The 230686-nt window shown below is 58.8% G+C and carries 209 protein-coding genes, 1 tRNA gene, 10 pseudogenes and 2 riboswitches (2 of these 222 cut by a window edge); of the genes and pseudogenes, 101 read left to right on the plus strand and 119 right to left on the minus strand.

All coding sequences use genetic code 11. The features are described from left to right. Positions 1–325: the 5' portion of a hypothetical protein gene (locus tag ACM561_RS16390; RefSeq protein WP_425906434.1), read on the minus strand. 53 nt of this gene lie to the left of the window's left edge; only the first 325 of its 378 coding nucleotides appear in the window; it begins with the start codon at positions 323–325; the stop codon falls past the left edge of the window. A 13-nt stretch (positions 326–338) separates the two neighbouring features. Between ACM561_RS16390 and ACM561_RS16395 the strand changes: the two genes are divergently transcribed. Continuing rightward, on the plus strand, positions 339–557 hold the full coding sequence (locus ACM561_RS16395) for a hypothetical protein (RefSeq protein ID WP_425906436.1): 219 nt from the start codon (positions 339–341) through the stop codon (positions 555–557). 100 nt (positions 558–657) lie between these two features. Here ACM561_RS16395 and ACM561_RS16400 read toward each other — a convergent pair whose 3' ends face one another. The 3 genes from ACM561_RS16400 to ACM561_RS16410 form a co-directional block, all read right to left on the minus strand. Further along, positions 658–969 carry a hypothetical protein gene (locus tag ACM561_RS16400; protein WP_425906438.1) on the minus strand — a complete coding sequence of 104 codons (312 nt, stop codon included), beginning with the start codon at positions 967–969 and terminating at the stop codon, positions 658–660. 139 nt (positions 970–1108) lie between these two features. Next, positions 1109–1438, minus strand: coding sequence for a hypothetical protein (locus ACM561_RS16405; protein ID WP_425906439.1), 330 nt, complete (start codon positions 1436–1438; stop codon positions 1109–1111). 214 nt (positions 1439–1652) lie between these two features. Next, positions 1653–1985 carry a hypothetical protein gene (locus ACM561_RS16410; protein WP_425906441.1) on the minus strand — a complete coding sequence of 111 codons (333 nt, stop codon included), beginning with the start codon at positions 1983–1985 and terminating at the stop codon, positions 1653–1655. A gap of 127 nt (positions 1986–2112) precedes the next feature. Here ACM561_RS16410 and ACM561_RS16415 point away from each other — a divergent pair, with 127 nt between their 5' ends. Both ACM561_RS16415 and leuD read left to right on the plus strand, forming a co-directional pair. Continuing rightward, positions 2113–2514, plus strand: a complete 402-nt coding sequence (locus tag ACM561_RS16415; protein WP_425906443.1) for a metallopeptidase family protein — start codon at positions 2113–2115, stop codon at positions 2512–2514. A gap of 191 nt (positions 2515–2705) precedes the next feature. Then, positions 2706–3311, plus strand: a complete 606-nt coding sequence (gene leuD / locus ACM561_RS16420; protein WP_425906445.1) for a 3-isopropylmalate dehydratase small subunit — start codon at positions 2706–2708, stop codon at positions 3309–3311. Between the two features lie 177 nt (positions 3312–3488). Here leuD and ACM561_RS16425 read toward each other — a convergent pair whose 3' ends face one another. Beyond that, positions 3489–4523: an aspartate-semialdehyde dehydrogenase gene (locus ACM561_RS16425; protein WP_425906447.1), complete on the minus strand. Its 1035-nt coding sequence runs from the start codon at positions 4521–4523 to the stop codon at positions 3489–3491. Between the two features lie 501 nt (positions 4524–5024). Between ACM561_RS16425 and ACM561_RS16430 the strand changes: the two genes are divergently transcribed. Further along, a complete protein-coding gene (locus ACM561_RS16430) occupies positions 5025–5405 on the plus strand; it encodes a hypothetical protein (RefSeq protein ID WP_425906448.1) in 381 nt (126 codons plus the stop codon). A 97-nt stretch (positions 5406–5502) separates the two neighbouring features. Here ACM561_RS16430 and leuB read toward each other — a convergent pair whose 3' ends face one another. From leuB to ACM561_RS16450, 4 genes are all read right to left on the minus strand, one after another. Then, positions 5503–6615 (minus strand): 3-isopropylmalate dehydrogenase, encoded by a 1113-nt coding sequence (gene leuB / locus ACM561_RS16435; protein ID WP_425906449.1) that lies wholly within the window; start codon positions 6613–6615, stop codon positions 5503–5505. A 287-nt stretch (positions 6616–6902) separates the two neighbouring features. Then, the gene (locus ACM561_RS16440) at positions 6903–7412 is read right to left on the minus strand and encodes a superoxide dismutase family protein (RefSeq protein ID WP_425906450.1); all 510 of its coding nucleotides are present in this window, start codon (positions 7410–7412) and stop codon (positions 6903–6905) included. A gap of 90 nt (positions 7413–7502) precedes the next feature. Next, on the minus strand, positions 7503–8288 hold the full coding sequence (locus tag ACM561_RS16445; RefSeq protein ID WP_425906452.1) for a molybdopterin-dependent oxidoreductase: 786 nt from the start codon (positions 8286–8288) through the stop codon (positions 7503–7505). A 14-nt stretch (positions 8289–8302) separates the two neighbouring features. Further along, entirely contained in the window at positions 8303–8932 is a 630-nt protein-coding gene (locus tag ACM561_RS16450; RefSeq protein WP_425906453.1) for a cytochrome b/b6 domain-containing protein, read from the minus strand. A 240-nt stretch (positions 8933–9172) separates the two neighbouring features. On the opposite strand from ACM561_RS16450, the gene ACM561_RS16455 reads away from it, so the two are divergent. The 7 genes from ACM561_RS16455 (at position 9173) to ACM561_RS16485 (ending at position 17166) form a co-directional block, all read left to right on the plus strand. Beyond that, positions 9173–10690, plus strand: a complete 1518-nt coding sequence (locus tag ACM561_RS16455; RefSeq protein WP_425906455.1) for a malonate--CoA ligase — start codon at positions 9173–9175, stop codon at positions 10688–10690. Positions 10691–10892: 202 nt separating this feature from the next. Next, positions 10893–11294 (plus strand): succinate dehydrogenase, cytochrome b556 subunit, encoded by a 402-nt coding sequence (gene sdhC / locus ACM561_RS16460; protein ID WP_079448063.1) that lies wholly within the window; start codon positions 10893–10895, stop codon positions 11292–11294. A gap of 29 nt (positions 11295–11323) precedes the next feature. After that, positions 11324–11698 (plus strand): succinate dehydrogenase, hydrophobic membrane anchor protein, encoded by a 375-nt coding sequence (gene sdhD / locus ACM561_RS16465; RefSeq protein ID WP_173816044.1) that lies wholly within the window; start codon positions 11324–11326, stop codon positions 11696–11698. Between the two features lie 3 nt (positions 11699–11701). Next, positions 11702–13525, plus strand: a complete 1824-nt coding sequence (gene sdhA / locus ACM561_RS16470; protein WP_425906457.1) for a succinate dehydrogenase flavoprotein subunit — start codon at positions 11702–11704, stop codon at positions 13523–13525. A gap of 107 nt (positions 13526–13632) precedes the next feature. Further along, positions 13633–14415 carry a succinate dehydrogenase iron-sulfur subunit gene (locus ACM561_RS16475; protein WP_425906459.1) on the plus strand — a complete coding sequence of 261 codons (783 nt, stop codon included), beginning with the start codon at positions 13633–13635 and terminating at the stop codon, positions 14413–14415. A 788-nt stretch (positions 14416–15203) separates the two neighbouring features. Further along, the gene (locus ACM561_RS16480) at positions 15204–15821 is read left to right on the plus strand and encodes a hypothetical protein (RefSeq protein WP_425906461.1); all 618 of its coding nucleotides are present in this window, start codon (positions 15204–15206) and stop codon (positions 15819–15821) included. Between the two features lie 277 nt (positions 15822–16098). Beyond that, positions 16099–17166 (plus strand): OmpA family protein, encoded by a 1068-nt coding sequence (locus tag ACM561_RS16485; RefSeq protein WP_425906462.1) that lies wholly within the window; start codon positions 16099–16101, stop codon positions 17164–17166. A gap of 73 nt (positions 17167–17239) precedes the next feature. Here the strand turns inward: ACM561_RS16485 and ACM561_RS16490 are convergent, their stop codons facing one another. The 7 genes and pseudogenes from ACM561_RS16490 to ACM561_RS16520 form a co-directional block, all read right to left on the minus strand. Then, positions 17240–18469, minus strand: coding sequence for an argininosuccinate synthase (locus tag ACM561_RS16490; RefSeq protein WP_425906464.1), 1230 nt, complete (start codon positions 18467–18469; stop codon positions 17240–17242). Positions 18470–18541: 72 nt separating this feature from the next. Next, positions 18542–19330, minus strand: coding sequence for a phosphatase PAP2 family protein (locus ACM561_RS16495; RefSeq protein WP_425906465.1), 789 nt, complete (start codon positions 19328–19330; stop codon positions 18542–18544). Positions 19331–19377: 47 nt separating this feature from the next. Beyond that, entirely contained in the window at positions 19378–19854 is a 477-nt protein-coding gene (locus tag ACM561_RS16500; RefSeq protein ID WP_425906467.1) for a hypothetical protein, read from the minus strand. A gap of 68 nt (positions 19855–19922) precedes the next feature. Further along, complete coding sequence (rlmN, locus tag ACM561_RS16505; protein ID WP_425909794.1) at positions 19923–21194, minus strand: 23S rRNA (adenine(2503)-C(2))-methyltransferase RlmN; 1272 nt, start codon at positions 21192–21194, stop codon at positions 19923–19925. Between the two features lie 63 nt (positions 21195–21257). Next, positions 21258–21806, minus strand: a complete 549-nt coding sequence (locus tag ACM561_RS16510) for an invasion associated locus B family protein (RefSeq protein ID WP_425906468.1) — start codon at positions 21804–21806, stop codon at positions 21258–21260. A gap of 259 nt (positions 21807–22065) precedes the next feature. Further along, positions 22066–22443, minus strand: a complete 378-nt coding sequence (locus ACM561_RS16515; protein WP_079448138.1) for a YkvA family protein — start codon at positions 22441–22443, stop codon at positions 22066–22068. Between the two features lie 95 nt (positions 22444–22538). Continuing rightward, positions 22539–22853, minus strand: a pseudogene (locus tag ACM561_RS16520) (4a-hydroxytetrahydrobiopterin dehydratase); the annotation flags it as partial. 400 nt (positions 22854–23253) lie between these two features. On the opposite strand from ACM561_RS16520, the gene fdxA reads away from it, so the two are divergent. Both fdxA and ACM561_RS16530 read left to right on the plus strand, forming a co-directional pair. Further along, positions 23254–23592, plus strand: coding sequence for a ferredoxin FdxA (gene fdxA / locus ACM561_RS16525; protein WP_079448139.1), 339 nt, complete (start codon positions 23254–23256; stop codon positions 23590–23592). A 6-nt stretch (positions 23593–23598) separates the two neighbouring features. Next, the gene (locus tag ACM561_RS16530; RefSeq protein ID WP_425906470.1) at positions 23599–23979 is read left to right on the plus strand and encodes a DUF488 domain-containing protein; all 381 of its coding nucleotides are present in this window, start codon (positions 23599–23601) and stop codon (positions 23977–23979) included. 130 nt (positions 23980–24109) lie between these two features. Here ACM561_RS16530 and htpG read toward each other — a convergent pair whose 3' ends face one another. Further along, a complete protein-coding gene (gene htpG, locus ACM561_RS16535) occupies positions 24110–26023 on the minus strand; it encodes a molecular chaperone HtpG (protein ID WP_425906472.1) in 1914 nt (637 codons plus the stop codon). 456 nt (positions 26024–26479) lie between these two features. Between htpG and ACM561_RS16540 the strand changes: the two genes are divergently transcribed. The 4 genes from ACM561_RS16540 (at position 26480) to ACM561_RS16555 (ending at position 29661) form a co-directional block, all read left to right on the plus strand. Continuing rightward, positions 26480–27142: a PepSY-associated TM helix domain-containing protein gene (locus tag ACM561_RS16540; protein WP_425906474.1), complete on the plus strand. Its 663-nt coding sequence runs from the start codon at positions 26480–26482 to the stop codon at positions 27140–27142. Positions 27143–27152: 10 nt separating this feature from the next. Beyond that, complete coding sequence (locus ACM561_RS16545) at positions 27153–27665, plus strand: DUF2271 domain-containing protein (protein ID WP_425906476.1); 513 nt, start codon at positions 27153–27155, stop codon at positions 27663–27665. 161 nt (positions 27666–27826) lie between these two features. After that, positions 27827–28636 carry a DUF4198 domain-containing protein gene (locus ACM561_RS16550; protein ID WP_425906478.1) on the plus strand — a complete coding sequence of 270 codons (810 nt, stop codon included), beginning with the start codon at positions 27827–27829 and terminating at the stop codon, positions 28634–28636. 8 nt (positions 28637–28644) lie between these two features. Next, positions 28645–29661, plus strand: a complete 1017-nt coding sequence (locus tag ACM561_RS16555) for an FAD:protein FMN transferase (protein WP_425906480.1) — start codon at positions 28645–28647, stop codon at positions 29659–29661. A 139-nt stretch (positions 29662–29800) separates the two neighbouring features. On the opposite strand, the gene dusA is transcribed toward ACM561_RS16555, so the two are convergent. Both dusA and ACM561_RS16565 read right to left on the minus strand, forming a co-directional pair. Next, positions 29801–30892 (minus strand): tRNA dihydrouridine(20/20a) synthase DusA, encoded by a 1092-nt coding sequence (gene dusA, locus ACM561_RS16560; RefSeq protein WP_425906482.1) that lies wholly within the window; start codon positions 30890–30892, stop codon positions 29801–29803. 545 nt (positions 30893–31437) lie between these two features. Further along, positions 31438–31752 carry a hypothetical protein gene (locus ACM561_RS16565; RefSeq protein ID WP_425906484.1) on the minus strand — a complete coding sequence of 105 codons (315 nt, stop codon included), beginning with the start codon at positions 31750–31752 and terminating at the stop codon, positions 31438–31440. 241 nt (positions 31753–31993) lie between these two features. On the opposite strand from ACM561_RS16565, the gene ACM561_RS16570 reads away from it, so the two are divergent. From ACM561_RS16570 to ACM561_RS16580, 3 genes are all read left to right on the plus strand, one after another. Beyond that, entirely contained in the window at positions 31994–32392 is a 399-nt protein-coding gene (locus ACM561_RS16570; protein WP_425906486.1) for a hypothetical protein, read from the plus strand. Positions 32393–32395: 3 nt separating this feature from the next. Next, positions 32396–33061: a hypothetical protein gene (locus tag ACM561_RS16575; RefSeq protein ID WP_425906488.1), complete on the plus strand. Its 666-nt coding sequence runs from the start codon at positions 32396–32398 to the stop codon at positions 33059–33061. Positions 33062–33392: 331 nt separating this feature from the next. Beyond that, the gene (locus ACM561_RS16580) at positions 33393–33632 is read left to right on the plus strand and encodes a hypothetical protein (RefSeq protein WP_079448080.1); all 240 of its coding nucleotides are present in this window, start codon (positions 33393–33395) and stop codon (positions 33630–33632) included. 431 nt (positions 33633–34063) lie between these two features. Here the strand turns inward: ACM561_RS16580 and ACM561_RS16585 are convergent, their stop codons facing one another. Then, positions 34064–34333, minus strand: coding sequence for a hypothetical protein (locus tag ACM561_RS16585; protein WP_079448081.1), 270 nt, complete (start codon positions 34331–34333; stop codon positions 34064–34066). A 381-nt stretch (positions 34334–34714) separates the two neighbouring features. On the opposite strand from ACM561_RS16585, the gene ACM561_RS16590 reads away from it, so the two are divergent. Then, positions 34715–35083, plus strand: a complete 369-nt coding sequence (locus tag ACM561_RS16590; protein ID WP_425906490.1) for a hypothetical protein — start codon at positions 34715–34717, stop codon at positions 35081–35083. Between the two features lie 419 nt (positions 35084–35502). Here ACM561_RS16590 and metE read toward each other — a convergent pair whose 3' ends face one another. Further along, positions 35503–37839 carry a 5-methyltetrahydropteroyltriglutamate--homocysteine S-methyltransferase gene (metE, locus tag ACM561_RS16595; RefSeq protein WP_425906492.1) on the minus strand — a complete coding sequence of 779 codons (2337 nt, stop codon included), beginning with the start codon at positions 37837–37839 and terminating at the stop codon, positions 35503–35505. Positions 37840–37944: 105 nt separating this feature from the next. Then, positions 37945–38151: riboswitch (cobalamin riboswitch) on the minus strand. A gap of 36 nt (positions 38152–38187) precedes the next feature. Further along, positions 38188–38856 carry an epoxyqueuosine reductase QueH gene (locus ACM561_RS16600; RefSeq protein ID WP_425906493.1) on the minus strand — a complete coding sequence of 223 codons (669 nt, stop codon included), beginning with the start codon at positions 38854–38856 and terminating at the stop codon, positions 38188–38190. Positions 38857–39043: 187 nt separating this feature from the next. Beyond that, positions 39044–39244, plus strand: a riboswitch (cobalamin riboswitch). 117 nt (positions 39245–39361) lie between these two features. On the opposite strand from ACM561_RS16600, the gene ACM561_RS16605 reads away from it, so the two are divergent. Next, entirely contained in the window at positions 39362–42271 is a 2910-nt protein-coding gene (locus ACM561_RS16605; RefSeq protein WP_425906495.1) for a ribonucleoside-diphosphate reductase subunit alpha, read from the plus strand. A 57-nt stretch (positions 42272–42328) separates the two neighbouring features. Then, positions 42329–43504 carry a ribonucleotide-diphosphate reductase subunit beta gene (locus ACM561_RS16610; protein ID WP_425906497.1) on the plus strand — a complete coding sequence of 392 codons (1176 nt, stop codon included), beginning with the start codon at positions 42329–42331 and terminating at the stop codon, positions 43502–43504. Between the two features lie 47 nt (positions 43505–43551). Here the strand turns inward: ACM561_RS16610 and ACM561_RS16615 are convergent, their stop codons facing one another. The 3 genes from ACM561_RS16615 to ACM561_RS16625 all read right to left on the minus strand — a co-directional run bounded on the left by ACM561_RS16615 (position 43552) and on the right by ACM561_RS16625 (position 45864). Next, positions 43552–44757 carry an MFS transporter gene (locus ACM561_RS16615; RefSeq protein WP_425906499.1) on the minus strand — a complete coding sequence of 402 codons (1206 nt, stop codon included), beginning with the start codon at positions 44755–44757 and terminating at the stop codon, positions 43552–43554. Between the two features lie 240 nt (positions 44758–44997). After that, positions 44998–45444: a VOC family protein gene (locus ACM561_RS16620; RefSeq protein ID WP_425906501.1), complete on the minus strand. Its 447-nt coding sequence runs from the start codon at positions 45442–45444 to the stop codon at positions 44998–45000. 33 nt (positions 45445–45477) lie between these two features. Then, the gene (locus tag ACM561_RS16625; protein ID WP_425909795.1) at positions 45478–45864 is read right to left on the minus strand and encodes a VOC family protein; all 387 of its coding nucleotides are present in this window, start codon (positions 45862–45864) and stop codon (positions 45478–45480) included. A 111-nt stretch (positions 45865–45975) separates the two neighbouring features. Between ACM561_RS16625 and ACM561_RS16630 the strand changes: the two genes are divergently transcribed. Next, entirely contained in the window at positions 45976–46446 is a 471-nt protein-coding gene (locus tag ACM561_RS16630; protein ID WP_425906503.1) for a MarR family winged helix-turn-helix transcriptional regulator, read from the plus strand. A 201-nt stretch (positions 46447–46647) separates the two neighbouring features. Then, positions 46648–47256, plus strand: coding sequence for a hypothetical protein (locus ACM561_RS16635; RefSeq protein ID WP_425906504.1), 609 nt, complete (start codon positions 46648–46650; stop codon positions 47254–47256). A gap of 109 nt (positions 47257–47365) precedes the next feature. Here the strand turns inward: ACM561_RS16635 and ACM561_RS16640 are convergent, their stop codons facing one another. Next, positions 47366–48406: an MBL fold metallo-hydrolase gene (locus tag ACM561_RS16640; protein ID WP_425906506.1), complete on the minus strand. Its 1041-nt coding sequence runs from the start codon at positions 48404–48406 to the stop codon at positions 47366–47368. Between the two features lie 266 nt (positions 48407–48672). After that, the gene (locus ACM561_RS16645) at positions 48673–49125 is read right to left on the minus strand and encodes a hypothetical protein (protein WP_425906508.1); all 453 of its coding nucleotides are present in this window, start codon (positions 49123–49125) and stop codon (positions 48673–48675) included. Positions 49126–49670: 545 nt separating this feature from the next. Between ACM561_RS16645 and ACM561_RS16650 the strand changes: the two genes are divergently transcribed. Further along, on the plus strand, positions 49671–50342 hold the full coding sequence (locus ACM561_RS16650) for a DUF938 domain-containing protein (protein ID WP_425906510.1): 672 nt from the start codon (positions 49671–49673) through the stop codon (positions 50340–50342). Between the two features lie 30 nt (positions 50343–50372). Here ACM561_RS16650 and ACM561_RS16655 read toward each other — a convergent pair whose 3' ends face one another. From ACM561_RS16655 to ACM561_RS16675, 5 genes are all read right to left on the minus strand, one after another. Beyond that, positions 50373–51410, minus strand: coding sequence for an amino acid ABC transporter substrate-binding protein (locus ACM561_RS16655; protein ID WP_425906512.1), 1038 nt, complete (start codon positions 51408–51410; stop codon positions 50373–50375). 54 nt (positions 51411–51464) lie between these two features. Next, positions 51465–52067 carry a L,D-transpeptidase gene (locus ACM561_RS16660; protein WP_079448094.1) on the minus strand — a complete coding sequence of 201 codons (603 nt, stop codon included), beginning with the start codon at positions 52065–52067 and terminating at the stop codon, positions 51465–51467. A gap of 315 nt (positions 52068–52382) precedes the next feature. Continuing rightward, a complete protein-coding gene (locus ACM561_RS16665) occupies positions 52383–53963 on the minus strand; it encodes an efflux transporter outer membrane subunit (RefSeq protein ID WP_425906514.1) in 1581 nt (526 codons plus the stop codon). A 13-nt stretch (positions 53964–53976) separates the two neighbouring features. Then, positions 53977–57129 carry an efflux RND transporter permease subunit gene (locus ACM561_RS16670; protein WP_425906515.1) on the minus strand — a complete coding sequence of 1051 codons (3153 nt, stop codon included), beginning with the start codon at positions 57127–57129 and terminating at the stop codon, positions 53977–53979. Positions 57130–57147: 18 nt separating this feature from the next. After that, positions 57148–58404 (minus strand): efflux RND transporter periplasmic adaptor subunit, encoded by a 1257-nt coding sequence (locus ACM561_RS16675; RefSeq protein ID WP_425906517.1) that lies wholly within the window; start codon positions 58402–58404, stop codon positions 57148–57150. A gap of 300 nt (positions 58405–58704) precedes the next feature. Between ACM561_RS16675 and ACM561_RS16680 the strand changes: the two genes are divergently transcribed. Both ACM561_RS16680 and ACM561_RS16685 read left to right on the plus strand, forming a co-directional pair. Further along, on the plus strand, positions 58705–59379 hold the full coding sequence (locus ACM561_RS16680) for a response regulator transcription factor (RefSeq protein ID WP_425906518.1): 675 nt from the start codon (positions 58705–58707) through the stop codon (positions 59377–59379). Beyond that, positions 59380–60750 carry a sensor histidine kinase gene (locus ACM561_RS16685; RefSeq protein WP_425906520.1) on the plus strand — a complete coding sequence of 457 codons (1371 nt, stop codon included), beginning with the start codon at positions 59380–59382 and terminating at the stop codon, positions 60748–60750. Here ACM561_RS16685 and ACM561_RS16690 read toward each other — a convergent pair. From ACM561_RS16690 to ACM561_RS16720, 7 genes are all read right to left on the minus strand, one after another. Beyond that, on the minus strand, positions 60713–61165 hold the full coding sequence (locus ACM561_RS16690; RefSeq protein WP_425906522.1) for a hypothetical protein: 453 nt from the start codon (positions 61163–61165) through the stop codon (positions 60713–60715). The genes ACM561_RS16685 and ACM561_RS16690 overlap by 38 nt on opposite strands. A gap of 704 nt (positions 61166–61869) precedes the next feature. Further along, complete coding sequence (locus ACM561_RS16695) at positions 61870–63492, minus strand: ABC-F family ATP-binding cassette domain-containing protein (RefSeq protein WP_425906524.1); 1623 nt, start codon at positions 63490–63492, stop codon at positions 61870–61872. A gap of 86 nt (positions 63493–63578) precedes the next feature. Beyond that, positions 63579–63767 carry a hypothetical protein gene (locus ACM561_RS16700; RefSeq protein WP_087881210.1) on the minus strand — a complete coding sequence of 63 codons (189 nt, stop codon included), beginning with the start codon at positions 63765–63767 and terminating at the stop codon, positions 63579–63581. Next, a complete protein-coding gene (locus tag ACM561_RS16705; protein ID WP_425906526.1) occupies positions 63764–64918 on the minus strand; it encodes a PepSY-associated TM helix domain-containing protein in 1155 nt (384 codons plus the stop codon). Before ACM561_RS16705 ends, ACM561_RS16700 begins: the two co-directional genes overlap by 4 nt. 505 nt (positions 64919–65423) lie before the next feature. Next, positions 65424–66332 (minus strand): DUF2950 domain-containing protein, encoded by a 909-nt coding sequence (locus ACM561_RS16710; protein ID WP_425906528.1) that lies wholly within the window; start codon positions 66330–66332, stop codon positions 65424–65426. A gap of 14 nt (positions 66333–66346) precedes the next feature. Next, entirely contained in the window at positions 66347–67969 is a 1623-nt protein-coding gene (locus tag ACM561_RS16715) for a DUF3300 domain-containing protein (RefSeq protein ID WP_425906530.1), read from the minus strand. Between the two features lie 123 nt (positions 67970–68092). Further along, a complete protein-coding gene (locus ACM561_RS16720) occupies positions 68093–70258 on the minus strand; it encodes a sensor histidine kinase (RefSeq protein WP_425906531.1) in 2166 nt (721 codons plus the stop codon). A 307-nt stretch (positions 70259–70565) separates the two neighbouring features. On the opposite strand from ACM561_RS16720, the gene ACM561_RS16725 reads away from it, so the two are divergent. Both ACM561_RS16725 and ppk2 read left to right on the plus strand, forming a co-directional pair. Next, positions 70566–71021 (plus strand): hypothetical protein, encoded by a 456-nt coding sequence (locus tag ACM561_RS16725; RefSeq protein ID WP_425906533.1) that lies wholly within the window; start codon positions 70566–70568, stop codon positions 71019–71021. Between the two features lie 42 nt (positions 71022–71063). Beyond that, on the plus strand, positions 71064–71864 hold the full coding sequence (gene ppk2 / locus ACM561_RS16730; protein WP_425906535.1) for a polyphosphate kinase 2: 801 nt from the start codon (positions 71064–71066) through the stop codon (positions 71862–71864). Between the two features lie 14 nt (positions 71865–71878). Here the strand turns inward: ppk2 and ACM561_RS16735 are convergent, their stop codons facing one another. The 4 genes from ACM561_RS16735 to ACM561_RS16750 all read right to left on the minus strand — a co-directional run bounded on the left by ACM561_RS16735 (position 71879) and on the right by ACM561_RS16750 (position 75855). Continuing rightward, positions 71879–72340, minus strand: coding sequence for a hypothetical protein (locus ACM561_RS16735; RefSeq protein ID WP_425906537.1), 462 nt, complete (start codon positions 72338–72340; stop codon positions 71879–71881). A 310-nt stretch (positions 72341–72650) separates the two neighbouring features. Further along, positions 72651–74378: a SulP family inorganic anion transporter gene (locus ACM561_RS16740; RefSeq protein WP_425906538.1), complete on the minus strand. Its 1728-nt coding sequence runs from the start codon at positions 74376–74378 to the stop codon at positions 72651–72653. 357 nt (positions 74379–74735) lie between these two features. Then, complete coding sequence (locus ACM561_RS16745; protein WP_425906539.1) at positions 74736–75134, minus strand: response regulator; 399 nt, start codon at positions 75132–75134, stop codon at positions 74736–74738. A gap of 88 nt (positions 75135–75222) precedes the next feature. Then, a complete protein-coding gene (locus ACM561_RS16750; RefSeq protein ID WP_425906541.1) occupies positions 75223–75855 on the minus strand; it encodes a response regulator transcription factor in 633 nt (210 codons plus the stop codon). 256 nt (positions 75856–76111) lie between these two features. On the opposite strand from ACM561_RS16750, the gene ACM561_RS16755 reads away from it, so the two are divergent. Next, complete coding sequence (locus tag ACM561_RS16755) at positions 76112–76795, plus strand: helix-turn-helix domain-containing protein (RefSeq protein ID WP_425906542.1); 684 nt, start codon at positions 76112–76114, stop codon at positions 76793–76795. An 11-nt stretch (positions 76796–76806) separates the two neighbouring features. On the opposite strand, the gene ACM561_RS16760 is transcribed toward ACM561_RS16755, so the two are convergent. The 3 genes from ACM561_RS16760 to ACM561_RS16770 all read right to left on the minus strand — a co-directional run bounded on the left by ACM561_RS16760 (position 76807) and on the right by ACM561_RS16770 (position 79439). Next, entirely contained in the window at positions 76807–77970 is a 1164-nt protein-coding gene (locus ACM561_RS16760) for an acetate/propionate family kinase (RefSeq protein WP_425909798.1), read from the minus strand. An 87-nt stretch (positions 77971–78057) separates the two neighbouring features. Beyond that, complete coding sequence (locus ACM561_RS16765) at positions 78058–78279, minus strand: DUF3141 domain-containing protein (protein ID WP_425909800.1); 222 nt, start codon at positions 78277–78279, stop codon at positions 78058–78060. Between the two features lie 77 nt (positions 78280–78356). Beyond that, positions 78357–79439, minus strand: coding sequence for an AI-2E family transporter (locus ACM561_RS16770; RefSeq protein WP_425906544.1), 1083 nt, complete (start codon positions 79437–79439; stop codon positions 78357–78359). A gap of 672 nt (positions 79440–80111) precedes the next feature. On the opposite strand from ACM561_RS16770, the gene ACM561_RS16775 reads away from it, so the two are divergent. Together ACM561_RS16775 and ACM561_RS16780 are read left to right on the plus strand one after the other, a co-directional pair. Further along, positions 80112–81224, plus strand: coding sequence for an efflux RND transporter periplasmic adaptor subunit (locus ACM561_RS16775; protein ID WP_425906545.1), 1113 nt, complete (start codon positions 80112–80114; stop codon positions 81222–81224). A 2-nt stretch (positions 81225–81226) separates the two neighbouring features. Continuing rightward, positions 81227–84379, plus strand: a complete 3153-nt coding sequence (locus ACM561_RS16780; protein ID WP_425906547.1) for an efflux RND transporter permease subunit — start codon at positions 81227–81229, stop codon at positions 84377–84379. 167 nt (positions 84380–84546) lie between these two features. Here ACM561_RS16780 and ACM561_RS16785 read toward each other — a convergent pair whose 3' ends face one another. Genes ACM561_RS16785 through exbB form a run of 3 tightly spaced genes read right to left on the minus strand, consistent with a single transcriptional unit; the run spans position 84547 to position 86774 of the window. Beyond that, the gene (locus tag ACM561_RS16785) at positions 84547–85341 is read right to left on the minus strand and encodes a TonB family protein (RefSeq protein ID WP_425906548.1); all 795 of its coding nucleotides are present in this window, start codon (positions 85339–85341) and stop codon (positions 84547–84549) included. A 2-nt stretch (positions 85342–85343) separates the two neighbouring features. Continuing rightward, entirely contained in the window at positions 85344–85814 is a 471-nt protein-coding gene (gene exbD, locus ACM561_RS16790; RefSeq protein WP_425906550.1) for a TonB system transport protein ExbD, read from the minus strand. 3 nt (positions 85815–85817) lie between these two features. Continuing rightward, complete coding sequence (gene exbB, locus ACM561_RS16795; protein WP_425906551.1) at positions 85818–86774, minus strand: tonB-system energizer ExbB; 957 nt, start codon at positions 86772–86774, stop codon at positions 85818–85820. Positions 86775–87407: 633 nt separating this feature from the next. Here exbB and ACM561_RS16800 point away from each other — a divergent pair. Next, positions 87408–87581 (plus strand): hypothetical protein, encoded by a 174-nt coding sequence (locus ACM561_RS16800; protein ID WP_425906552.1) that lies wholly within the window; start codon positions 87408–87410, stop codon positions 87579–87581. A 276-nt stretch (positions 87582–87857) separates the two neighbouring features. Here the strand turns inward: ACM561_RS16800 and ACM561_RS16805 are convergent, their stop codons facing one another. Both ACM561_RS16805 and ACM561_RS16810 read right to left on the minus strand, forming a co-directional pair. Continuing rightward, positions 87858–88238, minus strand: coding sequence for a hypothetical protein (locus ACM561_RS16805; RefSeq protein ID WP_425906554.1), 381 nt, complete (start codon positions 88236–88238; stop codon positions 87858–87860). Between the two features lie 54 nt (positions 88239–88292). Then, a complete protein-coding gene (locus tag ACM561_RS16810; RefSeq protein WP_425906556.1) occupies positions 88293–90344 on the minus strand; it encodes a TonB-dependent receptor in 2052 nt (683 codons plus the stop codon). Between the two features lie 467 nt (positions 90345–90811). On the opposite strand from ACM561_RS16810, the gene ACM561_RS16815 reads away from it, so the two are divergent. The 4 genes from ACM561_RS16815 (at position 90812) to ACM561_RS16830 (ending at position 96261) form a co-directional block, all read left to right on the plus strand. Continuing rightward, positions 90812–91477: a response regulator transcription factor gene (locus ACM561_RS16815; RefSeq protein ID WP_425906558.1), complete on the plus strand. Its 666-nt coding sequence runs from the start codon at positions 90812–90814 to the stop codon at positions 91475–91477. Continuing rightward, positions 91474–92766, plus strand: coding sequence for an ATP-binding protein (locus ACM561_RS16820; RefSeq protein ID WP_425906560.1), 1293 nt, complete (start codon positions 91474–91476; stop codon positions 92764–92766). The genes ACM561_RS16815 and ACM561_RS16820 overlap by 4 nt, the downstream gene beginning before the upstream one ends. 93 nt (positions 92767–92859) lie before the next feature. Beyond that, entirely contained in the window at positions 92860–93900 is a 1041-nt protein-coding gene (locus tag ACM561_RS16825; protein ID WP_425906562.1) for a sulfite exporter TauE/SafE family protein, read from the plus strand. Positions 93901–95325: 1425 nt separating this feature from the next. Beyond that, positions 95326–96261, plus strand: coding sequence for a DUF2189 domain-containing protein (locus tag ACM561_RS16830; RefSeq protein WP_425906563.1), 936 nt, complete (start codon positions 95326–95328; stop codon positions 96259–96261). Positions 96262–96395: 134 nt separating this feature from the next. On the opposite strand, the gene ACM561_RS16835 is transcribed toward ACM561_RS16830, so the two are convergent. Both ACM561_RS16835 and ACM561_RS16840 read right to left on the minus strand, forming a co-directional pair. After that, a complete protein-coding gene (locus tag ACM561_RS16835; protein WP_139372846.1) occupies positions 96396–96632 on the minus strand; it encodes a hypothetical protein in 237 nt (78 codons plus the stop codon). Positions 96633–96680: 48 nt separating this feature from the next. Further along, positions 96681–96917: a hypothetical protein gene (locus ACM561_RS16840; protein WP_425906565.1), complete on the minus strand. Its 237-nt coding sequence runs from the start codon at positions 96915–96917 to the stop codon at positions 96681–96683. A 389-nt stretch (positions 96918–97306) separates the two neighbouring features. On the opposite strand from ACM561_RS16840, the gene ACM561_RS16845 reads away from it, so the two are divergent. From ACM561_RS16845 to ACM561_RS16875, 7 genes are all read left to right on the plus strand, one after another. After that, positions 97307–97651 (plus strand): hypothetical protein, encoded by a 345-nt coding sequence (locus tag ACM561_RS16845; protein ID WP_425906567.1) that lies wholly within the window; start codon positions 97307–97309, stop codon positions 97649–97651. A gap of 52 nt (positions 97652–97703) precedes the next feature. Further along, complete coding sequence (locus tag ACM561_RS16850; protein WP_425906568.1) at positions 97704–99395, plus strand: efflux RND transporter periplasmic adaptor subunit; 1692 nt, start codon at positions 97704–97706, stop codon at positions 99393–99395. 8 nt (positions 99396–99403) lie between these two features. Next, positions 99404–102523, plus strand: a complete 3120-nt coding sequence (locus tag ACM561_RS16855; RefSeq protein WP_425906570.1) for an efflux RND transporter permease subunit — start codon at positions 99404–99406, stop codon at positions 102521–102523. A 30-nt stretch (positions 102524–102553) separates the two neighbouring features. Beyond that, positions 102554–102928 (plus strand): hypothetical protein, encoded by a 375-nt coding sequence (locus tag ACM561_RS16860; RefSeq protein ID WP_425906572.1) that lies wholly within the window; start codon positions 102554–102556, stop codon positions 102926–102928. 391 nt (positions 102929–103319) lie between these two features. Further along, positions 103320–104693, plus strand: coding sequence for a dicarboxylate/amino acid:cation symporter (locus ACM561_RS16865; protein WP_425906574.1), 1374 nt, complete (start codon positions 103320–103322; stop codon positions 104691–104693). Between the two features lie 371 nt (positions 104694–105064). Then, a complete protein-coding gene (locus ACM561_RS16870; RefSeq protein WP_425906576.1) occupies positions 105065–105835 on the plus strand; it encodes a lytic transglycosylase domain-containing protein in 771 nt (256 codons plus the stop codon). A gap of 312 nt (positions 105836–106147) precedes the next feature. Beyond that, the gene (locus tag ACM561_RS16875; RefSeq protein ID WP_425906578.1) at positions 106148–106864 is read left to right on the plus strand and encodes a hypothetical protein; all 717 of its coding nucleotides are present in this window, start codon (positions 106148–106150) and stop codon (positions 106862–106864) included. A gap of 303 nt (positions 106865–107167) precedes the next feature. Here ACM561_RS16875 and ACM561_RS16880 read toward each other — a convergent pair whose 3' ends face one another. Then, positions 107168–107464 carry a hypothetical protein gene (locus tag ACM561_RS16880; protein ID WP_425906579.1) on the minus strand — a complete coding sequence of 99 codons (297 nt, stop codon included), beginning with the start codon at positions 107462–107464 and terminating at the stop codon, positions 107168–107170. Beyond that, complete coding sequence (locus ACM561_RS16885; protein ID WP_425906581.1) at positions 107430–107984, minus strand: TetR/AcrR family transcriptional regulator; 555 nt, start codon at positions 107982–107984, stop codon at positions 107430–107432. Before ACM561_RS16885 ends, ACM561_RS16880 begins: the two co-directional genes overlap by 35 nt. Before the next feature lie 2 nt (positions 107985–107986). Between ACM561_RS16885 and ACM561_RS16890 the strand changes: the two genes are divergently transcribed. From ACM561_RS16890 to ACM561_RS16915, 6 genes are all read left to right on the plus strand, one after another. Then, the gene (locus ACM561_RS16890; protein ID WP_425906582.1) at positions 107987–108334 is read left to right on the plus strand and encodes a hypothetical protein; all 348 of its coding nucleotides are present in this window, start codon (positions 107987–107989) and stop codon (positions 108332–108334) included. 9 nt (positions 108335–108343) lie between these two features. After that, positions 108344–109000, plus strand: coding sequence for a hypothetical protein (locus ACM561_RS16895; protein WP_425906584.1), 657 nt, complete (start codon positions 108344–108346; stop codon positions 108998–109000). 15 nt (positions 109001–109015) lie between these two features. Then, complete coding sequence (locus tag ACM561_RS16900; protein ID WP_309774768.1) at positions 109016–109282, plus strand: YiaA/YiaB family inner membrane protein; 267 nt, start codon at positions 109016–109018, stop codon at positions 109280–109282. Positions 109283–109355: 73 nt separating this feature from the next. Then, complete coding sequence (locus ACM561_RS16905) at positions 109356–112763, plus strand: acyl-[ACP]--phospholipid O-acyltransferase (RefSeq protein WP_425906586.1); 3408 nt, start codon at positions 109356–109358, stop codon at positions 112761–112763. Further along, entirely contained in the window at positions 112760–113443 is a 684-nt protein-coding gene (locus tag ACM561_RS16910; RefSeq protein ID WP_425906587.1) for an esterase/lipase family protein, read from the plus strand. Before ACM561_RS16905 ends, ACM561_RS16910 begins: the two co-directional genes overlap by 4 nt. Positions 113444–114134: 691 nt before the next feature. Further along, positions 114135–114944 carry a transporter gene (locus ACM561_RS16915; RefSeq protein WP_425906589.1) on the plus strand — a complete coding sequence of 270 codons (810 nt, stop codon included), beginning with the start codon at positions 114135–114137 and terminating at the stop codon, positions 114942–114944. Positions 114945–115017: 73 nt separating this feature from the next. Here the strand turns inward: ACM561_RS16915 and ACM561_RS16920 are convergent, their stop codons facing one another. From ACM561_RS16920 to ACM561_RS16950, 7 genes are all read right to left on the minus strand, one after another. Beyond that, positions 115018–115461, minus strand: a complete 444-nt coding sequence (locus ACM561_RS16920; protein ID WP_425906591.1) for a PTS sugar transporter subunit IIA — start codon at positions 115459–115461, stop codon at positions 115018–115020. Between the two features lie 46 nt (positions 115462–115507). Continuing rightward, positions 115508–116197 (minus strand): response regulator, encoded by a 690-nt coding sequence (locus tag ACM561_RS16925; protein ID WP_425906592.1) that lies wholly within the window; start codon positions 116195–116197, stop codon positions 115508–115510. Next, a complete protein-coding gene (locus ACM561_RS16930; RefSeq protein WP_425906593.1) occupies positions 116194–118917 on the minus strand; it encodes an ATP-binding protein in 2724 nt (907 codons plus the stop codon). Before ACM561_RS16930 ends, ACM561_RS16925 begins: the two co-directional genes overlap by 4 nt. Positions 118918–118954: 37 nt before the next feature. Continuing rightward, positions 118955–119560: a K(+)-transporting ATPase subunit C gene (locus ACM561_RS16935; RefSeq protein ID WP_425906595.1), complete on the minus strand. Its 606-nt coding sequence runs from the start codon at positions 119558–119560 to the stop codon at positions 118955–118957. Positions 119561–119571: 11 nt separating this feature from the next. After that, on the minus strand, positions 119572–121647 hold the full coding sequence (gene kdpB / locus ACM561_RS16940; protein WP_425909802.1) for a potassium-transporting ATPase subunit KdpB: 2076 nt from the start codon (positions 121645–121647) through the stop codon (positions 119572–119574). A gap of 240 nt (positions 121648–121887) precedes the next feature. Continuing rightward, a complete protein-coding gene (kdpA, locus tag ACM561_RS16945) occupies positions 121888–123591 on the minus strand; it encodes a potassium-transporting ATPase subunit KdpA (protein ID WP_425906597.1) in 1704 nt (567 codons plus the stop codon). 10 nt (positions 123592–123601) lie between these two features. Beyond that, on the minus strand, positions 123602–123691 hold the full coding sequence (locus ACM561_RS16950; RefSeq protein WP_425906598.1) for a K(+)-transporting ATPase subunit F: 90 nt from the start codon (positions 123689–123691) through the stop codon (positions 123602–123604). 677 nt (positions 123692–124368) lie between these two features. Between ACM561_RS16950 and ACM561_RS16955 the strand changes: the two genes are divergently transcribed. Continuing rightward, positions 124369–124572: a hypothetical protein gene (locus tag ACM561_RS16955; protein ID WP_425906599.1), complete on the plus strand. Its 204-nt coding sequence runs from the start codon at positions 124369–124371 to the stop codon at positions 124570–124572. 291 nt (positions 124573–124863) lie between these two features. Beyond that, a complete protein-coding gene (locus ACM561_RS16960) occupies positions 124864–125151 on the plus strand; it encodes a hypothetical protein (protein WP_425906601.1) in 288 nt (95 codons plus the stop codon). Between the two features lie 447 nt (positions 125152–125598). Here ACM561_RS16960 and ACM561_RS16965 read toward each other — a convergent pair whose 3' ends face one another. Beyond that, positions 125599–126324, minus strand: a complete 726-nt coding sequence (locus ACM561_RS16965) for a cytidylyltransferase domain-containing protein (protein WP_425906602.1) — start codon at positions 126322–126324, stop codon at positions 125599–125601. A gap of 158 nt (positions 126325–126482) precedes the next feature. Then, the gene (locus ACM561_RS16970; RefSeq protein ID WP_425906604.1) at positions 126483–127103 is read right to left on the minus strand and encodes a pseudaminic acid biosynthesis-associated methylase; all 621 of its coding nucleotides are present in this window, start codon (positions 127101–127103) and stop codon (positions 126483–126485) included. A gap of 174 nt (positions 127104–127277) precedes the next feature. Here ACM561_RS16970 and ACM561_RS16975 point away from each other — a divergent pair, with 174 nt between their 5' ends. From ACM561_RS16975 to pseI, 4 genes are all read left to right on the plus strand, one after another. Next, a complete protein-coding gene (locus ACM561_RS16975) occupies positions 127278–128099 on the plus strand; it encodes a class I SAM-dependent methyltransferase (protein WP_425906605.1) in 822 nt (273 codons plus the stop codon). Next, the gene (locus tag ACM561_RS16980; RefSeq protein WP_425906607.1) at positions 128099–128761 is read left to right on the plus strand and encodes an HAD family hydrolase; all 663 of its coding nucleotides are present in this window, start codon (positions 128099–128101) and stop codon (positions 128759–128761) included. Before ACM561_RS16975 ends, ACM561_RS16980 begins: the two co-directional genes overlap by 1 nt. Continuing rightward, complete coding sequence (locus ACM561_RS16985) at positions 128755–129477, plus strand: NUDIX domain-containing protein (RefSeq protein ID WP_425906609.1); 723 nt, start codon at positions 128755–128757, stop codon at positions 129475–129477. Before ACM561_RS16980 ends, ACM561_RS16985 begins: the two co-directional genes overlap by 7 nt. Before the next feature lie 157 nt (positions 129478–129634). After that, positions 129635–130687, plus strand: coding sequence for a pseudaminic acid synthase (pseI, locus tag ACM561_RS16990; protein ID WP_425909804.1), 1053 nt, complete (start codon positions 129635–129637; stop codon positions 130685–130687). 19 nt (positions 130688–130706) lie between these two features. Here pseI and ACM561_RS16995 read toward each other — a convergent pair whose 3' ends face one another. From ACM561_RS16995 to ACM561_RS17025, 7 genes and pseudogenes are all read right to left on the minus strand, one after another. Beyond that, the gene (locus tag ACM561_RS16995; RefSeq protein WP_425906611.1) at positions 130707–132389 is read right to left on the minus strand and encodes a hypothetical protein; all 1683 of its coding nucleotides are present in this window, start codon (positions 132387–132389) and stop codon (positions 130707–130709) included. 132 nt (positions 132390–132521) lie between these two features. Beyond that, entirely contained in the window at positions 132522–133679 is a 1158-nt protein-coding gene (pseC, locus tag ACM561_RS17000) for a UDP-4-amino-4,6-dideoxy-N-acetyl-beta-L-altrosamine transaminase (protein WP_425906613.1), read from the minus strand. Continuing rightward, positions 133676–134677 (minus strand): UDP-N-acetylglucosamine 4,6-dehydratase (inverting), encoded by a 1002-nt coding sequence (pseB, locus tag ACM561_RS17005; RefSeq protein WP_425906615.1) that lies wholly within the window; start codon positions 134675–134677, stop codon positions 133676–133678. The genes pseC and pseB overlap by 4 nt, the downstream gene beginning before the upstream one ends. 793 nt (positions 134678–135470) lie before the next feature. Continuing rightward, positions 135471–135618, minus strand: a pseudogene (locus tag ACM561_RS17010) (ATP-binding protein); the annotation flags it as partial. A 66-nt stretch (positions 135619–135684) separates the two neighbouring features. After that, entirely contained in the window at positions 135685–137925 is a 2241-nt protein-coding gene (locus ACM561_RS17015) for a TOMM precursor leader peptide-binding protein (protein ID WP_425906617.1), read from the minus strand. Positions 137926–137956: 31 nt separating this feature from the next. Then, positions 137957–139306 carry a radical SAM protein gene (locus ACM561_RS17020; protein ID WP_425906618.1) on the minus strand — a complete coding sequence of 450 codons (1350 nt, stop codon included), beginning with the start codon at positions 139304–139306 and terminating at the stop codon, positions 137957–137959. Positions 139307–139414: 108 nt separating this feature from the next. Then, complete coding sequence (locus ACM561_RS17025; protein ID WP_425906620.1) at positions 139415–139744, minus strand: hypothetical protein; 330 nt, start codon at positions 139742–139744, stop codon at positions 139415–139417. Positions 139745–140536: 792 nt separating this feature from the next. Between ACM561_RS17025 and ACM561_RS17030 the strand changes: the two genes are divergently transcribed. From ACM561_RS17030 to ACM561_RS17040, 3 genes are all read left to right on the plus strand, one after another. Then, the gene (locus tag ACM561_RS17030; RefSeq protein ID WP_425906621.1) at positions 140537–140782 is read left to right on the plus strand and encodes a hypothetical protein; all 246 of its coding nucleotides are present in this window, start codon (positions 140537–140539) and stop codon (positions 140780–140782) included. A gap of 482 nt (positions 140783–141264) precedes the next feature. Continuing rightward, positions 141265–141753, plus strand: a complete 489-nt coding sequence (locus ACM561_RS17035) for a peptidoglycan-binding domain-containing protein (RefSeq protein WP_425906622.1) — start codon at positions 141265–141267, stop codon at positions 141751–141753. 464 nt (positions 141754–142217) lie between these two features. Continuing rightward, positions 142218–142508 carry a hypothetical protein gene (locus ACM561_RS17040; RefSeq protein ID WP_425906624.1) on the plus strand — a complete coding sequence of 97 codons (291 nt, stop codon included), beginning with the start codon at positions 142218–142220 and terminating at the stop codon, positions 142506–142508. A gap of 84 nt (positions 142509–142592) precedes the next feature. Here the strand turns inward: ACM561_RS17040 and ACM561_RS17045 are convergent, their stop codons facing one another. The 9 genes from ACM561_RS17045 to ACM561_RS17085 form a co-directional block, all read right to left on the minus strand. Beyond that, positions 142593–143039 (minus strand): universal stress protein, encoded by a 447-nt coding sequence (locus ACM561_RS17045; protein ID WP_425906626.1) that lies wholly within the window; start codon positions 143037–143039, stop codon positions 142593–142595. A gap of 178 nt (positions 143040–143217) precedes the next feature. Then, positions 143218–143415, minus strand: a complete 198-nt coding sequence (locus tag ACM561_RS17050) for a twin transmembrane helix small protein (RefSeq protein ID WP_425906628.1) — start codon at positions 143413–143415, stop codon at positions 143218–143220. A gap of 357 nt (positions 143416–143772) precedes the next feature. Continuing rightward, on the minus strand, positions 143773–144258 hold the full coding sequence (locus ACM561_RS17055) for a cupin domain-containing protein (protein ID WP_425906630.1): 486 nt from the start codon (positions 144256–144258) through the stop codon (positions 143773–143775). A gap of 82 nt (positions 144259–144340) precedes the next feature. Further along, positions 144341–144754: a hypothetical protein gene (locus ACM561_RS17060; RefSeq protein WP_425906632.1), complete on the minus strand. Its 414-nt coding sequence runs from the start codon at positions 144752–144754 to the stop codon at positions 144341–144343. 14 nt (positions 144755–144768) lie between these two features. Continuing rightward, positions 144769–144990, minus strand: coding sequence for a hypothetical protein (locus ACM561_RS17065; protein ID WP_079445982.1), 222 nt, complete (start codon positions 144988–144990; stop codon positions 144769–144771). A gap of 66 nt (positions 144991–145056) precedes the next feature. Next, on the minus strand, positions 145057–145287 hold the full coding sequence (locus tag ACM561_RS17070) for a hypothetical protein (protein WP_425906633.1): 231 nt from the start codon (positions 145285–145287) through the stop codon (positions 145057–145059). Beyond that, positions 145284–146114, minus strand: coding sequence for a type 1 glutamine amidotransferase (locus ACM561_RS17075; protein WP_425906635.1), 831 nt, complete (start codon positions 146112–146114; stop codon positions 145284–145286). The genes ACM561_RS17070 and ACM561_RS17075 overlap by 4 nt, the downstream gene beginning before the upstream one ends. 3 nt (positions 146115–146117) lie before the next feature. Further along, positions 146118–147290: an iron-containing alcohol dehydrogenase gene (locus tag ACM561_RS17080; RefSeq protein ID WP_425906637.1), complete on the minus strand. Its 1173-nt coding sequence runs from the start codon at positions 147288–147290 to the stop codon at positions 146118–146120. Positions 147291–147374: 84 nt separating this feature from the next. Next, positions 147375–148742 (minus strand): glutamine synthetase family protein, encoded by a 1368-nt coding sequence (locus tag ACM561_RS17085; RefSeq protein WP_425906639.1) that lies wholly within the window; start codon positions 148740–148742, stop codon positions 147375–147377. Between the two features lie 497 nt (positions 148743–149239). On the opposite strand from ACM561_RS17085, the gene ACM561_RS17090 reads away from it, so the two are divergent. Both ACM561_RS17090 and ACM561_RS17095 read left to right on the plus strand, forming a co-directional pair. Then, positions 149240–149905: a DUF2270 domain-containing protein gene (locus ACM561_RS17090; protein ID WP_425906641.1), complete on the plus strand. Its 666-nt coding sequence runs from the start codon at positions 149240–149242 to the stop codon at positions 149903–149905. Between the two features lie 347 nt (positions 149906–150252). Next, entirely contained in the window at positions 150253–150522 is a 270-nt protein-coding gene (locus tag ACM561_RS17095) for a hypothetical protein (RefSeq protein ID WP_425906643.1), read from the plus strand. A 161-nt stretch (positions 150523–150683) separates the two neighbouring features. On the opposite strand, the gene ACM561_RS17100 is transcribed toward ACM561_RS17095, so the two are convergent. The 5 genes from ACM561_RS17100 to hutI form a co-directional block, all read right to left on the minus strand. Beyond that, positions 150684–150905: a hypothetical protein gene (locus tag ACM561_RS17100; RefSeq protein WP_425909806.1), complete on the minus strand. Its 222-nt coding sequence runs from the start codon at positions 150903–150905 to the stop codon at positions 150684–150686. 19 nt (positions 150906–150924) lie between these two features. Further along, positions 150925–152208, minus strand: a complete 1284-nt coding sequence (locus ACM561_RS17105; RefSeq protein ID WP_425906644.1) for a cystathionine gamma-synthase family protein — start codon at positions 152206–152208, stop codon at positions 150925–150927. Positions 152209–152302: 94 nt separating this feature from the next. After that, the gene (hutU, locus tag ACM561_RS17110) at positions 152303–153973 is read right to left on the minus strand and encodes a urocanate hydratase (protein WP_425906646.1); all 1671 of its coding nucleotides are present in this window, start codon (positions 153971–153973) and stop codon (positions 152303–152305) included. Positions 153974–153984: 11 nt separating this feature from the next. Beyond that, complete coding sequence (hutH, locus tag ACM561_RS17115; RefSeq protein WP_425906648.1) at positions 153985–155547, minus strand: histidine ammonia-lyase; 1563 nt, start codon at positions 155545–155547, stop codon at positions 153985–153987. Further along, positions 155544–156758 carry an imidazolonepropionase gene (gene hutI / locus ACM561_RS17120; RefSeq protein ID WP_425906650.1) on the minus strand — a complete coding sequence of 405 codons (1215 nt, stop codon included), beginning with the start codon at positions 156756–156758 and terminating at the stop codon, positions 155544–155546. Before hutI ends, hutH begins: the two co-directional genes overlap by 4 nt. A gap of 84 nt (positions 156759–156842) precedes the next feature. On the opposite strand from hutI, the gene ACM561_RS17125 reads away from it, so the two are divergent. Continuing rightward, entirely contained in the window at positions 156843–158201 is a 1359-nt protein-coding gene (locus tag ACM561_RS17125; RefSeq protein WP_425906652.1) for a formimidoylglutamate deiminase, read from the plus strand. A gap of 356 nt (positions 158202–158557) precedes the next feature. Here ACM561_RS17125 and ACM561_RS17130 read toward each other — a convergent pair whose 3' ends face one another. Beyond that, a complete protein-coding gene (locus ACM561_RS17130; RefSeq protein WP_425906653.1) occupies positions 158558–158755 on the minus strand; it encodes a hypothetical protein in 198 nt (65 codons plus the stop codon). Between the two features lie 359 nt (positions 158756–159114). On the opposite strand from ACM561_RS17130, the gene ACM561_RS17135 reads away from it, so the two are divergent. After that, a complete protein-coding gene (locus ACM561_RS17135; protein WP_425909808.1) occupies positions 159115–159705 on the plus strand; it encodes an NADPH-dependent FMN reductase in 591 nt (196 codons plus the stop codon). 145 nt (positions 159706–159850) lie between these two features. Continuing rightward, positions 159851–160147 carry a cytosolic protein gene (locus ACM561_RS17140; RefSeq protein WP_425906655.1) on the plus strand — a complete coding sequence of 99 codons (297 nt, stop codon included), beginning with the start codon at positions 159851–159853 and terminating at the stop codon, positions 160145–160147. A 505-nt stretch (positions 160148–160652) separates the two neighbouring features. On the opposite strand, the gene ACM561_RS17145 is transcribed toward ACM561_RS17140, so the two are convergent. Next, on the minus strand, positions 160653–160826 hold the full coding sequence (locus ACM561_RS17145; RefSeq protein ID WP_425906657.1) for a hypothetical protein: 174 nt from the start codon (positions 160824–160826) through the stop codon (positions 160653–160655). A 301-nt stretch (positions 160827–161127) separates the two neighbouring features. On the opposite strand from ACM561_RS17145, the gene ACM561_RS17150 reads away from it, so the two are divergent. Beyond that, positions 161128–161391, plus strand: coding sequence for a hypothetical protein (locus tag ACM561_RS17150; protein WP_425906659.1), 264 nt, complete (start codon positions 161128–161130; stop codon positions 161389–161391). Between the two features lie 134 nt (positions 161392–161525). Here the strand turns inward: ACM561_RS17150 and ACM561_RS17155 are convergent, their stop codons facing one another. The 4 genes from ACM561_RS17155 to ACM561_RS17170 all read right to left on the minus strand — a co-directional run bounded on the left by ACM561_RS17155 (position 161526) and on the right by ACM561_RS17170 (position 165287). Then, positions 161526–162629, minus strand: a complete 1104-nt coding sequence (locus tag ACM561_RS17155; protein ID WP_425906661.1) for a dihydrolipoamide acetyltransferase family protein — start codon at positions 162627–162629, stop codon at positions 161526–161528. Between the two features lie 20 nt (positions 162630–162649). Then, the gene (locus tag ACM561_RS17160; protein ID WP_425906662.1) at positions 162650–163630 is read right to left on the minus strand and encodes an alpha-ketoacid dehydrogenase subunit beta; all 981 of its coding nucleotides are present in this window, start codon (positions 163628–163630) and stop codon (positions 162650–162652) included. Continuing rightward, positions 163623–164780, minus strand: coding sequence for a pyruvate dehydrogenase (acetyl-transferring) E1 component subunit alpha (pdhA, locus tag ACM561_RS17165; protein WP_425906664.1), 1158 nt, complete (start codon positions 164778–164780; stop codon positions 163623–163625). The genes ACM561_RS17160 and pdhA overlap by 8 nt, the downstream gene beginning before the upstream one ends. A gap of 153 nt (positions 164781–164933) precedes the next feature. Beyond that, positions 164934–165287, minus strand: a complete 354-nt coding sequence (locus ACM561_RS17170; protein ID WP_425906666.1) for a hypothetical protein — start codon at positions 165285–165287, stop codon at positions 164934–164936. 456 nt (positions 165288–165743) lie between these two features. Here ACM561_RS17170 and ACM561_RS17175 point away from each other — a divergent pair, with 456 nt between their 5' ends. From ACM561_RS17175 to ACM561_RS17225, 11 genes are all read left to right on the plus strand, one after another. Beyond that, entirely contained in the window at positions 165744–166766 is a 1023-nt protein-coding gene (locus ACM561_RS17175) for a polysaccharide deacetylase family protein (protein WP_425906667.1), read from the plus strand. A 41-nt stretch (positions 166767–166807) separates the two neighbouring features. After that, on the plus strand, positions 166808–167164 hold the full coding sequence (locus ACM561_RS17180; protein ID WP_425909810.1) for a recombinase family protein: 357 nt from the start codon (positions 166808–166810) through the stop codon (positions 167162–167164). 16 nt (positions 167165–167180) lie between these two features. Further along, positions 167181–167822, plus strand: a complete 642-nt coding sequence (locus ACM561_RS17185; protein WP_425909812.1) for a recombinase family protein — start codon at positions 167181–167183, stop codon at positions 167820–167822. An 834-nt stretch (positions 167823–168656) separates the two neighbouring features. After that, positions 168657–169178 (plus strand): IS66 family insertion sequence element accessory protein TnpA, encoded by a 522-nt coding sequence (tnpA, locus tag ACM561_RS17190; RefSeq protein ID WP_425905410.1) that lies wholly within the window; start codon positions 168657–168659, stop codon positions 169176–169178. Continuing rightward, positions 169175–169534, plus strand: a complete 360-nt coding sequence (tnpB, locus tag ACM561_RS17195; protein WP_009798194.1) for an IS66 family insertion sequence element accessory protein TnpB — start codon at positions 169175–169177, stop codon at positions 169532–169534. The genes tnpA and tnpB overlap by 4 nt, the downstream gene beginning before the upstream one ends. Before the next feature lie 71 nt (positions 169535–169605). Beyond that, positions 169606–171147: an IS66 family transposase gene (gene tnpC / locus ACM561_RS17200; protein ID WP_425905412.1), complete on the plus strand. Its 1542-nt coding sequence runs from the start codon at positions 169606–169608 to the stop codon at positions 171145–171147. 424 nt (positions 171148–171571) lie between these two features. Then, entirely contained in the window at positions 171572–171982 is a 411-nt protein-coding gene (locus ACM561_RS17205; RefSeq protein ID WP_425906669.1) for a DUF2237 family protein, read from the plus strand. A 236-nt stretch (positions 171983–172218) separates the two neighbouring features. Further along, entirely contained in the window at positions 172219–172698 is a 480-nt protein-coding gene (locus tag ACM561_RS17210) for a hypothetical protein (protein WP_425906671.1), read from the plus strand. Positions 172699–172720: 22 nt separating this feature from the next. Then, on the plus strand, positions 172721–173014 hold the full coding sequence (locus tag ACM561_RS17215) for a hypothetical protein (protein WP_425906673.1): 294 nt from the start codon (positions 172721–172723) through the stop codon (positions 173012–173014). Continuing rightward, positions 173014–173148, plus strand: a complete 135-nt coding sequence (locus ACM561_RS17220) for a hypothetical protein (RefSeq protein WP_425906675.1) — start codon at positions 173014–173016, stop codon at positions 173146–173148. Before ACM561_RS17215 ends, ACM561_RS17220 begins: the two co-directional genes overlap by 1 nt. Positions 173149–173359: 211 nt before the next feature. Next, the gene (locus ACM561_RS17225) at positions 173360–174343 is read left to right on the plus strand and encodes a zinc-dependent alcohol dehydrogenase family protein (RefSeq protein WP_425906677.1); all 984 of its coding nucleotides are present in this window, start codon (positions 173360–173362) and stop codon (positions 174341–174343) included. Positions 174344–174693: 350 nt separating this feature from the next. On the opposite strand, the gene ACM561_RS17230 is transcribed toward ACM561_RS17225, so the two are convergent. Further along, the gene (locus tag ACM561_RS17230; protein ID WP_425906679.1) at positions 174694–175092 is read right to left on the minus strand and encodes a cupin domain-containing protein; all 399 of its coding nucleotides are present in this window, start codon (positions 175090–175092) and stop codon (positions 174694–174696) included. Positions 175093–175800: 708 nt separating this feature from the next. On the opposite strand from ACM561_RS17230, the gene glgA reads away from it, so the two are divergent. Then, positions 175801–177210 carry a glycogen synthase GlgA gene (glgA, locus tag ACM561_RS17235; RefSeq protein WP_425906681.1) on the plus strand — a complete coding sequence of 470 codons (1410 nt, stop codon included), beginning with the start codon at positions 175801–175803 and terminating at the stop codon, positions 177208–177210. Positions 177211–177338: 128 nt separating this feature from the next. On the opposite strand, the gene ACM561_RS17240 is transcribed toward glgA, so the two are convergent. From ACM561_RS17240 to ACM561_RS17250, 3 genes and pseudogenes are all read right to left on the minus strand, one after another. Then, positions 177339–178235 carry an integrase core domain-containing protein gene (locus ACM561_RS17240; RefSeq protein ID WP_425906683.1) on the minus strand — a complete coding sequence of 299 codons (897 nt, stop codon included), beginning with the start codon at positions 178233–178235 and terminating at the stop codon, positions 177339–177341. A gap of 67 nt (positions 178236–178302) precedes the next feature. After that, positions 178303–178887, minus strand: coding sequence for a hypothetical protein (locus ACM561_RS17245; protein WP_425906685.1), 585 nt, complete (start codon positions 178885–178887; stop codon positions 178303–178305). Positions 178888–179236: 349 nt separating this feature from the next. Beyond that, a pseudogene (locus ACM561_RS17250) lies at positions 179237–179359 on the minus strand (IS6 family transposase); the annotation flags it as partial. A gap of 194 nt (positions 179360–179553) precedes the next feature. Here ACM561_RS17250 and ACM561_RS17255 point away from each other — a divergent pair. The 11 genes and pseudogenes from ACM561_RS17255 (at position 179554) to ACM561_RS17305 (ending at position 197432) form a co-directional block, all read left to right on the plus strand. Continuing rightward, a complete protein-coding gene (locus ACM561_RS17255) occupies positions 179554–184794 on the plus strand; it encodes a DUF7379 domain-containing protein (RefSeq protein WP_425906687.1) in 5241 nt (1746 codons plus the stop codon). A 622-nt stretch (positions 184795–185416) separates the two neighbouring features. After that, entirely contained in the window at positions 185417–186922 is a 1506-nt protein-coding gene (locus tag ACM561_RS17260; protein ID WP_425906688.1) for a TIR domain-containing protein, read from the plus strand. Continuing rightward, positions 186919–190098, plus strand: a complete 3180-nt coding sequence (locus ACM561_RS17265; RefSeq protein ID WP_425906690.1) for a tetratricopeptide repeat protein — start codon at positions 186919–186921, stop codon at positions 190096–190098. Before ACM561_RS17260 ends, ACM561_RS17265 begins: the two co-directional genes overlap by 4 nt. Positions 190099–191059: 961 nt before the next feature. Further along, entirely contained in the window at positions 191060–191299 is a 240-nt protein-coding gene (locus ACM561_RS17270; RefSeq protein ID WP_425906691.1) for a hypothetical protein, read from the plus strand. Positions 191300–191870: 571 nt separating this feature from the next. Further along, complete coding sequence (locus tag ACM561_RS17275; RefSeq protein ID WP_425906693.1) at positions 191871–192296, plus strand: hypothetical protein; 426 nt, start codon at positions 191871–191873, stop codon at positions 192294–192296. 156 nt (positions 192297–192452) lie between these two features. After that, positions 192453–193148: pseudogene (locus ACM561_RS17280) on the plus strand (IS6 family transposase). Positions 193149–193456: 308 nt separating this feature from the next. Beyond that, entirely contained in the window at positions 193457–194239 is a 783-nt protein-coding gene (locus ACM561_RS17285; RefSeq protein WP_425906695.1) for a DUF5681 domain-containing protein, read from the plus strand. A gap of 704 nt (positions 194240–194943) precedes the next feature. Next, the gene (locus ACM561_RS17290) at positions 194944–196272 is read left to right on the plus strand and encodes a site-specific DNA-methyltransferase (RefSeq protein WP_425906697.1); all 1329 of its coding nucleotides are present in this window, start codon (positions 194944–194946) and stop codon (positions 196270–196272) included. Positions 196273–196530: 258 nt separating this feature from the next. After that, positions 196531–196776: pseudogene (locus ACM561_RS17295) on the plus strand (IS3 family transposase); the annotation flags it as partial. Between the two features lie 46 nt (positions 196777–196822). Beyond that, complete coding sequence (locus ACM561_RS17300; protein WP_079448494.1) at positions 196823–197065, plus strand: hypothetical protein; 243 nt, start codon at positions 196823–196825, stop codon at positions 197063–197065. A gap of 163 nt (positions 197066–197228) precedes the next feature. Then, entirely contained in the window at positions 197229–197432 is a 204-nt protein-coding gene (locus ACM561_RS17305; protein ID WP_425906699.1) for a hypothetical protein, read from the plus strand. 148 nt (positions 197433–197580) lie between these two features. Here ACM561_RS17305 and ACM561_RS17310 read toward each other — a convergent pair whose 3' ends face one another. Beyond that, positions 197581–198555, minus strand: coding sequence for a restriction endonuclease (locus tag ACM561_RS17310; protein ID WP_425906701.1), 975 nt, complete (start codon positions 198553–198555; stop codon positions 197581–197583). A gap of 177 nt (positions 198556–198732) precedes the next feature. Continuing rightward, a complete protein-coding gene (locus ACM561_RS17315) occupies positions 198733–198972 on the minus strand; it encodes a hypothetical protein (RefSeq protein WP_425906703.1) in 240 nt (79 codons plus the stop codon). 151 nt (positions 198973–199123) lie between these two features. Here ACM561_RS17315 and ACM561_RS17320 point away from each other — a divergent pair, with 151 nt between their 5' ends. Continuing rightward, a complete protein-coding gene (locus ACM561_RS17320) occupies positions 199124–199351 on the plus strand; it encodes a hypothetical protein (protein WP_425906705.1) in 228 nt (75 codons plus the stop codon). A 38-nt stretch (positions 199352–199389) separates the two neighbouring features. On the opposite strand, the gene ACM561_RS17325 is transcribed toward ACM561_RS17320, so the two are convergent. The 3 genes and pseudogenes from ACM561_RS17325 to ACM561_RS17335 all read right to left on the minus strand — a co-directional run bounded on the left by ACM561_RS17325 (position 199390) and on the right by ACM561_RS17335 (position 201071). Beyond that, positions 199390–199539, minus strand: coding sequence for an FAD-linked oxidase C-terminal domain-containing protein (locus ACM561_RS17325; RefSeq protein ID WP_425906707.1), 150 nt, complete (start codon positions 199537–199539; stop codon positions 199390–199392). Positions 199540–199662: 123 nt separating this feature from the next. Beyond that, positions 199663–200050 (minus strand): annotated as a pseudogene (locus tag ACM561_RS17330) (universal stress protein). Between the two features lie 826 nt (positions 200051–200876). After that, a complete protein-coding gene (locus ACM561_RS17335) occupies positions 200877–201071 on the minus strand; it encodes a hypothetical protein (RefSeq protein ID WP_425906709.1) in 195 nt (64 codons plus the stop codon). Positions 201072–201427: 356 nt separating this feature from the next. Between ACM561_RS17335 and ACM561_RS17340 the strand changes: the two genes are divergently transcribed. After that, positions 201428–202504: a flavodoxin family protein gene (locus ACM561_RS17340; protein ID WP_425906710.1), complete on the plus strand. Its 1077-nt coding sequence runs from the start codon at positions 201428–201430 to the stop codon at positions 202502–202504. Positions 202505–202810: 306 nt separating this feature from the next. Here the strand turns inward: ACM561_RS17340 and ACM561_RS17345 are convergent, their stop codons facing one another. The 4 genes from ACM561_RS17345 to ACM561_RS17360 all read right to left on the minus strand — a co-directional run bounded on the left by ACM561_RS17345 (position 202811) and on the right by ACM561_RS17360 (position 205182). Next, on the minus strand, positions 202811–203095 hold the full coding sequence (locus ACM561_RS17345) for a hypothetical protein (protein WP_425906712.1): 285 nt from the start codon (positions 203093–203095) through the stop codon (positions 202811–202813). A gap of 45 nt (positions 203096–203140) precedes the next feature. Next, on the minus strand, positions 203141–203293 hold the full coding sequence (locus ACM561_RS17350; protein WP_425906714.1) for a hypothetical protein: 153 nt from the start codon (positions 203291–203293) through the stop codon (positions 203141–203143). 87 nt (positions 203294–203380) lie between these two features. After that, on the minus strand, positions 203381–203827 hold the full coding sequence (locus tag ACM561_RS17355; protein WP_425906716.1) for a PRC-barrel domain-containing protein: 447 nt from the start codon (positions 203825–203827) through the stop codon (positions 203381–203383). Between the two features lie 1181 nt (positions 203828–205008). Beyond that, a complete protein-coding gene (locus tag ACM561_RS17360; protein WP_425906718.1) occupies positions 205009–205182 on the minus strand; it encodes a hypothetical protein in 174 nt (57 codons plus the stop codon). A 281-nt stretch (positions 205183–205463) separates the two neighbouring features. Between ACM561_RS17360 and ACM561_RS17365 the strand changes: the two genes are divergently transcribed. After that, entirely contained in the window at positions 205464–206435 is a 972-nt protein-coding gene (locus ACM561_RS17365) for a metallophosphoesterase (protein WP_425906720.1), read from the plus strand. A 32-nt stretch (positions 206436–206467) separates the two neighbouring features. Here ACM561_RS17365 and ACM561_RS17370 read toward each other — a convergent pair whose 3' ends face one another. From ACM561_RS17370 to ACM561_RS17380, 3 genes are all read right to left on the minus strand, one after another. Continuing rightward, a complete protein-coding gene (locus ACM561_RS17370) occupies positions 206468–206752 on the minus strand; it encodes a hypothetical protein (RefSeq protein ID WP_425906722.1) in 285 nt (94 codons plus the stop codon). A 17-nt stretch (positions 206753–206769) separates the two neighbouring features. Then, positions 206770–207126: a hypothetical protein gene (locus tag ACM561_RS17375; RefSeq protein ID WP_425906723.1), complete on the minus strand. Its 357-nt coding sequence runs from the start codon at positions 207124–207126 to the stop codon at positions 206770–206772. 669 nt (positions 207127–207795) lie between these two features. Next, positions 207796–208071 carry a hypothetical protein gene (locus ACM561_RS17380; protein ID WP_425906725.1) on the minus strand — a complete coding sequence of 92 codons (276 nt, stop codon included), beginning with the start codon at positions 208069–208071 and terminating at the stop codon, positions 207796–207798. 724 nt (positions 208072–208795) lie between these two features. Between ACM561_RS17380 and ACM561_RS17385 the strand changes: the two genes are divergently transcribed. Continuing rightward, positions 208796–210298, plus strand: a complete 1503-nt coding sequence (locus ACM561_RS17385; RefSeq protein ID WP_425906727.1) for a TonB-dependent receptor — start codon at positions 208796–208798, stop codon at positions 210296–210298. 30 nt (positions 210299–210328) lie between these two features. Here the strand turns inward: ACM561_RS17385 and ACM561_RS17390 are convergent. Next, a protein-coding gene (locus tag ACM561_RS17390; protein WP_425905397.1) for an IS3 family transposase occupies positions 210329–211680 on the minus strand; the annotation gives its coding sequence in 2 pieces (ribosomal slippage) (positions 210329–211344 and positions 211344–211680; 1353 coding nt in all). Here ACM561_RS17390 and ACM561_RS17395 point away from each other — a divergent pair. After that, entirely contained in the window at positions 211603–212409 is an 807-nt protein-coding gene (locus tag ACM561_RS17395; RefSeq protein WP_425906729.1) for a TonB-dependent receptor domain-containing protein, read from the plus strand. The genes ACM561_RS17390 and ACM561_RS17395 overlap by 78 nt on opposite strands. A 287-nt stretch (positions 212410–212696) precedes the next feature. Here the strand turns inward: ACM561_RS17395 and ACM561_RS17400 are convergent. From ACM561_RS17400 to ACM561_RS17410, 3 genes and pseudogenes are all read right to left on the minus strand, one after another. Next, positions 212697–213323, minus strand: a pseudogene (locus ACM561_RS17400) (PepSY-associated TM helix domain-containing protein); the annotation flags it as partial. 260 nt (positions 213324–213583) lie between these two features. Further along, the gene (locus tag ACM561_RS17405; RefSeq protein WP_425906731.1) at positions 213584–213991 is read right to left on the minus strand and encodes a TonB-dependent receptor domain-containing protein; all 408 of its coding nucleotides are present in this window, start codon (positions 213989–213991) and stop codon (positions 213584–213586) included. Between the two features lie 257 nt (positions 213992–214248). Next, positions 214249–214540, minus strand: a pseudogene (locus ACM561_RS17410) (IS3 family transposase); the annotation flags it as partial. Positions 214541–214935: 395 nt separating this feature from the next. Between ACM561_RS17410 and ACM561_RS17415 the strand changes: the two are divergent. Both ACM561_RS17415 and ACM561_RS17420 read left to right on the plus strand, forming a co-directional pair. Further along, positions 214936–216954 carry an autotransporter assembly complex protein TamA gene (locus ACM561_RS17415; RefSeq protein ID WP_425906733.1) on the plus strand — a complete coding sequence of 673 codons (2019 nt, stop codon included), beginning with the start codon at positions 214936–214938 and terminating at the stop codon, positions 216952–216954. Beyond that, the gene (locus tag ACM561_RS17420; RefSeq protein WP_425906735.1) at positions 216954–221408 is read left to right on the plus strand and encodes a translocation/assembly module TamB domain-containing protein; all 4455 of its coding nucleotides are present in this window, start codon (positions 216954–216956) and stop codon (positions 221406–221408) included. Before ACM561_RS17415 ends, ACM561_RS17420 begins: the two co-directional genes overlap by 1 nt. 11 nt (positions 221409–221419) lie before the next feature. Here the strand turns inward: ACM561_RS17420 and ACM561_RS17425 are convergent. The 4 genes and pseudogenes from ACM561_RS17425 to ACM561_RS17440 form a co-directional block, all read right to left on the minus strand. Next, positions 221420–221525 (minus strand): annotated as a pseudogene (locus ACM561_RS17425) (ParB-like protein); the annotation flags it as partial. A 120-nt stretch (positions 221526–221645) separates the two neighbouring features. Beyond that, positions 221646–221810, minus strand: a complete 165-nt coding sequence (locus ACM561_RS17430) for a hypothetical protein (RefSeq protein ID WP_425906737.1) — start codon at positions 221808–221810, stop codon at positions 221646–221648. Positions 221811–221814: 4 nt separating this feature from the next. Further along, positions 221815–222093 (minus strand): hypothetical protein, encoded by a 279-nt coding sequence (locus ACM561_RS17435; RefSeq protein ID WP_425906739.1) that lies wholly within the window; start codon positions 222091–222093, stop codon positions 221815–221817. 432 nt (positions 222094–222525) lie between these two features. After that, positions 222526–222750 carry a hypothetical protein gene (locus ACM561_RS17440; RefSeq protein WP_425906741.1) on the minus strand — a complete coding sequence of 75 codons (225 nt, stop codon included), beginning with the start codon at positions 222748–222750 and terminating at the stop codon, positions 222526–222528. Between the two features lie 970 nt (positions 222751–223720). Between ACM561_RS17440 and ACM561_RS17445 the strand changes: the two genes are divergently transcribed. From ACM561_RS17445 to ACM561_RS17460, 4 genes and pseudogenes are all read left to right on the plus strand, one after another. Beyond that, a tRNA-Lys gene (locus ACM561_RS17445) sits at positions 223721–223793 on the plus strand. A gap of 478 nt (positions 223794–224271) precedes the next feature. Continuing rightward, a pseudogene (locus ACM561_RS17450) lies at positions 224272–224478 on the plus strand (integrase core domain-containing protein); the annotation flags it as partial. Positions 224479–224966: 488 nt separating this feature from the next. Next, a complete protein-coding gene (locus tag ACM561_RS17455; RefSeq protein ID WP_425906743.1) occupies positions 224967–225956 on the plus strand; it encodes a M23 family metallopeptidase in 990 nt (329 codons plus the stop codon). Positions 225957–226199: 243 nt separating this feature from the next. Further along, positions 226200–226655 (plus strand): thermonuclease family protein, encoded by a 456-nt coding sequence (locus tag ACM561_RS17460; protein ID WP_425909814.1) that lies wholly within the window; start codon positions 226200–226202, stop codon positions 226653–226655. A 594-nt stretch (positions 226656–227249) separates the two neighbouring features. Here ACM561_RS17460 and ACM561_RS17465 read toward each other — a convergent pair. The 4 genes from ACM561_RS17465 to ACM561_RS17480 form a co-directional block, all read right to left on the minus strand. Then, positions 227250–227468 (minus strand): integrase core domain-containing protein, encoded by a 219-nt coding sequence (locus tag ACM561_RS17465; RefSeq protein WP_425909815.1) that lies wholly within the window; start codon positions 227466–227468, stop codon positions 227250–227252. Positions 227469–227571: 103 nt separating this feature from the next. Continuing rightward, positions 227572–228129, minus strand: coding sequence for a cytochrome P460 family protein (locus tag ACM561_RS17470; protein WP_425906745.1), 558 nt, complete (start codon positions 228127–228129; stop codon positions 227572–227574). 755 nt (positions 228130–228884) lie between these two features. Beyond that, entirely contained in the window at positions 228885–230012 is a 1128-nt protein-coding gene (locus ACM561_RS17475) for a nickel/cobalt efflux transporter (protein ID WP_425905656.1), read from the minus strand. A gap of 12 nt (positions 230013–230024) precedes the next feature. After that, positions 230025–230303, minus strand: coding sequence for a metal/formaldehyde-sensitive transcriptional repressor (locus tag ACM561_RS17480; RefSeq protein WP_425906747.1), 279 nt, complete (start codon positions 230301–230303; stop codon positions 230025–230027). A 37-nt stretch (positions 230304–230340) separates the two neighbouring features. Between ACM561_RS17480 and ACM561_RS17485 the strand changes: the two genes are divergently transcribed. Then, positions 230341–230686, plus strand: the 5' portion of a protein-coding gene (locus ACM561_RS17485) for a hypothetical protein (protein WP_425906748.1). 20 nt of this gene lie beyond the right edge of the window; only the first 346 of its 366 coding nucleotides appear in the window; it begins with the start codon at positions 230341–230343; the stop codon falls past the right edge of the window.

The following is a 230686-nucleotide window of genomic DNA, read 5'->3' on the forward strand; positions in this document are numbered from 1 at the left end:
CAACTGGTGGGTTGCCTTCGCCGGAAAATTCCGTCAGTCGTAACGACGTCATGAAAACAGCCAAGACCAAAACCCCTGCCCGCAAGGCAGAAAAAATGTCGCGCCCATCCGGCAATACGAAGGCATCGGCAAAGACGCCCACAAGGACGCCTGCCAAGCTGGCGTCCGCAAAAGTCAAAGTCGCGAGGCCGGTGGAGGTCGTGAAGAGCAGCAGCAAGGCCGCGCCGCGTGCGGCTGAAAAGCCGATTGTGACCACGCCGCGCGATGCACTGACCTTGCCGCTGAAACCGGCTCCCACAATCACCGCGCCGATTCCGGCGCTCACGGCTGTGCCGCCGATGCCTGCCGCTACGACAACCAAACCGGTATCCCGTCCGGCCCTGCGTGCCGACGTGCCGCCCGAAGCCGGCTTTACGCTGCAGGTGGATGGGCATTTCAAAAACCAGTTCGAGACGCTGGCCCAGGCGAAGCAGGCCGCGACCGACTTAAAGTCACGTTTCCCGATCCTGCGTATCGAAATCTACGATGCGGCGAAGAAAGCGCGGTTACCGATCTGATCGGCATTGACACCGACTCCGACGACCTGGCGTCGGATTTGCCAGCCTACAGAGAAATATGCGGTCGCGATTTGGATGAGTTGCGACAGCAGCCCTCACCTCACCAGGACGGATCGAGGCCGTAGCCGAAGCCGAACGGAAAGAACGGAGTCGGTCCTCGCGGCACGTAGTAATCTGGCCGTCCATAGTAAGGTCGATAGGGGCCACGTACGTATACGCGTGCGCGATGATGCCTGTAGCGATTTTCATGGTGCGGACGATGGCTGCTCTGAGCCGAGCTGACCTCGGTCGGTGTCACTGGCTGCGTGGCGACAGCGCCCAAGCGAGGGGCGGCGTTCGCGCTTTTAACTAATGCGATGCCACACAACGCAACGATTGCCGCAGCGAGACTCACGCCCAGATATCTTTTCATGGCGATTTCTCCGTGGGTCGTATTTTCGTTATGACACTCTTTCTCAGGAGATCCGTGCCGCTTCAAAAAACAGGCCCGCATAGCGGGCCTGCTCGACCATGTACGGAGCTGGCTTTGCCATGAGCTCCAACCGGTATCATCAGTGCCAGTGACCGTTATGCTGGTGATGATGGTGGTGGTTATAGTGGTTATGATGGTGATTATAGTGATTATGATGATGGTGATGATGGTGATGGTTCCGCCAATGCTGCTGACGATGGCTTAGGTTCCGCCCATGGTGGCCGTGATGGTGATGATGGTGAGGCTGCCCGTTGACGTGGTGCACCTTGGTTGTCAGCTTGCCGGCGTCGCTTTGTCCGACAGCAATGCCCGGGCTGACCGGAGTCGCCGCCTGCGCCTGCTGCGCGGGAACCGCGACAATCAGAAGCGCGCCGAGAGCGGCCAGTCCTAGAATTTTCTTCAAAAACATTTAGACCTCCGTAGGTGGAACAAGTAACCGCGACGTCAGCAGATCATTCCATCGCCGCCGCGACGCGCGAGCGAGACGCGAGTGACAGGCTATGAGCGGGGAAGTGAACGCGACGTGAATATACCGGCGGCAAACATGCACTGTATGTGCGGTTAGCGTTACCGAATTCCCGCGATTCACGGCCATCCGGCAAAACCGCGCTTGGATCGAACAATCAGCCGTGGCGCCAGTAACAGTTCATTCTCGGAACGATCACGGTCCCGCTCGGTCGGAATTCCTGCACGTAATGCGCGGTGCAGTCGCGTACCGCGTCGGAACCCGGATTATAGCTTGGATAGACCCCGCGCTCATCCTCGCGATAGATCCGCACGCGCGGTCGCCGCTTGCGGGCGTGGGCCGACGTGTCAGACGATACGGCGCGATCCGTGCTCCGCGCGGTGGTTTGAGCCTGCGCGCTGTACATAAACAGCAACGTCCCCGGCACCAGCAGCAACAGCAGCGTCGCAGCTCCCGTCACAAGCCCCCCCGCTGTCATCCTGACATCCATGGCTGCGCCCCGATCACCCTTGCTCCCCGCGAACGGTCTCCGATTGCCGCGACCGCGTCAACCGCAAGACGGCCCGGACCGCAAAAAACCCTGCTCTCACGGTGAAACGCGAGTTAAACAAAGTGCCATGTGGACCTCCGCCAAAGCTCCCTCGCTGGCTGACATGGAAACCAGGGCGCACGAGGTGCTTGCGCGCCTGCCCGGGCGTTTCCGGCGCCTGTGCGAAGGCCTCATCATTCGCGTCGAGGATTTTCCGACCGACGAGGTGCTGGACGAGATGAAAGCCGACAGCGAATATGATCTGCTGGGATTGTTCCAGGGCACGGGCCTGCCGTTCCAGAGCCAGGATGACGTTGCCAGGCTGCCCAATCTGATCTGGCTCTACCGCCGTCCGATCATCGACTACTGGGCCGAGCATGATGAAACGCTCGACCATATCATCACTCATGTGCTGATTCATGAAATCGGCCATCACTTCGGACTGTCCGATGCTGACATGGAAGCGATCGAGGCGCAGGCGGCAAACTAGGATCTGCTCCAACTACGTTGGGCAAGCTCTGGCCTCATCCTTTTGATTGAGGATGATCTTATCCGGAAACCGGTTTCCACTTTGCGCTGGCGCGGCCCTTCGGGTCGGGATCATGCTCTAGCCCTGCATGATTGGACCTTGGATCGAGGCCGGGATCGGGCTAGAACGGGCTGCTCACGAGGACTCCGGTCATGGACAAGTTCACAACGCTGGAAGGCGTCGCGGCGCCGCTGAAGATCATCAATGTCGATACCGACATGATCATTCCGAAACAGTACCTGAAGACCATCAAGCGTACCGGCCTTGGCAAAGGACTTTTCTCGGAACAGCGCTACAAAGAGAACGGCTCTGAGAATCCGGATTTCGTTCTCAACAAGGCAGCCTATCGCAACGCCAAAATCCTCGTCGCCGGCGACAATTTCGGCTGCGGCTCGTCGCGCGAGCACGCGCCGTGGGCGCTGCTCGACTTCGGCATCCGCTGCGTGATCTCCACCTCGTTCGGCGACATCTTCTACAACAACTGCTTCAAGAACGGCATCCTGCCGATCCGTGTGACGCAAGCCGTCCTCGACAGGCTGTTCGATGACGCCGAACGCGGCGCCAACGCGACGCTGACCATCGATCTGGTCAAGCAGGAAATCCGGGGACCGGACGGCGGCACTGCGACATTCGAAATCGACCCGTTCCGCAAGCATTGCCTGCTGAACGGTCTCGACGACATCGGCCTGACGATGGAAAAGAAGCCGGCGATCGACGCCTACGAGGAGAAGGCGAAACGCGAGCGCGCCTGGGCCTGACCGCTTCCGCCCGCAACACGGAGTTGATCACCCGGTTCCACAACGAAACGACGCTTCGTCGAAAAGCGTGCCATTAGCGTTTTCGAGCGAAGTGGAATCCGGTTCGCGTGAAGAAAACGCGTCAAATCAAAAGACAGAGTCTTTCACCGTTTCCATACGGGCGAAAGACTCCAGACCTCAGGCGGCTTTCTGCTTGGCGCTGATCAGCTTGCGGTTGATCAGGCACTCGGCGATCTGGATGGCATTGAGCGCCGCACCCTTGCGCAGGTTGTCTGACACGACCCACATCGACAGGCCGTTCTCCACCGTCGCATCCTCGCGGATGCGGCTGATGTAGGTGGCATCTTCTCCCGCCGATTCATACGGCGTGACGTAGCCACCGGGTTCATGCTTGTCGATGACGAGACAACCCGGCGCATTGCGCAGGATGCGGCGCGCCTCGTCCGCGGTGATCGGATTCTCGAACTCGATGCTGACCGCTTCCGAGTGGCCGATGAACACCGGCACGCGAACGCAGGTCGCGGTGAGCCTGATTTTGGGATCAAGAATCTTCTTGGTCTCCGCCATCATCTTCCACTCTTCCTTGGTGTAGCCGTCCTCCATGAACACGTCGATCTCGGGGATGACGTTGAAGGCGATACGCTTCGGGAATTTCTTGGCGACGAGCTCGCTCGCGGTGTAGACCGCCTTGGTCTGCGCGAACAGCTCGTCCATCCCGTCCTTCCCGGCGCCTGAAACCGACTGATAGGTCGCGACCACGACGCGCTTGATGACGGCCTTGTCGTGCAAAGGCTTCAGCGCCACCACAAGTTGCGCGGTCGAGCAGTTCGGATTGGCGATGATGTTTTTCTTGGCAAAGCTCGCGACCGCATCCGCGTTGACCTCGGGCACGATCAGCGGCACATCGGGGTCCATCCGCCACGTTGACGAATTGTCAATCACGACCGCGCCGGCCGCCGCGATCTTGGGCGACCATTCCTTCGACACGGCGCCGCCAGCCGACATCAGGCAAATATCGGTGTCGCCGAAATCGTGATTTTCCAGCGCTTTGACTTTCAGGGTTTTGTCGCCGTAGGAGACTTCGGTGCCGACGCTACGGCGCGAAGCCAGCGCCACCACCTCGTCCGCGGGGAATTTCCGCTCGTCCAGAATGTTGAGCATTTCACGCCCGACATTGCCGGTCGCTCCGACCAGCGCGACTTTGTAACCCATCGTTCACTCTCCGAAGAAATCACCCCCTTGTCGCCTCGGCGCGAAACAAGGGAAGACGCTGCGCTTCTAAGCGAGAAACGTCATTAAGACAACGCCGGCCCTCGTTCCGACGTGCTCGATTCAGCCGGCGCATCTGACAAAGTCCACCCGGCTAGCGCGGCTTCCCCGTCCGGGCGCACGGGTCCCGGGGCATCAGCTCACCAATACAGGACGCACCTTGTGGGCGATGGACGAGTGCACGGACACATGCCCGTGCCGAAGCTCGATAGTTCATTGAAAACAGATATTTAAATCATATCGACCAATCGGGCGGCGATCCACTTCAAGGCGGCGGCGAGTTCTCAAGGCGGACTTCCGAAACTGTTGAACCAGGACCGCGCCGGGTTCGAAGCAACATTTCGTCCTGATCGGCATTATTCTCGCAATGTGTGGCCCGATTGGGCTTGTGGCGCGAGGCCGCTGGACGGTAAAAAGGCGATCATACGGATTCATGAGGGCGTGATGACCTTGAAATACTCCACCGCGACCGGGGCTGCGAAAACCATCGCGCTGTTGCTTGCGGCGGCCGCCCTCGTCGGTTTCAGCGCCTCCGGCGCGAGTGCCCAGCCAAGGCACGACCGCGGCGACGCCTACGGTCCGGGTGGACCCAACGTATCCTACCAGTCCGGCCCGCGCACTCGTATCTACATTTCCAAACGCTCATGGCTGGATGCGGGCACCGAGGTGTTGCCGGGCGAGCGCAAATACACCGACTATGCCTTTCCTCCTGCCGTCGGCTATCCCTCGTTCGCCCGCGAGAACCTGAACCGGCCGATCGACCGGCAGCCACTCAGTTCGCCGGCCGATCTCGGCGGGTATCCGACCGTATTTCCACTATACTGATCGTTCTACCGCGCGCCGGAGCCATCCCGGCGGCAACGACATCCAAAAATGCCCGGGATTGCCCGGGCGTTTCTTTGTTTAGACATAGCAGCAAGGCTCAGGCATGCAGCGCCTGAAGCTCCTTCACAACCGCTTCACCCATCTGCGATGTGCTGACCACGGTCAAACCTTCGGACTTCAAATCGGCCGTGCGCAGGCCCTTCGCCAGCACCGCAGCAATCGCGGCGTCGAGCTTGTCCGCCAGTTCCCCCATGTCGAAGGAATAACGCAGCGCCATGCCGAACGAGGCCAGCATCGCGATCGGATTCGCGGCACCCTGACCGGCGATATCGGGCGCGGAACCGTGCACCGGCTCATAGAGTGCGCGGCGCTTTTTGGTTGTTGGGTCGATGTCGCCGAGCGACGCGGACGGCAACATGCCGAGCGAGCCGGTGAGCATCGCCGCGATGTCCGAGAGCATATCGCCGAACAGGTTGTCGGTGACGATCACGTCGAACTGCTTCGGCCAACGCACAAGTTGCATACCGCCGGAATCCGCTAGCTGATGCTCCAGCGCGACGTCCTTGTATTCGCGCTGGTGAACCTGCGTCACGACCTCGTGCCATAGCACGCCGGATTTCATGACGTTGCGCTTTTCCATCGAGGTCAGCTTATTGCGGCGCTTGCGCGCGAGATCGAAGGCAACGCGCGAGATACGTTCGATTTCATAGGTGTCGTAGACTTGCGTATCGACGGCACGCTTCTGGCCGTTGCCGAGATCGGTAATGGTCTTCGGCTCACCAAAATAGACGCCGCCGGTCAGTTCGCGCACGATCATGATGTCGAGACCTTCGACCACCTCGGGCTTCAGGCTCGAAGACTCCGCAAGCGCCGGATAGCAGATCGCCGGACGAAGATTGGCATAGAGCGCGAGGTCCTTGCGCAGCCGCAACAGGCCGGCCTCCGGGCGCACCTCGTAGGGCACCGGATCCCACTTCGGGCCGCCGACCGCGCCGAACAACACGGCGTCGGCGGCGAGCGCCTTCGCCATGGTGGCATCGGTGATGCTGACCTTGTCGGCATCGTAAGACGCGCCACCCACCAATCCTTCCTCGGTCTCGAACCTGGCGATCCCCTGCGCGTCAAGCCAGCCGATCAGCCGTTTCACCTCCCCCATGACCTCGGGGCCGATGCCGTCGCCGGCCAGGAGAAGCAGCTTGTGGGTTGCCATCACAAATCCTCAGAACTTCGTCATGACCGGGAAAGCGAGCGTGTATTGCCGCCGAACCCAGGCTAACCACCTGCCTGCAAGCAAGGGACGGCCTGGATGCCCGACGCAAGGCCGATGATGACATCGCATGTTGTGCCGATTGCTAGGACGGTGTTGCGCTGTTGGCAAGACGCCTTTGCGCCGTATTGTTCTGCCGTGAGGAGCCGTCACAATGCACGCAACATCGATGTGGCCGGCAAGAATCGGAGCCGTCGCGGCGAAACGCTCAGTCGAAATCTTGGGCAGTTCTACTCGATGACGCCGCACGCGATGCGGCCCCCGGCCTCGCCGGTCGGATCGGTCTTGTAGTCGTCGGGTGCCGCGTGAACGACGATGGCCGTGCCGTCCGGCTTCAGAACCGAATTCGGCTTGTCCTTGTCCAGTGTGATGGCGGTACTGACCACTTCGAGCTTTAATTCGCCGGAGAAAGGTATGACGATGTTCGGCAGGTCTCCGGCGTGATGGCCATCCGCCGCCATCATGCCGTGCTTCTTGCTATCCGGATTGAAGTGCCCCCCTGCCGATGTGAATGGCGCCTCGCATTTGCCGGCCGCGTGAATGTGGAGCGCGTGATTGCCGGGAGGCAGGCCTTTCAGAGCGGCCTTGAGCAGAACGCCGTCATTGACCTGCATCAGTTCAACCTTCCCGACGTCGGCGCCTTCGGCGTTTTTCAGCAGAGCCTTGGCCGAATTGGCAGAAACCGCGGTCACGCTCAAGGCAAGAAAAGCCGTCGTCGCGAACAGGGCACGAGCGATCATGGAAAATCTCCGCTGCGGAATCAGAACTTCGGGAAAACGTCGATGTTGTCGCCCTTATATAGCAGCAGCTACCGACGGCGGCCAGTCACATCAAAGACCGCTGAAGGAATTGTAACCCTGATCTTCCCAATAGCCGCCCTTGTAGTCGTTGGTGACTTCCATCGCGATCACATACTTCGGATTCTTAAATCCGAGCTTGGTCGGGACCCTGATCTTCATCGGATAGCCGTACTTGCGCGGCAGGATTTCTCCGTCGAACTTGAAGGTCATTTGGGTCTGCGGATGCAAAGCTGTCGCCATGTCCAGCGGGCTGTTATAGCCGTCGACATCGGCGCACTGAAACCAGCAATATTTCGCGCTCGTATCAGCGCCTATCAAGTTGAGAAAATCGCGCAGCGGCGTCCCGCTCCAGCTTCCGATCGCGCTCCAACCCTCGACGCAGACGTGCCGCGTAATCTGGGTGACTTCCGGCAGCTGATAAAGTTCATCGAGCGTCCATGGTTTCTTGTTATCGACAAGGCCGCGCACTTCAAATTTGTAGTCCTCGCCGTCGATATCAGGCGCCTCTGCCTCGGGATAGTAGCCGTTGAACGGAAACGGCCGCGTGATGTCGGCCTTCGTATAGGTCGGCGCCAGTGTGTTCGGGTTGAAAATCGCGGCTTGCACCTTGTCGTTGAATTTCGAAATCTGAATCAGCAGGCGTTCCGCCGAGAAACTGTCGGATACCTCACATCCGGTCAGCAACGTCAGTGCACCGAGGCTCGCCCCGCCCGAGATGAAGCGGCGGCGTGCCGGATCTGGCAGCAATTTCGCGGCGTCCTGGACCAGAAGCTGCTTGTCGACGCCCGGGATCAGAAGCGAACGGAAACGACGCATAGCTCAATGCTCCACTAGCGCCCGATGATCATGGCGCGCAGGCTCTTTGGCACCAGCAGCGCCAGCGCGACATGTACGACGAGAAAGGCCACAATCAGCGCCATGCAGATGAAATGCACATAGCGCGCGAGGTCATAACCGCCGAACACGGCGGTCAGCCATTGAAACTGGACCGGCTTCCAAATCGCAAGACCCGACAGCACCACCACGATCCCGACAACGATGACGAGCACGTACAAGAGCCTCTGCACCTGGTTATACCGCGATAGATCGTCGTGCCGCAGCTTGCCGGTCAGCGCAGCCCTGGCATCCGCCGCCACGCCCGAGGGCGTAATCGGCAGCAGCTTGCGACGAAAGCGTCCGGTGGCGAGACCAAGCACGAGATAGATGAGGCCGTTGACCATCAACAGCCACATCGCCGCAAAATGCCATAACAGTCCGCCCGCGAGCCATCCGCCAAGCGTGACAAAAGGCGAGAAGGTGAAATCGAACAGCGGCGAGGCGTTGTAGATCTGCCAGCCCGACAGGATCATCACGATCATCGCCGCGGCATTGATCCAGTGAAAAATACGCACCCACGCCGGCTGGATCGCCTTGGCGGGTTGAGATACGGCCAGGCGATCATCGGCTGAAATTCTCGTCATGGCTCCATCCAGATATTCACTTGCCCCGTCGGGTAAGGAAGCCTGTAGATATTCTACGATAGAACTCGACAGCATTCCCGCACATCATCTCCGGCGTGCGAGATATCCGCTTCACAAAAACGGGAGCCGGGCCGCCTGCCCGCTCACCGTCCTGCCTGGCAAAGGGCAACCATGTTATCCAAACCTGCCGCCGCCACCGTGATCGCGCCGCGGATGTATGATCGCTAACGGGAAACCGTCATGAACGCCAACCTGTTTTCGCGCCTGTTCGACGACCTCGACGACGCGGACCGACTCGCGATCGAAACCCTAGAAGGACGCCGCATTAGCTATGGCGATCTGATCGCATTCTCGGGACGGCTGGCTAACGTCCTGGAGGCCCGTGGCGTCAGGCCGGGTGATCGCGTGGCGGTACAAGTCGAAAAGTCGGTGCTAAATCTCGCGCTCTATCTCGCGACCGTTCGTGCCGGCGCGATCTACCTGCCGCTCAACCCGAGCTACACGCTCAACGAACTCGACTTCTTCATCATCGACGCCGAGCCGTCGCTGGTGGTCTGCGACCCCTCGAAGGCGGAGGGCATCCAGGTGATCGCATCGAAGGTGAACGCCACGGTCGAGACGCTGGACGCCAAGGGCAAGGGATCGCTGACCGACGCCGCCACGGCAACAAAGCCGGACTTCATCACGGTTGTGTGCGGGGGCGACGACCTTGCAGCGATCCTCTATACGTCAGGCACAACCGGGCGATCCAAAGGGGCGATGCTGACGCACGATAACCTGACATCGAACGCTTTAAGCTTGGCAGATGCGTGGCGCTTCACCGAGAAGGACGTGCTGATCCACGCGCTGCCGATCTATCACACTCACGGATTGTTCGTTGCGAGCAACGTCACGCTGTTTGCGCGCGCTTCGATGATTTTTCTTCCGAAGTTCGATCCGGACGCTGTCATCAGGATGATGACTAAAGCCACCGTACTGATGGGCGTTCCAACTTTCTACACTCGCCTGCTGCAATATCCGGCAGTGACGAAAGATTCCACTCGGCACATGCGACTGTTTATTTCCGGCTCGGCGCCGCTACTCGCCGACACCCACCGAGAGTGGTCTGCCCGCACCGGTCATGCCGTACTCGAACGTTACGGCATGACCGAGACCGGCATGAACACATCGAACCCCTATGACAGCGAGCGCGTTCCCGGTGCTGTCGGCCCGGCGCTGCGAGGAGTTTCGGTCCGCGTCACCGATCGGGAGACCGGAAAGGAACTGCCACGCGAGAGCGTCGGCATGATCGAGGTCAAGGGTCCGAACGTGTTCAAGGGTTACTGGCGGATGCCGGAGAAGACCAGGACCGAATTCCGCGGCGACGGCTTCTTCATAACGGGCGACATCGGCAAAATCGATCAGAGGGATTACGTGCACATTCTCGGCCGCGGCACGGACCTCGTGATCACCGGAGGCCTCAATGTCTATCCGAAGGAAATCGAAAGCGAAATCGATGCGCTGGCGGGCGTGATCGAGAGCGCCGTCATCGGTGTACCTCACCCGGATTTCGGAGAGGGCGTTACGGCGGTCGTAGTTCGCAGCAAGGACGGAGGTCTCGCGGAGAGACAGGTGCTGGAAGCGCTGAATGGACGACTGGCGAAGTTTAAGATGCCGAAGCGCGTGATCTTTGTCGATGAACTGCCGCGCAACGCCATGGGGAAGGTGCAGAAGACCATCCTGCGTGACGCCTATGCCGGTCTATACAAGCAAAGCTAAGCCGTCACTCGCCAAAGACTCTGGCAGCTTTCGGCCGCATGATGTTAATGAAATGTGAAGGCATAGTTCTGAACGACTATTCGCAAATGGCGATTTTGAGCGTTGCACAGGCTGGCTTAACTCCATAAATATATGAACAGAATTGCTTGTCGCGGATCCCAACCGGGCTTGCGCCGCTTGCCCGCAACCAGCGAAGCCATCGATGACCGTCAGGATCGAACGCCCGCTTTCACCGCACCTTCAGATTTACCGCTGGACCCTGACGATGGCATTGTCCATCGTTCATCGTGCCACCGGTGTGGCGCTCTATTTCGGAACGTTGCTGCTGGTCTGGTGGCTGATGGCCGTGTCATCCGGGCCGGGCGCGTACGCCGCGGTCCAGTCCTTTACGTCGAGTTGGGCGGGACGTCTGATCGCATTCGGGTACACATGGGCGCTGATGCACCACATGTTGAGCGGCGTTCGTCACCTCGTTTGGGATCTCGGTTACGGATTCAAGCCGACCGAGCGTGAGTGGCTGACCCGGGCAGCGTTGATCGGCGGCATTCTACTCACGGTACTGCTCTGGATCGCCGCCTATGCGATCGGAGGCGGAGGACGATGACCGTACCGCCGCCACCCGGCGCGAAGTCCATGCGGACGCCGCTGGGGCGGGTTCGTAACCTTGGCTCGGCCCATTCCGGCACAACGGATTTTTGGCGCCAGAGGCTCACGTCGGTCGCCATGATCTTGCTCATCGTACCGATGGTCGTGGTCATGATGATATTGCTCGGCCGCAACCAGGCAGGCGCAGCGCAGATTCTTGGCTCGCCGCCGATCGCCATCATCATGCTGCTATTCGCAGTCGCCAGCATCTGGCATATGAAGATCGGGATGCAGGTGATTATCGAGGACTACGTGCACGACGAGAAGCTGAAACTGGCGTCGATCATGGCGAACAACTTTTTCTCCGCCACCCTGGCGCTGACCGCCGCTTACGCCATCTTCAAACTGTCATCCGGAGTTTAATTCATGGCCGGAAACGGCAACGCGGCGGCGGCCGTCAACGGCAAGGCCTATCCCATCGAAGACCATACTTATGACGTCGTCGTCGTCGGAGCCGGCGGGGCCGGCCTGCGAGCCGTTGTGGGTTGCGGTCAGGCCGGCCTGCGCACCGCCTGCATCACCAAGGTCTTTCCCACCCGTTCACACACGGTAGCGGCACAGGGCGGTATTTCCGCCTCGCTCGGCAACATGCACAAGGATGACTGGCGCTGGCACATGTACGATACCGTGAAGGGATCGGACTGGCTCGGCGATCAGGATAGCATCGAGTACATGGTGCGGAACGCTCCGGAGGCGGTCTACGAACTCGAGCATTGGGGCGTTCCGTTCTCCCGCACCGAAGACGGCAAGATCTACCAGCGCCCGTTCGGCGGCATGACCATCGATTACGGCAAGAGCCAGGCCCAGCGCACCTGCGCCGCCGCCGACCGTACCGGCCACGCCATGCTGCACACAATGTATGGCCAGGCGCTGCGCCGCGATGCCGAATTTTTCATCGAGTTCTTCGCCATCGACCTGATGATGGACGATCAGGGCGCCTGTCGCGGCGTGATCGCGCTGAAGCTCGACGATGGCACGCTACACCGCTTCCGCGCCCAGACCACCATTCTCGCAACCGGCGGCTATGGACGCGCCTATGCTTCCTGCACCTCGGCGCACATCTGCACCGGCGACGGCGGCGGCATGGCGCTGCGCGCCGGCCTGCCATTGCAGGACATGGAATTCGTCCAGTTCCACCCGACCGGCATCTACGGTTCGGGCTGTCTCGTCACAGAAGGTGCGCGCGGCGAAGGCGGCTACCTTGTCAACGCCGAGGGCGAACGCTTCATGGAGCGCTATGCGCCCTCCGCCAAGGACCTCGCCTCGCGTGACGTAGTGTCGCGCGCGATGACGATCGAAATCCGCGAAGGCCGCGGCGTCGGCAAGAAAAAAGACCACATCTTCCTGCACCTCGATCATCTCGACCCGAAAGTGCTGCACGAGCGGCTGCCGGGCATCTCAGAGTCGGTGAAGATCTTCGCCGGCGTCGACGTTACCCGCGAGCCGATACCGATCCTGCCGACCGTTCACTACAACATGGGCGGCATCCCAACCAACTTCCACGGTGAGGTGGTCACCAAGAAGAACGGCGACGACAATGCAGTCGTGCCGGGCCTGATGGCGGTGGGCGAAGCCGCCTGCGTCTCCGTGCACGGCGCTAACCGCCTCGGCTCCAACTCGCTGATCGACCTCGTGGTGTTCGGCCGCGCCGCCGCCCAGCGCTGCGCTGAAAAGCTCACGGCCAAGGACAAACAACCCGATCTTCCTGCGAATTCCAGCGAGATGGCGCTCGGCCGCCTCGACAAATTTCGTTACGCCTCCGGGGGCACGCCGACCGCCAGGCTGCGCGAGAATATGCAGCGCGTGATGCAGGCCAACTGCGCAGTCTTCCGCACCCGCGATATCCTGACGGAAGGCCAGAAGCTGATTCACGAAGTCTACGAGGGAAGTGCCGACATCGCCGTGTTCGATCGCTCGCTGGTATGGAACACGGACCTGATGGAGACGATGGAATACGACAACCTGATCTCTCAAGCGGTGGTGACAATGGATTCCGCCGCTAACCGGACCGAAAGCCGCGGCGCCCACGCGCGCGAGGACTATCCAGATCGCGACGACCAGAACTGGATGAAACATACGCTGGTCCGGCTCAGCGATCACGGCCTTACCACGATCGACTACCGACCGGTACACGACTACACGATGAGCAACGACGTTCAATACATTCCGCCGAAGGCACGGGTGTATTGATCCGAAACCAAATGTCATCCGCGCTGACCCGCGCATCCATGACCTTCGCGAGCAGAGGGATTGCCGGATCAAGTTGGCAATGACGGACAGACAGCAAGGACGCACCGATGGTTAAATTCGCGCTTCCGAGAAATTCAAAGCCCACCAGCGGCAAGACCTGGCCGAAGCCGGAAGGCGCGACCGAAACGCGCGAATTCAGGGTCTATCGCTGGAACCCGGACGACGACGAAAATCCAAGAGTCGATATCTTCCATATCGATGTCCATGAGTGCGGCCCGAGGGTGCTCGACGGTCTGATTTGGATCAAGGACCACATCGACCCGACATTGACCTTTCGCCGTTCCTGCCGTGAGGGCGTGTGCGGTTCCTGTGCCATGAACATCAACGGCCAGAATACGCTGGCATGCACCAAGTCAATCCACGACGTTTCCGGCGACGCGGTGAAGATCAATCCGCTGCCACATCAGCCGGTTGTGAAGGACCTCGTTCCCGACCTGACAAATTTTTACGCGCAGTACGCCTCGATCGAGCCGTGGCTAAAGACCGCGACGCCAACTCCGCAGAAAGAATGGCGGCAGAGCCGCGAGGACCGCGAAAAGCTCGACGGTCTTTACGAATGTATTCTGTGCGCCTGCTGCTCGACATCATGTCCGAGTTATTGGTGGAATAGCGATCGCTTTCTCGGTCCCGCCGCGCTGCTGCAGGCGGCACGATGGGTCACCGATTCGCGCGACGAAGCCACCGGCGAGCGTCTCGACTATCTCGAGGATCCGTTCCGGCTCTATCGTTGCCACACCATTCTGAACTGCACCAAGACGTGTCCGAAGAATCTGAATCCGTCGGAAGCCATCGCCATGCTGAAGCTGAAGCTGGTCGAGCGCCAGGTTTGATTCCCGCGCGATGCCGTCCGCACGGGGAGCGATCTCCATGAACCAGACGTGCTGCCGCACGAACGCGGGCGATCCGAATGAAGGCATCGCCATTCACCCTGTGACTGCCACCCCTGCGCCATCGCCGCTGCTTACTGCTGTTGCGCGATCCTCATCAAGCACGGCTGACGGCCCACGCGAGCAGCGGTAAGCGCCTGATCTCAACCTTAAGCGATAGCATGTTCCCAATCATCGCCGACGGTAAAACCATGGCCAGGAAGACGCCTTCATACCAACGCTCCCCGTAAGTTTCATGACCAGCACTCGTGACCGCAACACCGGCCCCGGAACATCACACCACGGAAATTGTTAGCTACTTGGACAAAGAGCGCGAATGGAGAGAGCTTGATGGGTGATGAACCGACGGAAGTGCCGCACCCGAAACCAGGCCGTCCGACGGAGCCGCCTCGCGAAGACCCACCCGGAAGTCCCCAGCCCGGTCCAGACATTCCGCCGCCGAGGCAGGAACCGGACACTCCTGCGCCTCCGCAGGAATTACCCGGTCAGCAGCCGGACGAATTGCCGCCGCGGAGTCCTCCGACGCCGCCAGCGCAACCTCCCGCCACGATGTAGTCGCCGAGCGAACGTGAATGCGCTGGAAATGCAACCCATATCGGCTGATGATGTCGCGTGCGCTTGATCCGTAGGCAAGAAATAAATCGAGCGTCGCTCATGATGGCTGCCACATTGCAGCCTTATCGCTATCGATTGATCGCATTCCCGCCAGTGGCAGCAGTCTTGAAGTTCTGTTGCCGAAATTTCTCTTGGAAAAAAGTTGTCATGACGAATTTTCGCTTGGTCCTGCTCGCCACGTCGGCTCTCACTGTCTCCTCGCTGATGATGACGCCTTCACAGGCGCAATCCGGGCCGGTCCAGTTCGCGCAGGCAGCGCCATCGGCCGAGAGTGGAGACAAGGAAAAGCGGAAAGAGCCGCCGAAAGCTGCACCTGCTCGTCCGATCCCGCCGCCCGGCGCACCTGCGCGACCCGCGGCTCCCCCGCCCCATGCAGCGCCGCCCCCAGCGCCACCACCTCCAGCTACCGTACGGCCGACCGCGCCACCACCACCGCATGTGACACCGCCGACGGCTGTGCCGTCACGGCCGGCGGCACCACCTCAACACGCAACGCCTCCCGCTCCACCGCCCGCGCCGAAAGCCGCGCCGACGGCGCAGCCGGTTACACCTCCGGCAGCTCCGAAGCCACCGGTGCCCCCAGCCGTCGCACCGCCGTCTCAGTCAAAGAGCGCGCCGCCTCCGGCCGCGACAAAATCGGCACCGACAACCCCTGCTCCGACCGCACAGCCCTCGATGCCGCCTGCCAGCGCGGAGCCGAATACAATGCGTCGCGACGAACGAGGCCGTGGTAGGTCCGGCCGCGATCCCGGCGGACCTGGAGCTTCTGGTGACCGCCAAAAGGGCGTAGCGCCCACGCAGACGACCCCGACACCCGGCACGACTCCGGTTGCGCCGAGCGCTGCCCCAACGTCGCCTCGCGCGGCACCGGCCTCGCCGTCATCCGCGCCGGCGATTCCACCCGTGGCCGCTCCGGCAGCCCCTGCTACCAGCCCCCCCACCAGCCAGAACGGGACCAAGGCTGGAACTGCGCCTTCCACCCCCGGCGGCCAAACCGCAAGGCCGGCAAGCGTGCCCGACTCCCGTCAGGCACCGCCAACCGTCGCAGCGCCCTTGCCGCCGCCACCGCCGGTCGCCGACAAGGTCGTCGCACCCGGAGCGTCGCCACAGGGACCCCGCCGCATCGAGGATTTCCGTTCTGCGCGGCGGGAGACCCAGCAGGATGGCCGCACCATCATCACCGAGCCGGGCCGCGTCATCGTGCGCGATCCGAGCGGGCGTTCGTTCATCCAGCACAACGAAAGTGATCGTTTCCGTCGCGGCGCGCGGGATTTCCGGCAGGAGCGTATCGGCAACGACACTCGCAACATTGTGGTGCGACCAGACGGCACGCAGATCATCACCGTCAACGATCGCGATGGACGGATGCTGCGACGAATCCGCCGTGACCAGCGCGGCCAGGAAGTCGTTATCATCGACAATGGACGTCGCGGTTACGGCGGCGGAGGCGGTTCGCTCGCTGCAGGCGTCGCGGCCGGCATGGTGGCAGGTGCGATCGGCGGCTACTTCGTATCGTTGCCTCCGCCTCAAATTGGAATTCCGCAGGATCGTTACATTGTCGAGGCGGAAGGTGCGCCGCCCGAGGTGATCTACGACACCTTGATGGCGCCGCCCGTGGAATCAATCGAGCGTCCTTATACGCTCGACGAAGTCCGCTACAGCCCGATGGTGCGCGCGCGGATGCCGAGCATCGATCTCGACACCATCAATTTCGAGACCGGATCGTGGGATATCCCGGACGATCAGGCCGCGAAACTGCAGGTGATCGCCGACGGCATCAACCGTGCGATCGCGCGCAATCCGAGCGAGGTGTTCCTGATCGAAGGCCACACCGATGCGGTGGGCAACGACGTGGACAACCTGTCGCTATCGGATCGCCGGGCGCAATCGGCTGCGGAATTGTTGACGCAGCAATTCCAGGTGCCGGCGGAGAACCTGGTCACGCAGGGCTATGGCGAGCAGAACCTGAAGGTGCAGACTGACGGTCCCTCGCGGGAAAACCGCCGCGTCACGGCACGTCGTATCACGCCGCTGTTGAACGGCGGGCAGGCCTCGGCGTCTCCGCCGCCGCGCGACTGATCGAGATCAGAAAATGAAGATGGCCGGGATCGCTCCCGGCCATTTCTGGTTCAGCAAGCAATGATGGCCATTCTCACAGCCTCAGCTTCTTCCTGCGCTGGCCGAGCGTGCGCAGCCGCAGCGCATTGAGCTTGATGAAACCGGCCGCGTCGCGGTGATCGTAGGCCACAGCACCTTCCTCGAAGGTGACGAGGTCCTGATCGTACAGCGAATATTCGCTGTCTCGGCCGACAAGAATGACATTGCCCTTGTAGAGCTTCAGCCGAACCTGACCGGTGACGTATCGCTGACTCTGGTCGATCGCGGCCTGCAGCATCTCGCGCTCCGGCGAGAACCAGAAGCCGTTGTAGATCAGCTCGGCGTATTTCGGCATCAATTCGTCCTTCAGATGCGCCGCGCCGCGATCCAGCGTGATCTGCTCGATGCCGCGATGGGCGACGAGAAGGATGGTTCCGCCCGGCGTCTCATACATGCCGCGCGATTTCATTCCGACGAAACGGTTCTCGACCAGATCGAGCCGGCCAATGCCGTTGGCGCGACCGAGTTCGTTCAGCTTCGCGAGCAAGGTGGCGGGGGACATCTTCATGCCGTCGATGGCAACAGCATCGCCCTTTTCGAAATCGATCGTGATGTAGGTCGGCTGATTCGGCGCGGCCTCCGGGTCGATGGTGCGTGAATACACATAATCCGGCACCTCCTGCGCCGGATCTTCCAGCACCTTACCCTCGCTGGAAGCGTGCAGAAGATTGGCATCGACGGAAAAAGGCGCTTCGCCGCGCTTATCCTTGGCGATCGGAATTTGATGCTGTTCAGCGAATGCGATCAGTTGCTCGCGCGAGCGCAAATCCCACTCGCGCCACGGCGCGATGATGGTGATGTCAGGCTTCAGCGAGTAATAGCCGAGTTCGAATCGGACCTGATCGTTGCCCTTGCCGGTCGCGCCATGAGACACTGCGTCAGCGCCGACCTTCTCGGCGATTTCGATCTGCTTCTTCGCAATCAATGGCCGCGCGATCGAGGTGCCGAGCAGATATTGACCCTCATAGACCGCATTGGCGCGGAACATCGGGAATACATAATCGCGAACGAATTCCTCACGCAGATCCTCAATGAAGATGTTCTCGTCCTTGATTCCGAGCAACTGCGCCTTCTTGCGAGCGGGCTCCAGTTCCTCGCCCTGACCGAGATCAGCAGTGAAGGTCACAACCTCGGCGCCGTAGGTGGTCTGCAACCATTTCAGGATAATCGAGGTGTCGAGCCCGCCCGAATAGGCGAGCACCACCTTCTTCACATTCTTATTCATGGAAATCCTGTGGGATGACGTGAATTCGGCGGGACTATAGGCGGAACCAGACCCCGTGCAAGGTCCGAACGCTCATACCGGCTTCTCCGGCGCGGGTGCGGGGCCGACATCGCGGCCTCGCCATCGCTGCCGCGCCCGATAGCCGGGCCAGGCGAAGCGGGTCAACGCGGCATCGATCTCTGCGTCGCTCTTGCGAGTTGATGGCCAGCGGTAGATGTAGCCGTGAACCAGCCAGACCACCAAAAATGCCACCAGACCCGCCGTCGCCACGTCGGTGAAGAAATGACCGCCGAAGGCCATCCGCAGCACACTGGTAACTGCGCCGAACGTGATCGCACCCGCATAGGCCAGCGGTCGCCAAACGGGTGGCGTCAGCGCCGCCGGCGCCAAGGTCCAGAACGCGGTCGCACCCTCGCCGGAAAAGAAGGAACAGTTTCTACCGCATTCGCCGCGTGGGTCCCACCACGGCATGAATTTCCAGGGGCCATTGAATTCCGTCACCATCACCGGCCGCGGCCGACCCCAGTAGCTCTTGAACGTCAGGTTGGTCAGGATTCCTGCGCTGAGCAGCATCGTGATGAGTAGAAATGCAACGGCCCGACCAGACATCATCAGCGGACGATCCGGGCGGAACATCTTGACGACCAGCGCGATAATCGCAGGGACCGCGAACCCCCACGCCACCCACATCGCGGCATTGCGCGCGAACGAGGCGAGCGCATCTGACTTGAGCGGAAAAGTCTTGGTCGCGGAATCATAAAACAGCGCCGCGAGGCGGAGGTCGTATTCGGGATGGATCCCGAACGCGACCCCAATCACGAGCGCAAGTCCAAGCGCAATGATTAATCCGGCGCGGTTCATGAGCGCGGTTTAGCCGACAGCAACAGGCATGAAAAGGCCAAGGCGGCTCAGGTCCGCAACGGCAAATCCGGAGGCCGCGGATCGCGTGGAGCTTTCCGCCACACGCCGGCATTCCGCCCCGCGATCAGCCAATAAATGAAGCCGGCGATGACCCCCGCTCCGGTCATGATTTCGAGATGGCGGCGCACGATGCCCTCAAAATGCATCGTCCCAGGGTCGAACGGAATCAGGCCAAGGTAACAGGCCGCACCGCAAATCGCGCCGCCAACGGCGTAGGCCAGTACGCTCCGGATAGAGAAGGCTTCGGTAAGGAGGACCACGATAATCGCCGGCAGCAACGCAAAGCCGCTGGCGAAGATGAATCCGAATCCGAGAACGATGTCCAGCGTATCCGGGTTGGGCGGTGCGACGTCGAGATTGCTGAACTCGGGATACAGCAACGCGACTACAATGATGGTGCCCGCAACGAGGCACGCCGCGAGGAGTCCGAACAGAATCGCGAACAGCCGACCTATCAGGGACAAGAGAAACTCAATCAGTTCTTGGGCATGATCTTATCCGAAAACCGGTTCACACTTTTCGGGATCATGCCTCAATCCGTCATCGCCATGGCACGAAGCGCCTGACGCTCACGAGCCGACAGCTTCTCGGTTTCGGACTTGAGTTGCCCGCAGGCGGCCAGAATGTCGCGGCCACGCGGCGTACGCACCGGGGAGGAATACCCGGCATTGAACACGTATTCGGAAAATTTCTCGATCTGATCCCAGTCCGAGCATTCGTAACGCGTGCCCGGCCACGGATTGAAAGGAATCAGGTTGATCTTGGCGTGGATACCCTTGAGCAGCTTCACCAGCCGCTTGGCGTCATCGAGCGAGTCGTTGACACCCTTCAGCATCACATATTCGAACGTGATCCGCTTGGCGTTGGAGGCCGCCGGATAATCACGGCACGCCTGCATCAGTTCGGCGATCGGATATTTGCGGTTCAACGGCACCAGTTCATTGCGCAGCTCGTCGCGCACCGCATGCAGCGAGATCGCCAGCATGACGCCGATCTCCTCGCCGGCGCGAACGATGTTCGGCACCACACCGGACGTCGACAACGTGATACGACGCTTCGAGATGCCAATGCCTTCATTGTCGGCGACAATCAATAGCCCATCGCGAACCGCGTCGAAATTATAAAGCGGCTCGCCCATTCCCATCATCACTATGTTGGTGACAAGACGATTGCCGTGCGGCGTCTCGCGGTCGGCCCAGTCGTTCAAACGATCGCGTGCAACCATGATCTGGCCAACGATCTCGCCCGCCGTCAGATTGCGCACCAGGCGCTGGGTTCCGGTGTGGCAAAAGGAACAGTTCAGCGTGCAGCCGACCTGCGACGATACGCACAGCGTACCGCGGTCGGTCTCAGGAATGTAGACGCATTCGACTTCATGCGGCTTCTCGAGATCATGACCGCTCGGCAGCCGCAGCAGCCATTTGCGTGTTCCATCGCTCGAAATCTGTTCGGCAACCACTTCCGGCCGATCGACCGTGACGTGTTTTTCAAGTTCGGCGCGCAGGTCTTTCGACACACTGGTCATTTCGGCGAAAGTTTGGACGCCGCGGACATACATCCAGTGCCAGAGCTGCTGCACCCGCATCCTTTGTTGCTCCCGCGGGATGCCGATGGTAGCAAGCCGTTCGGAAATCTCCGCGCGCGTAAGGCCGATCAGTGACGGCTTCGCGGGCGGCACGTAGGTTTCAAGCGCGACTTTTTCCAAAGGAGCGCCACCGGTCGCCGTTTCGGGCGCCACCGGTTTGCTCGTGGCGATGGCGATCTCAGTCGACACAGTGCTCAGGTTGCCGGGTGTCTCATTCATGCGCATGACATAAGCTTTCCAGGCCCCGCTGAAAAGCCGACAAATGCTACAATGGTAACAGCGCTAGTGCTTGCAATCCTGCGCGATCTTGTCCAGCGCCTGAGACAGCCCCTTGAGGGAAAAGACGTCCGTGGTTTGCGTCCCCTTGGAAGACACGCCCTTGACGGTCGCGTCCGTGCCCTTGCGCATGGCATCGATCAGCCGGTCTTCATCGGCAGCGTTCTTGATCCAAATGCCGTCGCCCTGGGCGTACATCGCGTAGCTCGCACCGGCGACCTCGAGCGTGGCTTCCGAACCCGGCTTGAGTGTATAGCCCATCGTGACCGACACTTCGTTCGTCACTTTCTCGGCCGGCCGGGTCGAAACGAAGGCGTAGGCCGGATCGCGCGGCCGATTGGGCGGATTGGTCTTTGAGGATGTCGGTTTAGCGAGAGCGAAACACACCTTCTTGCCACTAGACGACGCGGTATACGCACCCCACGCGCCAAACTGTCCGAGCAGCGCTGGCTCCGAACTGCCGGCTGTCGGTGCGCTGAATGCGGGAGCAAGGCCGAGCCCACCTGCGAGCAGACTTCCCACCAGAACTGTCAGCAATTGCCGCATAGACATCATCAAATCTCGTCCTTCATCATTTGTGACTGGAAGATGGCTTGACGTGCGCGGTTCACACATCATCGGGAATAACTGGAAACGCCTGATTTGTGAAGGCGGTCCATCCTTGCGGCTTGCGTCACGATTCGCAAGCTCTCCGCCTCGCCTCGTTGGGCTGCAACAATAAAGTCGCGCACGGCCGCATGAGGGAATCAGGCATTCATAGCGACCGCGACGAAAGCGTCGCCTTCGCAATGAAGCGCAGCATTGTTCAAGGCGGTTACGCCACTTCGTTCTTTATTCCGCGCTTCAATGCCGCGCGCGCGGCCTCACGATGCTCTGGCGTGATATGCGCAGCCACAATCCTGATCGCCGTCGCAAGTACCGCGGCATCGTCGGTGAAGCCGAGCACCGGCAACATGTCGGGAACAAAATCGAGCGGCAGGACGAAGTAAGCGATGGCGCCGAGCAGGGACGCCTGCACATGACGCGGCGTCTGCTTGTCGAACGCGCAATAGTAGGCGGCCAACAGGTCTTCGGCGAACGGCACATGAGCCACGACGCGCTTCAGCTTGCTCCAGAACCGCCGGCGCACGCTGTCGCGATCCTGCGCCAGCCGATCGGCTGGCTCAAATCCCACACTGTGTTTCGATGCCATCATCCGGGTTCCTGAACGTCATGGCGCGGTTCGCAAAATCGCCACCTACCACGTGGGAACTCTGTTTCACCGTTGCAAGATCGGCATTGGTCCGTTCATGCCCCCTGGAGTTGTTTTGCGATCGCGTTCATCGCCTCCGCGAGCTTGATGTCGCGCTCGGTGACGCCGCCGGCGTCGTGGGTCGCGAGCACGACCTCCACCGTCTTGTAGACATTACGCCACTCCGGATGGTGATCGCTCTTTTCGGCAACCAGCGCGACACGCGTCATGAAACCGAACGCCTCGTTGAAATCCCGGAACGTGAAGGTACGCGTAATGGCCTCGCGGCCCGCGACCCGCGACCAACCCGACAGCTCATTGAGCGCTGTTCTTTGTTCTTCCTCCGACAGCCGCTTGGCCATTTTTGTCTCCTTTTTGCGATTGGAACATTCGCTCGCTTCACATTGATCCGTTTTTCGGGCGAAGCGGTATCTGCCACGCGCAAAAACTACATAAAATGTTGCTTCCTGGCTGAAACGAGCATATAAGAGTTATTCACAATGTATCTTATAGAAGAGCGTTCTGGATTTCGGCCTCGCCGGGAAATCTCGCCTTGGAACGACCGGAAGGCATAGGATCCGGTCCTATATCGTCGTCGTCCCGTACCGGGTCGGCCAGCGTTCCTGCTGGCAGGGTGACATGATCATCTTGGCTGCGGTCTTTATTTATGTATACGACCTATATCAGGCATGGGTATTCGCGGAATTGCGCTTACGTCAGGTTCCGCGAATGCCCATCGCGCTACTATCCTGCCTTCGCGGAGTCTTGGAGATGACCTTCGTTGTCACCGAAAATTGTATCAAATGCAAATACATGGATTGTGTAGAGGTATGTCCGGTCGACTGCTTCTACGAAGGCGACAATATGCTCGTCATCAATCCTGATGAGTGCATCGACTGCGGCGTGTGCGAGCCTGAATGTCCGGCCGAAGCCATCAAGCCTGACTCCGAGCCGGACCTTGAAAACTGGCTCAAGCTGAACGCCGAATATGCTGCGGTCTGGCCCAACATTACGATCAAGCGCGATGCTCCCGCCGACGCGAAATCTTTTGACGGCGTTGCGGACAAGCTGGAGCAGTATTTTTCGGCAAATCCCGGTCAGGGCGACTGAGCGAGGGTGCTTGCGGTCAAGAACATCAACGTGAAGCGAGCCTATGAGGCTCCCGATACGGATGATGGCACGCGGATACTGGTTGATCGTTTATGGCCCAGGGGCCTCCGAAAGACCGACGCCGCTATCGACCGGTGGATAAAAGGCATCGCGCCCAGCACCGATCTGCGCAAATGGTTCGGGCATGATCCCGCCCGCTGGCAGGAATTTCGGCGGCGATACGCGGATGAGATACAGAGACACCCGGAAGAGTTCGACGAACTGCGCACCTGCGCGCGGGCCGGCCGGATAACGCTTGTCTTTGCGGCCCACGATGAAACACGCAACAATGCGGTGGTCTTGAGAGACGTTCTTCTCGGCCGCATCAGTTCAAGCCTTCCCTCTTGATGCAATCTGACGCGTCTTTACGCGAACGTTCCATCCTCGGCTCAAGCCCTACGGACATGCTTCGCTCGAAAACGCCATAGCCATTCCACCGCACAATCATTCACAGTTTGATCGCTCACATCGGGCACCATCAATCGCTACCCTCCGCGGTCGAACGACGCAGTCCCCGCTCGACAATGCGGGCAAGGCGCTTGGAGAACTCAAGTGCATCACTGGGGCGGTCTCCGTCGAGAACGCGCGCGTCGTCGAGCAGCATTCGCGCGGTGTCCTCCTTGAACTCGCTATCACTTTCCCCGAGCCCCGCCAGCGAAGCGATTAGCGGATGACGCGGATTCACCTCGAGCACCGGCTTGGATATGCCGGCCAATTGTCCAACACCGACGAGAATTTTTTCTAGTTGCCGATCATAACCTGACTCGGACGCGACAAGGCAGACCGGGCTGTCGGTGAGACGCTCGGACGAGCGCACGTCGGACACCAGATCCGCGAGCGTTGTCTTGAGGAAAGAGACAAACTCCGTAACGCTCGCGCTGACATCCTGCGAAGACTCAGTGCTCGCGTCGAGGCGCTGGATCGCGGCAAGATCCGCCGCTCCCTGCGTCACGGATTTGAACGGCTTTCCCTCGAAGCTCGGTCCGGACGTGACCCAGAAGCTGTCGACCGGATCGGACAGCAGCAGAACCTCCACGCCGCGGGCGCGAAAGCCCTCCAGATGGGGCGACGCCTCGAGAAGCGCGGCATCCTGCCCAGCGAGATAGTAGATCGAGGTCTGATTTTCCTTCAGCGCGCCTACATAGTCCTTGAGGCTTCGCAACGATCCGGCCGTGGTCTTGAAGCGGGAGAGCCCCAGGATGGTGTCGCGCCGGTCGGCGGCATCGTAGATGCCTTCCTTGAACATCGGACCGAAGGCCTCCCAGATTTTCCCGTAGGCCTGCGCGTCTTTGTCGGCAAGCTTCTCCAGCTCGCTGAGGATACGGCCGGTAATGCTTTTCTTGATTGCGGCCAGGATCGGGCTTTCCTGAATCATTTCGCGCGAGATATTGAGCGGAAGGTCCGCCGAGTCGACGACACCGCGCACGAACCGCAGATAGCGGGGCAGCAGATCGGCATCCTCGGTGATAAAAACGCGCCTCACATAAAGTTTGACTTGGTGCTTCTTGTCCGGCTCGAACAGATCGAAAGGCCGGTTTTGCGGTACGAACAGGAGCGCCGTGAACTCCTGTCGTCCCTCGGCGCGGAAATGCACCGTCAGCGCGGGTTCGTCGAATTGGCCTGCGACGCTACGGTAGAAATCGGCGTATTCGGAAACGCTGATCTCGCCGCGCGGCTTGGTCCAGAGCGCCGCTCCATCGGCTATCTCGGTCGGAGCGGCGCCGGGCTTCTCGACAAGTGCGATCGGGACCGGCACATGACCCGATTGCTCCTTGATCATTTGTTCAAGCTTCAACCGATCAGTATATCCCGTGGTGTCTTCGGTAAGATGAAGCGTCACGCGGGTTCCTCTCGATGGGGCTTCGCTTTCATCCACAGGCGTAACCGTGAATGTGCCTTTCCCATCCGATGACCAGCGCCATGCCTCTTTGGCGCCCGCACGCCGTGAGCTCACATCGACCTGATCCGCCACCATGAAGGCCGAGTAGAAGCCGACCCCGAACTGACCGATCAGAGTGACGCCGTCACCCGACTCCGCGGCCTGAGCTTGCTCAATGAAAGCCTTAGTGCCCGACCGGGCGATCGTTCCGAGGGCGTCGACCATCTCGTCCCGGCTCATGCCGATACCGTTGTCCTCGACCGTCAGTTGACGCCGTTCCGCATCAATGGTTATGCAAATCTGTGGCCTGGTCTCGTCCGCCAGCAATGTGGGATCGCTGATCGCTTCATAACGCAGACGCTCGCAAGCGTCGGCCGCGTTCGAAATCAACTCCCGCAAGAACACGTCTTTGTCGGAATAAACCGAGTGCACCATCATCTGGAGCAGCTTGGCCACATCCGCTTCAAACACCCGGCTTTCGGCCGCACCATCCTTGTCGATTGTCGAAGTCATATTGTTTACCCTCGATCAACTTGACGCAAAAATCAGCGTGATTCAGAAACTTGAAATTGTTGTTTCCGCGGATCCGGTCAAGCGAAGTTCTGAACCACTCACACGATAAGATGCTGGTGTCTCTTTGAGACTGAAGTTCACATCATAGGTTTGCAAAGGATACGCGAATAACCGAAACCGGGGATGATATAGAAAAAATGCGGGCGTCATTCCAGTGCGTCGCGCCTAGCCCTTAGCCTCGGCCTGTCAGCCGAACGGGAAGGGTCAGGGGCTCGATCGAACCTCCCGTCGATCGTCAAACCAGAACAGAACTATGCCTCGGAACGTCAGTTTAGAACAAACCTAATTTTGTTCTGTAGTAAAGCGAGGTCGGCTTCGCTAAACAATTTTCGCCTACCTGAGGGGCACCGCCCGCTCCTCTTGGATTTGCGGAATTCTGGCCCGGCGACGAGATAAATGGACAATCCGGATCGATTGACTGTCGAGGGCAACGAACTCTGGCAGCGAAAGAAGCGTCGCGCTTTCTTTATTAATCAGCTCTATCAGTGGCATTGGATCAGTTCAGGCCTCTGTTGGATCGGTATGTTGCTGTTCGCCCTGACCGGAATTACGCTGAACAACGCCGGTCAAATCGAATCCAAGCCCGCGGTTGCGATGCGTCAGGCACAACTGCCACAAGCGCTGATCGCCGACCTGACGTCTGATCCAGGCCAAACCAAGGCAGCTCTGCCGCCGAGTATCAGCGAGTGGTTGCGGCGCGAGGTCAACGTCAACACCGCCGGACGCGACACTGAATGGTCGCCTGATGAGGTTTATGTCGCCCTGCCTCAGCCTGGCGGCGACGCATGGCTCAGCATCCAGCGCGACAGTGGTGCGGTGTCGTATGAGGTCACCAGCCGCGGCTGGATCGCCTATCTCAATGATTTGCACAAGGGTCGCCACACCGGCAAGGCGTGGAGCTGGTTCATCGACGTGTTTGCCGCCGCCGCGATCATTTTCTGTCTCACCGGCCTGTTGCTTCTGCAGCTTCATGCCAAACGACGCCCGGCCACCTGGCCCGTCGTGACCATGGGACTGATTATTCCGACCCTGCTCGTTGTTCTTCTCATTCATGGCTAGAAGGTAAACAATGCGTCTCCTGATTTCCGCCGCACTCTCAACCCTTGCCGCAGGTTCGTCGCTGGCCTCCGAGGCGACGATCAGCATAGATATTCCCAAGCTCGCCGTCACCGAGTACCACAAGCCTTACGTCGCCATGTGGGTGGAACAGGCCGACGGCGGCAAGATCACCAATCTTGCTGTGTGGTACGAGGTCAACCACAAAAAAAACGAAGGTACGAAGTACCTCAAGGACATGCGGCAGTGGTGGCGCCGCTCGGGCCGCGAACTGACGATGCCCGTCGATGGATTGTCCAGTCCAACCCGCGCGCCCGGTACCCATCAGATCAAGTTTGATAGCGCCGGCAAGCCGCTCGAAGGACTGACCCCCGGCAAATACCAGCTCGTCATCGAGGCCGCTCGCGAAGTCGGCGGCCGTGAGTTGCTAAAAATCCCATTCGAATGGCCGCCGAAAGCCACGACAACCGGCGAAGCCAAGGGTGAACGTGAGCTTGGCACGGTCACATTGAAATTGACCCCATAGAGCTTTCGCTTCTGATGAATCAGAAACGGAATTCTCAATTCGATCTGACGCGTTTTCTTCACGAGAACCGGTATTCACGTCGTTCGAAAACGCTCTGATCCGCGCCCACGAAGACGCCGTGCATTTGTCGCTTTCACAGCTTTCATGGAAAGGATTTCGCCATGACCAACCACCTCAAGCTCGCATTGATCGCTGCGGCGGTCTCGCTGCTTGCTCCGCCCGCGCAGGCTCACCGCCCCTGGCTGTTGCCATCGGCAACCGTGCTGTCCGGCTCTGACCTCTGGGTCACGGTCGATGGCGCTATCTCCAACGACCTCTTCTATTTTGAGCATAACCCGTTGCCGCTCGACAACCTGACGATCGAGGGCCCCGACGGCAAAGCCGTCGCGCCGGAGAATCTGACTAAAGGCCACTTCCGCAACACCTTCGATTTCAAACTGGCGCAACCCGGCACCTACAAAATGATCCTGACCAACCAGGGTCTATTCGCCAGCTATAAACTGGACGGAGAGAACAAGCGCTGGCGCGGCAAGCCTGACGAACTAGCCAAGGCCATTCCAGCCAAGGCGACCGACGTGAAGGTCACGGAAAACCGCAGCCGAATCGAATCCTTCGTTACATCGGGGAAGCCCTCAGTTGACACACTGAAACCAACCGGCGTCGGACTCGAGATGATCCCGGTGACGCACCCGAACAGTCTGATGGTGGGAGAGAAGGCGACGTTCCGCCTCGTAATGGACGGCCAGCCCGCCACTGGTGTCGCGGTGGAAATCGTTCCCGGCGGAATCCGCTATCGCGATACGCTGAACGAGAGCAAGGCAACGACCGACGAAACCGGCACCTTCAGCATCACCTTCCCGGATCCCGGTTTCTACTGGATGAAAGCATCAGTGCAAGACGACAAGAGCAAGATCAAGGACGCGCAGCGCCGCAGCACTTACATCACCACGGTCGAAGTACTGCCGCAGTAACCACGCCAATGACGGTGTCGATCACGCGGCGTGTGGCTATCCCGACAATCCCGGAGATGCCGCACGCTGCACCTGCGGGCCAGCGCATCCGAGAGCTGGCCGGCTCGACCATGGGCACCACCTGGTCGGTCAAGTTTGTTGGCTCGTCGACCAGCGTGCAAACGGTGCATCGGATGATTCCGCTGGCCCTCGAGCGCGTGATCGCGCAGATGAGCCCGTGGGAAAGCCAATCCGACATCAGCCGGTTTAACCGCTTGGCGCTGAACCAATGGCAGGATCTGCCACTGGAATTCAGCCGCGTCATGGCGAGCGCGCTGCGCATCGCGGCAGAATCCGGCGGCGCCTACGATCCCACCATGGGAGCGCTGGTCGATCTTTGGGGGTTTGGCCCGAGCGGCTCGCGCGTCTCGCCGCCACCGCCGGATGAGGTTGCTCGACGCCACCGAGAATGCGGATGGCAACAGCTTGACCTCGATACCAGCGCCCGACGCCTGCGGCGATCCAATTGCGGACCGCTTGATCTCTGTGGCATCGCCAAAGGATTTGCGGTCGATCTGGTGGCGGAAACGTTGGGCGAGCTTGGAATTCACAACGCATTGGTGGAGATCGGCGGCGAATTGCGGGGCCACGGCGTCAAACCGGACGGCAGCCCGTGGTGGGTCGAGATCGACCGACCGGAGCGGTCGAAGACCGATGTCGCCGCCGAACCGATTCTGGTCGCATTGCACCAGCTTGCGATCGCGACGTCCGGATGCGAACGCGGTTTCACACGCGGCGCGGACCACTTCTCCCACACCCTGGATCCGCGAACCGGATGGCCGATCGCTAACGGCATGATGACTGCGACGGTCCTGCATCGCTCGTGCATGGAAGCGGATGGCTACGCCACGGCGCTGATGGTGCTTGGACCGGACGACGGTGTCGATTTCGCCGTCAAGAACGAGCTTGCGGCGCTTGTCCTCTTTAGGCACGGCGATGCCGTCACTGAACTGACCACACCGGCTCTCGATGCCATGCTGGCGTAATCGTCAGATCGCCGCCTTTGTTGACGAACCTGGAATACAAACGTGGTCATACTTCACGAACACGGAGTAGTGGCATGTCGCGCGGATAAGAATTCCGATTTCGAATTTCGTTCGGCAGGTCCGCTTTATGTCGGACCAGCTATGCCGACGTGGCGAGCTTCGGCATGCTGGTGATGGTCCTGATCGTGCGCACGCTTTGAGTAGCGCGTTCCGGCCCCGAGCTATCCACGTTTACGGAATACGCCGGAAGCTCGTCCACCAACGCAATGGCCTCCCGCAGAACATCGACACCGGCATCGGCCTTCACAGCGTTCTCGGCAAGATAGCGTCGAAACGCTCGCCCCCCTGGCACGCCATGAAACGCGCCGACAAGATGCCGGGTGATGGAATGCAACCGCGCGCCGCCTGCCAGTTGATCTTCGATGTAGGGTATCATGGCCTCCAGCGCACGCTTCATCGTCGCGTGTGGAGCTGCCTCGCTGAAGAGCTCGGTATCGACTTTCAGCAGAAGCCACGGCTCGTGATAGGCGGCGCGCCCCAGCATAACGCCATCGGCATGCGCCAGATGTTGTTTGGCTTCCGAGATCCCGCCGATGCCACCGTTGACAATGATAGGCAGGTCGGGAAGCGAGGCCTTCAACCGGTACACCCTGTCATAATCCAGCGGCGGGATATCGCGGTTTTCCTTCGGAGATAATCCCTGAAGCCAGGCTTTCCGCGCGTGGACGATCAGCGCATCGACGCCGGCGTCGTTGACCTTGCGCGCGAATGTGTCAAGGCCTGTCTCCGAATCCTGATTGTCGATTCCGATTCGGCACTTCACGGTGACCGGAATAGACACCGCGCGTTTCATGGCGTTGACAGTCTCGGCAACGACGTCCGGCTCAGCCATCAAACAAGCTCCGAACCGGCCGTCCTTCACCCGGTCTGACGGGCAGCCGACATTCAGATTGATTTCGTCATAACCGAAATCCTCGCCGATCTTTGCTGAGGTAGCGAGATCAACTGGGTTCGAGCCGCCAAGCTGGAGTGCGACAGGATGTTCGACGTCGCTGAACCCAAGCAACCGATCGCGCGCACCATGAATCACCGCGCCGGTCGTGAGCATTTCGGTGTAGAGCCGCGCCTTGCGCGCGAGCAGGCGATGAAACACGCGGCAATGCCGATCGGTCCACTCCATCATCGGGGCGACACTAAATATGGATTCATATTTTCTTGCGGGTTTTTCCATTCTAACCAATATCTTACGGGCGCGGATGAAGAGGCGCCACCCTCGGTGGACTGAACACACTCCGCACTGGGCGATGCGATCGACAAGTACATCGCCATGTCGCGGAAGGAAATCGGTAAAACGAAAACTCGGGTGCTGCGGTCGACCAGGACCTACCGCATTGCGAACATGGATTGCACCGACATCACCGCAACATCCCTATGGATGTTGCATCGCGGGGCCATCGTGACACTGACAGGTCGCCGCAGACATCGCCTTGAAGTATGTAGCGCCGCGCAGTTGCGCGGCCGTCATCACGAACCATCGCCGCCAAGATGACGGATCGTCGCATGGATTCTCTGGTGATCTTTCGAATATGATCGGAGAGCCGGGAGGCGTCCGGCTAGGGGCTGCCGGTCCATCCCCCCAGTGTTGGTACCGGGCCGGCAGTCCCGATCAGACAGGCTCTCTCTCAGAGCAACGATCCAACAGGCGCCAAACGCCATCTGAACGACGAAGGCGGCGAAACGAGCGCTCACCGCCACAACGTACCCAGCACAGGTTTTCTATTTCTTCGTCGGCTTGCGCTGAACAGGAGGAAGCGCATAGTTCGCGACTAGGAGCATTGTATGGAGCTGATCCCGAACGGCTTCGATATCATCGAGGCCGCTCGCCGCCTTTATCATTTTTTTGATAGAGACCAGTGCGTGGTGTTCGTTCATCAAGCCCTCATATCCGCTGAGCAACGACTGCCGATCCGTGGAGGATGCGGCTCCATCAGACCGGCAGTCCAGTGAAGGTCGTACCGCATTCGGTACTCTGACCATATCCGAAAGCGTCATCCGCTCCTTACTTTTTTCCAATCCGACTAACGTCATCATGAGCGGCGGCTATCCCGCGCGATTGACCGGCAGATTCCGAAGCAAAAGAAAGCAATGTCCTCGCGATCTGGTGGCCGAACAGCCGTGGTTTGTTGAGTGACTGAAACAGCCTCAGATCGATAGCGAGGGCGAGAGGAAACCGCGTCTCAAGCTTCAACGTCGACCCTTACAGATCGAGGTTGTTGGTTTTTCCAAACGAGGTAAGCTCCGACCGATTGCAATCTCATAAACGGGGCAACCAATGGATGAGGTATTGAGCGAGCGCTATCGATTATTGTTCTTGGCTTATGAGGCCGGTGGCCAAGGCATAACGACCGCACTTAAGCAGAGAATATATGAGAATCTTGGAGTTTTGAGATTTGATGCAGCGCTTTGCCTTCTGACACTTTTCGACCAGATGATCATCCGGCCCTATCTCGGCCGAATTGAAAGCGCGGCGCCGATATTTGGGAACCCGCTTCCCTTGCCTAATTATCCCCATGCATTCCCTCTTCATGCGGACGCTGTGTTCGCAGGTCTCGATCGAGTTTTATCTCAAATGAGCGAGACGAGAAAAGAAGCTCAAAGCTCTTCCCACGAGGTAATCCAAGCTATCGAGGCGGTTTGGCCCTCGCTAGCTGAAATGTTCGGTTGGGCGTGATCCATGAGCGGATTTGACCCACGACCCGCAATCGCCGCTTTGGAAGCGGTATCGGACACTCGATTTGGTGCGACTCCTGAAGCACAGGCGACCTATCTGAATGAGTTGAAAGCGCGAATTAGCGGGCGTTCGCCTGATGACAAGAAGGAAGCGACAAAGCTAGCTGTGGAAACAGCAAAGATGCTGATCACAGTGGGCATAGCAGTTCTCGTAGCTGCCGGAACTATGTTGCAGTTTGCGCGCAGTGGCGGACTCGGCTGGCAATCACCAACCATTATCTGCTTTGGTGTTGCCGTAGCATTCCTAATCGCGAGCATGACAAGCGGGTTCAGCGCTATCAGTACGGTTTACAAACAAGCTGACGGTCGGAATGGCATGGTTGGCGATCCGTGGTCCACGGTGCCCATTGTAGGCAAGCTAAATTTGCAATCAGGGTTCGGGATGATCGCTATCGTTGCATTGCTATTAGGTCTTTATCTATGGGCAGAATCTGAACAGACAACTATAACCGCAGTCACCGTAACGATACCTGCGACCTCTCACTTGTCCGCTGCACATGGACCTTTGACAATCAGCGGCTCCTGGACCGAGTTGCGACTTCAGACATCGGGCAATCAAGAATTAAGATTGCCTCCTGGGTCGGCACCCATAAGCATTGCCTGTAAGTGACTGCGTTCTGTCCGCCTTCTCGTGCGGCCGGGCTGGAGAAAGCGGCGGAACGCGGGGCACGTTTCGCCAATAGTCCTGCCACGGATAAAGACGCCAGGAACCGTTCCGGTTGCAAGGAGCATTGGTTTAGAAACGCCAACGGGTGTTTGAAACGCTAAAGAGATTCCAGATCCAGATGGAACGAGCACTTAACCAAATCGTTGCACAACTCTGCTACATAAAAAGGGTACTCGGGTAATATTTCGTGAGTCATTCATCGACTTCATCGCTATTGTTCTGCCACGTTTGCCTTTTGAAGTAACAATCGAGTCGATCCGAAAGGAAGAATGCTATGCGGAACTCAGATATCGTTTGGAACTCAGAGATCGTTGAAGATCAAACGAAGCTATTTCTGAGCAAGTTGCAGAGCTTCGAGAAGTTCTCGGACCACGAAGTTTCATTCGGTGTGATGTGCGCCGTTGAAGATTGGTTGACCACTTTGCAAGGTGTGGAACGTAGCCACGCGGTGGAATGCCTGCACGAACTTGCCGAACGCATCCATAGCCCGAGTCAGTCATCTGAGATCGGGTGAAGCGGACCGCGAACATGTTCGCGAGTTGGCAGCACGGACGAACCAGGGCACTAAAGAGTGAATGGGTTAACTGCCGTATCGGCCTCACCGTGTTCACGGGAATCGCCCTTCAACGAAGTTGGGACGCTGGCAAGCAGATTACGTTGTCAGGCGCTGCGGTATAGGTAGGGTGATTCACGGCGCCTACCCTGATAGCACGTGAACGGCGCGAGCAGAGAGCAGTACGTCGCGCGCCATTTAAAGTGCCGATGATCCCTTGGCGGTTCACCATACTTTTAGCAAGACCGCACTCGCGAACTCACCGCTGTCAGTACTGCTTCCACTACATCGAGATGCCCTTAGCTCACGCCATTGCTCGGCATCTCGTCTCGTAGCATTGCGCCGGCGCAATCGACTGCTTCGCGCGCGCACTTTCGAATTTGTCCCGAGACTTATTTGTACACGGGAACTTCTCCCTTGATCGCCTCTTCCATGTGCGCGACCGCTTCGCGCCAATACGATACAACAGCGCTCCAATCCACATCCCTGCGAAGTTCTGCAAAATCCTTCTCGTCATAAGTCACGTATTTATCGACGATTTCGCGAAGTCTGTTACGGCTAATGGACGTTCCGCCGCCGTTTGCGTAGGCATGCAGGTCATGAATTGCAGCGAGTATGTCGTCAGTGAGCAATGCGGCTGCGAAAACCATTTCAAAGTCCATTTCTCAATCTCCACGGAAAAATGCAAACGAATGACGCTACCAAAAATTCACGAGATGCAATATTTTGCATCAGAATCTAGGTTTTTCATACACTTAGCAGGCGAGTACAAGGCGACGGATCGTGGCGCGTCTATGAAATCGCGCTACCGCTAGACACGATTCAGCTTTAGGGACCGTCTCGACGGGCGGTGGCTCGCAGCGAAAGTCTATCTATCAAGAATCGGCCGAAGGCTTGCCGGTGCGTCGTGAGTCGGTCGATATAGATCGGTTTGGACGACGCCTTATGAAGAGATAAGTTAGTTTGTGAATGAGCGAACGATCACGCTAAGCGGACCGCGCTAAGTTTATCCATTTAGACTGGCATCAATAGGAAAAAGGACAATGATCGGATCATTGATGATGTGCGTGAGCGTGGTGATTTTGCTTGTGGGCATGATTGCTGGCATCGCAATGGGGATCCAGCAGAACTTCGTCCTTGCGCCGGCTCATGCTCACCTCAACCTAGTCGGCGGCGTCCTGCTGTTTCTGTTCGGCCTTTACTACCGGTTGATTCCGGCCGCAGGCAGAACAACGCTGGCCCGGATTCAGGGCTGGCTTCACATTCTCGGCGGCATTCTGCTTCCAGCCGGAATAGCCCTCGTGATTGTGGGGGGCACGGCCTATAAAGCGGCGCCCATCGCTGGTTCGCTGGTCATGGTGTTGGCTATGGCGCTGTTTGTGGTTGTCGTATTCCGCAACCGGACGGCCTGATCGATCATCGTTCCCATGAACCGATTGCTTCTAGCCAACCTCGCCTTGGCGCGATCAACGGGTGAGCTATGGGAATGCACCGGATAATGCAGAGGACCGATCCCTCCTATACCCCGCTGCAATACGGAGTACACTTAGAGCCACAAAGAAATCGGGGGATGTGGCGCCTGTGCAGCAAGAAAATCACAAGGCGTCGCTGAAGATAGCGTACGTCTCGCTGCATTGTCTTGTGCATTCAGATCGTCAGGTCTCGCCGTATGCACTCAATCCTTCGTCCTCATACGAGGTTTCCCGCGTTTAGGATTCCTCACTGCGCACGGAGCGCGCGCACGTCCTAACCGCCGGGAGAGAGACGGCCGGGACCATCTCTCTCCCTATATATGCGCGTTCGGCGCAGCCGATCGTCCGCGGCCCGCGCGTTAACGCATCAGCCTCGCCGCCTCCACCATGTTGACGAGCGCCGGCCTGACCTCTTCCCACTTGCGGGTCTTCAACCCGCAATCCGGATTGATCCAGATCTGCCTGTCCGAAAGGCGCTGGCGTGCAAGTTTGAGCAGGCCGGTCATCTCATCAACCGCTGGCACCCGCGGTGAGTGGATGTCGTAGACGCCGGGGCCGATCTCGTTCGGATACTTGTAGGTCTTGAAGGCGTCGAGCAGCTCCATCTTGGATCGCGATGTCTCGATCGAGATGACATCAGCATCCATCGTCGCGATCGCGTCGATGATGTCGTTGAACTCCGAGTAGCACATGTGCGTGTGAACCTGCGTTGCGTCGGCGACGCCGCTCGCGCACAGACGGAAACATTCGACCGCCCAGTCGAGATACGTCTTCCATTCGGACTGGCGTAGCGGCAGTCCTTCGCGCAGCGCGGCCTCGTCGATCTGGATCATCGACGCTCCGGCTGCCTCCAGGTCCGCGACCTCGTCGCGGATAGCAAGTGCAATCTGCCGGCAGGCGAGACTACGCGGCACGTCATCGCGCACGAACGACCAGTTGAGAATGGTGACGGGACCGGTGAGCATGCCCTTCATCGGCTTCGACGTCAGGGACTGCGCGTATTTCCACCAGCCGACGGTCATCGGCTTGGGCCGGGACACGTCGCCGAACAAAATCGGCGGACGAACGCAGCGCGAGCCGTAGCTCTGCACCCAGCCGTACCTGGTGAAAGCGAATCCGGACAGCTGCTCGCCGAAATACTGCACCATGTCGTTGCGCTCGAACTCGCCGTGCACGAGCACGTCAAGGCCGATGTCTTCCTGCCAGCGGATAGTTCGTGCCGTCTCCTCCCGCAGAAAGGTCTCGTAGTCGGCGTCGCTCAAAGCCCCCTTGGCGTGCGCCGAACGCGCCTTTCGAACCTCGGCGGTCTGTGGGAACGAACCGATCGTGGTGGTCGGGAACGACGGCAGGCCGAAGCGTTCACGCTGCAACTTCGCGCGATCTGCAAACACGCGCTTGCGCCGTGCCATGTCCGAGGTGACGGCTGCGATCCGCGCCAAGACTTTCGCGTCGTGGACCTTCGGCGACATTTTGCGGGCCGCCGCGGCCTTCGCGGATGCGTCCACCGCATCGGCAACCGACGCGCGACCTCTGGCCAGGGCTTCACCCAGCGTCGCCAGTTCACCCATCTTTTGCACCGAAAACGCGAGCCAGCTCTTCAACTCGGCATCGAGATCGGCTTCCAGCGCCACGTCGATCGGCACATGCAGGAGCGAGCAGGACGGCGCGATCTGTACGCAATCGGTGCCTCGTTTGGCGACCACGGATTCCAGACGGTCGAGCAATGCGGGGAGATTAGCGCGCCAGATATTGCGGCCGTCGATCACGCCGAGGGACAAGACCAGATCCTGTCTCGCCTTTGCCGCCACGGTGTCGAGTTGTTCCGGAGCGCGAACGAGGTCGAGGTGGAGGCCCGCGACCGGCAGCGACAATGCAGTATCGAGGTTATCGCCGAGACCGCCAAAATAGGTCGCCAGCATGATCTTCAGCTTCGGCAGCGCGCTCGCGAGCTGTTCGTATGTCACGCGCAACGCCTTGCGGGTCGCATCGTCGAGATCGAGAACGAGACAGGGTTCGTCGAGTTGCACCCATGCGGCGCCCTCCGCGGCAAGGCGCTTGAGCAGATCGATATAGACCGGCAGCAGGCCGGAGAGCAGCGACAGCGGATCGAGATTCGCGTCCTTGCTCTTGCCGAGCTTCAGATAAGTGACGGGACCGAGCAGCACCGGCCTTGTCTGATAGCCAAGCGCCCTGGCCTCGCGATATTCGTCAACGGCCTTGAGCGAAGAGAGTTCAAAACGTTGGCCGCTGGTGAATTCAGGGACCATGTAGTGGTAGTTGGTGTCGAACCACTTGGTCATCTCCTGCGCCGGCGCACCATGCGCGTGACCGTCGCCATGATGGCCATGCGCGCAGCTCGAATCGTGATCTTCGCCTTGCGCACCGCGCGCCATCGCGAAGTAGGTTGCAAGCGGCACCGGCCCGCTTTTCCATCCGTAGATATCCGGGATCGCGCCGACCATCACGCTGGTGTCGAGCACATGATCGTAGAGCGTGAAATCGTTCGACGGGATGACGGTGACGCCGAGCGACTTCTGTCGCGCCCAGTTCGCGGCCCGCGACCCGGCTGCCGCTTCATGCAACGCGGATTCGTCGGACTTGCCCGACCAGTAGCTTTCAAGCGCGATTTTCAGTTCACGGCGCGGACCGATGCGCGGCGTGCCGAGCGTAGCAACAGGAAGAGAGGAAACTGACACGGCTTACCCCATATGTTGGGGGCTGGGCCTTAGCGACGCGGCATGGGATTCATGGCGAGCTCGCCATGAAAACCGCAAGCGCACCACCGGGACACCCCGCCCGAGGACGACTATGTTGTCGGGGCAGGTCTCCTGGCTCGCGGGTCTCAGCTTTGGTCCGGCCTTCCCGGGATTGCTCCCAGTGACACTGATGGACCACGGCTCACCGCTTACAGTTGCGGGGGCAGCGCCGGTTTTGTCCGAAGACGCACCGGCTTCCCTCTTAGCTCCGGGCTTGAATTGTCCCGGAGAACCTCGACGCCAACCTATGGGCCACCGTCCACGGGCCGTCAACCGGCACCGCGCATCTTATGTCGGGTCCGAATCCTCGCCGTGCCGGTAGAATTGCGTCCCGATCACGATCGGTGACCGGCCCTGATCCCGGCGGTGCTGATTGGTATCGCGCAGCGAATAGACGCAGCCGCAATACTCCTGCTGATAGAATTGCTCGCGCTTGCTGATATCGATCATTCGCTGCGCACCGCCGCCCTTGCGCCAGTTGAAATCCCAATATGACAGGCCGTCATAACGCCCGGCCGCGCGGTGGCCGCAGTCATTGATCTGCGCCATGTTCTTCCACCGGGAGATGCCGAGCGATGACGTCATCACCGGAAAGCCATGCTCATGCGCATGGAGCGCGGTGCGCTCGAAGCGCATGTCGAAGCACATGGTGCAGCGCGCGCCGCGTTCAGGTTCCCACTCCATCCCTTTGGCGCGGGCAAACCAGTTGTCCTTATCGTAATCGGCATCGACGAACGGCACGCCATGCTTCTCCGCGAAGCGGACATTCTCATCCTTGCGCAGCAGGTATTCCTTCAGGGGATGGATGTTCGGATTGTAAAAAAAGATCGTGTAGTCGATCCCCGAGGCGAGCATCGCTTCCATCACTTCGCCCGAGCAGGGCGCGCAACAGGAATGCAGCAACACCTTCTTTTGCCCGTTCGGGGGCGTCAGGTTCGGTCGGACAAGTTCGGTCACGGCGGACTCGGCGGTTGAGCCGCGAGACAAACGCCGCGGCATATCTGCGCAGATAATGGTCTGTATGATCGAAGCGTCAAGAGTTGGACAGAGCGATGGTTGCACAGCGTTTTTCGCCGAACTGTGAATTACGAGAATTGTGAAGCCGGAGTCGAAACGATCTGTTGACTCGGAATTTGGTGCGGCTACTAGATATGGTGGTCACGGTCTCTCGAGTCGCAACACCGAGAGCTAAAGAGGGAAGCCGGTAGTGCCGGCGCTGCCCCCGCAACTGTTAAGCGGCGAGCCGAAGTCCATTGAGTGTCACTGGGATCGCAAGGCCCTGGGAAGACCGGACGGACGCTGAGACCCCGCAAGCCAGGAAACCTGCCGTGACAGCCGAAACGTTCCCTGGGCGGGGTGTCCCAGCGGGCCGCTTGACGGGAATCGCGGCATCCGCCGTGAGATTTCCTGCGCGCGTCTCCGCCTGACCCCGGCTCGCAACAAAAACTGGGGTCTTGAGCCGATGTCTCTCGCAACCGAAGCTGCGCGTGCTGTGCGTCCGTCTTTGCCTGCTGCGGCTGCGATGCCGCCCAGCGAACCCGCGTATCAGGTCATTCGGCGCAACGGTTCGGTCTCGCCGTTCGATTCATCGAAGATCGCCGTCGCGCTGACCAAGGCGTTTCTTGCGGTCGAGGGCACCAGCGCCGCCGCCTCGCGCAGGGTCCATGACATCGTCACTGAGCTGACCGATCAGATCGTCGCCAGCCTGTCGCGGCGGTCCGACGCCGGCCGCACCTTCCACATCGAGGACGTCCAGGATCAGGTCGAACTCGCGCTGATGCGGAGCGAGCACCACAAGGTCGCGCGCGCCTATGTGCTCTATCGCGAGGAGCGCGCTCGCGAACGGGCGAAGGCGCAAGGGTCGAAGGCAAAGAAGGGCATCCAGGCAGTGGTGACGCCAGTGCTGCGGATGAAGTTGGCTGATGGATCGATGGTACCCATCGATACCAAACGCCTCGCCGCCGTGGTGGAGGAGGCCTGCGCAGGGCTCGAGGATGTCTCCTCCTCCGCGATTCTGACTGAAACCCATCGCAACCTTTATGACGGCATCAGCGTGGACGAACTGGCGCTGGCGACGATCCTTGCCGCCCGCACGCTGGTCGAAACCGATCCCGATTACGCCAAGGCCAGCGCCCGGCTGCTGCTCGACAAGCTGCGCCGCGAGGCCTTGAGCTTTGTCTCGGGGCGGTCCGAGCAGGCCACGCAAGCCGAGATGACAGAGCGCTACGCGGATTACTTCCGCGCCTATGTGCGAACGGGCATCGACAACGAACTGCTCGATCCGGAGATCGGCCGTTTCGACCTCGACCGGCTTGCGGCGGCACTGAAGCCCGAACGCGATCTGCGATTCGACTATCTCGGACTCCAGACGCTCTACGATCGTTACTTCCTGCACGTCCGCGGTGTGCGTTTCGAGCTACCCCAGGCGTTCTTCATGCGCGTTGCCTGCGGCCTCGCGCTGCGCGAGATCGATCGTGAGGAGAAGGCGATCGCGTTCTACGACCTGCTCTCATCGTTCGACTTCATGGCCTCGACGCCGACGCTGTTCAATGCCGGCACGCTGCGCCCGCAGCTCTCGTCCTGCTTTCTCACGACTGTCGCCGACGACCTCGACGGCATTTTCAAGGCGATCAAGGACAATGCGTTGCTTTCCAAGTATGCGGGCGGTCTCGGCAACGACTGGACGCGCGTGCGCGGGCTCGGCGCCCATATCAAGGGCACCAACGGCGAAAGCCAGGGGGTGGTGCCGTTCCTGAAGGTCGCGAACGATACCGCGATCGCCGTCAACCAGGGCGGCAAGCGCAAGGGCGCGGTGTGCGCTTATCTCGAAACCTGGCACATCGACATCGAGGAATTTCTCGACCTGAGAAAGAACACCGGCGACGACCGTCGCCGCACCCATGACATGAATACGGCGAACTGGGTGCCGGACCTCTTCATGCAGCGCGTCGAAGAAGATGGCATCTGGACGCTGTTCTCACCCGACGAGACGCCGGACCTGCACGATCTCGCCGGCAAGGTCTTCGCTGAACGCTACGCTCACTATGAAAAGAAGGCTGCCGGCGGCGAGCTACGGGTGACGAAGCAGGTCCGCGCCGTCGACCTGTGGCGGCGTATGCTGACCATGCTGTTCGAGACCGGGCATCCCTGGATCACCTTCAAAGACCCTTGCAACCTGCGCTCGCCTCAGCAGCATTGCGGCGTCGTGCATTCCTCAAACCTCTGCACCGAGATCACGCTCAACACCTCAAAAACGGAGATCGCGGTTTGCAATCTCGGCTCGGTCAATCTCGTCAACCACTTGCACAACGACAAGCTCGACCACGAGCACCTCGCGCGCACGGTCAAGATTGCGATGCGCATGCTCGACAACGTGCTGGACGTGAATTTCTACACCATTCCGGAGGCGCGAACCTCGAACCTGCGGCACAGGCCGGTCGGGCTCGGCGTCATGGGCTTTCAGGATACGCTCAACATCCTGCGCATACCTTATGCGTCGGACGACGCCGTGGCCTTCGCAGACGAGAGCATGGAAGCGATCGCCTACTACGCGATCTCTGGGTCGGTCGATCTCGCGGCGGAGCGCGGCCGCTATCCCTCCTATCAGGGATCGCTGTGGTCGAAGGGCATCCTGCCGCTCGATTCCCTCACGCTGGTCGATGAAGCGCGCGGCGCGGCGGTCGAAATCGACCGTTCCAGCCGTCTCGACTGGGACTCGCTGCGCGAGAGTGTCATGACCATCGGGATGCGCAATTCGAACTGCATGGCGATCGCGCCGACCGCGACGATCTCCAACATCTGCGGAGTGTCGCAGTCGATCGAGCCCGCCTATCAGAACCTCTACGTCAAGTCCAACATGTCCGGCGACTTCACGGTGGTGAACGCACATCTCGTGCGCGATCTCAAGGCACGCGGCCTATGGGATGAGGTGATGATCTCGGATCTCAAATATTTCGACGGCAGCGTCGGTCAGATCGATCGCGTTCCCGATGATCTCAAGGCACTCTATGCCACCGCCTTCGAGATTGACTCAGACTGGCTGATCGACGCGGCGTCGCGCCGGCAGAAGTGGATCGACCAGGCGCAGTCGCTCAATCTCTACATTGCCAATCCGAGCGGCAAAAAGCTCGACGCGCTCTATCGCCATGCCTGGAAACGCGGTCTGAAGACGACCTATTACCTGCGCTCGCGGTCGGCGACGCATGTCGAGAAATCCACCCTCAAGGGCACCGACGGCAAGCTCAACGCCGTGTCCGCGGCCGTTTCCGCCGCAGCACAGGACGGACATGCGAATGGACAAAATCGCTCCGACGACGCTGAAGGCTGGAAAGCCTGCCGCATCGAGGATCCCACCTGCGAGGCGTGTCAGTAGGTCTCACTTCGTGCCCGCGGTCGCTTGCACAAAGAAGAAACAATCAGGAACACCCCCATGCTCGATTGGTCCGACACCTCTTCTCCCGCACTGGCACGATCCGCTCCGCCGCAGACGCTCGCGCAGAACGACGTGGCGTCTGATCCATCGCCTTGCGTGACAATGACCGACACCTCCGTCGATGCCACCGGCCTCGGCGAAATCGATCGCGGCGCTGCGCGGGTGCGCGTCGACGACAAACGGATGATCAACGCCCGCGCCGACGTGAACCAGCTCCTGCCGCTGAAGTACCGTTGGGCCTGGGAGAAGTATCTCTCCGGCTGCAATAATCACTGGATGCCGACCGAAGTGTCGATGCAGGCCGACATCGCATTGTGGAAATCGAAGGACGGCCTCACCGATGACGAGCGGCGCATGATCAAGCGCAACCTGGGCTTCTTCGCGGCGTCGGAGTCGCTGGTCGCCAACAACATCGTTCTGGCGATCTACCGCCATCTCACCAATCCCGAATGCCGACAATATCTTCTTCGTCAAGCCTTCGAGGAAGCCGTCCACACTCACACCTTCCAGTACATCGTCGAAAGCCTTGGTCTCGATGAGGGCGAATTGTTCAACATGTATCGCGAGGTGCCCTCTATCACCGACAAGGCGGCCTGGGCGCTCAAACACACACAGCATCTCGACGACCCCGGCTTCAAGACCGGCACGCCGGAAGCGGATCAAGCGTTCCTGCGTGACCTCGTCGCATTCTACGTCGTGTTCGAAGGGATGTGGTTCTATACGGGCTTCGTGCAGATCCTCTCGCTCGGCCGACGCAACAAGATGGTGGGCATCGCCGAGCAGTATCAATACATCCTGCGCGACGAGTCGATCCACCTGAACTTCGGCATCGACATCATCAACCAGATCAAGATTGAGAACCCTCACCTCTGGACCAAGCCGTTCCAGGAAGAGGTGCGCGCCATGCTGAAGAATGCCGCCGAGCTCGAGGCCGCGTATGGGCGGGACACCATGCCACGCGGGTTCCTTGGCCTGAATGCAGCGCTGTGCGAAACCTACATGCACGTCATCGCCAACCGGCGATGCGCTCAGCTCGGGCTCGCGCCGGTGTTTCCCGAGGCTGACAATCCCTTTCCGTGGATGAGCGAGGCGATGGATCTCAAGAAGGAGAAAAACTTTTTTGAGACCCGCGTCATCGAATACCAGAATGGCGGCGCACTTGCGTGGGATTAACAGGACCCAGAATGCCGACCAAATAAACTGGAAGCACCGCGCCTGGCTTAAGCCGCCACCATGGCCTCCCTCCTAGGAAACGGCCGAAAGCTCATCAGGATCAGCATAGCCATCAGGCCCATGCCCCACGAGCCGACATACATCAGCGCGTAGCTGCCGAAATGGTCGTAGATCAGCCCGCCCAGCACCGGGCCGGTCGACATGCCAAGGCTGCCGGCCATCGCGGTGCCGCCGATGATCGTGCCCATCATCTTCAACGGGAAATTCTCCCGGATGATCACGGCATAGAGCGGCATCGTTCCGGCGTAAAGGAGGCCGACGACCACTGCCACGGCGTAGAAGCCGCCGAGCTGGTTGACGAAAGCATAGGCGAGTACGCCGAAGGCCTGCGCCATCAGTCCGACCACCAGAACGCGTTGCGCACCGAGCCGGTCTCCCGCAAGGCCGAACCCGATACGACCGAACATGCCGGCTAACCCCTCGATGCTGTAGATCGACACCGCAGCAATCATCGGTATGCCGCACGTCACCGCATAGCTCACCGTATGAAAGATCGGGCCTGAGTGAGTGGCGCAGCAGAAGAAGTTCGCCAGCATCAAAATGATGAACTGCGGTGAACTCACCGCTTGCCGGACGGCCATGTCCGATTGCGACTCACTCATCGTCATCCCGGCCGGTCCGCCCTCCAACGCCGGTGGCCGACGCACGAGCAGTGCGGCAGGAATCATCAGCACTGCGGTGAGAGCAGCGATGATCAGCATCGATGTCCGCCAGTCGTGGATCGTGACCAGCCAGGCTGCAAGCGGCGCCATGGTCATCGGCGCCATGCCCATGCCGGCGGAGACCAGCGAGACGGCAAGACCGCGCTGCGTATCGAACCAGCCGGTCACGCAGGCCATCATCGGCGCAAGGATGGCGGCGGTTGACGCGCCTATCAAAAGACCAAATTGAAATTGAAACGCGATCAGCGATTCCGCCCGGCTGGCGAGCGCCAGGCTCGCCGCCAGCGCGACCGACCCCGTGAGCACCACCGGGCGTGGGCCGAACCGGTCGGAGAGGTTGCCCCACACCATGCTGGCCGCCGCCATGGCGAGGAAGCCGATCGTCATCGCCGTGGATATGCCGGTGACGGACCAGCCGGTGTCCTGCGACATCGGCCGCAGGAAGACCGGCAACGAAAACATGGCGCCGATCGCGACGCAGCCCAAGAGGCCGCCCGCCGCAACGATCACCCAGCGATAGTCATGATTCATGGTCCTTGCCCGACGCCCCTGCTCCATCGGGCGGCCTGCCCGCCCGATGTCCCAAGGACGCATCAGCACGGTCGGTGCCGACAGCCGCCTGCTTTTTATTCCTGGTGTTAGAGCCCCGCGCCTGATGGAATCAGACGCGGGGTTCTATGATTTGTTTGACGCGTTTCTTTACGCGAACCGTTATCTGTCCTCGGGTCAAGCCCGAGAGCATGCTTCGCTCGAAACGCTATAGGCATGCGATCAGCCTTGCAGCGGTTTCCAGCCAGCCGATGGAATGACGTTGATCATCCAGGGGATGCCGAACTTGTCGGTCAGCGTGCCGAAGCCGGGCGACCAGAAGGTTTCGGCGAACGGCATGCCTGCTTTGCCGCCTTGAGAGAGTTGATCGAACCAGCGCCGGGCCTCGGCCATGTCATTTGTGTGCAGGGTCACATCGAAGCCGTTCTTGGGTTTGTCGATGTTAGATGCCCATCCGACGTCCATGTCGGCGCCCATCAGCGCCTGATCGCCGACATCGAGCCAGCAATGCATCAGCCAGGTTTTGTACTTCTCGTCCGTGATCGGCATGCCCGGAGGCGCGTCGCCATAGGGTATGGCCGCCTTGATCGTCCCGCCGAGAACTTTGGCGTAGAACTCGAATGCCTCGCGGCACTGGCCCCGGAAGCTAAGGCTGGTCACGATCTTCATGTTGGCTCCTTCTGACAGGGGTGTTGACTCGCATTATGAAAGATTGAGCTGCCAGGACACGCCGAAGCGGTCAGCGATCCAGGCGAAGCGCTTGCTGAAGCCGTAATCGTCTAGCGGCATCAGCGTTTGGCCGCCCGCTGACAGTTCAGCGAGGAGCCGCTCCTGCTCCTTGTCTGACACGCAATCGACGAAAAAGGACCAGGACGGCGTGAAATCAAAGGCGTGCCTGATTGGGCTGTCGCTCGCCAGCACGCACTGGCCGGCAGCCCTGAAGCGCGCCAGCTTGATACTGCCCTCCGCCCCCTGCTCGCCTTTCTGCCAACGCACGAGATCGAGAATCTCACCGTCGTCGAACAGCGAGACATAGAGGTTCATCGCCTTTTCGGCCTCGCCACCCTGAAACATCAGGAATGATTGCATCGTGGACAACGACTACTCCTTCCAATCGCTTCGGAGGAGCGCCGACGCCGATTGACGACCTCCTACATAAGTTGATATCAACGTAATGTAGCCGCGGAGTCAAGCTCCCTGATGCGTACGCTTTCTGATCCTGCTTTTGAAACCACGATTCTGGTGCGCGACACCTGCTTATGCCTCCATGCCCAAAGGGCAGCGCGAGCGATCGCACGCCGCTTCGATATCGTGTTGAAGCCGGTTGGCCTCACCAGCGGACAGTTCTCCCTGCTCATGTCGCTCAACCGGCCGCAGCCACCGAACCTCAGCAGCGTAGCGGCGCTGCTGGCGATGGACAGGACAACCTTGACTGCCAATCTCAAGCCGCTGGAGCGCCGTCGTCTTGTCAAAACGTTGGCCGACCCAAAGGACGGGCGTGCCCGACTGTTGCAGCTAACGCCTCATGGCCGGGCCGTTCTGGCCGTGGCGGTGCCGATCTGGCAACATCTTCATGCGGAAATCGAAAAAGAGCTCTCAGACCCGGATCGTCTGCGCACCGAACTCAACCTTTTGTCGAAATTTGACAATCGCGGCAGCGTCGTCGGCTGACGCAGAAGACATTCTAGCTAGCAGCGCCTTCTAATAGAGCGCTTCCGTTCTGACGGAATCAGAAGCGGGGCTCATGATTTTGATCTGACGCGTTTCTTCACGCAAACCGGTTCGCTCGAAGCGCTGTAGATAGCGGCTGCCCCGCAAACTTCTCTTGGTTATATTCCGTCCTCTGAACAGAGCTGGTAACCAGGGATGACAATGCAGACGAGCATGGAGAAACAAGCGCTTTTCGTTTTAGTCGCCATTTTGGTTGCGGCCCCCGACGTCCACGCCGCGCCCGATCTTATTGGCGACGCAGCCGGCTCTCAGGCCTGCTTCATCCGCAGTTACGATGCTGCTCATCTGGCAAAGAAACCGACTCAAAAGACGACTTCCATGCGGTTCGCGCTGCGGCGCGAAACTTATCCCGACAGTGTTGACACTCCGCTCCAAACATTCGCCCGGCTGGAAATCATGCGGCGTAACGACGCCCGGCCGTGGCGGGCTATCGGGCAATGCGCGTTTGACGAGCAAGCGAACCGCGCCGACGAGCAAGCCATCGTCCCAGGCTATCCACATGCGGACGGCATCGCTTGCCACATGACTGGCGAGAATCTCGATGCGGAAGGCGGCATCTTCATGATTGAAACCACCGACAACGGACTGAAGGTCTACATCGATGACGACATCAACATGCGGACAGAGGCGCGGGTAACGGAGGGGCCGGGCGAGTACATTGCTTTCGGACCGGCAGACAGCCTCTTCATTCTCAATCGCGCTGCGGACGACGCCTGCTCGGACCTTCAGAAAGCAATAGAGGCCGAATGAACGCTGTGACAGTCGTCGACCGTTCGACACGGGCGATGACCTTCCTTTCTGAGGAATTTTGACGGTCAACGGCCGTCATGGCCACGGTGCACACGCCCACCGTGACCTGTCAGCCCGCGACCACTGGTCCGCCGGCTTTCTTCCAGGCATCGATCCCGCCCTCGATATGCACCGCGTTGGTCAGTCCGGCGTCCTTCGCCGCGGTAACAGCCATGGCCGAACGCTCGCCGAAGGCGCAGAAGAACACGATGCGGCGCCCGGTCGCGGCGGCTACCTCGCGCAGCATTCCGCCTTGTTTCAGACTGTCGGCGATATCAGGATAGGGCGCATGCAGCGCACCTGTCAGCGTACCGTGTTTGGCGCGCTCATGGGCTTCGCGAAGATCGACCAGCAGGATATCGGGCTGACCAAGCCGGGCAATCGCCTCGCGCGGCGTCAGCGCCAGCCCCTGCTTCGCCAGATCGTCCTGCCTGAGGCCGACATGCATGTTGGCAGGAATCACCACGTCCATCAGCTTCGGATTCGGCAATTTCAGATTGTTCATCAGTTCAATGTATTCGTCTATCGAGCGCACCTGAAGCCGCGGATTGTAGCGCCTCTCTTCTCCGATCGTGGAGACCGTATCGCCCTTGTAGTCGTGCGCGGGAAACACCATGGTTTCGTCGGGCAGCTTCAGGAGCCGGTTGAAAATCGAATCGTACTGCGCACGCGCACTGCCGTTCTGGAAATCGGTGCGGCCAGTGCCGCGGATCAGCAACGTGTCGCCGGTGAAGACACGATCGCCCATCAGGTAACTGTAGGAATCGTCGGTGTGGCCCGGCGTGTACATCACGTCGAGGCCAATGCCCTCGATCTTGATCTTATCGCCGTCGCTGACGCGCATCGAAACCACGTCAGCTTTGGTCTGCTCGCCCATCACGGTGACGCATTGGGTGCGATCACGCAGCTCACCTAGTCCGGTGACATGATCGGCATGAAGGTGCGTGTCGATGGCCTTCACAAGCTTGAGATCGAGCTCGCGCAGCAACTGGCAGTAACGGCCAACCTTTTCCAGCACCGGATCAAGAATCAACGCCTCGCCGCCAGCACGGCTCGCCATCAGGTAGCTGTAGGTGCCGGAAACGCTGTCGAACAACTGGCGAAAGATCATGATCGTACGACCCTCCTCCCGTGCAGATTTTCTTACCGTGAGGTATTTTAGCAAATTTATGCTGCCGGCGGGCGATTGCAACCGGTCACAAGTCCAGATCGCTGATCACTCGACCGCTCTGGCGCTGGCCTCTATCGCCACGGAGTCAACTGGTCTCGATCACAGCGCGGCGGCGGGCATAACGGTTACGCAGCACGCCCAGCAGGCCGAAGCGATCAACAACACCCGCGAATGCGGCGCTTCAGAGCGTCGCCGTCAGCCGTTGATCACGGCCGCAGATAGCTCCAGCCCTGTTCCTGCAACTCCAATAGCCGCACCACGCCCAAGGGCACAATCGTTGTTCCGGGCAGCATCTCAAGCGGATGGCCTTCCTTCTTCTCCATACTCTGCTTGGTGTTGTTGCAGGCCGAGAACTGGATCGTGCTGGGGGATGCCGTTTCCCGGATCTGCTTGATGCGCTCCTTCACAGGCGACGTATCTATGCGCAGCATGTGGAGACCCGGGCCGCACGCCATGATTTCGACGGCCACCGTCTGGTCCAGTCCGCGATAGTGCTCGATCACGTCTGTGACGTTGTTCAGCGCGAAGTCCATGGTGCGCCGATCGTTCTGGTCGACCTGGATCACAAGACGATGCTGCGGCTCGGCGGCGAAACCATGCGAGGTGAATGCGATCAACAGCCCTGCTGCGGCGATGATAGGACGCATAAATCGGCGCATAGATACCTCCTGTAGCCGTCGCGATCTTCTGGGCACGGTCGCTGTGTCGGCGCCTACGTGTTCTCGAACAAATCCTCGCGGGATCAGGCTCGAGCAGCACGGAGAACACCGGTAACAGTAGCGTACGTCGCGCACATTGCCTTTGGCAAGCTCAAGGTTGAACACCCCAGCAATTTCTCCAATCGGCCCGATCGATGACGGCGTCGCGCCACTCTGAGCTAGCCCCAAAGCTTGAGAGCGACATCTATACCGCCGCGCGCGAGTGATGGCATCGGCCCTGCCGGCATCTCGCGCAGTCATCGACCAGCCTTAAAGCCAGCTTGCGCGAACCGCCGTGCAGAAGCCTGCCAAATTACAGCGGAACGGGGCCGAGTAGCTTCGGCATAATCCCCGACTTGATCTCCGTCTTCACGGCCCGCATGTTAGATCTGGATCGCTCAGTGCATCCACGATTCCGTCGGCGGAATACTGGATGTCTGGCAAGCTGGAATGATGCCCGGACCAGCGATCCTGCAGGATTCCCTCGGAATGAAAGGTATCCGCCCATGCCCGACTACGGTGAATTCCGCAACGACAGCCGGCGTGGAGCCTCCGATGAACGGCTCGACGCGGCTGCGTTTCACCGCAACCATGTCGCGATCTGGACGGTTCTCGAAAAATTCCTGCGCGGCAAGACAGGCAACGTGCTCGAGGCCGGCAGCGGCACCGGACAGCATGTCGTTTTCTTCGCGCGGCACTCGCCCAGCATTACCTGGTGGCCGACCGATCTTAACGACCATCATCTCCGGAGTATCGCAGCGTGGACCGCTCACGAGAACCTAGCCAACGTTCGGCCGCCCCAGCGGATCGACCTATCGAATCCATGCCAATTGGCGGAAATGAACGATGGCCACGGCGCGTTGCTCGCGGTGTTCTGCGCCAATGTGATCCATATCGCGCCGTGGCGTGTCGCCGAGGGCCTGATCGCGAGCGCCTCACACTGTCTGCGTCCTGATGGGCGGCTGTTTCTCTATGGACCGTTCAAGCGAAACGGGCGACACACCGCGCCGAGCAACGAGGCATTCGATGCCAGCCTTCGCAATAACAATCCAGAGTGGGGCGTACGCGACGTTGACGAGGTGGCGACGCTGGCGCAGCAAAATGGCCTGACGCTGACGGACATCACCGAAATGCCCGCCAATAATCTGATCCTTGCGTTCGAACGAAATCAGGGATGAGCGTCGCAGCCACCTCGCTGGCCTGCGAGATTACCGCAGCGGCGGCGCATACATGATGCCGCCCGCGTTCCAGAGTTGGTTCAAGCCACGCGGAATCTTCAGCCTTGAATCACTGCCGATATTGCGGTCGTAGACTTCGCCGTAGTTGCCGACGCGGCGGATGATGCGCGCCGCCCAGTCCTTCGTCAATCCGAGGCCCTCACCATACTGACCATCGGTGCCGACCAGCCGCATCACATCTGGCTTCTTCGACTTCATCGCCTCGTCGATGTTCTTCGAAGTGATACCGAGTTCTTCGGCATTGATCATCGCGTAGAGCGTCCATTTGATGATCATCATCCAGTCGTCGTCGCGCTGGCGAACAACAGGTGCCAACGGCTCCTTCGAGATCACATCGGGCAGGATGAAGCTCTCGTTCGGCTTGGTCAGCCGCAGCCGCAACGCATAGAGATGAGAAACATCGGCGGTCAGAACATCGCACTTGGCCTCGTCATAGGCCCTTAGCATGTCCTCCAGCTTACCAAACTTGATCTCCTCATACTTCAGGTTGTTGCTCTTGAAAAAGTCCGCGAGGTTGAGCTGCGTCGTTGTGCCATCCTGTACACAAATCCTGGTGTTATCGAGATCGAGCGCTGAGTCCGCTTTGCGCGAGGTACGGACCATGAAGCCCTCGCCGTCATAATATGCGACCGCCGGGAAGTAGAGGTTGTAATTGGTTTCCCGCGACATGCTCCAGGTCGAGTTGCGCGCAAGGATGTCGACCTTGCGGCTTTGCAATTCCTTGAAACGTTCGTCGGCCTCAAGCGGAACCAACTTCACCTTCGCCGGATCGTCGAAGATGGCGGCTGCCACAGCGCGGCAGAAATCCACGTCGAAGCCCGACCAGTTGCCCTTCTCGTCCGAATTCGAAAACCCGGGCAGGCCGGTGTTGACGCCGCACAGCACGGCGTCGCGCCGGAGCGTTCGTTTCAGGGTCTTGGTATCGTAGCGCTCATAGGTGATCGCCATCACCGCGATAGCGGTGGCGATGGCGAGGCCTATCAGGAGGCCGCCTCGAAATGTCCGCATGGATAGCCCCTCTCGCAATATCGAAAAGTATCGACGCAAATGACGTAATGATGATTAGAGACTGGGTTTCTGCCGTACGATCACACGCGTGCCAACCGGAATGCGACCATAGAGATCGACAACGTCGGCGTTGACCAGACGGAAGCAGCCCGAGGAGATCGCAGTTCCGATGGTATCGGGCCGGTTGGTGCCATGGATGCGATATACCGTCGTGCCGAGATACATCGCGCGTGCTCCGAGCGGATTGCCGGGGCCGCCCGCCATGAAGCGCGGCAGGTAGGGCTGGCGCGCGATCATTTCCGGAGGCGGGGTCCAATCCGGCCATTCCGCCTTTCGCGAAATATTGAGAATACCCTGCCACTGAAAACCCGCGCGGCCAACGCCGATGCCGTAGCGAATCGCGCGGCCGTTGCCCTGAATGAGATAAAGGTGACGTTCTGCGGTCTGGATAATGATGGTGCCAGGCGGCTCGGTCGTGCGATAGAGCACCACCTGCTTGCGAAATTCCGGGTCGAGTTGGAACGAATCATCGGCAACGAGACCGGGCTGATCGCCGTCGACCTGCTGCGTAACCTGCTGCGCAAAACCGAGCGTGGCCGAGAGCATCAGGCTGCCCATAGCAGCAACCGCTAGGGTCAGGTGCCGAAACGCGGTCATCGCTTGTCTCCTTTATTGCACGGCAATAATTTCCGCTTGCGTTCCCGTCAATCACATATGGCATAAAATCCGAGCGGCGGCGCGATGGCAAGCGATCGCGCGGCGCCCCACCGGAAAGCGTAAGATTTTACAGGAAACGCCCCGGCACCGGCTTCAATTTTCGAACCAACTCGGACCCAGTCAGATTTCGAATCGACACGGCGCGGCAAACTGCCCGCTTGGTATGCGCAGGACGTGCGGCTCCGTCGACGGGCAAAATCGTGTCCGCACGGGATGGTAGGGCGTTTACGAGCGTATGGACCCCCTACAATGACTTCAAACGGAATCCTGTTTTACAGGTCCATGACCCAGGTCTGCCTGCTTATGACCGTCTCGATTCCACCACCCACCGCCAAGCGCCTGAAACAGCGCGACCGTATTTGCCAGTTGCGCGGCCTGCGCATCGAGACGCGCAAGGGAGGTCTGCAGATACGCCTGCTGCGCGGCAAGTAGGAGCGGCACGCTGATTTGCCCTTGATCGACCTGTTTACGCACTAACGTGATGCTCTCTGTCGCCGATCGTTCCGCGTCCGTCGCCGCACTGATCGCACGCGTGCCCGCCTGAAGGGCTCGCAAGACATCCGCAACGTTCTGAAAAGCCGCGAGAACAACGCTGCGATATTGAGCGAGTGACTGATTCGTTTCCTCTTCCGCCGCACGCTGCTTGTTTGCCAACGTCCCTGCGTCAAAAATGGTCTGCGCAGCATTGCCAGCGATCATCCCGAGGGCCGCTCCTGGAGTGGCCAATTGCGAAAATTTGGCAGCCGCGGCACCGCCACTTGCCATCAAGGTTATCTGCGGAAGGCGATTGGCGATCGCCACTCCGATCATTGCATTGGTCGAATGAAGGTTCGCTTCGGCGGCCTGAATATCAGGGCGCTGTCTTACGAGATCGGCCGGAAGACTGAGTGGCAGACGGCGGGGCATTCGAAATGACCCGAGATCGAATGTTTCCTTTGGAGCGTCACTCGCCAAACGACCGGTCAGGAATGACAACAAATGACGCTGTTGCGCGAGCTGTTTCTCGAGATTCGGCAACAACAACCGGGTCTGCGCAACCGAGGTCTCTTGCGCCGCGACATCAGTCTGGGCAATCTGCCCCTGCTCCTGTTGCCGTCGCAGCAACTTCAAAACCTCGGTCTGCAAACCAAGGACGCGACGGGTCGCCGCGATCTGTCCCCGAACCCGACCTTCCTCGATCGCCGCAAGTGCGATGTTGCTGGCCAATGTCAGGTAGACTCCTTCGCGCTGGAATGCGCGCATCTCGGCCTGCGAATCCGTGGACTCGACCAAACGCCGCGTCCCTCCCCACACATCGGCAAGGTACGACACGGTCACTTGGCCAGTGTGCAGACTCAAAAGGTGGGCGTTGGACTCAAGAGGAGACTGCAGATCGACCGGCACCTGCTGGCGCGACGAATTGAAGCCTCCCGTCACGTTAGGAAACAGCAAACCGCGCTGGGCGAGCGCGTTGGCTTCCGCCATCCTAACCGCAGCCTCCGCAGCGGCGAGGTCCGCATTGTGCGTGATACCATCCTCCACCAGTTGGTTCAGCGCAGGCGAACGAAACAACTCCCACCATTGGGGAGGAACCTCTGCGGTGCGCACGATCGGATGTCCAGGCACACGATCTCCGGCGGGATCGGACAAGTACCTGGAAGTTTCCGGAGGCGCCTGAGGTTTGTAGTCAGGTCCAACCGCACAGCCTGACAGCGCAGGCGACGCGGCAGTCAAAAACGCCACGATGAAACATCGCACACGGGAAAACGCCAACCCCCATCCTGTTTTCGATGAATGAACCACCGATCCATTCTGTTGGCTTGACCGCACGAGATGCCCCTTCAACCACGGTTTCACACGAACCGACTTTCTATTCTGCCGGATCGAACGCCGATTCGGGAGCAGCCGCCACCGTTTTCCGTTGGGAAAACAGCGCGATGAGAGCTGGCAGCGCGACGAGGATCACAAGTGGAGCCACCATCATTCCGCCGACCACGACGACAGCCAGCGGCTTCTGCACCTGCGATCCGATTCCGGTCGACATGGCGGCGGGCAGCAAGCCGATTCCCGCAATGACGCACGTCATCAGGACAGGGCGCATTTGAGCCTCTCCGGCTCTTATGATCGCATCGATCCGCTGCAGGCCCGACTCGATGAGCTGATTGTATTGCGACAGGATCAGAATGCCGTTCATCACCGAGATGCCGAACAGTGCGATAAAGCCGATGGCGGCCGAGACGCTGAAAGGAATGCCCGTCGCGAACAACGCGAAGACACCACCGATCACCGCCATCGGAATGACGCTCAACGCCAGCAACGTGTCCCGTATAGATGTGAAATTGATCCATAGCAGCAGCCCGATAACGGCAAGGCTGAGCGGCACGACAATCTCCAGACGCGCGATCGCTTCCTGCAGATTGCGGAATTCGCCGACCCATTGAAGCTGGTTTCCAGGAGGCAATTGCACGTCCTGCGCAATTCGCTGTTCGGCCTCCTTGATGGTGCTACCGAGATCGCGATCACGAACACTGAACTTGATCGGCAGGTAACGCTGCTGTTGTTCCCGGTAAATATACGAAGGCCCGGTGACGAGTCGGATGTGCGCGACCTCGCCCAACGGGATCTGGGTTATTCCTTTAGCCCCTGATACGCCGATCGTCAGCTTGCTGATAGCTTCCGCGCTCTGACGATACTCGGGAGCCAGCCGCACGACGATCGGAAAATGGCGATCACTTCCGTGCTCGTAAACGTCGCCCGCTGACTCTCCGCCGACAGCCGTCCGGATTATCGAATTGATATCACCCGGCGAGAGTCCATAGCGTGCGGCACGCTCACGATCGATATCGATCTGTATTGTCGGCTGGCCAAGCGACGTGAAAACGCCAAGGTCTGTCACACCCGGAACCTTCTCGAGCACGGCCTTGATCTTGTCGGCTGTGTCCGTGAGTTCCTGCAAATCATTGCCGAACACCTTGATCGAGTTCTCGCCCTTAACACCCGACACCTGCTCGGCCACATTGTCCTGCAGATACTGCGAGAAATTGAATTCGATTCCCGGAAATTCTATCTTAAGCCGCCCCTGGATTTCTTCGGTCAGCTTTTCCTTGTCCACGCCATGGCGCCACTGACTGACCGGCTTTAGCGGAGTGAAGAACTCGACATTGAAAAAACCGGCGGCGTCCGTGCCGTCGTCGGGGCGGCCATGCTGTGTCACGACCGTATCTACCTCGGGAAAGCTGCGGATCAGCTTGCGCATCCGGTTGGCATAGCCATTCCCCTCCTGAAGGGAAATCGTTGCAGGCATGGTGGCGCGTATCCACAGGTTGCCCTCCTCCAGCTTGGGAAGAAACTCCAACCCCAGAAATCGTATCGCGATCCCCGCCAGAATGAACACCGCCAGCGTCACGGCGACCGTCAACCTTCTGTTCGCGACAGTGACTCGCAAAGCCGGACTGTAGAAGCGGTGAAGGGTGCGCACCAGCCATGTTTCCGTCTCCCGAACATGCTCCGGCAGCAGAAGTGCGCTGAGCGCCGGTGTCACCGTAAAGGTTGCGAGCAGGCCGCCCGCGATGGCGTAGGCGTAAGTCTTGGCCATGGGGCCAAAGATGTGCCCTTCGACGCCGCTCATGGTGAAAAGCGGAATGAACCCCGCAATAATAATGCCGGTCGCGAACAGGATTGAGCGGTTGACGCTGATGCCCGCAATATAAATCGCGAGAAGCTTTCCGCGCAATCCGGACGCGTTGTCGTCCTCAGGCAAAGTCTTTTCGCCGCTATGCCCAAGCTCCCGGAATATTCGTTCGACCATGATCACAGTGGCATCGACGATCAAACCGAAATCGATTGCGCCGACCGATAGCAGGTTGGCGGATTCGCCGCGCAGAATCATAATCCCGATGGCGAAGCACAACGCGAACGGAATCGTCGCGCCCACGATCAACGCGCTGCGAAGATTCCCGAGAAACACCCACTGCAATACAAAGATCAGCAGAATGCCGACTGTCATGTTGTGCAAGACAGTGTGCGTCGTGGTGTCGATGAGATCCTGACGATCGTAAATGCGCTCAATTCGTACGCCGGGCGGCAAAATCCCGGAGACATTGATACGCTCGACTTCAGCCTTCAACCGCTCGATGGTCGGAGTGCTTTGCTGACCGCGGCGCATCAGAACGATGCCTTCGACGATATCGTCGTCTTTGTCCTGGCCGGCAATGCCGAGGCGAGGCTGATGCCCGATGATAACCGTCGCAACGTCTCGAACCAGAACAGGATTGCCTTCGGCTTGCGTCAACATGGTATTGTTGATGTCATCGCTCGACCGTATCAGCCCGACACCCCGCACGACTGCCGACTGCGTGCCCAGATTGACGATATTTCCGCCGACATTCAGGTTGCTTCCGCGCAGCGTCTGCAGCAATTGCGGCAGGGTCAGCCTGTAGGCGACGAGCTTGTCGAGGTCGACCTGCAGTTCAAATGTCTTGGTTTTCCCTCCCCAGCCAATGACATCCACGATCCCGGGCACGGCGCGGAAGCGGCGTTGCAGAACCCAATCCTGAAGAGTCTTCAGATCAAGCACGCTATAGCCGGGCGGGCCGACTAGCCTGTAACGATAAATTTCGCCGACGGGACTGACGGGACTGATGGTGGGCTGAGCGCCATCCGGCAATCCGTTGAGCTGCGCCAAACGGTTGAGAACCTGCTGGAGCCCCTCATCGTAGGTATAGGCATAAGTGAACTGCAGTTTGACGTCCGACAGTCCGTAAAGAGAAATGGTTCTCATTACCCGGAGGTTCGGCACACCGGACAGCTGCGTCTCGATCGGAATCGTGATGTAGCGTTCGATCTCTTCGGCCGAAAGTCCGGCGCTCTGAGTGATGACGTCCACCATGGGCGGAACGGGATCGGGATAGGCTTCGATATTCAGGACCCTGAACGCGGCGATCCCGCCGGCCAGGGTCATAATGAAGAGGACTAGGATCAGAACGCGCTGCTTCAATGCAAACGCGATGATCGGATTGATCATGACGAGCTACCGTGTTCGTCAGGTCTGTTTGGCGACTGCCATCCGGTCGATGAACAGACTGCCGCGGGTGACGATTTTTTCGCCCGGACGGAGCCCATCCAGCACCTGGATCAGCCGAGCGCTTGATTGACCTAACTTGATCTGACGCAATTCGACGCCTTGATCGTCACCAACGACCCAGACATGCGCATTGCTGCCTTCATAGATCACTGATTCAAGAGGCACCGCCGGCATTAGCTCTCCGTCGCTGTCAACGATCGTGACGCTCGCAAACATCTCGGGTTTGAGCAGTCCGTCCGCGTTATCGACGGTGGCGCGCACCAAAAGCCGCCGATTGTCCGGGTCGATTCCCGGTGCGACGTAGTCGATCCGGGTCTCAAACACACGGTCGGGCTGCGTCAGGACCTTGAACATCAGACGTTCGCCGATCTGCACCTTGGCAACATCGGTCTCGCGGACATAGGCCACAATCCAGACTTTCGACGTGTCTCCGATCAGGAATACCGGATCGCTCTCACTTGCCCCGGCATTGACATACTGTCCCATCCCAACCTTGCGTTGCAGGACGGTTCCGGCCAGCGGCGCGTATACGGGAGCGTCGGGCGTGAGCGCGCCCGTCTTCTCGAACGCTTCAATCTCCGCGTCGGTTTTCCCAACGAGCCGCAACCGGTTGCGCGCGGCCTCAAGCGCAACTTCTGCTGATCGGGAATCGTTCTCCGAAGAAGTGAGATTGGCCTGAGCTTCCTGCCATTCTCTCTGCGACGCGGCCTTATCCTTTGCCAGGCTCGACATTCTTCGCTCGACGATCTGCGCGAGGTTAACCTGGGAAACTGCCTTGTTCCGGGTGGTCAGGGCGACGACGAAATCTTTTTGGGCATCCACGGAATCAGCCGCCGCGATCACAAAAAGAAGCTGGCCTTTCTCAACGTGATCGCCGGACGCGACCATCAATTCTGTTACCCGGCCCGCATAGGGTGCGAAGATGCGGGTCGACAGGTTCTGATCCAGTGCGATCTTCCCCTCGGTACGGAATTCGGAACGGAACACGTGCTCCTCGACCGGCTGCACCGACACGGTGTCCCATTGCGATGCCGTCAAACGCAGCTTTCCGTCAGACCCTTTGATTTCGCTGTCCAGCACTGAATTGCGAGCGGCGCTGCCGCGGTCGACTCTCAGGACGGTTGCGGCCGTCCCGACAAGGGCCAATGCGATCGTGAGACCGATGACAATCCGAGGGATTGTCATCGCACGCCAGAGTGACGCCAGACTACGCATGATCCCGTATCCCCTTGCCCCGCCGATTGGTGAGGCAAGCCTGTCCCCTCAAAACCCAATGATTTTATGCTGGCTCAAGGCCTTGCCTGTCCCAGCGCTTGTCGCCGATGAGGGCGATGAATCCTCATCACGCGACCGCATATAATATAGATTTAACATCTTACGGCAGCCTTACAACGGCAATATGATGACGCTTACACAGAGCTTACAGTCAGGCTTCGGCGCGGCCGGAAAGACACCAGTACCCGCTCGCCCCCTGCAAGTCACGGCAGCAGAAGGGGGAAGGGAGCGTTCGAGCCCATGAGAATCTTGGTCGTCGAGGACAGCGAAGAACTGGCCGACCTTCTGGCGAAGGGAATGCAAGCGGCCGGGTACGGGGTCGATCTTCTCACCAATGTCGCCGATGCCTCCAGCGCTCTGGGAACCAATCGTTACGCGGCATTGATCCTGGATCTCGGTCTGCCCGATGGCGATGGGCTTTCGATCCTGCGTGAACTGCGGCACCGCAAGGATCCGATCCCTGTTCTTATACTCACGGCACGTGGGGGCGTGGAGGATAGAGTCAGCGGACTCCGAAGCGGAGCAGACGACTATCTTGTCAAACCTTTTTCCTTTGACGAGCTGGTGGCGCGGCTCGAAGCGCTGCTCAGGCGGCCGGGGCAGTTGCTCGGCAGCTCATTGCGGCTTGCTAACGTGACCTTTGACAGCGAAGGCCGGCAAGCTTTTGTCGACATGAAGCCTCAGAACCTATCCGCCCGAGAGATCGCGGTGCTTGAGTTGCTTTTGCGCCGCAAGGGCAACGTCGTTTCCAAGAAGCTTCTCGAAGATCAGATCTTCGGCCTGACCGGAGATGTCGCCTCCAATGCCGTCGAGGTTTATGTCCATCGTCTGCGCAAACAGCTCCTGGACATTGGTGCAAAGGTCAAGATCAGCACCATTCGCGGCGTCGGCTATGTGATGATGGAGAGCGACTAGGTGCCGCTGCGAAGATCAATCCTGTCCCGCATTGTCGTCCTTCATGTTGTCGCGATCATCATTGCAGCGCTTGTCTTGCGGTCCATCTTGCACTGGTCGCTGGCAACGGACGTCGCCAAATTCCAGCTGAAAAAGATGACGGCCCAAATCGAGATGTTTGCCCGAAATCTAAAGCCTTCGTCGGCGGGAGGATGGTCGCTTAGCCTTCCTGGTGGCGCACGCGATCAGTATTCGGAAGCCTATGGCCGCTACAAATATGCAATCATTGACGACACGGGTTCGGTAATCTTCTCATCGAGTCCCAGCAAGAATCCGTTGTTTACCGTCGATTTGAACGCGAGCGGCATCGTTCCGCACAACGCCTTGACCCGGGGCGAAGCCAAAACGATCGCCGGTGCCAGCGCGCGCAAGGATATTGGCGACCATCAAATCTGGATACAAGTTGCAGAAGAGCTGTCGCATAGCGACGTGGTCGTCGACGATATCCTGGTCAACTTCCTCCGGCAGGTTGTCTGGATCATCGTTCCAGTTCTTCTTCTCCTGCTTGCTGCTGACATCATCATCTTCCGTCTGGCGATTAGACCGCTACATCGCGCGTCCAGCCGAGCGAGACATATCAGTCCCACACGTCTTGACGTCCGTTTACCGACCGACGACATGCCTCCCGAAATTCTGCCGCTCGTGGAAGCCGTCAATCAGGCCCTCGATCGGCTTGAGCATGGCTTCCTCGCTCAGCGCGAGTTTGCTGCCAATGCCGCACATGAGATACGAACGCCACTTGCCATCCTTCGCACGAGGATCGAAACCCTACCGCATGGAGAGGCAAGCCATGCCTTAGGACGGGACGTTGACAACATGAGCCGTGTTGTTGGCCAGTTGCTCGACGCGACGGAGCTCGAGACAGCCGTGGTCGATCCGGATGCGGTCGCGGATATTCACGAGGTTTGCGTCGAAGTTGCGGAATTCATCGCGCCATTGGCTCTGAAGCAAGGAAAGAGCATTGAATTGATGTGCGCCGATGAGCCCGTTCTCGTCAAAGGAAACGCGGAGATGATCCGGCGCGCAACACGAAATCTCGTCGAGAACGCTCTTCATCACACTCCCCAGGAAACGACCATCGAGATCATCGTTACCGCGGACGGCTCGATCAGCGTCATCGACAATGGCGATGGCGTGCCGTTGGCGGATCGCCAATCAATTTTCCAGCGATTCTGGCGGCGATCCCCACACACTGCCGGAGGCGCAGGCCTGGGATTATCGATCGTCGAAAAAATTGTAGAAGCACACCAGGGGAGTGTCTCCGTCGAGGACGCGCCCGGCCATGGCGCCAAGTTCACGATGCGCTTCCGGCCGGATGGAAGGACGCCGTGATGGCGCCTCGCGACCCTCGATTGAGCTTTCGCTCCCGAAACTTGCGGCAGCGTGGTTCATAGTTTCCGCAACAATCACCGCTTCTTGCGGGGCCGGGGGGCGGCGCTTTAGCTCGCGCCCAGTCTGCAGCCCGCCGGATCATCTCACGGATGAGGTCGTCATCCGATGCGTCGTAACGAACCAACACGGTCGGATAGCCGGCATAGTGTGCCGTCTGGAAAAAAGTCTTGGGATGAGTTTCCAGTACAATCTGCTTGGTGGTCATCTCCATATGCAGCGCAAAGGCTTCCTGTGGCTCGTGCCCGACAAAAAGGAAGCCGCTACCATTCGCCTTGACGCAAGGTCGACCATAGCTGGCCGAACGCTCGGTGCCGGGGAGAGTGAGCGCATAGTCCATGGCCTCCTCAAAAGTCATGGCTGCGCTCCCGTAGCTATTGCCCAATGACAACTTTCCCGAAACCCGCGACCGGGTATCAAAATTCCGGTTTTCGCCGCCGGGGCGGTACTGCCGTCATTGCCAAATGATACCATAGGCATATGCTCGCCGGATTGGAGGCAGTGCTCGGCAAGGAGATCGAGGATGAAGATACTGACCGTCGCGTTCGCTCTCGTATCGGCTTTGTTGCTGTGTTGCTCGGGGGCATTCATTACCGCAGCCGATGCGAAGCCCAGGCGGGTTATCATCGTCACGCCTCCAACTCCGCAACCCTACTGGGACTCCTATATCGTTCCGCGATATCGATATCGACCCGAGGACGATCGAGTAGATCCGTGTGGCGGACCGGTCGTGCCGGTCATGCGATATGGGGCTCAAGAGACAACGATTCCCGTGTGGCTGGCGAATGATTTGGGTCTTGGCCGTGTACATGGTCGAGACTGGCCGTGCAGGGGTCGCGGCTTCCGTTAGGCAAAAGCAAGCCCGAGATGAAGCGTGTCTCTCTGCTCCAGGGTGAAGAAACCAAGCCGCGTGGCTTTTGTCGGATCGAGACCGTCCGGCACTTGCCCAACGCCGCAGGAAATGTAGGCCGCTGCAAAGCACTCCTCGGTGTTGGCTCAAGGAGAGTCCGGGGTACCATGCTGTTGAGCGGCAGGTTCGCGCCAAGAAACGGGCCGCCGCGTTTAGCTGCGCAGTCCCGGCGCTTCCTGGCCCGTGCGTGCGACGTATTCGGTGTAGCCACCGCCATACTGGTGGATGCCCTCGGGCGTCAGTTCCAGCACGCGATTGGAGAGGACGCTGAGGAAATGTCGGTCGTGCGAGACGAACAGCATAGTGCCCTCGAAATCCGACAGTGCTGAGATCAGCATCTCCTTGGTCGCAAGATCGAGATGGTTGGTCGGCTCATCTAGAACCAGAAAATTCGGCGGATCGAACAGCATCTTCGCCATCCCTAGCCGTGCTTTCTCTCCGCCCGACAAAACCCGGCACCGTTTCTCAACGTCGTCGCCGGAAAAGCCGAAGCATCCGGCGAGCGCGCGAAGGCTACCCTGCCCCGCGGTCGGAAACGCATCTTCCAGTGACTGGAATACCGTGCGGTCGCCATTGAGCAGATCCATGGCGTGCTGGGCAAAATAGCCCATCTTGACGCTTCCCCCCACGGCTACCGTGCCGGCGTCGGGCTCGCTCGCGCCGGCTACCAACTTGAGCAGCGTTGACTTGCCGGCTCCGTTGACGCCCATCACGCACCAGCGCTCCCGCCGGCGGATCATGAAATCGAACCCGCCATAGATCCGCTTGCCGCCATACCCCTTGTGGATGTTCTTCAATGCGACGACATCCTCGCCGGAGCGCGGCGCCGGCGGAAAATCGAATGCGATCGTCTGGCGGCGCCGAGGCGGCTCCACCCGCTCGATCTTGTCGAGCTTCTTCACCCGGCTCTGGACCTGCGCAGCATGCGAGGCACGCGCCTTGAAGCGCTCGATGAACTTAATCTCCTTGGCGAGCATGGCCTGCTGGCGCTCGAACTGGGCCTGCTGCTGCTTCTGGTTCAGTGCACGCTGGTGCTCATAGAACTCGTAGTTGCCGGAATAGGTCGTCAGCGAACCAGAGTCGATCTCGACGACCTTGGCGATCACGCGGTTGAGGAACTCGCGATCGTGCGAAGTCATCAACAGCGTGCCTTCATAATCTCGGAGGAAGCGTTCGAGCCAGATCAGGCTTTCGAGATCGAGATGGTTGCTCGGCTCGTCCAGCAGCATGACATCGGGGCGCATCAGAAGGATACGCGCCAGCGCCACGCGCATTTTCCAGCCTCCAGAGAGCACGCCGACATCGCCCTCCATCATCTCCTGGCTAAACCCCAGGCCTGAGAGCGCCTCGCGCGCCCGGCCATCAAGTGCATAGCCGTCGAGCTCCTCGAAACGATGCTGCACCTCTCCATAGCGCGCGATGATCGTCTCCATCTCGTCGGCGCTATCCGGGCTGGCCATCGCGGCCTCGAGTTTGCGGAGTTCGGCGGCGACCACGCTGACGGGTCCCGCTCCATCCATCACCTCCGTTACGGCACTGCGGCCGGACATCTCGCCGACATCCTGGCTGAAATAACCGATGCTGATGCCGCGATCGATCGAGACCTGCCCTTCGTCGGGCAGTTCCTGGCCTGTGATCATCCGGAACAGCGTGGTCTTGCCGGCCCCGTTCGGACCGACGAGGCCGATTTTCTCGCCCTTGTTGAGCGCCGCCGAGGCTTCGATGAAAAGGATCTGGTGGCCAGCTTGCTTGCTGACGTTGTCGAGACGGATCATGCGATCTTTTTGCGCGAAAGAAGTATCGCGGTCTCTTAGTCCATGTGGGCAGTAAGTGGAAGCCCGGCCGCACGCCGCGCGACCGCCTACGTTCCGCGCTGGAAGAAGCCGCAATACAGCGCTACAGGAACGGCCAGAACGATCCACGAAACGCCGTCCCAGATGCCATCGCCGAGTAACGCTGACATCAATCCAACCGTACTCAGGACGGCGATGATGGCCGGCCATGCAAAAATCTCGCGAAGGGTCCGATGTCGGGTACGTGCTGGCATCATGGCGACAACATCGGCCGCTTGAAGGCGGCGCCTGCGGGTTCGCGAACGCTGCTCTCGCCAGCCTTGCGCCGCCGCAGCCAGAGATAGACGCCCGTTCCGAGGACGATAATGGTCATGGCATCCAGCAGCGCCCAGATGATCTTTAGCGGCATCCCGCCATAGTCGCCGAAATGCAGCGGCTGCGAGATGAACAGTGCAGTGACGTACCAGGGCATATCGCGGCTGTCGGTGAGCTTGCCGGTCTCTGCATCGATCAACGCCGGCTTGAGCAACCGTGAGGTCAGCGGCGTATCGCCGCGCATGAAGACCGTATAGTGGCTCTTGCTTGAGAAGATCGTGCCGGGAAACGCGATGAACGACGGCATCATGCCGGGCACGGCCTTCGCGGCCACATCCGTCGCCGCCTGAACCGGGGTCGGGTGCGCGGGCAAAGTGCGGTCGCTATATTGCGCCGTCATCTCGGCGAGTTGGCCATACTGCCACATCTTGAGCACGAGGTCGGCCCAAGTGTTGATGACGCCAGTGAATCCCACAACCAGCGTCCACATCACCAGCAGGATGCCGGCGAGGTTATGCAGATCGAGCCAGCGCACCACGCGCGGACGCTCAGAACGATAGACCCCGAAGCTCTGCTTGCGCATCGACGGCGCGTAGACGACGACACCTGATATGATTGCAACGCAGAACAGAATCCCCATTAGCCCAAGAAACAGCTTCCCGGGCAGGCCGGCGAACATATCGGTGTGCAGCTTGAGCATGATGAACGTAAAGCGCCCGGTGACGTCAGGCGCGTCGAGATAGGCGCCAGTATGGGCATCGACCCGGACGATGCGGTTGTCGGCCGGATCGGCATCGATGCTCTTGCCGACACTAACCAGCATCGCGTTCGGGTCGTCGTGGTCCCAGATCAGGAAATGCGGCACCTTCCCGGGCATCGCCGCCACGGCGCTCGCCACCACGCGATCGAGACTCGCCGGCGGCGTGCCTTGGGGGACGACGGCCGCCTCGACCTGGCCGTGCAGCAGTTCATCAATCTGTTCGTGGAAGATCAACGGCAGGCCGGTGATGCACAGCATCAGCATGAACAAGGTGCAGATGATGCTGGACCACTTGTGAGTCCAGCTCCATTTGCGCAAGGCTTTTGGTGTCATCCTTTAGCTCACTAACTCACTTCGAAATCAGCGCGGGATGCGGGTCATCCGCATTCCAACTATACCTCAGGGTGCCAAGCACGGTGCGGCTCGTGCCCATTGCGCAATACGGCAGTCCAGTCAGGCAAGACTGGACATAGAAACGATCCGCGAGATTAGTTGCGTTGACCTGCATTTTCCAGCCCCTCATATCCGGTCGCAGATGGCCTGACTCTGGCTATCGGAGCGCAGGATGAACGACGACAGAGAGGCAAACGGGTGCCACCTGCAATCACATTTTGATCAAGCGCCCTCGATCTTCGCCACAAGATGATCCAGTATCCGCTCGACTTAACGCGGCAGGGGGCAACTTTTACGGAAAGCCCGATGGAAGCGGCAGCATCGAACCGGCAATCAAACTCATCGCTGCCGAGATTCATACCGCTGGAATGAAGCGGCACGAATTGCCAAGACCGCCAAGGCCTGTGCCCAAATTGCGCTGGGCATCGCTGTTAAATACCCACCTTCAAGGCTTCGTCGAATCCACCCTCTTCCAGGTCTGATCGGGATCGAACAAACTGATACGATTGGCGAGTACTTCCGTGCTTTTACCAAGATCCTTTTGATAGACAGTGCCGGCGTGATTGACCATGAAGGTCATGACACCAGAGTTTCCGTATTCGGCAGGATAGGCAATCAGCGCGAAACCACCAATCATCTTGCGTTTGACGACGTAGTCAAGTGCGCCTCCCGGTGCATCTGGCCCCTGCCCCCTCAATATTCGAAAGACGTAACCGTGATACGGGTCGCCTCGCCCATCAACCTTATAGCCCTCTGATGATGCTCGCGCCGCCAACTCACCAAGCGGGCTTGGATCGCCATCGTCGCGCCAGAAAAGGCCATCCTTCTTGCCTGGGGTGCTGACAATGCGTTGCGCGTAAACGCCAGCACCTTCGCCTGTACGATCCTTCTCGGCATATTCGTTCTGGGCATCCACGAAGGCGAGAGAGGCCTGAATCGCATCCAACTCATTGCGCCCAATGCGGCGATAAAGAATCTCAAGACGCCCAGCCGACGTGTCGAATTCCCAGCCGCTCTTGCTGTTGACAAGTGGAATTGGGAACGGAAATTCATCGGCTCCCAAAATGAGCGTGGCTTTCTTGTTTTCCTCAGTCTTGATCGAGTGCTTGGCATCGTAAGCGGAAAGAAAACGCTCACGTGTCTCTTTGTCAGCAACGCTATCGCCGGATTCGACCACGTCTTCGGCACGGCTGCCAAGGACTTTCAGAATGGCGCTTGTCGTGCCGGTCTTGACCGCCGCCGCCAATCCCGCCGCCGCATCTTCCGGCGAAGAAAAAGCCTGCTGAGCCTGACTCACGCCGATCGACAGCGCGACAACGATTGCTATCGCGCCTGTCGAAGCGGCGCGGGACATCCACATTGATGTGATCATGGCGACACCTCCCGCAGCGCAGGAATTTTTGCGCGCCCAGCAAGCCAGTCGCTGTAGGTTCGCAGCTTCAATCCAAGCTTCTCATAGTAGACTCTGAGGTAACCGTCGCGACCACGGGTCACGGCTTGCGGCATCAGATTCTGCACTTCCTGCGCGATCACGCCAACATATGACTTGCTGCTACCGAGATAGCTGAAGCGGTAGTAACCAAGGCCGTTGGTAAGATAACCCAGCAGTACGAGGTGGTGTTTCAGTTGGACATCGGACCGCCGTCCACCGCCGCCGCGGAAGCCGCCACCGCCGCCCCGGAAGCCACCGCCACCGCCGCGAAAACCGCCACCGCCATGAAAGCCGCCGCCACCGCCACGTCCGGCGAAGCTGGCAGCACCTCCTCCTCGCCCGCCCAGGCTTGCATGACCGCGAGCCGAAGCCGCGGAAGCAGCCCTGCCCGACGATATGTTCATGGCACCGCCACGATTGCCGCCACCGCGCGCCGCGCCGCCAGCACGGTTGGCAGCCCTGTTACCTGCTTTGGCACGGTCGCCACCGCCCCTAGCGCGATCGGCTGCGCCCGGTCGATTTCCACGATCGCCGCCCGGCCGGTCGCGTGAGGCCGCACGGTCGCCTGCACGATCTCCGCCGCCAGGCCGATCCTGCCCTGGACGAAGCACCTGCTGCCCACCGCGGCCCCGAAAATCCATGCGGTTCGATGCGCCAGCCCTCAGATTGTTGTTACCGAAGCGCTGCTGAACATTCGCGTTATTGTACCGCACACCCTGACGATGCACCGAATTGTGCTGCCAGCTAGTTCCGACGTTATTTATCCGATTGTAGTGGTTGACGTAGAGATTGCGGTTACCCCAATTGAATCCGCCACCCCAGTAGTTACCCCAGCGTCCGATAGCCCAGCCTGCACCGAACGCGAGCCCCGTCGCGATCACACCCGCGCCGATATAGGACGGATACCCGAAGTAATAGGGTGGATACGCTGCATAGGGCCAAGTTCCGTAAACCGCGGCGGGATCGTAGTACGGCACGTACATCGTGTTGGGGCTGGTCGACTCGATGACAATCGCCTGCTTGCTTTCCTGCGCTTGAACGCTCACCTTTTGCTGCTTGGTTGTAACCAGCTTCTTGTTGTCATAGGCTTTGGAGCGAAGGCGTTGGATTGCATCCATGACATCGGCTTGCTGCGCGAGAACGGCATCGCCGAGACTCTTGGTCCAGTCGATCTTGTCGCTCATCATTGAAATGACATCTGGAGTGCTTGAAAGCGCTTTGACGCTGTTGTCCCACGATTGCTTTTCAACCTCCTTCTTCAACGCATCACCTTTCAGGGTTTTGCGTTCCTTGAGCCAGCGATCGGCCTGCACGACCTCCAGCGGATAGGTTGATGCCGCCAGTACATTCGCCAGCAGTTCATCGGGGTAGAGCGCAATCGGGGCGGCCAGCGCCTCGAGTTGCTCAGGTTTCAACAGCTCTGCATCGGGCACAGATTTGGTGGCTTGCTGTGGCGTACCGTTTGGATCCGGCGGATTATCGGCCGTTTGGGCCGAGATAGCGATAGGATCCGCCATTAGCAATGCGAGCGCGATCAGGGCCTTGCCGCAGCGAAACATCACACCTCTCCTCGTGTTCATCGCTACAAAAAATGGAGCAAAGCCGAGCTCGTTCTTTGATAAAGATCAACGAAACGAACGGCACCGTTCTTCTGCGGGGCGAGGGTTGCCTGGCTGCAAGTCTCAGACCGAAGTAGCTTGATCCTGAAGAATCGGAAGCCTAAGCGTGAAAAGTGCGCCGCCGGGTGACTGATTTGCCGCAGAAATCTGTCCGTGATGTGCTTCGACAATAGAACGGACGATTGCAAGTCCCATACCCATGCCCTGCGGTTTCGTCGTGAAAAACGGATCGAAAACCTTCGCAAGATCGGCGATCGTAATACCGGGGCCGGTGTCGCTGATACTGACTTCCGCCCAGGCGCCCGAGCGCCTTGTGGTTACGCTGACTTCTCGCTCTATTGCCCCCGCTTCGGAGATTGCATCCATCGCGTTGATCATCAAGTTCAGAAAGACTTGTTGTAAATGAACAACGTCTCCCATGATCTTCATGTCGATCGATTCCGTACTACATTTCAATGCGATATTCCGCTCGCTGCCGACGGTCGCGATAAACCCCATCACTTGCCGTACCGTCTCGTTCAAGTCGATACAGGTAATCTCAAATGGTGTTTTCTTCAGCACGCTGCGTAGCCGACGTATCACCTCGCTGGCGCGCTGATCGTCACGCCTGATGTCAGCAAGAATTTCCTTCACCTCATCGAGATTCGGCGAGCGACTCTTCAGCATGAGCTCGGCTGTCTCGGTGTTGGTGAGAATCGAACCAAGCGGCTGGTTCAATTCATGCGCGATAGAAATCGTCAGCTCTCCGACAGTCGAATTGCGGTTGATATGGGCAAGATCAGTCAAGCGTTGGCGCGATTCGACTTCGGCAAGACGGCGACGACGACGCTCATGCAGCAGTCCGCTGATCAACACTCCCTGAATCAGGATTACGGTCGCAATCAACAACAACTGCCAACGATTGACCTCCCATATGCGGGGCTCGCGAAACAAGACTTCGCTTCCTGGAGGCAGGTTGCTCTCGCTGATACCCCAGCGCTGCATTTCGCGCCAATCGAACTTCGGATTGGAATATTTGATCGCAGCCGGCCTTATATCGCGAGGTTTTTCTCCGTTCAGAATACGTATCGCCACAGCGGCTGTGAGCCTGCTAATTTCGATAACGGAATACATCGGCCCGCCGACAGTCTCATTGCCAAAAAAACCATCGTCGTAAGAAAAAATCGGAGCATTGGACACTGCGTGAAGTTGCTGAAGCGCGGTATTCCCCTCGTAAGAGACTCCAGTTGCGTCGACGTTCATCAGATGCCAGAAAATAGCTGTTTTCGGCGGCAACGTTTCGCTTTTCTTCAGAAAATCCTGGAACGAAATATCATTGGGCCAGATGAACTCAACCTTCTTCTGGACAGATGCCGCGTCCTTGCGGAGTTCGCCGAGCCAGAATTTCTCGTTGGGCGACGTTCCGTTCAAAACGACAATTCGCTCCGTGCCGGGAAGAACACGAAGGATCGTCTCGAAAGAAAGGCGAAAATCGTGAGAAACAGCAATGACGGTGTCACTATCCGGCAAATCCGAGAACTGGATACGACGCTGCTCGACCGCTGTCAGTATCAGGGGAATTTGAGTGAACAAATGTCGGCGGTGATGCTGAACAAAATTCGAGGCAGGAGCGCCGATGGCAATGACAATATCCGGAGGGTGTTCGGAATAGAGCGCATTCAGGTAGGCAATAAACGGTGGCTCAGGATTTTCATCGCCAGAACGTGCGGAAACCATCGAGTGGTCCTGAATATCGATCTGCCACGGCGACAACTGCTCCAGATTCTCCCGAATGGCTTTGGCATACGTCCCCCATGGTCTGAAATCTCGTCCAAAGGAATGCAGGATCAATACCCGTTTGATCTCGCGAGTCTGACCGCTGCGCGCAAACTCGGACGGGATGATCGTCCAAACCAGCAGACAAACACATAGACGGGTAACAAGACCCAGCCAGAATGGGTTAGTCGCTGCCATCGGGGCGCGTCCATTCATCCTCGTACCCGGCGGCCCGAACGACTGTCTTGCAGCAAGTTTCAGTGCAGGCGCACTACCGTCAACGGTCTCAGCCGAGCCGGACGAGACCGTCAACCAAAGCGTCGCGACCCGACCGTGGGTTTCCACGACCTTTGCGCGCATCATAATATGCGCCTGTGGTACTGACCGCAACGGTCCAGGGACGTTGCCGTCGTTACAGAGTAGCTTTGCAGCGAACGTTACGGTGACGGTCGGCTCATTCTTTGCCTGATACAATTGCTTTCCACCGCGACACGCCGTGCAATCGCAAATACAGCGCGCCGACCCACATAAGTCGGCAATCAGAAAGATTGCCCATCACCGCTAACAAACACCGGTTGCGCTCGCGGTGGCAAGATAGAAAAGCACATGGTGCGGCGCCATGGAATGTATCGCCTCGTTCAACTCTCCTCTCCCCGACTTTGGCCTCAGACTTTAGCGTGCCCGGTAACCATGGATGCGAATTTTGTTGATTTGAATCAAGGTAACGACGTCGACCCGACCTAGCCTCGTCATGACAATATATTCGTCAGGAGTTCTCGTCATGCCAGGCAGCATCGATGACCTCATCCCCAGCGCGCAACAGATCCGGAAAGAAGCGGCCCTCAAGGAAGCCGAAAAGGCGGATCAATATGCCCGCCTGGCAGCAGCAGCCCAAGCCGAGAAACATGCACTGATCGAGCGGCTCAGTCGTCCATCCGGCAAGTCCGAGGAGGAAAAAATCCAGCTCGCCTCGACCGTCATCCAGCGAGCAGTCCGAAACGGACTAACCGAAGTGCAGGTGTATCGGTTCCCCAACTCGCTATGCACGGATAAAGGCCGAGCCATCAATCAGCAGGAGGCCGACTGGGAGAACACACTGACGGGCATACCAAAGGAAATCTTCGAGCTCTGGCGCGACTACCTGAAACCACGGGGCTATCGCATCAGCTACCAGATCATTGATTACCCCGGAGGTGTCCCTGGCGACATCGCCGTCACCATCTCCTGGGGAGACTAGGAACGGTTGGTGGAGTTTGGTCTGAAGCAGCGGAAGGTAGACATGTCAGCCGACGCGGACACGCCACGGATGAAGCGCAAGGTCTATGAAAAAGAGCTGGAAAAGCTCCAGGTCGAGCTTTGCTATCTTCAGGAATGGGTGAAGGCGAACAAGATTCGAGTCATCGTCTTGTTCGAGGGCCGGGATGCCGCCGGCAAGGGCGGCACGATCAAGGCGATTACGGAGAAGGTCAGTCCGCGCGTGTTTCGCGTTACGGCCTTGCCAGCTCCGTCCGACCGGGAAAAGACGCAATTATTTCTTCAACGCTACATGCAGCATTTTCCGGCTGCAGGTGAAATTGTGATCTTCGACCGGAGTTGGTACAATCGCGCCGGCGTGGAATATGTGATGGGCTTCTGTACGCCGGCCGAGCACAAACGATTCCTTTCTCTCTGCCCCCAGATGGAGAAATATGTCATCGAAGGGGGCATCATCCTGATCAAACTCTGGCTTGAGGTCGGAATGGACGAGCAGGAGCGTCGCTTCAAGGCGAGAATCGACGATCCGCTGCGGCAGTGGAAGTTGAGTCCGATGGATACTGCATCTTACCAACGATGGTACGACTACTCAGAAGCGCGGGACCTGATGCTGAAGGCAACCAGCACGAAGCAATCGCCATGGTACATCGTTCGCTCCGACGACAAGCGTCGAGCTCGACTGAACTGCATTGCGCATCTGCTGAAGTTGATTCCGTATAAACGGATACATAAAAACAAGGTCAAGCTGCCAAAGCGCTCCGCGAAGGAGCGCTTTGACGACCAGGCGGGCCTGCGTGGGATGGCGTTCGTGGCAGAACGTTACTGAGTGGACCAGGTCGCCTACTGCGCGGTCCGACTGGTTCGCATCTGTTTCAAGCTTATCGATACCCCGCCGACAGCGACCGACATTTCGGCGCCTACCCTCGGGCCACTCAGTTGCAAAATCACGCCATTGGCGTTTTGCAATTGAACTCCGCCCGCGCCAACCGCTAAGGCACCCCCGGCTCCGACGGCGGTGTACCTGCCTTCTATCGAAGCCGGCCCTTTCAGATTAAGGGCTCGTCCAACAAGCTTGGTCGTCGAGGCTCCGATCGTAAAGCCGACACTCATGCCCGAGACAGTGAATGGATAGTGAGTGCCCCGGAGCGTCAGCACGCCCTCGCCGCCACCGACTCCTACAACAAACCCGCCTTTGGTGAAGATCACCGCGACACGCCCTGTTTCAGCGCGAGCGGGCGTACTGATGGCAGCCGCGCCCACGAGCAAGACTAACAAGGCAGAGCTCACGCTAAATTTCTTCATGATATCTTTTTCCTTTTCCCTCTGATGACTCACACTCTGGTGAACCAGCAGCTTCGAACCAAACCGGGAGAAAATTGATCGACACATTTTGTGCGGGCTGGTGTCGTTGGAGATTTTACTTTTTGCCTTCCGCCACCTTGATCCAGGTCAATATCTTAATCTCGTGACACGACTGGCCAAGCTGCAGAAAATGCCAAACTGCATCATGCAACTTGGTGTCAGACACATCCAGCCGGAGATCCTTGGCTGCAGGAGTCACCGGTTGTTGGAGTCATCGGGTTCGACCACCGTCAAACTCGGGAGGAGCTTCCTATCCAGGCGGCCGTTCGTCCCGGAGACCGGATCGTTCGCTAACATTGCCCTCCCTCAACACGCTGTCGAGCGTACGGAGCCATTCGCTACTGTCCGTCTTCTCCGCCAACCCTTCTGCTCGCAGCAACTCACGCAACTGCGCGTGAGCGCCGACAATGCAGAACGTTATTCGACGCGACGCCAGCTCATCATAAAGATCAAGTAACATCCGCGCACCCGCCAGATCGATGTAGGGAGATGCGGATAGATCGCAGGCAACCAGCCTGACGTCAGAGACCATTCGCAGCTTTTCCAAAACGGCCTCCAGAATCGTCTCGGCATTGATGTAGAGCAACGAGGCTTCAGGACGGAACGCAACAACGCCAACTAGCGGCGTCACGCCCTCATGCCTGATGCTGTCGGAATAGCGGCCAGATCCAGGAATCCGTCCGAGAAACGCTATGTTGGGTCGTGACGCCCGGATAAGCAGCAGGAGGATGGATGCCAGAGCTGCAAGCAGGACACCCTGGAGAATCCCAAGCAGCAACACGGATACGAGGGCAATGGCCGCGGCATAAAAGTCGATACGACTCACTGCCCACATGCGAAGCAGCGCGCGGACGTCGACCAATCTGTAAACTGCAGCAATGACAACTCCAGCCAATACTGCCCGCGGAAGGTTGGTCAGCAACTCCGTAAAGAAAAGCAGGCAGAGCGCGAGGGTTAGCGAGCAAAATAACAATGCCAGGGGCGTTCGCGCACCAGCCGTGTCATTGACGGCGGACTGCGACAATCCGCCTGCGACGGGATAGCCGTGACCGAATGCAACTGCGAGGTTGGCAGCCCCAAATCCAAGAAATTCTTGTCGGACGTCAATACTATATCCATGTTTCGCCGCAAAACTCCGCGCCGCCGAAACGCCTTCTATATAGGCCAGCAGTAGACATCCGGCTGCTATTGGAAATAATTCCTGGAAATCCAGCATTCCGAAAGTTGGCACCTCGAAGGCAGGCAATCCGGGCGGTATCTTCCCGGTGACAGGGACACCCATTGCCGGAAGCCCTAACAAAGTTGCCATAAGAATCGACAATGCCAACACCATGAGTCCGACGGGCCTGCCCGTCAGGAATCGCTCGCCAAGGAGCAGGAGCACGACCGCCGCAATTCCTATTGCCAATACAAGTGGATTGATGTTGCCGATCTGACCTGCAAGCCGAATTGCACGGTCAACGAAGTTGTGCCCGCCACCAGCTACACCGAACAGGTTCGGTAACTGACTCATTATAATTGTAAGCCCCGCCCCCGCCTTGAAGCCGACGAGAATGCTGTCGCTAACTAGGCGCACAAGAACGCTCAGCTTGAAAAGCCAGGCAATCAGGCAAAGCAGCGCCACAGCGAATGCCGAAAGACTCGCGATCTGAGCGAAACGCATCGCGTCCCCCCCCGCCAGGGCCCCGACACTGCTGGCGATCATGAGCGAGATTGCGGAGGTCGGACCGACAGCAAGCTGGCGGGATGACCCCATGAGGGCATAACCTAAACCGCCAAGCAGATAGCCATAGATGCCCACCTGCGGCGGCAACCCGGCAAGGCCCGCATAGGCCAGTGACACCGGGATCGCGTAGGCGGCGAGGGTCACTCCGGCGATGGTATCATAACGCAACCAGGACAATCTGTATTCGGCAAGCCACGTCAACGGCGGGAAAACCCCTATCCAACCCGCTCGCTGAAACGCGCGCAACGTCATAGGTGTTCCTTGTTGGGATGTATCTCGCAGCGAAGCAAGACGATCAGCAAGGCACCCGCCGAGAGACCAGGAACGAGATTGGGTACGCCCTTCGTTGCACAGACGTCCACGGCCGCCCTACACGAGTTGTAGCAAATCCTGACGGCATAGGCGGCGCGGCGAGCCCGACGCGGATTGATCTGGATCAAGCTCTCGACGAATTTCCTGAATACCCGCGATGATCAAGGAAATGGCTCCTGGAAGGAGCTGCGGCTGGGATTACGACGTCGCTGCCACTCGATCGTTTCGCTTCCATCGATAAGGGCGCGGCGAGCAGACATTCGAGCAGGACGCCAACAAACGAATCGACCGATCGCGCTAGAATGACGCTTCCCGCACTTTTTCGACCGGCTCGATTAGCGATCTTGCCGAAAATGGCTTGGTTAGGTACGCGATACATCCCGATTCGATTGCGGCCGAGCGCTTTGCGTCACTGTCGTTTCCGGTAATGAAGATCACTGGCAGCTCGACACCTCTGCCGGCGAGTTGGCGACGCAAGTCTATGCCTGATTCTTTGTTCAGATCGATGTCAAGGATCACGCAAAAGGCGTCGTCGAAATCTGCATGACGCAGCAGCGCAGCGCCGGATTCGAACAGTGTTACGTTAAAACCATGCTCTCTCAATAACCGTTTCATGCCTTTGAGCATTGACGGATTATCGTCGACGACAAGAATCGACTTGGATTTCGTTATTATCGGCCTCCCAGGAAGGCCCATCCCGCGTTCATTCAGATGCCTCGTCTGCTAATATTCATACTGTCCTTTCGTACATGGTACACGACGTAAATGTTTCTGCGAACAAAGGCTATCTGCCTGAATTTTCGTTTGGATCGATCAGCCCAAGCCGTTCCGCGATCGAAACCAGTTCTGCGAGCGAGTGCACTCGCATCTTTTCCATCACTTCATGGCGATGCGCTTTCACGGTGCGTTCGGTTGTTCCAAGTTCTCTGGCAACTTGCTTGTTGATCTTTCCGCGCACGATCAAATCGAAGACCTGTCGCTCGCGGGGCGTCAATCTCGTAAGAAGTGCGAGACTCGCATCAAGCTTGCTTCGTTGGCTGCGGACCGACTCATGGCGCGCCAAGGCGCGCTCGATCGCCCCTATCAGTTGCTCTGATGATACCGGCTTGATCAGGAGATCTTCGGCACCTGCTCTGATAGCTCGTACGGTCGTCGGAATGTCAGCATAGCCGGTGACGAAGATGACAGGCAACATCGAATGAAGCTCGATGAGACGGCTTTGCAATTCCAGCCCGTTCAGTCCGGGCATTCGAACGTCGAGCAAGACGCAACCAGGTCCTTCAGAGCCCTGCAGACGATCCAGCAGCGTCTGAGCCGACGAATGCTTCTCAACTTCATAGCCAGCAAGCTTCAGGCGGCGTTCGACTGCTGTACGAAACGAAGCATCGTCGTCCACAATATAGACAAGGCTAGACAAGTCCGCCTCCCAGCCGCCACCCTGGCCGATATCGGGCTTCCAGAATCACCCAGGGTCTTTGCGGCCAAGGGGTCCGGTTTTCATTTTTTCGGACATCCTATTGCAGACCTGTCCCTAGGTACAATGTCCCTTCAGACAATGGTCAAAAAACATGTCTTAGCGGAAGCTCCACGGCCACGGCAAAGAGCCTTCCTCCCACGGAAACATATTCTTAGAGGCAGACCATATCCAACAACCAGTTGCACAGGAGTTGGCCATGTTTGTCCGCATCACCAACGATTTGGCGTATCGTGCCGTCTCTCTCGGCGAACTCGGAATAGCGGGTGATTCAAATCAAAAAGTAAGTTTAAACGAATTTACCTACAAGAAAGGCTCTGAAATCTATGGGGAAAAGGAGCCTGCGGACTATGTCTATCAGGTCAAGGCGGGCTCGGTGCGAAGCTACAAATTGCTTCCAGACGGTCGCCGCCAGATCGGTGCGTTTCACCTCGTCGGCGACATCTTCGGACTGGAAAACGGAAGCGAGCATCGGTTTACGGCAGAGGCGATCGTGAACACTACGGTTCGCTTGATCAAACGGCGGAGCCTTGAGATGATGGCAGAGAGCGATGCCATGGTCTCGCGGAATCTCCTCGGCATGACCACGGAAAATCTGGAGCATGCCGAAAATCACATGCTCCTGCTCGGCCGAAAGACCTCTCTGGAGCGGGTCGCGGCCTTCCTGGTCGAGATGGATCGACGACTTGCAGCAGCCGGCGTCATGCCACTGCCGATGTCGCGGCGCGACATTGCCGACTATCTCGGGCTGACGCTGGAAACGGTATCGCGTGCCCTATCGCGACTGCATGAACTCGGCATCATCGGTTTCATAGGCACCAATCGACGTCAGATCACCCTTCTGAATCGAAGGCAGCTCGCTACCCTCGATCTGCAAAACTGAAAATTCAGAGTTCATGATGCTCTCTCATGCCTAACACCCGGCGATGGCCTCTCCAGCAGCAGCGACAATGTGTGCTTCGCAATCATCAACTCTTCGTCGGTCGGTATGATGTAAACCGGGATGCGGCTGTCGGAACGTGATATGAGTTGCGCATTGCGGGAATTCTCGTCAGCACTAAGCGTAACACCAAGCCACCTCAGTTGATCGACGATGCGCGCCCGAATCCGGGTCGAGTTTTCGCCGATACCGGCGGTAAAGACGAAAGCGTCGAGACCCTGCAGCGCGGCTGCGAGCATGCCAGCATCGAGGCCGACCCGATAAACGAAATAATCAATCGCAAGTTTCGCCTTAGGGTCCTCGCTCGCCTCCAGTTCGCGCATATCGTTGCTGACACCCGAGAGTCCTTTCAATCCGCAATCCCGGTAAAGGAAGTCTTGTACTTTAGCAGGTGACATTCCCTTCTCTGAGATCAGATAGAGCACGACACCGGGATCGATTTGGCCTGGACGCGTTCCCATAGGTAGCCCGTCGAGTGCCGTGAACCCCATGGTACTCTCGATGCTGCGTCCCCCCTTTAACGCGCACATCGAGGCCCCGCTACCGAGATGCGCGACAATCACCCGGCCCTTGGCGATCTCGGGCGCGACGTGCGGCAAAGTCTTCGCGATATACTCATATGAGAGACCGTGAAATCCGTAACGCCGCACACCCTCGGCATATAACTGGTGAGGAATCGCATAGAGGTCAGAGACAGCGTCACGCGTGCGGTGAAACGCAGTATCGAAACAAGCCACCTGTGGGAGTGTTGGAAAATTAGCGAGAAGTGACCGGACCGGAGCCAAATTATGCGGCTGATGAATCGGAGCCAGAGCCACAAGCCGTTCCAGCCGCGCTACGACGCCGTGGTCGATCAACACCGGCCGGTCATAATCCGGTCCGCCGTGAACCACGCGATGGCCGACAGCCATCGGGCTCATGCCGAGTTCGTCGCGCAACCATCCGCCGGCGATGCCCATTGCTGTTGGAACATCCGAAACCAATTCGATCGGATAGGCGCGGTGGGCTAGTGGTTCGCCACGCACGCCGCTCGCACGTAGGCGGGGACGGCTGCCAATTCCGTCGATCTGGCCCTTGATCTGCCGGCGTAGCCTCCCTTCTCCTTCGATCGAAAAGATCTAAAACTTGACGCTTGAGGAGCCTGCATTGACGACGAGGATAGTATCCATAGCGATCACGCGGCAACTGTTGAAGTTTTCTAAGGTCTAGCACTCGCATCGAGAGCCGCAGCGAGTCGGCCTGGTAGCTTCGATCACACATGGCTTGCCGGCGGCTTGCGGGTAACAGCTGATGACACTCTCGATCAACATGCTTCGGCGCGCGATACGCCTGATCGTTTGTCCAGGTATCAGCTCGGGCAGGAAGCCGATCAGATAGCCGGGATGACCTACTTTCATCGCAACGCCAATTTCGTTGTCTGCCCTGATGTCTCGACCTCGCTATCATGCAATTCATTCAAGGAGCATCGAGGTATCGAGCGTTGATTTAGGTCAACGTTCGATATTCAGCCCGACAATGGCGCTTTGTCGGCGCGATCGCTACGTATCCAGGCCACTGTCAATTCCCAGGTCAGAGAAAGAATGATCGGTCCGACAAAGAGGCCGACAATTCCATGCGCGAGCGTTCCTCCGATCACCCCGACAAAGATGACGAGTGTCGGGGTGGTCAGGCCACGCTTCATTACCAGCGGTTTCAAGATGTTGTCGATTACGCCGACGAGACCCAGGAACACCGTCAGCAGAAGCGCTGTGGTGAAATCCTTGTCCGTCCATATCCAAATGACCACCGGAACCAGGACGATTGCCGCGCCAACTTGAATGATCGACAGGATCATAACTGCGAAGGCCAACAAACCGGCGCTGGGAATACCTGCCAGCTTGAAGCCAATGCCGGCCAATAGGGACTGGATGATTGCGACGCCGATGACACCCTGGGATACCGCGCGGATGGTCGCACCCGCCAGTTCGAGGAAATGTTCGCTCTGCTCAGGCACGATGCGATAGAGGAAGCTCTTGCCTGCCTCTACAAGCTGCGAACCATAGGGGAAGAGAAACCCGGCCAGCGCCACAGACAGGATAAACTTCAGCAAGCCCATGCCGGCATTGCCGGCAAGAGCTAACAAAACGCCTGCCAGTGGCTTCAGATAAGGAGCCACCTCACGCAAAGCAGCTCGAATGTTGCTGGATGCCTGATTCCAGAACTCGTAAAGACTCGGGCCGATGAGCGGCCAGTTATTGATGCTTTCCGACGGGGATGGAATAACAAGATTACCAGCACCCAGGTTTCCAGCGAACTCCTTCACTCCGTCCAGGGCACTCAAGCCAAGCCAGGTTGCTGGTCCGATGACAATTCCGAGATTGATGAGGGTGAGAATTGCTGCTGCGAGCTTTGGACGACCGCCAAGAAGCTTGGAAAGAAAATTGAAGACAGGATAGAGCGCAACAGCAAGTACGATGCTCCAGGCCAAGATGGGCACAAAAGGTCGGATCAGAAGGATCGTCCAGTAGATCAGGAAAGCAAGCAACCCGAGGCGGATCACAAGCTGAATGACGTCGTCTCCGGGCAAGTACTGGCGAAAGGTTTTCAAGGACGACCTCTTTTGAGGGCGGGCATACCGTCACCAAGCTATCGGCCGCAGGTCAGCCTGGCGTCGGCAATCGCGACCTTGCAGGTCAAGCCGCGCAGCACGCTTGTCTTGTTTGCATCTGTTCCCGCTTGCAAGCGGGCCGCGATGAGCGTGGTGCCGGCTGCACCGTTGTCGCAACGGCACATGTTAGGGAAGGAATCGCATCGCCGGCTTTGATCTAGATCAACTGTCTGTCGACGGCCGCTCTCCCCGTACCCACCGCCCTGCTGCACTCTGGTACGAGGGACGATTGATGCTCAGCGAAGAAAGCTGTGCAAGGCGGCCCCGATGAAGGTCTCCTGCTGACTGAACTCAGAATGCTTTATCTCGGCATGGGAATAAGGACCCACCCGTATCCACAACGTAGCTACAACCAGTCCACCGTCGCCTCCCCGCAGTCGCGTTCTGCAATCGCTTATCGACGTGACGCCTGATGGCGGCAGCCGACGTGTGCTTTTCGATTTCCTTCGCGCGCTCGGGCGCCGAGACTTCTTTGGTTTCTACCTGAGGTTTGAAAGCTGCCCACTTGCCAACCTGAGTCAGTTGGCAGATTGTGGGTATCTGGTCAGCCGTAGATCAACGTCTGTTGGATTCGAACAAGAGACTCGATCGATCGACAGCCGGGGGGTTCTTATGGCGGCTCGCGCGAAGATCTGGTTTTCCTGCCTGTTTCTCGTTTCATCCGCCGCTCTGGCGCAGCAGCCACCCACTATTCAAGTAAGCGTCGTGCCGGCAGAAAAGACGGCATTGGCCGACACAACCCGCTTCGTGGGCAGGATTGAAGCCATTGAGCGCGTCGACGTGCGTGCGCGCGTCACCGGCTTTCTGGAGAAGGTCGAGTTCAAGGACGGCGACCGCGTGAAACAGGGCACACCTCTCTATCAAATCGAGAAGGGGCCGTTTGAGGCCGCGGTCCAACAGGCAAGGGCGGCCGTCGACAAGACGCGGGCTCTCCTGGAAAATGCAAACATCCAGAAACGACGCGCTGATGAATTGATAAAGACCAGCGCAATCTCCCAGGCCACACGCGACGACCGCACTGCATCCGCGCGGGAGGCCGAAGGGAATTTTGCTGCCGCCGAAGCCGATCTCAAGACGGCAGAGATCAACCTCGCCTACACCGACATTACGTCGCCGATCGATGGACGGATCGGCCGAACTGCTGTCACGCGCGGCAATGTCGTCGGGCCGAATTCGGGCGTGCTGACCACGATTGTCAGCTCTGATCCGATGTATGTCGTCTTTCCGGTCAGCCAGCGCGAATTTCTGCGGCTAAAAGAGGAAGGTCGCGGTACCAGAAAGCAATCGGCGAAGGACTTCAACGTCAACATTCAGTTTTCAAACGGCGCGGCCTATGGCGAGAAAGGGCAGATCGATTTCGTCGACGTCAAGGTCGACCGGGCGACCGACGCGGTGACGGTGCGCGCCAAGATCGCTAACCCGAATGGCGAACTTGTCGATGGCCAACTCGTTCACGTCGCCGTCGAGAGCGGCAAACCCGAGGAGCGTGTCGTCGTCCCACAGGCCGCCCTGATTGCCGATCAGCTTGGCACCTATGTATTCGCCATCGAGGACGGCAAGGCCGTGGTGAAACGGCTCAGGCTCGGACCTACGAAGGGTGGCTCGGTCGTCGTCCTCGAAGGATTAACCGGTGGCGAGATGGTCGTCGTTCAGGGCGTGCAGGGCCTGAGACAGGGCGCCGCCGTCACCGCTTCGCCGGCCCAGCCCCCTGTTCGCGGGCTCTAGCCATGCTGTCATCCATCTTCGTCGAGCGTCCGCGTCTGGCCGTTGTCATTGCCGTTGTCACCGCCATCGCCGGGCTGGTGTCACTGCTTGTGATTCCGATCGCGCAGCTTCCAAACATCGTTCCGCCGCAAGTCTCGGTGACCGCCGTCTACCCAGGCGCATCCTCGCTGGTCGTCGATTCCACGGTCGCCCAGGTGATCGAATCCCAGATCGTCGGCGTCGACAAGATGATCTACATGAAGAGCATCTCCGGCAACGATGGCAGCTATTCGTTGTTGGCTTCGTTCGAACTCGGCACCGATCCCGATATCAACACGGTCAATGTCAATAACCGTGTTCAGATCGCACTCGCCAAGATGCCGGAAGAAGTCAAGCGATCGGGCATTACGGTGAAGAAGAAGTCGTCCGCGCTTCTCGCCGTTGTCGCGGTGTATTCGCCGACGCAAGCCTACGACGAACTGTTCCTGTCCAACTACGTCACGATCAATCTGCTGGACCAGATCCGGAGCACACCCGGTGTCGGCGATGCCCAATTGTTCGGTCCGCAAGACTATTCGATGCGGATCTGGCTCAAGACGGATCAATTGACCGGTCTTGGGCTGACCGCCGGCGACGTGATCTCGGCCATCCAAACGCAGAACGTGCAGGCGGCCGTCGGGCGAATCGGTGCGCGTCCGGTGTCCGACGACCAGCAACTCCAGCTCAACATCCAGACCAAGGGAAGGCTCTCCTCGACGAAGGAGTTCGAAAGGGTCATCATCCGGAGCAATCCCGACGGATCGGTCCTGCGCCTCGGCGATATCGCCCGCCTGGAACTCGGCGCCGCCAATCTGGACAGGTCGACGCGCCTGAACGGCGCCGCGACGACGCTGATCGGAATCTATCAGACTCCCGGCGCGAACGCCCTTCGGAGCGTCGACGCCCTCAACAAGCTGTTGGCGGACAATGCCAAGTCGTTTCCCGAAGGCGTGGCTTGGAAGGTCACCTATGATCCAACTGTCTTCGTCAGGGCGACGATCGAGAAGGTCAAGCACACCCTCCTCGAGGCCGCCCTGCTGGTGCTGCTAGTAGTCTTCATCTTCCTGGGAAACATCCGCGCCACCTTGATTCCGATGATCGCCGTTCCCGTCAGCCTGATTGGCACCTTCATCGTGCTCAACGCCATCGGATACTCCGCCAATACCGTGTCACTTCTTGCGATGATCCTGGCGATCGGCATCGTGGTGGACGATGCCATCGTGGTGGTCGAGGCCGTCGAACAGACGATGGAGGCGCATCCCGAGCTGTCGGCAGGAGAAGCAACCAAACTCGCGATGCAGGGTATCTTCGCGCCCATCATCGCAATCACACTGGTGCTGCTCGCGGTGTTCGTGCCGGTTGCCTTCATTTCCGGGATTTCCGGCGAATTGTTCCGGCAGTTCGCGGTCACGGTCGCCGTCTCCATGTTCCTGTCGGCTATCAACGCGCTGACGCTATCGCCGGCTCTCTGCGCAGTTCTGCTGAAGCCTCATCACGGACCGAAACGCGGCTTGATGGGGAGGTTGAGCCGGGGAATCGATGTCGTCCGCGATGGCTACGGTTTGGCTGTCGCGCGACTGGTTCGGCTTGCAGTTGTTGGGATCGTCGTCGTTGTGGCAGCGTTTGCCGGCATTGGGCTGCTTGCGAGGGTGACCCCGACCGGCTTCATCCCGTCCGATGATCAGGGTGCATTCTTCGTTGTCGTCCAGTTGCCCGACGGCGCCTCGATCGGGCGCACATCGGAGGTGGTGCGGCAAGCCGAGGATATCCTCAAGAAGGAAAGCTCGATCGCCGATGTAAGCTCGATCATCGGATTGAACTTCGTCGACAATTACTCCCAGCCAAACTCCGGCTTCCTGATCGTCACGCTCAAGAATTTTGAAGAGCGTACGAGAGCTACCGAAACGTCCGATGCGATCATCGCGCGGCTCGCATCCGCGCTGCGCAGCGTAAGGGGAGGTAGCGCCGTTCCACTGGCGCCGCCGCCAATCATCGGCCTCGGCACCGGCGGCGGTTTCAGCTACGTGCTGCAGGATATGCAAGGCGGCGAACCTGCCAACATGGCTCAGGTGCTGCGCGGGCTGGTGATCGCGGCGAACCAGGACCCGCAGCTCTCGCGGGTATTCACGACCTTCTCGGCGACCAATCCATCGGTGTTCCTGGAGATCGACCGCGACAAGGCGCGCATCCTCGGGATTGAAATCAACTCGATATTCCAGGCGCTGCAGACCTCGCTCGGAGGCTTCTACGTTAATGACATCAACCTGTTCGGACGTACCTGGCAGGTCCAGGTGCAGGCTGAGAGCGAGGACCGTTCCTCCGTAGAGGATATCTACCGCATCAATGTGCGCAGCAAGGACGGACAGATGGTTTCACTGCGCAGCCTCGTTGAGGTGCGCATCGCGCTCGGCCCGCAGGGGCTGATCCGCTACAATAATACACGTGCCGCAACCGTTCTGGGTGGGCCGGCTCCAGGCGTGTCCTCAGGGCAAGCGCTCGCTGCGATGGACGCGGTAGCGGCGAAGACATTGCCATCCGGATATCGGGGGTCGTGGACCGACATCTCGTTCCAGGAAAAGCGGGCGGAAGGGCAGACTCCGGTCATCCTCGCGTTCGCGTTGTTGTTTGCATATCTCTTCCTTGTCGGGCTCTATGAGAGTTGGACCATACCGGTACCGGTCTTGCTGTCGGTCTCGGTTGGAGTGGCGGGCGCCTATCTGTCTATCCTACTCGCTGGGCTGACGCTCGATCTCTACGCGCAGATCGGAATGATCGTTCTGATCGGCTTGGCGGCGAAGAACGGCATTCTGATCGTTGAATTCGCCAAGGCGCGGCGCGAGCAAGGTCACCCCCTGCATGAGGCGGCGGTCGAAGGTGCACGATTGCGATTTCGGCCGGTCATGATGACGTCGTTTGCCTTCATTCTAGGACTCGTTCCCCTCGTCATCGCGTCCGGTGCCTCCAAACTTGCGTTTCGCAACGTCGCCACTCCCGTCTTCGGCGGCATGCTGGCGGCATCGTTGATCGGCGTCTTCGCTATCCCTCCGCTGTACGTTCTCTTCCAGGACCTTCGCGAACGGATCAAGGCGAGGTTTGCGACCAAGCCAGGTTCTCACACACCCGCCGCAGACCATTGAGTCTTGTCGTTGTCGTTGAGTTTCGAAGAAGGGCACGCCATGAGCGACCTAGGCTGCATTAGCGCTTTTCTGCTCCATGGAGCCGCATCTCAATGACGTTGACAGAAAGCCGGTCAATTTAATGGCGTTCGGCCGCTTCAATAAAATGCGCGTGGTTCTACGCCGCCTCATCCTTTGCCTTTGACGCGGAAGACGACGGGCAGCGTGAAGCTCAATCCTTCGTCCGCGATCAGCGGCGGGGGCGGCGGCACCGGATCGGACCGGTGCATCATGGCGAGTGCGGCGTTGTCGAAGACCGGATCACCCGATCCCTTCACGATGGTGGCCGACACGACATGGCCGAGGCGATCGAGCACGAAGTTGACGAGAATCTCGACGTTTTTCTGGATGTGTTCAGGCGGATAGCGCTTGTGCTTGTCGAGATGCGCCACCAATTCCTTCTGCCAGGTGGCCAGGATTCGGCGCGCGCTTGCGCCGGTGCCTTGCTGCGGCGCGACCGAACGCTCCGATTCCTGGGCATTCTCAACGCTCGGCATCGCGGTCGCTTCAGAGGCCGCCGATTCCTGCGAGGCCGTCGTCGGCTTCGCCGCCTTTTCGGGGTCGTCATCGACCGGCTTTTTTGAGTCGGTCTCGGTGACGATCCGATCCGGTTCATCGGTCTCCGTCGGCGTGTCCTTGGGCAGATCGGTTTCCTTCTCGACCGCCTTCTGCTCGGCAAGCGCGGGCGAGGCGACGGATGCGTCGGTGTCCGGCCCGGGCGGAAGGTCGGTCGCCTCACGATGCGGCGAGGACAGATCGAGTCCGATCTCGATCGCCGGCGCGCCGAGATCATCGTCCGACTCATCGGTTTGCATGTGAGCCACCGCCAGCGCCACGCAACCGAGATGGATCGCAAGCGCGGCAGCCGCTGACAAAGCCCAAAGACGGCGGGACGGCGGTGGCTCTGCGATGATCTCAGACATGGTCAGGGCTTTGCGCTAGCCGCGGCCGGAACGGACTGGGCGTCCGGAACACCCTCGAGCGCAACCAGCTTGATTTTCGTGAAGCCGCCCGCGCGCAGGATCTCCAGCACGTCCATCAGGTCGCCGTAAGGCACCGCGCGGTCTGCCCGCAGAAAGATGAAACTGTCCTTGGTTATGTTCGGCGTGCTGTCCAGCGTCCGCACCAGATCGACGCGCTTGACCATGGTCTCGCCGATGGCGACGGCAAGATCGGCCTTGATGCTGACATAGGTCGGCTTGTCAGGCTTCTTCTGCGGTGTCGCGCTCGACGTCGGCAGGTTGACCGGAAGATCGACGGTCGACAGCGGCGCCGCCACCATGAAGATGATCAGAAGAACTAGAATGACGTCGATGAACGGCGTGACGTTGATCTCGTGCGCTTCAGCGTAATCCTCGTCGTCGTCGAGGCCGCCTTCTGCAATCGATGCGCCCATCGCCTACTCCGCCGCGCGCGACCGCGCCCCGCCGATCGAACCGACATGCGTACGATCAAGATCGCGCGACAGCAACCGGCCGGCCGATCCCGATGCGCGGCTGACCAGCTCGACGTAGCCTTTCGTCACGCGTGCGAAGTGATTGTAGATGATGACTGCGGGAATCGCCGCGACCAGACCGAGCGCCGTCGCGAGCAGGGCCTCGGCGATGCCGGGCGCCACCACCGCGAGGTTCGTGGTCTGCGACTTCGAAATCCCGATGAAGCTGTTCATGATGCCCCATACGGTGCCGAACAGACCAACGAACGGGGACGTCGCGCCGATCGTCGCAAGCAGACCCATGCCGAGCCGGATGCGACGGGATTCAGCGCGGACGATTTCAGCGAAGTTCGACGCCGCTCTCTCCTTGATGCCGGCGTCGCTGGAAATTCCGGCCGACAGCCGCGCCTCGTGCATCGCCGACGCCAGCAACGACGCCAGCACGCCATCCTTGGCGCCAAGCGCCATCTGCGCTTCCGCCAGCGAGCGTGACTCGCTGACCTGCGTCAGCGCCGCGCCCAGTTTGCGCCGCGCCAGCGACAGCTCCACCATTTTCGCGATGCAGATCGTCCACGTCACCAGCGAGGCAAACGCAAGACCGATCATCACCAGCTTGACCACAATATCGGCCGACATAAACATCGACCACGGAGACAGGTCGTGAGGTGACGCCTGCTCCAGCAGATTGGCGCCAGCGTCACCGGCGGGGGACGGCGCGGCCTCGGTGGAAGACGGTCCCGATGCGCTGGAGACCGACGAGGGCGCCTGAACCGTCGTTGCCAGCGCAGAAAATGCCGGCGTCTGCGCGGATGATGCCGTCGGATGCGGCGCACTGGTCTGCTGCGCAATCGCGGGGGAAACCAGCGACAAGACAGTCAGCGTGACCGCAAGCGAAATCGTCCTCAGTGACGTTCTAAACATCACTGCGTTCACATCTCGGCTCAACAGAAAACAAGATCATAGATGCCGACCAATTAACCATTTCAGGGACCATCAGATCAGCCCAAAGCGTTCGACACGGCTCTGTATCGCCGTCCAAATCGAAAAACAGGCTGCGTGTACGGCCACTCCTACCATGCTCCGCTATCAGAAATAAAGACGATACAAGAGCTAGAGTGCAGACCGACAGCTCGCCCCTTGGAAACCGTAGTTTTCTCGACGACCACCTGCCGTCATACACTTCCCGGTACGATAGAAAGCGTTGTCGACAGATCGGTGCGGAAACGCGCAGGGCATTGTCGGCGCAAATGCAGAACAATGTCCGTCAAAGCGCCGTAGCGATACAGCGGCGAAAAAATCTGCGCCGATTTGAAATTACAATGGCCATGAGAGCTGCTATCAACACATAGGATTGGTCGTCACTTTATCGATACCATCATCCGCGACGAACTCCTTTACCAACGAACATCCCCGCTTTTCGAGCCACAGCTCGATCTCGATTGCGGTAACGATTCCGACACCGGGTTCCATGAGCAGCTCCTCACGGGTGTAGGAGGAAGCGATCCTAATAAGGCGTTGGACTCGGTTGCCGACTGTTCTTCCGCTGAGATGAGCATGGCGACCATTCAACAGCGCAATGACAGCCCGCCGGGAGAGATCGCGACGCATGACTCCCGTACGTATTTTGGGACCGAGCGCACGGACATCCGCCTTCGATATGTCGAGCTTGCGAGCAATTTCGGTCCGATCAAGTCCCATCGTCAACAGCACAGCGATTTCGTCACGTAGCTGATCCAGGACCTCGCCCCAGGAATATCGGCCGGGAGCAAACTTCCGAGGCGATTCAGATTTCTGAGCGGCAGCTGGATGCAGATGCATAAGAGTTGACCTTCCCATTCCATCATCGGCCTGATCTTCGCGTCTTACGCGCAAGCAATTTCAAGAATAAGCGAGCCGGAAGTGACGGTTTTAGCATCGACCGATCGAGATCGATCCACCCTCGCGGATGACTTGGCTATCCAACCAAGACAATCTCCCATTTAGGGTTGCCTTCTTCTAAGTTGGTCAGTTGTCCCGACGTTGCTTTCGTGCGGCATCAGCGGCAGACAACAGCGCCGAGCCTAACTCTTCTGCCATTTTCGGAGGCACAGCGTAGGGCGCTGCCAGAGCAGTAGAGCCATCGAGAATAACAAACACATACTCCTGACCAGGGACGTTCGAAGCAGACCAAGATTGCAGTCCTCGAAAGCTAAATACTAGTTTCTGCGGTCGTTGCCTGATCGACACCTCTTGTTTGACTCTTCCAAGCGATGCCATAAGCGCGTCCAAATGGTCGGCGGGCATAGATACCGTAATCTGCTCGCCCCACCTGCCGTCGAACGTCAAACTCAACGATGAGCCGTCTACGGTGACGTTATGGTTTCGAAGACCAAATATCTCGCTCATCGAACAACCACCATTTGAACAGCCGATGCTCGGCGCCACGCCTGCTTCAAACGTTCAGAACCTCGCTGTGGCCTGCAGCCGGAACACACGCGGTGATCCGGGCATAAGGTTATTGTTACCATCTGCGGTCGAGAAGTATTTTTGATCGAACAAGTTCTCGATGTTCAGCTGAGCGCGCCACGTCGGGTTCAAAGTCAGGATGACTGCGGCATCAACGCGCGTAAATTCCGGAAGGCGGACGGTGTTGTCGGACGAGGCAAAGAAGTTCGAATAATGGATCACGCCTATACCGCCGGCCCACATGGGATCGAACTGATATTTGTTCCAGACAGAGAAGGTATTATAGGGAACGAGCCCCACGCGGTTTCCGGCAACAATCGTTGCCGAGAGATTGTTTGCAATCCGAGCATCCGTGTAGGAATACCCACCGGTGACCTGCCATGCATCCGTGATGTAACCGGCAAGGGACGCTTCAAAGCCTCGCGTCTTGGTCTGCCCGTTGAGGAGAAAAAACCCGATATTGACTGGATCCGGGATACGTTGGTTGGTCCGATCGAGATCATACACTGCCGCAGCGAACTGAAGGCGAGGCACGATATCGTATTTGACCCCGATCTCGGTGTTCACAAACTTCTCCGGCTTTGCAATCACCAGCCCGGGATTGAGCGAGCTGAACTGATCGCCTGCGCTCGGCAGGTACGACACGCTATAGCTGCCGTAGATCGACAGATTGTCTATCGGTTTGTAAACGATGCCCACACGCGGCGACACCAGATCGTCGACCCGGCCCAGCACCACGTTGGTCCGCCGATCTCGTGACTGGAGGTCGAAATGATCGAACCGCACGCCAGCGATCAATTGCAGATAGCGGGTGATTTCAATCTGATCCTGAAGGAAGGCCGCACCAAGATTGAGGTTGTAGGTATTGTTTGCATCCGTAGTGCCGTTGTTTCTGAACGTCACGGGCACATAGGAAACAGGATTTCTTGGATCGACCGTGATCGTCGAAGCCACGCCGTTGAAGAAGCCGCTTTGACGAAAGTTCAGACCGCTCTGACGACCGAGCTCCCCTCCGAATAGGACCGTGTGGCGCGTCCAACCGGCATCGAACTTATAGGTTACGTCTGTTCGATTGAAGAGGTTGGATCGGTCCGTTTCGTTATTGTAAGATGAAAGATTGCTGGATGTACCAGCAAGGTTAACCGCGCCCGCATTGGCGCCGCCACCCGGAAAAACGTTCTGATAGAACTTGTTGTAATTCGCCGCTTGGGTGGCGTTACGGACCGAGAATCCGTTTTCGAAATCGTGCTCGATAATCGCCATACCAATATCAACGTCAGCGATTGCATAGCTCAGAAGAGGATTGCCGAAGAACGTCGATGACGACGTGTCGTATGGAAATCGCGGAAAAGCGTTACCGGGGCGGATCTGCGAAGGGACGCCACGATCAACGGTCCGATTATCGTGCAGGTGCTCATAGCTCAGCTTGACCGTCGTGGTATCGTTTGGTGCAAAAGTGACGGTTGGATTGACGGCCCAGCGATCGAGATGGACAAAATCTCGGTAGCTACTCGTGTTTTCATACATTGCATTGAAACGGGCCGCCCAATTCTCATTGATGGCCTGCCCGATGTCGGCCGTCATACGCGCGCCCGGATAGGAATTTCCCCAGACCGTGAACTCCCGAACCGACGTGCCATCGGCCTCCTTCAACACTCGGTTGACCACGCCGCCGCCGCCGCCGCGCCCGAAGATCATAGCATTGGGGCCCTTCAGAACCTCAAGCCGCTGAAGATTGTAGACGTCGCGGAAATACTGCACGTCGTCCCGAATTCCATTTGTGAAGAAATCCGCATTGGTCCGCTGTCCACGGATTACGAGATCGTCTCGATGGCCTTCGCCTTGATGGTAGATCACGCCCGGCACGTAGCGCGTGGCCTCGCCGACCGACAGGATGGCTGTGTCCTTGATGAACTCCTTCGTCAGCACGGTGACCGACTGGGGGACGTTGATAAGAGGCGTGTTCGTCCGCGTCGCGGTGGTTATGCTTTGGGTGATGTAGCCCGACTGCCCTGTCTTTGCGTCCTGGCTGTTCACGCTCGGCATATGTTTAGGCGTGGGTGCGGAAGCAGCGACCTGACGGCTCGACCTTACAGTTCTCGGTGCAGCAGTTGACGCGCGACGACGCCGGGGCTGTGTCTGTGTTGGCGCATCAATCGTCACCTTCGGCAATGTCGTGTCGGACGATCGCGATTCTTGTGCAAACGTGGAGCCGCTGTCCGCCAACATTCCGGCGCCAAACGCGACCGCGGCGCTCGTTGACAGAAGAAATGAGCGCCGACCAAAGCGCGCGACCCAGCAACCCACGTTAGTCATAAGATGTATTCCCCCGAATCCCGATAAATCCCCGCGTGCTTCTGCAAGAGTAGAATTAGGTGAAGATTAGATCAGATTTAGAATGCCTCTAGGTTATCTCCGAGGCTATTGATCGAGCTCGAAAACCAGCTCTAAGCGAGTGGAAGTTCCCAAATAGCGATTGACATTCGAACCCAACCCACAAGCCAACGGTTACAATGCGCCTGCTATTGATCGAAGACGATGCGATGTTTGGCAAAGCGCTGGTCCGAGGCCTTGGGCGAAACGGCATGACGGTGGATTGGATCCGCGATGGGGCCGACGGGTTAGCTGCGCTCACGCGCGCGGAGCACGCCGCCGCGCTGCTCGATATCGGGCTTCCGGAGATGTCGGGATTCGAAATCCTGAAGGCAATGCGAAGCAGCAGGAAAATGCCGCCCATCCTCATCATAACAGCGCGAGATCACGTAGAGGATATTGTGACAGGCCTCGATCTCGGCGCCGACGATTACCTCATAAAGCCGTTCGACCTTCGTACCCTGCTGGCCCGGATTCGAGCCGTGGTTCGACGAACAAATGTCCGAACAAGCGCATTGATGACCAGCAAGGACATTACCCTGAATCCATCCACTTACGTCGCAACCTTCCGAGACGTCGAAGCAACGCTGTCCGCCCGTGAGTTCTCGGTGTTGTATGCTCTGATGGAACATCCCGGAACCATTCTGTCCCGCTCGCAAATTGAAATGCGAATTTACGGCTGGGGCGAGGAAATCCAGAGCAACGCCGTCGATGTCGTCATACACGGCCTACGAAAGAAATTCGGCAAGGACATGATCCACAACATCCGTGGAGCGGGCTGGGTGGTCATCAAAGGCGAGTCATGAATTCGCTGCTGAGGACAATACTCGCTCCGATCACGGCATTGCTGGCAGCTTTCTGCTTGGCTGCCGCAGCCGCATCATTCGTCTTAGTAACCTACGAAGCTAACAAGTTCCTCGATGCTCAGTTGCAGGAAATTGCGATCAATACCAGTAAAAAAACGCCAATGGACTTTGAAACGGAGGATGAAGACCGGCTCGTGGTCCGCGTCTGGGATCTCTCTGGGGCCAATGTTTACCACGGCGGACCTTCAGTCGACATACCTTGGACGCACCAACCCGGCTTGGCCGATGCTGTCGTAGATGGTCAACTGTGGCGAGTCTATCGATGGAGCACTGCCCACCACAACGCTCTGATTGCTCAAGCCTGGAGTGCCCGCCGCGAGATTGCGGCGTTTGCTGCCACGGGCGCCGCACTTCCTTTGCTACTGGCCGTGCCGCTCGCATGGCTTCTGATACGTTGGTCCATCGGACGAACCCTGCGCGAATTTCACCGCCTATCATCCGCAATCGGCAACCGAAGCCTCGAGGCGCGCGAATCTCTTCAGCCCAAGGACATACCGACCGAGATCGTTCCGCTCATTGCAGCAATCAATCAACTTGTGGAGCGCTATCGTCAGGCATTGGAAACCCAGCAACGTTTTGTTGCCGACGCCGCTCACGAACTCCGGACACCCCTTGCAGCGTTGCAAATACAGACCGACAATTTGCTAGCATCTGATCTCAGTGAACAATCCAGAGAATTGGCAAACGAGCTCGGTGATGGTGTACGACGATCGTCTCATTTGGCACACCAGTTGCTGGAAATGGCCAGATCTGAAGGCAGTCCCGCGGTCTGCAATCGAACAATCGACCTTGCCGCTCTTATCACCTCAATCTTGACAGAGTTTGTCACCTCGGCGTGTGCAAGTGGAATCCATCTCGAGAGAGACATCGTAAATCCCGCATCAGTTGATGCAGACGATATCGCGGTTCGAAAGATTTTGTCGATTCTTATCGACAATGCGATTTGCTATTCATCGCGGGACAGTGTGGTCACGGTGAAACTCTCTCTCTCTGAAAATCAGCCCCGAATAGACGTAACGGACAGCGGACCCGGCATCCCGAATGATGTCATGCCTTTCATCTACGATCGTTTTTATCGAGGCGCGCCGCAGGAGATTGAAGGAAGCGGTCTTGGTTTGGCGATCGCCAAAGCGGCTGCGGATCGCAACAACATCCGGCTGTTCCACCAGAGACGAGCAGACGTTCAAGGCACAGTCGCCACAATGATTTTCAACCAGTGTTCTGCGTAGACGACAGTATCCTTCGGCGCGAGTCGGCCTGCGTTCACGCTTCACCCGGGACACCCGAAACTCACGATTTTCGTTCGTAGAATCGATGACCCCATGATCTACTTTTTTCTTTTTGTTGCAGCGCTTACTGCGTTTTCTCTCAGCGCATTTTGTGGCGGTGGCGCCGGATTATTGCTGATCCCAATCCTTGGCTACTCACTCCCGCTAAGCCAGGTGCCAGCAGCGGTCACCCTAGGAACAGCAACAAGCTCCTTTTCCAGAATCTGGATATTTTTTAACGTCATCCGTTGGGATATCGCCAAGTTGTTCTTGCCGACGGCCATGTTGGGAGTGATTTTAGGCGCGAAGATGTTGAGTTATCTTCAACCGATGTATCTGGAGTTGTGCATCAGCCTATTTCTAATCTCCAATCTTCTTTGGCTCTTTAGAAAGCAGGAAACAAAACATACCGCATCCGCATCGCTCACTGTTCCACCATGGCAAATCAGACTGGTCGGCCTTTTGGCAGGTTTCATTTCTGGTCTGACAGGTGCGGTTGGTGTCCTGTTTAACCGGTTTTATTTTCGCTGCGGTTTAGACAACGATGAAATCATCGCTACCAGAGCGGCGAATGAAGTCCTACTCCATTTGATCAAGCTCTATCTTTATGCGTCATTGGGTTTGTTTCATCTCAAAACCATAGAAATCGGCTTGCTCGTGGCGCTGGCCGCTGTTCTCTCCTCTGGCTTAATGAAATTCGTCTTGCCTAGAGTATCCAGGGGACTGTTCATGCGAGCTGGATATACTGCCATGGTACTTTCTGGCGTATTGATGCTGAACCGCGCGGTTGTCGATATTAAACTTGCAAATGATCCCGATCTCATAGTGACTATCAAGGCTGAAGAATTAAGCGCTCGTTTAACTTGGAATACCTTGGTCTATCTTGCGGAGCTTAGGTACGACGAAGGCTTGGAAATCGAGAACGCTGTTCCGCTGTCATCTCTTTCAGTTGATCGACAACGCTACGTTCAATCTTTGCAAGGCGGCGCCGAAAAAGTCGGTATCGAAAAGGTGTATGCTCTGAAAGGAATATCGTATGAAGCCTATTTTTTTGATCACCACAACCGTTTGATTAGCAAAATCAAATTCGACTGAGAACATCGGTCCAGGTGGCACAGAGAATTGAAGCGACCAAGATCGCTACGAGCGCAATTTGAGAAAAATTCACCGTCTATCATTTGCCCCTCGCTACCATGTTGCGACTATCGCATGTTGGCTTGGTGCATTCGAAACTGTCCATAGTGCGCGAGTTCGTCCGCTTTCACGGTAGTGGTAACGAGGACAACGAAGCCGCTGCAATTGAACAATTGGCCTCGCGACTCCGCGCTGCATGATTGAGCCGGCGACTACTGTGTTGGCGCGGGCGTTGTTGCAGGCAGCGCTGGAGTAGTCGGACTGAATCCGCCGAACATATAAATGAGCGCTATAGCGAGAAAAATCGCTGCAGCGAAGCCCATCACTCCGAGGCTTAGGGCTCTCCGATTTCGTAGTCCTCGAAGCATTTCCGTCGCCCCCCAGAATAAGAAAACGACATGCACCGCGTTGTGACCTAACGCCAGGAGCAGTCTACTGCTACTTACCCATGCTGACCCAAATGAAGAACGATGGAGCGAGCCGCAGTGGAGTTGTGTATCTAATTGATATATTCACGTAAAATGGCGCATCATTCTCGCTATCGTCATCTGGTGCAGGTTCGGATTGGTGTGTCTGCTTCGTGGCGCCAAAACCGACATATCGATCAAAACCGTCAAGGAGTGGATTTGGGTCACGACCTGCGTTGATGTGCGGGCCGGAGAGGGGCGGCCGCCGGAGAGGCAATGCCGAAGCGGTCGCAAGGGCGGCTGGGGTGTCTGAGCGGCAAATCAAAGACGCACGGCGATGTCTCAAGTCCTCTAGTAATTCACCCAATATCTCGACACGCAGATAGCCAAATAAAATGCAGCCAAAAGGCCAAAAAGACCACTTGCAAACAAGAGGCCACCCTCGATCAAAAGATCACGGAAAGCTGGCGCAGCGTCTTGTTCTATCGCCAGCGTGATCCGCTCGCGCCTTTTGAGAGCACGTACAGCGAGGGTATATGAAAGGCCCGCTGTAATAGACACATACGCTATCTGTCCTATCACCTTGCGTCTCCTCCAATGTGGTCGGGTGCTGGTTGCAACCACCCTAGCACATCGCACATCAGTTTTGGGCTATTTTGCTCGTCGCGAGCTTCGACAAAAACCCGCCGGCAAGGGAGACCCACCGGCGGGTCTTTGGTCGGAGATACGCAGCCAATCCCGGATGGACCTGGCCACGCACCCCATCCGAACAAATAATAACCGATGCATCCCGCAGCACAAACTCACTGAAGAGTGAGCAACTAACATCAGAAATCGGGGTTAGAATTGCCTTACAGGTCGCGGCAAGATCAGGTTGGTTGTGCTCTCGCGTCTGGTCTTGATCGTGATCGTTTCTGAAGGGGCGAACTCGCGCCTTCCGGCGGCCAGAGATCGACCCCGCGAAAGGGAGACAACGAACATGGCCACTTATTATCCTCTCGAAGGCACGTCACCCCCACCCTCAGAAACTGTCGCCGTAGACGGACCCGTGATCCGCCACATCGGTTTCTCCGACCTTCTCGAAGCCTTGCGGCTGGGTTGGGAAGACTTCAAGGCGGTTCCCAGCCACGCCATCGTCCTTTGCGTTATCTATCCCATAATCGGAATTCTGCTGTGGCGGATGGTGCTCGGCTACTCGGTTTTGCCGATGCTGGTTCCGATCGCCGCAGGCTTTGCCTTGATCGGACCATTTGCGGCGCTAGGGCTTTATGAACTGAGCTATCGGCGCGAACTCGGTATGGACGCGTCAGCCTGGCACGCATTCCGCGTGCTGCGGGCACCATCGTTCGGGTCGATGCTTGGACTGGGTGCGCTGTTGCTTGCTATTTTTGTCGCTTGGGTGGTAACGGCGCACGCGATCTACGTGTCCACCTACGGCGATATCCCGGCTTCGGCAATTCCCGATTTCCTCACGCAGGTCTTCACCACGTCCGAGGGCTTGCGCATGATCATGATCGGCCTCGGCGTCGGATTCCTGTTCGCAGCCGTTGCCTTGTGCATCAGCATTGTGTCGTTCCCGCTGATGCTTCATCAACACGCCGATATGAGCGATGCCATTCAGACGTCGATGCGCGTGGTGGCGAAGAATCCAATCGCAGCCGCGGAATGGGGTCTGATCGTGGCTATCTTGCTGACGCTCGGGTCGATTCCCTTCTTCCTCGGTCTCACGGTTATCATGCCGTTGCTTGGTCATGCGACGTGGCATCTCTATCGCAAGGCGATCGAGAGTCCTTTAACGTCGTCAGCGCATGAGCCCGAGCAAGTTGAGAGAGAACAGCGTTACGCGGCCGATTTCCCGTCGGTCTTGTTGCCCCCTTACGGGCGCAAGCACCGGTTCTTCGATAGTTCGGATTGATGGAAAAAGGTTCGCTCTCGCAAGGCCGTCTCGATGGAAATCGAGGCGGCCGGCGCGCGCGGATCGCTCAACACAGACTCCAACCGATTATCGTCTTCAAATAGTCTTGGAAAACCCCGCTTCGGCGGGGTTTTCTATTCCGGCCGCAAATGCGCTTCGATCAACTCACGAGCTGTTTCGTAGACATGTTGCACAGCAGGATCGGCACCCTGTTGCATTTCAAGCAACATCAGGGCGTTTTCATAAATCTCAGTGGCATCTTGCTGAGTCAGGACGCCGCGATTGACCAGCGCTGGGATTAGCGCGGCAAGCAGCGATGACGAAACCAATTCGGACGCGGCAACAGATTCGAGCGGGTCTAGGTCAGGCACTTTTCGCCTCCAGGGTTTCGGCTCCGCTAGTGCTTTGACGTGGGTTTTCTAAGTGGGGCTGTCAATTACCGAATTTGATGCATCCGTTAGCACGAGCTTACCGTTATCCACGCTGATCAAGCGGCGCTCCGCAAGCAACGTCAAATCATCGCTCGATGGCGCGAGCAGTTTGCGCCCCGCTCGGATGTCACGCAACACCCAGCGAAGTCTGATCGCGGTATCAATGGGAAGGTCGTGGAGAGATCTCGGCCCCGCTGGTTGGCCTTGGCCTTCATCATCACTCATCGAATCCCCTTGCGTGTCCTCGGCGGGGTTTCCAGGTTCTGTGCCGAAACGGCACTTGCAAACCGCCGTCCGCATCACCGATCACTTATTCGTGGGGAGATCGCAGATCCCCATGCCCCGAATAAAAAGCCCATTCTCGTAGTGTCAACGGTCATGCAGCTAAATCGATGATCTCCGGCGCCAAGCGCGACAAACGTCAGCGTTCGCGGAACCAAGCTGCGGTGTCGCTGCGATACGACACGAGCCCGTGTACGAAGATGGCACCTTGTTTGCCGCTCGATTCTCTCCTAGTTTGACCGCAATGAGCCACAAGCGGCACCTCCGATTTCTCCCTCTCGCAAGAACACTCATGTTCCTGGCGGTGGGCGCTTTTGCTTCAGACTATGTTGATGTCGATTTCTCAGGCTTCAGCTGCCTCTGGCGTGCTGCCTGAACCAGCCGTTGTCCTGAACGGTTCCATGCACTACCACGGCCACCTCGCAGGTCATGTGCATGTCCATCATGGTGACATCGCCGAGGGCCACGTTCACAGCCCAACCGATCACGACCATGATGGCGCCCTCCCGCCTTCGTTCTGCATGCTGTTCTGCGTGTCCGTTACCATTCCGACTGCACCCATTTTGGCTGATCCGTCTGGGTTTGTTGGCGTTGCCCAACTGCCTCCATCGGAGCGCGCGGACGGCATCGATCCGGGCGCTCTGATCCGCCCGCCAAGTACCCTCAGCATCGCGTAGTCCGGGCGGCCCTTTCGGCTGCCGCAAATTCGCGTGTCTGAAGGGGTTTTCAATGTTCCTGAATCAATGCTGCCCGCGTGGGCAGTTCGTAAGGCTTGGCGCCATTGGATTTGGCTGTCTGTTTGCCTTCGTGCTCAGTCTTTCTGTTTCGGCCGCCCATGAGGGGCACGATCATGGCGACGATCAAAAATTGGCAGCCGCCTCGTCTGTGTTCCCCCGGGTGACGGCGCAATCTGATCGCTACGAGGTCGTCGGCGTCCTGAAGAACGGCAAGTTTTCGATATTCGTCGATGACGCCGTGTCTAACCAACCGGTCACGGATGTCACCGTGCAGGTCACGATCGGCGACACGGAAGCCATCGAAGCCGAGCGCGACCCGAACGGCTATACAATTCCCTTTCCTGATCTGGTCCGTTCCGGATCGACGGAGGTGATCTTCGCGATCAATGGTGGAAAGGGTGATGACCTGCTCGTCGATTCCTTTACCCCCTCCCCGCCGATCGAACCGAACATGCGGCGTAATTCGACACGGCTCTCTCCGATGGGGACCGCGGAAGCCCTTGTTTTCGCGGGAATCATCCTCGGGCTGCTGTTCGGTTATCTGAGACGTCGAGGACGGCGCAACGCGTCCTACATCGCCGGGCTGACATCTGGAGCTTGCGTGTTTCTGGCAGCCGCCGCATCCGCCGGATTGCAGAACGCAGGAATGTCGGCCAGCACGCCACAGCTACAAGCTCAAAGCGATGCCCCACGACGGCTGCCGGACGGCACCGCGTTTGCTGCCAAACCGACGCAGCGCCTACTTGATATTCGCACGGCTACCACCGAGCCCCGAACCGCACGGCCAGCATTTAACTTGATTGGCCGCATTATCGGCGATCCAAATCGCAGTAGCATTGTCCAAAGCATTTACGGCGGCCGCATCGTCCCCAACGACGGAACGTTGCCGCGTATCGGGCAGAAAGTCACCAAGGGAGAAACGCTTCTCCGGATCGAACCTTATCTGCCCGTGGCAGACCGCACGACGATTTCCGAGAAGATGGGGGAAATCGAGCAACTCATCGCGGTCGCCGAAACCAAGATCAAACGTCTGCGGCCATTGGTTGAACGCGGTGCGGCGCCGATGGGTCAGCTCAACGATCTTGAGAGTGAACTGGCAGGATTGTGGGCCCGACGCGAGACCATGCGCAACTCTCGCGGTGACTATGAGCTTTTGCGGGCATCGACCGATGGCGTCATCACAGCGGCCAAGGCCGTGCCTGGTCAGGTCGTTCAGGCGCAAGACATTCTGTTCGAAATCGCCGATCCTCAAGGACTCTGGGTCGAAGCATTGGCCTACGACGAGCTTGATCCCGCGGGTCCTGTCCAAGCAACGGCGTCAGATTCGGACGGCACCTCGTTTCTTTTGTCCTATCTCGGAACCAGCCGCGCCCTGAGACAGCACGCGACCGTGGTTCATTTCTCCATTCCGGAACCTCTTTCGGGCCTTCGCATCGGCCAACCCGTCACCGTGCTCGTCCAGGGCGGCAGGGCGAAGCAGGGTTTGATCTTTCCACGCGATGCCGTGGTGAAGAGTAACAACGGCGAGAGCGTCGTCTGGGTGCATGTCGCCCCTGAACGTTTCGAGCCGAGACCCGTCCGGATAGAGCCGCTCGATGCCAAAAACATAATCGTCACAGCCGGCCTTAATGCCTCCGATCGGGTCGTCGTGCGCGGCGCGGACCTCATCAACCAGATCCGCTAGGAGCCATCATGTTCAAGCTCATCGTGCAGACGAGTTTGCGTAATCGCCTGTTCGTACTGGCAGCAGCGGCCGTCCTTATCGCTTACGGCCTGTTCGTGCTTCCACGCATCTCGATTGACGTCTTTCCGGATATCAACCGACCGACAGTCAACATCCTGGCCGAGGCGGAGGGGCTTGCCCCGCAAGAAGTCGAACAACTCGTCACGTTTCCAATCGAAACCTCGATGAACGGCATGCCCGGCGTCCTCCGCGTCCGTTCAGTCTCCGGCGTAGGGCTTTCGGTGGTTTACGTCGAATTCGATTGGGGCGTCGATGTCTACCGGGCGCGCCAGTTCGTTTCGGAACGCCTCGCGCTGATCCGCGAGCAATTGCCCACATCCGTGAATCCACGAATGGGTCCGGTCACCTCCATCATGGGCGAGATCATGTTGATCGCGCTCACCACGGAGGGCAAGGCGTCGGCGATGGACGTGCGCGAGATCGCCGATTTCGTGATCAGGCCGCGGTTGCTCGCCATTCCGGGCGTCGCTCAGGTCATCCCCATCGGCGGCGAGGTTCGGCAATATCGGGTGACGCCGAACGTTGCCACGATGCAGGCCCTTGGCGTCACACATGAACAGATCGAGCGAGCTGTTACACGTTTCGGCACCAACACCGGTGGAGGATTCGTTGATCAGCACGGCCGGGAATTCCTAATCCGGAACGTGGGACTAACGAGGAAGATCGACGACCTTGGCAATACCGTTGTTGCGGGCCGCGACCATCAACCCATTTTGCTGAAGCAAGTGGCGCGGGTCGATTTCGCTCCGCGCGTCAAGCGAGGCGATGCCGGCTACAACGGCAAGCCAGCCGTCATTGTAAGCGTCCAGAAGCAACCCGCGTCGGATACCGTGGTACTGACCCGCGAGATCGAAGCCACACTGCGAGATTTGCAGCTTACGATGCCTGCTGGAATCTCCGTCACAAACGTCCAGTTCCGGCAGGCCACGTTCATCGAGACCTCGATCCGCAATGTCGAGCGAGTCCTCGTTGAGGCCTCGATCGTCGTCGCCGTGATCCTCTTCATTTTCCTGCTCGACGCGCGTGCGACGGTCGTATCATTGACCGCCATTCCGATATCGATCCTGGTGACCGCTCTGGTTTTCGGCGCCTTCGGACTCACTATCAACACGATGACGCTCGGAGGCCTTGCGATTGCGATCGGCGAACTGGTTGATGACGCAGTCGTTGACGTCGAAAATATCCTACGACGGCTTCGGGAGAACCGCGCGCAGCGCAATCCCCGACCCGTTCTCGAAGTAATCGCGCAAGCGAGCCAGGAGATCCGCTCCGGCATCGTCTATGCGACGATGATTACCGTCCTGGTTTTTGTGCCGTTGTTCGCGCTTCCCGGAATCGAGGGGCGGCTGTTCACCCCGCTCGGCATCGCCTACATCGTTTCCATATTGGCGTCTTTGCTGACGTCGGTGACCGTTACACCCGTCCTCTCCTACTATCTGCTCTCTGGAAAGGCTCGTTCGCGCGAGCGCGACAGCATCGTCGTGCGAATGCTGAAGCAAGGCAATCGGCGGCTCCTCGCCTGGGCGTTCGATCGCTGGAGACTCGTTCTCGGCGCAGTCAGCATTGCGGTTCTGGTCGCTGGATATGCCGCGGTCATGTTGCCGCGCAGTTTTCTCCCGCCCTTCAACGAAGGCACGCTGGTGCTATCCCTTCAGTACAACCCGGGCATTTCGCTGGTGGAGTCGAATCGTCTCGGCCTTTTGGCCGAACAGCTTCTGTCGCGGGTGCCGGAGGTGAAATCAGTCGGACGCCGAACCGGCCGCGCCGAACTCGATGAACATGCCGAGGGCGTGCATTACAGCGAGATTGATGTCGATCTGACTCCATCGACACGGCACAAGACCGATATCTACGCTGACATCCGGGGCAAACTGTCAGCCTTACCCGCCTCCGTCGCAATCGGACAGCCAATCAGCCATCGGCTTGATCATTTGCAGTCTGGCGTTCGCGCCCAGATCGTCCTCAAGATCTATGGGCAAGACCTCGATACGCTGCGTCAGTTGGCGGAAGCCACCCGCCAGCGGTTGACACCAATCTCCGGGCTGGTCGATCTCCAGGTGGAGAAGCAGGTGCTCATTCCGCAGGTACGGATCCAGGTTGATCACGAGCGCGCCGCCCTCCACGGCCTGACGCCCGCGGCAATCACGCAGGCACTGGACACCCTCTCGAATGGTCGCAAGGTCTCGCAGATCGTCGACGGCAATCGCCGCTTCGATGTCGTCATGCGTTTGTCCGATCAGAACAGGTCGACCAGCGGCCTCCGGGATCTCTTGATACCGACGTCGTCCGGGTTCATCCCCTTAAAGGAGCTCGCGCAGGTCACCGAGACCGACGGACCGAACCAGATCCAGCGGGAAGGCACGCAACGCAGAATCGTCGTTTACGGAAACGGCGACGGACGCCGCGACATGACCGAGATCGCGTCAGACATCCGGCGTACCTTGGCCGAGATCAGCTTCCCGCAGGGTTATACGACCAACCTCGAGGGAGCGTTCCAAGCACAAGAGGTAGCGGCATTGCGGATTGGCATTCTGTCGTTGGTGTCGCTGTCGATGATTTTCATCGTTCTTTACGGGCGATACCGATCGGTTGCGCTAGCGTTCATCATCATGGGTGGCATCCCCCTGGCGTTGATTGGGAGCGTGATCGCCTTGACCATCACGGGTGAGCCATTGTCGGTCGCCTCCATGGTCGGCTTCATCACGCTCGCGGGCATCTCGGCCCGCAACGGGATTTTGAAAATATCTCACTACGTCAATCTTGCTGTGCACGAGGGTGAACGCTTCGGCCGCCGCCTGATCGTGCGGGGCAGTCTGGAACGCCTGAGCCCCGTTCTCATGACGGCGCTGTGTGCAGGCCTCGCCCTGACGCCATTGCTGCTCAGCGCCGACGAGCCGGGGCGGGAAATCCTCCATCCCGTCGCTGTCACGATCTTCGGCGGCCTGCTGAGCGCAACGGCGCTCGACACCGTCGTGACGCCGATCCTGTTCCTATTGTTCGGCCAAAAACCTTTGAACCGCCTTCTGACCGAACACGCCGCAACTTCCGAACTAGCGGAAGCCTTCTGACCCTCACCCAACCCCAAACAGAGAAATGCAATGCAGAAATATATCTTCCTGGTCATGATCGTCGCCCTGACAGCCTCTGTCGGCCCAGCTACGGCCCAAACGAAGAAAGGCAATAACGACGGGCCGGTCGTCACCTCGCAGGGACATGCGATCGAGTTCGTCCACAAGGGAGGGGAGATGATCTTCTATATCGGTGATCATGATGGATCGCCCCTGCCGACCAAGGAGATGAAGGGCCGCGCAACGGTCCAGCAAGGCGGCAAGACTGTCACCGTGCAGCTCAAGCCAGTTAATCCTAACATGATGGTCGGCAAGGCCGAGACCGAACTGGCGCCGCAAGTGCGGGTCGTGTTCTCGGGCAACGTGCACGGTCATTCCCTAACCGCTCGATATACGGTCGAATAAGCGACTGTTATTTGCGAGAGCAGCCGCAAAAATGGTCGGCGACTGCCTCATGTCCCGCGCCGTTCGTTTCTCGTGACCATGGACCTGATCCGGGCGTTGGCAGCGATCGCGCTGCCATTCGTAACGCAAGTCTGTTGGCCTTATTTGGCGAGCGGGATGCGTGGAAATGTTCTACTTCGCGTGAGCGCAGAAGCGCGCGGCGTGCGTCCGGCAACCGTCCACATGGCCCGTTCTTGCTGGCGTTGCGATATCGAGTCCATTGACTTGCTGCCGCTTGCACGAGCACGTCAACGGACGAAAGTTGCTGGGAATAAGGACGCAGCGGGCGACAAGTCCGCGAACCGCCCGACGTCGGAACGCTGACCGGCGTCGGAGCCACGGGAGGGAGCACATGGAGACGGCACGCTCGACGACGGCTGGTAGTCCGCTCAAGCCGTTCTACAAGCATCTCTACGCCCAGGTGCTCACCGCCATCGTGCTTGGCGTCCTGCTGGGGCATTTCTACCCGCATCTCGGAGAGGCCATGAAGCCGCTGGGCGACGGATTCATCAAGCTGATCAAGATGCTGATTGCACCGATCATTTTCTGCACCGTCGTGCACGGCATCGCCGGCATGGACGACATGAAGAAGGTCGGGCGCGTCGGAATTAAAGCACTGGTCTATTTCGAGGTCGTCACCTCGCTCGCGCTAATCGCAGGCCTGATCGTAGTCAACATCCTGCAGCCCGGCGCCGGCATGAATGTGGACACCAACGCGCTCGATACCAAGTCGATCCAAGTCTACACCACGAAGGCCGGCCAGCAGGGTACGGTTGAGTTCCTGATGCACATCATCCCCAATACGGTGGTGGGTGCATTCGCGGAAGGCGAGATCCTGCAGGTTCTGTTGTTCGCGATCCTGTTCGCCTTCGGCCTGTTCATGATGGGCGAGCGCGGCCGTCCCGTCCTGGCTTTTATCGACATCGTCTCGCATACGTTTTTCGGGATCGTCGGCATCATCATGAAGGCGGCGCCGATCGGTGCATTCGGCGCGATGGCGTTCACCATCGGAAAGTACGGCCTGGGCGCTCTGCTCCTGCTAGCGAAGTTGATGGCGTCCTTCTATCTGACCTGCGTGATCTTCGTGATCTTCGTGCTGGGCGGGATCGCGTGGCTCGTCGGCTTTAACATCTTCAAGTTCATCAACTACATCAAGGAAGAGCTTCTAATCGTGCTCGGAACATCGTCATCCGAGTCGGTGCTGCCACGCATGATCGAGAAGATGGGAAATTTGGGCTGCAAACAGTCGGTCGTCGGCCTCGTGATCCCGACCGGCTACTCCTTCAATCTGGACGGCACCTGTATCTACCTGACCATGACGGCTATCTTTCTTGCGCAAGCGACCAATACCGAACTGACTCTTTGGCAACAGCTCGGCATCATCGGCGTGTTGCTGCTCACCTCGAAGGGCGCCGCCGGTGTGACCGGATCTGGGTTCATCGTTCTGGCCGCGACGCTCGCGTCCGTCGGCACAATTCCGGTTGCCAGCATTGCGCTGATCCTGGGGGTCGATCGCTTCATGTCCGAGGCGCGTGCGCTGACCAACTTGGTTGGCAACGGTGTCGCCACCGTCGTGATTGCCAAATGGGAGAACGCGCTCGACGAAGAACGCATGCACAGGGTACTCGATCAGAAACCGGAACTCGAAGCGTCCGAACCCGAGGTCGCCATGGGGCCGCCCGATCCGTTGCTGCCGCAGGCACCGACCACCCGTACCACATCCTGAGGAAGGCTCTCCAGCGCGCGTCCCCAGCTTCTTGTGTGGCTTCTTGATCGACGACCTCAGGCCAGCCGAGCATTGTCCGCGTTAACCGTATCCCCAAATCTTGTCGCGTAACCGCGACGGCGGGTCAACTCCTGCCGCTAAGCCGCCCTATTGGATCTTTGCAATATCTCTCGACCTTTGGGGATTTTTTCCGGCGACCTTTGAGTAAGGCTTTCCTCTTCGGGAGCGTGAAATCAGATGAAAGTGGCTCTCGTCCTTGTTGGTCTCGATACACTCACCACAATGAAATTCGAGACACCGCCGTGCACGACAAAGCGGATGAGCCAGCCGCCCGCTGATGGCCTATCCCGAGCATTGAATCTTTCAACGCGATGGCAAACCTAGCCCAACGATTCATTTGGATCGAGCTTGCCTGCGGTAGCTCGCGGACCCTCGCGCATACGTCCGAGCAAACAGGCCGTATTGATGAAATACGGCCACCTCGCCCCGACGAGCGTGGGTACGTTGTCGCGGCGAGGGACTGGCTGTCGGCGGAGTCCATCACGCTCGTTCTTGGAGTGGCAATTGGTCTGGCTTTCGTCGCAAGTTTCGTCCTGTTTCGTGACACCCAATTGAACGGGACAATCGACAAGGCGGTCAAGAAGGCTTTGGTCGAGCGTATTATTATCGCCGAGTCTAATGGTGACGCGAATGCAAGGAACAAGCGCTCGAGCGCGACGGGTGCCGCCCAGTTTGTTGACGACACGTGGCTCGAAGCCATTCGTAGGCATCGACGCGATCTGATGGCGGGGCGCAGCAAGAAGGAAGTTCTGGAGTTGCGGCGAGATCCCGAGCTTACGCGAGAGATTGCCGCGCAGTTGATCGACGAATATGCCGCGATGCTAGACAAGCGCGGTCTGCCGATTACGCCCGGTTCTCTTTATCTTGCCCATTTCGCGGGACCCGCAGGCGCCGTGGCGCTATTGTTCGGCGCAGAAAATGCCGATGCTGCTTCCCTTATGGCTACCGCTGACGCGACGGGTCGGACGACACGCGAAAAAATCGTCAACGCCAATCCGTTCCTCAAGGTGCTAACCGCTGGCGACATCAAGAGGTGGGCCGACCGCAAGATGACACCGATCAATTCTCCAGGGCGCTTGTGAGAAGTTCCACCCGCCGCGTCAGTTCCTCGGAGAAGGGCGTTTTGAAGAGGATGCCTTGGAAATTTCGTTGTCACGCTTCATTTGCTTGGCGGTGTCCATGCCCCCGCCACTGATGGAAGCCTGAGACTTGACCCGGCCTTTGGAAGCTTGAAACTCCTCGCTCGTGGCTGTTACCGGCGGCATTGCCATCTTGCTCGGCGACTCCGCGTCCGGCGGACTGGCGCCGTCATGTGCGCTTTCTCCCGATCGATCCGGTATGAGTCATGCTGAAGCTGCTGCCTGGCCCGGGAGGGCCCGACATCCGCCGGTGAGATGAAGCTTGCCGACCGGGACCTCGTAGGCAAGGGTAACTCCCCGAGCAGCGCCTTGCCCTTCGGCACCGTCTTGCTACCTTTCTTCCGCTGGCCATCGGTACCACCGAGGTCAGGTCAGTCCGATCCGGCGTTCGAGCGCCAGATCGGCCGCTTTTGTCAGTGGATTACGGAGCTTGTCGTCGTGGAGAAGAGAGAGACCATCGCGCATCACGAGGCCGGACACGCCGTGATCGCGCGCGTGCTGGACATCCCGGTAAGCTACGCGACCCTCGATGCACACGACGGCGCTGGCGCCGTCGTGACGACGTCCAGCGCGACGCACCTCGCCCTGGACGACCTCGAGACGCCGGAGAAGTACGCCATTGTCGCGCTGGCCGGCCCGCAGGCGCAGCATCACTATCGTCCCATGTCGCTCGCGGCCCAGAATCACGCGTGCGAGGGTGGTTGGCGCGTGGATCGCGCCAACGCGACCAGCCTCCTGGCGATGCTGGTTTTGCGGCAGCACGGCAAGCCGGCGGTGCCGGGCAGCTACGTCGAGCTGGACGGCCCCGAAACAGAGGAGTTCAGCCGCCTATTCAGCCGTACGACCCAAAAGACTGCCGATCTGGTCGAGGAAAACTGGCCTGCAATCCAGCGCGTCGCTGCGGCCCTGCTAAGCCGTCCCGGGCTTACCGAAGACGATATCGACGCCCTAATCGCGGCGCACGACAACTAGATCCTAATGCATATTGGCATCTCACGGGCGCTGCGCACGCCTGTTCGAGATAGCGCACAATCAGAACGGGAGCGTCACATGCGAAAACCAGCGTGTGACATGATCGACAATCTCCGTCACTCGCTTCACGACTGGCGGGATTAGAAGCGCTCCACCTGCGGCGACCGCCGTTCCGGCCGCCACGCCGAGGGTCTCTCCAAATGCCTGGACGAAACTGTCCGCAGCGGCGTCGATCTTCTTGCCAAGCCAACCGAGGCGGATTTCAGACGTAACGTCGCGTTTGCAACCGAAAGCGCGTTTGGCTCAGGTTTTACGGATTGTTTCTTCCGCATCCTTGATTTCGACGACGACGGTCACCTGCGGGCTGTCCTCGTCGGGTGGTGGTCGATTGTGGCCAATCCCACCATGTGCAGGGCACACCTGCGCAAGCAATGCTCGCAGCTCGTCCAATCGATCCTGAATCGCGCGGCGTTGAGAAACGTAACCGCCGCGATGATCGTCCGGCGCGTGAACGGTACATCTCTCAAAACGAATTATAGCTTCTTGTGGCGATCGGCGAGCGCGGTCAGGCGTGCGCGCCCAATCCTTCCAGTTGCGCATCGACGAATTGCGCAAGTTGCTGCCTGAGATTTGGCGATGGTACGGCGACCATGCGGTCTTCGAGCCCGAGCGAAATGATCCCGTGCGTGGCTGAAAACATGGTTCGCGCGATCAACAACAGCTCATCGGGATCGCGCTTCGATAAAAGCCGCGAGAGCGGCGAATACATCAGCGCGAACGCCTCCATGACCATATCGAGAATATCTTTGGGAAATGGGCGGTTTTTCTCCATACGATGCTCAAATAGCGATCGGAGCAGATTCGTGTGCTCCGCGGCGAACTCGAGATAACCGGTCGCCAAACCATGGAGCTGGGCGCGCGGGTCGTCGCTGGGAACCATGCGTAGTTTCGATGTGAGCAGCTGAACCGTCTCGCGGTTCACGGTCAGAATCAGGCCGTCAAAGTCACCGAATTCATTGTAAACGCTCCCAATCGAGCATTCCGCGGCTTCGGCAACGTCTCGAACTTTCAATGAAATCAGTCCCTTAGACGCGATAATGCGTCGTGCGGTATCGAGCATCAGTGTGCGCCTGCGACTTTTTTTCTGATCGCGCAAAGATTCTTCTTGAACAATGTTCATTTTTCCCGTACCGAGTTTTGAACAATGTTCAAAATAGCAGGAGGCCCTTGAATATGCAAACGGTCGTTCTTGAAAACATTGCTCTTACCGCTGTCGACGATGCCCATGCCCTCGCGACCGGCGTCGGCAGGATTGCCGTCAAACTCGTCATGAAGCTCCTCCTATCTCCAATCGACCGAATGGCCCAAGCCAGCGACGTTGCGGGCGTGCTGGTCCACCGCCGCAAGCGGCAGCAGACAGGAAAACGACGTTGCCCGTTTTCTTTCGGCCACCTGAAACACCTGACGTGAGGCGGATCGATGCGCCAATCCCTCTTCCGACTGTTCGACATACTGAGTGACCTGTATCGGCAATCGTTATCCCCGATAACAAGCCTGAATCGTTCACTGGCGGCGGCTCATCAGTCTCACATTGCGGCTCGGCGCGCGCTTGCGATAGCGATCGCCGAGGAAGCCCGGGAAGCCGATCGCCGCCGCGTGCTCACGATCAAGACACAGGATCTGGAGCAGCGTGCCGTCGAAGCGCTCCGGGCCGGCCGCGACGATCTGGCAACGCAAGCTGCTGAAGCAATCGCAGCAATATCCAGCGACATCCGTGCCACGGAGCAGGCTTCAAAGCATTTCGCTGCGGAACGCCGACGTTTATCGGATCTCGATCGCGGCCGCAGGATGGCCCGCATCGATAGCGCCCTGACCGGCACCATCCACGGTTCGGAGACGGATCTTGACAGCTTCAGTGAAGCGGAAATCGCGTTGGAGGCAGTCAGGGCAAACAACCAAAACGCTCGCGCCATAAGGCACGAAATGTCCCGACCGGCCGAGCATCTGATCGAACGGATGTCGGAAGCCGGATTTGGTCGTCCAACTCATATTCGCGCATCCGATGTTCTGGCGCGACTTCGCAAGGCTGCCGAGCAGCCAGTTGCAGCTTTGATTGAATCCAACCTGAAGTCTTAACGAAGGAGCTACTATATGACGCATTCCGATCGTCCCACCAGCGCATGGGTCAACTTTTCCTACATCTGCTTCGTAGCATCTGTCCTGATGGTGGGCGGGGGTATTTTCGCGCTTCCGCTGGATTGGTGGACACGCGCCTACTTCGCAATGGGAATGGGGATGTTGATTCAATCCTGCCTAACGCTCGCCAAGACGGTTCGTGACCTTCACGAGAGCAGCCGCATGATCAACCGGATTGAGGAAGCGCGGACGGAAAAGCTCTTGAGCGCCGAGCGGGCTTGACACCAAAGTTTCTAAACCGCGACACACCCGTCAAACTTGCCTTTTTGCAGTTCAAAGCCATCACAGGAAGCCAATGATCCGGGAACTGATGTCATCACGCCGTTTTGCGCCGTTGTTTTGGGCTCAATTCTGCGCCGCGCTAAATGATAACGTTTTGAAGAACGGCCTTGTCATCATCCTGCTGTATGGGGCTGCGACAACGCAGGGCGGCGGCACTCTGGTGACGATCGCCGGCGCGGTTTTTATTTTTCCCTTCTTCGTACTCTCGGGCCTTGGCGGCGAACTCGCAGACAAATACGTCAAGTCCGTCGTGGCGCGACGGTTGAAGTTCGTTGAAATTTTCGCCGCCGTTTTTGCTGCTGTCGGATTCTTCCTGCACTCGATCCCGTTTCTATTCCTGGCGCTCTTTATGTTCGGGACCGTTGCCGCGCTTTTCGGCCCGGTGAAATACGCCATTCTGCCTGATCAGTTGTCCGTCGGAGAACTTGCGACGGGTAATGCGCTGGTGGAGGGCGCAACTTTTCTCGCGATCCTGATCGGCACCATCGCTGGCGGCTTACTGGTCTCCGGTACGGCCCATATGGGTTGGGTCGCCTCCGCGATCGTGCTGCTTGCGTTCCTGTCATGGGCGTTCGCTTCCCGCATACCGGTCACGACGCCATCGGCGCCTGAACTAGCCATAACAGCCAACCCCTGGACCTCGACCCTTCGTCTGCTCAAATCACTTTATGCCGAACGGCGGCTCTGGGATGGCATGCTGATCGTGTCGTGGTTCTGGCTGGCCGGCGCCATCGTGCTGTCGCTGCTGCCCACTCTGATAAAGGATATCATCGGCGGCATCGAGACTGTCGTGACAATGTGCCTCGCGATCTTCGCCATTGGCATTGCCGCGGGCTCGCTGTTTGCCGCCCAGCTTTCGCACGAAAGGCCGAACCTCGCGCTGGTCCCGATCGGCGCGATCGTGATGGGCATTTCCGGCCTCGGCATCGCATGGGTGGTGGGTCACGCCACGCCGACCTCTGGTGTCACACCGATAGCCTTTCTTACCTCGGTTGATGGCCTGTGGATCGTTGCCGACTTCGCGATCTTCGCCTTCGGTGGCGGTCTGTTCGTTGTCCCCTCCTTTGCCGCCGTACAGGCGTGGTCTATGCCAGCCGAGCGCGCTCGCGTAATCGCGGCCGGCAACATCCTCCAGGCAGGCTTCATGGTGGCGGGCTCGCTGATGGTCGCGCTGGTTCAAGCTGCCGGGCTTTCGATCGCATGGATCTTTTTTGGCCTCGCGCTCGCGTCCTTCGGTTCGATCTTCTTTGTTCTCAGTAAATGGGGCAAGGAAGGCGTCCGCGATTTCGGTGCGCTGTTGTTTCGGGCGCTCTTTCGGGTCGAAATACGGGGATTGGAAAATCTCCCCGAACCTGGCACCCGCATGCTGATTGCTCCCAACCACGTCAGCTTGGTCGACGGCCCGCTGATACATGCGACATTACCGATTGACGCCAGCTTCGCGGTCGACACCGGAATCGCAAAGGCATGGTGGGCCAAGCCGTTCCTTCGACAGATCAGACACTACACCATGGATCCGTCCAGGCCGCTTGCAGCACGCGACCTGATCAAGCTTGTCGCGTCCGGCGAGCCGGTCGTCATCTTCCCGGAAGGCCGCATCACGGTCTCTGGCTCTTTAATGAAGGTTTACGACGGTACCGCAATGATCGCGGACAAGGCGGACGCCGTCGTGGTGCCGGTGCGGATCGAAGGCGCCCAGCGCTCATATCTGAGCTACCTGAAGAACGGTGAGATCAAGCGCAGTCTTTTCCCGAAAGTCACGATCTCCATCTTGCCACCGGTGAAGCTGGCGATTGCCCCCCTCTTGAAGGGCAAGGCGCGGCGCAATGCCGCCGGTAGCGCGTTGCAGGACGTCATGATCGACGCCATGGTGAAGAACGCGATGCTGGACCAAACGCTGTTCGATAGACTGGCACACGCGCATCGCGATCGCGATACCGGTAAGCCGATTATTGAAGACGCGCTTGGCACGTCCTTGACCTACCGTAAGTTGATCCTTGGTGCGCAAGTATTGAGCCGCAAGCTCGAACAAGGCACATCCATCGGCGAGAACGTCGGCGTGCTATTGCCGAACTCGGCCGGCGTGGCGGTCGTATTCATGGCGCTTCAGACCATCGGCCGCGTGCCGGCGATGCTGAACTTTTCGGCCGGCATCTCGAACGTGCAAGCGGCGATGAAGGCGGCGCAGGTTCGCACTGTCCTTACGTCGAAAGCGTTCGTTGAGAAAGCCAAGCTCGACAAGCTCGTGGCGGCGGTCGCAGGCGAAGCCCGCGTGCTCTACCTCGAAGACATCCGGGCCGGAATTGGCTTTGCCGACAAGCTGGCCGGCCTGTTAGCCGGGTCCGCACCCCGAGTTGCGCGCAAGGCCGATGACCCGGCGGTCGTGCTGTTCACGTCCGGCTCGGAGGGGACGCCCAAAGGTGTGGTGCTGTCCCATCGCAATATCCTCGCCAACGCATCACAGGCAATGGCGCGCGTCGATGCCAACGCCAATGACAAGGTTTTCAACGTCCTGCCGGTGTTCCATTCCTTCGGGTTGACCGGCGGCATGATGATGCCCCTGCTGACGGGCATCCCGATTTTCATGTATCCGTCACCCCTGCACTACCGGATCGTGCCCGAATTGATCTACCAAACCGGTGCCAGCATCCTGTTCGGAACCGACACCTTCCTCGCTGGCTACGCACGTTCGGCTCACGCTTACGATTTCCGCTCGCTACGGCTGGTGCTTGCGGGCGCGGAGGCCGTCAAGGATCGGACGCGCCAGATCTACATGGAGCGCTACGGTTTGCGTATCCTGGAAGGGTACGGCGTCACCGAAACCGCGCCGGTGCTCGCCATGAATACGCCAATGGCAAATCGTCCGGGCACAGTCGGCCGGTTGTCGCCGCTGATGGAGGCGCGCCTCGATCCTGTCCCCGGCATCGAGGAAGGCGGACGTCTTTCGGTTCGCGGCCCGAACGTCATGCTCGGCTATCTGCGTGCGGAGAACCCGGGCGTGCTGGAGCCCCTGCCGGGCGGATGGCACGATACCGGCGACATCGTCAGCATCGACACTGCCGGCTTTATCACGATCAAGGGTCGCGCCAAGCGCTTTGCCAAAATCGCCGGCGAAATGGTTTCGCTATCAGTCGTCGAAGCGACGGCGACCGCCCTCTGGCCGCAAGCAATTTCGGTCGCGGTTTCGATTCCCGACCAGCGCAAGGGCGAGCGGATTGTGCTGCTCACGACCCAGAAGGATGCCAACCGTGCCGCGATGCAGCGCCACACCAAGGCGTCAGGGATATCGGAATTGGCCGTCCCCGCTGACGTCTGCGTAGTGGACAAGGTCCCACTGCTTGGCTCCGGCAAGACCGACTACGTGGCGGCGACAGCGCTCGGCAAGGAGACGGTACAGATAGCCGGGCGCGAAGTAGCGTGACTGATACACCTTCATCAGGCGTAGTTCTCCTCCATGGCCTGGCAAAAACGCCACGCTCATTCAGGCGAATGGAACGAGCGTTGCAAAAGGAAGGCTTCGCGACGCTGAACCTCGCCTATCCGAGCCGAAAATATCCGCTGGAGGTACTCGTCGAAAATGTTCACGCTGCTATTCATCCGTTTGCTATGCAGACGGACGCGCTTCACTTCGTCACACACTCCATGGGTGGACTACTCGCGCAATTCTATCTGGCAAGATATCGACCGATCCGGCTACATCGCGTCGTCATGCTCGGCCCACCGAATGGCGGCAGCGAGGTCACGGATTTTCTAAAGGAAACTGCGCCTTATCGTGCATTTTATGGACCTGCCGGTCAGCAACTCGGGACGAGCCGGCTGCAATCTTCCGGATGGCTTCCGCTGCCGGATTATTCTGTTGGGATCATAGCGGGAAACAAAACGGTCGATCCGATATCGTCCTTTTTTATTGTACCGCAGCCAAATGACGGCAGAGTTTCGGTAGAGAGCACCAGACTAAGAGGCATGAGCGACCACATCGTACTTGGCGCAACGCACTCCGGTTTATTGAGACACCAGAGCGCGATCAATCAAACACTTTCCTTTCTGCGTGATGGCCGATTTCTCCGGACCGCTATGGATAGCCACCTTCGGATCTTTTAGCTGAACGGTAAATCGAATCGGAGAATTGACCGCCCCCCGGGCAAAACGCGCCGGTGGCGGAGAGGGAGCCCGTCATAATCGGGTGATGCTGTTACGTGATGTTGGACCTGTGCAAACTGCCCGCGACCCTCCACCCCGGAGGAAAAAGATCAGGCGGATGTTCACGGGTCTTTTCCAGGGGCGATCATTGTTAGGGGACACCCGGTTGCTGGAAACTTTGCGTAACATCGGTGACCACCGCCTCCCGAGACGGGACAGCTCATCGCCCCGAGTCCAGTTCCTTGGGTAGAACGATGCCTTAACTCGCAATCGCGAGCCGGCCCGCGCAGATGATAGTTTGCACTCGCAAGATGGTGCCTTTGAGTCACGCTTTACCCCTCCTATGGGTTTCTACCGACCTCGGAATGCGTGGTCGCCGTTCGCTAGTCTGGCTTGTGATGAACTCGATTACCTTCAAGAGCCCGCATAAAGAGTTGCTTATGCAATTGGCGTCGGACTCATCTCGAATTCCTATACGCGTTGCGATAGCCACTGAGGGCCCCGGAGTATGTCGAGAGCTAACGGGGCATTTGCCGCTAACGGGCTCCTCGTTGCGCTTGAATGCAAACATGAAACTCGGCCTCGACGTGTCAATCGCAGATTAAGGAAGATCATGAGGCGCGCTTGGACTTGTCTGAAAGGAATGGATGCAATGACTCGTTGCTCTATCCTGTTTGCCGCGCTGCTTGCAGGTCCCGCCTTCGCACAGGATGCCGTACCAACGGCATCTGTGGCCGATGCGCCGATCTGTACCGACCGGCCGACCAAGTCCAACTTCGCCTGCACCGTCCCCAAAGGGCTGGTGCAGATCGAAGCGGATGGTTTTACCTGGCTGAACAACACCGCCGGAGGCAACCGGACCGATCAGCTGCTGTTCAGCAATCCCACCGTGAAGTATGGCCTGACCGATAGTTCTGACATCCAGCTGAACTGGGTACCCTTCACGCGGGTGCGGACCGGCGATGCTGTCGGCAATGTGTCCACCCAGTCGGGCATCGGCGACGCAACCGTGCGGTTCAAGCGGCGGCTCACCGGCCCCGAAGGCGACTTTCAACTCGCAGTTCTGCCGTTCGTGAAGTTGCCCACCGCACCCACTGGTATCGGCAATGGCAAGGTGGAGGGCGGCATGGCCGTGCCCATCAACATCAGTGTGCCGGACGGCTGGACGGTGACGCTGGGACCGCAGCTCGACGTTCTTGCCGACTCTGATGGCCAAGGCCGGCATCTTGGCGCGACGGGGCTCGTGAACGTCGCGAAGCAGATCGGCAAGTTCACGATCTACAATGAAATCTGGACCAGCCAGAATTTCGATCCTGCCGGGACCGTACAACAATACAGCTATGACATGGCTTTGGTCTGGCTACCGCAGCCGACGCTGCAGTTTGATATCGGCGTCAATATCGGTCTCAACCGCAACACGCCAGCCATTGTAAGCTACGTCGGCGTCTCCACACGCTTCTGATGAGGTTGGCATGCTCGTGCATCTTCGCCGAGCGATGACCGTGTGGTGCTGTACACGACATTGTCGGTCTTTGCTAAGCGACCATCGCGCTATGGAAGGCAGCACCATCTTGTGCCTGACGAAGCGCCCGGAGCGCTTCCGCATTTCTCAATCTGCGAGCAACCGCAGCGAGCACGTTCAGATCTTCGCCGGATGTCGCTGTCGGCAGAAGAAGCAGAAACACGATATCCACGGGCTCCCCATCGATAGCCTCGAAATCAATCGGCTTCTGAAGGCGCGCGAGTACACCAAAAGCGCTCCTAAGACCCGGAATCCGTGCATGGGGAATGGCAACTCCGCCGCCTACGCCGGTCGACCCAAGCCCTTCGCGCTTTAATATCTCGCATGAGATCGTCTTCTCATCGAAGCCGACGGCTACAGCCGCACGAGCGCAAAGATTGCTCAACAAGCCGGTTTTGGTTGACGCCTGGACGTCCACGAGAGTGTTTTTCTCCGAGAGATAATCGGCAAGTTGCATTGCGCTTTCCATATTGTTTTTCTATCGCAAGCGATGATCGTGGCTGTCAGTCTGGTGAGCGAAGCCGATAGCCGACCCCGGTTTCGGTTAGAATGTATTGAGGGCGCTCAGGGTCCTTCTCGATCTTCTGTCTGAGCTGACGGACATAGACGCGTAGATATTGCGCGTCTGTCATCGAATCCCATAGCTCCCCCAGCAGAAACTTGTGTGTCAGCACCTTACCCGCATGCTGCACCAGGACACGGAGCAGATCATATTCCTTGGGCGAGAGCTTTGCTTCTTTTTCGTCCATTTTAACAATGCGCCGAACGAGATCGACGGAGAGGTCACCCACCTTAAAGATTGGGCGTTCGCCCTGCGCCTGAAGCTGGTGGCGCAGTGCCGCACGCATGCGTGCGAGCAACTCTTCCATTCCAAACGGTTTTGTCACGTAGTCATCAGCACCGTAATCGAGCGCCTGGACCTTCCCGGCTTCGTCGCCGCGGCTTGAGAGGACCACAATCGGAACGGATTCTTTGCGGGCGCGGATCATCCGCAAGAGTTCGTGTCCCTGGATGTCCGGCAGTCCGAGGTCGAGAATGATCAGATCGGGCTCCTCCTTGAGCAAATCCAGTGCGATCTTCCCGTTCGACGCCTCGATGATCTGGTAGCCTTGTGTCGTCAATCCCATGCGCAGCAGCTTACGAATCGGCGGTTCATCATCGATGATGAGAACTTTGGATGCAGGTGCGTTCATGCTGCGGTATCCAACGGCTGGGATTGGAGTGGAATCGGCAGGCGGATGGTGAAGGCTGCACCTGACCGGTCTGGCCGATTAGCCGCGACGATCGTGCCGTTCATCGCCTCGACGAAACCGCGCGAGATGGCCAGTCCAAGGCCGGTTCCAGCGCGGACCTGATCTGTCTTCTTCGCGCGGTAGAACTTGTCAAAGATATGCTCGAGATCAGCCTGTGGGATGCCATTGCCTTCGTCGACGACCTCGACAGATACTTCATCGCCATCGCGCCAACTCTGAATGCGGATCGTCGTGTCCGGCGGGGCATATTTTGCAGCGTTGTCGAGGAGATTGAACAAGACTTGCTCGAACAGAACCGCATCGATTCCAACCATCGGAGGCTCAGGCGCCAGTTGCACATCGACCCGATGATGAAGAAGAATCTTGTTGGCGCGCCGCAGCGCGCTGCCGATGATCTCACTCACATCATGCAGAGCCAGGTTCGGTACGACCGCTCCAGACTCAAGCCTGGTCATGTCGAGAAGATTAGCGATGAAACGATTGAGCCTTTCGGACTCGTCGATAATAGTAGTGAGGAGATCCGCCTTTTCGATCTCGCTCAACTTGCCCGACAGATCGCGCAGCGTTCCGGCCGACCCCAGAATCGCCGCAAGCGGCGTCTTGAGGTCATGGGAGATCGAGGTGAGCAGCGCCGACCGCAACCGATCGGTCTCGACCGATCTTTTGACGCGATCCATATCCTCGACCAGATGAACGCGCTCGATGGCCAATGCGCTCTGGTCGATCAAAGCGTCCAGCAGACGGCGCTGGTCGGGCGTGAACAACGGCCCTGACCGATCGCTATCGATACCCACGACGCCGATGGGGCCGCGACCTGTGCGCATGGGCAGGAATAGCCATTTAGCCCCGGGCAGCGTGTCTGAGGCGCGACCCGCGGGACGGTCATTCTGCCACGCCCATTTCGCCGCACCGATGTCCGCTTCGTCCAGCGTATCTTCCGGTGGGTAGCCCGCCTTCACGACAATGCTTCCCTCCTCTGGCAGGAGGAGGACCACCCGGACCTTAAGCATCAACGCGGTCTGGTAGGCAGCGGCCCAGAGCACGTCATCTAGCGTGCCGACGCCCGCAAGCTTGCGGCTGAAGGCGTACAAAGATTCCGTGGTGCGGGCGCGTGATGCCGCCGCAATGGCCTGAGTGCGGACCCTACCAGCGACATTGGAGACGAACACCGCCATGATGACGAAGAAGGCAAAGGCGGCGATGTTCGTCGGATCGGAGATCGAGAATGTATATAATGGCTCCATGAAGAAGAAATTGTAGCTAAGGGATGCCGCGACGCTGGCCAGGAGAGATGGCCAGAGGCCGAAGCGCACGGCAACGGCGACAATCGCCGTCAGGTAGACGAGATCGACGGTCTCGATGCCAACGAGTGGCAGGATCAACTTTCCGACCGCGAGTGCCCCGGCGACCGCCGCAAGCGACGCCGCGAAGGGGAGCGGATCCGCAAACTTTGGCTTCGGCGTGGTCTTCACAGATTTCTTCGAAACGATCTCTCCTGAGGTCTCGTCACCACCGATCACATGGACGCTGATGCTTCCAGAGCGACGAACCAGGTCATGCACTACCGAGCCATGCAGGATTTCGAACCAGCGCGAGCGGGTCGACTTACCGACGATGATATGGGCGGCGTTGGTGGACTGCGCGTATTTGATGATGTCGTCGGTGATCCGCCGGTCGCCGCCCGGGATGGTGATGGCATCGCCGCCCAGCGTCTGCGCGAGGCGCAGCGTATCGGCGATACGATCTCGCTCCTCCTCGGTGAGCTGGAGGCTCCGTCTGCCTTCGACCGACAGCGCGATGAATGATGCATGCAGGCGGTCAGCGAGGCGTTTGGCGTAACGCACGAGTCCGGCGGCGCGGGGATCCTCGCTGACGCAGACGAGCACGCGCTCGCCGGCCGGCCATGGACCCTGGATGGCACGCGACCTCATCTCGGTGAGGAGCTGCTCGTCAACGCGCTCCGCGGTACGGCGCAGCGCAATTTCCCGGAGTGCCGTCAGATTCGCCGGCGAGAAGAAGTGTTGCAGGGCACGCTCGGCCTGCTTCGGAACATAGACCTTGCCGTCTTTCAGGCGGTCAATCAGGTCGTCAGGCGTGAGATCGACCAGCTCGATGGCATCCGCCTGGTCGAAAACGGCATCTGGAATCGTCTCGCGGACACGGACGTGGGTGATCTGCGCGACCACGTCATTCAAGCTTTCGATGTGCTGGATGTTGACCGTGCTGTAGACGTCGATGCCGTGGCTTAAGAGCTCCTGCACGTCGAGATAACGCTTCGGATGGCGGCTGCCCGCAGCGTTGGTGTGCGCGAGCTCATCCACGAGTACGATCTGCGGCTGCCGCGCAATGACCGCGTCGATATCCATCTCGTCGAGATGCTGCCCGCGATAGTCGGTCTGCCGGCGCGGAATAACCTCGAGGCCTTCCAACAGGGCGGCCGTCTCCTTGCGGCCATGCGTCTCCACCACACCCACGACAATGTCATAGCCATCGTTCTTACGGGCGCGCCCTTGCTGGAGCATTTCGTAGGTCTTGCCGACGCCGGGAGCGGCACCGACGAAAATCTTCAGCTTGCCGATACGTCTATCCTCACGCCGGGCAGCCTCCAGGAGGGCCTCCGGCGACGGACGTTGATCGTTATCGAGATTCTGTTCTGCCATCAGGTTCTCCCGGATGGCCCACGCGGCCAGTCGACTCTTATCGCGCCACGGCCTCATCCAGGGCAAGGTCGAGGGCGAGAACGTTCACGCGCGGTTCCCCGAAAACCCCCAGAATCCGACCTCGGATATGCTGGTTGACCAGCTCGCGGAGCTGAGCCTCCGGGATGTTTCGCGCCTTCGCTACGCGGGGAACCTGGAAGAGGGCTGCCTCCGGAGAGATGTCCGGATCGAGACCACTGCCCGTGGTCGTCACCAGGTCGATCGGTACCGACATACCCGGATTTTCCTGCTTGAGCCTCTCGACATCCGCCTGGACGCGCTCGATGAGCGCCTTGTTGGTCGGGCCTAGGTTTGAGCCCATCGAATTGGCCGCATTGTAGGGTGCCGGAACGGTCTTGGAGGAATCGGCGGGATCAGGACTGAGAGTCGCCGACGGCCGCCCGTGGAAATAGCGTTCGCTCGTGAATTGCTGCCCAATCAACTCAGAACCAATGACCGTTCCGTTGCGCGCGATCAGGCTTCCTTGCGCCTGATGGGGAAAGATTGCGCCGGCGATCCCCGTCATGGCGAGAGGATAGATGAGGCCCGTGATCACGGTAAGTGTGATGAGGAACGTGATGGCGGGACGGATTTCTCTCAGCATGATGTCTCTCCTCAGGCGAGGTGCAGGGCCGTGACCATGAGATCGATGGCCTTGATACCGATAAAGGGGATGATGACGCCGCCCAGGCCGTAGATCAGCAGATTACGGCGAAGCAGCGGGGCGGCGCCAATTGCCCGGTAAGCCACGCCTCTCAGGGCGAGCGGAATCAACGCGATGATGATCAGCGCGTTGAAGATGATTGCCGATAAGATCGCGCTTTGCGGGCTCGCGAGATTCATGATGTTGAGTGCGTTCAATTGTGGATAGAACGCGACGAACATAGCCGGGATGATGGCGAAGTACTTCGCCACGTCATTGGCAATGGAGAAGGTGGTGAGCGCGCCGCGCGTCATCAGGAGCTGCTTGCCGATTTCGACGATCTCGATGAGCTTGGTCGGGTTAGAGTCGAGGTCGACCATGTTCCCGGCCTCGCGGGCCGCCTGGGTGCCGGTGTTCATGGCAACGCCGACATCGGCCTGGGCAAGCGCCGGCGCGTCATTGGTGCCGTCGCCACACATCGCGACAAGCTTGCCCTTGGCCTGCTCGTCCCGGATCAGGCGCAGCTTGTCTTCGGGGGTTGCCTGCGCGAGGAAGTCATCGACACCCGCCTCGGCCGCGATCGCAGCTGCCGTGGTCGGGTTGTCGCCGGTGATCATGACCGTGCGGATACCCATGCGCCGCAGCTCGGCGAAGCGCTCGCGAATGCCTCCCTTGACGATGTCCTTGAGATGGATGACGCCGAGAAGCCTGCCATCCTTTGCTACGGCAAGCGGAGTGCCGCCGGATTTGGAGACGGCTTCGGCAATCGCGTTGACCTCGCGAACGACGTCGGCACTCACGGCTAACTGCAGGACCCGCACAGCGCTACCCGCGGCCAGCGTTGGCGAGCCGTTGAGATGGTCGAGAATCGCGTCCACCGCGCCTTTGCGAATCCACGAACCGTCAACCTCCATGCCGCTCATCCGGGTTTGGGCGGTGAAGGGAATGAACTTGCCGTGCAGCTCGGTCAGGTTGCGCTCGCGAATACCGTGCTTTTCCTTGGCCAGCACGACGATCGAACGGCCTTCGGGAGTCTCGTCGGCGAGCGAGGCGAGCTGTGCGGCATCGGCCAACTCCTGTTCGCTGACGCCCCGTAACGGCTTAAATTCAGCGGCCTGCCGGTTGCCGAGCGTGATCGTGCCGGTCTTGTCGAGCAGGAGCGTGTCGACGTCGCCGGCCGCCTCGACCGCACGGCCGGACATGGCGAGCACGTTGAAACGCACAAGGCGATCCATGCCGGCGATGCCAATGGCCGACAGCAGCGCACCGATCGTCGTCGGGATCAAGGTCACAAAGAGCGCAATCAGCACCACGACCGAGATTGCACCACCGGCATAGGCTGCGTAGCTTGGGATCGTCACGGTCGCGAACACGAAGATGATGGTGAGCCCGGCCAAGAGGATGTTCAGCGCGATCTCGTTCGGCGTCTTCTGCCGCTCGGCGCCTTCCACAAGCCGGATCATGCGGTCGATGAAGGTCGAGCCAGGCGCGGCGGTGATCCGCACGCGGATCCAGTCGGACAGCACCTGTGTGCCGCCCGTAACAGCCGAACGGTCGCCGCCGGACTCACGGATGACGGGTGCAGATTCGCCAGTGATCGCCGCCTCGTTGACCGAGGCCACACCCTCAATCACCTCGCCATCGGAGGGAATGGTGTCGCCGGCTTCGACGAGCACGACATCGCCAACCTTGAGGCTCGTGCCAGGAACCTGTTTGGAACTCTTGCGGTCGGTCCCCGTGAGGAGCTTAGCCTGGGTTTCCGTGCGCGTGCGCCGCAGCGAGTCCGCCTGTGCCTTGCCGCGGCCCTCGGCGACGGCCTCTGCGAAGTTGGCGAACAGGACCGTGAACCAGAGCCACAAGACGATCTGAAACGTGAAACCGATATTCTCCGCGCCCGTCACGATGTCCTTTGCGAGAAAGATCGTTGTGAGCGCTGAAACAACGGCAACGACGAACATCACCGGGTTCCTGGCGAGGTTCCTGGGATTGAGCTTCTTGAAGGATTCGCCCAACGCAGGACCAAGGATGCGGGCGTCCATCATGTTCATGGGTTTCGACCGGCTCATATGAAAAACTCCAGCGTGTGGTTCGTTGGCAGGCCTGGCAAGAGAAGACTTCAGGCCGGCGCAATCCATTGAATGACGGCGTGAACGGCGATCACGAGTCCCATGATCATCAGCAGTACACCGAGCAGAACGATAATGATTCCGGTCACAGTGGCGGACGCATCCACCAGTGCTCCATTCCGTCGCTCTAATCTCGTTGGCTCCATTGATCATGACGGGCTGTCAAAATGTCTGCCCCTGGATCATCGAGATGTGATCGACGAGCGGCCCAAGCGCGAGTGCTGGGAAGAACGTCAATCCGCCGATGATGACGATGACGCCCACGACGAGGCCAATGAAGAGGCCGCTGGTCGTCGGAAAGGTTCCGGCGGACTCGGGTATGGACTTCTTGGCGGCGAGCGAGCCGGCTATGGCCATGGCCGGGACGATCATGATGAAGCGTCCGACCAGCATCGCGATGCCACCGGTGACGTTGTAGAAAAGGATATTCCCGGTGAGCCCGCCGAAGGCGGAGCCGTTGTTGGCAGTCTGCGACACGAAGGCGTAGAGCACCTCGCTGAAGCCGTGCGGCCCGGGATTCGCGATCGAGGCGACGGCCGTAGGATAGACGACAGCAACGGCGGTCCAGCCGAGATACATCAGCGGCAAGATCAGGATGGCGAGCATGGCCATCTTGACTTCCTTCGCCTCGATCTTTTTGCCGATATATTCGGGTGTGCGCCCGACCATCAGGCCTGCAACAAAGATCGCAATGATGACGAACAACAACATGCCGTAAAGGCCGGCGCCGACGCCGCCGACAATGATCTCGCCAAGCTGCATGTTGATGAGAGGGATCATGCCGCCGAGCGCGGTGAAGCTGTCATGCATGGCGTTGACGGCGCCGCAGGAGGCCGCGGTTGTGATAACAGCAAACAGCGCGGACAGGGGGATACCGAAGCGAACCTCCTTGCCTTCCATGTTGCCGCCAGTGAGGCCAAGCGCGTTGAGACCGGTGGTGCTAGAGGCCTCCGCCCAATAGGCAACAACCATACCAGCAAGAAATAAAACTCCCATGATGGCGAAAATGCTCCAACCCTGCCGCTGATTTCCGACCATTCGGCCGAACACGTTGGTCAGTGCCGCCCCGATTGCAAATATCGAAACGATATGGATCAGATTGGTAATTGCGTTGGGGCTTTCATACGGGTGTGCTGCATTGGCGTTGAAGAAGCCCCCGCCGTTGGTACCGAGGTGCTTGATCATCATCTGCGAGGCGACCGGCCCCTGCGCGATCGTCTGCTTGGCGCCTTCAAGCGTGGTAGCCTCGACATAGGGGCTGAGGTTCTGGGGCACGCCAAGCGCAACGAGCACGATCGTGCCAACGACGCAGATCGGCAGCAGGATGTAGAGCGTGCAGCGGGTCAGATCGGTCCAGAAATTGCCGATCGTTCGCGCTGATGTCCGCGCAAAGCCGCGGATCAGCGCGACTGCGAGCGAGATCCCGACGGCCGCTGAGACGAAGTTCTGCGTCGTTAAGCCTGCCATTTGCACGAGGTAGGACATCGTGCTCTCGCCGCCATAGTTTTGCCAGTTCGTGTTGGTCGTGAAACTGACAGCGGTGTTGAAAGCCAGATCGGGAGCTACCGCGGACATATCTTGTGGATTGAACGGAAGAAATTTCTGGAATCGCATCAAGCCGTACAGCGCTACGACGGAGGCAGCGCTGAAGAGTAGCATGCCGACAGTGTAGGTTACCCAATGCTGCTCGCGGTTCTCGTCGATCCCTGCGACGCGATAAAGCACGAACTCGACCGGCCGCAGGATCGGCGACAGGAAAGTGCGCTCGCCGTTGAAGACGCGAGTCATATAAGCGCCGAGCGGAGCAACCAGAGCGATGATCATTGCGCAGAAGATGAGGATCTGAATCCAGCCATTGACGGTCATGACATGCCTCTCAGAACCGCTCGGGCTTGAGCAACGCGTAGGTGAGGTAGATGAGCAGGCCGGCTGAGACGAGCGCAGCGAGCGAGTAATCGAAGATCAATTGGTACCCCCTTAGAACTGGTCGCAGGCGTAGGTGTAGGCAACCGCCAGCGCGAAAGACCCGAGGCCGATGGCCAGCATGAAGAAGTCCAGCATTGCCCGCTCCTGCCGAGTGAACTGTTTTGGGCCATCACGGCGCGCTGACAGCCCTCAGTCTGTACGTGGCACTACAGCGCATAGGAATTCGAGAGGGAACGCGGCTCCGCGGTATAGGAATTCCATAAAGATCAGCGCGCGCGCTTTCCTGGCTCAGAGGGCGCCGGTCGCCAGCCCGCTGCCGCCGCGCCGCTTTCTCCTGAGCGCAGACAGTCGTCTTCGCCGCCGCTGCGCTGGATCCCTAAACCTTTTCTTGATCGGAGATGGACGAAAGAGTCTGTTTGGACTTGCGACCATCTGTGGCCATCTCGCCTATTGTGTCGCACTGGGAGCCATACAGCGCGGGGCTCTCTTTGGCGCTGCACCCACCAATTTCAATGAGGTTGCCGCATACCGCCGGCTGCGGACCTCGCGCGATTGGTGATCTTAGCCATCGCCATACCGCGTCAGTAACATGGCTTCTTTATTCTGCGCTTATGAAATTACCTCGCCTCCCGCCTCGATTTCCTATGTCGAGATGTGCACCTTGCCGAGTGTCCGACGACACTTTGCGGACCAACGTTTTACTCAAGGAGGCGCTCCATGTCGCTTACAGTTCATCTCGCAAGCATGCCCCGTCGGTCGGGAGCAAACGCCGCAGCACAGCCGATTTCTGAGAAGTCGCTGACTGTGGAGCCGCACGGGGCCCCCGCTGTGATCAAGCGTGTTGGCAAGGCTCTGGCCATGCTGACCGGCGTCGTTGTCGTTATCGGCGCGATCACTGCATTCAAAATCTGGATGTGGTGACCACCGGATCTCAATGACCGGCAAGTCCAGCTGATGAACTTCGGATCGATGGTTTGAGTCCGATGTCCAGGCACGTTGCGGCCATCATGAGATCAATCCGAAAACACCTCCCCATCTGGCACGTCGAGGGATCGGAGCGCGCAGACGTCGACAAGCGCACGAACGCATCTATCGAAAAATACAATGCCTATCGCAGCGCAAACAACCTCATCCCGTTCTGCGAGGATGATTGGAAACGTGCCGCCTCCGAGACACCCAAGTCTCTGGCTCCCTGTTGGAAAGACATGCACCATGAACAAACAAAAACCTCCGAGTACGAGAAACCTCTCGCACACTCTTCTGTTGGTTGGTCAGAATAGCAGCGGCCAATGGATCGTCCGCAATCAGTGCGGTAGTCGCGGCGGTCTGTTTGTTGATCGCGCTAACGCCATCAAGTTCGCGATGCTCGAGAGCGGACGTCGACCGCAAGCTGTCATCATGGTTCCTGGCGTGCTTGAGCTCGATATGAGCAGCAGTCCGAACGCAGTAGTGGGGCCTGCGTCGAAGGTCGTGGGGACTGAACTACAGCGGGCGGCATGAGGGCGCGCATGTAGTCGTCAAGCCATTTCACGTCTGGCACAATGAGGATATCTTGGTTCTCAAAGTCCATGAACTCTGTAGCTAGTTCAATGCTTGACAGTTCACGGAGAGGTGCGGTTTCACGGACACCGATCAGGAGAGTTTGGAAGACGTACGAGGGCCGGAGGTATAACTAAGAGCGACGGATCTCATACGTCCTTTGGGGGCCGTGTGCGGACACTCGGGTTCATCGTAGCCGACCACACTGGTCAGTTTTCTCCATGATTTCAAGAACGGACAAAATCCGAAAATATTCATCAGGCATCGGAACACCGAGCAAATTCGACCCCAGTTGCCAGCCGGATTAGGTTTCCGACAGGGACAGCCGGTCTCGGCGGCAACTTTTTTGATCTTGGGACGCAAGGTGCGCGCATACTCTTGTGATATCCGCTGGGTCTTTCCAATTCCTTAGATCGGTTTCTGTTGAATGTGAGAGTTTATTTTCATGAGCTCCGGATGCGCTTTCAGCAAAGCCTTTAAGCCCGGGTAGTCCATCTCGGCCGCATGATGATCTTCAATCAAAAGTTTGGCGAGTTTGAAGTCGTCGTCGGTGTCGACGGTGATGCGCCAGTCGCTGAGATCTTCTTCATCCGTGCAGTACTCGTGGCGAATATCCGGCATCGACGTGCGAATATAACCTGTCACATGCTCGCGCTCGGACGGAAGCTTGGCATTCTCCGCGGCGAAGTCGAGTGAGCGTCGGGAAAAAATTTCGAAATCCATGCCGCGAGGGTAGGTCCGCCTTTCGCCGTTCGAGAGATAAATGGACTCGCTCTTCAGGCTCGAATAGATGTCGAGGCCAGCGCGAATCACGTCTGGACAGATGAGCGGGCAGTCCGACGTCACGCGGATCACGTGGCGCGCCTCGTGCGCGCGAGCCGCTCTTTGGTAGCGTTCCAGTACGTCATTCTCACTGCCACGAAATACCGGAACGTCTAATGCAGCGCAGAGTTCGACAACAGGAGCGTCGGAGAGATTCGTTGTCGTCGCGACGATCATGGGCACGCCGACGTCGGCGAGGCGATCGAGATGCGTTTCAAGAAGTGTACGTTCCCCGGCGCGCATCAAGATCTTGCCTGGGAGGCGGGTGCTCGTCATGCGCGCCTGAGTGATGATGACGACTTCATTTGGCATCGGAGAAAACCGCTAGCTGCTGTTCCGTTTTGTACCGGCTCCTTGGAGTACTCAGCATATTCGACAGAATAGTCCCTCTGCACCACCACGAGCCAATATCTTGGCGTTATGCGGAGTGCAAATCGCAACGACCCGCTGATGCTATTTTGGCTGATTAATCAGGCCCGCTTTTCCATCAGGAACCACGTCAGATCATCAGCAGGGAATGCCGGGTCCCGATGATAGATAAACCCGTAATCGACAAGCTTTAAATCAGGGTACTTGTCCATCATCTCGCCGGCGAAATCCCGCTTCCACAAACGCCCGCTGTGACCGCGGTAGCTGATCTCGACCACGGAGGGATTGTAGTACTCCGCCACGAGGACATAACGATTGCTGGCCTCATGGAGCCTTTCATAGGCCACCGGCAGCATGTCAGGATTGAGGTGGATCAGAACGCCTGCGGTAAACGCCAGATCGACGCTCGACCACCCGACTGGTTCGAACAACGTCGTATTGGAAGCAGCTATTCCGGGTATAGTCGCCAGCCTTTCGAAGGCTAGGCTGTTTATTTCGATGGCCTGGAACACTGCGCATGGAAGCAAGGTCTTGAGGGCCAGGATATTAAGGCCGATGTTGGCGCCAAGCTCTCGAACCGACCGGACGTTGCTGCATCGCCGGACAATCCGGGCAAACATCGCGGTCTTGGCGGCCAGCACGTCCTGACTTTGATTCCGCTCGATGTAGTTGTCGCCAAACTCCCCGGCCCAGAATTCCTCCTGTGCTGTGATCTGGGTCATATATGCTGGTTCCCCTTGAAGTTTCACGTCATTACTACAACAAAAACGAGCGGCGGATCATTGTATATGCTCTCGTCACCAACCTGCGGAAGACCAACGTTCCTTCCATTGGATCTGGGCTATTAAACCCTCAGCAATGTCAGGCGAACCGCGGAAGAGGCAAATGGAAGGGCTATGATGGATCCCGAGCAGGTCAAGGCTCATTGGCGGGACTGGGCATCGAAATTCGGCACCGCGCTCGGCGCCACCACCAGAACCGGAACCGCGAAAATGCTCGAGATCGACGCATTGGCGCGCCGGATGTCTGCGATCGGGCTCGGCGATACGCCGGCACACGTTCTCGAAGTCGGCTGCGGCAATGGCTTGAACTGCTTCGGCCTTGCCGCAAAATTCCCGCGCATGCAACTCGACGGCATCGACTATACCGCGGAAATGATCGACGCCGCGCGTGAAGCCGCCGTTGCCAACGGCTTCCAGGACAGGTCCAGCTTCCGAATCGGCAATGCGCTCGAGCTTTCGGTGGCCTCGGGATTGCGGGCGCAATACGATGTCGTTTTTACCGATCGCTGCCTGATTAACATCGAATCGGTCGACCTGCAGATGCGTGCCATCACCGACCTTGCCGCAAGGGTGCGAGAGGGTGGTCATCTGATCATGATCGAGAATTCGATGGCGACCTATGATCGGCAAAATCATTGCCGCACCCTGCTGGACCTGCCCGCGCGCACGCCCGCCGCATTCAACTTGTTCTTCGACGAAACACGCATCCTGCCGCACCTCAAAACACTCGGCCTTGAGGTCGAGATCGAGGATTTCATTTCGCTCCACGACCTGATGCTCTATGTGCTGGTCCCGGCCATCAATGGGGGCACCGTAGATTACGACCATCCGCTGGTCCATGCAGCAACCCTGCTCAACATAGCGGTATCGGCGGAGACATCGAACGCATTCGGCGGATTTGGGCAAGGCCGGATGTTTGTCTGTCGGAAACCTTGATGCTGGAAACTAACACCAGCCCGCTCCACGGCGGCCTCTTTCTGGATCTTGACGGCACGCTCGCTGACAGCCTGCCGGCGCTGAAAAACGTCTATTATTCCTTTCTCGCCTCCTTCGGCGCGAGCGGCGACGAGGTCGAGTTTCAGCGGCTCAACGGACCGCCGCTTGGCGAGATTATCGAACGGCTGAGGATGGCTCACAAGCTGCCCGGAACACCGGCCGATCTCCTGCAAAAATACTCGGCCATGGTGTCGCAGGCGCAGCAGAGCGTGCGTCCCGCTGCCGGCGCACATGAATTGCTGGCGCACGCCCGCGCATGTGGGTTGAAGATCGCCATAGTTACGTCGTCACCTAAATTGTCCGCGCAAAGATGGCTCGCATTCGGAGGGCTCGCCGACGAGATCGACGATGTCGTCGGCGGCGATGAGGTGAACGCAGGCAAGCCCGCTGCCGAACCCTACATCACGGCATTGAGGCGGCTGAATTGCTCGGCCGCCCTGTCGCATGCCGTCGAGGATTCCCGTATCGGCGCAATGTCGGCAGTTGCCGCGGGGCTCAAAACGTGGGCATTGGCGCCACCGAACAATCGCGCCGGATGGCCCGGTCAGGTCGTGTTCATCGAACGTCTCACCGACCTCCTTGGAAGAATACCGGCATGCTGAATGTTCATCTGCTTCAGTCGGAGCCGAGAGTAACGCTGGGAGCGGCACCGCCAACCATCGGCCCGGACATCGAGGCTCGCGTGGACGAAATCTGGCAACGCGAAAAAGAACTACGCTCCCACGATCTCTACAACGGGCGATTGTTCAGCGTCGATTATTGTGATGCCAAAACGATCGTCGGCTGGCTTTCGGAGTACCGCTACTTCCTCGCACAACGGCGCGAGCCGAGCCTTCATGCCACGCTGAAGATCAAACCGCTCGCCGTCACAGGTATCCTATCTTGTCCGGATGGCGTCTTATTCGGCCGGCGCAGCGCTCGCTCCGAGATGGACGCCGGGTGCTGGGAGCTGGTGCCGTCCGGCGGCGTTAACGACGCGGCAGTCGGGCCGGCCGGACAGGTGAGCCTCGAACGGTGCATTCTGATCGAACTCGAGCAAGAAACCGGCATCGGAGCGTCCGAGCTGTCGGCGCATTCCAGAGCTGTCGCGCTCGTCGAGGATCCGCAAAGCCACGTCACCGACGTCGGAATCATGCTCGCGACCGCCTCCCCGGCTGCGCAAATCCAGCGCCGCTTCGCGGCGCTTGAGAATCGTGAATATTCTGAACTTGAGATCGTTGCACCCGCGGAGTTGAGGGCGTTTCGGCGCGACCGGGCTGGCTCGTTGGGCGCTGTTTCCGCCGCCCTTCTGGATGCTCTCATGCAAGCCGGCTTGTAATACTTATGAAAATCGTCAAAACCCGCGGCAGCCCCGATGCAGCTTTGATCTGCGCCGCGCAAACCTCGTAAACCGGCTGCCGAGGCGGTCGTTTCCGCCAAGCGGCAGCGTTGCTGCGAACCGAGACTTCCAGTTCGCACCAGGAGCGTAAATTGTGATGCAGAGCCCGGAACTCATCATTGCGGGGCGCAAGATCGGCCCGGACTATCCTCCTTACATTATCGCCGAACTGTCGGCGAACCATAACGGCAAGCTTTTGAAGGCGCTGGAGCTGATCGAAGCCGCTGCCGCCACCGGCGCTGACGCGATCAAGATCCAGACCTATACGGCCGACACGATGACCATTCCTCACGATGGCGAGGAGTTTTTGATCAAGGGCGGCCTGTGGGACGGCTACAGGCTCCACCAGCTCTACCAGCAGGCTTACACACCCTATGAATGGCATGGGCAAATGTTCGCGAAGGCGCGTGAGCTTGGGATCACGATCTTCTCCAGTCCCTTTGACGAAACCGCCGTCGACCTGCTCGCAGGGCTCGATGCTCCCGCCTACAAGATCGCATCGTTCGAGGTGATTGACCTGCCGCTGATCAAATATGTCGCCAAACGGGGCAAACCGATGATCATCTCGACCGGGATGGCCAATCTCGGCGAGATTCAGGAGGCGGTCGAAACAGCGCGCAACAACGGCGCCGGCGGCATCGCGCTGCTGCACTGTACCAGTGCCTATCCGGCTCCGATCGAGGAAGCGAATGTGCGCACGGTGGCGCATCTTGGCCAGACCTTCAACGCCGTGTCCGGCCTTTCCGATCATGCGCCGGGCTCTGCCGCCTGCGTCGCCTCAATCGTGCTGGGCGGTTCCATCATAGAGAAGCATTTTACGATCTCGCGCGCCGACGGTGGTCCGGACGCCACGTTTTCGCTCGAACCGCACGAGTTCAAGCGACTGGTCGACGATTGCAAGTCGGCATGGTCGGCGCTCGGATCTGTCGGCTATGGCCCGGTCCAGAGCGAGAAGGCCAACATGCGGTTTCGCCGTTCGATCTACGCAGTCAAGCCGATCAAGGCGGGGGAGCCTCTGACGAGGGAGAATATCCGCGTCATCCGGCCCGGCTTTGGCCTGCCGCCAAAGCATCTACCCGATGTCATCGGCCGCACCGCCGCGCGCGACATCGCCTATGGTGAAGCGCTAAAGTGGTCAGTGATCGCGTGACAGCCCCGCCATCCCGCCGCTAACGTCGGTTGAACAGAGTTTGGAAGAGATTAATCCCGGCTGCAAACCGCTTCGAACTGGCCACGGGAAATGCCTCTTTCGAAACCAGCATTGGCAGATCATCTTGGAGAAACGACTTGAGATTTATGAAGAGGGGATCTTCTTCCAATCTAAAATTCGACAACGCCAGCGTCGCACTGCGAAAATATTCTTCAGGAGCCCAGCGCTTATCGGGAATTAAAATCGATTTACTGCGAAATCCCTGGAGCATGCAGTAGGAATAAGCCACTGCGCGCCGACGCTGATACTCCGGCATCGACCAAGCCTTTCGCGACACATCTAACAGAATACTCCTCAGAGCTTCCATGCTGGACGCCTCCTGGATAATACCAAGGCCAGAAAACTTATCTTCGCCCGTCGCGATCATTCTATGTCCAGCCGCGGCCATTTCGTAGAGAACCGTTCCACGAACCGTGAGACCGGCATCGCAATGCTTCATGACCTCACCAGCGCTGAGGGCGCCATCTGCGAATCCGATATTCCTGATGTCGGCACAGTATTTACGCAGCGTATCCCACGAGCCTTTCCAATCATGGCTGTCGTTCAGCGGATGCGGCTTAATAATCAAGTTGAGACGTGTCAGTGGCCGCGCAAGATCAACGACGTCGACAACAGCTTGCCAGTAATCGTCCGAGAGTTGCCTGGGCCGCGTCAGCGGAGCGTCCTGAAACACATGCGAAAATACACAGACCGTAGGATTCTCGGGGTTGACACCGCAGCTCTCAAGGAATGCCTCGCGAGAAGCCGGCAGCTGATCAACAACATCACGGTTCAATAGCGGCTCGATAGTCCGCGCCAGCGTGCCTTCAACAGCGCCGCCGAACAGGTCAAGCCTGGGATCATCCAGTAAAGCTTGATCGAAAACGTACCTTTCCAGCATCTCCTTCCAGTCGCCGGGGAGACCGGACGACAAGTCGGTCAGATCCCGATATCGCGTAACAGCAATCGGGATGTACTGTTCTACTAGGAATGTAGACGCGCCGTGCATGGCCGCAAAATCAGCCAGCTGTCCCGATACCGAATAGCAAATGTGTCCCAATACACTCGCTCGAACCGGAGACTTTCCAAACATCATGGGAAGGGCTTCGTAGTCGGCCAACACGAGCTTTGCAACTGCGATCAGTTCGTCGCTCAGATTGTCGATGGTGCCGAAGCCAAATCGTCTCAGAAATTCATTGTAAATCAGAAGGCCGCATCGTGGGGATTGCGGTTCTGACAGTGAGCGAATTGCTTGCCGGAGCGAGGATCCCGACTTGCCTTGCAGTCGCTTGCGAAGGTCACTCTCTGCATTGGCTGACCAAACCGGATCAGACAGGAGACGATTGCGAAATTCGGAAATATTGTAATAGCGATTGACGCCAAACGAGCGAACGAGCGCCAGGTTCGCTTCAACGTCTGTCCTTCGAACATCATCCCTTCCAACATCACCAAAATCATCGGCGAAAATCCCGACGATTTCACCTCCCCATATGTGCTGTATGCACTTCGCAATGACGCAATTTGCGAACAAGTGGGAGTGCACGTTGGCATCGTGATAAAGGTCGAGAATTATGATGCGATCAGACTTGGGTGAGTCAGACTTGGGCGGGCTGAAGGATGTCCAGAATCGCCGATTTTCTTCCAGAAACTCGCTAATGTTCATCGTGCACGAAAATCTCTCGCGATCTGTTCTTTAAATTTATGATCGCAAACCGAAAAAGTGACGTTCTATAAGCAGATCTCCATCTGAGGGTCCAGTCGACCCCGGAATCTCAAAACACAACAATTTAGATCCTCAAGTTCCGAGCGCGTGGGATAACCGTTCCATAACGTAATCTTGCTGTTCAGCGCTCAAATTTGGATGAATAGGCAACGTTAGTGCGAAGTCGTAGTATTTTTCGGCAGTCGGAAAATCGCCACGGGAGAATCCCAAGGCCCGATACCATGGTTGTAGATGGACCGGGATGTAATGGACGTTGACGCCGATACCTGAAGAGCGCATCGCCGCAAAAACCTCGGCGCGAGTACATCGCACGGTTTCATCCAGTTCAATGACATATAGATGCAACGCCGAGAGAGTGCCCTCCGGCACGAACTGGCGAATCACGGGAAGACCGGCAAGCCCTTCGTGATAACGCGCCGCGATCGTGTGCCGCCGAGCAACGAATTCGGCGAGGCGATCAAATTGCCTCACGCCGAGCGCCGCCTGAATGTCGGTCATACGGTAGTTGAAGCCGAGCATCACCTGCTCGTAGTACCAAGGGCCTTCGGGAACGGCGGTCATATCAGCGGGATCGCGCGAAATGCCATGGTTGCGCAGCAGGCGCATGCGATGGGCGATCTCGGCAGAACGCGTGGTCGCCGCACCGCCTTCTCCTGTTGTCACAATCTTGACGGGATGGAAGGAAAAAATGGTAACGTCAGCGAGTTCGCTCGAACCGACGGGCCTATTCTGATAGTATCCGCCAATGGCATGGCTCGCGTCTTCAAGGATGCGGAAGCCGTATCGGTCCGCCAACCGGCGGATAGAGGCAAGATCTGCGGAAGTACCGGCGAAGTCCACTGGAACGACAACCTTCGGCAGGGTGCCGTCGCGCTCGGCCGCTTCGAGCTTGGTGGCTAGTGCCTCGACATCCATGTTTCGGGTCCTAGCATTGATATCGACGAAATCGACGATCGCTCCGCAGTAGAGACCGCAGTTGGCGGAGGCCACAAAGGTGTTCGGCACCGTCCAGAGTCGATCCGATGGGCCGAGCCCGAGCGCAAGACAAGCGACGTGCAGCGCCGCAGTTGCTGAGGAAAAGGCTACGGCTTCAGGCGCGTCGACTGTCCGCGCCAACGTCTCCTCAAACTTAGGGAGCATCGGTCCTTGGGTTAGGAAGTCTGACCGAAGGACTTCGACGACCGCCTCGACATCGGCGCTAGAGATGTCCTGACGACCATAGGGAATCATGTCTTGGTCCGTTCATAGAATTCCCGGATTTGTTCCACAGAGTAACGGACGGGGTTTGTACCGGAGTTGTACTCGAAACCCCGCGCTACAGGAACCCCAGTCTCACCGAGACGGTTCTCCAAATAATCATAGCCGCGATCGTGGAACTTGATCGACGGCCGCATTACATAATGATCACTAAACTCAAGCGTCAAATGGCTGTTATCCGCAGGGCACAATATCTCGTGCAGCTTTTCGCCCGGCCGGATACCAATCAAGTTCTGTGGCAGGTGCGGCGCAATCGCCGTTGCAAGGTCGACTATCCGGATCGACGGCAACTTCGGTACAAAGATTTCGCCGCCATGCATACGTTGGAAGCACTTCAGAACGAAGTCGACGCTTTCCTGCAACGAGATCCAGAAACGAGTCATGGCGGCGTCGGTAATGGGCAATGACGTCGCGCCTTGCGCTATCAGTTTCTCGAAAAATGGGACGACCGATCCGCGCGAGCCGGCAACGTTACCGTAGCGCACGACCGAAAAGGCGGTACGTCGTTTGCCTGCCATATTGTTGGCAGCAATGAACAGTTTATCCGATGCAAGCTTGGTGGCGCCATACAGGTTGATCGGATTAGCCGCTTTGTCGCTTGAGAGCGCGACCACCTGCTCAACGTCGTTGGCAAGCGCGGCTGCCACAATGTTCTCCGCGCCATGAATGTTGGTGCGGATACACTCCATTGGATTATATTCAGATGCTGTCACCTGCTTCATAGCGGCAGCATGAACGAGATAGTCGATCCCACGCGTCGCTTCGATCAACCGCTCGCGATCACGCACATCGCCAATTAGCCAGCGAATACAGGGCGCGTTTACTTCCCGCTGCATCTCGAATTGCTTGAGCTCATCGCGTGAGTAGAAAACGAGGCGCGCCAAGTCGTAGCGTTCGAGTAATATATTCGCAAATTTGCGCCCGAAGGAGCCTGTACCGCCGGAAACAAACACGGATTTGCCGTTGAACACTTGGACCTCTCTTTACCTGGGAATGGCGTAACCGAAGTCCGCGCGATGTCAATGACGGGACGGTCAGACTAAATCAACGAAGTGGCAAGTGATTGTGTGTACCGAAAACTTAAACACGGGCGTAGCGGTAATGCAGCCCGCCCAGAATGGCGTGTGAACAAATGACACCGGTTCGGTAAACTGGCCTGGAAGCCGGCGCATCCTTGTCCAAAGATCGATGGGTTCTGACACGGTTGTAATTCGGCATAAAATTTGAGTACCCGGCGCAGATGCACCTCGCCCAAGACAATGATGTGGTCCCAACACTCGCACCGGATCGATCCGATCAGCCGTTCGGCAAAGCCATTTTGCCAAGGTGAAGCTGGTGCAGTGGGCTTATCCCGGATGCCCATGGCGCGCAGTCGGCGTGTGACGACCGCGCCATAGATTTGATCCCGATCGCGGATGAGGCATTTTGGGGCATCATCCCAAGGGAAGGCCTCTGTTATCTGACGCGCAATCCACTCCGCTGTCGGATTTGCTGTGACGTTGTGGCCGCCGAGCATTACACTTGGCGAAACGCTGTCACTGACCTCGGCACAGCCGTCGCTGCTAATCGAAGGTGTAGATTGGCGCGCGCCCGAGCAACGCTGGCGTCCGGCAATTGCCGGATGATCCGCGACCGATTGACTCGATGATGCAAGAAATGCGGCGAGAACGGTGCGAGTCAGTTAGATTCTTCTCGTATGAACGTCGATCTCGCCGCACTGCCCGACGACGTGGAAGCGCTGCAGAAGCTGGTGCGCTCCGCTTGTAACCGGTCGGGGAGCGCGCCAGTGAGACGTTGGAACCCAAAGACGGACGTCCATTCATTGAAGGGCAGATTGCTGGTCACCAGCGTTGCGCCGCGTTCGTAGCTGGCTGAAGGCCTCGAACAGCAGCTCGCGGAGGGGCCGAGATAAGATTGGCCGAGCGTCACACATCAAGCGTACCACCATCGCAAAAGCCGCTGCTTGCAGCCGGCTCGGTCAGCAGAATGGGTGTGGTGCCGGGTTCAGCGCCTTCCTCCGCCAATGTCGAAGCCTCCAGCTTCCGCGAAACTCCATTCCGAAACCGCAATGGAGTGGCTGTAGACCTGCCGCGACGGCGCGGACGACATGGATGGAGGCGCTCGCCACGTCGGGCGGGGTAAGGTCGGCCACCGCGATCTCGACTCCATCGCCTGCCAGACGGGCCGCCAATTCAGTAAGGCTCGGAATCGGCTCGTCATGGCTCTCCACCTCCGGTTCGTAGCTCGGCGCGTTTCGAAGAAACGCCAACTCTTCCTCTCGTTTAGGCAAATAATAACAAGCGTGGTCGAGAAACTGGCCGCAGCGCACCTCCTCCGGACGCATTGGCCGCGGTCCACTTCCCTCTCGCAGCATCTTCATCAGACCGAAGCCCGAGACGGCCTGCTCCAGCATCGCCCCTCGGGCCGCATGCCGGAGACAGGGATGCGCCGCCGCAGTGGCGGATAGGCCGGGCCATGACCGTCCGTCTCCCATGGTTGTGCACAGAACCACCGGAGTCTTTCCTGCGCCCTCGAGCAGGTAAAATGCGACAGAAGCGCCCGCGGACATCAGTTCGCCGGCGATGTCGCGGGTCTCGGCATCGCAGAGATTGAGCGGCAGTTGGCGCCCCGGGTCGTGGCAGAGCCACGCGACCATGACCGCGTCCCGCTCAATGAGCTCCAGAACGGCCCGCATCGTTGCACTTTCCAAGTCCGCTCCAGCGGCTAGCCCGTTCGAGGTGACCTGCGCGACGAAATCCGAAAACATGGACGGAAATTTGTAGTACAGTTGACTGGCCAGTACCCACGTCTTCGTCCCGGTTCGCAAATTGTTCGCCAACCTCCAAAAATGAACTGCCTCGCGATCGAAAGGCGCGAACGGAAAACCTTCGGCGGCATATTGCGCCGCATCATACATTCCAACCCGACGCGGATCGAGCACTTGGCCATCGAGCTCGGCCATACGGGCTTGGACCAGGGCATCAAGATCGCAGCGTGAGGCGGCATATCTTTCGAACGCTTCCCCGATCGCGCTGAGCATTGCTGTCCCTTCCGTCATCCCCTTGCCAGAGGCCGGCTCCGGTAGGGTGGGATCGGTTCGAAACGCACAGAAAGGGGCAATCTCCGCAACCGCAACAAAAGCTTTGCGTGCGAACTGCGGCAGCTCCCGAAGGACCGGCCCGACAATCGGCCCTGTTTCCGGATCGATCCAGTCCCGGAACGCCGTTCGGATCGTCTCTACGTTAGGCTCGTCAGCGGTGGCCGAAAGGTCCGGCCGCGGCAATGCCGGACCATCCGTTCCACAGGTCTCGCACCAAGGCATCGGAACGAAGCCATGGCGCACCGAGGTCTGCCCGGGCACCTCGACGATCCGCACATGCGCGCGCAGCGACGTTTCAGCGGCCGACCGGAGATAGCGCCGAGCCTCCACCGCAACCGATTGCCCGAAGGACCGCGCCACGTCCCACGGCAGAGGTGGGTAATTCGCAACCGTCAGACGATCGGCGCGCCCCACCGCCTCGGGATCGGGGTTATGCGCACGGCGCCGCTGACGTGCACAGAGCCAGCAACCCGCGGTGCCTGGAAGGGAGATCGGGCCGATGCAGCCCCGCGTGCCGACGATCTCCGCCCCGAGAAAGGCGATCCTGACAGCGCGGCAAGCGCGCTCCAGCTCGACTTGCCGCCCGACTCTGACCGGGGCCAGCGCGCCGACGACGAGGTCCACATCCGAAGGTAAGTCCCATTCTCCGTCGGCGCACGCGTGCAAGCGGGCGATGCATTCCGGGGCCATGATTTTGATCCTACCGCACAGAGCCTCCGGACTGGTTGCCGCGTCGCAATTGCCACCCGGCTCAGGATACCAGAACGACAGGTGCGCTATCCCCGAATGGGCGAGTTCTTCGGCCAAGGCCGGCACCCAATCGGCATCGCCAGCAATGAGCACGTGGCCCTCGCGTGGGCGCGGCGCCTGCGTCGCAACACTTCCAGCATCCGCCACGCCCGCTATCTCAAGCAACTGGGTCAGTTCAGTGTAACAGGCGTCCATTCGGCCGCCGTGCGGCCGAATCCCGTAGACCTCACCAGAAGTCGGATCGGCAGAGTCCAGAAGCGCCTCGATCATCTCCCTGACCGTTTCGCTCCGGATCAGGATCGGGCCGGCTACGCCGATGAGCAGAACCCCGTCCGGCTCCAGATGAATACGGTCCCGCGTGATCCGCATAACCGTTCTCCGAACCGGCTCACGCCACCGCTTACGCAGCCTCGGCCGGATCAGTCGCCGAATCGGTGCGACTGAAAGCCGCCGCTAGGAGCAGCCGTTCCGCCATATTGCGCTTGGAGCTGGGGCAGGGCACTCGGCCCTCGATCCATTCCTTCGGACATGCGCCCCCACAGACAGGAAGCATTCGGCAGCGGCTACAGCCGAAGGCGCCGCTCTGAACTTGATCGTTGAAGCTACCAAGGACGTCGCGCGTCGTGCCTCGCTCGCCGCTCATGACATCACCAATGGCAAATCGGTTTGGCGTGCCGTAGCTCGGCACATAGGAGACCTCGGTGCAGTTGAAGAGCGTGCCATGCGCATCGACCAGGGCTCCCTGCGGCTGCACCGCAAGGCAGACGACATGCTGCACCTTGGGGACGAGCGGCACCGAAAAGCCCAGCCGTTTCATCTCCACGAACCAGGACAGCTCCATGCGGGCGTAGTCCTCCGGGTCAAGGCTCCGCCGATGGGCATCATTGCCCCAGGAATGGATCGGCGCCGTATAGAACTGGACCGCACGGTGCAGCCCCTCGTCATGCAGGCGCTGCAGCAGCCGTACAACATCGGGCGAATTCTCCCGGTCGACATTGCAGCGGACCTTGATCTCCACCGGATCGGAGCCGATCGTATCCGCCAGCGCCACGAGGTTCGCAAGGATCTGGTTGAAAGTCGGTTTACCGGATTTCGTATGCCGTCGCCGGTCGTGGTACATCGCAGTTCCATCGAGCGACACGGTGATAGACACAACCCCGAGTGCATTCACTAGTTCAGCGCCTATCTTCCGTGACATTGCCAATCCGTTGGTAACAATGCTCGCCCGGTATTCAACATTCCTTTCTTCCGCAATTCGGCGAAGCTGGGGCGTCAGGGAGCGCATCTGCACAAGCCCCGAAAGCGGCTCGGCGCCAAACCAGCAGAGATTCAGCTCTGCAAACTTCCCGGCATCCAGTCTGTCTCGAACGTCCCGCAGAATGGCCGTCTCGTTCTCTGTGCTGAGGTTTCTTCGCTCATGCGTCTGGCCGCAGTAGCCACAGCCGAGCTGGCAATGCGCGGTCGGCTGGATTACGTAATTCAGATGAGTATTGGTCCGGATCGCCTCCCGATTGCGCGATAACACAACGGCGAGCTCGTCCTCCGCCTGCGGCACGAGTATTTCCGCTTCCGACAGCTCGGTCCGGGTCTTGGCGTTCAGTTTCTCGAATGCGCCCAACCGCAAGACTTGCCAGATCGATAGCGGCAACTCGAAAACGGCGCCCGTCCGGGTGGCGAGAACCACTAGAAGGGGTGCGTTATCCTCGGAGAATATAGGTGATGCGACAACATATGAGGATAGCTTCTGCATGATCGGGCCTCATTAGCAGCTAAGCACGGTTATCAAACCGAGCAGCGTACCCGCATCAGAAACGTCCGGCGGAATAACATTGGCTTCCGCCGGACGAGGCGAACGGACTTACTTCCGGCCCCCGGCTTTCGCCGCCAGCGCAGCTTCCGCACCGCCGCAGCCGCTGTTCTGACAACCGGTGTTCTGGTCCGACAGCGCCTTAAGCCGGCTCAACTGAGCCTCGGAAAGGTTCGACGCCGCCGTGCCGGTTGTCATTTGTTCGACTGCCTTGCTCAGACTCAGCTTGGCACTAGAAAGGGCTTCGATAACAGAATCGAGTTCTTCGGCCATTTTGGCAATCCTTTCAAATTGAAAGACGCCCATCGCACCCGGAGCCGAAACAAATAAATAATCTTCTCCAAAACCGGCACCGTTGTGCTCCGTGATGGACCGCTCCATTATATGCGATTACTTATGATCAAGCTGTGATGCCCCATGATCAGATTTAGTGCGTTAAATGTTAAAATGATGCCCTCGACATACGCTGTAGCAATTCGGCGACGTGATCGAGATCAACACAGCCCCGTTCGTTGAGCACCACGGCGAGTGTAGCGGCGACGGAGGTGCCGAGGTAATGACCGGTGCCGCGGGCGCATCACCTGCTCGGTAAAGATCGGCCCCGGCGTAGATTTATTTATGCTGTCTTCGGGAGTTGGGCACAGCTGAGGTGGTGATCTAGCTGAAGCAGTTGGGCTGTGGATGTCTGCGGTGCCGGTCGCGCGCCGGTGACGAACGGCACCGCTTTGGGATTCGCGATCTCCCTGCGCTGATCAGACGCAATCTGCAAACGTTGTCCTCGCCGCGGCAAGATTTCTGATGACTTCAGCTGTGCCTGTCGCAAATCAAATCCGAATATATTGATGATGCAGGCCATCCAGGATTGGAGGCCCTCGACCGGAACAATCCGACCAGCGCCAACCAGACCAGGCTGCAAGCTTCTCTCAGAAGACCGAAGCATTGCGCGATTCGCCCTCAATTGCCAGCCGGATGCGAAACCTTCAACCAGCTCACGTCGCCGGTTGTCAAAGCAGAGCAGTCTTGCGCCGCGGTTCGGGGAGTTTCGTAATCTCGGGCCGGCATGAAAGTCCGTCGGCGCTTTCAATAAGCTCCCGACAGATGGCGTTCCCGATTTTACGAGCAGCTGTCTGAGAATTAGCTTGCGCCAAGCGACGGCTAGGGAGACAGCTCGCGATGAGGTTTCTGGTGATGGCAGTGGCGGTGCTGGCGTTGTTGGCAGTGCCTGCACAGGCGCAGATGGGAGGCGGCAAGCGTGGGCATAAGGGCGGCGGTCCTGCAGCCGCAGGCAATAAGCCCAAGGTCGACGAAAAGGCCTATCAGGAAGCTCTCAAACGCATTCCCGATTCCAAGGAAAAGTACGATCCATGGGCTGTGACTAAGTCGCCTGAAGCTGGAAAGTCTTCGAAGAGTGCGCAATGAAACCATGTTTATGGGTGGGATTACCTATCCGAGCCTGGCGAGAGCTGTGTCGTCGGCAGGCTGATATGCTCTGCTGGAGTCCGCCGATCATCGAGGGATGACCGCCGTCGCCTCCGGCCAGCGTTCAACACGAACCTCTTTGGATTATGCCTTGCGTGGCCATCGGGCATGCCTCAAATCCGACATCGCGCCAGTTCCTAAAAGGGCCACAAACGGACTCAAGCATCACATCTCGGGAACCTGAGGCTCTGGCCGTTTTTGAGGTTGACCCCGAAGGACCAAGGGCGGTGCCATTCCCATTGCCCCCGCGTGCAATACGGCGTGACAATCGGCGCGAGGCTATGGAACCGTCTGCGGCGGACAACAGTTTACCCCGCGACCAAGCGGAATGGCGTCGCCGGATTTTGATGGTTCAGACGGCGCGGTATGTCTCCTACTTTCTAGACCGAACCATCGGCGGACTTGGGGGCGAAGGAAAAGGCATGCGCGCCTTGATCCTAGCATTGTCTATTCTAGCGATCATCAATAGCGCGCACTTTGCTATGGCTGGTCTGAGCAGCACGCCTCGCGAGACGTTGATACCTGCCGATACGGCGATCGCTACCGACGAAGCGACTCAGAAGACCGAGGAACAGATCGGCCTCACCAAAACAAAGCGCCGTGAAGTGCAACGTAGGCTAACCAGGCTCGGGTTCGGCACCAAGATCAATGGGAAGTTCGACGAATCGACTCGCGCCGTTATCGCGCGCTGGCAGGAGAAAAACGGCTACCCTACGACTGGCTTCCTCAACGCCACCCAGCATAAGGTACTAACGGACACCGGCGCGAGCGCTGGCAAATCTGGCCATCAACACCGTCGTCGCGCTGGGGGCCGTGCTCGCTATTCGCGTGGTGTCGGCGGTCCAATCGGCGCGATCGGCGGCGCTGTGCACGGCGTAGGGCGTGCGGTGGGCGGACTGTTCCGCAGATGACTCGTCTAGCCTCAAGATAGTTGGGCCTATTGCTATAGGCGCCCTTTCTCTCGTGACCATGTTTCAGGGAGCGTGGTACGCATGGCCGCTCACTTGCGTGATTCTGCCACTTGCCGCCTTATTCTTAAGACCCGTAACACATGTCTAGGTCCTAGCTTGATTGACGGTGGAATCCACGAACGCGGCGGCGATGTGAGCGGACAAAGACCGCCACCTCCCCCACGCTCAAGCAGCCTAGCTAGTCCCCAAACCCCGCTCCGGCGGAATTCTCTGTTTCTGACGGCGATCTTGAGCGCGGTGATTATTCGAGGCCAAAATCAACAACCGACGGGCGATCGGTGCAAGGCCGATTACCGCATTGCAGCGCGCCTCGGCAAACGATCATGCCAAAGCTCGCGTCCCGCTGCAAAACGGGCTATACTAAGGAACGTGAGGTTCTGAGTGAGCTGTTACGGAGGCTCGTCATGAAATCACACATTGTTCCCTTCGAAAATCGCTGGACTAACGGTGAGCGCGCTTGGCGCTGGTACTGCGAACTTGAGCGATTGGGCGTGCCGAACGTCAGAATGATATTCAGCGAACACGAGACCCATCATGGCGATGAGCCTGCAGTTGTCTTCGATGTTCCCGCTGGATTTGTACGCGACTGGCTGGCTTTCCACGACCGGCGCTCCGCTCACCAGCAGCGTTTGTGGCAAGCAATGGTCATTGGATTGGGCCTTGTTGCCGTGTCCGGCGTAATGCTCGGGACGTAAGATAGTCTGGACAGCTTGAGACGAGACATCTACGCCGGCTAATGCATCATGACATGCGCTCCGTGCCAGGACACTAAAGTGGGGCTAGTGGACCACAAGAACCGGAATATGGGCAGTAGCAACAACCTCGGCAGTCTGGCTGCCCAAAAGAACCCGCTTGATCCCACGGTACCCATGGGAGGCCATGACGATCAGGTCGCACCCCTGCGTCTTCGCCGCGTCAACGATAGCTGCGGCCGGTAAGGCATTCGGGATATGGAGTGTCTCGACCGTCAGTCCCATTTCTTCTGCCGCCGCTTTCGCTGCGGAAAGGATAGCTTGTGCATGCCGTGTGTTGGCATCTTTAAGCCGATCCGGGTCCATTCCCGCCATACCCCATCCGCTTGCGCTGATGGAGGGAACTGGAAATGGCTCCGTTACAGTGATGATTGTAACCTTGCTGCCGTTTTCATCGGCCAGCGACAGACCATGGTCGACACCTTTCTGTGCCAGTTCGGAGCCGTCAGTGGAGATGAGAATGTGAGTGTACATAGTACCGCTCCGCACTCAAAAGTTCTGGGCCAATCATAATCATCACATCTCATCTCAGCAAGAAGCCGGATACGACGGTTCTTGGCAGAGGTTGAAGTGGAGCAGCGGGGGTTGTTGAGTAATTAGAGCCGAAAGCGGTCCGGGCCCGATAAGACAAAAAGACTCACCAGTCGCGAACTTATTGCTGTCCCACCATCCAGACCGTTGTCATTGTGATGGCAATCGCAATGAACTGAAGGAGAACCCGCATTCGCATAAGCTTTTGCGATAGGTTGGGACTACCGCCGCGCATCATGGTGATCAGGCCCATGAGCAGTACGGCAGCGACCGCAGCCACCGCGATCGGAATCAAAACGTTGCTCAGAAACAGCGTCATGGTGATAGCGATCTCACGCCCGCTTAATGTAAGTAACTGAGTGAGACGGGAGTGGTTCCGGGCAACCGCTCGTTCTTTGGCCTACAGCCTTATAGAAACGCCCTACGCGGCCCTAAACTCGCTCTTGCAAGACTATTCGCGGCCGCCCGTCCGAATGGCTTTTGAAGCGCGGCCAACATCGGCATGAATGACGCTATCCGCTGGGTAGCCATACCCCGTCGGAGAGCGTAGTCCCAAATTTTTCGTGCGAGACCAAAGACACTCCTCAGCAGGTCACGGCCGCGACACGCGGGGCGGACGCAACGAGGTCGCGCTCTTGGCAAGCCCGCCCGCAAACCTTCGGCGTTGATCCCGCTATTACATCTTCGGACGCGGATCATCCTTTGGATTGATGTAGTTGATGCCCCATGGACCGGAGCTGTTGAGCTGAATAACCGTGGCGTCGTCGGCGAAGAACGAGTGCACCGAACGAGCGGGCATAGCAAAGAAACTACCCGCGGGAAGAACCTGGGCTTTGTCGTGATCGTCTGTCGTTCCCATTCCCAGCCGCGCTGCTCCCGAGAGCACGGTGACGATCTCTGGCTTGGGATGAGTGTGCGGCGCAATGTGATAGCCCTTTGGCACCTTCAGCCGAAGAGCAAACAGACCTTCCTTGCCCGGGTCGCCATACAGCACTGCCGCCTGCGCACCCTGCGGGAGGGATGATGGCGCTGGTCCCCACACGATGTCCTGGGGCGCAAACAACTTGTGCTCGCCTGTCTCTTGGCCAACGGCGCTGCCTGCCAGCGTTGTGAGTCCGATAGCCGTTGTCGCAACAATGTTGAGAAGAGTATGCCGATTCATTGTGGCTTCTCCTTTGACATAGGCGCTGCCCGTGAACGGCTACGCGCCCGGCGCAGAAGCGAAAGTTCAAATCAGACTGCTTTCAGCCGAGAAGCCTGCCTCGCCGGAACATGAAAATGCCGGGAACGAAACTTCTGGCCACCGCGAGAACGCTACTCTCGCAGTTTTCCAACGCGATCTTCTGGGCAAGCATCACGTCACCGATCGGCAGCTCACCCATTGTTCGAAAACACAGCCCTAGCCTCGGGTGGCCTGTTTCGTCGACCTCGAAGACGTTCGACATGGTGCCGGGATAAATCCTATACCGCCTGCCCGTGTCGCCACCGACGACTTCGAAGTATTCCTTTTCCGCGAACTGCATCCGTTGCACCGGTGACAGCCACTCCCGCAGAAGCCGCAAAGACCGGCCCTCCGCAGTTCGCTCGGCCCCAAGTCTGATGAAAAGCGCCCTTACGGCTCTTATACGCGAGCGTTCGCATGGTGGAAGTCGCGACATGGCGCTGACCGTTTCTACCCGCCGACCAGCCTGGGGAAGAACACGGTTTCTTCCGCGTCCGGGTCGAACGATCGGATTTGCGAGACCTGCCCCGCACCGGTCCGGACCGCGGCGGTGAAGCCGACCTTCGTCAGCTCGCAAAATCGCTGCTCCGCCTTAGCCAGTTCCTGTGCGTCATTCGCATTGAAAAAGTTCCGGCTGTCGCCGGTACGGTCCATCACGATCTGGATTGCCATGATCGTCCTCCTCGGATGCAAATAGCCAAGGACCTTGATCAATTATCCGGCTGAAGCTGCGGAACTTCAAGAAAATAGATTCGTCGCGAACCCAAAATTTGGATTACGCGCTGTCTCGTCGGCGCGTGACTTCGGCGTGTCCTTGTTTAATGACAAATGGGTGCGCGTGCCGTTGTAGTAGATCATGTACGAGAGCAGCACGTGACGCAGATGGCGTTCGCCAGATTCCACGATATGATCAACGCATTCCCTGCGGATCGATCCGATCAGCTGCTCGGCATCGCGGAGGTCTTTCATTTGCACTCCAAAAAGGAGACCCAATTCGCAAGCTCGGTCTGGCGTATCGCGTCACTAACAATATCTGCGTCCAGTCCGAGACGCCATGCGATGTCACGCCGCTTTGGGTCTGCTTCGAGCGCGGACAGGTCGGCTGCATATCGTTCGAGTTCAGCAAGATCAGCGAAAAAGCCCTCGTCGACCAAGGTCTGGCCGTAACGACGGATCACGGAGGCAACGTCGTGCAGACGATATTCCGGATGATACTGCACTCCCCAAAATACGCCCCGTCCGAAGCGGATCTCCGCTGCCTGCACCTCGCAGATCGCATTTCGTGCCGTGATGACGGTGTCCGCCGGAAGACGGGTAACGACATCGCTATGGATGGCCGGCGCGTCGAATGCCGCGGCGCGACGCGCATGCATTGGATGTAGCTGCCCCTCCGTGGTCAGCGTGATCTTGCGCGCGAATGCCACTTCCCGACCTGCGGGATTGAGCCCAACCTCCCCTCCTGCCGCCACTGCCGCAAGCTGCAATCCCCAGCACGACCCGAACATCGGAACCCCGCGAGCAAAGACCTCGCGGACAAACTCGATCTGCCGCATCGACTCGGCTTCGCACTGGTAAATGTTGAGCGACGAGCCGGTGATGGCAACGCCATGATAGGCATCGATTGGCTGAGGCGGCGAAGCGCTTTCGTCAGTTCCAAGATAAATATCGACCACCGCTTGGGGGGCCAGGGTCCGGAGTAGATCGGCGTAGCTCTCGCCCGGAGTCGCCCCCGCAGTTTGCGCAATCCGGCGGCGGCCGGATGGAGGGTTGCCTTCAAGAACCAATAACCGCAGCAAGGCCTATCCCCCGATGTCACCGCGGATCGCGGCTAGCGTGAGTTGCTCGAACTCGGCTTCGGTCAGTGACCTGGGATTGGCGCTAGCGGTCGGATCCTTGACCGCATCTTTCGCAATCGTTCCGGCATCTGCTTCCTTGACGCCGAGCTCCGCCAGCGTATGGGGTACCCCAAGATTCTTCCGCAAGGCCATAATCCAGTTCAGCACAGTATCGAAATCACGGCCCGGCAGGTCGAGTGCGCGGGCAATGTGCGGGATCTTGTCGGCGATAGCTTTCCTGTTGCACACCATGACGTAGGGGAAGATGACACCGTTGGTGAGACCATGGTGCGTATCGTATCGTGCGCCGACGGGGTGCGACACCGAATGGATCGCGCCGAGCCCTTTCTGGAAAGCCGTGGCTCCCATCGACGCCGCCGCGAACATGTAGGCGCGAGCTTCCAGGTCGTTACCGTCAGCGACGGCGCGTGGCAAATAGGTGTCGACGATCTTGATGCCCTCCAGCGCCACACCATCGGCGAGCGGATGAAAGGCTTTCACACAATAGGCCTCGAAACAGTGCGCCAGCGCATCCATGCCCGTCGCCATGGTCAGGAACGGCGGAAGGCCGACCGCGAGCTCCGGGTCCTCGACGGCGACCTTCGGCATCATCAAGGGGTGAAAGATGATTTTCTTTTCGTGCGTGTCTTCGCGAGTGATCACACTTGCGCGCCCGACCTCAGAGCCGGTGCCGGCGGTGGTTGGCACCGCGATGATGGGGGCGACACCGTCGGTGCTGGCCCGTGTCCACCAGTCGCCGACATCCTCGAAATCAAAGACCGACCGCGACTGGGCCACCATGAACGCCACGCACTTGCCGACGTCGAGTGCCGAGCCGCCGCCGACCGCGACAACGCCGTCGTGACCACCCTGCTTGAACGCCACAACGCCGGCCGTCAGGTTGGACTCGACCGGATTACCTTTGACATCGGAGAAGATGCTGATCGGGATTCCCGCCTCGCGCACGCGCCGTGCGATGCTCGCGATCATGTCAGACTTGGCGAGTCCTGCATCCGTGACAAGCAATGGCCTGGTGATGCCAAGAGCCCGGCAGAGATCCGGCAACTCGGCGATGCGCCCGGGCCCCGCAATGACGCGCGTCGGAAAATTCCAGGCTCCAGTGATTTGAACGTGCATGGACGGCTCTCAATGCTTCAGTCGGAGATGATATGATTTGGGCCGGGACATCGTTCACGATATCGCTCTTGGAAGCGTCGGGTTTCAGATGATCTCAAAATAACGGGCGAGTTCCCAATCGGTGATCGCCTTGCGGAATTCGCGTTCCTCCCATTGCCGTGTCATGGCAAAATGCTCGACGAAGAGCTCGCCGAATAATTCTCGGGCAATGGCAGATCCGGCAAGCCGATCCGCAGCCTCCGACAATGTACGCGGCAACGCGCGAGCAGCTGCATGCTTCATGTCATAGGCATTACCGGTGATCGGCTCATCAGGCTCGATCTTGTGCTCGATGCCCCAGAGCCCCGAGCCGAGCGCAGCGGCGATGGCCAGATACGGATTGATGTCGGCAGCGGCGATTCGGTATTCGACGCGCTGGCTCGACGGCGATCCCGGTATCACGCGCAAGGCGCAGGTACGATTTTCGATGCCCCAGGTGGCGTCGGTCGGAGCCCAGAAACCCGGGATCAGTCGCGAATAGCTATTCACGGTCGACGCGACCATGGCCAGAAGTTCAGGCAGAAGCGCCTGCTGGCCTCCGACGAAATGACGCATGGTGTCGGACATGTAGCCCGGACGGCCGCTTTCGTGGAATGCCGGCTTGCCATCGGCACCGCGCAGCGACAAATGCAAATGGCCGGACTGGCCGGGATAGGCGTTCGACCATTTGGCCATGAACGTCACCATCTTGCCCTGACGTTCGGCCCATACCTTGGAGAAGGTCTTGAACAGGACCGCGCGGTCGGCGGCCGCGAGCGTATCCGTGTACTGGATGGCGGCTTCCAGCACGCCGGGCCCCGTTTCCGTGTGAAAGCTTTCCAGCGGAATGTCCATCTCGTCGCATAGCGCGAGCAGCCCGCGATTGAGATCCGCCTCGACCGACGAACGCAGTAGGGAATAGCCGAACCAGCCGGGCGTAAGGTTCTTCAGGTCGCGAAAGTTCTTCTCCCTGACGCTGTGTGGTGTCTCGTCGAAGACGAAGAACTCGAACTCCGCAGCGACCGTGGCGGTAAATCCCATCTTGGTCGCCCGATCGATCACGCGCTTGAGAAGTCGCCGCGGGCAGAGCTGCGCTGCCGCGTCATCAAACTCGCCGAGAAAGAACAGCATGCCCGGCTCGGTCGGCAATTCGCGGCAGGTGGTGGGATCAATGCGGGCGGTCGCATCCGGAAATGCGGTGTGCCAGCCGGTGAAGGTCGACTTATCATAGAGCTGGTCACTAGAGTCCCAGCCGAAGATCACATCGCAGAACTTAAACCCCGATTCGAGCGCGTTGAAAAACTTGTCCCGCGCCAGATACTTGCCGCGGATGACGCCGTCGAGATCGACCACGCCGAGCTTAACGTGGGACAGACGGCGCGCTTCGATCAGCGCACGGGCATCTTCAGCACTCTTTACGCTTCTCGCATCCATGGACTGGGTCTCGGTTCCTACAGCTCATCTTCACACGCCGTGACGAACATGTCCGCATTTTCCTTGCTGAAGCAGAGCGGCGGCCGAATCTTCAACCTGCTATCATACGGGCCAGACCCACCGATCAGAATGCCTGTGTGTGCCGAAAACCTCATCCGAGTTGATGATGCGACGGAATCGCCTAAACTGGCGAAATGATCGGGTGCAAGCTTCTCTCATAAGACAGAAGCATCGCGCGATTCCGCCTCACGTGCCAGCCGGATTAGGTTTCCGATAGGGACAGCTGCGGCGTGATCGCGATTGAATGCTGGATTTGTCGCACCTATCATCCGCTAACGTGACAAAGCCCACCCCGCTATTCTTGGACCTGATGCTGGTAATTCAGGCTCAGGGCAAGCATAGTTGCGGCATTGGATTCATCGGCGTCGATGATGTGAACTCCCCCGGTCAACGCCGGTGATTTGCGGAAATGTTGTTTGGACAACCGGAGTCACGCCATGTCTCCCAGCGAATTACCTCCCCCCCGACACACTTTCAATTCCGCCGAAATGGGCGTCATCGCGCATCTGTACCGCGGCGAAGTCTATCGCTCGACGATCTGGCGAACGCGGCTCGACAACACGACCAATTGGTCGATCGTCACGATGGGCATCGCGTTGTCGACGACCTTTTCGAGCCCGGAGGCGTCACCCCTGCCCCTTGTACTGGTGGGGCTGCTGTTTGCCGTGTTTCTCGGCATGGAGGCGCGGCGCTATCGCTATTTCAATGTCTGGCGCGCCCGGACTCGCTGGCTGGAGATGAATTTCTATGCGCCAATATTCACCGGTGAAGCGCGCGACGATAGCTGGCAGGTGATTCTCGCGCGCGACTACACGGTGCCACGCCACCACATTTCGTTTGTCCGCGCGGCTGGGCGGCGTTTGCGTCGAAACTACGTCTGGATTTTCGCCATCCAGGCAATCGCCTATTACGGCAAGATAGCCATCCATCCGACGTCTGCGGCGACCCTGGCCGAATATTCCGATCGCGCCGCCGTCGGACCGATTCCCGGCTGGATCGTTCTGATGACAGGCTTTGCCTACTATTTCGGCTGGCTGGTGCTCGCGCTCGGCACGCTGTGGCTCGACCAACGCCAACACGACGCCAAGGTGGCAATGGGTTAAGCAGGAGGTGGGGCGCTGCCCAACCCCGCGAATGCCATACGCGCGTACGTCAGGTGGCTGGAAGATCTCATCGTACAGCTCGATAGCACCTTCTCCGACATCGAGAGCTCGCACACGAAAGGCTGCCTGTCGCGGGACATGGTTACCCTCCACAAGGAGGCTGACCGCATCCGCGACAGCAGGGCGGCGCGTGCTGCAATGGGGAGCGACCGTGCGAAGAAAGGCACCAAGGCGGTTCCGCAATAAGATCAACAGCAGCAGCGATACACAGACCCCGGCTTCGGCCGGGGCTTTTCTTTGCGCGGCAGAGGTTGAGCTATTCGGTTTTCCTACTAACTGAAAGGCGATTGCCGGCCGTCGGCAGCGGTGCACTTCTTGAAAGGAACGATTCCCTCATCATGCAGATTTTCAGCTATGTCCTTACCGACTTTGCTCATCACTCAAAACCGATCGAGGCCGCGTTGGAGAGCCTTGAAGAAGCGCTTAGGTACGGAACCGCCCTGGCCCGCCATATGCTCGAGGCAACGCCCGACCTGACTGGCAAAGGGATATGCGTCACCGTCCTCAACAGCCTCGGCGAAACTGTCTCCATCCTCCCTTTTGATTGCCTTAACTGACCTGCCCGCGTACACGCGAACGATTCTCAAAGAGGCTCTGCTACGTAGAGCCTCTTTTCTAGGGGATAAAGGTCGCCTGCACGAAGTGCGTGTCACCCGTTTGCTGGGAGAGCGTCGAAAGGAAAAAGGTTAGCCGCGGAGGCGCCTGTCCTTATCGCAAATCAAATCCGGATATATTGATGATGCAGTCCGCCCAGGATCGGATGGCAGATAATGCGTCCCACTATCTCGGCGGCGCGTGATTTCGGCGCGTCCTTGTTCAATGACAAATGGGTGCGCGTGCCGTTGTAGTAGCTCATGTACGAGAACAGCACGTGACGCAGATGGCGTTCGCCGAATACCACGACATGATCAATGCATTCCCTGCGGATCGATCCGATCAGCCGTTCGGCGTATTGTAGGTTAAGTCTCGTTTAACGCCTGTGCGATGTCCGCAACCAAATCCGTCGGATTTTCGATGCCTATCGACAGCCGGATCGTGGACTCGAGAACCCCCATTCTTTGGCGGATGTCAACCGGGACGCCGGAATGGGTCATACTTGCGGGCAAACTGGCAAGCGATTCAGTTCCGCCAAGGCTGACCGCTAGCTTGAAAATTTGCAGTGAGTTCAAGAACTTTAGAGCCGCGACTTTGCCGCCAACAATGTCGAAGGAAAAGGTGGATCCCGCACCGAGGCATTGCCTCGCGAAGACACCTCCGGCCGGGGAAGCCTCTTCGTGGTGACCAAGATAGTGCATTTTAGCCACTTTGGGGTGGTCACGCAGGTAATCCGCCACGACCCGCGCGTTCCGGTCAGCTTTCTCCATCCGAATGCTCAGTGTCTCGAGCGACCGGTTGATCATCCAACAGGAATGGGGGTCCAGTTGGGTGCCGATGGCACCTCGCAACGCTTTGACGTTTTTCATGAGCGCTTTTGGGCCAAGCACAGCGCCTGCGATCAGGTCGGAATGGCCGCCGACATATTTGGTCAGCGAGTACAACGACAGATCCGCGCCGTGTTCGATCGGCCGCTGAAACACCGGCCCGAGCAAGGTATTGTCACACGCGACGATAGGCGTATTCCCCTGGGCCCGGCCGATCATCTCGGCGACACGCCGTACCATCGCTATATCGACTAGGCTGTTGGTGGGATTGGCCGGTGTCTCAATAAAAATCATCGCGACCCGGCCTTTGCGCATCGCGTCCTCTGCTGCCAGTCTGACCACGGCTTCGTCAATGCCATCGCTAAAGCCCAGTGCGCCGATGGAAAGGCTCGCAAGCGTCTTCGCAAACAGAGTTTCGGTTCCCCCATAGAGCGGTTGTGAGTGCAGAATGACGTCACCAGGGCGGACGAACGCTAGGATCATGGTCGAAATCGCCGCCATGCCGGACGAAAATAGCGCGCAGTTCTCGGTGCGCTCGTAAACAGAAAGCTTGTCCTCGACGATCTCACTATTGGGGTGATTGAACCGGGAATAAACCAGACCAGCGCCCATCCCCTCCGGAGGCTCGCGCCTACCTGCGACAAAGTCGAAGAAGTCCTGTCCGTCCTCAACTGTCCTAAAAACAAAAGTCGAGGTCAGGAATACCGGTGGTTTGATCGCACCTTCCGATAGTTGCGGATCGTAGCCGTAGGTTAGCATCAGTGTTTCTGGGTGCAACATATGGTTGCCGATGTGGGTCTTCGACGGAAACGGTTTCACCATGGCCTGTCGCCTGTCCTCGCTGGCTGGATTTAGAGCCTAGCATCCCCCGACAATCTCGACATTACCCCCTAAGCTACGAGCACGGCGTCCGCCGCTACACCGTCAGACTGGGCAGATCGAGCCCGTTGGCATGGGCACATGCAATCGCACTTTCGTAGCCCGCGTCGGCATGACGCATAACTCCCGTCGCTGGATCGTTCCAAAGCACCCTCTCAATGCGGCGCGCAGCTTCCGGAGTTCCGTCGGCGACAATCACCATGCCGGCGTGCTGCGAATAGCCGATTCCGACGCCCCCGCCGTGATGCAGCGAGACCCACGTGGCTCCGCTGGCACAGTTGAGTAACGCATTGAGCAGCGGCCAGTCGGACACAGCATCCGAGCCGTCGCGCATCGCTTCGGTTTCACGGTTCGGGCTCGCCACCGAACCGCCATCGAGATGATCGCGACCGATGACGATCGGCGCCTTCAGCTCGCCGCTCGCCACCATTTCATTGAACGCCAGACCCAGCCGGTGGCGATCGCCAAGGCCGACCCAACAGATCCGCGCTGGTAGCCCCTGGAACTTGACCCGTGCTCTGGCCATGTCGAGCCAGTTGTGAAGATGCTTGTCGTCCGGCATCAGGTCCTTAACCCTGGCGTCGGTCCGGAAGATATCTTCGGGATCTCCCGAGAGAGCCGCCCACCGGAATGGTCCTATGCCTCGGCAGAACAGTGGACGGATGTAGGCCGGGACGAAGCCGGGGAAATCGAATGCGTTCTTCAACCCCATGTCCTTCGCCATCTGGCGAATGTTGTTGCCATAGTCGAACGTGGGAATATCCTGGGCGTGAAAATCCAGCATGGCCTGGACGTGGTCGACCATGGAGGTCTTGGCTGCCGCTTCGACCGCTTTCGGATTGGCCTCACGCCTGAACTCCCACTCGGCGAGCGTCCAGCCCTTCGGCAGGTAACCGTTGATCGGATCGTGCGCGCTCGTCTGGTCGGTGACAATGTCGGGCCTTACCCCGCGGCGAACCAGCTCGGGAAAAATATCTGCGGCATTGCCGAGCAGGCCGACCGAGACCGGTTTCTTGCTCTGCGTCGCCTGCACAATGATCGCGAGCGCCTCATCAAGCGTGCCTGCTTGACGGTCGAGGTAACCCGAGCGCACCCGCCTCTCGATGCGGCTCGGCTGGCATTCGATCGCAAGCATCGACGCACCGGCCATCGTCGCGGCAAGTGGTTGGGCGCCGCCCATACCGCCGAGACCCGCCGTCAGGATCCACCTGCCCGCGAGGCTGCCGCCGTAATGGCGTCGCCCCACCTCGACAAACGTTTCATACGTCCCCTGTACGATGCCCTGGCTGCCGATGTAGATCCACGATCCGGCCGTCATCTGCCCAAACATCATCAGCCCGAGCCTGTCCAGTTCATTGAAGTGATTGAGCGTCGCCCAGTGCGGCACCAGGTTCGAATTCGCGATCAGCACGCGCGGCGCATCGGGATGAGTGCGGAAAATTCCGACCGGCTTGCCCGACTGGACGACCAGCGTCTGGTCGCCTTCGAGCTTGCGCAGTGCGGCAACGATCCGATCGAAACTGTCCCAGTCGCGGGCTGCACGACCAATCCCGCCATAGACGACAAGTTCGTTCGGCCGTTCGGCAACGTCCGGATCGAGATTGTTCATCAGCATTCGGAGCGGCGCTTCCGTTAGCCAGCTCTTGGCGCTGATCTCGGACCCGTGCGGCGATCGGATCGTACGGTCGTTGTCCAGTCGGCGGTTCATCACAAATGACCTTACCCGGCAAGTATTGGAAACGGGTTCTTCTCGAGTACCGAAATCGCGGCGGCCGGCAATGCGCCGGCTGCGACCAGCACCGTTGCCTTGGCGAGATCGTCGGCCATGTAGCGATCGGCACCAAGCGCCGGCACCTGCTCGCGCAACACTGCAATAACAGCCGCAAGCGCAGGGCTGGTCGAATGCGGCCAACGCTGCCCGATGCCTTGCGCCGCAACCAGCAATTCAATACCGAGTATGGTGGCAAGATTGTCCGCCATATCCGACAATCGGCGCGCAGCGTGCGCAGCCATCGACACGTGATCTTCCTGGTTGGCACTGGTCGGAGTCGAATCGATCGAGCAGGCCGAGGCGCGTTGCTTGTTCTCGGCATAAAGCGCGGCCGCCGTCACCTCGGCAATCATGAGGCCGGAGTTGATGCCCGGCTCGGGGGTCAGGAACGGCGGCAGCCCGAAATTCAGCGCGGGATCAATGAGCGTGGCGATGCGTCGCTCGCTGATCGCACCGATCTCCGATAATGCCAGCGCAATCTGGTCGGCGGCAAATGCGACCGGCTCAGCGTGAAAATTTCCTCCCGATACGATCTCTCTGGTCTCGACCAGCACCAGCGGATTGTCGGTGACGGCGTTGGCTTCGATCGTCAACGTGCGGGCGGCTTGCATCAGCAGGTCAAGCACGGCGCCGGCCACCTGCGGCTGGCAGCGCAGGCAATAAGGATCCTGCACGCGCTCGTCGCCTTCGAGATGCGCGTTGCGAATATCGCTCCCTGCCAGCAACTCGGTCAGGACCGCGCCGGCTGCAATTTGGCCTGCATGCCCTCGCAGTTCTTGGATCTCCGGGCGAAACGGGGCAGTAGAAGCCATGGCCGCATCGACCGACAGGGCACCTGTCACCAGCGTCGCGCAGGCCAAGCCATGGGCGCGCAACAAGCCGGAAATGGCATAGGCCGTCGAAAACTGCGTACCGTTGATCAGGGCGAGGCCTTCCTTCGGTCCGAGGGTCAAGGGCGTGAGATCGGCGGCGGCGAGCGCGTCGAGGCCCGGTACAAGTTCGCCACCGACCAGGGCCTGACCTTCGCCGATCATGACAGCCGTCATATGCGCAAGGGGGGCCAGATCACCAGACGCTCCCACCGATCCCTGCTGCGGCACGAGCGGATAAACGCCTCGCGCCAGCATGGCCTGGAGTTGCTCGATGACATCGCGGCACACGCCCGAAGCGCCTCGCCCCAATGAGACGATCTTCAGCGCCATCATCAGGCGAACAATCGCTTCGGGCGTAGGCGGTCCTACCCCGCAGCAATGCGATACAATGAGATTGCGCTGCAGCAGCGCCGTCTGGTCGGGCCGAATGCGTTTCGACGCCAGTTTTCCGAACCCTGTATTGATGCCGTATGCCGGAGCTTCCGCACCCGCGGCCTCAAAAACAATAGCCGATGCTGCCTCGACGCGCGGCCAGAATGATGGATCGAGTACGACGGCCGCGCCCGCAAGCACTTGCGCCAGATCGTCGAGGCTGACCCTTCCGGGCGAAACAACAATGGATGCGTCCCGGTCGCTCATCGTCCCATCCATACCCGGCTGTGCAACGGGTTGAAGCCCATCCGGTAGATCAGCTCGGCCGGCCGGTCGATATCCCAGATCGCGAGATCGCACCATTTGCCGGCCTCGAGCGTACCGGTCTCACCGAGGAGACCCAGTGCACGCGCGGCTTCCCGCGTCACACCGGCAAGACATTCGGCAACGGTCATCCGGAATAGCGTCGCGCCCATATTCATGGCCAGCAGAAGCGACGTGAGCGGCGAGCTGCCGGGATTGCAGTCGGTGGCCAGCGCCATGTTCACGCCGTGGGCGCGGAACAGTTCGACCGGTGGCTTCGTCGTCTCGCGAATGAAATAGAACGCGCCCGGCAGAAGGACTGCCACCGTACCGGCCTGCGCCATGGCCGCGACGCTGGCGTGATTTGTGTACTCCAGATGATCGGCAGACAAAGCGGAAAATTCCGAAGCAAGCGCTGCTCCGCCGAGGTTCGACAGCTGATCCGCATGCAACTTGACCGGCAGTCCAAGCGCCTTTGCCGCACGGAATACCCGCGCCGTTTGATCTCCCGAAAAAGCTATGCCTTCCATGAAGGCATCGACTGCGTCGGCTAACCCGGCCTGCGCCACTGCCGGCAGCATTTCGCGGCAAACGAGGTCGATGTATCGATCTTTGTCGCCATCAGCTTCTGGAGGCAGTGCGTGTGCGCCAAGAAACGTGGTCCGGATGGTGACCGGCCGGCTGCGGCCTACCGCACGTGCGGCTGACAGCTGTCGCATCTCGGTTTCGGTGTTGAGCCCATAGCCGGATTTGATCTCTACCGTCGTCACGCCCTCGCCGATCAGAGCGTCGAGCCTTGGCAGCGCGCTGGCAACGAGTTCAGCCTCGCTGGAGGCCCGCGTCGCAGCGACCGTCGAGACGATACCGCCGCCCGCAAGCGCGATCTCTTCGTAGCTTGCTCCCCGTAGCCGCAGCTCGAACTCGTGTGCACGGTTTCCGCCGAAAACCAAGTGGGTATGACAATCGACCAGCCCAGGCGTGATCCACCGCCCCGCGCAATCGATCCGGTCAGCGGCATCGGCATCCGGCGAAAAGTTGGAACGCTCGCCCGCGAAGACGATGCGGCCATCGCGCGCCGCGATCACGCCCCACTCGATCACACCAAGATCGGGCAGATCCGCCCGAACGGTGACGAGCCGTGCATTGTGCCAGATACGATCGAAGCGCTCGGCCATGCAGCTCCCTCAACGGCAGAAGCTTGAGGGTCGATATGTCCATACATATGATCGTGTCGATGCTCTGTCCACCGGTTTGGAAACATGTCCACGCTGCATTTCGCATCAGCACTGCTTCCCTCCGGGTGGGAGGATGACGTGCAGGTGGTCGTGACGGACGGGACCATCACCAAGGTTACGATCGGCACGGCGCCGGGAACCCACGATGAACGCCACCAGCTGGCAATCCCCGGAATAGCGAGCTTACACAGTCACGCATTCCAGCGTGGCATGGCTGGGCTCGCCGAAACGCGCGGCAATACTGCGGATACGTTCTGGACGTGGCGCCAGACGATGTATCGGTTCGCGCTGGACATGACTCCCGAAGACATCGAAGCCGTCGCAACATTGCTCTATGTCGAGATGCTCGAGCAGGGGTATACGCGCGTCGGGGAATTCCACTATCTCCATCACGACCACGACGGCAGGCCCTACGCCAACCCTGCCGAGATGGCGACTCGAATTGCGCGAGCCGCCGAGATCACCGGCATCGGGCTCACACTGCTGCCGAGTTTCTACGCGCACAGCTCCTTTGGTGGAGCCGTACCACATGCCGGCCAGCGCCGGTTCATCTGCTCGATCGACCAGTTCGCCAAGCTGACTGCCGCCACACGGATGGCCGTCCGCGCATTGCCTGGGGCCAATGTCGGTATCGCTCCGCACAGCCTGCGGGCCGTGACGCCGGACGAATTAGCTGCAATCGTGCAACTGGCCGGAGCCTGTCCGGTTCATATCCATGCCGCCGAACAGATCAAGGAAGTCGAGGAATGCATTGCCTGGTCGGGCCGGCGGCCGGTTGAATGGCTGCTCGAACATGCACCCATCGATCAGCGCTGGTGCCTTATCCATGCGACCCATATGACCGCGACAGAAATCGCCTCGCTTGCCAAGAGCAGCGCAGTCGCCGGGCTCTGTCCGGTTACCGAGGCGAGCCTCGGCGACGGCATTTTTCCAACGCGCGAGTACCTTGATGCGGGCGGCCGGTTCGGCGTCGGCACAGATTCCAATATACTGGTCGGCGTCGCCGACGAACTGCGTCAGCTCGAATATGGCCAGCGGTTAAAGCACTGGGGGCGCAATGTGTTGTCTGACGGTCCGGGCGCCTCCACCGGTCGGGCACTACTCGACACCGTGCTAGAGGGCGGCGCACAGGCGCTCGCGCAGCCGACCGTCGGACTCCAGGCAGGTGCACGCGCGGACATCGTGACCCTCGACACCATGCATCCGTCGCTCGCCGGACGTCGCAGGGATGCCGTCCTCGACGGCTGGATTTTCGCAGCAAATGCGGGTGCCATCGCTTGTGTCTGGGCGGGAGGAGACAAAGTCGTCGAAGGTGGGCGCCACCGGCTCCACCAGAAAGCGCGCGACACATTCAACGCAGCCGTGCGAAGGCTCGTGGTATGAGTCCCTCCACAGATCGCGACAAACTCCAGGCAGCCGACAAACCGACGCTGTACAAGCAGATCCGTGTGTGTGCCGAAAACCTCATCCGAGTTGATGATGTGACGGAATCGCCTAAGCTGGTGGAACGATCGGGCTGCTCTGTTTCGCTTTGGCCGTCCTGACCTCGCCATTCAAGCCGTACCTTCACACAGCGACGACGATAACATCAAGTACGCCAAGCCCGGCCGCAGCGACATCTTTCCGTAGGGTTACGCACTAGGGACTGCGCACCCCTCGGCCCTCCTCGTCCCTAGTCGTTCATGCCCCCAGCTCTTCAACGGGCTGGCGGCGTTGGTTTGCGGCGCACCATCCAAAGCTCATCTTTGGGGTTCAGATTGCGTCGCGGGGTGCGGCGGATTCTCGGCTGACTCATCGTGCGTGTTGCGGCCGGGCGAGATCAGCAGGAGGCCGAACAGCACCAGGATGACCGCGCCAGCGATAGCCCAGCGGGTGGTGTTGGTGCGCCTCGCATCGCTCGTTCTCCTGGGAGGCTCGTCGTCATTGGGGATTGTCATGGCTGCGCTCCCTGCCTGTTCAGGAAAGCAACCTCACCGGGACGTGACCGTTCCTAAGGGAACGCACACGGGCGCGTGATAGCAAGCATCAGGGAGAGCCGGAGGTTCGCCGCCCGTCCATTTGAATGCGGGCAACGGGTAGTTCGATTCCCGTGCAATTCGGCATGCTTCATAGTCTGGTGACTTATCCGGAGCGGCTGCGGTTCGACTCTGCACGGCTCGAAAGCGCGTGGTACAATTCCGGTATGAGTGCGGACGAAGCATTCCTGCGGCACCTCCTCAGCGGCATCGTGCTCCAGCAAGTCCGACATGCCGCTCCTGATAGGGAAAGCGGGGCAGAGCATCCATGCGGTGCGGCAATGAGCAATCAAATCCTGGTTTTTTACGGTTCTTATCGTTCTGATCGGATGGGTATCCGCCTCGCCGAATTCGTCGTTGAGCGGTTGCGGCGCCGCGGCGAAGTCGTCGAACTGATCGATGCCAAGGCGGTCAACCTTCCGATTCTCGACAGAATGTATAAGGAATTTCCACCGGGAGCAGCGCCCGAGCAGCTCCACCGGTTGGCCGGAAAGATTCGCGATGCCGATGGCTTCGTATTCGTCACCGGCGAATATAATTGGGGTATCCAGCCGGGACTGAAAAACCTGACAGATCATTTTCTCGAGGAGTGGTTTTGGCGCCCCGCTGCGATCGCAAGCTATTCGGCAGGACGCTTCTCCGGTGCACGCGCCGCAATCGCGTGGCACGGCACACTTTCCGAGATGGGCATGGTGGTGGTTTCAAGCACGATCGCGGTTGGTCCCATTGCACAGACCCTCGCGGCTGATGGCGCTCCGCTGGGTGCGGGTGGCGAGGCTCTCGAAAGGGCGTTTCCGCGCTTTGCCGACGATCTGATGTGGTGGGTGGAAGCGGCAAAGATGCAGCGACAACGCAAGAAACCGCCGTATTGATCGCTGGTTGTCGCGACGGCGTCGCACATGTCCGCCCCGGAATCGTTATAAACGATGAACTGGCTTATACTGGGAGCGTCGGCGAGACTATCCAACCAGACTGGATATCACGCGTGAATTCAGTCCAACCGCGAAGGAGAGGCCGATGAAATCGCTTTTGCTGCTTACGGCGAGCGGTCCGCTGCTCATTCTCACGTCGCACGAGTCCTTGCACGCTCCGAAGCTTCTCGAAGAGCTCAAACACAAAGGGATTGGCAAGTTCGTCGCCTTTGATGTTCCAGTGTCGCTCGCTAGGCAGCGCTACGGCGGGCATTTTCAAGCCGTCGAGAGCGGTCTGCACGAGACCGATGATTTGAGAGTGCTCGACCTCAACGGCCAGCGGGTCTTTCAGCTCTTTCGTTTCGATGAACTCGGTGCGCCGATCCTTCAAGAACAGCCGTGACCTGGTTTTATCTTGAAGCATGATCCGAAAACAGCCTGGGACTTCCTAGAACAAAGTGTCGGTTAGTCCTAGCGATGTAGCACGATGTCCGAACATATTGATGGTGCAGTCCGCAGAATCGGTCGACAGAGAATGCGGCCGGCTGTCTCGACGGCACGTGATATCGGCGCGTCCTTGTTCAATGACAAATGGGTGCGCGTGCCGTTGTAGTAGCTCATGTACGAGAGCAGCACGTGACGCAGATGGCGTTCGTCGACTACCACGATATGATCAACGCATTCCCTGCGGATCGATCCGATAGCCGTTCAGCATACGCATTTTGCCACGGTGAGCGAGGAGACGTCGGACGATCTCGAATGCCGATGGATCGAACCCGACGCAGGAATATTTCGCCGTATGCGCCATCGCGGTCCCCGATCAGGTAACGAGGGATTTGCTCCCAGCCACACGCCTCCGTCAGTTGTTTGGCACGGCGATCCCGTCAGCGTGGTTACGAATGGACGTTTTACAACCCTGCGACGTAGGGGCCCTCCTCCGCGCCATATACTTGGCCACACGGGGTCTGGCCAATCTCGATGCCAACCTTGAGAAGCTCACCATGGATTCTCGGCGCTCCCCACAACGGATTGGCGATGCTCGGCTCGCGGATCAGCCGGCCACCGGCACACTTTTGAAACACGCTGCGACTCCAAAAGGACTGGCGCAATTGCTTCGGTGGGTGCATGCTTCAGCAGCTGGATAGTTGCCCCGACCGCACGGAGGGTCGGTGGTCGGGCTGCGAGGAGGGTTGGCCATGCGTCATAAACCACTACTCGATAGTCGGGTCGCTTATACTACGGGCGTGATCGGTCTTGGGTTGCTTCCCTTCGCTATGGCGTTTGCCGCAATCCTCATTCCGTGATCGCTAGAGCATTTTTCGAGCAGTTGCGTCGTATCCAGCGGCGGCGAGATGATTTTGACATTCATCGAGTGAGAAGCCTTTGAGAGCAGATAGGATCGTTCAACAATTGAGCGACCTCAATCCCGAGCTTGAGCAGTTCACCATGGATACGCTGCGCCCCCCAAAGCGGATTTTCGATACTCATCTGCCGGATCAGCGCGCGCAGCTCCGTCTCGATCTGAGGTCGCCCTCCAAGTGGACGCGATCTCCACCGCCAATAGCAGCGAAAGCAGCTTGCACCACAAACAATCAACTGATTGTCGAAGCACCGCGTTCTCAGCTTCAAGCCGCAACTTCGACTTGAATGGCGAGGCCAAGACGGCCAGAGCGAAACAAAACAGCCCGATCATTCCGCCAGCTTAAGCGATTCCATCACGTCATCAACTCGGATAGGGTTTTCAGTACACACACCTTGCGAGCACGTGCAAAACAGGTGGTTCACGACATCAGCTCAAGCGTGGACTTGAGTGCGACCAGGAAGCGTGCGGCCTCGCCGCCGGTCACGATGCGATGGTCGAAGGTGAGCGACAACGGCAGCACACGTCTCACCGCAGGCTGCCCCCGATACGCAACTGCCTGCTGGGAAATCCGTCCGGCTCCTATGATTGCGACCTGCGGCGGCACGACGATCAGATTGGCAAACCGGCCGCCGATCATCCCGAAATTCGACAGCGTAATGGTCGCGTCGCGCAGCTCTTCAAGGGGTATCGAGCGCGCGATTGCGTCAGCCCGCAGGCGGTCGAGGCCGGCCCGCAAGTCCGATACGCTGCGCTCTGCGACATTGCGCAACACGGGAACGATGAGGCCGCCCTCGGTATCGACGGCGATGCCGAGATCGACGCGCGCGATGAGACGCCGTTCTCCCGTGCCGGAATCATACCAGGCATTGAGCGCGGACTCTGCCTTGCAGGCGGCAGCGACGGCCCGGACCAGGCGGATCGTCACGTCCTCACCCGTCGGCCAATCGTCGATATCGGCTTCATCAGTTACGGTGGCGGGGACGATTTGCGCATGGGACGCAGCCATGCGTTGGGCCATCGCGCGCCGCATGCCTCGCACGGGTTCGGCGCAGCAGATTTGGAACATACGCTTCGCAGCCCGCTCGACATCGGCCCGTGTGACGGTGCCGCCGGGTCCTGTGGCCTCGACGCTCTCAAGATCGACATCGAGCCTGCGCGCGAGCGCGCGCACGGCCGGAAACACCTGAGGCTGCTGTTGCCCGGTCGTCCACCCGGAGGAGATTCCCGCCGGAGGCGGATTTTCGCCGCCGCCGAGTTCGCCGACAATTGTGCCAGTGTCCTGTTCGGCGCCTTCGGCAAATTCGATCAGCGGCATGCCGACTTTCACGATATCTCCCTTGGTGCCAAACACGTGAGCGATGCGTCCGTTCGACGGCGAGGGAATCTCAACGACCGCCTTGTCGGTCTCGACGGAAACGAGCGGTTGATCGGTGACGACGTGATCGCCTTCGTTGACATACCAGGCGACGATCTCCGCCTCTTCGAGACCTTCTCCTAGATCCGGCAGCATGAACTGGCGCATAGAACAAAGTCCGTTGAGATTCAGCTGAACTGGCACACCTTGCGTGCCCCTGTGACGATGCGTTCGACCGAAGGTACATAGTATTGCTCGAGGCGTGCCATCGGAATGACGGTGTCATAGCCGGTGACGCGGGTTACAGGCGCGAGCAGCGAGGACAGGCCACGTTCGGCTATAAAGGCTACGATCTCGGCTCCGAATCCGCCGGTGCGTGCCGCCTCGTGCACGATGAGGCAACGTCCGGTCTTCGCGATCGATCTGAGCACGGTGCCTTCATCATAGGGTCTGAGCGTGGCAATATCGATGACCTCGGCAGCGATGCCTTCGGCGGAGAGCGCATCGGCCGCGGCCACGGTCTCTTTTACCGCCGCGCCCCAACTGATCAGCGTGATGTCGCGACCCTCCCTCAGGACGAAGGCACGATCCAGCGGCAAGGCTTCGCCATCGTCCCGCACCTCGCCTTTCGCCGTGCGGTACAAGCGCGTTGGCTCCAGAAACACCACTGGATCGGGATCGCGGATCGCGGCGAGGAGAAGTCCATAGGCGCGTTCCGGCGAAGAGGGGATGACAACGCGCAAGCCGGGAATATGGGCGAGCATCGCCTCGGTGCTTTCGGAATGATGCTCGGGCGCACGAATGCCGGCCCCGTGCGGCGTGCGCAGAACCATCGGACAGGTGAGCCGTCCCCGGGTGCGGTTACGCATTCGGGATGCGTGATTCACCAGTTGATCCAGGCAGGGATAAATAAACCCCATAAACTGGATCTCGCCGACGGGCTTTAGCCGCTGCGCCGCCATGCCGACGCAGAGCCCGCTGATCAGCAGTTCAGCAAGCGGCGTATCAAGGACGCGCCCCGCTCCAAAGCGCTTCTGCAGGCCCGCAGTCGCGCGGAAGACGCCTCCGTTGACGCCAACGTCTTCGCCAAGCACGACCACATCGGGATCGTCCTCCATCGCGCGTCCGAGCGCCAGGTTGACGGCTTCCACAAGCGTTACCTCAGGCATCTTGCTCTCCCGCGAGTTCACGGCGCTGTGCGGCATAGACCTCGGGCAGATCGGCATAGAGATGATCGAACATGGTTTCCGGCCGGCGTGGTGCCATTGCCAGATAGCGCTCGACAGCCGCCTCGACGCGCTCATGGCATTCGGTGGCGAGCCGTTCTTCGTCTGCTTTGCCCCACATTTTTTGACCCACAAGATAAGCCCTCAAGCGGGCAATCGGCTCTTCCTTCCAATGAGCCTGGACTTCGTCAGCCGAACGATAGCGTGAAGCGTCATCGGAGGTCGTATGGTCGCTGAGGCGGTAGGTGACCGCCTCGATGAAGTGGGGGCCATTGCCGCAACGGGCTGCGGCAATGGCCTCTTCGACCGCGGCGCGCATCGCCACTACGTCGCTGCCGTCGACCTGCTCGCCACTGAATCCTGCGGCGATAGCTTTTTGCGCCAGTGTTTCGGAAGCGGTCTGCAGTCGCACCGGCACCGATATAGCCCATTGATTGTTGGTGGCGACGAACACGACGGGCAATTTGTGCACGCCGGCAAAATTCATAGCTTCGTAGACGTCGCCTTTCGAGGTGGCGCCATCGCCGAACAGGCACACGGCGACACGCGGCTCCTTGCGCAGCCTGAAGGCATAGGCGACGCCGGCGGCATGAGGCGCCTGAGATCCCACGGGAACGCAGAGTGGAAAATCGTGGACCGGTCCGGAGAAACAATTGCCTCGTTCGTCCCCGCCCCAGAACAGCAGGATCTCTTCAAGCTTGACGCCGCGCCAAACCAACGCGCCATTGTCGCGATAGGAGGGCAACAGCACGTCTTCTTCCCGCATCGCACTGGCTGTCCCAACTGATACGGCCTCCTGGCCGAGCGAAACGGCATAAGTCCCAAGCCGGCCGGTGCGCTGCAATGCAACAGCCTTTTTGTCGAAGAGGCGCAGTAGCACCATTGCCCTGTAGAGCGCGATGAGCCGGTTGGGATCGGATGCGAAAGCGGGGAGCGGCCGAGCTATCGAGCCATCTGGCGCGAGGTAGTTGCGATGGCGCACCTCAAAGCGCGCAATCACGGGGAGATCTTGGTTTACCCGTCGGCTGGCCACGCTCTCGCTCCCGGAGCGATTGTGTCTTCTACAATCAGTTGGTGTTTGTGCGGAGACCATGCAAGTTTCCCTTTATGCGCCCCCTGTCGTTGCTGCACTGTAGGTTTGCTGGAATCGATCGACACGATTGTGGAAACGACGCAGCGACGGTGACCTGACTGGGCTTTTTTTGGGCCAAGCGATGTGAGAGAGTTGGCTTGGCAAAGGAGCTTTTCAGATGCCGACGAAGCGGTTTAGCTCGGAGCAATTGTCATAGTGCTTCGCCAGACTGCAGTTTTGATTCGCAGGGCAAGACGCCGGCTGTGGCGTGCCGGAAAGCCGGGATATCGCAGCAGAGTTATTGCCTCTATGGACGGCTCTCCCGTTGAAATCACCTAAACTGGCGAAATGATCGGACTGCTCTGTTTCGCTTTGGGCGTCCTGGCCTCGCCATTCAAGTTGAAGTTGGCTTAAGCCGAGAACGCGGCGCTTCGCGCATGAGTTGATCGTTTTTGCGGCGCAAGCTATCCTCGAAGGCGCGGGCAAATCATTTTCAAGAGAAACGCGCTCCCATTTGTCATTGGACAAGGACGCGCTGATGTCACGTGCCGCCGAAAACATCCGGACGCATCATCTGCTACCCGGTCCTTGGCGGACTGCACCATCAGTATGTCCGGGTTCAATATGAAGGCACAGGCGCTCGGCATTTCTCACATACTGACCGCTGCGTGGATGGTACGGCAATATTGTGCCAGACCGTCGTGCGAGACCACGAATTGTTTCAATGGCTGTTCGCTTTTCTGAAGCTCGCCGGCGTGCCTCGCACCCTCGACGATCTCTATTGGGTGATGTCAGACGAATCATGCGGGCCATTAGCCCGACCATCGTCACGTAAGCTTGATTAAGTCTGAGCAAGAAATTGAGAATAATCCTATATCCTTCGGCATTGAGACACGTTGCTGCCAGCAATCCGTTGCCGTTGTCTTTTCCCGGCGGGGACTTCGCTGGCATGGCCCGAAACAACTGATTTTGGGGAAAGGGACGATGCGCATAGCAACGGGGCTAATCCTAGCAGGCGCAATCGCTGTGAGTGCCGTTGGCGCAGTATGGTTGAAGACTCCAACTCTGCGCGCCAGTAGAGTACCGAGTGCTGCGCCGGATCACACTGCCGCCTCGGCCCGCGTGCCCGCGATCACTTCCGTTCTCGTCACAGATCCCAGCCCTGCAAAGGCAATCGTTCTGCCGCCCCCACCTCTCCCCGCTGCGCAACCGGCAAGAGCCGCTTGCAACAATCCGAGCGCGCTCGGCGTCGCACGCACAGTCGAGATCGACACGACAGGCGGCCCTGGATTTGGCTTCGAGCATTTCAAGCAGCTCGATTTCCTGCGCGACAAGGAAGTGGTCCTGACGTTTGACGATGGCCCATGGCCGCTCAATACGCCCGCCGTCCTCAGGGCACTGGCGGATGAATGCACGACCGGCATTTTCTTCTCGATCGGCAAGCACGCGACCTATCACCCGGAAATCCTCAAGCAGGTTTACGCAGCCGGGCACACCGTCGGATCTCACACATGGTCACACGCCGCCCTCACCAATAAGAAACTCACGGAGGCTCAGCGCAAGGGAGAGATCGAAAAAGGTTTCAGCGCAGTGAAGTGGGCCTTGGGCGTTTCGCCCGCCCCATTCTTTCGCTTCCCAGCGCTGCAGCATCCGCCGGAAGTGGTGGCCTATCTCGGCGAGCGCAACATCGCGATATTCTCCTGCGATCTCGACTCCTTCGACTTCAAGGCACGCAATGCGCAAGCCGTCATTGATGTGACGATGAAGAAGCTCGACAAGCTCGGCAAGGGCATCATCCTGATGCACGATTTCCACAAGCATACGGCGGAAGCCTTGCCCGAATTCCTGAAGCGGTTGAAAGCCGGCGGATACAAGGTCGTGGCGATGCGCTCCAAGGCTCCGGTGCAGACCCTGCCGCAATACGACGAAGAGCTCTTGAAAGACGCGAAGTTGCCGACCGTAAGCTCCAGGCCGGTGTCCAGCGTCGTCCAGACGATTTCAGAATAAGATCCTGCTATATCCGAAGTCAGGCGCATGCAGGCTGGTCGCTGGTCAAGGCGCGCTACGACGGCGGCGGGTTCTCTGGCGGATCGACCGATCGCCCTACCCTGCAGCGGTTCTTGGCAGATGTCATGGCCCGCCGGATCCACATCATCGTCGTCTATGAGGTGGACCGGCTGACCCGCTCTCTGGCTGACTTCGCCAAGCTGGTCGAACTGTTCGATGCCCATGGCGTCTCGTTTGTCTCGGGTCGGCGGCATGGTTCCGCTAGGCTACATCCTCAAGGATGGTCAGCTTCACATTCACGAGGAGAGGCCAATATCGTTCGTCTGATCTTTCAGCGCTATCTGGAACTCGGCAGCGTCAACCGCCTCGGTCAAGGATCTGAAGGAGCGGGGCTTTAAGTCCAAGGTCCGGCAGCTGGCGTCAGGCAGAACGCGAGGAGGTGTGCCGTTCACGCAGGGGCCGTTGTTTTATATGCTGCGTAACCGTTTTTATCTCGGCGAAGTCAAGTTTAAGGGCGAGATTCTGCCTGGGCCACAGCCTGCTTTGCTCGACCGCACACTGTTTGATCTCGTTCAACAAAGGCTGACCGAACAGTGGTCCCATCGGACGACGACACGTATCCGAACCCGCGCTCTCCTTGCCGGACTGCTGTTTGATGACGCCGGCCATCGCATGATCTTGACCTACTCCAGTCGGGACCGCGTTCGACATCGCTATTATGTCTCTGCGCCCTGCATCCGGGGTCAGGCGGATACACCCATTGGCTCGGTCACCCGCGTGCCTGCGTCAGAGCTGGAAGTCACGATCTCCAAGGCGGTCATTGCCAACACGGACATCGATGAATCGTTTTCGAACGAAACGCTGTCTCGAGACACCCTTGAGCGGTTTGTCACCCGCATTGAGGTTCGCAAGAACCAATTGGCAATCAATCTGAGATCTGAAGGAAACGACAATCAAGAGATCCTGAGTCCCTACGATCCGAATTCGGCTGAGCAACCCGCCCTCACCTCGCGCACCGTCGTCGTGCCCTGGAAGAAACCATCAAGGCCCGCCTGAGAAATTCTGCTGCCGGCGAATACGCCAGAGCATCGCCCCCGGCCCATGAAGGCTGAACGCCGGTCGGCTCTCATCCGATCGATCGGGCGCGGCCGCCTTTGGCTTCAGGAGATCGTGGAGGGCCGCGAAACAATCGAAAGTCTCGCCGCTCGGCAGCATTGCAGCACCCGACATATCAATATGACGATCTCCCTCGCTTTCCTTGCACCTACCCTTGTGACAGCAACAGTTGAAGGACGATTTCCTCGCGGGATCGGTGTCGCTGCCCTCCGCGATGCGCCGGCTGAATGGTCACAGCAGATGAGGCGCCTCGGCTTAGCACCGACAGGTGCTGCCGCTTGTGCCGGCCGGTAACCCCGCCTTATCCCGCCTATGAAATTCCCAGGAACGGGAAATTGCGCCGCAGAGACAGAGCCTCAAAATCAGCCCAGACGGGTCACGGAGACGGACCCTCCGCAGATCAAAGTGTGGAAAAGCCCGCCACTAGCAGGCCTTTTGCGTCAGTCTCTGAAAATCTGAGAAATAGCAGACTGGGTGGTGGCGGACGCAGTCGGATGCGAACCGGTCTCCCTGTTATTTGGGCTAAACAGGGTGATTTCTTGCAAAAAACAGGGAGACGTATAGCGACGATCGTGACTTGCGCCTGCCTCGTAGCGCTTTCTGTGATTTTTCTGAAAGAGGATATCAGGGAGTAACAGGGAGGCGGCCCCTTAGAAACACGATCGAAAAGACAAAAACACGGCCTTTTCGTAAGCGTCCATTTCTCGCACCCTTGTTCGATCGTTAGCGACCCCGATCTGTTCCTGTCTTCAATTTGAAGATGGAGAGAACAGCATGACGAGCGAACATCGAGGGTGGAGGCGTCAAGGCGAGGATTTTTGGCGGGCGCATCACGAGGCATGGACGCGTAGCGACTTGAATCAACGTCAATATTGTGAAGCGCAAGGCATTCCGCTCAAGGCGTTTGGCAACTGGCGATCGTTGTTTAAAGTGGAGCCACAGCCGCCCAAGCGGAAGCTGTTGTATCGACGACGCTCCTTAAGTCCTCCCCTTAGTCCGCCGTTAAGTCCCCTCGTAAGTCCGGGATCTTATCCCTCCTCGGCGGCAGCGGAGCCCATTGTTCCAAGACCACGTGAAGGGCATCGGCGACGGTTCAGCGAAGCCGACAAGCGTTGGATTCTTGAAGAGATGATACGGTCCGGCGCGAGCGGCAGCGAGATCTCGCGCCGCTACGGCATCGCTCCGCGCGTTCTGCGCCGATGGAAGCAGGACGTTGCCGCAGCGAAAGAGCTGGGCTTCGTCACTGTGCAGATCGCCGACGGAGCGACACCTGCGGCCGAGAGGGCCATGCCATGACGGCCTTGCTTCCTCCAAACGTAAAGGTGCACCTGGCTCTGGGCTACATCGATATGCGCAAAGGCATCGACGGTCTCGCGATGCTGGTGCAAGGCGTCCTGCACCAGGATCCATTTACCGGACATCTGTTTGTCTTCCGAGGTCGCACCAGGGCCAACCTTATCAAGATCATCTACTGGGATGGCACCGGCTTCTGCCTATTCACAAAACGGCTCGAGCACGGCGTCTTTCTGTGGCCGCCGAGCATTGCGCCTGGCGAAACGCTGTCGTTGACCTCAGCACAGCTGTCGCTGCTGATCGAAGGTGTCGATTGGCGCGCGCCCGAGCAACGCTGGCGTCCGGCAATTGCCGGATGATCTGCGACCGATTGACTCGATGATGCAAGAAATGCGGCGAGAACGGTGCGAGTCAGTTAGATTCTTCTCGTATGAACGTCGATCTCGCCGCACTGCCCGACGACGTGGAGACGCTGCAAAAGCTGGTGCGTTCGCTTGTAGCCGAGCGCGTCAGCCTCAGCGAGGCGAAGGCCGAGATCGAACGGCTCAATCTCATCATCAAGAGGCTGCAGCGCAACCAGTACGGCCGCCGGGCTGAGCGGCTCGATGACGAGCAGTTGCAACTCGGCTTCGAAGACCTCAACGCCGATCTTGCGCGCGTCGAAACTAGCCTTCCGCCTCCGCCAGCCGAGAGCCGTCCCCCGAGGACCCAAAGCGAGCGCCCGAGCCTGCCGGTGCACTTGCCCCGCGAGGATGTCAGGCTCGATGTTGAGCATCAAACCTGCCCTTGTTGCGGCGGCATACTGCACTTGATCGGCGAAACGACGAGCGAGATGCTCGACCATGTGCCGGCGCGGCTGCGGGTCATCCGAATCTGCCGGCCGCGCTATGGCTGTCGGGCCTGCGGGACTATCCATCAAGCGCTAGCACCAGAGCGGCCGATCGCCAAGGGGCTGGTCTCCCCGGCTCTGCTCGCCCATGTTCTGGTCTCCAAATACTGCGATCACCTCCCGCTTTACAGGCAGAGCCAGATCTTCGCCCGGCAGGGCGTCACGTTGGACCGCTCGACCTTGGCGAACTGGATCGGCGGCGCCTGCTGGTGGCTGGAGCCCCTTCAATCCAAGCTCGCTGAACACATCTTTGCATCGCAGAAACTGTTCGCCGACGACACGCCGATCCCGGTACTCGATCCCGGCCGCGGCCGCACCAAAACTGGCCGGTTGTGGGTGTACGCCCGCGATGACCGGCCTTGGAACGGACCGGATCCGCCAGCCGCGGTCTATCTCTACAGTCCGGATCGCAAGGCTGAGCGTCCCGCTGCTCATCTGGCCAACTTCAGCGGCATCGTTCAGGTCGACGGTTATCCCGGGTTCGATCGGCTTCGCGACGGCGGCACCATCCAGCTCGCAGCTTGTTGGGCTCACGCCAGGCGGAAGTTCTACGAGGTGCAGCAGGCGACCGCCTCGCCTGTCGCGACCGAAGCGCTGCGACGCATCGCCGAGCTTTACGTGATCGAGGCCGCCATCCGCGGCCAGACCGCGGAAGCACGGCAAAGCATGCGTCGATCAAAGTCGTTGCCTCTGGTCACGGCGATGAAAGCATGGCTTGAAATGCAACTCGCCCAAATCCCGCCGCGCAGCGGGCTCGCCGATGCCACTCGCTATGCCCTGAGCCGCTGGGATGCTCTTTGCTGCTTCCTCAATGACGGCCGCATCGAGCTCGACACCAACACCGTCGAACGCGCCATTCGCCCCATCACGCTCGGACGAAAGAACCACCTGTTCGCCGGATCAGATGGCGGGGCTCAGCGCTGGGCCACAGTCTGCTCCCTCATCACCACGGCAAAGCTAAATGACGTCGAGCCCTTCACCTATCTCAAGGACATCCTTGAACGAATGTCGGCCGGTCATCCCATGAGCCGGCTCGATCAGCTCTTGCCATGGAACTGGCGCCCGGCAACTATCCTCAACTAAGATGACGTGTCAGGAATAGACGCTTACGGCTCAAGCGCGAGCTGCGCTCCGAATGTGATCTGTGCCTCGATTTGCAGATGAGGGTAAAACTCCGTCTGTGCACCCGAGAATGGACCCGGGATTTTCGTCGAGTCCTGGAAACCGAGCCGCCTCAGTGCCTCGCAATTGCGCCATCCCCCCTCAGGCCGTCGTGGACGCAGGGCAGGTTTCGGCATAGGATCAGATAGACCTCTACCCCACCGCTGCCTGCTATTCCGCTCGGACGTTTCGTGGAGCTTCTGTCTATGGCGCGGTTATGTATTCGTTCTCGAACGCAACGCCGTTCGCAGAGATCATTTCTAGGTTCGACACGTTTAGGCCCTAGGCTGCCAACGACGCCCGCTTTTTGCAGTGCCAGATGCAGGGGGGAAGGCAAGGTGCAGAAATGCTAAGGGACGATCCGGATAGTGGGGGCGGCCCTAACCACCGTACAAGTCGGAACGTACTCGGCGAGCCGCTTCAACTCTGTTCGATCAAGCCGATGACGGGGTTTTATCGGGACGGCTGCTGCGACACTGGGTCAGAGGACATTGGCAATCACACAGTCTGCGTTGTGGTCACTGCAGCGTTTCTCGATTTTTCTGTATCGCGCGGCAACGATCTCTCGACTCCATTGCCGGAGTTCAGCTTCCCAGGCCTGAAGCCCGGTGACCGATGGTGCTTATGTGCACCCCGCTGGCAGGAGGCATTCCAAGCAAACCAAGCACCGCGAGTGGTCTTGCGCGCCACTCATGAGGGTGCGCTGATACATTGCTCGCTCGCCGATCTCAAACGCTTTGCAATGGATCTAGCGTGACCACCCAACCGCGTCATGATGGCAGCAAACCCAAGGGCGAGCGCGGCATGGTCTTTCCGATACCGCTGTTGCCAAGCGCGATGAATTTCTTCCCGGTGTAGAATGAACTCGAGCATAAGCGTAGGTCAAGAATGACCGTGAAGCCGAAGGCGTCGAGGCTCTTCACGGCGGGGACCTGTGTGTGCCGAAAACCTCATCCGAGTTGATGATGTGACGGAATCGCCTAAGCTGGTGGAATGATCGGGCTGCTCTGTTTCGTTCTGGCCGTTCTGGCCTCGCCATTCAAGTCGAAGTTGCGGCTTGAAACTGAGAACGCGGCGCTTCGACATCAGTTGATTGTTTTGCGGCGCAATCTGCGTGGCCGTGTTCGACTCGCAAACAGCGATCGCTGGTTCTTTGTCCAGCTGTATCGCTGGTTTCCATCAATCCTGAAGGTTCTCACCATCATCCGGCCCGAGACGCTCGTGCGTTGGCACAGAGCCGGTTTTCGCTGCTACTGGCGTTGGAAGTCGCGCCCGCAGGGAGGGCGCCCGCGGATCGACGCGGAGCTACGCGTATTGATCCGGCGGATCAGCGTCAAAAATCCGCTTTGGGGCGCGCCCCGCATCCACGGCGAACTGCTCAAGCTCGGGTTTGAGGTCGCGCAGTCGAGCGTCGCCAAGTACATGGTCAAACGACGGGCCGCTAAGCCAAGGGTGGCGGACTTTTCTGCGTAATCACGCGCCGGATATTGCCGCTATGGACTTGTTCGGTGTCCCGACGATCGGTTTCGACCTGCTCTATGCCTTCGTCATCGTCCGGCTCGATCGCAGAGACCTCGTCTGGATCAACGTCACAACAAACCCGACAGCGGAGTGGATTGCGCGTCAGATCACGGAGGCGTTTCCTTGGGATGAAGCTCCGCACTACCTCATCCGCGATTGCGACCGGATCTACGGCAGCGTCGTCACGCGTCGATTGCGCGCCATGGGTATCCGGGACAGCCCACCGCACCGGCTTCACCCTGGCAAAATGGCTTTGCTGAACGGCTGATGGGATCGATCCGGGGCGAGGCGCATCTGCGCCGGATACTCAAATCTTATGCTGACTATTACAACGGCATCCGAACGCATCGATCCCTGAACAAGGATGCGCCGGTTCTCGCCCGGTTCAGCGAACCGGTGTGATCAGTTCACGCGCCATCCTGGGCGGACTTCATCATCATCGCTACGCCCGTGTTTAAGTTTTCGGTACACACAGGCGTCATCTCACCACGCGGCAGCGGAAATGTTTTGATCGAGGTCAAACAGGGGTGGCTATTGCACTGCAATGAATACCCGCGTTACGTTCCAAGCTGATCGGACGTACTACGCCGCCGGCCTTGTTGGGAGGCATTCCATGCGCGCGATGGTGCTCTCGGCTTCAGCCACACCGCTCCAGATGCAGGAGCGCGACGATCCAATCCCTGGCGACGGAGAGATCCGCGTCAAAATCAGTGCGTGTGGAGTTTGCCGCACCGACCTCCATGTCGTTGATTCGGAACTCCCCGGCATCCGCTATCCGATCATCCCTGGTCATGAAATCGTTGGCAGCATCGACCTGATGGGTATCGGCGTAACCGGTCATCAGATTGGTGACCGCATTGGGATCCCCTGGCTTGGGTACACCTGCGGCGTTTGCCGTTATTGCCGCCTCGGCATGGAGAATTTGTGCGACCGCCCCCTTTTCACCGGCTACACCCGCGATGGCGGCTTCGCAACCCACACCATCGCCGATGCGCGCTATGCTTTCGCGATCGGCCGAACCGGCGATGACGTGTCAGTCGCGCCGCTATTATGTGCCGGCCTGATAGGTTGGCGGTCGCTGGTCATCGCGGGCAACGCCGAACGGCTCGGTATCTACGGATTTGGGGCGGCAGGTCATATCGTCGCTCAGATCGCCGCCTGGCAGGGACGCTCGGTGTTTGCCTTCACCCGCACCGGCGATGTCGCGGCGCAAGACTTCGCCAGGCAACTTGGCGCCGTCTGGGCCGGTGCATCCGATCAGCGTCCGCCGGCCGTGCTGGATGCCGCCATCATCTATGCTCCGGCCGGTGAATTAGTCCCGCTCGCCCTGCGTGCAGTTCGCAAAGGTGGCCGGGTTGTGTGCGCTGGAATTCACATGAGCGATATTCCGTCATTCCCATACAGTCTCCTTTGGGAGGAGCGGCAACTGCTGTCCGTTGCCAATCTGACGAGGCAGGACGGCATCGGTTTCTTCAAGATCGTTCCTCAGGCCGGAATTCACATCCGCACGACGACTTTTCCCCTCGACAAGGCAAACGACGCCCTTGCCATGCTGAGGGCAGGACAACTGCTGGGGGCAGCCGTTCTTCAACCCTAACCAAAGCCGGACATGACAAGCCCGACCACCCAGGAAACGGCCATTCAGCGGAAAGTCCTTGCCTTCCTAGTCGCCCCCGCGTGGCGATGCTGACGTTCGCCGCATCGACACCCACGCCGCGGTGGTCTTTCTCGCAGGCGAGGGGCCTTGTTCAGCGCCGGTTTACAGCTGAGCTGCGCATCGAGATCGTGGAAGCTGCGACCAAGCTGGCCGACTACGCTAACGAACCACTGGAATGACGACGCATGGTGACCGATGCCGAAGTCAAGGATCAGATTGACCGCTCCGACCGCTTCCGCGATGAACTGCGTGACGCAATTGCGGCAACGCCTGTTGCGCAACGGCGGGCCTTATTCCTTGGGCACGAGTTCGACGATTACCACACGTGTCATGCCATCCGCCGCGTTCTTAGCGGACATCTGACCGGGTGGGTGATTTTCCCTTGCGCTCTCGAAATACGTCGAACCCGCCTTGAAAGTCTGTGTCTCCCGGTCTTTCCATGCAACGGAAATGACGCCCTCCACGACATAGCGAAGGCCCGGTCCCTTATGGGTATGAGGCGGAATTTCGGCACCGGGCTGTAACTCCAACATGGTTAGCTTCATAACGCGCTCACCCGCCGGAAGGTTACCGAGATCGACCTGCTGCAGCACCGTACCCTTAAACTTCATGTCCTCGGCGTGCGCCAAGGATACAGCCAAGCACGCTGCGAGCATGGAGGTCAGCAACATTGAGTGAGAAAGTCGCATTGTAGTCTCCCGTTCTAGAGCCTCCCTGTGTGTACCGAAAACCATATCCGAGTTGATGACGTGATGGAATCGCTTAAGCTGGCGAAATGATCGGGCTGCTTTGTTTCGCTTTGGCCGTCGTGGCCTCGCCATTCAAGTCGAAGTTGCCGCAGCGGCGTCGCGATTGCCAGCGCCAATACGATCGGAAGCCCGCGCTGTGCCATCTTATAACAGTGTCCGGCTTAACGATCGCAAGCGCACGACAGGTCTGAGGGAACAACCGGTAAAGACCAATGAAAATCAGGCGGTCAATTGGGTTGAAAGCAAGCTTGCGAGGCGCCCCTCGCCGCAGCACATTGATTTGTTGCCGCAATACCAAAATCTCGGCCTCAAGCGCAGCTCGTGACCGGAAAAGATCCGTGAACATCCGCCAGATCAGTCTGCACAGGTCCAACATCACGCAACAGCATCACCCGATTCTCAATCAACTACCAGCCGGATATGGTTTGCGGTAGGGACTACCGCAGGACATTCAGCGAAGCCGACAAGCGCTGGATCGTCGAGGAGACGACGCGGCCCCGCGCCAGCCGTCGCAGGAAGACCGGCGTGGACAAATTGCTCATCACAACATGGAACTAAAACCGACGTTTGGAATTTGAAGGAGGTGCGCCTTGCCCCAAGGCGTTCGGGGGCTTCAATGAACAGTCATTCGGGTAAGGGTCGCTTGCGATGAGGATACTCTTCGCGACCCCTGAGACCTACGACTTTGTGCAAGTCGGCGGCCTCGCCGCTGTGTCAGCCGCCTTGCCGCGTGCTCTTCTGCCACTCGCTGATATCCGCATCGTCGTGCCAGGCTATCCGCAAGTGCTCCACGGTCTTAACAATCTAGAGGTCGTCGGCGACTCGCCGGGGTTCGCGGGCCTTCCATCCTTTCGAGTGGGCAAGGGGCATGCCGCCGACGGCATGCCCTACTACGTGGTCATGTGCCCCGAACTCTTCGAGCGGCCGGGCTCTCCTTATAGTGATGAGCACGGCGTCGATTGGCAGGACAATGACGTCCGCTTCGCAACGTTCTCCTACGCGGCGGCCCAGATCGCTTTGGGAAGCATCGACAAGGACTGGTCAGCACACCTTGTCCACGCCAATGACTGGCAATGCGCGCTGATACCGGCTTACCTTGAATGGTCGCAGCGGCCACTCCCGAGCGTGTTCACGATTCATAACCTCGCCTATCAGGGCGTCTTCTCCCGAGACGCGCTGCCTCGCCTCGGCATTCCGGCTCAATCCTTCCATATAGATGGCGTGGAGTTCTATGACCGTCTGTCCCTCATGAAAGCCGGCCTAGTCTACGCTTCCCGCCTCACGACGGTAAGCCAGACCTACGCCGCCGAAATCACCACGCCCGAGTTCGGGTGCGGCCTGGAAGGTATCCTCCGGAAGCGCGCCGAAAAGAACGAGCTATCGGGCATTTTGAACGGCATTGATGAAAGTTGGGACCCACGGACTTGTACGTCCCTGACCCGGACCTTCGACGCCGGGGATTGGCAAGGACGATCTCAGAACGCCAAGAATATCCGGCGTCAGTTCGGGCTGGCAGTTTCGCGCGGTCCCCTCTTCGCGCTTGTCGCCCGGCTTGTTCACCAGAAAGGTGTCGATCTCGTCATCCAGAATGCCAAGGCGATCGTCGATGCTGGCGGACAGATCATCGTCACGGGTAAAGGAGAAGCGCAGTTCGAGGAAGCGTTGCGGCAGACCCAGACAAGCCACCCGGGGGCCGTCGCGGTGAGGATCGGCTTCGATGATAACGAAGCCCGCCGCATCTTCGCGGGCAGTGACTTTACCTTGATGCCTTCCCGCTTTGAGCCGTGCGGTCTCAGCCAAATGTACGCCCAACGTTTTGGCTCGCTGCCGATCGGCCATCGAACGGGCGGCTTGGCCGAAACCATTCAGGACGGTCAGACTGGCTTCTTATTCGAACGCCCTTCTTCAGATGGTCTCCTAAGCAGTCTGTGCCGCGCCTTCTCCACGTTCGGCGCGAGAGACCGCCTCGATCGAATGCGGCGAGCAGCCATGGGCCAAGCGTTCAGCTGGACCAATTCGGCGAAAGCCTACGCCTCGCTCTATCAATCCACAATTTAGCAGCAGGAACCGCGACGCCATGAAGATCGCTCACGTGGCTCCGCTCGCGGAAAGCTGTCCTCCGAAGCTCTACGGGAGGTGGCGCGGTTGTCACCCGTCGATTGCGCGCCATGGGCATTCGGGTGTGCCTACCGCATATCAAATCCGGGCATATTGACGGTGCAGTCCGCCCAGGATCGGATGGCAGATAATGCGTCCGGCTGTCTCGGCGGCGCGTGACATCGGCGCGTCCTTTTCAATGACAAGTGAGCGCGCGTGCTGTTGTAGTAGCTCATGTACGAGCGCAGCACGTGGCGCAGCACGTGGCGCAGATGGCGTTCGCCGAAGACCACGATATGATCAATGCATTCCCTGCGGATCGATCCGATCAGCCGTTCAGCATACGCATTTTGCCACGGTGAGCGAGGAGACGTCGGGCGGTCGCGAATACCGATGGACCGAACCCGACGCATGAATATTTCGCCATATGCGCCATCGCGGTCCCGGATCAGGTCACGAGGGGCCTGCTCCCAGCCACACGCCTCCGTCAGTTGGTTGGCGATCCATTCGACCGTCGGATGCGCGGTCACCCCAAACCACAGGATCTGCCGCCGGCCGTGGCCCATGATCAGCAACCCATAGAGCAGTCGGAACGAGATTGTCGGCACCACGAACAGGTCCATCGCGGCGATCCCGTCAGCGTGGTTACGAAGGAACGTCCTCCAGCCTTGTGATGGAGGGGCCCTCCTCCGCACCATATACTTGGCCACACTGGTCTGGCCGATCTCGATGCCAAGCTTGAACAACTCGCCATGGATTCGCGGCGCTCCCCACAACGGGTTGGCGAGGCTCATCTTGCGGATCAGCCGACGAATGTCTAGCGGCACAGTCGGTCGGCCGCAGCGGCGTCGCGATTTCCAGCGCCAATACGATCTGAAACCGGCACGATGCCAACGGATCACAGTGTCCGGTCGGACGATCGCCAGTGCATCATACATCTTGGGAAACAATACAATGCGTTGAAATAGATATTGGTTGGTCTGCACCCTGACGCCGGAGTCGCCCTACGGCCTTAGGGCATGATCATGACACACAGGCATATCGCTGATCTCCCTAATCCCACAGCTTTGTCGTATCCAGCCAGTAGATCCGCGTGGTCCTACGCCGCGCTTCGTCTATGAAGTGACGCGCTCCCCCCGGACCATCGCCACCCTCGCCGTTCCACAAAGAGATGAAGGCGATCTTTTCGTCGCCAAATCGTGCCGCTTTCTCCAGCATCCATTGATTGTTGCGCTCGTAGGCGTTCTCGCCGGCCGGCAGTGGGCCCAAATCCTCGGGCATGATGTGCAGCGTCGCCTTCGATGTGACTGCGTGATAGCGGTCGTGCCAATTGCCGCCGGCGAAATCCACCGAGTTGGCAAGAAAGGTCGGCTCCTCAAACGGGATGTAGATTTCAAGCCGCATGTTTCGTGCGAGACACGCTTCAGCGAACAACAGATCGCCACCGCAAGCGCCTCCGCAAATTGCAAGGTCGCCGGGGATGACACCAATCCTCGAAAGCACATTGGTAATTGCAGCGTCGGCGTGAGGCTCCTGGTGTTGGGGAAACCGCGGCGTTTTTCGATCGGGCGCATCGATCATGTGGCCACTGAAAAGTGCTATGGTGTTTGGCGGCATGACGGCTTCTGCTGTGGGCATCGTTACACCTGAATAATTGGAAAGTCCGCCTTGCACACTGCAATTGTAGGCCAAGTCCTGTCACGGTCAACATGCGATCGCCAGCGAAGCGCAGAGCGACAGCGCTTCTATTCCGAGTCCCAAGCATTCGGCCTAACATTACAATTACCATTTGCGGGTTTTCTGAATCCATGCGCAACCATGAATCGAACATTGTGGTTCCGTTGAACGCAATCGCCGCAAACGACTACGACGTAGTGGAACGATTAACCACATGGATTCGAAAGGATCCTAATATATTCAAATGCAATGGCAGGATCGTATCAAGGCTGGCCTATCGCGCTCTCGCTGCGCTCATAGGACCCCATGATCCGCGCTCCGCCAACAAGTCCTCGACATCCCGGAAGCTGAGTGTAAACCGGGCATAGAGCCAGATGGCCTGCTGAATGATCACGGGTGGGAAGCGATATCCGACGTAGCTGATTTTGCTCATTATCGACACCTATGGCCGCAGATCGGCGCCGGCAAGCCCAACAACGTGACATTGCCTCATGTCGGCGGCTTAAGGCGCGGCGGACAGTCACCAGGGGCAACCGCATTTCTTTCTTGAAACGCGATTTGCTTCATACTTGACTCGACCGCCGGCAAGCGATTTTGCCGGTTGGCCGCATGTTGCAGAGGCTGACGATGGTGCGCATTCTCGTTCCAGGGGCTACCGATCCGGCTCCGCCCAAACCGGACCTTGGAGAGCTGCACGAATTTGGTGCGCGAGCGGAGAATCCGCAGGCCGTCCGGGTCGGCGCGCGCCGCGCCAATGAACCAATCCAACAACTCGATGTGAACGCCGATACGCTCGTCGAGCTGACGCTAGATACCGGCGCGCGGTTCTACCATCGGTATGACCAACTCGCGGCGGATCTGTCTATCATCAGCACCCGAGGTGGCGGGGAGGATGCGGACACCATCGCACTGCCGGTCTTCCTGCCAGGGCCGGCGACCCGGGCCGGCGCGGCCGGGACGACCATCGAGTCCGTCCGCACGTTTGATCTCAACCTCTCCGCGCTCGGCGATGTCGCCGGAGGCCTGGCCGGCAAGCCGATTGCCCAAATGTTCGACAACCGGCGCAAGGACGAATACGGCCTGCGAACCTGGTCGCTCGACAATGGCGCGTTCGGCGCAAATCCGATTGCCGCGAGCGATCTGACCGGAAGCGACCCAATCCTGCTGTTCATCCACGGAACAGGCTCCAGCACCGCAGGCGGCTTCGGCGCGATCCCCTGGTCGAAACCGGGCACCGCCGCACCGCGCGTCGCGACGGTCAAAAAGCTCCGGGACACATATGGCAATCGCATCGTCGCGTTCGACCACCCGACCCTGAGCGTAAGCCCCATCGACAATGCCATCGATGCGCTCAAGGCATTGCCCGCAGGGACGCGGCTGCATGTCGTAACCCATTCCCGAGGTGGGATGATCGGCGAACTGCTCTGCTGGCCCCAGCGCGCTGACGGCAAGGCGCTGTTTGCAGACGAGATCGGTAAGATTCAGCTGCGCGCGGATCGCGTCGGGCAAGACTACAGCGAACAACTCGCCAAACTCGCCGAGCTCGGTCGCCTGCTCCAAGAGAAGCGGCCGATCATGGAACGGTTCGTCCGAGTCGCCAGCCCGGCCGCCGGCACCACCTTGGCCTCGGGACGTCTCGATAACTGGCTGTCGCTCGCGACCAGCGTTCTCGATCTGACCGGCCTTGGCGGCTCGCAGCTTTACCAGTTCCTGAAGGGTTTTTTGCTCGCCGTGGTAAAGACACGGACGGACCCGCGATCGGTCCCCGGTCTCGAGGCGATGATGCCGGGCTCGCTGCTGACCATGCTGCTGAACCGGCCAGGCATCGAAACCAAGGCGGATCTGTCGGTCATTGCCGGCGACATAGAGGGCGCGTCCCTCATCGCCCGGCTCGGCCTCAGGGCCGCGGACTGGTTTTACGGCGGCGATCATGACCTCGTCGTCGATACCCTGTCGATGTACGGCGGGCTAGCGCGCACCAACCGGGCCGCCCGGTTTTTCTTCGACAGGGCAGACACGGTCAGCCATTTCAACTATTTCCGTAACGACAAGACCCTGGGCAAGATGACCGATGCGCTGCTGCGTTCGGCCGACGACGATGCCGGATTTCAACGCATCGAACCGACGCAGGAAATCAGCGACTTCCTGTCGCGAAAGCGCGCCGGCGCGCCCCGTCCCGCCGTCATCCTGATTCCGGATTGCATGGGCTCGCATCTATCCGCGAATGGCAAGCGCATCTGGGTGGATCTGGCCGCACTCGCCGAGTTCAAACAATTGCAGCTTGACCCCGACTTCCCGCTCACGCCCGACGCGCTTGTCGCCGACGCTTACGCACCCCTGGTGAAGCGTCTTTCGGAATCGTGCGATGTCGTACCGTTTGCCTATGACTGGCGCCTGTCCCTGGCGGACAGCGGCGGCCACTTCGCCAAGCTGGTGCGGGCTCAGCTGGCGACAAATCCAACGCAACCGGTCCGGATCGTTGCTCATGGCGCAGGAGGACTTGTCGCGACTGCCGGATTCGCCGTCAACAAGGATCTTCGCGAACAGTTCGCGGGTCGCCCCGGTGCGCGCGTCCTGTTGCTCGACTTGCCGCTCGGCGGTTCAGCCCGCATCGCCCGCCTCCTGCTTGGCCTCGATCGGCTGACCCAACACCTCGCGCTCCTGACCTTCGCGCCCGCAAGCAAGGACATCACCCCAGCGTTCCTGGCCTTTCCGGGGCTGATCGACCTGCTCCCGGCAGAATTACTCGACCGGACGCTGTGGCAACGCTTGCAAGCAAGCGGAGCCGGCGCACCCGCCGATGCGCTGCTGGAGGCAGCCCGCAAACAGCGCGACAAGATCGGCTCCCTTGCAGCTCTCAAGCTCCCTCTGGTGCAGGTGAACGGAACACCTGCCCTATCGATGACTGTCGAGAACGACAAGGTACGGTTCTTCGCCGACAGCGCGTCGGCGAAAACGGCGGCCACCGCTGCCGTGCCGGGAAACACCTGGTGGGCGCAAGCTCAACCCGGCGAACTCGCCGCGTTCGAGCCCGCCCTCGACGCCTATATGGAGCTGCTCGCCAGCGGGACGACCAGCCGCCTGCCACAACAGCCGCCGTCATCGTCCGCCGGCGGCGTGCCCGTCGAACTGCGCGGAGACGCTCCGAGCATGTTTCCGGACGGGCAAGAAATCGTCGCGGCTGCGCTCGGATACACGCGCCGGCCGGCAGTCGAAATCAGACGCACAACCATTATCCGACTGACGCATGGCAATCTCGCCTTCTCGCGCTGGCCTGTCGCAGTCGGGCACTACGAGGGTGACACGCTGGCCGGCGGCGAGGGTCAACTCGATCGGGCTCTGAATGGCCGGCTCAGCCGCCGGCGCGACACCCGCGTCTATCCGGGCCGGATAGGCACCGCGGAGATTGTCCTAGACCCCACCCAGCTGCCGAAAGGCGGGGTCGTCATCGGTCTCGGCGCAATCGGCGCGCTCACGCCAGGCGATCTGAAGCGCACCGTTTCAAAAGCGCTGCGGCGCTACGCGCTTGCGGTCCGGGAAAGCCGCATGCTTCCGGCCGGCGAGATGGGAATCTCAATGGTCGTGATCGGCACTGGCGAAGGCGGACTGAAGACAGCCGACGCCGTCTCGGCTCTGCTCGACGCGCTGAAATACGCCAACCTGATGCTTGGTGACGATGCATTCACCGACATCGAGTTTGTCGAACTGTACCGTGACCGGGCGATCGCGGTCGCGCATACGCTGGCACGCCTCGAACCTGGAAAACCCGGCGCCTATCCCCGCTTTTCATTCGACGGCCTGGTGCAAACCAAAAACGGAGGACGCCGCCAGTCACCGCCGCTGGAGGATTCGTCATGGTGGCGACGGCTGAAGATCGAGGCGCTAGAGGGCGGCAAGCTGCTGTTCTCCGACCTCACCGATCGCGCACGACTTCCGGTACGCCCGGTCGCCAACCAGTACAAAGTGTCCGAGTTTGTGACGAGCGCCGTGACCGAGAAGCTCGGGACGAAAGAGCACTCCGCCGCTGGCACGCTTTATGAACTGCTGCTGCCCGCAGACTTCAAGCGCGAGACGGGCGATGACCGCGGGCGGGTCCTGGTCCTCGACCCCGTCACCGCGAGCTATCCTTGGGAACTGCTGTGCCGGCCGGGACGCGCCGACGAGAAGCCATTGTCGGTGCGCGCCGGAATGGTCCGCCAGCTCACCGGGACTGACACCCCCGAGCGGTCGATCGTGGCGACGGGGACGACAGCGCTGGTCGTGGGCAATCCACCAACCGGACTTCCGGAATTTCCCCCGCTCCAAGGGGCGGCCGAGGAAGCGAGGCTGGTCGCCGGCTTGCTGGAGAAGCAGTGCTTCGAGGTAACAGACCGCATCGAGTGCGCCGACACCCGCGGCAGCCTACCGGCGGTCCTGTGCGGTCGCTGGCGGATTTTGCATCTGGCGGGGCATGGAGCCGTGGACGTCAAGCGTGGCGACCGCATGGTTACCGGCATGGCGATCGAACACGGATCGTTTTTCGAGCCTGCGGATGTCGCGCAGATGGAGGCAATTCCCGAGTTCGTGTTCATGAACTGCTGCTATCTGGGACAGATCGATCCAAGCGATGAACGCAAGGCAACCGCTCGCTTTCATGAACTGGCCGCCAATATCGCGACCGCATTCATCAAGCTCGGTGGGCGCGCCGTGATCGCCGCCGGTTGGGCGGTCGACGACGGCGCCGCCAAGTGTTTCGCCGAAGTGTTTTACAACCAGTTCCTAGCCGGAGCTTCGTTCGGCGACGCCACGCTCGCTGCAAGGCGCGCGGTCTTCGAGAGCTTCCCCGGGACAAACACTTGGGGCGCTTATCAATGCTACGGCGATCCCGCCTTTCGATTGTTCCTGGACGGTGCACGGACCCAGGCTCCGCGCACGCAAAACAAGTATGTGCATGTCGAGGAACTGATCGCCGATATCCGGGACATCGTTCAGGACACCCAGACGCTGGCGACGCGCGATCCAGCGCCGTTGCGAGAACGGCTCCTCACGATCGCGGCCAGTTCGTTTGCGACCAAGTGGGCGGACAATCCCGAGCTGCAGGCGGTACTGGGGCAGGCCTATGCGGAGATGCAGCTGATCGACAAGGCGATCGAGGCCTACACGCTTGCGCTCAAGGCGGAGCAGGCGCAGGCGCCGATTCGCGTCATCGAGCAGCTTGCAAACCTAATGGCACGTCGGGGCGCCATCGAAAAAGCAAAGCGGGGTGATCCGAAGAAGGAGATCAATGAAGCAATTGCGCTGCTGATGAGCCTGCCGAAGCTCGCCGACGGCGGCGTGACGGCGGAACGCTGGTCATTGCTCGGGAGCTGCAGCAAGCGCCTCGCGCAAGTTACAAGCGGCGATGAGCGAATCGGTGCGCTGAAGGAAATGCGCCGGTGCTATGGCGAGGCCTTCAGGCGCAAAGAGGCAGGCGGGAAATTCGACACCTATTCGCTGCTCAATCAACTGCTGGCGAATACACTTCTGGGTCTGCTCGGCATTGCGGCCAATGACAAGGAGCTAAGCATCGATCTGGATGAGGGGTTGCTCCGCGCCGAGAACGAGGCCCAGACGCTCGACAATTACGACCCAAATTTCTGGAACGGCGTGGCCCTCGCGGACGTCGCGCTCGGACGGGCGCTTCTGTTGGGTCAGCTCGACGAAAAGGTTCAGCAGCAGGTGATCGCAGCTTATCTGCGGCCATGGCGCCGCGGCGCGTCCGCGCTTCAGTTCTCGTCGGTCCTCGAGCAGATGGAGTTCCTGATAGATATTCTTGTCGATCACCCGGCCTTGGGCGGCGCGACCAGCGCGATCGTGGCGCAGCTGCGAGGCGCAACCGGGGTTGCGTGAGCAGGACAGACGCATCCGTCACCGTGCGACGAACCCTAGGAAAATTCGCCTCGGTGAAAACGGCAAATGGCGCAGCGCCCCAGATATTGCGTAGGGGTCGTCGACGAGAGCGAAATGGCCGAGAAAGGGACGGTCACCACGTGAACGTGCTAGCGCAACCGGAAGGCCGTTCGCGAACTAAGCCGCGAGCTGCGGCGGGAATGCGCGGCCAACTGCGTCGTGCGTCCAGGGCACCGCGTGCTGATCCACGGACCAGATAAGGCGCGTGCCTTCCTCTATTTGTTCGCAAACGACTTCGAGGTCGTCAGCGTCGAACACTAGCTCTCGTCGAGACCGACCTCGACTGGCCGACCGAAAGCCGACCGAAATACGAATAGAGAAATTCGTCGCCTCGCGGTCGGTCAGCTTGACACGTAGCCGGAAGCGCGTCCCGACAGGATGGATGCGGGTTCATCAAATCCTTGCTGCACTCGACCCGCAGATTCGTCGGGAACCGGAAACAGCAAACTTGGACCTTCCTTCATGCGTGAAGCCTTCACGAACTCGCGAGTTGACCCCAGGGCGATAACGCATTTAGGTTGATCTTTTTACAGTCGACAACCACCTGAGTTAGGGGGCGGCTGTGGCAGACGTATTTATTTCGTATTCGCGCGACGACGACCTTCCATCACCGGCCAAGCCGGACGGGAAGGGATTTGTCACATTTCTGGACGATGCTGTTCGCTACGAATTTAAGGAGCTAGGACCTCAACGCCCTAAGATCTGGCGCGACACGAAGCGTATTGCGGATGGCGACCAGTTCACCCCCGAGATCGAGGAGGCCTTGAAGGGAGCTTCGTTCCTTTTGGTGGTTCTCTCGCCGAATTGGATGGCCAGTCGTTGGTGCAGAAAAGAACTTGATACCTTCATCAAGTATCACGGATTCGACCGTGAACGTGTTGTCGTCGTCGGTAAGCGCCATGTCGATGCCGATAAGCGACCTTCATTGCTGCAGGGTCAAAATGGCTTTAGATTTTACGTTCGGAATGAGGATCCCGAGGAAATCGTAGGCGACCTTGAGTTCTTTGACCGCGGCGAACCCCGAGACGCCAGATATTGGGAACGACTTAAGGCCCTCGCAGCCTATCTGGTAAAGCGTCAGCCTCGTCCATCCCAAGAGCCCATGTATGCCCCCACGGGCCGAACGATCTTCGTCGCGAAGCCTGCCTCAGACATGCGCATGGGGTACGACCGTGTCGTCTCAGAGCTTATCGGAAAGGGTCACACGGTCGTTCCAGAATCAACGGAGGACATCCCACTCGACTCGGCGGTTAAAGTAATCGATGCCGCGCTTTCAAATGCCGAAATTGCAGTCCACCTGCTTGGCGAGAAAGCGGGCAATGCACCCGAGGACCAGCTGCCCATGGTAAAACTCCAGCTCGCCCGTGCGGCTGCGAGAGCATCGAGGGACCACCAAGGGAAGTTTCACCGAGTGGTTTGGGCACCAACTCTCTGGACCGTTCTGTCCAACGCAGATCAACCACCGAGCGAGATCACGCGACGTCCATTGGAGGTGTTGGCGAAATTTGATCGGCAGTTGGCTATGGACAAAATCGAGGGAGACAGTCTCAGCAAATTCGTAGACTTCCTAAATCAACATCTTTCCGTAATTGCTCCTCCAAGGTCGATCACGCTAACCCTTTCGGACATCTGCGGCGATACGCGTCTTTTTCTTTATCATTCCCGGGAAGACAGTCAGTACGCCCTCACTTTGGCTCAGGCGCTCCAACAGCGAAAAATTGAGCCGCTGCTTCCCGCCTTCGAGGGTCCAGAAGCCGATATCAAGAATTTTAACAGCAAACAGTTAGCCGAATGCGATGGCGTGATCGTGTGTTGGGCGTCAGCGTCGGAGGTCTGGGTTCGCGCTCAAACGAGCGGACTACGAAATTGGGGTTCCCTTGGGCGATCGCAGCAGTTTTGTTATCGCGCTGTTGTCGCTGCTCCGCCCCCAGGCGAAAGAAAGAAAGCGAGCAAGCTGCTGTTCCCCCGCAGCGAAGTTGATTTGGTTGTTGATCTTTCCGATAAGGATATTCTGACTGCCGACCTTCTTGATCTCCTGGTGCCTACCGCCCACGCGAACGCCGCATGAACGCCCCGGTGGAGCTATCTGCAGTTTCAGCAGCTTATCCGTTTCCCGGCCTGCGGCCATTTGCCTATCTAGACCATGAATTTTTCTTCGGTCGTCAAGACCAGATTTATGCGCTCTACAGACTAATCGACCGTTTCCGCTTTATTGCAGTGGTGGGAAGTTCCGGAAGTGGAAAATCTTCCCTTGTCCGCGCCGGGCTTCTGCCGCTCATCGAGCTCGAAACGCGTGAGACTGGCGGTCGCAATTGGGTGTGGAGTGAAATGCACCCCGGTGACGCGCCGCTCTTACGACTAACTAACCTGCTCGCGAACCTTTCGGTCGATGATGACCCCATGGTTGCTTCCGGCCGGCGTGACCGAATAGCGGCGCAACTGCACCGCTCGAGCTTTGGAATTTCGGAAGCTTTGGCCGAGGCGAGTAACGTTGCCGAGAAATCCCTGGTGCTCGTTATCGACCAGTTTGAAGAGCTATTCCGGTACGCAACTGGAAGCCCGGGCAAGATTGGCCTAACGTCAGAAGAAACCCGCGCGCGCGATGAGGCCACGCAATTCGTCCAGTTGCTGCTAGAAGTAAGCCGCTCCCCATCGAACAGAACCCACGTCCTACTGACGATGCGATCCGATTTCATCGGCGACTGCGCACGGTTCCATGGCTTGCCTGAAGCCGTCTGCGAGGCACAATTTCTTGTACCGTCGCCGACACGCGATCAACTCGATGAAGTCATCCGTAAACCGATCGAGAAAGCGGGAGCCACGATTTACCCGCAACTGGTTGAAAGGCTCTTGAACGACTGCAGCACCGAGATGGACCAATTGCCGGTTCTGCAACATTGCCTTGCGAGATTGTGGGAAGAAGCCGGTAAGGTACCAAAAGAAGACGTGACGAAGTCGGGCACTTCGTTCAACGAGCAGCCGTCCCGCCGAATATCGTTAGACCATTACAACAAGATCGGAGAATTCGCCGGTGCGTTGTCGAAGCATGCGGATGAAATTCTGCGAGATCTTCCCGGACCCAAGCTACAGTTGGCCGTGGGCCAGATTTTCAGTTCGCTTTCCGAGTTCGACAAGGAAGGACGTGCAACTCGACGCGCACTGAAGTTCTCGCAGCTTGTTGCCGAAACTGGAGTTGACGAAGCTACAGTGCGCCAGGTTCTTGATCGATTTCGCGCTGACGACTGCTCTTTCCTGACACCCCCACCATTCGAAGTGAGAGAAATAAACAGCGATACACGAATCGACGTCGGGCACGAAGCCTTGCTCCGCCGATGGGACAAGGTAAGTGGTCTCGGAGCCGACCTCGGATGGCTGCGCGCCGAACAGTCGGCCGGAGAGCGTTACCGAAGCTTACTTGCCATGGCCGAAGGCGATGACGCTGTGTTGCCCGCTCATCTCGTCGATGAGCGCTTGGCATGGTGGAAGGCCAGGCCGCGCACACCCGCATGGGCAGACCGCTACGGTGGAGGCTTCTCGCGAGTGGAACGTGTGCTTTTGAAGTCGCAGCGACGGCAGCGTCTGAAGCGATGGGCCATCGCCGCGGCTTTTGTGGTGGCTATTGGCGTCGCCGGAGCAATGACGGCGCTTTGGGTGTCCGCTCAAAGTGCGCAAAAAGAAGCGAATCTCCGCCGTGAGGAATCGCTGCAAGCAACTCAGACTTCTATCGGGCGGCTGGCCGGCTTCCTGAATGATGGCACTGTACGAGCAGTCGGTGCGGAGAAATTCCTCGCTGACGCGAAATTAACGCTAGACCAGCTCTTGAAAGCAAACGACCACTCCCCCGAGATAGCGAAAATCGAGATTTCGTTGCTACTTGCAGTTTCGGATGTGAAGGATGCGTTAGGAGATTCTAAGAGCGCGTTCGACCTGGCCACCGACGCGAAAGCACTCTCGCAGAATTTTACCAAAAGGTTCCCTGACGATCCGAAGTTCAAACACCTCCTCTACGCTAGCAAATTCCGTGTGGGCGACCAGCTGGCAAAAACACCCAAGAACGAGGAGAACGCAGGAAAGGCTCAACAGGAGTATCTTGACGCCGTCGATCTTGCAAGACAGCTGGCGGCAAGCGAACCCGGCAACATGGACCGTCAGCACGAATTGATTGTCGCTTTAAACAAAGTCGGCGACATGCATCAGTTTAGGAACGATTGGCTGGGAGCGTTGAAGCACTATAATGAGGGATTGCGAATTGCCCAAACGATCGCCGCAGCTTTCCCAGGCGACACGGCGACCGAAAAGAACCGAATCGCACAGATTTTCAGCGCAAGAAATCAGCCAGGGGACAAGCAGGCAGCTCTCGATGAATATAGGGAGGCGCTAAAACTTCAGACACAGCAACTGGAAGAAAGCCGTTCGGATGCGTCACTGATATCGAACATTGCAACCACACACCGCCGCATCGGAGAACTGCTGAGCGACCATCCCGACGAAGCTCAGAGGGAATTTGAGGCGGCGGTGAGAGGACGAACAACGCTCTATCAAAGCGACCCAGGAAATAATGACTGGCGTGTCGGCCTGGCCACCGACCATACGCGGCTTGGCGATGTGTTAGCGCGGAAGGAAGACTGGAGGCGCGCGCTAAGAAGCTACAATGAGGCGGCTCGGATTGCGGAAGCAATAATGTCGAAAGATCCCACCTCAACTACTTGGCGAAGGAAGCTCGCCGCGCTAAACGCAAAACGTGGGGACTCATTGGTGTCTCGAGCCAACGAAGTGGCGATTCGACCTAGGCCGCCTCAAGACGAAGCATCGCGGATCATCGGCATGGCTTTAGAACGTTACCGCGTCTCCGAGCAAGCCTACGAAAGTCTGCTGGAAATTTCCAATGCCCCGTACCGTGAACTGTTCGACGTTCGCATTAGAATCGGAGATGTTCTAGTTCGAAAAAATGACTATCAGGAAGCTCTCAAGATTTATCAATCGGCTTCAGAGCTTGCTCAACAAGCGGCAGCAAGACAGCCCCTTGTAGACTGGCAGATCAAACTCTCAAATGCGCTTGAACAGGCGGGTGATTTTCTCGCCCTTAGAGCTAGAGATAATAGAGAGCTCGCGAGTAGCGGAACTTTCCTCGTTTACTATCACAAAGCGCTCGAGATTCTCGACGCTGAAGCAATCAAGGAACCGACTAACCAGGACTTGCAGTCGCGAAAGGCCTCGCTAAATGCGAAACTCAAGGCCCAATGACCTGCAGGGTTTGCAATCAAAGTGTAGGAAATGTACAGACTTGCGAGACATTGTGCGTACCGAAAACCTTATCCGAGTTGATGATGCGACGGAATCGCCTAAGCTGGTGGAATGATCGGGCTGTTCTGTTTCGTTCTGGCTGTGCCTACCGCAAATTAAATCCGAACATATTGATGGTGCAGTCCGCCCAGGATCGGATGGCAGAGAATGCGTCCGGCTGTCTGGGCGGCACGTGATATCGGCGCGTCCTTGTTCAATGACAAATGGGTGCGCGTGCCGTTGTAGTAGCTCATGTACGAGAGCAGCACGTGGCGCAGATGGCGTTCGCCGAATACCTGTGTGTACCGAAAACATAAGCAAGGGCGTAGCGATCATGATGATGATGAAGTCCGCCCAGGATGGCGCGTGACCTGATCACACCGGTTCGCTGAACCGGGCGAGAAACCGGCGCATCCTTGTTCAGGGATCGATGCGTTCTGACCCAATTGTAATATTCGTCGTAGGACTACCCGTGTCGAACATCTGGTGGAGAGCGGGCGCTCGATACGACCTAAATCGGTGCAGGTGAAGTTGAGCCTCTTCATTTGCCACCTTTATTTGCCACCTTTCCAATCCTTGAGTCTGCCGAACGTATTTTCGATCTTGTGGAAGTTTTGCCTTTCAGAGCAGACACCTCGCCGCAAGCGGTGCTCGGCGTGCGGCTGATTACAGCGCTGGATCGCGCGCCTGACCCCGCCGAGCACGCCTACGTGCGTGGTCCATAGCAGATGAGAGACCAGCCCCTCCGGCCCCGGCCCCATACGGCAGGCAGCTTCAAACAGTTGCGGGCAGCCTCAGCACATTTTTGGCACATTTTCGGCACCTGTGCACCCGTTGACGTGCACCCCACGGACCTGCCCTGTGGGCTAGTGTGGGCTGCGCACGAATCAACCTCACCAGTCTCCAGTGAGAGGGTTACTCAATGAGATTTCAGACCAAGCAGAGTGACGAGACCGCTATCCTGATCATGCGCGGTGATAACACGATCTCGGGCTCGATCGTGCGGGCTGGCGACCAGTGGCGCGTTGAGGTGCTATGGGGCGGCCCGACCGGCGACATCGTCTATGACGCCCCCTCGCTGGAGACTGCGAAGGCGTTCGTTGATGGTGTCGGCGAAGCGTTTGATGCGTTCGAGGCGATGGAAGGGGCACGGGACCTCTGAGCAGGCGGATTGCATTCGACCATTCCCGATTGGGCGCTCGATCAGCACACGCTGCGGGGCAAGGCGATGGGCCGTGGTCTCGATCACTTTCGCAGCGAGGGCGCGAAGCTAATTCCGCCGCCTACAGCCGATGATCCGTACGAGGCCGAGGGTGCCGGCTGTGGGCACTCACAAGGCGGGCAAGTGAGCCGGGCTGATATACTGCTCTGGCCGCTACGGGGCTGTTTCGACTCTCCAGAAATGAGCGAAACTCTATAAATAAAGGGTTTTGCTATGCCGAAAATGCGTAGTTTGGACACAGCTGTGAATGCTGCTCGAAAAATGACCCCCATCGGCATCATGGAGACCCCTTCAGCCCATTGATTTCGTTGAGTTGGAAGGATGGGACCCCCTTGCCGATCATGGTCGAGACCCGCGCCGAAACACAGGCAGAAGTCTGCGGCTGGGGCGTGAGGGCTGACCTCTTAAGATTACATCTTAACCAAACATTAAACATGCGTTTGCGGGCGCGAAATGACGCGCCTAGCGTACGGCCATGGGCTGTCAAACAAACAAAGAATTGGAGCGTGCCATGACCTACAGGAAGCTTGGAGCGCTTGTTACCGTCGGCGCGATCGCGCTGGCGTTTGCGACCAATGAAGCGATTGCGCAAGCGGGCGGCGCTGGTGTCGTAGCAGCGCAGCAGGCGGGAGCCACGGCGCATGCGTTCAATGGACTGCACGGGTTCCGCCATCGCGGTAGGGGCGTCGGCGGCTATTTCTGGCCCGGCTATGGCTATGATTATGGCGCTTACGTACCCGCTGCGGGGCCGATCACGGCGCCGTTCGCCGGACCGACCGAGGTCCGTTACACTACCACTTACGACGTGCCCTGGAACTGGGCGCATCGCTTTCCTCCAAATGTGATACCGTCGGATCGGCCCTACGTGCCCGGCTGCGGCGAGGAGAGCGTCGGCGTCGGCGGCGGCAAGACGGTCAACGTCATGCGCTGCTACTGAGGCGTAAGCGGCGTTTTCAGGCCACGGCTCGGAAGTCTTGCGTTCGGTATGCCGACGGCAGCAGCTGATCGATGTCACGGTTGGGATGACCGTTGATGAAGGCATTGTCACGTTGTTGAGCTTGCCGGCGCTGATCTGCGGCCATAAGTGTCGATCATGAGCAAACTCAGCTACGCCGGATATCGCTTTCACCCGTGATTATTCAGCAGGCCGTCTGGCTCTATGCCCGGTTTACCCTCAGCTTCCGGGATGTCGAGGGCCTGTTGGCGGAGCGCGGAATCATGGTGTCCTATGAGACGGTGCACCGCTGGGTGAGATACTTCGGACCGAAGATCGCAGCTGACCTTCGACGACGCCGGCCCAAGCCTCATTCGACCTGGCATCTCGATGAGGTGTTTCAGGATCGATGGCCGGTTGGTCTATATATCGCGTCAAGGACTTCGCCTTCGGCATAGACGGCGCGACGTTGTTGTCCAGAGCAAGCGGGACAAACGCGCGGCCCTGAAATTGCTGCGGAAACTGCTCAAGAAAATGGCCTCTGTTCCGGACAAGTTTGTGACCGACGATCTTCGATCCTACGGCGCGGCCGCCCGTGAGCTTGGGCTGTCTCGTCGCCATGAGCGCGGGCGATGGCGCAATAACCGAGCGGAGAACTCGCATCAACCGACCCGACGACGGGAGCGCAAGATGCAGGGGTTCAAGAGTGCGGGATCAGCCCAACGATTTCTGTCCGTCCACGCCGCCACCTACAACACCTTCAACGTCCAGCGTCACCTCATCTCAGCGAAGACGCACCGGGCATTCCGAGCCTCGGCCATGCAGACGTGGCGAGAGGTGACTGCTGCGGCGTGATCGCGATTGAATGCTGGATTTGTCGCACCTATCATCCGCTAACGTGACAAAGCCGGCCAAAACTCTCCCCAAAATATTAGCGCTTGACGGGAACCCGGTCCGGGCGTAACGAGCCGACGATCGCGTGCCCCTTGTGAGGGCCGCTGTTGCTGTCTTGTGTGCGCACAACATAGCATCGGCCAGACGATATGAAATCGTCTCGCGAACGAAGCAGAAAAGGAAAGACTGATGAAGCGTGTTCAATCACGCTCGGAGTCCGCCTTTTCTGTTTTCGAAAAGGCTACTCCGAGCCGAAACTGGAGGAGCCTATGTCTAAGAACTTCGAGACGGATCCGCCCAACGCGGACGAGGAGTCGGAAAGTCGCGTAAGCCCCGTTGGGGAAGACGTGGCCGACGATGACAAGGTTGGATATCGCCGGCCGCCGAAATCCTCTCGATTCAAGAAAGGGCAAAGCGGTAACCCGCTCGGCTCCTCGCGCAAAGCTCGAATGCGGCAACGTCAGCAGACCCTTCCGCTTGTTGATCTCGTTCTCGAGAACTCACAAGGCCTTGTTCCCATCCGCGAGGGCGATCGAAGATCCACCATCAGCATGAAAGAGGCACTTATACGGAGGGAAGCTGCGCTAGCAATCCAAGGCAGTCGTCTAGCTTTAAAGAGTTGTCTGGACAGAATTGACAAAGCCGAACAAAGGAAGCTCGCCGAGGTTCTTGATCACTACCAGGCGTACCGGGACTATCAATATCATTATCCCGCGAGGGCTAAGGCTTGCCGTGATCGCGATCTCCCCCCTCCTCTGCCCCATCCCGATGACCTGCACTTCGACTATAACACTTTCAAACTACAGCTCACCGGTCCGATAAACCATGAGGAGCTCCATCGGCTTGAGAAAATACTTGAGGCCAGAGAGCTTTTTCTGAAGATGATTGAGGAACAACGTGCCGATGCCGAGGAGTGCGCTCGCGAGGGCTATCCCTATTCTCCAAAGGACCTCGAAGTCCTCTCCCGTCTAGAGAGTTACCTCAAAATCTTTGACAACGAACTCGAAAAACGCGGCTGGTTGCCTCGGGTCGCAGGCCGAGAGAAGGCCTAGGTGCTAGCACTTGCATGTATCGGGCTCGTCCTTGGAGCCTCCAACCGATTGGCATGATCGTACATGAGGAGCGAATGATGGACGGGAAGCACGGAGGTTCATCAGGCAAAAACGTCATTGATCCTCAATCGACCAAGCAGCGCGAGCGTGAGCCGGCATCGAAGCCGCAGGCACGCCACCCGGGGACCGCTGGTGAGAAGCAGGTCGACAGCATCTATGATCACTTTGACAAAAGCAGCTTCCGCTTTTGGGAGCGCGAAATTTCCCAGGGCCACTTGCCAACGTCGGCAGAGCTTACCGAGCTGCTCAAGAAAAACAGAGGCAGCCCCGTTCCGCATTGGCTCGTTCCAATCATTGAACGCCGAGATGAATTAAGGTGGCGTACCGGCCGCCCCCGGAAATCTGTCCTCAACGAGATACAACTAGGGTTAGCGACCGCAAGGTATCCCCGCTACCTTGCTTGGCTGCGAGCCCGCCATCGTCGCTTGGGTCTTCAGGGTTGGCCTGCCATTCGCAATAAAGATTGGTGGACCGGCCCCCCGCATGAACGCGCGGCGCGAATGGCGTTACGGCGCGCGAAACTTAGTCACATGACGTGGCGAACGTTTCTAAATGGGGTCGTTAACTACAAAGCGCCGACTTAATATGAATGAACCTGCGGTTTTCTGCGCCTAATAGGGCTACCTCCTGTCACGGAGGTAGAAATGAGCTCACTGTCGGCAAGCAGATCCAACCTGACCATTGTTTATCAGGACATCGCAGCCCTCAATCCCCGCAAGAGTAATCCTCGAACCCACTCCAAAAAGCAAATCGACCAGATCGCGCGAGCAATCTCGCAGTTCGGATTTACAAACCCAGTTCTGGTCGATGATGGCAACGGCATTATCGCGGGACATGGCCGAGTCGCAGCCGCCAAACTGGTAGACCTGAGCCAGGTTCCGACGGTGCGTCTCTCGGCGATGAGCGAAGCTGAAATCCGCGCCTATGTAATCGCCGATAACAAGCTTGCGGAGAATGCCGGCTGGGATCGCAACCTGCTTGGACTGGAGTTTCAGTATTTGAGTAGCCTCGACATCGATTTCGATGTCAGTTTAACGGGGTTCGAGCTGCCGGAAATTGATCTTTTGATCGGCGAACTCGACATCGCTAATTGCAACGAGCCTACTGATACGGACATTCCGCTTCCCTCAGGTCCTGCCGTGACGCGGCTCGGAGATATCTGGCAAATCGGCAGCCATCGCCTGATCTGTGGCAATTCCACGCAACGGCAGACCTATCAGCGATTGCTGGGCGAAGCCCGCGCGCAGCTGGTCTTTACCGATCCGCCCTATAACGTTCCGATTGCAGGTCACGTCGGAGGTTTAGGCAGCGTGCAGCACCGGGAGTTCGCAATGGCCTCGGGCGAGATGTCACAATCGGAGTTCACGGCGTTCCTGACATCTGTTTTTGGGAACCTTGCGGAATTTTCTGTCGATGGTTCGATTCACTTTCAGTGCATGGATTGGCGCCATGTCGACGAAATCCTGCAAGCCGGCCGGACCGCCTATCATGAACTCAAAAATATCTGTGTCTGGGCCAAAAATAATGGCGGCATGGGATCGCTCTATCGTTCTCAGCATGAACTCGTGTTCGTTTTCAAATCAGGGACTAGCCCTCACATCAACAACGTTGAACTCGGCAAGCACGGCCGCTATCGCACCAATGTTTGGAATTACGCCGGCGTGAACAGCTTCGGTAACGATCGTTCCGACCTCGCCCTTCATCCAACGGTCAAACCGGTCGCGCTGGTGGCGGATGCCATCCGGGATTGTTCGCATAGAAAGGGCATTGTCCTCGATGCTTTTGCCGGTTCCGGCACGACATTGATTGCGGCCGAGCGAACGGGTCGCCGCGGCTACGGTATTGAAATCGACCCGCTCTATTGTGACGTCATTATCCGCAGGCTGCGCACAGCATGCCGCCTTGAAGCCACCCTCGAAGGCGCAGGCAAATCATTTCAGGAGGTCCAGGCCGAACGCGCTGAACCGAGCTGACTTAAAATTTGGAGAGCCCCGGATCCCGAGTTATGAGGGGTCAACGCATACGATCGACCAGCGACCACATTTGACATTAAGCGTCTGCTATTCGTTCCTTGTCCCCAAACGCTTATCGATGCGCCTTTAGGGCCGAGGCACCACCGCCTCGGGCGAAATGCCACACCGCCGTGTCCAGCGTCAGCGCTGATGGGACTAAAGCGGCTTAACTGCGAACGGAGGGCTTCTGGTTCATCGTAGCCTTTCAAATGACCGAAGATGAAACAGAAATCGGGGACAAGGAAGGCGCCAGCGAAGCAGGTCATCAGGACATCCGCCGCACGACGCGCAAACAGTACTCGGCTGAAGGAAGGCCTACACGCTGAGGCGTCGATCGCCGCGCTGTACCGCCGCGAAGGCATCGCTGAGAGCCTGTATTACAACTGGTCGAAGGAGTTCCTGGAAGCCGCCGAGAAGCGACTTGCCGACGATAGGGCGCGGGCCGCTACTGGCGACGAGGTGAAAGTGAGAGCTTAGCATGATATAATCACGCTAACGAAAGGGAGATGAGATGCCGGACGACGATATGAAAGCTGAGCTCGAACGTCTCCGCAGGGAGAACGATGCCCTGAAGAAAGGAGCTTCAGAGGGCACCCGCATGAAGGTGAGTGACAAAGGTGGCCTCTCCGTTTACGGGATGGGGCGTTTTCCAGTGACTCTGTATAAAGAGCAATGGTTGAAGCTTCTGAACATGTCCGATGAGATCCGCGCCTTTATTGCCGAAAATGAAGCGCGACTGAAGGCGAAGGATTAGGCCCGCCTCAAAGCTGGGGCTTGGGCGCGACTGCCACGGAACAATCAGTTGTCATCCGATAAACAGTTCCGAAACCATTCGCTCCGGCTGTCAAATCCGCTAACGATTTCGAAAATCGCTCGCTGCATAGTCGCCCGCGTCAACAAGAAACGGGGTTTGTTGTATGAGTGGGAATGCTGACCTGGAAAACGTGCGTCGATATCGCACCATCGCTTCGCTCTATCGTCAGACCGCAGCATTCCGTCCTGCGCAAAGATGGACGCTCCTGGCGCAAGCCTATGAATACGAGCGTCTCGCGATGACAGAGCTCGAAGCCCACTTCACCGGTTATGACAGCGCATCGTGGAACGCGGCGGCCACTGCGTGAGCGCGGTTGACGGTACTAAGAGCAGATCCAGGCAGAACTTGAGTCTGATGAATTGGTTGTGATTCCATATCTCGGAGCGATATCCAGGCCGAACGCCCTGAACCGGGCTGACCTCAAAATTGGAGAGCTGGCTTCCAATTTGTCGCGGTTAATGCATTCGCTCAATCAGCCACCGAAACAGCCCAGCTTCTATTGCGGCGTCAGCTACCCGCTCAGCCGTCCAAAGATGCAAATCGACGGAGTCGGGCATCCTGAGGACTTTTGGCGCGCTGTGGTAGATAAAGAAACAGCGATGGAAACTGCCGTCGTTATGAAACCGCCGGACATAGTCATCGAGTTCCGCCTGTGTTGACCGGGTCTTGACCTGAACCCAGGCAACCTCGTTTGTGATCGGTTGCGTCAAGACCATATCCACATCGGCCTGATTCCCGCCCACTGCGCTTTGCCGTTGCCACCCTCCCCGGGCAAAGATCAAATCGATCAGGGTCTCGAAATCGCGCCAGTCGAGCTGGCAGATCATTTGCGATGCCAGATTTCGTTGGTCCTTGATCAGGGCTGCGGCCTTCGTCCTGAGGGGATCGACCTCCCCCCGAATGCGGGCCAACAAATAGTTCGCCTTCTTGACCGCGCAAATCGTCATTTGATAGTTCGCGGTGCTCGTGAGCGCCGAACTGAGGCTACGGACGGTCAGCGGCTCGCCGTTGAGATCTGTGTTCGACCAACCCGCTCGCGTAGACCGATAGCGGGTCGGACCGCCGGGCAACGGATGCTCGATCTCGACCACGCCGCCGTCGGCGAAAGCCCACCAGAAATGACCTCGAGCGCAGGTCACCCATAAGGCGTCGTTCGGTAGTTCGTAAAACTCCCGCAGCTCCCTCAATCCGTTGCTGACGCCGCCTGATCTTCGTCCCATCTGCGCCAACTGCTGTCTGGCCAGCGCCCAATCGCCCTTCATACAGATGGGGTGCTCAATTTTGGGATAACCGAATGGGATGATCCCTTGATCCAGGGCTTGATCTGTCCACTGCCCGCCCCGCCCCAACTTGATGTATCGGACCACAGAAGGGGCAAAGGTTCGCGCGGGCGGTTCGGCTTGGCCGGTCTCGGGCCTCAGATCGATCATTCGAGGATTCATCATGAGCTGGCAGTTCGCTTGCCTTGCCGCCGAAGTCCAGTTGGAGCGGTCCAGCATCGGACTTCAAAGTTAATATTATCCTTTTTTGGGATAATCCCGTATCGGGATCAGCTTGCCCGGGCGATGATGACTTCCGCCCGCGGGATCGGCAAAACCGTCCATTCCTCAGATCAGGCCACCTTCTGCGCCCTGATGGTGGCTGCCCGCAAGCACGCCGGCCTGACCCAGCATGAGCTGGCGTACCGCTTGAAGCGCCCTCAGTCCTTTGTCGCCAAATATGAGGGTGGTGAACGGCGGATCGACGTCATCGAGTTCGTGACGATCGTGCGCGCTATTGGGGCTGATCCCATCAAGCTGTTGCGGGATCTGATGACCGGCAAGCCACCGGCCAAACCCGGCGCGCATCGGCGAAATAGCCCACCCTCCCCGTTTACAGTCCCCTGCGATCACATCGTGATCCGGCGCCCCCGATCTTCGCCACAAGATTATCCAGGTTCCGCTCGACATCCCGCGGCCAGCAGAGCTGGTAGTGGGTCGAACCGTTACGGAGGGCCTGATGGAGCGCGCCAGCATTGAAACAGCGATCAAACTCATCATCGCCGAGATTCACAGCAAACTCGGCGAAGCAACACGCATTGCCAAGGCCGCCGAGGCCTGTGTCCAAAACGGCGCAATTGGTGAGGGTGTTGAGGTCTCAATGGATATCGAACAGCTCATCTATGAAGCCGGACGGCTGCATGACGCCGCCTCGCTGCTCGGCCGCATGAAGCGAGATCAGAATTAAGGCCGAAGCCGAGACGGGCTCGGAGTTCACGGCGGAGATCAGGCTTTTTTATAGGTATCCAGGTCGATGCCCGAGCGACCCGGAGCCAAAATATTGTTCGGATCCAACGCGCGTTTGATGGCGTGTTCCACGTCTCGCTTGACCGAGCCATAACTCTGCGCAACACGCTGCTGGAAGCGAGTGTTCACACGGTAAACCGCGTAGCCTTTCTTTTCGAACTCGTCCAGCAGCTCGTTGAAGCAGGCATCCGCACGCTTAGTACCTGCGCACCCCGTCGAAATCGGCGGGGTGGTGCGTCGCCGGCCGCCGGTCTAGCGGACCACAAGAACCGGAATATGCGCAGTAGCAATAACCTCGGCAGTCTGGCTGCCCAAAAGGGCCCTCTTGATTCCACGGTACCCGTGCGAGGCCATGACGATCAGATCGTCACCCCTGTGCTTTCGCCACATCAACGATAGCTGCGGCCGGTGAGGCGTTCGGGATATGAAGTGTCTCGACCATCAGTTCCATTTTTTCTGCCGCCGCTTTCGCTGCCGAAAGGATAGCCTCTGCATGCCGCGTGTTGGCATCTTCAAGCCGATCCGTCACAGTGATGATTGTAACCTTGCTGCCGGATTCGTCGGCCAGCGCCAGGCCATGATCGACACCTTTCTGTGCCAGTTCGGAGCCGTCAGTGGAAATGAGAATGTGAGTGTACATGGTACCGCTCCGCACTCAGAAATCCTGCGACGACCATAGCCATCACATCTGACCTCAACAAGAAGCCGCCCGGTCCTGCAACCAGAGGCATTCGCAGTACGGCTCCAGCTTTTCGCGAGTTTAACCTGAACCTTTTGTCGGGTTCGATCGTCTCATCATCGCTGGGGGATTTCAGGGCCCAGTGAGTAAAGACAGCGCCGTCGGCGAACATACTCCGCCGTGCGGCGTTGTGTGTTGGATGACAGCAAAACAACGGAACTGGACCAAGGATGACGATGCTCGCCTTCTCGTCCTGAAGGCGCAGCGGATGAGCGTCGCCGCCATGGCAAAGGAACTGGGCAGAACGGAATCATCAATTACAAGCAGATTATCGACGTTGGGCCGCCAGGGCGATACCTAACACTGCCTCAGATCGACCGGTGGACGCAGACCGCTGTTCAGCCAGTCTTTGATCCTCTCATCGCCTGAAGGATCGCATTCGACGCACCGGAGAGTTCGCATACCGTCCCCTCCGGCGGGTAATGCCATTACCATCGGCTTGTTACAGATCGGACAGCTCTTGTTTCGGAAAAGCTGACCCAATGGCGTACTCCGTTCCGTAAGAGGAAGGCGGGAGCGCTAGTGGGCGTTCTCATCACCGATAAAAGCCACGTACCGGGCGGTGACGGATCATCATGGCATGTCCAGGTCCGGGTTTCTGTTCACTAGAGCGCACAGCCGGTAACAATTTAGGCAACACATAGCGACCCAACCGGCAGCGGGCAGACTTTGTCGTGCTGATCCGTTGCTACTTCACTACCTTGAGACCGCGAAAGCCTGCCTGTATTCACTCGGCCGCGCAGACAGCATCCGCCTTGTCTAAAACGGTCAATATCTGATCTTGAACCGGTCGCTGATTTCGAGGCGTCCCCGAATCGAGATCGTCTACGAGCGCTTTCTCGATGTCCAATATCAGCTTGATATCCAAAATTGCTTTGGCGAGCACATCGGCATTGGTGAAAGGCGTTACATCAGCTGCCATCCCAGTTGAGTTTGCATTTCGATGACCCCGACCGAGTCTGATCAAAGACCCAGGCCGAGATACGCTTGTTTCAGCGGCGTTAGTTACGTCGAAAACTATGTGCTCGGCCTCACGACGGCTTTCGCACCGCCACCCTAACCTCGGCAAATTGAACAGCATCCCGCTCAGAACAATTCATCCGACAGCGTTGACGAGAAGCATGACCTTCCGAGGGCCGCCAACATGCTGATAACTCTCGCTTGGTCACGGCACGCTGGAATCCAATATGACCCATGACCTCGGGAAACTCGCAGGGGAACCTTTGTCAAGGGGTCGGAATTAATTTGCATATTTGCGGATGTCAAAAGAAGATATTCATGGCGGAGCCGCTAGTCCGAAAAGGAATGCCTCCGGTCAGACTTCGTCGTGACGAATTTGAGCGGCGTTATCGCGATCGCTTCAGAGACCCCGCGTTTTCGTCCCTCGGCCGTGAGCTTGACGCGATCTTAGCAGCGGCATGGGACGCCTACAGCCATTCGCGCAAGGCACCGGTGACCCGCCAGGCAGGCCCCGGCTTTGCCGATCCGGATTATGACATCGCCGTAGACTGGTTTAATGCGCGCGACGCGATTCAGCAGGCGCGTCAACGTCATGACGATGCAAGTCTGAATTTGCGCATTCTTCTGATTAACGGATCGTCGCGCAGCGAACATACCTGCCCCGGCGAAATGTCCAAGAGCTGGCGCATGCTGGAGATCGCAGAATCCTGTTTCAGAGAAATGGGATTTGACGTTGATTTGCTTGATCTGTCGAGACTGACGTCGGAGTTTGGAAAGCAGATTCATCCGTGCAAGTCCTGCGTATCGACCTCGATGGCGCTCTGCCACTGGCCGTGCAGTTGTTATCCCAACTATTCGCTGGGCCAGACCGACGACTGGATGAACGAGATTTATCCGCTCTGGGTTGCCGCCCACGGCATCCTGATCGTCACGCCGGTCAACTGGTATCAGGCACCGACAGTATTGAAGGCGATGATCGACCGGTTAGTCGGCGCCGACGGAGGCAATCCCGATCCATCCTCAACCCACGGGAAGACGATCGGCGAAGCAAAAGAGCTCGAACTGCAAGGCTGGCCCTATCCGCGTCATCTTGCCGGACGGCATTTTGGTTTGATCGTGCATGGCGACAGTTCTGGCGCGGAAACGCTTCGTCGCTCGCTCTCGGACTGGTTACTGGATATGAAGCTGATATCCGCCGGCAGCATGGCCGAGTGCGATGGTTATGTCGGCTACATGAAACCATACGCGACTTCTCATGAAGACTTGGACAGCGACACAGCCTTTCAAGAACGGGTACGCAATGCGGCTCGCGCGTTGGGCGCTGCCGTTAAACTCGCGCGCTCCGGTCGTCTCGATAATCCTGCGGAAGGGCTAGGCGACCCCGTTCCCAAATAGAATAGCGTCACTCTCCTACGATCATTACAGACCGTTACGCCGTCCACTGCGGGCCCGAAGACGATGTTAGTCAGGCTCGCGACTCCTTCATCCCTTGGTTCCTGCCGCCGGAGGGGCGGATCGAGGGGCAATGCAGATACTCTGCACGAGGTCGTTCGGCAGATTGAGCTCCAGTTTGCAGACTTCTGCATCGGCTTGAAGTCAAGCAGCGTGGATTATTGAGTGACTAGAGCGAGTGATCGAGCCGGGCAGCATTGATAGGTGGCGTGGCCGAGCGAGCCGTGTTTCTTACTTTATTTCGAGACATCAATGTTTCATCTGGTTGAAGGCGATCACAACACCAGTTGACGTTGGCTTGTGTGCTAGGAGAGAACTAAAAGTTGCATCGCTCCAGTCAGCAAGACTGAAGACTTCACCCGCCGGCATATCTGATTCCGTCTCTTCCAAAACTTTTAGACCGCCCCGATCGAGAAAGTAGGTGTGGTTGCCGTACAACTCGACCAATTGGTTAACCGCCGGATGATCGTCTGGAAGGACCTGAGCATCCATCTCAGTCAAGGTCCGCTTCACCTGTGCAGCATTTAGCTTCATGACAGCATCCTCTCCGTTCTGTACGATTTCTCCGCTCCGACCCCCTCAGGCTGCGAAATACACAATATAAACAACCACGAAGGCGGCCACGACTAATCCAATCCCGGCGGCAAGCACGTTACGCACCGTGGGTCCACGCTCTGCTCCTCGCGCCTCTGTTGCTGTCTCTACAATGTGTCCACCTTCGATCTTTGCCATTGTCCATCTCCCGAGCATCATGCGGGTGGACGGGTCACGACCTCGGTCGGCCTGCCCCACTCCGCATCTCATCTCATCCAACGTGACCTAACCTGGGCGGATCACTTCATCGTTGTAGTAGTCGTCCAGCTTTGCGTATCGAGCATCCGAGTCAAAGATGGTCTCGGTGCCATGCTTCGGCGCGCCCCTCAGTCGATTTTCGCTTATGTCGGAACGGTACCCGCCAAGTTCGGCATCGAATCTGAGTAGCTTCCAGGGCACCGGGTAATGGTCGTTGCCGATGCCAAGAAATCCGCCGACGCTCAGCACGGCGTAAGCAATTTCTCCGCTGGTCTTGTCCACCATGACGCGTTCGATGGAACCTATCTTCTTGTTCTCGGCACCATAGATAACTTTCCCAGACTCTTTATCGCTGGCGATCAGGTTTCCAGTAGGACGCGCGTTATCGGGAGCCGGCGACGGATGGTTACCTGCTACTGGGTCCTGGTACACATCTTTACCCACACTGGGGCGCGTTTCGGGGTCGTAACTCATCAAGAGTTCCTTTCATTTCTTTTTCGTGGGACGTAGGACCAACCGGCACGCTTCGAGGCCGTTCCGAAAGAACTGTTGTTCCTTCGTTACGGTTAGTTCACCTCGCGCATTGCGACGCAGCCGCGCGTTCGTCCTGTTCCAGATCGACAAGCGCGCAACGCCGATTTGGATCGGCTCCTTCAATCTCCATCCAGGCCTGCGGCGTGTGAACATCCACATCATCAAGCCGGACACACGAAAGCGCCTGACCAAATGCTGAGCCCGATGAAAATCTTCTTGCATCCAACGGGGCGTCCGCACACGATTGACAATATTTCGCCATATGCGCCATCGTGGTCCCGGTTCAGGTAACTGGCCTGCTCCTAGCCACACGCCTCCGTCAGCTGATTGACGAGCCACGTGGCCGTCGAATGCGCGCCCCTGCGACGCCGAGCCCTTCTCCTCGCCATATACTTGGCCACGCTGGTCGGGCCGATCTCGATGCCAAGCTGAGAAGTTCACCATGGATTCGCGGCGCTCCCCACAACGGTTTGGCGATGCTCATCTCACGGATCAGCCGACGAATGTCCAACGGCATAGCCGGTCGACCGCAGCGATCCCTCGATTTTCCAGCGCCAATACGATCTGAAACCAGCACGATGCCAACGGATCAAGGTGTCCGGTCGGAAGATCGCAAGTGCATCATACATTTTGGAAAACAGTCGGCAGACGCTCCCAACATCAGTCTGTCAATCGAGATGAAGAGAGGTCTTTTGGGACGGGTTCGCCGCAACACATTGATTCGTTGCCTCAAGATCAGAATTTCTGCCTCAAGCACAATGCGCGACCGCAGCAGGTCGATCACAAAGAAATCCAACATCGAGCGGCAGCATCGCCCGATTCTCAATCAACCGCCAGCGGGATTGGATTTACGGTAGGGACAGGTATGACGGGTTCGTCGTAATCATACGTAGGTGCGCACGCCTATCGTCTATAGACGGTAGAGGAACCACCATCGCGACCACCCAGCCAGCCAGCCAGCCGGCCGGCCGGCTGGCTGGCTGGCTAGCTGGCTGGCTGGCTGGCTGGCTGGCTGGCTGGCAATGCAGGGGAATGACACGATGACAGAGACTGTCAACACTTGGACCGTAGCCATGGAAACCGCGCTTGCTTGAGTTCCCGCTGATCTCCACTTTGATGTTCTACGGAAGCTGACGGATGACGAGACCGAGCGACGCAAGCACCCGTTCCTCATCGGCTGGAAGAAGCGCTCGTATGCCGTTGACGAGGCAACGAGCGTGATCGTGCAGGTTCTGGTGCGCGACATCGCCAACTGCCACAGCAAGGCGGATGCCGCCGCCGTGTTGTTTCGACACAAAGCTAATCTTGACCGCTCGGCTCGCGCTGCAAAGGCAGCGCTGCGTCGAAAAGTATGAGGCTCGCAAAATGAAGCTAAGCACGCCTCAAGACGGCTATAAGATAATTCTGTATAAGGGCGCCGCGGCATGGCAACCAACCTCCGGTGCGGGCAAAAGGAAGTCGTGAACTGGTAGTCATTGTCGCATCAACCGCAAAAAATCGTCAGGCGCCAAAAGCTATCAGCTATCATGCCGTTCATGCTTTTCGTTGGGAGGTCTCCAACTGGAGAGACTAGATTTTGGATCCTGCTTCGAACATTGCGACCGGAATATCTCTGCAAGGCCTGATCGAGCGAATTGGCTCAGAACATGTTGAGCGGCGATTGAAAATCGAAGCCGAGCACGAGGCCCAGCTGTTCGGCCAGGGACTGATCTTCTTCAATCTCGAAAACTGGTACGTAGCACCTTGGATTGTCAGAACCGCGCTGAAACTGACTGGACTTTATGGCCGCGCGCGTCGAAATGCTGACCACGTCGTTGTCAAACAACATAGCGTGGCTTTCGCCAATCTCCCCCCAGCATTTGACAATTTTACTATCCTCCACATCAGCGATCTGCATGCCGACATAAGTGTAGGCGCGATGCGGCATCTGGTCAGCTTGGTCGGCGGCCTTCAATACGACATTTGTGTCCTAACCGGCGACTATCGCGGTAAGACGTATGGTTCATTCGAAAAAAGTCTAGAAACTATCGATGAACTTCAAGCCCAATTGACGGGGCCAGCTTATGGGGTGCTTGGTAACCACGACAGTATCCGTATGGCCGCTTCAATGGAAGCCATGGGAATCCGCATGCTATTTAACGAATGCGAACCGATTGTTCGTGACGGAAAACGCATCTTCTTGGCCGGCGTTGACGACCCGCATTTCTATCGGGCAGACGACATTGAAAAAGCAGCGTCGAAAATTCCTTCAGACGCCTTTTCGATTTTGTTGGCGCACACGCCGGAAGTTTATGATCGAGCGATGAAAGCGAGATTCGATCTCGTGCTATGCGGACATACCCATGGAGGCCAGCTCTGCCTACCCGGTGGAGTTCCAATCAAGCTGGAGGCAGCATTACCTCGATTCATGGGCGCTGGACCGTGGCGCCATGGCGGCATGGTCGGATATACGTCGGTGGGCGCTGGCACGAGCATTCTTCCCGTGCGCTTAAACTGCTCACCGGAAATAACTCTGCATACCTTGCGCGCGATGGGCGCTTCCAGCTAACCGCCTATCTTTTCGCGGCCGGTTTCTCGCAATCAATGTTTCATCTGGTCGAGGACAATCACAACGCCAGTTGGCGTCGGCTTGTGTGCTCGGAGAGAGATACAAGTTGAATCGGTCCAGTCAGCAAGGCTGACGACCTCACCGGCTGGCGTATCCGATCCCGTCTCTTCCAAAACTTTTAGCCCGCCCTGATCAAGAAAGTAGGTGTGGTCACCGTACAACTCGACCAACTGGTTAACCGCCGGATGATCGTCTGGAACGACCTGAGCATCCATTTGCGTCAAAGTCTGCTTCACCTGCACAGCATTTAACTTCATGACCGCACCGCATTCATTCAGGTGGTCTTCTTCGTAAACATCGTTAGAATACCTTCCTTGTTGATATTGATGGCAACAACCTGTGCGGTAATCCGTCCCTTCGCCTTAAGTGCCGAGAGCGCCTCTGGTGTCGCCTCGATGGAGGTCCGCAGGGATTTGATGTCCTCCTGCTTCGTATGTGCAACAACGTCATCAACCTTTGTGCGCACGTCCCCCTTCAACTCTTCAACGTCAACTACCTGAAAACCTTGAATTGTGACACCTTTCTGCGACTCCGTCTGAGACTGCGAGGGTGCGGGTGAGGTTTGCGCTAACGCCGGAGGCAATCCAGCTAAAAGCAAAGCGACGACGATTGATAGAATAAACGTGCGCATGATCCGCTCCAATCTAGCTAGAGGTGCGTGCGAAATGTAGCGTCGAAAGGTGTCAAACACCGGAAGCTAATGCGTTCATTCGGTGGATCTGTTGTGGCTACAACGTGCAAGCCGGTTGTGACGATGGCTTTACCACCGCTGAGGGCACACACTTGGTCCGCGTTGAAACCGGCGGTTTAGTAGTTGACGCTAAGTTTCGGTTCACGCGCTACCAGCGATCATCGTATACGCCGACGCTTATACCTGGAGCCACGAAATTCGGTGCGCTATAGACGCCGGCGCGTCGTCCATCGTCACAATAATGCCTATGCTCGATATAGCGCTCATGAGGGTCGTAATCGTAGGTGTCCTGATCGATGATTACCCGCTGGGATCTTGTACGAAAACATCGTCCAAAGTCATCAAAACAAGTCTGACTTACTCGATCCTAGGCTCGCTTAGACCAAGCCCCGTCGTGGAAACATCGGCGGCCATGGCGCTGTGTGCGAGTAGAGCGCCAGAGCCAGCCAAGAGCACAATCGCGATCTTTTTTCATGGAATCCTCCATTTCTGGTCGGCAACAATACCGCCGAGGGACAACAGAGTCCGAGGCCAGACAGTCCTAAGATTCCATACAGGTTGAGCCTTCGCCGATCAGTGATTAGCGAAGGCGTCGTGAAACCGGTTCACCTACTTGGAGCAGTCTTGAATTTTGCTCAAGTCGGTTTCAGCTTCTGCTCTCGATGCATAAGAGTTCTTCCCGACAGCCTTCGTTTTTCCTCTTGTTTTCGGCTTCAAGCTTGTGACCTCACACCGCTCTGTTGAAGTGTCTTGCACGATATACCAAGTGCCGGCCGAGCCGGTTGTGCTTGGTGACTTTGGTGAAGTGCCCGGCGACATCTGAGCGAGAGCAGGAAACGCCAATATAGCAACGATCAGACTCGCCAATGCGAATTTGAGTTTCATTTCCGATTTCCTGTGCATGAAAACTCTGAAAAATGTCGATGGTAAACCCATAGCAATATTATTGTGGCATTCGCGAGATCAGCAAGCCGTTCGCGTTCGATGTAGACGTCGCGCGATAACCACAATCACTTCATCTTGTCTCAGTTTGATCGCTGTTGTTGCGGGCTTTGAAGGAAATGCAGTTCAGCGCCTGGGAGCGAACTCATTCCCGAGCTTGACAACTCGGCCTTCCTTCCTAAGCACCTTTTTGAGGTCGTCCATCGCTGCCCGGCAGCTCCTCAGCAAGAACGGATTTCGTCCCTTTGCGCCATCTGCTGGAGGTGCGCATGAACAATCGCGGCCACAATGGATCGGGAAAAATGGCTCGAAGGCCTGTTTCTACGGCTACGCTGGATGCGCGACAGAATACATTTCCACAGCAACAGCCCTGTCTATAAAGCTCTGTCTATAATAGTTCTACGCGCGAATCCTAATCTGCACACGGAAGGATGCTATAGAGGGATTCGGTTTTGGGTGGATGATTAAACTTGGGGCGATAATGAATCCGTTGACGAAAAAACTGTACCGGATGGTTTGTTGCGGTGCAGTGAGTTACCTCCCATTGTCCTATCAATTAGAGGACGCGTACGCACAAGAAGCCACTTCCTTACCAGCCGTGACGGTCACCGCACCCAAGGCCGCAAACAAGAAACCGCGCACTGTTGCTCGGCGCGCTACCGCTCCGGTGAGATCGACTGCTGTTTCGCGCGTTGCGACTCCGGTGAGAGCGCCGGCTGTCCCGTACCTCACGCCTTCGACCGGCACGATCGGTCAGCCGCCGGCTCCCTATGCCGGCGGTCAAGTCGGGACCACCACGCGTGTCGGCATGTTAGGCAATCGCAATGTCTTCGATACGCCGTTCAACACGACGGGTTACACGAGCAAGCTTATCCGTGACCAGCAGGCCAACACCATCAGCGATGTCGCCGACAACGATCCCTCGGTGCGTACGAACTCACCACGTTATAGCGGAATCGATGGGTTCTTGATCCGCGGCTTCCCGGTATTTGCGAGCGACTTCGCGTTCGACGGCCTTTTCGGCATCACCGATACGCGCCGCCCTGCGCTAGAGCCTATCGAGCGTGTGGAGATCTTAAAGGGGGCAAGCGCCTTGCTGTATGGGATTTCGCCGTTCGGAAATGTCGGCGGCACAGTCAACCTGATTCCGAAGCGTGCCACCGACGACCCGATCACGCGATTGACGACGGGCTTCGTGTCAAACGGAAATGTCGGGACGGCCGTCGATTTCGGTCGGCGCTTTGGCGAGAACAAAGAATGGGGCGTTCGCCTCAATGGTGCCTATCGCGATGGCCAGACACCGATCGCCTTCCAGACGGATGGATTCGGCGTCGGCGCGGCGGCTCTCGACTACCGTGGCGAACGGTTCCGGGCTACGGTGGATGTCGGTTTCCAAAAGCAGAACCTGAAGGCACCAACACGCGTGCGGCAAGTGAACCCGGGCTTTCCTATCCCGGATTCACCTTCACTCTCGATCAACCAGCAGCAGCCCTGGGAATACTATCAATCGAACCATCAATACGCTGCGCTACGCGCCGAGTATGACCTCAATGATTTCTGGACGCTGTACGGAGCGTACGGTCACAGCAAATCTGATGAGACTTTCTTCGGTGGAACTCTGAGACTCACGAACGCATTGGGCAGGTTCACGTCACAACCGGCCCTCACCGTACAGGATGCCGATCGCGAAACCGGAGAGGTTGGGCTGCGCGGCCGTTTCGCTACCGGAGCGGTGAAGCATTCTACCGTGATTTCGGCCACGGGGTTATGGCAAGACAACGGAACTGCCACTACCAATGTCGGACCATTGATCACGTCAAATCTCTATAATCCGGTTTATGTGGCTCCGCGTAGCGCGACGGGCCTGTCGCACGATGCGCCACTTTCTTCGCGGCGGATCAATCAAAGCGTCGCGATCGCGGATACGATGTCGGTTCTCGATGATCGCGTGCTTCTCACCGTGGGCGGGCGCTGGCAGGGGATCGATGTCGCCAACTTCAACAGGACCGGTGCCGTGACCTCGCGCCCGCAGAACGAGGCGATCACCCCTGCCGTGGCTCTCGTGGTAAAGCCAATCAACAACCTGTCGCTTTACGGCAACTACATCGAAGGCCTAACGTCGGGTGTGTCCGTCATCAAAACATTTGGCGCAAAGAGCGGCGAGATTTAGCGGAGAGCGGGCCTCATTTGTTGGTTGATGTTAAGCGGCGATTTTGCGGTGGAGCAAGCGCCGATATTTGATTGTCTGTCGTTTGATCCTTTCACGCTGTTTGATGATGGATTGTGCACGTCCGAAGTAGACGTCGGCGGGTGTGACGTTGCCGATGCCCTCGTGATAACGGCGATGATTGTAATGCTCGATGAATGCCTCGATCTGACACTCGAGATCGCCGGGCAGGAAGTAGTTCTCGAGCAGGATGCGGTTCTTGAGGGTTTGATGCCATCGCTCGATCTTGCCTTGGGTTTGCGGATGCAGCGGTGCGCCGCGGATATGGCTCATGCCGTTGGCATCGATCCATTCGGCAAGCTCGGCGGCGATGTAACTGGGACCATTGTCGCTGAGCAGTCTGGGCTTGTGCAACACCTTGGTGTTGTCGCAGCCTGAAGCTGCAAGGGCCAGTTCGAGCGTATCGGTGACGTCCTCGGCGCGCATGGTCGAGCACAGCTTCCAGGCAATGACATATCGAGAGAAGTCATCGAGTACGGTGGACAGATACACCCACCCCCAGCCGATGATCTTGAAGTAGGTGAAGTCGGTCTGCCACATCTGGTTGGGTGCTGTCGTCTTGTCTTTGAACTCATCAGCCGCCTTGACCACAATGAAGGCTGGGCTGGTGATGAGATCGTGGGCCTTGAGCAGGCGATAGACACTGGCTTCGGAGACGAAGTAGCGCTTCTCATCGGTAAAGCGCACTGCCAGTTCGCGCGATGAAAGTTCGGATTGCTCCAGCGCCATCTCGATGATCTGACCCTGGATATCGGCATCGATGCGGTTCCACACGCGACCTGGCCGGGAAGGACGATCTTCCAACGCTTCCGGCCCGCCCTCAAGGTAACGGTCATACCAGCGATAGAAGCTTCGACGTGCAATGCCCAGTTTGTCGAGTGTCTTCTTCGCCGGCAGATGCGATTGCTCGACGAGCCTGATGATCTCAAGCTTTTCGGATGCGGGATATCTCATTCGCCTTCGCCCCCATCCGCGATCATGCTTTTTTTGAGCAGACGGTTCTCCAGCGTCAGATCGGCAACCACCTCCTTCAGGGCATGCGCCTCACGGCGAAGGTCTTGCACTTCACCACTTGTCGCAGCTCGCGCCGTATCACCGGCCAGCCGCCGCTTGCCTGCCTCCATGAACTCCTTCGACCAGACGTAGTAAAGGCTCTGAGCGATCCCTTCCTTGCGGCACAGTTCAGCGATGCTGTCTTCACCGCGCAAGCCATCAAGCACAATCCGGATTTTATCTTCCGCCGAGAAATGGCGCCGGGTGGCGCGGCGAATGTCTTTGACAACCCGTTCGGCAGAACTTTTCCTGCTGCGAGACTTCGTAGTCATGTTCGTTCCTTCGTCATCGACGAGAACCGAACTCTCCTTAAATCATACCTTCAATTCTGTGCCATAGGCGCTGATCCCGGACAGTCGGGTGGAATAGCGCCAGTCGGGACCGCCAATGTCGGCCAGGTCTTTCCTGCGATTGTGGCCAAGCAGATTGAAGTCGGCGCCAAATATGACTTCGGGGCTGTGGGCGTGAGTCTAGCGGCGTTTGAGATTACGCAGCCCAACGGGTTCACGAATCCGGCGACCAACATCTTTTCGGTCGACGGCGAGCAGCGTAATCGCGGATTGGAGTTCAACACCTTCGGTGAGGTCACTCCGGGGTTGCGTCTGCTCGGTGGCGTGTCCCTCATCGACGGCGTGCAGACCAAGACGGTTGGCGGCCAATTCGACGGCAGGGCCGCGGTTGGCGTTCCGGATATTCAGTTCAACCTCTATGGCGAATACGATCTGCCCTTCTGGCGAACCTCGGGAGTGGCGACCCTGACCGGGCGGGTCATTTATACCTCGCGGCAATTTTACGATCAGGCGAATACCCAGCAGATACCGGACTGGACCCGGGCTGACATCGGGGCACGCTACGTCACTAAAGTCGATGGTAGGTTGCTGACCTTGCGTGCGGCGGTCGAAAACGTCTTCGGGCTAGACTACTGGGCAACGACGGGACGCGGCTTCCTCACCCCCGGTACACCGCGCACGTACCGGATCTCGGCGAGCATCGACTTTTGAAGTCGCCATACGACAGTGACGTTGTGAGCGGCCGTTCGGGGGCAGCAGCAGCTCAAGCGCGAAACGCCGATGCGGTGCGTGCGTCGGGCTGATCCCCATCATTGTCGCAATCACCTTCGATCATTCACCCAAGGCTAGCCGTCGCGTATGTGTTGCACGTCTTCCAGGCGGGGCGGTTGCGGTACATGCGCTGCGGTAACAACTGCCCAAGCCGTCAATCGGCTTGCAAAGCTGCCCCCGTTTGCTTCTCAGTCAACAGATCAGCAACCAACCGACACCCTACAAGATCAGATAGCGCTACTTCCAGCGCGCAACACTTTGGCAGGTCTTGATTTCGTAGAACGTTTTTTGAACCACATGATCCCACCACTGATAAACAGCACGAGGGGAGCGAAGCCAGCTGTAAGCACGAGCAAACGGCCGAAGAGCCCGAACGTCGAGCCGTTATGAATCCAGAGCTGTTCTGTCATGAAGCGATCACCCATCGACATGGCATCCGAGGTCCGATCCTGCACCACGGCACCGCTCCATGGGTCGAGCCAGATCGCGCCTCGCGAACGTAAAGCGGGATCAGCGTCATCCGGGCGGAATCGTACGCGCCATGCGTTGCTAGTCTCGGTCGGCGGGTTCAGCACAGTGATCGACAAGGTCGGCTTGGTTGCCTGCGCGATCCGCATGATCTCATCAGGCGGGAGTTGCGGCGTTCCCTTTGGCAACGGAGTCTTAATGCGAGGCGACGGATCAGGTGTTGCCTTTGACAGGAGACCGACGACAGGGCGGACCACCCCGGGGAAAACGACACCTATTCCCGTGATAGAAATCGCGAGGAGCACTATCAATGCCCAGAAACCCGCCGTGTTATGAACATCGACAAAAAATCGAAGTGGCGAAACACCTCGGCGTATCGAGACCGATCGCCAAGCTTCCTGTGAGTCCCATCAGCACGACAACAATGCCGCACACTAGCCCGAGCCATCGGTGAGCCCACAAGAAGCCCCGTCGCACGCGCGCCGGAGAATAATTTTTGAATACCGATCGCACAGATAAGACGTTAGTCACTTCTTGAACGCGCCGTTCGATGTCCGGACCTCACCAGAATACCAACGGTTCGCTGCGATGACCGAACCTTCACAAGTATGCATGAAGCGTCTCATTAAGCTGTAAGAGCAAGCGACTATAGATCCACACTCATCGACAGGAGATATGTTCGCGGCGCTCCCAGGAAGAACGTTCCGAACGAAGCGACGCTGGACCAGTAATTTGCGCCGGTCACATTCTGAACGTTTGCGCGGAAAATCGTCCTTCTGCCGTAGATCGCCGTCGTGTAGCGTACGCCAAGATCGAGGCGCGTCCAATCCGGGATCGGCTGCCGGTTCGCTGTATCGATGAACTGCCTGCCGGTGTAGATGACGGCCCCATTCAAGGTGAGTCCTCTCATCCAGGGCAGATCCCATTCGCCCCCAATATTGGCCTGTATATTCGGAACGCCGATTGGTGTGTTGCCCACATTTGCCGCGACCGCACTCTTCGTCAGGGTGCCATCCAGCAACGACACGCCTCCGAGTACGCGGACATCGGGCATCAGCTCGCCGTAGACATTGAACTCGAGCCCGCGAACCTGCTGTTCAGCAATCTGCGCCCAGCGGACAGCTCACCGCTCGGCTTCGATATCTGAAAGGAAAACCTGATCAAAAAAATGGCGACAATCGCCGTCATGCTTATGAGGATCGAAATGCGCGGAGCTCCATCTTGGCTAGGATGATTCCTGAGACCGGATGCGTTGGTGCAGATTGATCAGCCAAATTAACAAAACACGTGCAGACGGGGCGAGCCATACGTTTTTAGCAGGCGGTTTTCCAGAGTGAGATCGGCTACGACCTCTTTGAGGGCGCTGGACTCGCGACGAAGATCCTTCGCCTCGCCGGAGGTCGCGGCGCGAGCCGTGTCGCTTGCCGGCTTCCAGGAATTCCTTCGACCAGGTGTAGAGGCTCTGGGCGATGCGTTCCTTGCGGCACAACTCGGCGATGCCGTCCTCGCCGCGAAGGTCATCCAGCACGGTCCTGATCTTGTCTTCCGATGAAAAGTGTTGATGTTCGGCGGAGCGCTTACCGCCAGTCAACTTCGTATTCATGTTTACTTCCTCGTCGACGACGAGAACCGAGCACTCCTTAAATCATACCCTCAATTCTGTGCCATAGGCGCTAATCCCGGACATTCTGAACGGGCCACTTTAGGTAAGCGGACGGGACCGTCTGGCCCAATGAAATAAGACTTTGCGGCCCTCAAAGAATTCGTTGTTCACCCCTACGGTTGTCGCGCGGTATTAATTTCTTGCGAGTAACGTCAGCTGCGGTTCCTGATTTCCGCCTCACAATGTCCATGATGATGTCTATCAATTTCGCGTGTGGCGCCTGTTGAATTACAGTGGCAGGGGAAAGCACCAAGCCCGAACAATTAAGACTTGGGTTGAGTTAATAAGAAGAATTCGGGAGCGGAATAATTCAGGGACAGGTAGTGCCACAATGCGTGGCTTTCTTGGAGACGCAGGCAAAGCGAAGAAATTTCGTCGCTGCGGCACGACTTATTCTATGTATCGGTTGTGCCACCATTGGAACTGCAGGCTGGCCGCTGTGTGAGTCGGCGCACGCGTTCGATCTGTTCGGCCTGCTCGGTTTCGATAATCCGCCACCGGTCAGCGCGACAGCATTGTCCTACCGCCTGGTGATTGAGGCCAGAACCACTGACGGTAAGAAGGACAGCGACGCTGAACAGGCGCTACATGATGCCTCCGCCACCTATCGTCTTCGGCAAGAGCCACCGCAGGACGGCGAAGGTCTCGTGCGCCGCCTGCAGGTCGATATCAATCCGTTGCTCGACGCCCTTTGGGGGCTTGGACGCTACAACGCCGAGATCGACGTCACGATCGACGGGATTCCCGTCTCGCGCGACGAGACCGGTCTCGTCGCCGCAATGCGCCGCGCCGAGAGCTTCCGCAACCGGGAGATCATTCCCGTCAAGATCGTCGCGCGGCTCGGTCCGGTATTCAAGCTGCGCACGGTTGATGTCGACTATCCGTATGACATGGCACCGCAGCCGCTGCCGCGCCGCGCCTTCCCGCTGAAGCCCGGCGATCCGGCGATCTCCTCCGAACTGCGCGCCGCACAATTGAAGCTTATCGATTGGTTTCGTAGCAACGGATATCCGCTGGCGAAGATCGCGGACGTGAAAGCCACCGTAGATCACGCGGCCGCCGCGATGGATTTTCGGCTGCGGGTCGAGGTCGGCCCCAAGGCGGGTATCGGCCATGTCGCGATTTCAGGGGACGGGGATATCGATCCGCGCATGGTTGCCTCCCATGTCTATCTGCGCGAAGGCGAACCCTATTCGCCCGAGCGCCTGGCGTTGATGAAAACCTCGATCGCCAAGATCCCGGCGATCGGCGGCATCCGCATCCGCGAGGGCGACAGCCTTGACGCCAACGGCAACCTGCCGATCTTCATCGACGTCACCGAGAGGCCGAAGCACGCGGCGGGTTTCTCGGCGCGATATTCGACGATCGACGGTCCCGGCGTTTCCACTTATTACGAGCATCGCAACCTTTTCGGCAACGCCGAGCGTCTACGGCTTGAGGCATCCACCTCGCTGCTGCGGCGGCTCGATGGCTCCTCCTATTTGAACTTCGGCAATCTCCGCGCCTCCGATTTCGGCGGACGATTCACTGCGACCTTCATCAAGCCGGGGCTCTACGGTTCACCCAACGATCTCCTCATCGAGGCCACCGCCTTCCGAGAGCGCGTCGGCAACAACAGCCTCGGCGGCTACACCAACGATGCGGTACGCGGTACTGTCGGCGTCATCCATCGCTTTTCGGAGATAGCCTCGGTCCAGTCCGGCCTCCAGGTTGAGCAATCGCAATCGCAGGACGTACTCGGGCGGGTCGATGCGATGCTTGTCGGCATCACCACCAGCGGACACTATGACTCGACCGATAACCTGCTCGATCCCACGCGTGGCGTGCGCCTCGCCGCAACGGTCAATGCCTATTCGCGGTTGATGGGTTCAACGATCGATCTCTATGACGTACGGGCCGCGGGCTCGACTTATTACGCAGTCGACGAGGATGCCAACTACGTGCTGGCGGGACGGCTGGCGGTGGGCTCGCTCGGGGGCGCGCCGCTGACGAGCATTCCGGATTCGCACCGCTTCTTCTCCGGAGGCGGCGGCTCCGTGCGCGGGTTCATTTTCAATACGATCTCGCCGATGTTGTTCGGCAAGATCGTCGGCGGCCGCAGCCTGGTCGAAGGTTCCGCCGAGATGCGGGTGAAGGTCACGCCGACGATCGGTGTTGTGCCGTTCATCGATTTCGGCACCGTCTCCAGTTCATCACTGCCGAATTTCAACGACTATGCCGGCTACGGTGCGGGCATTGGCCTGCGTTATCTCACCCCGGTCGGGCCGATCCGCCTCGATGTCGCGACGCCGCTGAACCCCCGCCCCGGCGACAGCCGCTGGGCGGTCTATGTCAGCATCGGGCAGGCTTTCTGATGCGCGCGCGGCGAACAATCCTGCTCGCCGCCGCAGCGCTCGGACTCGCCGGCGTCACGATGGCCGGCGTCGTTGTCTACAGGATGATCGACGGGACTGGCGACAACCAGCAGGACCTGCTCGCGGGCCTCGTTTCGCGGACGCTCTCCACGCCCGCAACCCAAGTGCATATCGGGGCCGTCGATGGCGCGCTGTCGTCCGACGCCACGATCCGCGACGTTACCATCACCGACAAGGATGGCACCTGGCTGAAGCTCGATCGGATCCGTCTCGTCTGGCGGCGCACCGCGCTGCTGCTGGGACGGCTGGAGATCGACCGCCTCGAGATCGGCACGCTCGAGATCCGGCGGAAACCGTTGCCGTCTGACGAGCCTGTCGCCGCCCCTGCGCAACCCTCCGTAGGGTCCGGCCAAACTGTCACGGAGTCGGAAGCGCCTGCGGCGGAGCCGGAGCTGCCCGCAGCGGCCAGTCAGGCGATCCTGCCCGACCTTCCGGTGAAAGTGCAGGTCAAGGCATTCGACCTGCAAGCCCTGGTGCTCGGCCAGTCCGTTCTCGGCGAGGCGGCAAACCTCGCGGCGACTGGAAACACCGAACTGGGCTCGCCGTCGGAAGGGCTCGTCTTCAACCTCGATGCGACCCGCAAGGATTTTCCCGGTCGCTTCAAGGCGGCGCTCGCCTTTGCGCCGCAAGGCAATGCCCTTACGCTCGACGTCACGCTGGAAGAACCGTCCCACGGGCTGTTGTCGAAGATCGGCCGGTTGCCCGGCGAGCCGCCCATTGCCTTCGCGCTTCGCGGCAAGGGCACACTCGACAGCTTTCGCGGTGCGCTGAAATTCCAGGCCGGTCCCGCGATCGATGCGAGCGGTGTCATCACGCTCGACCGGAGCGGGACCGGTCGGGTTCTCGCGACCCGGGTCTCCGGTCATCTCGGGTCATGGCTGCCGCCGCTTGCCGCCTCAGTCTTCGCCGGCGAAACCAGGCTCGATAGCGCGACGCGCATCGGCGGCGACGGCAGCGTCGTCATGGATGGGCTGACGCTCACCAGCAAGCTCGCTAAGCTCGAGGTGAAGGGCGCGCTCGGCGCCGACAAGATGATGGATTTTTCGGCCACCGTTCGCTCGCTGCCGAGCAACGGCGATGTCACGGAAACCGACCGGGGCTCGATCCGTCATCTTGCGTTCGACGGTCGCGTCAACGGCCCGGCGAACGCGCCGAACATTTCGGCCAGGCTCGCGGTGTCCGATGCCCGCTTGCCGGGCGGCAATCTTAGCGCGCTCGACGCCTCGATCACTGCCGTCCCCGGCGCCGAACTCAGCAACCTCGCGACGACCGTCGCGATCGATGCAAGCTTGCGCGCGTCCGGTATCGCGCCGCGCGATCCGGCTCTTGCGGCCGCAATCGGCGATAGCGCCTCCCTCACGCTCAAGGGCAGCACAAATCTCACTGGCCAAGCAAAGATCGAGCGGCTGGAAGTCGATACCTCTACGATTCAGGTTGCTTATACGGGCGAAGCCAGCCCCGACCGACTGCGCGGCCGCGCGACCGGTACCGTGCCCGATCTCGCGCGCTTCGGCAGTCTTTCCGGGTTGAATCTCGCGGGCGCCGTGAAGCTGGGCCTCGACCTCGATGGCGACCTGCAGCGCAGCCGTTTCGACGCGAAGCTTTCCGGCACCGGCGACCGCTTCGTCACCGGGCTCGCGGCGCTGGACGGCTTCGCGGGGCCGCGCCTCACGCTCGCCGCCAATGTTTCGTCCGAGGGCAAGGATACTTACACCGTCCGTGAAGCTTCGCTCGGCGGCGCGCATGTCACGCTTCGCGCCAAAGGACGCGTGACCCGCGACGCCAGCGACCTCACGGCGCGAATCGAACTTCCGAATCTCGCGGCGGCCGATGCGCGTCTCTCTGGTGTTGCTGCGCTCGATGCCCGGCTGACCGGAGGAATCGCCCATCCCGGTGTGTCGCTCACGGCAGCGCTGGATCGCGCGACCGCGATGCGACGTCTGATTCCCCATCTCGGACTCACGGCAACAGTCGCCGACATCAACGGGCCCTGCGCCATCGACGTCAGGCTTGACGGCACTATTGATGGCAAGCCTGCGAGCGGCATCGTTAAGGCAGGCCGCCGTTCAATCGAGCACATTCCCGCCAATGAGACCGATCGAGGTGAGCAGCCGACACCCGCTTTCGCGGGCTGGGACGCCAAAATCCTCGACATCGCCATCGGGTCGGTATCGCTGAAGGGCGCGGGCACGATCAACGCGCAAAATCTCGCGCGCGGGCAGCTTCGATTCGTGGCCGGATCGCTGACAGACATCGCGCCGCTCGCGCTCACCGAGCTTGCCGGCGCGGTCTCGCTCGATCTTGCGTTGTCCGATGACGGCGGGCGGCAATCCACCCGCCTCACCGGCAAGGGCGTGGGACTCCGGGCCGCCGGTACGGTCATCCGCGGTTTCAATCTGCGCGCCGATGGCGACGATCTCTACCGCCATCCGGTGCTCAACGCAGATATCTATATCAATGGCGCGGAGATCGGCGGCCAGGCGATCGCGAACGCAACCTTAAGTGCGAAAGGCAATGCTGACGCGAGCACGATTGGCCTGTCTGCCAAGGCCGCTGGCTTCAATCTCGACGCCGCGGGCGTGCTGACGCCGAAGGAGCGTATCCGCTTCGACCTCAACCGCTTCGCCGCGAAGCGCGGTGCCAAGGCGGTCGCGCTGCAAGCGCCCGCGAGCTTCATGTTCGACGACGGTACGGTGCTGATCCAGCATCTTGCGATCGGGATCGGCGGCGGTCGCTTCACGCTCGACGGCAAAGCTGGCAAGGTGCTCGACCTCAAGGCCGTGGCAAGCGCGGTTCCGCTCGCCGAAGCCGATGTCGCGGTGCCGGGCCTCGGCCTCGGCGGCACGCTCGATGCGTCGGCCGCGCTCGGCGGCTCCGCGAGCGCACCGACGGGCCAGTACAAGGTCATCGTCAAACGACTAACGACACCACAGACCAGAAGCGCCGGCGTGCCGCCGATCGACGTCTCCCTGGACGGCTACCTCGAGAAGACCCGCACGAAGCTCGATGTCACTGCTTCAGCGGGCAAGGCAGGCACCCTCGCGGCAGCCGGCGCGGTACCGCTCGACGCCGCGGAGGCAATTGCGCTAACGGCGAAAGGCCGGCTCGACGCCGCGGTCGCCAATGCCATGCTTTCCGCTTCCGGCCGCACCGTTTCCGGAATCGTGCAGTTCGATGCGCACGTGGGCGGTACACGCGCCAAGCCTCAGGTCGGCGGCATTGCCACCATGAGCGGCGGCAGTTTTCGCGATAGCCTCGTCGGAACGCGGCTCGATGCCATCGAGGCGAAGGTCACAGCGCAAGGCGAGCGCATATCCGTGGAGCGGCTGAGCGCGACGACACCCAACAGCGGCACGCTGTCCGGCTCCGGCCAAGTCCGGATCGCGCCCGATGCAGGCTTTCCCGGCACGGTATCGATCCGCGGACAACGGGCGACGCTCGCAGCGAGTGCGCTCGCGACCGCTCAGGCGAATCTTGCAATCAACGTCACCGGCGCGCTTGCGCGCGATCCGAAGATAAGCGGCCGCGTCGATCTCACCCATGTCAGCGTCGATATTCCAGAGCGCCTGCCCTCGACGCTGAAACCGATCGATGGCATCGACCATGTCAACGCTACAGGCCAGGCCGCCACCAGGCTCGCAGCGGCGCGCAAAGCGGAAGCGGCAAAGAACAGTAAGGGCAAGGGACGTCAGGCGATCTTCAACGCGGCGCTCGATGTCACTGTGTCGGCTCCGAACCACGTTTTCGTGCATGGCCGCGGGGTGAACGCTGAGCTCGGCGGCTCTCTTCACGTCGGCGGCACGACCAACAATCCCGTGCCGAAGGGCGCGTTCTCACTCTATCGCGGCAAGATGGCGGTGTTGGGAAAGACGCTGAATTTCACCAAAGGAAATCTCTCCTTCGACGGAGATCTTGCGCCTGAACTCGATTTTGCGGCAGAGATCCAGGCCTCCGATGTCACCTCGCAGATCGGGATCTCGGGCCCGGCGGCCGCGCCGGTTTTCGCCTTCACGTCGCGACCGGAGCTGCCGCAGGATGAAATCCTGTCGCGCATCCTGTTCCAAAAGGCGTCGGGCAACCTGACGACGGCGCAGGCCCTGCAGCTTGCGGAGGTCGCGGCGCAGTTCGCAGGCGGTGGCGACGGGGCACTGGACCGGATGCGCCGCTCGCTTGGCGTCGACAGTCTGGACGTGGGCGTCGGTACCGGCGGTCCGATAGTCGGCGCGTCGCGCGCGATTGGCGACAGGCTGAGCGTGGGTGTTCGAACCGGTGCGACCCCCAGCCAATCCGGCCTCTCCGCCAATGTGGACGTGACGCGCCACATCCGGGTGGAATCCGATGTCGATGCGAAGGGCTCGACATCGGTGGGAGTCGGCACAAGATTCGAATGGTAATCAGTCTCGCATTTACGCGACATCTTGCAGCGCAGGAAATTAGCCCAGGAATTCGCTGAACGGCGTTGTATCCTTGGCTAAGCCGCCCTCGCGCCGCAATTCACCGGCGAGGCTACGAGCGCGAACGGACGGCTGGTCAGCGGCGTTCGCAGAATTTGCGTTTTAAATTGTTTTGTTGAGTTAAGCATACGACGACATGTCCAGGGATTACCCGGCAACATCCGTCGCCAGTGCCATCTATCGGTCATCCTTCTTGTCAGGACGAGAACAACAATCGTCGTTGGCATCAGCAAGCATGGATATCGCTTTTGTTTTGCTGGCTACCAGCGCGCTAATCGGCACAACCGCAGGCTTACGCTTGAAAGTCTTCACTCTTGCGCCCATCGCATTGCTGATTGCCATCGTCTCAGCCGCCGTTCTCCGCACGCACGGTTTCGAATCCGGGAGTGGGATTGTCATCATAGTCGTGTGTCTGGTTCTGAACCAGGCTGCTTACGTTCTTGTTCAGATCATCTTTGGCCTTAGGTCCCGCGCTTCTGCATTTGACGACGTAACCGACGGCGAACCAGGCCCGACCGCAAGCAGGCGGTCGATGATAATCACGGCGACCAGAAACCACCCCCATCCCGGCCTCTTTTTCCGCCAGAGAATTAGGTTGATCCTGAGGTAATATTTCGTGAGTCATCCCTCGACCCATCGCTATCGTTCTGCCACGTTTGCGTTCTGAAACAGTACGCGAGCCGAGCAGGATGAAGGATGCTATGCGAAACTCAGATATCGTTTGGAACTCAGAGATTGTTGAAGACCAAACGAAGCTATTTCTGAGCAAGTTGCAAACCTTCGAGGGGTTCTCGGACCACGAAGTTTCATTCGGTGTAATGTGCGCCGTTGAAGATTGGTTGACTACTTTGCGTGGTGTAGAGCGTAGCCACGCGGTGGAGTGTCTGCACGAACTTGCTGAACGAATCCACCACCCCGAGTCGACGCAATGTATCTGACTTCGGGTGAAGCCCGATTGAGGAGTGTTAGTGTAGTATCGAGAGGATTCTGGGCGCGAACGAATCAAAACACGTAAAGGGCCGCACGGTTTTCGCCGCGCGGCCTTTTTTTGTTGTTGCTAAGTGGCGAGCCGTTCAGTGGCGGCTAGGACGCCAGCATCCCGACACCAACGTTCAACGGCCTCTATGTCGCCAGTGTCTCGAATGATGTTGCGTTCAACGATTGCGAAGTTTGCGCCGTGAAAATTGGCGCTCTCGTGCGGCGTCAACCGCGCGATGCGACGGTCGTGACCATGTGAGCGGGCAAAGCGGAGGCAAGCCGCGCGAACGGTAACAGTGTTCATGGGGATAGCCCTTCAACGAGGTTGGAACGCCTGCGGGGGCAGGCAGATTACGTTGCGAGGTGCTGCGATGAGCGAAGGTGTGACTATGGACACGGTTACTGCGGTCAAAAAACCGTGAGGCAATCTGTAGCATGAAGGGCGAGGTTGGCTCAAGGCTTCTACCCCGAATAGCACTTGAACCGTTCGTGCAGCAGAACGCCGCTAGAGCGGCGCTCAAATCGCTCGGCGCTTCGCCAAATGATTTTAACAAAACAGTGTCCGCAAATTCATCACTTCCAGTATCGCCTGTACGGCTGAACTCCACCGCGCCGATATGTCCGTTAGTCCGATCCATTCGCTCAGCACTTCGTATCGCGGCGTTCGCGCTTGTGCATTCGACAGCTTCGCGCGGTTCGGGGGCCATCAGTGCCAGCGCAGAACGGGAGCGCTACGTAAATAGGTCACATCGGCCATGACGCGGCTACCTGAAACGCTCGGCCACAATGCAGGGAACCACGATCGCAAGCGCTGCAACTCAACCGACCCGTTGAATGATCCTCCGATCACGCAACGGTATTGGTGGCGAAGCGCGCGACCGCGCATTCACGATTGAAGGAGCAAAGATTTGTCCAAGAAGAAAACATCTGTTCGCCGCGAGTGGGCGAAGGACGACGATCGCACTCTCACGACACTTGCAAAGCAAAAGTCTGGCGTCGCGAAGATTGCAAAGACGTCGAAGCGAACACCAGGCGCAACAGTAGCCACGGCGCATACCATCGGTGTCTCTCAGAATGCAGTAGTGATTCTATCACGCTCTCTTGCGACGAGTTCCAGAATTAACCTGGAGCGCCGATATAAAGCTTAATTCCAATCCGACGTTGCGTGCATCAAACAAAGCGTTACCCTTTTCTCACCGGAACATTGCCCTAAGTCCGGGTCCACCTTGGCGAAGTCGTCGATCGAACATACTCCGCTCGGCGGCTTCGTTTACGCGGATTTAGCTCAGCGGCAGAGCGGCGCATTTTACGACGCAGGTCCATGTTCGACTCATGGAATCCGCACCATTCAAAGGGGCGTGAAGCTACCCCCGGATACGCTCCACAGCCGAGGAAAAGACCGCCAAGGTGTTGGCGAACACCCTGACGGCCATTACCAGCACCGAAGGGACGAATAAAATGGTGCTGACGTGGCCAACTATACCAGAGGAACCTATGCGGGACGCGCGGAGGTGCCCTGAGGCTGGCGTGGGTCATTCTCGATTTTGATTTTATAACCCAGCATCTCTGGCGAACTTCATGGCAGCAACGATAATCCCGAGAAGCCCGATCTTACACATCACGCGTGTCGGCGTGGGAGCGCTGCCTTTCACTTGAAAGTCGGACGACGAGCCGGCAACGCTTATGAACCTGCCGTCAGATGGCGCTTTATCTCGACGGCGACAACACCAATGTGCGTTTGGGCCAAGTCGTGATCCGCACCGGGAGCAAACGCAGAGACGTGCGTTCGGAAGCAAAGCAGATAGCCGTTCACCAACCGCCACGGAACTACTTCCTGCCCGGCGATCTCGAGTGTCAGATCGAGGCCTTCATCGAGCATTACAATCATCGCCGTTATCACGAGGGCATCGGCAACGTCACACCCGCCGACGTCTACTTCGGACGTGCACAATCCATCATCAAACAGCGTGAAAGGATCAAACGACAGACAATCGAATATCGGCGCTTGCTCCACCGCAAAATCGCCGCTTAACATCAACCAACAAATGAGGCCCGCTCTCCGCTAAATCTCGCCGCTCTTTGCGCCAAATGTTTTGATGACGGACATTGTTGAATCCGTCACTCTGACGTATCAGCGTATCCCATGATGCGCCTAATGGTCTTTTTGGGGCGGCGTAGTGGTGGAGAGATCGAGCACGTCTAGGCGCGCGACGGCGTTCACACTATCAACCATCTGAATGTGCGTCACACAAACCGCCCTGGACCAGAAATCCAGCCAAGAAGGAAACTGTATCGCGTTATCCTTCACCACAGACGGGTGGCAAATGGCCGTCCGGCTCAGCTATAACTGAATGCCGGCGCAATATTTCGTGAATCATCTGTCGGTCTTGCCACTATGCTTCTGCCACGTTTTCATTCTGAAATAGCGAGCGAGTTGACCCCGAGGGACTCTTACTGAACGAATCCGCCGACTTGAGTCGCCCTGACCGGATCACAAAAAGTAAATCGAGCCGTCGCGGCATGGACCATCAACGCTATTCGCTGATTCTCGCGGTTGCAGTCCTGTTCGCCAACTCAGCCGGATCGTCCCTGTCGCTTGATCTTGAGCTTCCGATCGCGTGCGAGATTGGCCAGACGTGCTTCATTCAGAACTACGTCGACCACGATCCATCAAGAGGCGCGCGTGATTACATGTGCCGCCACGCAACTTACGATGGGCACGACGGCACAGATTTCCGTCTGCCGAGCGTGGCATGGGAGCGCGCCGGTGTTGCAGTGCGTGCGGCTGCGGACGGACAGGTCTTGCGTACCCGCGATGGCATGCAAGACGTGTCTGTGCGGACAATCGGTCATGAGCAAATTAAGGAGCGCGAGTGCGGCAACACTGTGATCCTCGCCCATGCAGATGGATTCGAGTCGATCTATTGTCATCTGCAGCGGGGTAGCCTCCGTGTTAAACCAGGAGACACGGTGAAGCGGGGGCAGGACCTGGGCCGCGCTGGGCTGTCAGGTAATACCGAGTTCGCTCACCTGCACTTTGGCTTGCGTCGAAATGGAAAACTTGTCGATCCGTTCTCCTACGGAGTCCCTACTGATGCATGCGGTGGTGGGACTTCGCTTTGGGCACCGCGCCTGGCGAGCGCGCTGAGCTACCGGCCATTCGCGGTCCTCAATGCTGGATTTGCTTCGCACGCAATCACGTCGGATGAGATCGAGGCCGAGGATGGTATTGGACCGCCGCCGAGCATCAATTCTGATATTGTTGCGTATGTCCGCGCGATCGGCTTAGAGGCCGGTGACGTGCAGAAACTCACGCTCACGGGTCCCGACGGCCGCGTCATCGCCCAATACACCGCCCCCGCGCTCGCGAACGATATGGCTCAGTACACATCGAAGGCCGGACGAAAACGCCCCGAAGACGAATGGCCGCACGGCATCTATCGGGCAACTTATCGGGTCGACCGCAGCGGCGTGTCTCTGATTGAGAAAACTTTTGAGCTACAGCTTTAGCGGCGTTCAGCCGATGCGCGGCAAGTGAACTTACGCTCCGTTGCCAAGGAAAGACCGCGGGGGCACCCTGGCGGCCATCACCAGCACCAAGGGACAAAATGGCGCACCCGTTGGACCAATTATACGGACACATTGCGCGACTGTTTGGCCCTAGCGCGAGGTGCGCGACGGGAGGTGGAAAGCTATAGATCATGCGAAGCGACCTCAGGACTTAAGCGTCGTCTCTTGATCGCAGCGATTGCCATGCTGGTTTCATCGCCCGCACTCGCGAGCACAATCACCGGCCAAGCATCCGTCATCGACGGCGACACGCTCGAAATTCACGGGCAGCGCATTCATCTATCAGGCGTGGACGCGCCCGAGTCCGATCAGCTCTGTCGTGGCGGCGATAGCCTACAATATCGGTGCGGCGCGAAGGCTGCGAACGAGCTAGCTCGCTTTATTGCTGGTAGGCCGGTTAGCTGCAAGGGCGCGGACATTGATCGATATCGGCGTGTTGTTGCCGTATGTTTTGTCGGCGGCGATGATCTTGGGGAATGGATCGTGCGAGCTGGACTCGCGTTCGATTGGCCCAGGTACTCAAGCGGAAAGTATGCTGGCGCTCAGAAGGAAGCCAAGCGCGCAGGCCGTGGCGTTTGGGTCGGATCGTATGTCGTACCGTGGAGCTATCGAGCGTGCGTCAAGCAGCAACTTTCATGAGCCGCGCCTTCGATGGTCTCGGATGGGCGCGAAAACATTGATCTATGTCAAGCTAACGGTGATGTCTGCTGCTCACGTAGATTGCTGATTGCTTGTCTATTCATAAATAAACGGCTTTGCGATGGCCACGCGTCCCTATCCGCGAACAGTGATAATCCGCGGCCAGAGGATCGACGACCTGGTCCTCGACGCCGGCACGTTTCCAGCGAACGAAGCGAGCCGCTGAGGTAGCGCGAGACCCCAGCTTCGGTCCCTACAAACACGTCCACAGTTGTACGTCCAAACAAACTTGAACGGTGCCGTTTGATTTAGCTCAACAGCCACCCTCGGTTTTTCTGACGACCGTCGCCGCATGAAGCCGCCCGAAGAACCGCGTCCGCGTCAGGAGGAGCCGCCCCGTTTGTCTCGGTTAGCGGAGGCGCGCCGAATAATCGAAGAATACGCGGCAGATCTGCGCGAGACCATCAAGAAGCTCCGCGGTCGCCCGAATTGAGCTACCGCCTGTATCTGACTGTGCCTGTCGCAAATCCAAATCCGAATATATTGGTAATGCAGGCCGCCCAAAATTGGAAGGCGAAGAACACGCCCTGTTCTCTAAACCAAGCGCGATAGGGGCGCATCCTTGTCCAACGATAGGTGCGTGCGCGTGCCGTTGTAGTAGCTCATGTACGAGAGCAACACGTGGCGCAGATGGCGTTCGCTGAATACCACGATATGATCAAGGCACTCCCTGCGGATTGATCCGATCAGCCGTTCGACGTATGCATTTTGCCAGGGCGAGCGAGGAGGCGTCGGGCGATCGCGAATACCGATGGACCGAACCCGAACATCGTGTCAGGTCTGAAAAAGGCCTTGTGCGAACATCAACCATTATTCAGTGCAGTCGTTACGACCGTCCGCTAACGCTATCGGATACTCACCGTTTTCCGTACTCCGTGAAAACGTAGTCCCGGTTCTGCACCACTGAGTGGCACCCGAACCCACACTTCGCGTCGTTTCCCTGAGGTGGATTATGCGTTGCAGTGGCGGGCTTAAACGTATCGGACGCCGCGTCGTAGAGGAACTCGGCCCATCCCCATCCGCCGCTGTCCGCGAACCTCTTGCTGTCCTTCACCATGAAGCCGGCGTCCTGCTGGGCACCTGGCACCGTTGGCTGACCGGGGTACGTCTCTTGTATTTTCGGTTTCCAATGAATTTTGGCCATCTTGGCGCCGTCTGGAAAGGGCTTGCCATTGCCGGGCACGCCTTCCTTATAGGCGTTGATCATTACCGGGTTTCCCACAATCACAGCAATCTTGCCTCCGCTCTCACTGATCGCGATCACTGACCAGTCCTCGTATCCCCTAAACTCAGAAAACCCGAGGCCATTCGGGACTTGCACAGTGTATTTGTCCTGCGAGGAAATCGCGACACCCGCCGCCAAAACGGCGATCGATACCGTAGTACTGAGACTGATCAGCATGCTTTTCTTCATTGTCGCATCTCCCTCGTCGGTTTCGATAACCCCCTTATGCGCGATATTACGTTGCGAACGAGGATGCAGAGGGCGCCAACCGCCAGAGCCAAGGGTCATGACAGATTTCCAAGTCGTACCGCGCCATGTGGCGTACGGTGGGCTCTCGAACATGACACCGATTGATCTGGATCAAGCAATTTCCGTGTGTAACTTGAGCCTGCCTTCTGCTTCGGGTCATCCGCGTCGATTTTGGCGCGTCCGCAGTGGTCTACTCCCTGAAAAGTGGTCCTCCCTGAATTTGGCTATCGCGATTGGCTGGCGAGAATCGGCTTCTTGGTAATCGGCGAGCGCCCTTGGCTGGCTCACCGCCAATGCGACACCTATCGATTTGCCCGTCCTGACGCGCTTCGCCAGTGGACGCTTGCCTTCGCTCACACTGATTCTTGACATGACCACCGCGCCCGTGCCGTCGCGCCTGGTGCTGCGCCTATGGTCGACAGACGTAAATTTGTCCGGTGTAGCACCAACGCCGGTGGATCGGCTCCGGTGTGGAGGAGCTAGCTTGCCCGACACCTTTCGCTGGTCACGTCGGCCACAACATGAACGTCGGTCGAGACGCATTGACCGCTAAATTTCCTAATGGGAAACTCGCGACGCGCTCCGATGAAGGTGGAGATGCGGATTGAGACGGGCGGGTGCTGCTCCTGCAAGATCAGCGATAGGAAGTAGTACCTCAGCTCGACGCGGAAGCCTCGACGGAGCTGATCCAGCGATCACGACTTCTGAGGCAAAACTCCTTGCGCAGATGTTTGCAGGGGTGCGGTGTGTTGCATACCCTGCCAGCCAAGCCAGCCGGTGTAGAGGCCGACAAACACGATCAGGACGGCTGAAGCATAAGGCGCTCGCCTTGCGAAGCTGCTGAAGCCCGACCAGCGGCTCGAAACGTGCTTGACGCTGAGCGCCGCGAGAACGCCGGCCGATACCATCGTCAGCGCTAACCCAATGCTGAAACACACGACCAGCACGAACCCAAGGCTGAGTTGCTTTAGCTGCATACACAGAAGCAGCACGGTAATCGCCGCAGGACACGGAATCAGGCCGCCCGTCAGGCCGAAGAGAATGATCTGCCCGGTCGTGACCGTACGCCCGTCAAACCGGCGTCGAATATCCGCGGCATGCGCGCGAGCATGCGCATCGTCCTCGTCGCCGAGATTCATGTGGCTGTGGTCGTGCTCCTCGAATGCGATCTCGTGGATCTCGGTGCCCGCCGTATTGTCGATCTCCAACCGAACGGTGAAGGCATGCGGCTCCGGGATTTCATCCACGCTTTCGAGGAAGTCGCCCTTCGCCACGAAGGCAAACGCCTGTCGTGTGCTGTCTTCGCGGGTCGTGCCGAGGTTAATCTGATTAGCGGCTGGCAATTCGCCCCTCTCGGAGCGAATGCGCCAGCGTGGCGGGACACCGTCTTCAAAAACCTCGACCGTCAGCAATCCCGTCCGCGTCGTGATGTGTTGGACCTCATCGTGATTATGGTGGTGGTGGTGCTCCTCGGCATTTTGTTCCCGCCAGGTCCGCCATGCCATCCAGACGGCAATGCCGATGATGATGGCAGCCGAGGCTAGCTGGAAATAGGGCTCGCTCGCTTCACCGCCCCACTGTTGGCCGAAATACTGACCACCAAGGGCTATCACCCAGACGACTGCCGTGTGGGACAGCGTCGCTGCAAGCCCAAGCAGGACCGCCTGCATGACGGTTCCGCGAATTGCGATGATGAAGGCCGCCATCATTGTTTTGGAGTGCCCCGGTTCGAGCCCGTGAAGCGCGCCTAAAAGAATGGCAGTCGGGACGAACAGCCACGCGTGCGCGGTGCCTTGCGCAAGGAGATCGGTGAAGGAGGTCACGGGACAGCTTTCTTACTTCAGATAGGTGCGAAGGACTTCGATCAGCTCTGCCGCACCCTTGGCGCGCGTCTCGTCCTGTTCACTGTCGGGGTTCACGACATGATGGCGGATGTGGTCTTCCATCAGTTCGACGGTCAGGCCGTTGATGGCACCGCGCATCGAGGCGACGAGCATGAGAACGTCAGCGCAATCACGCTCCTCTTCCAGAGCGCGCTCGACCGCTTCCGTCTGGCCTTTCAATCGACGCACGCGCGCCAGCAGCTTCGATTTGTTCTTAATCGTATGAGCCATGCCGTCGCACCTTATAATATAGGTAGGTACCCTATAATTGACTGACTTTATCCCGACAAGGCTGGTACGCCCTTTCGACTTCATCATCGTAGGCGGTGGGACCTTCGGCTCCGCGATTGCAGAACATCTTTGGTTTCGTCAGAAACAAGCCGGGGGTGGACTGCGCACACTGGTCGTAGAAGCCGAGCTGTTCAGCATTCCTGAGCACGTCCAGAACACCGGCATTCAGGGTTTCGCTGACCCGGCGAGTCCTTTCTTTTTGAATGAGAACGCGCCACAGCCGGAGCCACCGCGCAATGAGGTCTGGGGCCTTCCTTGGAAATCCACTATTCCCTTCAAAGGGCTCGCCTACACGGTAGGCGGCCGATCGCTATATTGGGGTG

This window comes from Nitrobacter sp. TKz-YC02 (genome assembly GCF_049852135.1).
Taxonomy (GTDB): Bacteria; Pseudomonadota; Alphaproteobacteria; order Rhizobiales; family Xanthobacteraceae; genus Nitrobacter; species Nitrobacter vulgaris.

What these genes read in the sequence shown, in the direction of transcription:
- ACM561_RS16395 (WP_425906436.1), top strand. Translation starts at nt 339, where the DNA reads ATGCCTGCCGCTACGACAACCAAACCGGTATCCCGTCCGGCCCTGCGT.
- ACM561_RS16400 (WP_425906438.1), bottom strand. Translation starts at nt 969, where the DNA reads ATGAAAAGATATCTGGGCGTGAGTCTCGCTGCGGCAATCGTTGCGTTG.
- ACM561_RS16405 (WP_425906439.1), bottom strand. Translation starts at nt 1,438, where the DNA reads ATGTTTTTGAAGAAAATTCTAGGACTGGCCGCTCTCGGCGCGCTTCTG.
- ACM561_RS16410 (WP_425906441.1), bottom strand. Translation starts at nt 1,985, where the DNA reads ATGGATGTCAGGATGACAGCGGGGGGGCTTGTGACGGGAGCTGCGACG.
- ACM561_RS16415 (WP_425906443.1), top strand. Translation starts at nt 2,113, where the DNA reads ATGTGGACCTCCGCCAAAGCTCCCTCGCTGGCTGACATGGAAACCAGG.
- leuD (WP_425906445.1), top strand. Translation starts at nt 2,706, where the DNA reads ATGGACAAGTTCACAACGCTGGAAGGCGTCGCGGCGCCGCTGAAGATC.
- ACM561_RS16425 (WP_425906447.1), bottom strand. Translation starts at nt 4,523, where the DNA reads ATGGGTTACAAAGTCGCGCTGGTCGGAGCGACCGGCAATGTCGGGCGT.
- ACM561_RS16430 (WP_425906448.1), top strand. Translation starts at nt 5,025, where the DNA reads ATGACCTTGAAATACTCCACCGCGACCGGGGCTGCGAAAACCATCGCG.
- leuB (WP_425906449.1), bottom strand. Translation starts at nt 6,615, where the DNA reads ATGGCAACCCACAAGCTGCTTCTCCTGGCCGGCGACGGCATCGGCCCC.
- ACM561_RS16440 (WP_425906450.1), bottom strand. Translation starts at nt 7,412, where the DNA reads ATGATCGCTCGTGCCCTGTTCGCGACGACGGCTTTTCTTGCCTTGAGC.
- ACM561_RS16445 (WP_425906452.1), bottom strand. Translation starts at nt 8,288, where the DNA reads ATGCGTCGTTTCCGTTCGCTTCTGATCCCGGGCGTCGACAAGCAGCTT.
- ACM561_RS16450 (WP_425906453.1), bottom strand. Translation starts at nt 8,932, where the DNA reads ATGACGAGAATTTCAGCCGATGATCGCCTGGCCGTATCTCAACCCGCC.
- ACM561_RS16455 (WP_425906455.1), top strand. Translation starts at nt 9,173, where the DNA reads ATGAACGCCAACCTGTTTTCGCGCCTGTTCGACGACCTCGACGACGCG.
- sdhC (WP_079448063.1), top strand. Translation starts at nt 10,893, where the DNA reads ATGACCGTCAGGATCGAACGCCCGCTTTCACCGCACCTTCAGATTTAC.
- sdhD (WP_173816044.1), top strand. Translation starts at nt 11,324, where the DNA reads ATGCGGACGCCGCTGGGGCGGGTTCGTAACCTTGGCTCGGCCCATTCC.
- sdhA (WP_425906457.1), top strand. Translation starts at nt 11,702, where the DNA reads ATGGCCGGAAACGGCAACGCGGCGGCGGCCGTCAACGGCAAGGCCTAT.
- ACM561_RS16475 (WP_425906459.1), top strand. Translation starts at nt 13,633, where the DNA reads ATGGTTAAATTCGCGCTTCCGAGAAATTCAAAGCCCACCAGCGGCAAG.
- ACM561_RS16490 (WP_425906464.1), bottom strand. Translation starts at nt 18,469, where the DNA reads ATGAATAAGAATGTGAAGAAGGTGGTGCTCGCCTATTCGGGCGGGCTC.
- ACM561_RS16495 (WP_425906465.1), bottom strand. Translation starts at nt 19,330, where the DNA reads ATGAACCGCGCCGGATTAATCATTGCGCTTGGACTTGCGCTCGTGATT.
- rlmN (WP_425909794.1), bottom strand. Translation starts at nt 21,194, where the DNA reads ATGAATGAGACACCCGGCAACCTGAGCACTGTGTCGACTGAGATCGCC.
- ACM561_RS16510 (WP_425906468.1), bottom strand. Translation starts at nt 21,806, where the DNA reads ATGATGTCTATGCGGCAATTGCTGACAGTTCTGGTGGGAAGTCTGCTC.
- ACM561_RS16515 (WP_079448138.1), bottom strand. Translation starts at nt 22,443, where the DNA reads ATGGCATCGAAACACAGTGTGGGATTTGAGCCAGCCGATCGGCTGGCG.
- fdxA (WP_079448139.1), top strand. Translation starts at nt 23,254, where the DNA reads ATGACCTTCGTTGTCACCGAAAATTGTATCAAATGCAAATACATGGAT.
- htpG (WP_425906472.1), bottom strand. Translation starts at nt 26,023, where the DNA reads ATGACTTCGACAATCGACAAGGATGGTGCGGCCGAAAGCCGGGTGTTT.
- ACM561_RS16540 (WP_425906474.1), top strand. Translation starts at nt 26,480, where the DNA reads ATGGACAATCCGGATCGATTGACTGTCGAGGGCAACGAACTCTGGCAG.
- ACM561_RS16545 (WP_425906476.1), top strand. Translation starts at nt 27,153, where the DNA reads ATGCGTCTCCTGATTTCCGCCGCACTCTCAACCCTTGCCGCAGGTTCG.
- ACM561_RS16550 (WP_425906478.1), top strand. Translation starts at nt 27,827, where the DNA reads ATGACCAACCACCTCAAGCTCGCATTGATCGCTGCGGCGGTCTCGCTG.
- ACM561_RS16555 (WP_425906480.1), top strand. Translation starts at nt 28,645, where the DNA reads ATGACGGTGTCGATCACGCGGCGTGTGGCTATCCCGACAATCCCGGAG.
- dusA (WP_425906482.1), bottom strand. Translation starts at nt 30,892, where the DNA reads ATGGAAAAACCCGCAAGAAAATATGAATCCATATTTAGTGTCGCCCCG.
- ACM561_RS16565 (WP_425906484.1), bottom strand. Translation starts at nt 31,752, where the DNA reads ATGATGACGTTAGTCGGATTGGAAAAAAGTAAGGAGCGGATGACGCTT.
- ACM561_RS16570 (WP_425906486.1), top strand. Translation starts at nt 31,994, where the DNA reads ATGGATGAGGTATTGAGCGAGCGCTATCGATTATTGTTCTTGGCTTAT.
- ACM561_RS16575 (WP_425906488.1), top strand. Translation starts at nt 32,396, where the DNA reads ATGAGCGGATTTGACCCACGACCCGCAATCGCCGCTTTGGAAGCGGTA.
- ACM561_RS16580 (WP_079448080.1), top strand. Translation starts at nt 33,393, where the DNA reads ATGCGGAACTCAGATATCGTTTGGAACTCAGAGATCGTTGAAGATCAA.
- ACM561_RS16585 (WP_079448081.1), bottom strand. Translation starts at nt 34,333, where the DNA reads ATGGACTTTGAAATGGTTTTCGCAGCCGCATTGCTCACTGACGACATA.
- ACM561_RS16590 (WP_425906490.1), top strand. Translation starts at nt 34,715, where the DNA reads ATGATCGGATCATTGATGATGTGCGTGAGCGTGGTGATTTTGCTTGTG.
- ACM561_RS16605 (WP_425906495.1), top strand. Translation starts at nt 39,362, where the DNA reads ATGTCTCTCGCAACCGAAGCTGCGCGTGCTGTGCGTCCGTCTTTGCCT.
- ACM561_RS16610 (WP_425906497.1), top strand. Translation starts at nt 42,329, where the DNA reads ATGCTCGATTGGTCCGACACCTCTTCTCCCGCACTGGCACGATCCGCT.
- ACM561_RS16615 (WP_425906499.1), bottom strand. Translation starts at nt 44,757, where the DNA reads ATGAATCATGACTATCGCTGGGTGATCGTTGCGGCGGGCGGCCTCTTG.
- ACM561_RS16620 (WP_425906501.1), bottom strand. Translation starts at nt 45,444, where the DNA reads ATGAAGATCGTGACCAGCCTTAGCTTCCGGGGCCAGTGCCGCGAGGCA.
- ACM561_RS16625 (WP_425909795.1), bottom strand. Translation starts at nt 45,864, where the DNA reads ATGCAATCATTCCTGATGTTTCAGGGTGGCGAGGCCGAAAAGGCGATG.
- ACM561_RS16630 (WP_425906503.1), top strand. Translation starts at nt 45,976, where the DNA reads ATGCGTACGCTTTCTGATCCTGCTTTTGAAACCACGATTCTGGTGCGC.
- ACM561_RS16635 (WP_425906504.1), top strand. Translation starts at nt 46,648, where the DNA reads ATGCAGACGAGCATGGAGAAACAAGCGCTTTTCGTTTTAGTCGCCATT.
- ACM561_RS16640 (WP_425906506.1), bottom strand. Translation starts at nt 48,406, where the DNA reads ATGATCTTTCGCCAGTTGTTCGACAGCGTTTCCGGCACCTACAGCTAC.
- ACM561_RS16645 (WP_425906508.1), bottom strand. Translation starts at nt 49,125, where the DNA reads ATGCGCCGATTTATGCGTCCTATCATCGCCGCAGCAGGGCTGTTGATC.
- ACM561_RS16650 (WP_425906510.1), top strand. Translation starts at nt 49,671, where the DNA reads ATGCCCGACTACGGTGAATTCCGCAACGACAGCCGGCGTGGAGCCTCC.
- ACM561_RS16655 (WP_425906512.1), bottom strand. Translation starts at nt 51,410, where the DNA reads ATGCGGACATTTCGAGGCGGCCTCCTGATAGGCCTCGCCATCGCCACC.
- ACM561_RS16660 (WP_079448094.1), bottom strand. Translation starts at nt 52,067, where the DNA reads ATGACCGCGTTTCGGCACCTGACCCTAGCGGTTGCTGCTATGGGCAGC.
- ACM561_RS16670 (WP_425906515.1), bottom strand. Translation starts at nt 57,129, where the DNA reads ATGATCAATCCGATCATCGCGTTTGCATTGAAGCAGCGCGTTCTGATC.
- ACM561_RS16675 (WP_425906517.1), bottom strand. Translation starts at nt 58,404, where the DNA reads ATGCGTAGTCTGGCGTCACTCTGGCGTGCGATGACAATCCCTCGGATT.
- ACM561_RS16680 (WP_425906518.1), top strand. Translation starts at nt 58,705, where the DNA reads ATGAGAATCTTGGTCGTCGAGGACAGCGAAGAACTGGCCGACCTTCTG.
- ACM561_RS16690 (WP_425906522.1), bottom strand. Translation starts at nt 61,165, where the DNA reads ATGACTTTTGAGGAGGCCATGGACTATGCGCTCACTCTCCCCGGCACC.
- ACM561_RS16695 (WP_425906524.1), bottom strand. Translation starts at nt 63,492, where the DNA reads ATGATCCGTCTCGACAACGTCAGCAAGCAAGCTGGCCACCAGATCCTT.
- ACM561_RS16700 (WP_087881210.1), bottom strand. Translation starts at nt 63,767, where the DNA reads ATGATGCCAGCACGTACCCGACATCGGACCCTTCGCGAGATTTTTGCA.
- ACM561_RS16705 (WP_425906526.1), bottom strand. Translation starts at nt 64,918, where the DNA reads ATGACACCAAAAGCCTTGCGCAAATGGAGCTGGACTCACAAGTGGTCC.
- ACM561_RS16710 (WP_425906528.1), bottom strand. Translation starts at nt 66,332, where the DNA reads ATGTCCCGCGCCGCTTCGACAGGCGCGATAGCAATCGTTGTCGCGCTG.
- ACM561_RS16715 (WP_425906530.1), bottom strand. Translation starts at nt 67,969, where the DNA reads ATGTTTCGCTGCGGCAAGGCCCTGATCGCGCTCGCATTGCTAATGGCG.
- ACM561_RS16725 (WP_425906533.1), top strand. Translation starts at nt 70,566, where the DNA reads ATGCCAGGCAGCATCGATGACCTCATCCCCAGCGCGCAACAGATCCGG.
- ppk2 (WP_425906535.1), top strand. Translation starts at nt 71,064, where the DNA reads ATGTCAGCCGACGCGGACACGCCACGGATGAAGCGCAAGGTCTATGAA.
- ACM561_RS16735 (WP_425906537.1), bottom strand. Translation starts at nt 72,340, where the DNA reads ATGAAGAAATTTAGCGTGAGCTCTGCCTTGTTAGTCTTGCTCGTGGGC.
- ACM561_RS16740 (WP_425906538.1), bottom strand. Translation starts at nt 74,378, where the DNA reads ATGACGTTGCGCGCGTTTCAGCGAGCGGGTTGGATAGGGGTTTTCCCG.
- ACM561_RS16745 (WP_425906539.1), bottom strand. Translation starts at nt 75,134, where the DNA reads ATGGGCCTTCCTGGGAGGCCGATAATAACGAAATCCAAGTCGATTCTT.
- ACM561_RS16755 (WP_425906542.1), top strand. Translation starts at nt 76,112, where the DNA reads ATGTTTGTCCGCATCACCAACGATTTGGCGTATCGTGCCGTCTCTCTC.
- ACM561_RS16775 (WP_425906545.1), top strand. Translation starts at nt 80,112, where the DNA reads ATGGCGGCTCGCGCGAAGATCTGGTTTTCCTGCCTGTTTCTCGTTTCA.
- ACM561_RS16780 (WP_425906547.1), top strand. Translation starts at nt 81,227, where the DNA reads ATGCTGTCATCCATCTTCGTCGAGCGTCCGCGTCTGGCCGTTGTCATT.
- ACM561_RS16785 (WP_425906548.1), bottom strand. Translation starts at nt 85,341, where the DNA reads ATGTCTGAGATCATCGCAGAGCCACCGCCGTCCCGCCGTCTTTGGGCT.
- exbD (WP_425906550.1), bottom strand. Translation starts at nt 85,814, where the DNA reads ATGGGCGCATCGATTGCAGAAGGCGGCCTCGACGACGACGAGGATTAC.
- exbB (WP_425906551.1), bottom strand. Translation starts at nt 86,774, where the DNA reads ATGTTTAGAACGTCACTGAGGACGATTTCGCTTGCGGTCACGCTGACT.
- ACM561_RS16800 (WP_425906552.1), top strand. Translation starts at nt 87,408, where the DNA reads ATGGCGACCATTCAACAGCGCAATGACAGCCCGCCGGGAGAGATCGCG.
- ACM561_RS16805 (WP_425906554.1), bottom strand. Translation starts at nt 88,238, where the DNA reads ATGAGCGAGATATTTGGTCTTCGAAACCATAACGTCACCGTAGACGGC.
- ACM561_RS16810 (WP_425906556.1), bottom strand. Translation starts at nt 90,344, where the DNA reads ATGCCGAGCGTGAACAGCCAGGACGCAAAGACAGGGCAGTCGGGCTAC.
- ACM561_RS16815 (WP_425906558.1), top strand. Translation starts at nt 90,812, where the DNA reads ATGCGCCTGCTATTGATCGAAGACGATGCGATGTTTGGCAAAGCGCTG.
- ACM561_RS16820 (WP_425906560.1), top strand. Translation starts at nt 91,474, where the DNA reads ATGAATTCGCTGCTGAGGACAATACTCGCTCCGATCACGGCATTGCTG.
- ACM561_RS16825 (WP_425906562.1), top strand. Translation starts at nt 92,860, where the DNA reads ATGATCTACTTTTTTCTTTTTGTTGCAGCGCTTACTGCGTTTTCTCTC.
- ACM561_RS16830 (WP_425906563.1), top strand. Translation starts at nt 95,326, where the DNA reads ATGGCCACTTATTATCCTCTCGAAGGCACGTCACCCCCACCCTCAGAA.
- ACM561_RS16840 (WP_425906565.1), bottom strand. Translation starts at nt 96,917, where the DNA reads ATGAGTGATGATGAAGGCCAAGGCCAACCAGCGGGGCCGAGATCTCTC.
- ACM561_RS16845 (WP_425906567.1), top strand. Translation starts at nt 97,307, where the DNA reads ATGTCGATTTCTCAGGCTTCAGCTGCCTCTGGCGTGCTGCCTGAACCA.
- ACM561_RS16850 (WP_425906568.1), top strand. Translation starts at nt 97,704, where the DNA reads ATGTTCCTGAATCAATGCTGCCCGCGTGGGCAGTTCGTAAGGCTTGGC.
- ACM561_RS16855 (WP_425906570.1), top strand. Translation starts at nt 99,404, where the DNA reads ATGTTCAAGCTCATCGTGCAGACGAGTTTGCGTAATCGCCTGTTCGTA.
- ACM561_RS16860 (WP_425906572.1), top strand. Translation starts at nt 102,554, where the DNA reads ATGCAGAAATATATCTTCCTGGTCATGATCGTCGCCCTGACAGCCTCT.
- ACM561_RS16865 (WP_425906574.1), top strand. Translation starts at nt 103,320, where the DNA reads ATGGAGACGGCACGCTCGACGACGGCTGGTAGTCCGCTCAAGCCGTTC.
- ACM561_RS16870 (WP_425906576.1), top strand. Translation starts at nt 105,065, where the DNA reads ATGGCAAACCTAGCCCAACGATTCATTTGGATCGAGCTTGCCTGCGGT.
- ACM561_RS16875 (WP_425906578.1), top strand. Translation starts at nt 106,148, where the DNA reads ATGAAGCTTGCCGACCGGGACCTCGTAGGCAAGGGTAACTCCCCGAGC.
- ACM561_RS16880 (WP_425906579.1), bottom strand. Translation starts at nt 107,464, where the DNA reads ATGCGCAACTGGAAGGATTGGGCGCGCACGCCTGACCGCGCTCGCCGA.
- ACM561_RS16885 (WP_425906581.1), bottom strand. Translation starts at nt 107,984, where the DNA reads ATGCTCGATACCGCACGACGCATTATCGCGTCTAAGGGACTGATTTCA.
- ACM561_RS16895 (WP_425906584.1), top strand. Translation starts at nt 108,344, where the DNA reads ATGCGCCAATCCCTCTTCCGACTGTTCGACATACTGAGTGACCTGTAT.
- ACM561_RS16900 (WP_309774768.1), top strand. Translation starts at nt 109,016, where the DNA reads ATGACGCATTCCGATCGTCCCACCAGCGCATGGGTCAACTTTTCCTAC.
- ACM561_RS16905 (WP_425906586.1), top strand. Translation starts at nt 109,356, where the DNA reads ATGATCCGGGAACTGATGTCATCACGCCGTTTTGCGCCGTTGTTTTGG.
- ACM561_RS16915 (WP_425906589.1), top strand. Translation starts at nt 114,135, where the DNA reads ATGACTCGTTGCTCTATCCTGTTTGCCGCGCTGCTTGCAGGTCCCGCC.
- ACM561_RS16920 (WP_425906591.1), bottom strand. Translation starts at nt 115,461, where the DNA reads ATGCAACTTGCCGATTATCTCTCGGAGAAAAACACTCTCGTGGACGTC.
- ACM561_RS16925 (WP_425906592.1), bottom strand. Translation starts at nt 116,197, where the DNA reads ATGAACGCACCTGCATCCAAAGTTCTCATCATCGATGATGAACCGCCG.
- ACM561_RS16930 (WP_425906593.1), bottom strand. Translation starts at nt 118,917, where the DNA reads ATGGCAGAACAGAATCTCGATAACGATCAACGTCCGTCGCCGGAGGCC.
- ACM561_RS16935 (WP_425906595.1), bottom strand. Translation starts at nt 119,560, where the DNA reads ATGCTGAGAGAAATCCGTCCCGCCATCACGTTCCTCATCACACTTACC.
- kdpB (WP_425909802.1), bottom strand. Translation starts at nt 121,647, where the DNA reads ATGAACATGATGGACGCCCGCATCCTTGGTCCTGCGTTGGGCGAATCC.
- kdpA (WP_425906597.1), bottom strand. Translation starts at nt 123,591, where the DNA reads ATGACCGTCAATGGCTGGATTCAGATCCTCATCTTCTGCGCAATGATC.
- ACM561_RS16955 (WP_425906599.1), top strand. Translation starts at nt 124,369, where the DNA reads ATGTCGCTTACAGTTCATCTCGCAAGCATGCCCCGTCGGTCGGGAGCA.
- ACM561_RS16960 (WP_425906601.1), top strand. Translation starts at nt 124,864, where the DNA reads ATGAACAAACAAAAACCTCCGAGTACGAGAAACCTCTCGCACACTCTT.
- ACM561_RS16965 (WP_425906602.1), bottom strand. Translation starts at nt 126,324, where the DNA reads ATGCCAAATGAAGTCGTCATCATCACTCAGGCGCGCATGACGAGCACC.
- ACM561_RS16970 (WP_425906604.1), bottom strand. Translation starts at nt 127,103, where the DNA reads ATGACCCAGATCACAGCACAGGAGGAATTCTGGGCCGGGGAGTTTGGC.
- ACM561_RS16975 (WP_425906605.1), top strand. Translation starts at nt 127,278, where the DNA reads ATGATGGATCCCGAGCAGGTCAAGGCTCATTGGCGGGACTGGGCATCG.
- ACM561_RS16980 (WP_425906607.1), top strand. Translation starts at nt 128,099, where the DNA reads ATGCTGGAAACTAACACCAGCCCGCTCCACGGCGGCCTCTTTCTGGAT.
- ACM561_RS16985 (WP_425906609.1), top strand. Translation starts at nt 128,755, where the DNA reads ATGCTGAATGTTCATCTGCTTCAGTCGGAGCCGAGAGTAACGCTGGGA.
- pseI (WP_425909804.1), top strand. Translation starts at nt 129,635, where the DNA reads ATGCAGAGCCCGGAACTCATCATTGCGGGGCGCAAGATCGGCCCGGAC.
- ACM561_RS16995 (WP_425906611.1), bottom strand. Translation starts at nt 132,389, where the DNA reads ATGAACATTAGCGAGTTTCTGGAAGAAAATCGGCGATTCTGGACATCC.
- pseC (WP_425906613.1), bottom strand. Translation starts at nt 133,679, where the DNA reads ATGATTCCCTATGGTCGTCAGGACATCTCTAGCGCCGATGTCGAGGCG.
- ACM561_RS17015 (WP_425906617.1), bottom strand. Translation starts at nt 137,925, where the DNA reads ATGCGGATCACGCGGGACCGTATTCATCTGGAGCCGGACGGGGTTCTG.
- ACM561_RS17020 (WP_425906618.1), bottom strand. Translation starts at nt 139,306, where the DNA reads ATGCAGAAGCTATCCTCATATGTTGTCGCATCACCTATATTCTCCGAG.
- ACM561_RS17025 (WP_425906620.1), bottom strand. Translation starts at nt 139,744, where the DNA reads ATGGAGCGGTCCATCACGGAGCACAACGGTGCCGGTTTTGGAGAAGAT.
- ACM561_RS17030 (WP_425906621.1), top strand. Translation starts at nt 140,537, where the DNA reads ATGAGGTTTCTGGTGATGGCAGTGGCGGTGCTGGCGTTGTTGGCAGTG.
- ACM561_RS17035 (WP_425906622.1), top strand. Translation starts at nt 141,265, where the DNA reads ATGCGCGCCTTGATCCTAGCATTGTCTATTCTAGCGATCATCAATAGC.
- ACM561_RS17040 (WP_425906624.1), top strand. Translation starts at nt 142,218, where the DNA reads ATGAAATCACACATTGTTCCCTTCGAAAATCGCTGGACTAACGGTGAG.
- ACM561_RS17045 (WP_425906626.1), bottom strand. Translation starts at nt 143,039, where the DNA reads ATGTACACTCACATTCTCATCTCCACTGACGGCTCCGAACTGGCACAG.
- ACM561_RS17050 (WP_425906628.1), bottom strand. Translation starts at nt 143,415, where the DNA reads ATGACGCTGTTTCTGAGCAACGTTTTGATTCCGATCGCGGTGGCTGCG.
- ACM561_RS17055 (WP_425906630.1), bottom strand. Translation starts at nt 144,258, where the DNA reads ATGAATCGGCATACTCTTCTCAACATTGTTGCGACAACGGCTATCGGA.
- ACM561_RS17060 (WP_425906632.1), bottom strand. Translation starts at nt 144,754, where the DNA reads ATGTCGCGACTTCCACCATGCGAACGCTCGCGTATAAGAGCCGTAAGG.
- ACM561_RS17065 (WP_079445982.1), bottom strand. Translation starts at nt 144,990, where the DNA reads ATGGCAATCCAGATCGTGATGGACCGTACCGGCGACAGCCGGAACTTT.
- ACM561_RS17070 (WP_425906633.1), bottom strand. Translation starts at nt 145,287, where the DNA reads ATGAAAGACCTCCGCGATGCCGAGCAGCTGATCGGATCGATCCGCAGG.
- ACM561_RS17080 (WP_425906637.1), bottom strand. Translation starts at nt 147,290, where the DNA reads ATGCACGTTCAAATCACTGGAGCCTGGAATTTTCCGACGCGCGTCATT.
- ACM561_RS17085 (WP_425906639.1), bottom strand. Translation starts at nt 148,742, where the DNA reads ATGGATGCGAGAAGCGTAAAGAGTGCTGAAGATGCCCGTGCGCTGATC.
- ACM561_RS17090 (WP_425906641.1), top strand. Translation starts at nt 149,240, where the DNA reads ATGTCTCCCAGCGAATTACCTCCCCCCCGACACACTTTCAATTCCGCC.
- ACM561_RS17105 (WP_425906644.1), bottom strand. Translation starts at nt 152,208, where the DNA reads ATGGTGAAACCGTTTCCGTCGAAGACCCACATCGGCAACCATATGTTG.
- hutU (WP_425906646.1), bottom strand. Translation starts at nt 153,973, where the DNA reads ATGAACCGCCGACTGGACAACGACCGTACGATCCGATCGCCGCACGGG.
- hutH (WP_425906648.1), bottom strand. Translation starts at nt 155,547, where the DNA reads ATGAGCGACCGGGACGCATCCATTGTTGTTTCGCCCGGAAGGGTCAGC.
- hutI (WP_425906650.1), bottom strand. Translation starts at nt 156,758, where the DNA reads ATGGCCGAGCGCTTCGATCGTATCTGGCACAATGCACGGCTCGTCACC.
- ACM561_RS17125 (WP_425906652.1), top strand. Translation starts at nt 156,843, where the DNA reads ATGTCCACGCTGCATTTCGCATCAGCACTGCTTCCCTCCGGGTGGGAG.
- ACM561_RS17130 (WP_425906653.1), bottom strand. Translation starts at nt 158,755, where the DNA reads ATGACAATCCCCAATGACGACGAGCCTCCCAGGAGAACGAGCGATGCG.
- ACM561_RS17135 (WP_425909808.1), top strand. Translation starts at nt 159,115, where the DNA reads ATGAGCAATCAAATCCTGGTTTTTTACGGTTCTTATCGTTCTGATCGG.
- ACM561_RS17140 (WP_425906655.1), top strand. Translation starts at nt 159,851, where the DNA reads ATGAAATCGCTTTTGCTGCTTACGGCGAGCGGTCCGCTGCTCATTCTC.
- ACM561_RS17155 (WP_425906661.1), bottom strand. Translation starts at nt 162,629, where the DNA reads ATGCGCCAGTTCATGCTGCCGGATCTAGGAGAAGGTCTCGAAGAGGCG.
- ACM561_RS17160 (WP_425906662.1), bottom strand. Translation starts at nt 163,630, where the DNA reads ATGCCTGAGGTAACGCTTGTGGAAGCCGTCAACCTGGCGCTCGGACGC.
- pdhA (WP_425906664.1), bottom strand. Translation starts at nt 164,780, where the DNA reads ATGGTCTCCGCACAAACACCAACTGATTGTAGAAGACACAATCGCTCC.
- ACM561_RS17175 (WP_425906667.1), top strand. Translation starts at nt 165,744, where the DNA reads ATGCGCATAGCAACGGGGCTAATCCTAGCAGGCGCAATCGCTGTGAGT.
- tnpA (WP_425905410.1), top strand. Translation starts at nt 168,657, where the DNA reads ATGACGAGCGAACATCGAGGGTGGAGGCGTCAAGGCGAGGATTTTTGG.
- tnpB (WP_009798194.1), top strand. Translation starts at nt 169,175, where the DNA reads ATGACGGCCTTGCTTCCTCCAAACGTAAAGGTGCACCTGGCTCTGGGC.
- tnpC (WP_425905412.1), top strand. Translation starts at nt 169,606, where the DNA reads ATGAACGTCGATCTCGCCGCACTGCCCGACGACGTGGAGACGCTGCAA.
- ACM561_RS17205 (WP_425906669.1), top strand. Translation starts at nt 171,572, where the DNA reads ATGCTAAGGGACGATCCGGATAGTGGGGGCGGCCCTAACCACCGTACA.
- ACM561_RS17210 (WP_425906671.1), top strand. Translation starts at nt 172,219, where the DNA reads ATGATCGGGCTGCTCTGTTTCGTTCTGGCCGTTCTGGCCTCGCCATTC.
- ACM561_RS17215 (WP_425906673.1), top strand. Translation starts at nt 172,721, where the DNA reads ATGGACTTGTTCGGTGTCCCGACGATCGGTTTCGACCTGCTCTATGCC.
- ACM561_RS17220 (WP_425906675.1), top strand. Translation starts at nt 173,014, where the DNA reads ATGGGATCGATCCGGGGCGAGGCGCATCTGCGCCGGATACTCAAATCT.
- ACM561_RS17225 (WP_425906677.1), top strand. Translation starts at nt 173,360, where the DNA reads ATGCGCGCGATGGTGCTCTCGGCTTCAGCCACACCGCTCCAGATGCAG.
- ACM561_RS17230 (WP_425906679.1), bottom strand. Translation starts at nt 175,092, where the DNA reads ATGCGACTTTCTCACTCAATGTTGCTGACCTCCATGCTCGCAGCGTGC.
- glgA (WP_425906681.1), top strand. Translation starts at nt 175,801, where the DNA reads ATGAGGATACTCTTCGCGACCCCTGAGACCTACGACTTTGTGCAAGTC.
- ACM561_RS17245 (WP_425906685.1), bottom strand. Translation starts at nt 178,887, where the DNA reads ATGCCCACAGCAGAAGCCGTCATGCCGCCAAACACCATAGCACTTTTC.
- ACM561_RS17255 (WP_425906687.1), top strand. Translation starts at nt 179,554, where the DNA reads ATGGTGCGCATTCTCGTTCCAGGGGCTACCGATCCGGCTCCGCCCAAA.
- ACM561_RS17265 (WP_425906690.1), top strand. Translation starts at nt 186,919, where the DNA reads ATGAACGCCCCGGTGGAGCTATCTGCAGTTTCAGCAGCTTATCCGTTT.
- ACM561_RS17270 (WP_425906691.1), top strand. Translation starts at nt 191,060, where the DNA reads ATGAGATTTCAGACCAAGCAGAGTGACGAGACCGCTATCCTGATCATG.
- ACM561_RS17275 (WP_425906693.1), top strand. Translation starts at nt 191,871, where the DNA reads ATGACCTACAGGAAGCTTGGAGCGCTTGTTACCGTCGGCGCGATCGCG.
- ACM561_RS17285 (WP_425906695.1), top strand. Translation starts at nt 193,457, where the DNA reads ATGTCTAAGAACTTCGAGACGGATCCGCCCAACGCGGACGAGGAGTCG.
- ACM561_RS17290 (WP_425906697.1), top strand. Translation starts at nt 194,944, where the DNA reads ATGAGCTCACTGTCGGCAAGCAGATCCAACCTGACCATTGTTTATCAG.
- ACM561_RS17300 (WP_079448494.1), top strand. Translation starts at nt 196,823, where the DNA reads ATGCCGGACGACGATATGAAAGCTGAGCTCGAACGTCTCCGCAGGGAG.
- ACM561_RS17305 (WP_425906699.1), top strand. Translation starts at nt 197,229, where the DNA reads ATGAGTGGGAATGCTGACCTGGAAAACGTGCGTCGATATCGCACCATC.
- ACM561_RS17310 (WP_425906701.1), bottom strand. Translation starts at nt 198,555, where the DNA reads ATGATCGATCTGAGGCCCGAGACCGGCCAAGCCGAACCGCCCGCGCGA.
- ACM561_RS17315 (WP_425906703.1), bottom strand. Translation starts at nt 198,972, where the DNA reads ATGCGCGCCGGGTTTGGCCGGTGGCTTGCCGGTCATCAGATCCCGCAA.
- ACM561_RS17320 (WP_425906705.1), top strand. Translation starts at nt 199,124, where the DNA reads ATGGAGCGCGCCAGCATTGAAACAGCGATCAAACTCATCATCGCCGAG.
- ACM561_RS17335 (WP_425906709.1), bottom strand. Translation starts at nt 201,071, where the DNA reads ATGGCAGCTGATGTAACGCCTTTCACCAATGCCGATGTGCTCGCCAAA.
- ACM561_RS17340 (WP_425906710.1), top strand. Translation starts at nt 201,428, where the DNA reads ATGGCGGAGCCGCTAGTCCGAAAAGGAATGCCTCCGGTCAGACTTCGT.
- ACM561_RS17345 (WP_425906712.1), bottom strand. Translation starts at nt 203,095, where the DNA reads ATGAAGCTAAATGCTGCACAGGTGAAGCGGACCTTGACTGAGATGGAT.
- ACM561_RS17350 (WP_425906714.1), bottom strand. Translation starts at nt 203,293, where the DNA reads ATGGCAAAGATCGAAGGTGGACACATTGTAGAGACAGCAACAGAGGCG.
- ACM561_RS17355 (WP_425906716.1), bottom strand. Translation starts at nt 203,827, where the DNA reads ATGAGTTACGACCCCGAAACGCGCCCCAGTGTGGGTAAAGATGTGTAC.
- ACM561_RS17370 (WP_425906722.1), bottom strand. Translation starts at nt 206,752, where the DNA reads ATGAAGTTAAATGCTGTGCAGGTGAAGCAGACTTTGACGCAAATGGAT.
- ACM561_RS17375 (WP_425906723.1), bottom strand. Translation starts at nt 207,126, where the DNA reads ATGCGCACGTTTATTCTATCAATCGTCGTCGCTTTGCTTTTAGCTGGA.
- ACM561_RS17380 (WP_425906725.1), bottom strand. Translation starts at nt 208,071, where the DNA reads ATGAAACTCAAATTCGCATTGGCGAGTCTGATCGTTGCTATATTGGCG.
- ACM561_RS17395 (WP_425906729.1), top strand. Translation starts at nt 211,603, where the DNA reads ATGGCGCCGGGTGGCGCGGCGAATGTCTTTGACAACCCGTTCGGCAGA.
- ACM561_RS17405 (WP_425906731.1), bottom strand. Translation starts at nt 213,991, where the DNA reads ATGCCCGATGTCCGCGTACTCGGAGGCGTGTCGTTGCTGGATGGCACC.
- ACM561_RS17420 (WP_425906735.1), top strand. Translation starts at nt 216,954, where the DNA reads ATGCGCGCGCGGCGAACAATCCTGCTCGCCGCCGCAGCGCTCGGACTC.
- ACM561_RS17430 (WP_425906737.1), bottom strand. Translation starts at nt 221,810, where the DNA reads ATGGCAATCAGCAATGCGATGGGCGCAAGAGTGAAGACTTTCAAGCGT.
- ACM561_RS17435 (WP_425906739.1), bottom strand. Translation starts at nt 222,093, where the DNA reads ATGACTCACGAAATATTACCTCAGGATCAACCTAATTCTCTGGCGGAA.
- ACM561_RS17440 (WP_425906741.1), bottom strand. Translation starts at nt 222,750, where the DNA reads ATGAACACTGTTACCGTTCGCGCGGCTTGCCTCCGCTTTGCCCGCTCA.
- ACM561_RS17455 (WP_425906743.1), top strand. Translation starts at nt 224,967, where the DNA reads ATGGACCATCAACGCTATTCGCTGATTCTCGCGGTTGCAGTCCTGTTC.
- ACM561_RS17460 (WP_425909814.1), top strand. Translation starts at nt 226,200, where the DNA reads ATGCTGGTTTCATCGCCCGCACTCGCGAGCACAATCACCGGCCAAGCA.
- ACM561_RS17470 (WP_425906745.1), bottom strand. Translation starts at nt 228,129, where the DNA reads ATGAAGAAAAGCATGCTGATCAGTCTCAGTACTACGGTATCGATCGCC.
- ACM561_RS17480 (WP_425906747.1), bottom strand. Translation starts at nt 230,303, where the DNA reads ATGGCTCATACGATTAAGAACAAATCGAAGCTGCTGGCGCGCGTGCGT.